Source organism: Leclercia sp. EC_58, assembly GCF_019584355.1.
Classification (GTDB): Bacteria; Pseudomonadota; Gammaproteobacteria; order Enterobacterales; family Enterobacteriaceae; genus Enterobacter.
Map to the genome: position 1 here is coordinate 3,669,924 of NZ_VDAM01000001.1, position 214,167 is coordinate 3,884,090.

The following is a 214,167-nucleotide window of genomic DNA, read 5'->3' on the forward strand; positions in this document are numbered from 1 at the left end:
GTTTTACGGCAATGAGAGCAGAGATAGCGCTGATGTCCGGCAGTGCTTTTGCCGTTACGCACCACGCCTTCAGTAGCGGAGCAGGAAGGACATCTGATGGAAATGGAAGCCACGCGAGCACCTTAAAATCACCATCATACACTAAATCAGTAAGTTGGCAGCATTACCAGAATTCATGCTATATAGATGGCCCTAAAAGAATGGATATTACAGGAAAGGTTTTACATCCCCCCCCCCTTCACGCAGCACAACCGGGGCATCTTCCGTTAAATCGATCACCGTGGTCGGCTGTTGGCCGAGATATCCGCCATGAATAATCAACTCCACCTGCTTCTCCAGGCGGTCTTTGATCTCATCGGGATCAGATTCCGTAAAGTCGCTGCCCGGTAGCATCAGCGAGGTGGAGAGCATCGGCTCGCCGAGCGTCTCCAGCAGCGCCTGAGCAATCGGGTTTGACGGCACGCGCATCCCAATGGTTTTACGTTTTTCCTGCAGCAGGCGGCGCGGCACCTCTTTCGTCCCCTTGAGGATAAAGGTGTAATTACCCGGCGTGTTATTTTTGATCAACCGAAACGCCACGTTATCCACGTAGGAGTAGGTCGATAACTCAGAGAGATCGCGACACATCAGGGTGAAGTTATGCCCGTTAGGCAGGTTGCGGATCCGGCAGATACGCTCCATCGCGTTTTTGTCTTCGATCTTACAGCCCAGCGCATAGCCTGAGTCAGTTGGATAGACAATAACGCCACCCTTACGCACGATCTCCACGGCCTGATTAATCAAACGCGGCTGCGGATTGTCAGGATGGATATAAAAAAATTGGCTCATACTACCCTCTCTTCAATTGGCGTTGGCTGCTCCCAGAGTTGCCACACCGGCTCGACGCCAGCGGGTAACCAGAGCTTGCGTCCCAGTTCTATCCAGGGACAAGGCTGATGAAAATCAGAGCCCTGGGAGGCAAAGAGTCCATACTGGCGGGCATATTCAGCCAGCTGACTGCGCTCGTTGGGTGCCTGCTGACACTGAGCGACTTCCATCGCCTCTCCGCCGTGTTCGGCAAAGTAAGCCAGCAGACGTTTCAGCCATTTGGCGGAAAGGTTATACCGCCCCGGATGGGCCAGTACCGCCTTACCACCAGAATGATGAATGACATCAATAGCTTGTTCTATTGTACACCACTGGGGAGGAACGTATCCGGTTTTCCCGCGGGCGAGATATTTTTTAAACACATCTGCAATGTTATTTGCTTTCCCGGCTTCAATCAGAAAACGGGCAAAGTGGGCGCGGGTCACCGCCCCGCCATTCGCCAGACGCAGGGCCCCTTCCCACGCGCCGGGAATATGCGCTTTCTCCAGACGTTCGGCGATCATCTCTGCCCGCTGTACACGCCGCATCTTTTGTTCATCCAGGAACGCACAGAGGGTCGGGTTCTCAATATCGATGTTTAACCCGACGATATGGATCTCGTGATTTTCCCAGACGGTGGAAATTTCCACGCCGGTGATTAAGGTCAGAGGCAATCCGCTGCGGGCAATTTCCGCCCGCGCGGCCGCAATGGCCTCGGTGGTGTCGTGATCGGTAATGGCCAGCGTGCCCACGCGCATCTCATGGGCACGATGGACAAGCTCTTCAGGCGTAAGCAGGCCATCGGAGGCCTGGGTATGGCTGTGTAAATCATAAATCACTGCGTAATTCGTGTCGCTCAAAGCGGCTCCCGTCACTGCTCGTCAATATCTGCGCCGCCATCATAACGGCATGTGGTGAAATTCTGAAATCGGGGGTTGACAATAAGCCATCGAACTAGTTAACTAGTACGCAAGTTCACTCAACGAGGTATCTGAAAATGACCGCACATTTCACTCTGCATGGCTGGTGGCGCACTTCCTGATAATCGGGCAGTGTCGTACGTCTGCGTCATGCATACAGATACCTGGCCCGCCACTGAGCGGGCTTTTTTATGAACAGAATAAAGAGAACAACATAATGCAAACAGCCAAACCGAACCTCGAACTGCTGACCCGTGAGGCGGCGTATCGCCATAATCCCACCGCCCTGTTCCATCAGGTGTGCGGCGCGCGTCCTGCCACGCTGCTGCTGGAGTCGGCGGATATCGACAGTAAAGACGATCTGAAAAGCCTGCTGCTGGTCGACAGCGCCCTGCGCATCACCGCCCTGGGCAACACCGTCACCCTGAAGGCGCTTTCTGAAAACGGTGCGGCCCTGCTGTCGCTGCTGGACGATGTCCTGCCCGCGGGCATTGAGAACGAACATCGCCCGGACCAGCGGATCCTGCACTTCCCGCCGGTGAGCCAACTGCTGGATGAAGATGCCCGCCTCTGTTCTCTGTCAGTGTTTGATGCCTTCCGCCTGCTGCAAAACCTGGTGAACGTACCGGAAAGCGAGCGCGAAGCGATGTTCTTCGGCGGGCTGTTTGCCTACGATCTGGTGGCCGGTTTCGAAGAGCTGCCCGAGCTGGAGCAGGGCAACCGCTGTCCGGACTACTGCTTCTATCTGGCAGAAACCTTAATGGTGATCGACCACCAGAAAAAATACACCCGCATTCAGGCCAGTCTGTTTACCCCGTTACTGGCGGAGAAGCAGCGCCTGGAGCAGCGCATCGCCCAGCTGCAGGAGCAGATGAACGAAGCCCCGCCGGAACTGCCGGTGCAGCACGTGGAGCAGATGCGTTGCGACGTCAGCCAGACGGACGACGAGTACGGCGCGGTGGTGCGCCAGATGCAGAAAGCCATTCGCGCAGGCGAGATCTTCCAGGTGGTGCCATCCCGTCGTTTCTCCCTGCCCTGCCCGTCGCCGCTGGCGGCCTACGACGTGCTGAAAAAGAGCAACCCCAGCCCCTACATGTTCTTTATGCAGGATAATGATTTCACCCTGTTCGGCGCCTCGCCGGAGAGCTCCCTGAAGTACGACGCCACTAACCGTCAGATTGAAATCTATCCGATTGCCGGTACCCGTCCGCGCGGTCGTCGTGCCGACGGTTCCCTGGATCGCGACCTCGACAGCCGCATTGAGCTGGAGATGCGCACCGACCAGAAAGAGATGTCCGAACACCTGATGCTGGTGGACCTGGCCCGTAACGACCTGGCGCGTATCTGCACCCCGGGCAGCCGTTACGTCGCCGACTTAACCAAAGTGGACCGTTACTCTTTCGTGATGCATCTGGTCTCCCGCGTGGTGGGCGAGCTGCGTCAGGATCTGGACGTGCTGCACGCCTACCGCGCCTGCATGAATATGGGCACCCTGAGCGGCGCACCGAAAGTCCGCGCCATGCAGCTGATTGCCGAGGCCGAAGGCCGTCGTCGCGGCAGCTACGGCGGCGCGGTGGGCTACTTCACTGCCCACGGCGACCTGGATACCTGTATCGTGATCCGCTCCGCCTACGTTGAAGAAGGCATTGCCACCGTCCAGGCGGGCGCGGGCATCGTTCTCGACTCGGTTCCGCAGTCTGAAGCTGACGAAACCCGCAGTAAAGCCCGCGCGGTACTGCGCGCCATTGCGACTGCCCATCACGCACAGGAGATTTTCTGATGGCTGACATTCTGCTGCTCGATAATATCGACTCCTTTACCTATAACCTGGCGGATCAGCTGCGTGCTAACGGTCACAATGTGGTGATTTACCGTAACCATGTCCCGGCCCAGACCTTAATCGACCGTCTGGCCACCATGCAAAACCCGGTGCTGATGCTCTCCCCGGGGCCTGGCGCGCCGAGTGAAGCGGGCTGTATGCCGGAGCTGTTGACCCGCCTGCGCGGAAAGCTGCCGATCATCGGTATCTGTCTGGGCCACCAGGCGATCGTCGAGGCTTACGGCGGTTATGTCGGCCAGGCCGGTGAGATCCTGCACGGGAAAGCCTCCAGCATTGAACACGACGGCCAGGCGATGTTCGCCGGGCTGATGAACCCCCTGCCGGTGGCGCGTTATCACTCGCTGGTAGGCAGCAATATCCCGGCGGGCCTGACCATCAACGCCCATTACAACGGGATGGTGATGGCGGTGCGTCACGACGCGGACCGGGTTTGCGGGATGCAGTTCCACCCGGAATCCATTCTGACCTCCCAGGGTGCTCGCCTGCTGGAGCAGACCCTGAACTGGGCGCTGCAAAAACTGGAGCAGACCAACACTCTGCAGCCGATTCTGGAAAAACTCTACCAGGCGCAGACCCTGAGCCAGCAGGAGAGCCACCAGCTCTTCTCCGCCGTGGTACGCGGCGAGCTGAAGCCCGAGCAGCTGGCCGCCGCGCTGGTGAGCATGAAAGTGCGCGGTGAACAGCCGCAGGAGATTGCCGGTGCCGCCACCGCCCTGCTGGAAAACGCCGCCCCGTTCCCACGCCCGGACTACCTCTTCGCGGATATCGTCGGTACCGGCGGTGACGGCAGTAACAGCATCAACATCTCCACCGCCAGCGCATTTGTCGCTGCCGCCTGCGGACTGAAGGTGGCGAAGCACGGTAACCGCAGCGTCTCCAGCCGTTCCGGCTCCTCGGATTTGCTGGCCGCCTTCGGCATCAACCTGGACATGAACGCGGAGAAATCCCGCGATGCGCTGGATGAGCTGGGCGTCTGCTTCCTGTTCGCGCCGAAGTATCACACCGGCTTCCGCCATGCCATGCCGGTGCGCCAGCAGCTGAAGACCCGCACCCTGTTTAATGTGCTTGGGCCGCTGATCAACCCGGCCCATCCGCCGCTGGCGCTGATTGGCGTCTACAGCCCGGAACTGGTGCTGCCGATCGCCGAAACCCTGCGGGTGCTCGGCTATCAACGTGCGGCGGTGGTCCACAGCGGCGGGATGGACGAAGTCTCGCTCCATGCGCCAACGCTGGTGGCCGAACTGCACAACGGTGAAATCAAAAACTACCAGCTTGACGCAGCAGACTTTGGTTTAACCCCGTATCACCAGGAACAACTTGCGGGCGGCACCCCGGAAGAAAACCGTGACATTCTGACCCGCCTGTTACAAGGTAAAGGTGAACCAGCGCATGAGGCCGCTGTCGCCGCTAACGTCGCCATGCTGATGCGTCTGCACGGCGAAGAGGATTTACAGGTCAACGCGCAAAAAGTGATTGATGTGCTGCGCTCCGGCGCAGCCTATGACCGAGTGACCGCACTTGCGGCAAGAGGGTAAACAATGCAGACCGTATTAGCGAAAATCGTTGCCGATAAGGCCATCTGGGTTGAAGCGCGGAAACAGCAGCAGCCGCTCGCCAGTTTCCAGAATGACGTGGTACCGAGCAGCCGTCGTTTTTATGAGGCCCTGCAAGGCGCGCGCACCGCATTTATCCTGGAGTGCAAAAAGGCCTCCCCGTCGAAAGGGGTGATCCGCGACGATTTCGACCCGGCGAAGATCGCCGCCATCTATAAGCACCACGCTTCGGCTATTTCGGTGCTGACCGATGAGAAATATTTTCAGGGAAGTTTTGATTTTCTGCCCATCGTCAGCGGTATCGCGCCGCAGCCGATTTTGTGCAAAGACTTTATCATCGACCCGTATCAAATCTGGCTGGCGCGTTTTTATCAGGCTGACGCCTGTCTGCTGATGCTCTCGGTCCTGGACGATGAACAGTACCGCCAGCTTGCCGCGGTCGCGCACAGCCTGAACATGGGTGTGCTGACCGAAGTGAGCAACGAAGAGGAGCTGGAGCGCGCTATCGCCCTCGAGGCAAAAGTGGTCGGGATCAATAACCGCGACCTGCGCGATCTCTCCATCGACCTGAACCGCACCCGCCAGCTGGCGCCGCGCCTGGGCGCAGGCGTAACGGTGATTAGCGAGTCCGGCATCAACAGTTATGCCCAGGTTCGCGAGCTGAGCCACTTCGCCAACGGCTTCCTGATTGGGTCGGCGATGATGGAGCAGGACGATCTCAGCGCCGCGGTACGTCGTGTGTTGCTGGGGGAGAACAAGGTCTGCGGCCTGACGCGTCCACAGGATGCTGCCGCCGCTTATGAAGCGGGCGCCATTTACGGCGGGCTGATCTTTGTTGACGCCTCCCCGCGTAACGTCAGCGAAACGCAGGCGCGCGAAGTGATCGCCGCCGCCCCGTTACAGTATGTGGGCGTCTTCCGCAATGGTGCCATCGAACAGGTGACGGCCACGGCAGAGGCGCTTTCCCTCGCCGCCGTTCAACTGCACGGCAGCGAAGACCAGGCGTATATCGATGCCCTGCGTGAAAGGCTAAAACCGCAGGTGCAAATCTGGAAAGCGCTGAGCGTGGCCGATAACCTGCCGCCGCGCACGTTGCAGCATGTTGATAAATATGTGCTGGATAACGGCCAGGGCGGAACCGGGCAGCGTTTTGACTGGTCGCTGCTCCAGGGCGAGAAGCTGGATAACGTCCTGCTCGCCGGGGGCTTAAGCCCCGATAACTGCGTTGAAGCCGCCAAAGCGGGCTGCGCAGGTCTCGATTTTAATTCAGGCGTTGAGTCGCAGCCGGGCATAAAAGATGCCAGCAAACTGGCTTCGGTGTTCAAAACGCTGCGTGCATATTAAGGAAGAGAAGATGACCACATTATTAAATCCCTATTTTGGTGAGTTTGGCGGCATGTATGTGCCGCAAATCCTGATGCCCGCCCTGCGCCAGCTTGAAGAGGCGTTCGTGAGTGCGCAAAAAGATCCGCTCTTCCAGGCTGAGTTCACCGACCTGCTGAAAAACTACGCCGGACGTCCGACAGCCCTGACCAAATGCCGCAACCTGACAGAGGGGACGAAAACCACCCTGTATCTGAAGCGTGAAGATCTGCTCCACGGCGGCGCGCATAAAACCAACCAGGTGCTGGGCCAGGCGCTGCTGGCAAAACGGATGGGTAAAACCGAAATCATTGCCGAAACCGGGGCCGGTCAGCACGGTGTGGCGTCGGCGCTGGCCAGCGCCCTGCTCGGCCTGAAATGCCGTATCTACATGGGGGCAAAAGACGTTGAGCGCCAGTCGCCGAACGTCTTCCGTATGCGTCTGATGGGCGCGGAAGTGATCCCGGTGCACAGTGGCTCGGCCACCCTGAAAGATGCCTGTAACGAGGCGCTGCGCGACTGGTCCGGTAACTATGAAAACGCCCACTATATGCTCGGTACCGCCGCGGGCCCGCACCCGTTCCCGACTATTGTACGTGAATTCCAGCGCATGATCGGCGAAGAGACCAAAGCGCAGATCCTCGAAAAAGAGGGTCGCCTGCCGGATGCGGTGATCGCCTGCGTGGGCGGCGGCTCAAACGCCATCGGCATGTTTGCTGACTTCATCGACGACACCCGCGTGGGGCTGATCGGCGTTGAACCTGCTGGTCACGGGATTGAAACCGGTGAACACGGCGCGCCACTGAAGCATGGCCGCGTAGGCATCTACTTCGGCATGAAAGCGCCGATGATGCAGACCGACGAAGGCCAGATTGAAGAGTCGTACTCCATCTCTGCCGGGCTGGACTTCCCGTCCGTGGGGCCGCAGCACGCGCACCTGAACAGCATCGGTCGCGCCGAGTACGTCTCGATTACCGATGACGAAGCGCTGGAGGCGTTCAAGACCCTGTGCCGTAAGGAGGGGATTATCCCGGCGCTGGAGTCTTCCCACGCCCTGGCCCATGCCCTGAAAATGATTAAAGAGAACCCGGAAAAAGAGCAGCTGCTGGTGGTCAACCTTTCCGGTCGCGGTGATAAAGACATTTTCACCGTTCACGATATTCTGAAAGCACGAGGGGAAATCTGATGGAACGTTACGATAACGTGTTTGCTGAACTTAAGGCCCGCAAGGAAGGCGCGTTTGTTCCCTTCGTCACGCTGGGCGACCCCTCTCCGGAGCAGTCGCTGAAAATCATCGACGCCCTGGTTGAAGCGGGCGCCGACGCGCTGGAGCTGGGCATCCCCTTCTCCGATCCGTTGGCCGATGGCCCGACCATTCAGAGTGCCACCCTGCGCGCCTTTGCCGCAGGCGTGACCCCGACCCAGTGCTTCGAGATGCTGGCAACCATCCGTCAGAAATACCCGGCAATGCCCATCGGCCTGCTGATGTACGCCAACCTGGTCTTTAACCGCGGCATTGACGAGTTCTACGCCGAGTGCGCGCGCGTGGGCGTGGATTCCGTGCTGGTCGCCGATGTCCCGGTCGAGGAGTCTGCTCCGTTCCGCCAGGCGGCGATGCGGCACAACGTTGCGCCGATCTTTATCTGCCCACCGAATGCCGATGATAGCCTGCTGCGCCAGATCGCCTCCCACGGTCGCGGCTATACCTACCTGCTGTCCCGCGCCGGCGTTACCGGTGCGGAGAACAAAGCCGCCCTGCCGCTGCACCATCTGGTGGAAAAACTGACGGAGTACAATGCCGCACCGCCGCTGCAGGGCTTTGGTATTTCAGCGCCTGAGCAGGTGACCGCGGCGCTGGGTGCCGGGGCAGCCGGGGCGATTTCCGGCTCGGCAATCGTCAAAATTATCGAGAACAATGTCGATAAGCCTGAACAGATGTTGAGCGAGCTGAAGGCCTTTGTCAGCGCCATGAAAGCCGCAACCCGTCCGCAGTAAAAGAGTCGCCGTCTGGTTTTTACCAGGCGGCTTCACGCATAAATTGATCCCTTCGATCTTTAACGCAGTTAATCCTTTTCAAACGCGTTTCCAGGCGTATCATCCTCACGTTTTATAACACTTCCTCCTTAAACCTTCTGAGTTCAGAGGCTTAACTATGTCATGGCAATATTTTAAGCAGACTCATTTAATTAAGTTCTGGTCACCTGTTCCTGCCGTTATCGCTGCCGGGATCCTCTCCACCTACTATTTTGGCATCACCGGCACCTTCTGGGCAGTTACGGGTGAATTTACCCGTTGGGGCGGACAGCTGCTGCAACTGGCGGGCGTTCACACCGAAACGTGGGGTTACTTCAAACTCATTCACCTTGATGGCTCCCCACTGACACGCATCGACGGCATGATGATCATCGGGATGTTCGGCGGCTGTTTCGCTGCCGCACTCTGGGCCAACAACGTCAAGCTGCGCATGCCGCACAGCCGGATCCGCATCGCCCAGGCGGTGGTTGGCGGTATCATCGCCGGGTTTGGTGCGCGCCTGGCGATGGGCTGTAACCTCGCGGCTTTCTTTACCGGGATCCCGCAGTTCTCCCTCCATGCCTGGTTTTTTGCGCTCGCCACCGCCGTCGGCTCGTACTTTGGCGCGCGCTTTACCCTGCTGCCCCTGTTCCGTATTCCGGTCAAAATACAAAAAGTGAGCGCCGCCTCGCCATTAACGCAGAAGCCGGATCAGGCCCGTCGTCGCTTTCGTCTCGGTATGCTGGTCTTCTTCGGCATGCTGGCCTGGGCGATCTGTACCGCGCTGAACCAGCCGAAGCTCGGGCTGGCGATGCTGTTTGGTGTCGGCTTTGGCCTGCTGATTGAACGGGCACAGATCTGCTTTACCTCCGCGTTTCGCGATATGTGGATCACCGGACGCACCATGATGGCGAAGGCGATTATCGCCGGGATGGCGGTGAGCGCCATCGGGATCTTCAGCTACGTCCAGCTGGGTGTCGCGCCTAAAATCATGTGGGCCGGGCCGAACGCCGTGATCGGCGGGCTGCTGTTTGGCTTTGGGATTGTGCTGGCGGGCGGCTGCGAGACCGGGTGGATGTACCGCGCGGTGGAAGGCCAGGTGCACTACTGGTGGGTTGGTCTGGGTAATGTGATTGGCTCGACCCTGCTGGCTTACTGGTGGGATGATTTATCCCCCGCGCTGGCGACCAACTGGGACAAGGTTAATCTTCTCAACACCTTTGGCCCGCTGGGTGGATTGCTGGTGACCTACATTTTGCTGCTGGTCGCCTTTTTACTGGTGCTGGCGCAGGAGAAACGCTTCTTCCGCCGCGCTGCCATGAAAACTGACATTCGTGAGGAAGCTGCATGAAAGCGATCGTTCCCGACTACCGCCTCGATATGCTGGGTGAACCTTGCCCCTACCCGGCGGTTGCCACGCTTGAGGCGATGCCGCAACTGAAAAAGGGCGAGATCCTGGAGGTGGTGAGCGACTGCCCTCAATCCATCAACAATATTCCCCTGGACGCCAGAAACCACGGCTATACGGTACTGGATATTCAACAGGATGGGCCGACCATCCGCTATCTCATCCAAAAATAATAAGCGGGTGGCGCCAGGCCACCCTTTTTTAAGTATTAATCCCATTTTCTCCAGGATATCCCTATTGAGTCTATGCTTTACATTGACTACAAAAGGAGAACGTTATGTCAGACCAAAATCTTGATAATGATGCACAATATGCAGGTGAAAAAGCGAAGAACAAACTGGATGAATTCGCCGGTGCTGCACAGCAGCAGTTTGGCGAGGCCGTTGATTCGCCAAAACATCAGCTGAAGGGTGCCGGGCGCAAATATGCTGCACAGGCAAGCGACGTTGTTACTGATGTGACCGACGCAGTGAAAAATAACCCCCTTACCGGCCTGATTGCCGCGGGTGCGGTGGGTATTGTTCTTGGCCTGCTGTTAGGGCGTAAATAAAAAAAGGCCCCTCGGGGCCTTCTTATTTTCAGAAGCGGTATCCCGCCGAGAACATAAACACCCACGGATCCAGACGGGTATTTATATTTTGCTGCTGATCCCCCGCCTTAAAGCGCACTTCGGTGTCGATATCCATGTACCAGACCGACATATTAATCAGCCAGTCACGGTTGATGAGGTAATCCAGCCCCACCTGCCCTGCCATACCCCATGAATCTTTCAGGCTCAGATCGGAAAGGCCAGCCGCTTTACCGGTGTCGTTAAACTTCTCATCAAAAAACGTGGTGTAGTTGACCCCGGCGCCAACGTACGGGCGAACCTTGCTGCCTACATCACCGAAATACCACTGAGCCATCAGCGTCGGCGGCAGATGGTGAACCGTGGCGATGTCCCCGGTTGGGCCCGTACCTACTCTGTGGCGAAACGGCGTGGCCGCCAGCAGTTCAACGCCGACGTTATCAGTCGCCATCCAGGTAAAGGTCATCCCCGCCTGGGTATTGTTACTGACGTTAAAACCGCCCAAACCGAGCACATTGTCCGAGCCTTCCGTAGGACGTACCGTTGCCGTCCCGAGACGGAAAAAGAACTCACCTGCTTCGTGGGCCATTGCGCCGCCGGAAAGCGTACTCAGAATCAGTGCTGCCACCGCTGCTTTTTTCATATCCATTCCCTCGTTATGGTTTTATTGAGGAACGGAATATACCTACAAATGATTAATAAGTGATCTTGCATTGATCACACTAAATTCAGTGATTTAACATTCATTGATCTAAATTAATTTTTTTCACAACTGGCAAAAATTGGTAGGCAGGGTCTGGATCAATTTTGCCATTTCGGACACAAAACGCCCCGCTTGCCCACAACCGCGCAAAATGGCAGCGACGCATTACGGGCGCTTTACAAAGATATGCTTTTCCATACAAGGCTTGATACTGCCACCGTACACTTATCCAGGGTACAATTGCCCGCTAATTAACACCTGCAATACTCAAGGAGAGTGCATGTCTATCACGGCGAAGTCTGTCTACCGTGACACGGGGAATTTTTTCCGCAATCAGTTCGTTACCTTTTTACTGATCGCCTTGTTGTGCGCATTTATCACGGTGGTACTTGGTCATGCTTTTTCGCCGAGTGAGGAGCAAATTGCCAGCCTGAGCGAAGGCGATCAAATCGCCAGCAGCGTTGGTCTGTTTGAGATGGTGCAGAACATGACCCCGGAACAGCAGCAGATCCTGTTGCGGGCTTCTGCGGCCTCGACCTTTTCCGGTCTTATCGGCAATGCCATTCTGGCTGGCGGCGTGCTGCTGATGATCCAGCTGGTCTCTGCCGGGCAACGCGTCAGCGCGCTGCGGGCGATAGGTGCCAGCGCGCCGCTGCTGCCAAAGCTGTTTATTCTGATCTTTTTAACCACCATGCTGGTGCAATTAGGGATTATGCTGGTTGTGGTGCCGGGCGTGCTGTTGGCGATTGTGCTCGCCTTCGCCCCTGTAATGATGGTGCAGGACCGCATGGGCATTTTTGTCGCCATGCGTAGCAGTATCCGGCTGGCATGGTCTAATATGCGTCTGGTCGCGCCAGCGGTAATGAGCTGGCTGCTGGCGAAAACTCTGCTGCTGCTGTTTGCACCCAATCTTGCCGTTCTGACGCCTAACGTCGGTGCTGTTGTGGCAAATACCCTGAGCAACCTCATCTCTGCTGTCTTGCTCGTTTATTTGTTCCGCCTGTACACGTTAATTCGCCAGTAATTTTTCTGACGGCCTGTTCAGAACGTACAGGCCATCGCTGATAGATGGAATCGAAGAATGAAGCAGTTTCTTGATTTTTTACCCCTGGTTGTCTTTTTTGCTTTCTATAAGCTGTATGACATTTACGCCGCGACCACTGCCCTGATCGTCGCCACCGCAGTCGTGCTGATTTACAGCTGGGTGCGCTACCGCAAGGTTGAAAAAATGGCCCTGATCACCTTTGTGCTGGTGGCCGTCTTCGGCGGGCTGACCGTCTTTTTCCACAACGATGAGTTCATCAAGTGGAAAGTGACCGTCATTTACGTGCTGTTTGCCGGTGCCCTGCTGTTCAGCCAGTGGGTGATGAAAAAACCGCTTATCCAGCGCATGCTGGGTAAAGAGCTGGCGCTGCCGCAGGCGGTCTGGTCGCGCCTGAATATCGCCTGGGCGGTGTTCTTTATTCTCTGTGGTCTGGCGAATATCTATATCGCTTTCTGGCTGCCGCAGAATATCTGGGTCAACTTCAAAGTCTTTGGTCTGACCGCCTTAACGCTGATTTTCACCCTCCTGAGCGGCATCTATATCTATCGCCACATGCCGCAGGACGACAAGCAGTAATCCTTCCGCCAGGCTTAATAAGCCTGGCGCTTTTCTTCTGTTCTCTCCGGCAGTAAATCATAGTAGCATCCCGCCTGAAGTCCTCCGTAATAAGTAGAGTTCATAATGACAACAACGAACGCCCCGCAGGGCGAACTGGTTTTACGCACACTTGCAATGCCCGCCGACACCAATGCGAACGGCGATATTTTTGGCGGCTGGCTGATGTCGCAGATGGATATGGGCGGGGCGATCCTCGCTAAAGAGATTGCCCATGGCCGCGTGGTGACGGTCCGGGTTGATGGCATGACCTTTCTGCGGCCTGTCGCGGTGGGTGATGTGGTCTGCTGTTACGCCCGTTGCGTGAAACGGGGAAATACCTCGGTATCGATCAATATTGAAGTATGGGTGAAGAAGGTCTCTTCGGAACCGATCGGCCAGCGCTATAAGGCCACCGAAGCGCTCTTTATTTACGTGGCGGTGGATAGCGAAGGCAAACCGCGCGCATTACCGCAGGCATAAAAAAAGCCTCCCAGTTGGGAGGCTTTTTTATTATTCCATCTGCGCCCCGCCGTTAAGGCGGAAAACGATATTAACGATGAGCCCACTGCCTGGCTTACCGGCTTCGTAGCGCCACTTACGCATCGCGTTTTTCACATCACGCTCGAACATGTTTGACGGCTGCGCGGAGAGGATCTGGATATTATCCACACGTCCGTCGGCGGTGACGTCAAATTTCACCCGTACACGCCCTTCAATACGCAGAGCCTGTGCGCGCGACGGATATTGCGGCTGGTTACGGCTCAACGCACGTGGACCCGGCGGCGCCGCCGGAACCGGCTTAGCGGTAACTGGCGCGGAGTTCATGACCGGGCGAGCCGGGGCTGCGCGCTCAACGGGCTGGGTGGTACGAGGCTCAACCGGGCGCTCTTGACGCTTCGGACGCTCTTCCACCTTTTTCACCGGCTTCGGTTTCGGCTTCGGCTTCGGTTTTGGCTTGGGCTCCGGTTTGTGGATCACCACAGGCGCTTCTTTTGGCGGCTCAGGAACAACTTCGGGTTCTGGTTCCGGCTCGGGTTCGGGCTCTGCAACAGGCTCCGGTGGAGGCGCGACCTGCACGGGCTCCAGCTCCGCAGGCGTTACCATGGTCACCGAAATCGGCTGCGCGGGCGCTGGCATTTCAATAACCTGATGTACCGATGTGTAAAGCAGACCCGCCACCACGGCTCCGTGAATTCCGACGGACAACAGTGTCGGCCAGGGAAAGCGGCGAGGTAAATCGAGGGTCATTGTATTTGAGCTATTCGGCGAGGTAGCATAAGCCATAGTTTTTCAAGGTTCTTTGCTAATTGATAATCATTTACGTCGAGTCTATCACTATGCGTCAAGTAATTACATACCTTCGTTTCAGCAGTAAGCCACAAGAACGTGGTGACTCAATACGCCGCCAGAAAGGTCTATTTGAGAGATGGCTGAAAGATAACCCTGATGCAAAAGTTGTCGATGAATTCTCAGATGAAGGTGCATCGGCATATCACGGTCACCATCTGAAAGGCGATTTTGGACGAATGCTTCAAAACATACAGGATGGTAAGTACCTGTCAGGGCAAACTGTCTTACTTGTCGAATCAGAAACCCGTCTTAACCGACAGAAAGCACGTAATACCGAAAGCCTTGTAGACCTCATTACGGGTAAAGGTGTCGATGTGATTTGTCTCGAATCAGGCAAAATCTACACCAGCACCAATATTGATGACCTTGATACATCTATTCAGTTGAAGATAGCCGCACACATCGCACATCAGCAATCAAAAGAGAAATCAATCAAGGTAAGTGCTGCATGGGAGCATAGAGCACAGCTTGCATTAGAAGGCAAACAGCAACTGACTAAAAATGTCCCTGGCTGGATAGACCCTGATACTCGTAAACTTAACGAGCACTCATCAACCGTTGTGACAATTTTCGATTTGCTCCTTTCTGGTGAATCTCTTCACAACATTGCTCGTTACCTTCAGGCAAACAACATTAAGTCATTCTCTCGACGTGAAAAAGCGAATGGCTTTAGTGTTCACTCTGTCCGTACTATCTTACGCTCTGAGTCAACCGTTGGAACACTGGCGGCATCCAAGCGTAATGACCGCCCCGCTATCCCCAACTACTATGAACCAGCGATTGATATTGCCACCTTTAATAAGGCTCAGGAGATTCTGTCAAAAAATCGTGTTGGCAGAGCGCCAGCCAGTGACAATCCAATTACTATCAACCTATTTAAGGGAATCATTCGCTGTCAATGTGGTGCCTCAGTACATCCCACAGGCGTCAAGGCAACCTATCAAGGTGTCTACCGTTGTAACAATGTCCCTGATGGTCGTTGCAATGTTGCAACCATTAAACGTAAACCCTTTGATAAATGGATGCTTGATAACATCGTTGGCTTCCTTGAGAGGTCTGATGGTAACAACACCGACAAACGAAAAGCTGAGATTGAGTATCAAATCTCGTTGGTCACCAGCAAGTTAAAAAAGGCAACCACCCTGCTTCTCGAACTGGATGATGTTACAGAGCTTAAAGAACAGGTCAAAGAACTGAACATTCAACGCAGTAACATGCAAAGTGAATTAGACGAACTCAATCAGCGTGAAACATTGAGTGATAAGCCGTTACATCACCTGTCGGAGATTGACTTGACGACCAAAGCAGGGAGAGTAGAAGCACAACTCATACTGTCAAAATTCGTACAATCCATCGAGTTGCAACGTGAAATGATAATAATCACGCTTCGAAACGGTACTGTAATTGGAAAATCAAGAGACTTATCCCCTGTGTTATCACAGGACTTAATGAAGCAAGTTGTATCATCCTCGTCACCCAGAGACATCGACATGTTCAGCGTCATTACATCTGATGAAGAGTTCAGGAAGTCTGGTAGGCCGGTTACAAAACGTTCTTAGCATGAGATTTTACGCTATGACCTGACGGCTTTACGTTTTCACCCTTCAAATGTGCATAAATAAACACCACAACCCTAATGATACTGCGAAAGCTGCATAAATAATCACTTTATTAACAGGGTTTATCAGTGTGCCAAAACATCTGAATTATCACCATCAGGTCAGTGATACCAACGGTTGAAGGCGTTTTACTGTTCCACAACAGGGTACAGAAGAAATCAGTCGGTCTAACCCCTGATAATTAGCAGTGCATGTGATGCATCATTGAACGTTGCTGAAAGCGTGGATAGAATTAAGAAAACTCTTATAAGCGGAATGATGTTAATGGTTAAGAAAATCTCATTGCTGGGCTTGTCAGTACTTCTTCTGTCACAGGCTGCTGTTGCCGACGATTCTAGTCCTTGGGTTGGAGTTGCCAGTGGGAAAGGTGTTAATTCTTATGTTAAGAAGGGTACCTTTCACAATTCTAACGGTTCTTCATCAATCCTGCTCCAGCTTGAGGATACTAATGATAAAAGCATCACTTATTATCAGGTGTCAATTAAGAACAAGGACTGCGACAACGGCTATGGAAAGCTGAGCTATTTTGATTTGGATGGAAGATTGGCATTCAAAGCTGATTATGTATCTCAGGGTTCCAGTGTTGCAGCAACTATTGGTGACGTTCTTTGCGCTGTAAAGAATACAATGGATAATGCACAAAAAGGCTAACTCATCGGGGGCGTTGATTTTCATCGCATCTCTGTTAACCCCTTCTCTGACTTCCCATCATGGTCTGGTTCACTTTAGGTATACCTCAAGAGGCACCGATTTACTGAACCAGTTCACCCCAAAAATGATTTATTGAACCACGCAAAACAGACTGATATAATTGAACCATCTTAAACAGACTGCTACGGTTCACTATCATGACTTCACGTGTCTATGCTTACCTCAGAGCTTCCACCACTCAGCAAGACGCAACACGCGCCAAAGGTCAGTTGGATGAGTTCGCTACAACCAACGGTATGACTATTTCAAGCTACTTCACAGAGAATGAATCAGGTGCATCTCTACAGCGTCCTGAGTTGTTCAGACTGCTTGAGATTGCGCAGAAGGGAGATGTTCTCTTAGTGGAGCAGGTAGACCGCCTGTCACGTTTGAGCGGTGAAGACTGGAACAAGTTACGGTCACTGATTAATGAGAAAGGTGTGAGAGTGGTTGCCTTAGACCTGCCAACAAGCCACCAGCTTATTCAGTCAGGGGATGAGTTCACCAGCAGAATGCTTGAGGCGTTAAACGGGATGATGCTGGACATGCTCGCCGCTATTGCCAGAAAGGATTACACAGACCGTAAGAGAAGACAGGCTCAGGGCATTGTAAAGGCCAAATCAGACGGTAAGTATAAAGGCCGTCCAGAGGATACACAGCGCAATGAGAGAATAGCCAGGCTGTTACAGGCTGGTATGTCCTACAGTGACGTAATGGACACGGTGGGCTGCTCAAGGGCAACGGTGGCAAAAGTTAGTAAGAACCTCAAAGAATTAGCTTAATTTGGAGTCACGCCCTGCATCTTAGCGGGGCTTTCTTGTTGATTTCATTGTAGATATGTTGAGAAATTGCTTGTTAACCGCTACTTTCTCAGGTTCGCCTTCTAAGCAGGTATTCATCAAATCTTCCAGACCTTCACAGATATGTTCCAGTAATCAATGAAGGCCGAAAATAACGAGTGATACCCTGATTTTACGGAAAAATTTTCATCAGTAACTTTCTGGCCTCATCTCTTAAATCATCGTTCACACGATTAGACGCAATAATTAGCCTTAATGCTTCTTCACTTGCCCCTGCGGAAATGATTGCTCTCGCTTTACTGGTGCGGCTCCCACAGCTTTTTTCTGTGTATCCTTCCTGAGTATGTAGCAGTTCGATAAGGTCAGCACGTGAAATGGTTGTGTTGGCAAACTTGCTGTAATACGTCACAAAGCACCCCATACCAATAGCTTTAAGGTAGGTGTGTAATTTTTCGTCATCCATTGAGAGGCCCTTAAGAGAATATCTGAGGGAATTGTAACCCCCTGAAAGTCATCTTAACCAGTGGGTAAACTGAGCTAAAAGGTTTGATGTCTGGATCCGGCTTATGCTTACCGTTATCCCTGTACCATTGTTTCTGGCATTCAACACAAGCCATGCAGCTTGAATAATGTTCACTAGCACCATGTCTCTTGCACATGTGAACAAAGAAACGCTGACCACGTGCTCTGGCAATCTTTGCAGCAGCAGTTTTTCGGATGGTGAAGTCTTCGTTTCCGGTAAGAAACAAAAATCGGTTTGATGTCTGTACAGTAGGTTTCATTCTTCCAATCTCCGGTGTGGAAAATCATTCAGCCCACCAGCGATTAACGCTTGATGGGAAATAACCCTTTTCACCGTGATGGATTGTCTATGGCTTAACAGATGGGAAGGTCTGAAAGTTGCAAGGATTGCCGTTACAGATTGCTGTAGAGCTTGAAACCAACTTTTGGGGAGTGGTTAAGTCTTCCGTATGGTTCACCTGTCTGTCATTTTGATGATTTGCTAATCGGGTGGGCTTACTAGAATCTGTCAAAAACTCAACTAAATGAGCCGTTACAGCAGAATTACCACATCGTTTCCGATGTTTTACATTCATCTCTGACAATTTGATTATTCTATCAAAGATGATGATTTGATGCAATTGTAATCGGAGCTATTTTAGCCCTCTCTGAGGGATTCTGATAGACTATCTGAACAGATACAAGGCGAAAGCAAGAAGCATGACAACGCGAAGCCATGCGAAAGTTGAAAGGATAACTCCTTGATTGGTGATTCCACATCTTAACAGTAATCTTTAAAGGCATTGATTAAGTATCTTTGAAGAGATAATAAGATTTTAATGGCTTTTGGCGTAAGCCATTTTCTTATTGTAGTATTCAATTAGTGATAATCAGAAAACTTTAAAGATAATCTGTAAAGGTCTTAACGCATTATATCAATCGTAAAAATTACGTCAATAGCAAAAAGTGCTAAATATGTATTTCTACCATCCCATCCACCCCGCCAATAATAACCATTCATCAATTACTGCAATAACAAAATACCACTGGGCAAAAACACAGTTCCGTATGATAATAATACAGTAATGCTCATTTATCAAAATCGGTCAACAGGGTCTTAGATAGATGAGAATAGCTGGAGGGTCACTTTCTCAGGTTTTATCATGGGGGGTGACCTTTCCTGTTTATGGATTATTATAATATGAATGAAGAAAAGAAAGAAATACTTTACTATCGTAGCTGAAAAGACACATCAATTCTACATACAGTATAAGAGCCTTTCCGAATTAACAGGAATTACATCTCCCTCTGGTTACACCCCGCCTCGCATGATGACTAAAACCAGACGGTATGAAATCATTAAGGCTATTTGTCAGAAAACTGAAACCCCTTGACATAATTTAACAACATGTTAACATTTATGTATTGGATTGATTTCCTAACAAATTAATGGCTTTCCTGTGGCATCCCTTCCTCGGGGACAGGTTAGCCAACCCCTTACACATTCCAGATGACACTACACGGGTTACGTAAAAGACGGCCTGTGTGGTGTATTTTTGTATCTGAATTTCACGAGAGCGTTAATAATGAATAGTCCTACACAGAAACGAATTGAAATCGAATCACATTTCATCCCCAAAATTAAAGCTGCACTGGAAAATATCGAAGATGCAAAGGATATTTACAACGCAGACAGCCTGAATAAAGATACTCTTATTGCTATCAAGACTAAGCAGCTAATGTCTCAGCCAGTCGAAGATTACGGGTTCCGAATCCGACAGGTTACACACCCAGCGATGGTACAGACTATTATTCAGAACATGATGAATGAGAATTACGTTGTGTATGAGATGGGCGCTGGATTTATCAAGTTTGTACCATTACAGCAGTCACCAAAACATAACCCGCTTGCTGAGATTGAAAAGGCATGTAAGAAAGCCGCTGAGAAATTTGTTGATGCAGGAATCACTGAGAAAGCGAATAAGGTAAATAAGGCTATCCATGCTCACAACGTATTGGTGAAACAGGCTGAAGAAGCGTTATCGGGAATTAAATCGCTTGAATCCTATCTGTCTGTGATTGTCGCCGATGAGGTGGGTAATGACTAACAAAGTCACTGAGGCCGCCTACAAGGCTCAGATTGCTGCTTTACAGGCTCAGTTAATGCAACGTCATACAGTGACTGCCATCGACGCTGTACAGCCTTTCTGTGAAGCTATAGGTATCAATCCCGCTGATTACGTTAAGGCCACCAGCGCTATGAGTAACCAGCATAAAGCGTTCTGTGACGGGATTATGAAAGCGGCTTCTTCAAAGGTCACCCGCTTGCAGCGTGATGCAACTGTACGAATCCTCGAAGCACAGACAAAACGAAACAAAGCCATAACAGCAGCCTCAGAAGCGGTTGAAGTTGCTCAGTCGATGGGAGGGGTGTAAATGAATCAACTCTTCAATGAATATGGTCAGCAAGTACGAGCAAACATAGCTCTGAACCTTCACCCTTTTTATTTGGGGAAACTGGAAAGGCTGGCAAGCCGAATCGGTAGCGGGATTAAGTCAGAAGAACAGCGTCTAATACTGGCAATTGGTGAGATGTTACGAAACGTGGAGACTGAACAATGAACCTTTACGCATTCAACCCACTGAAACAAAATGATAAGCAAGAGGTACTTACCCCCGCATCCTTTAATTTGGTCTTATCGCTACCTGAGCAGCTACTGAAAAGGCTGGATAAGGTCAGCTATGAACTGGTTAAGCGGTACGGTATTGCAGGGTGTAGTGATAAGCAGCGACATCACATCGCTATTGTTCATCTGCTTGAAAAACATACATTGCGATGATGACTTGTACCTCAAAAAATCAGGCACTTTGTACCGTCAGGGTTTAGAAGCAAGGCATCACCCCTCACCTCCATAGAAGAAATGCAAATTTCACTGAAATCAAAATCTCCCAGCTTTCTCAGATGGTTTTGGACTTTGACTCTTGCCCCCTGTGGGCTATCCGCATGAACCAGAAACTTATAGATAACGCCGCTTTTTGACGTCAACTGAACCCGCGAATCATAAGAGGGCATAAGTAATCTCCTGAATGCTACCGCCTTTACCACGATTCACTGTACATAAAACCAGCATGGCTTTCAATTGGAAATGTGACGATAACAAGGGGCTTAAAGGGGGCTTGCAGGTCAAATGAACGCCAGATAACCTAAAACCCGAATAGCCTACATTCAAGGGTCATTGAAGTCATAATCGTTTCAGTTAAAAAGCCAGGCCCTGATTTTAAATGCAAATAGCAATCATATTCAATAAGCCAGTTAAACTTCGCCCGACTTTACCGTCCAGCTGGCGAAAAAAGGCACATCAGGCGCAAGGTTTTAACAATGTTGCCATCTTTACATTGCAGTCACCTGCACTTTCACATAACGTAATTCCCACTTTTATCGGTTAAGGAGCTCCGCTGTGCTTTACGTGATTTTTGCTGCAGATGTCGCTGATTCTCTGGAGAAACGTCTCTCCGTACGCCCTGCCCACCTTGCGCGCTTACAACTGCTGCATGACGAAGGCAGATTATTGACCGCAGGCCCGATGCCTGCCGTCGACAGCAACGATCCGGGTGCGGCGGGATTTACCGGCTCAACGGTGATTGCCGAATTTGAATCGCTCGAAGCGGCACAGGCCTGGGCGCAGGACGACCCGTATGTGGCGGCAGGCGTGTATGATAACGTCGTGGTGAAGCCGTTTAAAAAAGTTTTCTAGAATAAAAAAAGGCTCCGTACCAGGAGCCTTTTTTATTAGTTCAGGGATGCCAGCCGCGCCGCAAAGCCAACAAACAGTAATCCAATTAAACCATTTCCCAGCTTCGCCAGTTTCTTTTTGGTTTTCAGGTAGCGCGTAACAAACGCGCCGGAGAAGATCAGGAAGCTCATATAGATAAAACTGATGATTTCCAGCGTGACTGCGAGGATCATAAAAGCGACGCCGGTGTGCTTCGCGTGAACGTCAATAAACTGCACAAAGAATGAGACATAAAATAAAATCGCTTTCGGGTTGGTCATACTCAGCACCAGCGAGCGTTTCATTATGGTTTTAGCCGGTTCGAGACCGCCAGCATCGCCCTGCTGTGTATGCCTTATTACCGACCAGAGCATTTTGCCGCCCAGCCATAACAGATAGAACGCCCCGAGATAGCGCACAATATTAAATAGCATTGGCGTGGTCTGGATCAGCGCCGCGACCCCCGCCCATGCCAGAAACATCAGTACCGCATCGCCAATAAATACGCCACTGGCGGCAAGATAGCCCTTTTTCACACCGTGACCAATACCGGTTTTTAAAACGAATAAGGTATTAGGCCCAGGAACCAGAACAATAAAAATAGCCCCGACAACATAGGTCCAGAAATTCAGTACACCCAAATCCGCAAACACCTCATCCTCCTTTTTGACGTAGCGAATAAAAAACATCGGGCACCTCTGTGGGTGCCCTTGTGTCATTCAGTAATCCTGAATGGCGAACAGCAACGCATTGCGATGACGGTTCATACTGCATTTTCTGATGGCGTGGATACGCATATTACGGCGGGATTGTGCTTCCAGCCAACGCGCTTTGCGACGACTTGTCTGTCGCAACATGCGCCAGCGCCCTACTTCTGTTCTACTGCGCTTCATGTTACCAACTCTTCACAAAACAGAGCGTTCATTATAGTCCCTTGCCTGCGGCAGACCAGCGCTTTTATCTGGCGTTTTTATTTGCCAGAAAAATCCTGACGCGTAAACTCTTAACAATACGCTTTCAAAAGGATTTTTTATTATGACAACCTTCTACACCGTGGTGAGTTGGCTGCTCATTCTGGGATACTGGCTGTTGATCGCAGGGGTGACGTTACGCATCCTGATGAAGCGCAGAGCCGTTCCCTCTGCCATGGCATGGCTGTTGATTATTTATATCCTGCCGCTGGTCGGCATCATTGCGTATTTATCCTTCGGTGAGCTTCACCTCGGTAAACGTCGGGCCGAGCGTGCCCGGGCGATGTGGCCCTCCACGGCGAAATGGCTGAACGATCTGAAATCCTGCAAACATATTTTTGCCGAAGAGAACAGTGACGTCGCCGCGTCGTTATTTAAGCTCTGTGAACGCCGCCAGGGGATTGCCGGGGTGAAAGGCAATCAGCTGCAATTGATGACCACCTCTGATGACGTTATGAATGCGCTGATCCGCGATATTCAGCTGGCGCGGCATAATATCGAGATGGTGTTCTATATCTGGCAGCCCGGTGGCATGGCCGATCAGGTAGCTGAATCCCTGATGGCCGCGGCACGCCGGGGGATCCACTGCCGTCTGATGCTCGACTCCGCCGGTAGCGTGAACTTTTTCCGCAGCAACTGGGCATCCATGATGCGCAATGCCGGTGTGGAAGTGGTCGAAGCGTTAAAGGTTAACCTGATGCGTGTGTTTCTGCGCAGGATGGATCTGCGCCAGCACCGCAAAATGGTGCTCATCGACAACTACATCGCCTATACCGGCAGCATGAACATGGTCGACCCGCGCTTCTTTAAACAGGATGCCGGTGTGGGCCAATGGATCGATCTGATGGCGCGTATGGAGGGGCCGGTCGCCACCGCGATGGGGATCGTCTACTCCTGTGACTGGGAGATCGAAACCGGCAAACGCATTCTGCCCCCACCGCCGGATGCCAATATCATGCCGTTTGAACAGGCCAGCGGGCACACTATTCATACTATCGCCTCCGGACCGGGCTTCCCGGAAGATCTGATCCATCAGGCGTTATTGACCGCCGCCTATTCCGCCCGCGAATACCTGATCATGACCACCCCCTATTTCGTGCCGAGTGACGATTTGCTCCACGCTATCTGCACCGCCGCCCAGCGCGGGGTCGATGTCAGTATTATCCTGCCGCGCAAGAACGATTCGGTGCTGGTGGGCTGGGCCAGCCGGGCCTTTTTCAGCGAACTGCTGGCGGCCGGGGTGAAGATTTACCAGTTTGAAGGTGGGCTGCTGCACACCAAGAGCGTGCTGGTGGACGGCGAGCTCAGCCTGGTGGGAACAGTGAACCTGGATATGCGCAGTTTGTGGCTCAATTTTGAGATCACGCTGGTGATCGACGATACCGGTTTTGGGGGCGATCTGGCGGCCGTACAGGATGATTATATCTCGCGCTCCCGCCTGCTGGATGCCCGTTTGTGGATGAAAAGGCCGCTATGGCAGCGAATTGCCGAACGACTGTTTTACTTCTTTAGTCCGTTGCTGTAAAACGTGCCCAACGATGTTAAACAGGTAGTCATCATGGAAATGGATCTGAACAATCGCCTGACCGAAGACGAAACGCTCGAGCAGGCCTACGATATCTTTCTGGAACTGGCCGTCGATAATCTCGACCCGGCTGACGTGATTCTCTTTAATTTGCAGTTTGAAGAGCGTGGCGGCGCCGAGCTGTTCGATCCGTCTGAAGACTGGGCTGAACATGTCGATTACGACCTGAACCCGGACTTCTTCGCCGAGGTGGTAATTGGCCTGGCGGATACCGACGGCGGAGAGATCAATGATATCTTTGCCCGCGTTCTGCTGTGTCGTGAGAAAGACCACAAGCTGTGCCACATACTCTGGCGCGAATAAAAAAAGGCTGCGATTGCAGCCTTTTTTATTGCCTTTTACCCGGTCAGAGCGGATCAACCTTCAGACAGGAGACCGCATGGCGGAAGCTGCCCTCCAGTACCGGACGCGTTTTCGTGCACTCCGGCCCGGCAATCGGGCAGCGGGTACGGAACACGCAGCCAGACGGCGGGTTGATGGGCGACGGCAGCTCCCCTTCCAGCAGCTGAATGGTCTTATTCTGCTCCAGGTCAGGATCCGGCACCGGCACGGCAGACATCAGCGCTCTGGTGTAAGGGTGTAACGGATTATGATACACCTCGTCATAGGTGCCCAACTCCACCGCATGGCCGAGATACATCACCAGTACGCGATCGGAGATGTGCTTCACCACCGCCAGGTCGTGGGCGATAAAGATCAGCGACAGCCCCATCTCACGCTGCAGTTTTTGCAGCAGGTTAACCACCTGCGCCTGAATCGACACGTCCAGCGCCGAGACCGGTTCGTCACAGATAATCAGTTTCGGCTCCAGGATCAGCGCGCGGGCAATACCGATACGCTGACACTGGCCACCCGAGAACTCGTGCGGATAGCGGTTGATAAGGTTCGGCAGCAGACCGACCTTCATCATCATCGCCTTGACGCGGTCGCGCACTTCCGTACGCGGCATCTTCGGATGGTAGGTGCGCAGCGGCTCAGCGATGATCTCGCCAATGGTCATACGCGGGTTCAGTGACGCCAGCGGATCCTGGAAAATCATCTGAATGTCGCTTCGGACCTCGCGCCACTCTTCCGGCTTCATCCCCAGCAGATCTTTACCCAGCCAGGCGACCTTGCCGCCAGTGGCTTTCACCAGGCCGATGATCGCGCGGGCAAAGGTGGATTTGCCGCAGCCCGACTCCCCCACCACGCCAAGAGTTTCCCCCTCGTAGAGACGCAGGGTGACGCCGTCAACCGCTTTCAGGGTTTTCGCCGGCTGCCAGAACCACTGCTTGCCGTCTTTGATGTCGAAGTGCACTTTCAGATCGGCGATTTCAAGCAGAACATTTCTTTTTTCGTCAATGGTTGTCATACCAGCTCCTCGTACGGCTTAAAGCAGGCACGCAGACGGCCTGGTGCAAACTCTTCCAGCGGTGGCGCGCTGTTGCAGATTTCCATCGCGTGCGGACAACGCGGCTGGAACGGGCAGCCTTTCGGCAGACGCAGCAGGTTAGGCGGGTTGCCAGGAATGGTCAGCAGCGACTCCCCTTCCGCATCAAGACGCGGTACCGCATTCAACAGGCCAATGGAGTACGGGTGCGCCGGATGGTAGAAGACATCACGCGCTTTACCGTACTCCATGGTACGCCCGGCATACATCACCAGCACTTTGTCGCAGATCCCAGCCACGACGCCCAGATCGTGGGTAATCATGATGATCGCGGTATTAAACTCGCGCTTCAGCTCGTTTAGCAGGGTCATGATCTGCGCCTGAACGGTCACGTCCAGCGCAGTAGTCGGTTCATCGGCAATGAGCAGTTTTGGCCGGCACAGCAGCGCCATCGCGATCATCACGCGCTGGCGCATCCCGCCAGAAAACTCGTGCGGGAACATGCGCATACGCTTACGCGCTTCCGGCATTTTTACCGCATCCAGCATCTTAACCGACTCTTCAAACGCTTCGGCTTTGCCCATCCCTTTGTGCAGCATCAGCACTTCCATCAGCTGCTCGCCCACACGCATGTACGGGTTCAGGGAGGTCATCGGATCCTGGAAAATCATAGATATCTGCTCGGCACGCAGCTTGTTAAGCTCGTTCTCCGGCAGGTTAAGGATCTGCTTACCGTTAAAGGTGGCAGAGCCGCCGATAACGCCGTTTTGTGCCAGCAGCCCCATCAGCGCGAACGCCGTCTGGGATTTACCGGAACCGGATTCACCCACAATACCCAGCGTTTCGCCAGCACGCAGGCTGAAGTTAAGATCGTTTACCGCGGTCACATCGCCATCAGGCGTTTTAAAGGTGACGCGCAGATCTTTCACATCCAGCAGGAGATTACTCTGCTGATGCGCTTGTGGGGCCGATGCCGTTTCAATAATAGTCATGGCGGCACTCCTTAACGGTCTTTCGGATCGAGGGCATCACGCAGGCCATCGCCGATAAAGTTGAAACAAAACAGTGTCACCACCAGGAAACCCGCCGGGAACAGCAGCAGCCACGGTGAAACTTCCATAGAGTTGGCGCCATCGCTCAGCAGCGCACCCCAGCTGCTCAGCGGCTCCTGGGTACCTAGGCCGAGGAAGCTCAGGAAAGATTCAAAGAGGATCATGCTCGGAACCAACAGGGAGGCATACACCACCACCACACCCAGCACGTTTGGCACGATATGACGGACCACAATATTACCGGTTGAAACCCCGCCCACCTGCGCCGCTTCGATAAACTCTTTGCGCTTCAGGCTCAGGGTCTGGCCGCGCACGATACGCGCCATATCGAGCCAGGAGACCATGCCGATAGCCACGAAGATCAGCAAAATGTTCTGGCCAAAGAAGGTCACCAACAGGATGACGAAGAACATAAACGGGAAGGAGTTGAGGATCTCCAGAATACGCATCATCACCGAATCGACCTTGCCGCCGAGATAGCCGGAGAGCGATCCGTATAACGTCCCCAGAATCACCGCAACAAAGGCTGCTGCGATCCCTACCATCAACGAAATGCGTCCACCGATGGCCACACGGACCAGCAGGTCACGCCCGGAAGAGTCGGTACCAAAGTAGTGGCCCGATTCGGTATCCGGCGCGCTGGACATCATGCCCCAGTCGGTGTCGAAGTAGGTGAACTGCGACAGCATCGGCGCCAGCGTCACAAACAGGGCGATAAGGACCAGGACAATCAGGCTGGCAACCGCAGCACGGTTATGCATGAAGCGACGGCGTGCATCCTGCCAGAGGCTGCGCCCCTCCACTTCCAGTTTTTCACTGAAGTTTTCCAGCGCCTCGCTGTTTTTCTTACTTAGCATCATGGCGAGCTCCAGTGTCAGTAGCGGATTTTCGGATCGATAACGGCATAGAGCACGTCGACGATCGCGTTAAAGAAGATGGTGAGCGCGCCAACGAGAATGGTCAGACTCAGTACCAGTGAATAGTCGCGGTTAAGGGCGCCGTTAACGAACAGCTGGCCGATACCCGGCAGACCATAGATGGTTTCGATAACCATTGACCCGGTGATAATCCCGACGAACGCAGGGCCCAGATAAGAGAGCACCGGCAGCAGCGCAGGTTTTAACGCGTGACGGAAGATGATGCGGCGCATCGGCAGCCCTTTGGCCCGGGCAGTACGGATGAAGTTCGAGTGCAATACTTCAATCATTGAACCACGGGTAATACGCGAAATACTGGCGATATAAGCGAGAGACAACGCGACCATCGGCAGAATCATAAATTTCAGCGCCCCGCCATTCCAGCCGCCGCCGGGCAGCCATTTTAGGGTGATGGCAAATATCATGACCAGCAAGGGGGCCACGACAAAACTCGGTATGACGACACCGGTCATTGCCACCCCCATAACGGTGTAATCCCATTTCGTATTCTGATTAAGCGCAGCAATAACGCCCGCCGTGACGCCAAGAATAACGGCCAGTAAAAACGCCGCGGCGCCTAATTTCGCCGAAACGGGGAAGCTGGACGCCACCAGATCGTTTACGGAATAATCTTTATATTTAAACGACGGACCAAAATCACCGTGGGCCAGCTGTTTCAGATAGTTGAAATACTGGGTGGAGATAGGATCGTTTAAATGATATTTCGCTTCGATATTCGCCATAACTTCTGGCGGCAGCGTACGTTCACCGGTGAATGGACTTCCCGGCGCGAGACGCATCATAAAGAAGGAGATCGTGATAAGAATAAATAGCGTTGGGATCGCTTCAAGACAGCGACGTAGGATAAATTTCAACATTGCCCGTACCTTCTGGCGTGTGCCTATATAATATTACGATGAGTAGACACCGTGGGGCAGACAGCGCCCGCCCCACTCATTGCCATTAATGCTTGATAATATACAAGTTTTTAACGTAGATATTATCCATCGGGTCTTTCCCGGTATATCCACCTACCCACGGTTTCACCAGACGGGCGTTCACGTAGTAGTAAACCGGTACGATCGCAGAATCTTTGTCGAGCTGCTGTTCCGCTTTCGCGTACAGATCGGCGCGCTGCGCTTCGTCAGTCACTTTCAGGGTATCGCCGATCAGCTTATCGAACTCTGCGCTCTTATAGTGCGCGGTGTTGTTCGAGCTGTCGCTCAGCATGGTGTTCAGGAAAGAGGTCGGCTCGTTGTAGTCCGCACACCAGCCGGCACGGGCCACATCAAAGGTGCCCTGATGGCGGCTATCCAGGAAGGTTTTCCACTCCTGGTTTTCCAGCTTCACGTTCACACCCAGGTTTTTCTTCCAGATGGAAGAGACTGCGATAGCCAGTTTCTTATGCAGATCGGAGGTGTTATACAGCAGGCTGAAAGTCAGCGGCTTGTCTGCGGTATAACCCGCTTCGGCCAGCAGTTTCTTCGCTTCTGCATTACGCTGTTCCTGGGTCATTTTGAACCATTCTGGCTCGGTCAGCTTCGCACCATCGGTATACGGTGGTGTGTAGCTGTACGCTGGCAGGTCGCCCTGGTTTTTCACCTTGTTGACGATGATATCGCGATCCAGCGCCAGCTTCAGGGCGGTACGAACGCGAACGTCAGTGAATGGCGCTTTCTGGTTGTTGATTTCGTAATAATAGGTGCAGAGGTACGGGTCAACGTGTACTTCAGCAGGAATCTCTTTCTTCAGCTTCTGGAAGAGTTCAATCGGCATGTTGTTATAGGTCATGTCGATTTCGCCGCTGCGGTAGCGGTTAACGTCAGTCACTTCAGAAGAGATTGGCAGGTAGGTAACCTGGTTAATGACAGTTTTCGCGTTATCCCAGTAGTTAGTATTACGCTCCAGGTCGATACGTTCGTTAACGACCCAGGCTTTCAGCTTGTAGGCGCCGTTGGTCACGATATTGGCAGGCTGAGTCCACTTATCACCAAATTTTTCAACCGCGGCTTTTGGAACCGGGGAAACGGACGGGTGAACCAGCAGCTTATAGAAATAAGGAACCGGCTCGCTCAGGGTAACTTCGAACGTATTGTCATCGATCGCTTTTACGCCGAGATCGGTAATCGGTTTTTTGCCGGTGATGATGTCATCGATATTAGCGATGTGGCCATACTGCAGATAGCTCGCATACGGCGAGGCAGTATTAGGATCTGCCAGACGCTGCCAGCTATAAACGAAATCGTGGGCGGTAACCGGGGAACCATCGGACCATTTTGCGTCTTTACGCAGGTGGAAGGTCCAGACTTTAAAGTCCTTGTTTTCCCATTTTTCAGCCACACCCGCAACCGGGTGGCCGTTTACGTCAGTGACCAGCAGACCTTCGAACAGATCGCGGTTAACGTTAGACTCCGGTACACCTTCAATCTTGTGCGGATCCAGAGATTGAACCTCAGCACCGTTGTTACGCACCAGCGTTTGCTTCTCCGCCAGTTGAACTCCAGCAGGGACGTCAGCAGCCATTGCAACGTTGCCTGCGATTAGCGCAGTTAAAATCCCCGCAGCTACCAGACTTTTTTTTGTGATGATGGACATTGTGTTGATACTCCACTCTTTATAATTACTGGTTTTTACCAGCCTGTTTAATTCCCCTTTTTAGGGGTTCCCTGACAACGTAGGAGTTTATGCTGCCGTCAGGCGTTTTTTACTTCTCGCTATCACCGACTTTACTATTACTGGCGGCTCGTCTGGCCACCTTGCGTCGATTTGTGACATGCCTCCCCTGCCGAGGCATGTATTAATTCTTATAGGTCAGAATCGTTAATGAAAAAGATTCTCATCTATAAGAAGTACGCTGAAATGGAATGGCCGGAAAGTACCAAATGAGTTACTTAGGTGCCAATACATTTTGCAAATTTGTTAACCAATTCTCTTTTACGGAAGAGACCGTTACGCCGTGGGCTGCCATGCCGCGCATCGAATGCGAAAAAAGCGCCTGTCATTCAATGAGATGAAGAAAGTGTTTTCGATGAGCGTACCGCGATGCCAGAAGCGATCTGTTTTTTGTACAAAAAATTAACAACTGTCTATTATTTAGCACATTCATCTAAATCATTCAGCAAATTACTAATATCATCTCAGTAATCTTGCAGCAAGCCCCAGAGTATTGTGTGAGTAAAATAACAGACGCTTTGCGCGGTTTATGACCAGATGAACGGTATGTGGAAAGGCAACTTATTGAAAGTTAACAAAACAAAATTATTAATAAAATTTATTATAGTTAAAGCGATTTTCAACTTTCATTATATGATTTGCTGATAATGACAAAAAAAGCGGAGCCCAGTGCTCCGCTTTTTCATTTGAAAGATTACCCTAATAACCCCGGAAAAATTGATTTCAGACCGGTAACAATAAATTCAATCCCCAGCGCCATCAGCAGCAGACCCATAATACGGGTGATAACGTTAATGCCCGTCTGGCCCAGCAGGCGTACCAGCCACGGCGCAATACGGAACACCCCCCAGCAACAGAAGGCAAACAGGGCAATAGCTATCGAGAAGCCAATCAGATGCATCAGGTTATGGTAACGCGTTCCCCATACGATAGTAGAACTGATCGCCCCTGGCCCTGCCATCAAGGGCAATGCCAGCGGCACCACGCCGATGCTCTCTCGGATGGCGGTTTCTGATTTCTCCTGCTTGTTCTGTTTGTCCTCACCCAGCTTGCCGCTGATCATTGACATGGCAATGGTGACCACAAGGATCCCGCCGGCTATTCTGAACGAATCGATCGAGATGCCAAAAATCTGCAATATTGAATCGCCAAGATAGAGCGACGTCAGCAGGATGATCGCCACGGACAAATTTGCCGTCAGGTTGGTTTTATTCCTGGCAAGGGCGGTTTGATAGCTGGTCATACTGATGAAGACGGGAATAATGCCCACCGGGTTCACCAGCGCGAACAGACCAATAAAGAACTTAAAATACGTTGGGAAATCAAAGAGCGATAGGCTCACTGTTAGCTCCGCTGATTAGCAAGTCTTAATATAAAATGTGGCATCCACAATAACCCGGCAGACGATACGCCTTTTATGCCTCTACTTCATCACAATAATGCTAAATATGGTGATGTTACGCTGTAAAATATTTGTGTACTTTATGCGTTGTTATGGTTCAATTAGTTTTGCAATTATTTAACAATCGATGAAATGCCCTAAAATACCCCTGCTGAAAGGTATCAGCTTATGGATAAATTGATACAGATCATGTTTTCGGTACTCAGAAGTGAGTAATCTTGATTACGCCACCAGGGAGACTCAGAGTCTGAACGTAGGCTACTGATGGAAGGCTATTTTAGTAAATCAGGGGAACGATAAAGACGTTAACATCTTGTTTTTACGTAAGTTAAGCAAGTGGCAATGACGCTGACTATACTGTTTTCGTGTCGAGCAGCTGATTTACTAAAAGAGTTTAACATTATCAGGAGAGCATTATGGCTGTTACTAATGTCGCTGAACTTAACGCACTTGTAGAGCGCGTAAAAAAAGCCCAGCGTGAATATGCCAATTTCACCCAAGAACAGGTTGATAAAATCTTCCGCGCCGCCGCTCTGGCTGCTGCAGATGCTCGAATCCCTCTCGCTAAAATGGCCGTTGCCGAATCCGGTATGGGTATCGTTGAAGATAAAGTGATTAAAAACCACTTTGCTTCTGAGTATATCTATAACGCCTATAAAGATGAGAAGACTTGTGGCGTTCTGTCTGAAGATGACACGTTCGGTACCATCACCATTGCTGAGCCAATCGGCATCATCTGCGGTATCGTTCCAACCACCAACCCAACTTCTACTGCTATCTTCAAATCGCTGATCAGCCTGAAGACGCGTAACGCAATCATTTTCTCTCCACACCCACGTGCTAAAGATGCAACCAACAAAGCTGCAGATATCGTTCTGCAAGCGGCGATCGCTGCGGGTGCACCGAAAGATCTGATCGGTTGGATCGATCAGCCTTCCGTGGAACTGTCTAACGCTCTGATGCACCACCCGGACATCAACCTGATTCTGGCAACTGGTGGCCCAGGCATGGTTAAAGCGGCCTATAGCTCCGGTAAACCAGCTATCGGCGTAGGTGCGGGTAACACCCCAGTTGTTATCGACGAAACTGCCGATATTAAACGTGCTGTTGCTTCTGTACTGATGTCTAAAACCTTCGATAACGGCGTAATCTGTGCTTCCGAGCAGTCCGTTGTTGTTGTTGATTCCGTATACGATGCCGTTCGCGAACGTTTCGCCAGCCACGGCGGCTACCTGCTGCAGGGCAAAGAGCTGAAAGCGGTTCAGGACATCATCCTGAAAAATGGCGCTCTGAACGCCGCCATCGTAGGTCAGCCAGCGTATAAAATTGCTGAACTGGCAGGTTTCACCGTTCCAGCCAGCACCAAGATCCTGATTGGCGAAGTGAATATCGTTGACGAAAGCGAGCCGTTTGCACACGAAAAACTCTCTCCGACGCTGGCAATGTACCGCGCGAAAGATTTCGAAGATGCGGTTGATAAAGCAGAGAAACTGGTAGCGATGGGCGGTATCGGCCATACCTCCTGTCTCTACACTGACCAGGATAACCAGCCTGAACGTGTGGCCTACTTCGGTCAGATGATGAAAACTGCACGTATCCTGATCAACACCCCTGCTTCTCAGGGTGGTATCGGTGACCTGTATAACTTCAAACTCGCGCCTTCCCTGACTCTGGGTTGTGGTTCATGGGGTGGTAACTCCATCTCTGAGAACGTTGGTCCTAAGCACCTGATCAACAAGAAAACCGTTGCTAAGCGAGCTGAAAACATGTTGTGGCATAAACTTCCGAAATCTATCTACTTCCGCCGTGGCTCCCTGCCAATCGCGCTGGATGAAGTGATTACTGATGGCCACAAACGTGCGCTCATCGTGACTGACCGTTTCCTGTTCAACAATGGCTACGCAGACCAGATCACCTCTGTTCTGAAAGCGGCTGGCGTGGAAACTGAAGTGTTCTTCGAAGTTGAAGCTGACCCAACCCTGTCTGTTGTTCGCAAAGGCGCAGAGCTGGCAAACTCCTTCAAACCAGACGTGATCATCGCGCTGGGCGGCGGCTCCCCAATGGACGCAGCCAAAATTATGTGGGTAATGTACGAGCACCCAGAAACGCACTTCGAAGAGCTGGCGCTGCGCTTTATGGATATCCGTAAACGTATCTACAAGTTCCCGAAAATGGGCGTGAAAGCGAAAATGATCGCCGTCACCACCACTTCCGGTACCGGTTCTGAAGTGACACCGTTTGCTGTTGTTACCGACGATGCAACAGGTCAGAAATACCCACTGGCAGACTACGCTCTGACCCCGGACATGGCGATTGTTGACGCCAACCTGGTCATGGATATGCCGAAATCACTCTGTGCATTCGGTGGTCTGGATGCGGTAACTCACGCCCTGGAAGCTTATGTTTCTGTACTGGCGTCTGAGTTCTCTGACGGTCAGGCTCTGCAGGCACTGAAACTGCTGAAAGAGAACCTGCCAGCCTCTTATAACGAAGGCTCTAAAAACCCGGTTGCCCGTGAGCGTGTGCACAGTGCTGCCACCATCGCCGGTATCGCGTTTGCTAACGCCTTCCTGGGTGTGTGTCACTCCATGGCGCACAAGCTGGGCTCTCAGTTCCACATTCCTCACGGTCTGGCGAACGCCCTGCTGATCTCTAACGTTATCCGTTACAACGCTAACGATAACCCGACCAAGCAGACTGCATTCAGCCAGTACGACCGTCCACAAGCGCGTCGTCGCTACGCAGAAATCGCTGACCACCTGGGCCTGAGCGCTCCTGGTGACCGCACTGCTGCGAAGATCGAGAAACTGCTGGCATGGCTGGAAAGCCTGAAAGCTGAGCTGGGTATTCCTAAGTCTATCCGTGAAGCTGGCGTTCAGGAAGCTGACTTCCTGGCACACGTAGACAAGCTGTCTGAAGATGCCTTTGATGACCAGTGTACTGGTGCGAACCCGCGCTACCCACTGATCGCAGAGCTGAAACAGATCCTGCTGGATACCTACTATGGCCGCGAATACACTGAAGGTGTGGTTGCTGCACCTGCAGCTGTAGAAACCCTGGTAAAAGCGGATAAGAAAGCGAAGAAAAGCGCTTAATTAATCGCTCAATAAAAAACCCGCTTCGGCGGGTTTTTTTATGTCTCTTTTCCAGCGTAAATAGGGACAGACTCTGCCAGACCGTTAACGACGACTGGCTTCCTGAATCGCTGTCAGAGAGCCTACCACCAGCGCCTCTTTATAATGCTTACGACATACGGATACATAGCGCTCATTGCCGCCAATCACTACCTGTTCGCCTTCTGCATAGGGTTTTCCTGCCTGATCAAGACGCAGCACCATACTCGCTTTACGCCCGCAGAAGCAGATGGTTTTTAATTCCACCAGTTTGTCTGACCAGGCCAGCAAATACTGGCTGCCGACAAACAGCTCGCCGCGAAAATCCGTTCGCAGCCCATAACAAAGTACCGGAATATCCAGCTCATCAACCACTTCAGAAAGCTCATGAACCTGCTGACGCGTTAAAAACTGGCTCTCATCCACCAGTACGCAATGAACTGCCTGGTCAGCGGCCTCTGCACGAATTTCATCCAGCAGATTGGTTTGTGGGTTAAATAACCTGGCCGGAGAAGAGAGGCCAATTCGGGAGCTCACTTTTCCGGCACCAAAACGGTCATCGATTTCAGCGGTATAAACCACCGTACGCATCCCACGCTCCTGGTAATTGTAGGAGGATTGCAGTAACGCGGTCGACTTACCTGCGTTCATTGCTGAATAGTAGAAATACAGTTGTGCCATTGGCCGTTAAACCCTAATCAATGTGTATTATTACCGATACGGGATTGTACCATATTTTGTCGGGTCTTCCGTGATGCAGCGCGGAAGACCCGCGTTACGAGAGATTTCATCCTTCGCCAGGATATAGGACAACTTACGAGGGAGCAGATGAAAAGGATGTAAAAACTCATGGTTTTATAAACGCTAAGTTCTGGAAAAATCTGTTATTTTAATGTCGATACGGGGCTTGAAATGATTCAGGTGTAATTAAAAATTCCCTTGGGCAACCGTGTTTTGAGTACTAATACGAAAGGTTGATATTTATCCGGAGAAACAAAAATCCCCATGAAAATTGTCTGCAAAAAAAGAGTTCACCGTCAGGTTTACAACGCATCTTTTGATAACGCCGCCCCCCTTTCACCTCACCAAATTTAAGTTCTGATAATTAATAATAGTCCCGAATATTAGGTATTTTTGAATTCCTTACATTCTGGCCTATTGCACATATCAATTTATGCCTCTATTATTACCTCAACAAACCCCCACATTATAAGTTTGAGATTACTACAATGAGCGAAGCACTTAAAATTCTGAACAACATCCGCACTCTCCGTGCCCAGGCGAGAGAATGTACTCTGGAAACGCTTGAAGAAATGCTGGAGAAATTAGAAGTCGTTGTTAATGAGCGTCGTGAAGAAGAAAACGCCGCTGCTGCTGAAATCGAAGAACGTACACGTAAACTGCAGCAATATCGTGAAATGCTGATCGCTGATGGTATTGATCCTAACGAATTGCTGAACAGCATGGCTGCCGCTAAAACCGGTACTAAAGCTAAACGTGCTGCGCGTCCGGCTAAATATAGCTACATCGATGAGAACGGCGAATCTAAAACCTGGACCGGCCAGGGTCGTACTCCAGCTGTTATCAAAAAAGCAATGGATGAGCAAGGTAAACAACTGGACGACTTCCTGATTCAGGAATAAGTCAGTAAATATCCGAAAAATCCCGCTTAATGCGGGATTTTTTATGCCTGTATTTTATCTCGTGTGACATTCTGTTACACGTGCTCATATAACGATTACATCACACTATTACCCTACCCTACGTGAGTGACACCCTAAAAAAGTTATAAAAAAACCGGTGTAGCATGGCTATCACCGGTTTTGCTTAGGGCGTTAACGCCGTATTAGTTTTTAATGCCCAGCGTCTCTTTCAGCCAGCCCTTAAATTCTTCGCCCAGGGGCTGGTGACGAACACCATATTCAACGAAGGCCTGCATGTAACCGAGTTTATTACCGCAGTCGTGGCTCTTCCCTTTCATGTGGTAAGCCTCCACGGTCTCTTTTTCGATCAGCATGTCGATGGCGTCGGTCAGCTGGATTTCATCCCCGGCACCTGGAGGCGTTTTCGCCAGCAGCGGCCAAATCTCTGCGCTCAGAACATAACGCCCTACTACAGCGAGGTTAGATGGCGCTACGTCAGCTTTTGGCTTCTCAACCACGCCAACCATTGGCACGCTGTCGCCCGGGTTCATCGCCACGCCTTTGCAGTCGACAACGCCGTATGCGGTCACGTCTTCAACCGGCTCAACCATGATCTGGCTGCTGCCCGTTTCGTCGAAACGTTTAATCATTTCAGCCAGATTATCCTGGGACAGATCGGATTCAAACTCGTCGAGAATAACGTCTGGTAAAATAACCGCTACCGGCTCGTTACCGACTACCGGATGAGCACACAGGACTGCATGACCCAGACCTTTTGCCAGCCCCTGACGGACCTGCATAATAGTCACGTGCGGCGGGCAAATAGACTGCACTTCCTGAAGAAGCTGACGCTTCACGCGTTTTTCCAGCATGGCTTCAAGTTCAAAACTGGTATCGAAATGGTTTTCGATAGAGTTTTTGGATGAATGTGTTACCAGCACAATTTCAGTAATGCCTGCAGCAATACATTCGTTAACCACATACTGGATTAATGGCTTATCAACGAGTGGCAGCATCTCTTTTGGAATTGCCTTCGTTGCTGGCAGCATCCTGGTTCCCAACCCGGCAACCGGGATAACGGCCTTTCTCACTTTCGAATTTACGGCAGCCATTGAAACTCTCCTGAACTGTTCATGTTTTGAACTTTAGTCTGCATTAATAACGCGTTTAGTATATCAGCCTGTGGAGGATGTCCGGGTCTGAAAAGGACGCGCTACCGCTTAATTAGGATAAATACGAATAAAAACAGGCACCGATAGTAGCATTGTCCGTAAAACGACGGTAAAGCTATCTACCGTTTAAATTCCAACTGACTATTCTGTGGACAACATTAAGCGCAACCGCCCCCCTGTACCCCAAATTTGGCATTGCCATGAGGTGCAGCGATGGCTTATTTGATTCAGATAAGTATTTCCTAAGGTTCCTAACGGAACGCCGTTGCTGACCTGAATATGATGCTCACCCGTATTAAGCGTGGCATTAAGTCCGGCGGAGACTAAAATCAAATTTTTCAGGCCGCTATGGTAATAACCGACCAGTAATGGGAATTGTCCTGGCAAACTGGCCTGGCGCAGCAGCTGGTTAACCTGTTTCAGCAGGCTGCCTAACTCAGGCAGGCGCTGACCCTGATGAGAAAGTTGTTCCTGAAGCAAGCCATTAAATAATGCCCGCAATAATAATGCCGCCAGCACACCATTATCGCCCGCCCGGGTAACATCCAGACAATAAAACGCCAGATCGTTATCGGATAATGGTGCGATATCCAGCACCAGACCCGGTTGATCGGCAGCCATCAGTTGGCGGTAATTAACTTTGCACCCGGAAAATGTCTGCTGAACCGGCGGCTGAAGCTCCTGTAACAGTTTTGCCGCCGCAGAGGGGTTATTCACCAGCGCATCCCAGTCCTGAAAAAGCCGCTCTTCCTCTTCAACACGCGAATTAAACATATTGGGATAGAGGCAGGCGAGAACGGTTTCACGCAAGCGATTCAGATCTTTAACTGGCTTAAGCAATACGTCCTGGACACCCAGGCGTAACGCTTTTGCGATATCGGCCATATTTTCGGTCGCAGAAATGACCAGAATGGGGATCTGGTCACCGGCATTACGTAAATGCTCCACCAGCTTCAGGCCATTCATCCGCGGCATGGCGATGTCGCAAATCATCAAATCGGGCTTAATGCCCACCATTTTTTCCAGGGCGTCGATCCCATCACCTGCAAGTGCAGTCGTCGCCCCCAGCGATGATAGCCATGAATCCAGTAAGGAGCGGAAAACAGGCTCGTCTTCAACTATCAGAATTTGTTTCCCGGCTAATGGCTGTGTCATGGTCTCTCCCGGCGCTGACAATAGATAAATAGTGGCATGCTATCGGCACTATCGCCTGTCAGATTTTGCTGAAGTAATCAAAAAAAGGGTGCTCAGGCTGTTGCCCGCACTAAAGGTAATAATTCGTCCATTTTCTTTTCGACTGCCTGCGCGCCTGCGGTAATGGCCGCTTCAGCACGATGGAAATCGAGAGTTGAAATTTGTGGACAAAAAGGTTGAATCAATATATCCGGCGGGTCACCCGCCATTCGATTACGCTTCAGGCGATTTTCCAACACCTGAATCGACGTCGTCATGATTTCCATGGCGGTTGGCGCAGCAACCAGCTTGCGGGTGGTTCGCGTGAAACGTCCTCGCAGGCGTTTATGCCACGCGAGATCCTCCAGAGCGGACTCATCCGACTGGGTATTGACCGGCATCAGATCCTGCTGCATCAGGTGGGCATCATGTTGAAGATCGACGGCAATCACGATATCGGCCCCCATCGCACGGGTCAGTGAAATGGGGACAGGATTCACAACGCCGCCGTCAACCAGCCAGTAACCGTTGTGCGGAACCGGCGCCATCAGACCCGGCATACTGCAGGAGGCACGGACGGCAAGATGAATATCGCCTTCGGTAAACCAGATCTCCCTGCCGGTGCTGAGGTTGGTTGCAACCGCACCGAAAGGCATCTGACAGCTGGAGAATTCGGTCAGGGGCATCACCTGGCGAAAACGGTTAAAGACGCGCTCTCCGCGTAATAACCCGCCACGTTGCCAGGAGAGATCCATCAGGCGCAGGACGTCCCAGTAGCTAAACGATCGTACCCAGGTTTCCAGCTCGGGAAGCTTGCCACACGAGTAGGCGGCTCCCACCAGTGAACCTATTGAACAGCCTGCAACAATATCAATTTCGATACCCAAACGTTGTAAGGCGTTGATCACACCAATATGCGACCAGCCCCGGGCTGCACCTGAGCCCAATGCCAGTCCAATTTTTACTTTTCTCATTAGCCCTGTTTAGCGTCCCCTGGATTCCTGCATAGCGTCATTGCGACCGCTCAGTTAACATAGTGCCACCCTGGCGTTATATGCCATTCATTTTTTAATTTCAGGAAGAGAATCGTGTCTCAACTCTGTCCCTGCGGTAGCGCACTCGAGTATAGCCTATGTTGCCAACGATATCTTAACGGTGAGCAGGTTGCACCGGACCCGGCATCACTTATGCGCTCCCGATATGCCGCTTTTGTGACGCGGGACGCAGACTACCTGATCAAGACCTGGCATCCATCCTGCCATGCTACTGATTTTCGTCAGGAGATCGAGGCCGGATTTGCAAATACGCAGTGGATCGGCCTCACTCAGTACGAAACGGCAGCAGGCCGGGATGAAAACGAGGGGTTCGTCAGTTTTGTTGCGCGCTTTACTGAGCAAGGGAGAGCAGGCGCGATCATCGAACGCTCGCGTTTCTTAAAGGAGGGTGGAGAGTGGTACTATATTGACGGCACGCGTCCACAGTTTGGTCGTAATGACCCCTGCCCTTGTGGTTCAGGCAAAAAATTTAAAAAGTGTTGCGGGCAATAAGGCCTGACAACACGGTTCAAGCAAACACGTAAGGATTTTCCGGCAATGCAATCAACACAACGTAAAGTGCTGCGCACCATTTGTCCCGACCAGAAAGGGCTGATCGCCCGTATCACCAATATTTGCTACAAACATGAACTGAATATCGTGCAGAACAACGAGTTTGTTGATCACCGTACCGGGCGCTTCTTTATGCGTACCGAGCTGGAAGGGATCTTCAATGACGCGACGTTGCTTGCCGATCTGGACGGCGCGCTCCCGGAAGGTTCCGTGCGTGAACTGAACCCTGCCGGTCGCCGCCGGGTGGTGATCCTGGTTACCAAAGAGGCCCACTGTTTGGGCGACCTGCTGATGAAAGCCAACTATGGCGGGCTGGATGTTGAGATCGCCGCGGTCATTGGTAACCACGAGACGCTGCGTACGCTGGTTGAGCGTTTTGATATTCCGTTTGAGCTGGTCAGCCATGAAGGCCATACCCGCGAAGAGCATGACAATTTAATGGCGCAGGCCATCGAAGCGCATAACCCGGATTATGTGGTGCTGGCGAAATATATGCGCGTCCTGACGCCGTCATTTGTTGCCCGCTTCCCGAATAAGATTATCAACATTCACCACTCGTTCCTGCCGGCCTTTATCGGCGCGCGTCCTTATCACCAGGCGTACGAACGCGGCGTGAAAATCATCGGCGCAACGGCACACTACGTGAATGACAATCTGGATGAAGGTCCAATCATCATGCAGGACGTGATTCATGTCGATCACACCTACACGGCGGAAGATATGATGCGTGCCGGCCGCGACGTTGAAAAAAATGTCTTAAGCCGTGCGCTGTATCAGGTGCTGGCGCAGCGCGTCTTTGTCTACGGTAACAGAACGATTATTCTTTAATCCTTTATAAAATGAATTGATTAGCTTTGCGTCTTTATGCGTAAAAATCAGGCAAACGATTCATTTATGCAAAGGAAGTCTTTACAGGGGCGCGTCATTTGATATGATGCGCCCCGCTTCCCACAAGGAAGCAGGCCAGTAAAAGCATTACCCCGTGGTGGGGTTCCCGAGCGGCCAAAGGGAGCAGACTGTAAATCTGCCGTCATCGACTTCGAAGGTTCGAATCCTTCCCCCACCACCATTATTCACCACAGCGATGTGGTAATACCGATGAGATGTAGCGATGTTTGCACTTATCGGGAAGGGTGAGAACCTTCGATGAAGGTTCGAGTCGAGCGAAAGCGAGACAACGTTGCCAAAGGCAACGGCCCGAAGGGTGAGGAGCGAAGCGACGAATAATCCTTCCCCCACCACCATCTTCAAGTTTCACCTCAAAATCTGAATTACCCCTGGTGGGGTTCCCGAGCGGCCAAAGGGAGCAGACTGTAAATCTGCCGTCATCGACTTCGAAGGTTCGAATCCTTCCCCCACCACCATCACTTCCAGATAGCTACAAATCTCTTACTCCGCACTATGTTCCATATTCTTCCAATGCAGGGAAGGATGAGAAGCTTCGACCAAGGTTCGATTCGAGCGTAGCGAGAAAGCGTTGCCGCAGGCAACGACCCGAAGGGCGAGGCGCAGCCGAGTTATCCTTCCCCCACCACCATCACTTTTCTCAAAAAACAATCCAAAATAGAGTGATATTCTTCCGGTTCCGCGCACCAGTTTTCCCCGGTGGCGCTGCGCTTACCGGGGCTACAAAACCGTACCATACTCGTAGGCCGGGTAAGGCGCAGCCGCCACCCGACGAAATCCCTTACAACGGGGGCAACCGACGGGTCACCGGTGAACTCTTCACAATCGACGTATTGCACTGCGCATGTTCTGCCAGTCCATCCAGCAACGTATCCAGTTGCTCGATGGAGCGCACCACCAGCCGGATAACGAAACAGTCCTCGCCGGTCACTTTGTCGCTTTCAATACACTCCGGCATCTGCTGGATGTATTTATCCACTTTATGCAATAACCCCGGTAACGGTCGCACGCGCACCAGCGCTTGCAGCGTGTAACCCAGTGCGGCCAGGTTTACCCGCGCGCCATACCCCTGAATGATGCCTCGCTCTTCCAGCCGTTTTAAACGCTCTGCCGTACTGGGTGACGTGAGCCCAACCCGGGCGCTTAACACCTTCAGCGACATACGCGCATCCTCTACCAGACAGCGCAGAATATGACGGTCGATCTCATCGATAAGGTAATCCATAGCATTCACCTAATTTATAAAACTAAACCTCTTCTTTTACCTTAATTCAGCGCTGTTAAACCGGACACAGTTTTTTAACAATAGAGGCAATAATCAGGAGGTGTACGATGCGCGACATTCAACAAGGCGTCTGGCAGATGAGCCTGGCGATGCTGATATCCGGCTCTATTGGTGCTTTTGTTTTGCTTTCCGGCTTGCCGATCACTGACGTGGTGTTCTGGCGCTGTCTGATCGGCGCTATTGCTCTGTTTCTTGTTATTCGTTTCAGTAAACGCCCTTTTAGCCCGTTAACCAAAATGACCCTGGGTCTGGCCATTCTTGGCGGCATTGCGTTGGTCATTAACTGGCTGCTGCTCTTTGCCGCGTTCGAACGTATCTCCATCGGGCTTTCGACGGTGGTCTATAACACCCAGCCCTTTATGCTGGTGTTGATGGGCATGCTGATGGGCGAGCGGGTGAGTCTGGTGAAATGGGGCTGGCTGTTCCTCGCCTTTGGCGGGGTGGTGATTTTGCTCTCCAGCGAGCTGACCGGCGGACACAGTGCACAATGGCTTTCGGGGATCGGCCTCGCGCTGGGTGCCGCTTTTTTTTACGCCCTCACTGCCATTATCACGCGCAAATTACAGACCATTGCACCGCAGCACATCGCCTTTATCCAGGTGTTAACCGGCGTGGTGATGCTACTGCCGCTGGCGCATATGCCGACCTTCTCCAGCGATTTTCCGTGGGCGATTCTGCTGACGCTGGGCATCGTACACACGGGGGTGATGTATCAACTGTTATACAGCGCCATTCAGAAGCTCCCTACCCCCATCATCGGCTCGCTGTCATTTATCTATCCGGTCGTCGCGCTGATTGTCGACAACCTGGTGTTCGAGCACGCGCTCAGCCTCACCCAGCTGGCTGGCGGAGCGCTGATTCTGTTTGCCGCGGCGGGTAATAACCTCGGCTGGGGCGAAAAAAAACCCCGCCAGAGCGGGGTTGAGATGAAAATGGCGGATTAGCGACGGGCGCGCACAATCTGGTATTTGCGCGTCATGTACTCCACCGGCGCGCTCCAGATATGCACCAGACGGGAGAACGGGAACAGCAGGAACAGCGTCATGCCCAGTACCAGGTGCACGCGGAAGATAAACGCCACGCCGTCAAGATGCTCAGACGCACCGCCATGGAAGGTCACTACCGACTGTGCCCACCCCACCAGCTTCAGCATTTCGCTGCCGTCCATATGCTGAGCCGAGAACGGAATGGTCAGCAGACCCAGCGCGCACTGCACCATCAGCAGGGTGAGGATCAGGATATCCGCCCCGGTGGTGGTAGCACGTACACGTGGGCTGAACAGACGACGCTTCAACAGCATCAGGCCGCCTACCAGGGTCATCAGGCCGCAGGCACCGCCCGCAATCATCGCCATCTTCTGCTTCACGTCCATCGGCAGGAAGGATTCATACATCCAGTGCGGGGTCAACATTCCGAGGAAGTGACCGGCAAAAATTCCCAGGATCCCGAAGTGGAACAGGTTGGATGCCATGTTCATCCCTTTGCGATCCAGCATCTGGCTGGAGGCGGCGCGCCAGGTGTACTGGCCGTAGTCGTAACGCAGCCAGCTACCAATCAGAAATACCGAACCCGCAATGTACGGATAGATATCGAAGAAGAACATATTCAGGAAGTGCATTATTGCTGTCCTCCGTTAGAGATATTCAAATATTGCGGGGCAACGGCACCGGCAAAACGACGCTGGTGAGCAGAGATTTCCGACTCGCCGCAGCTCTGATCTGCAAAGAACTTCACCTGCTCCTCTTCCCAGACCGCATCCAGCGCCTGTGGGGTGTCGTCGCGCGCTTCATCGGCGATTTTCTCCGCCACTTTTTCACTGTCGACCGAGGCGTTAGCCAGCTTCACCAGCAGTTCGAACAGCACCGCATAGCGGCTTTCACGCTGTTGCAGACGCGCGCCCAGCAACGCCAGAATCGGGGCGATATCCTGCAGGCCGCCCAGCGCCTCTTCTTTTGGCAGCTGTGCCAGATACTCCAGGTAGAGCGGCAGATGATCCGGCAGCTCGCGGCTGTCGAGATGCAGGCCGTGCTGCTCATACTGGGCCATTAAATCCACCATCGCCTGACCGCGATCGCGGGACTCGCCGTGAACGTGTTCAAACAGCAGCAGCGAGGTGGTGCGGCCCCGGTCGAACAGCTGGCTGTAGTCAGACTGCGCATCCAGCAGATCGCGCGCTAACAGATCGCGGAGGAAAACGCCCAGTTTCTGGGCATCCTCTTTATCCAGGTTTTCCGATGACGCGAGTGCATCGAAGAGTTCCTGTTGATGCTGCGCCAGCGCAGCATCCGGGTACTCGAGCAGACGCGAAACAATGACGAGTTCAATCATTGGTGCGGCTCCGTTTTGCTGGTCACATCCATCGCGTCGATGCGGCGGCTGTTGAACAGGTTGAATTTGTTGTCTGAACCGTGGCAACCGTCGCCGAAGGTAAAGCCACACCCGCTTTTCTCCGGGAAGGCTTCACGGGCCAGCTCACGGTGGCTGCTCGGCACCACGAAACGATCTTCGTAGTTGGCAATCGCCAGGTAGCGGTACATCTCGTGGGCCTGGGCTTCGCTTAAGCCCACCTCTTCCAGCGCGCGGGTATCGATGACGCCGTCAACGGTTTCCGCACGTTTGAAGTGGCGCATCGCCAGCATACGTTTCAGGGCCAGCAGTACCGGCTGGGTATCCCCTGCGGTGAGCAGGTTCGCCAGGTACTGAACCGGAATACGCAGGCTTTCGACATCCGGCAGGATACCGTTGCTGCCCAGCTCACCGGCATCCGCCGCGGACTGAATTGGCGACAGAGGCGGCACATACCAGACCATCGGCAATGTACGGTATTCCGGATGCAGCGGCAGAGCCAGCTTCCAGTCCATCGCCATTTTGTAGACCGGCGACTGCTGCGCGGCGTCGATCACGCTCTGCGGAATGCCGTCTTTCAGCGCCTGGGCGATCACCTTCGGATCGTTCGGATCGAGGAACACATCCAGCTGACGCTGATAGAGATCTTTCTCGTTTTCGGTGCTCGCGGCATTTTCAATCGCGTCCGCGTCATAGAGCAGTACGCCGAGGTAGCGAATACGGCCTACGCAGCTTTCGGAGCAGACGGTTGGCATCCCGGCTTCGATACGCGGGTAGCAGAAAATGCACTTCTCAGACTTACCGCTCTTCCAGTTGAAGTAGATCTTTTTGTACGGGCAACCGGTGATGCACATACGCCAGCCGCGGCACTTGTCCTGGTCGATCAGCACGATGCCATCTTCTTCACGCTTGTAGATGGCACCGCTCGGGCAGGTGGCGACACACGCCGGGTTGAGGCAGTGTTCGCACAGGCGCGGCAGGTACATCATGAAGGTGTTTTCGAACTGGCCGTACATCGCCTTCTGCATGTTCTCGAAGTTCTGATCTTTGGCGCGTTTTTCGAACTCGCCGCCCAGAATCTCTTCCCAGTTTGGCCCGCTGGTGATCTTGTCCATGCGCTGACCGGTGATCAGCGAGCGTGGACGGGCGATCGGCTGATGTTTGCTCTCCGGCGCGTTGTGCAGGTTCTGGTAGTCAAAATCAAACGGCTCGTAGTAATCATCGATGCCCGGCAGATGCGGGTTAGCAAAGATTTTACCCAGCAGCAGCGCGCGGTTACCCATGCGCGGCTGCAGCTTGCCGTTGATTTTACGGATCCAGCCGCCCTTCCACTTCTCCTGGTTTTCCCAGTCGGTCGGGAAGCCGGTGCCCGGCTTGCTTTCCACGTTGTTGAACCAGGCGTACTCCATCCCTTCCCGGCTGGTCCAGACATTTTTACAGGTGACTGAGCAGGTGTGACAGCCGATGCATTTATCCAGATTCAGCACCATGCCGACTTGTGAACGAATTTTCATTTTACGCTCTCCTGTACCTGGTCATTACCTTCGCCGTCTAACCAGTTAATGTTCTTCATCTTACGTACCACCACGAACTCATCGCGGTTCGATCCTACGGTGCCGTAGTAGTTAAAGCCGTAGGCCAGCTGGGCATAACCGCCGATCATATGGGTTGGTTTCGGCGTAATACGGGTCACAGAGTTGTGGATCCCGCCGCGCTGCTCGGTGATCTCAGACCCCGGCAGGTTCACGATACGTTCCTGCGCGTGGTACATCATGGTCATCCCGGCCGGTACGCGCTGGCTCACCACCGCACGCGCCGTCAGAGCACCGTTACTGTTGAAGACTTCGATCCAGTCGTTATCTTCGATCCCCAGATCTTTGGCGTCCGCTTCGCTCATCCAGACAATCGGGCCGCCGCGGGACAGGGTCAGCATCAGCAGGTTGTCGCTGTAGGTGGAGTGGATACCCCACTTCTGGTGCGGCGTCAGGAAGTTCAGCGCCTTCTCCGGGTTGCCGTTCGATTTCGCGCCCATCACCGCTTTCACCGAACGGGTGTCGATTGGCGGACGGTACACCAGCAGGCTTTCACCGAAGTCACGCATCCACTGGTGATCCTGATACAGGGACTGACGACCGGAGAGGGTACGCCATGGGATCAGCTCGTGAACGTTGGTGTAACCCGCGTTGTAAGAGACATGCTCATCTTCCAGGCCAGACCAGGTCGGGCTGGAGATAATTTTGCGCGGCTGGGCCTGAATATCACGGAAGCGGATCTTCTCGTCTTCTTTGTTCAGCGCCAGATGGGTATGGTCGCGGCCAGTAAACTCGCTCAGCGCCGCCCAGGCTTTCACCGACACCTGACCGTTGGTTTCCGGTGCCAGGGTGAGGATCATCTCTGCCGCATCAATCGCCGTATTCAGCATTGGCTGGCCTTTCGCCGGGCCGTCCGCTTTGGTGTAATTGAGCTTACGCAGCAGATCCATCTCGCTCTGGGTATTCCAGGCGATCCCTTTCCCGCCGTTACCGATTTTCTCCATCAGCGGGCCGATAGAGGTAAAGCGTTCGTAAGTGGCCGGGTAGTCACGTTCAACCGGAATAATGTGCGGCGCGGTCACGCCCGGGATCAGGTCGCACTCGCCTTTTTTCCAGTCCTTCACGTCCAGCGGCTGCGCCAGTTCGGCGGCGGAGTCGTGCTGGATGGGCAGCGTCACCACGTCGGTCTCTTTGCCCAGGTGCCCTACGCAGACTTCGGAGAATTTCTTCGCGATCTCTTTGTAGATATCCCAGTCGCTTTTCGATTCCCACGCCGGGTCAACGGCCGCAGAGAGCGGATGAATAAACGGATGCATATCCGAGGTATTCATGTCGTCTTTTTCGTACCAGGTGGCGGTTGGCAGCACGATGTCGGAGTAGAGACAGGTGCTGGAGAGACGGAAGTCGAGGGTCACCACCAGATCCAGCTTGCCGTCGAGACCGTTATCTTTCCACTCCACCTCTTCCGGCTTCACGCCGCCCTGCTTGCCGAGATCTTTACCCTGGATACCGTTTTCGGTACCGAGCAGGTATTTCAACATGTACTCGTGACCTTTACCGGACGAGCCCAGCAGGTTGGAGCGCCAGATGAACAGGTTACGCGGATGGTTTTTACCGTTTTCCGGCTGTTCTGCCGCAAAACGGATGGAGCCCTCTTTCAGGGATTTGACGGTGTAATCCACCGGGGTCATGCCCGCTTTCTTCGCCGCTTCTGCAATGCGCAGCGGGTTGGTTCCCAGCTGTGGCGCAGAGGGCAGCCAGCCCATGCGTTCAGCGCGGACGTTGAAGTCGATCAGGTGACCGCTGTAGCGGGATTTATCCGCCATCGGCGACAGCAATTCCTGCGCGGTAACCGTCTCGTAGCGCCACTGACTGGAGTGGTTATAGAAGTAGGAGGTGCTGTTCATGTGACGCGCCGGACGCTGCCAGTCAAGGGCAAACGCCAGCGGCTGCCAGCCAGTCTGCGGACGCAGTTTTTCCTGGCCCACGTAGTGTGCCCAGCCGCCGCCGCTCTGACCCACGCAGCCGCAGAAGATCAGCATGTTGATCAAACCGCGATAGTTCATATCGAGGTGATACCAGTGGTTCAGACCGGCACCGACGATGATCATTGAACGACCGTGGGTCTTATCGGCGTTATCGGCAAACTCACGTGCGGTACGGATAATCTGCGCCCGTGGAACGCCGGTGATCTGCTCCGCCCAGGCCGGGGTGTAGGCTTTTACGTCGTCATAGCTGGTGGCGCAGTTTTCATCACCGAGACCGCGCTCCAGACCGTAGTTGGCCAGAGTCAGGTCGTAAACGGTGGTGACCAGTGCGGTTGAGCCGTCGGCGAGCTGCAGGCGTTTCACCGGCAGTTTGTGCATCAGGACGTTCTGCAGCTCCACCTTGTTGAAGTGCTCGGAGCCTTCGCCGCCGAAATACGGGAAGCCAACATCAGCGATCTCGTCCTGGCTGCCCAGCATGCTGAGGCGCAGTTCGGTCTCTTCGCCTGTGGTGCCGTTACGCTGCTCGAGGTTCCATTTACCCTTCTCGCCCCAGCGGAAACCGATTGAACCGTTCGGTGCAACCAGCTCGCCATTGCTGTTACAGGCAACGGTTTTCCACTCCGGATTGTTTTCCTGGCCCAGCGCATCCACCAGATCGGCGGCACGCAGCATGCGGCCTGCGGCATAGTAGCCGTCACGCTCTTCGAGCATGACCAGCATCGGCATGTCGGTGTAACGACGCACGTAGTCGGTAAAGTACTGGCTTGGCTTGTCGACGTGGAACTCACGCAGCATGACGTGGCCCATTGCCAGCGCCATGGCCGCATCGGTACCCTGCTTCGGCGCCAGCCACAGATCGCAGAGCTTGGCAATTTCGGCATAGTCCGGGGTCACGGCTACGGTTTTGGTGCCTTTGTAACGCACTTCGGTAAAGAAGTGGGCGTCCGGGGTACGGGTCTGCGGCACGTTAGAGCCCCAGGCGATGATGTAGCTGGAGTTGTACCAGTCGGCGGATTCCGGAACGTCGGTCTGCTCACCCCAGGTCTGCGGAGAGGCAGGCGGCAGGTCGCAGTACCAGTCGTAGAAGCTCAGGCAGGTGCCGCCGATCAGCGACAGATAACGCGCGCCAGAGGCGTAGGAGACCATCGACATCGCCGGGATTGGCGAGAAGCCTGCCACGCGGTCCGGGCCGTAGGTTTTCACGGTATAGACGTTGGAAGCGGCAATTAGCTCATTCACTTCCTGCCAGGAGGAACGTACAAAGCCGCCGCGGCCGCGAGCCTGTTTGAAGCTCTTCGCTTTGTCGGCATCTTCGATAATAGAGGCCCAGGCCAGAACCGGATCGCTGTGCTGCGCTTTCGCTTCACGCCACATCTTCATCAGGCGTTTACGCATCAGCGGGTATTTCAGGCGGTTAGCGCTGTAGAGATACCAGGAGTAGCTGGCGCCACGCGGGCAGCCGCGCGGTTCGTGGTTTGGCATATCCGGGCGGGTGCGCGGGTAGTCGGTCTGCTGCATTTCCCAGGTCACCAGACCATTTTTGACGAAAATCTTCCAGCTACAGGAGCCGGTGCAGTTTACGCCGTGGGTCGAACGTACGACTTTGTCATGTTGCCAGCGCTGACGGTAACCGTCTTCCCAGTCCCGGTTAGTCTCCAGAACCTGGCCGTGCCCATCGGCAAATGTTTCGCCCTTCTGTTTGAAGTAGCGAAACCGGTCCAAAAATTTGCTCATCGGGTATCTCCTGTATGGAGCCTGTGGCTCTCTAAATCGACATTGCTGATTTGCAGCGAAGGTAACGCTCTGAAAGAGGAGGAGAATTGATAACGATCAAGGGGAGTTGGGGATGTTCAGAAGGGGAAATTTTCGACTACCACCAAAGCGGTACAGAATACAATAATGTAACTTACTGTTTTATATGGTCATTATTTATTTATCCTACAAAAGCGCGCGTAACATTTAACCCCAGCGGTATTAAGGGGTAGGTAAGCCTGATTAGCGATGGCGATCACAGTGGCCGCATGCTAACAGCGGCTTACGCTTTAAGTATGTTGTAACTAATTGCAGCGCAAAAAAAGCGCGGCACCAGGCCGCGCAAACGGATAATCAAACTTACTTTTTATTAGAATTCCGTCCGTATACCAGCCAGGTGACAAACACGCAGACGATATAGAAAACGAGGAACACCTTCATCGCACCCGCCGGCGAGCCGGTCAGATCCAGCGAGATACCAAAGGCTTTAGGAATAAAGAACCCGCCAATCGCGCCGATTGCAGAGATAAAGCCCAGTGCGGCTGCGGTGTCGGTAGCCGCCTCACGCATCGCCTGCTGCTCAGTGCCGCCCTGCGCTTTAACGCGATCCATCGTCAGTTTACGGAAGATCACCGAAATCATCTGGAAGGTAGAAGCACTCCCCAGTCCGGCGGTCAGGAACAGCACCATAAAGACCGCGAAGAAGGCGCCGAAGTTGCCGCCCACGCCGTTTACCGGCAGGGTCATAAACAGCAGGGCACAGAAGAGAGCCATCACCACAAAGTTCACCAGCGTGACGCGGGTGCCGCCCAGACGGTCAGAGATCATCCCGCCGGTAGAGCGTGCCAGCGCGCCAATAAACGGCCCGAAGAAGGCGTAGTGCAGGATCTGCACATCCGGGAACTGGGTTTTGGACAGCATCGCAAACCCGGCAGAGAAGCCGATAAACGAGCCGAACGTAGCCAGATAGAGCAGCGCCATGATCCACAGGTGAGCGCGCTTCAGCACCGGCAGCTGTTCGCTGAGCGACGCTTTCGATGCCGCCAGGTCGTTCATGCCAAACCATGCCGCCAGGGTAAAGACCACCAGGAACGGCACCCAGATCCACGCGGCGTTCTGCAGGAACAGCAGCGAGCCGTCGGCCTGTTCAACACCAGCGCCACCAAACGCGGCGAAAATAGAGACCGAGATCGCCAGCGGCGCAATCAGCTGCATTACGCTGACGCCCATGTTGCCCAGGCCGCCGTTGATCCCCAGCGCCCCGCCCTGCTTCTGTTTCGGGAAGAAGAAGCTGATGTTCGCCATGCTGGAAGCAAAGTTTGCCCCTGCAAAGCCGCACAGCAGAGAGATGATCACGAAGGTGCTAAACGGTGTAGAGGTATCCTGTACCGCAAAGCCCAGCCAGACGCACGGGATGATCATGATGCCGGTACTGAACGCGGTCCAGCGGCGTCCGCCGAACACCGGTACCATAAAGGCATAAGGGACACGCAGCAGTGCGCCGGAGAGCGCAGGCAGCGCGGTTAACATAAACAGCTGGTCGGTGGTAAACTTGAAGCCCACTTTCGGCAGGTTAACGGCGACGGCGCTGAACAGCATCCAGACGCAGAACGCCAGCAGCAGACAGGGAACGGAAATCCACAGATTACGACTTGCTACACGTTGGCCGCGCTGTTGCCAGAACGCCGGATCTTCCGGACGCCACTCGGTAATGACTGCGCCAGAATCCCTTTCGGGGGTAGTAGAGTGACTCATAGACACCTCTGATTCTTAAAAGTTGCCACAAAGATCAGGGTTTTAAGCCGACAGGAAGTTGATATAAATCAATGGGAAGGTGGGCAATTTTATGGCCCGAAAATCGCTATCCTCCAAAGTGAGTAGCGCTTTTCAGTGAAAAAGGTGTGGTTTTTCACGGTACTGCTCCCCCCGCTTACCCCTCTCCTCCCATTCACCTCTCCAATGGCAATTAGTAGGTAATCCTTTTGGGGTATGGGTATACTCCAGGGGTTGCCTGAGAATAGAGCCCTTGCCGAGTCCAGGCATTGTCAGGAGCCAGACTGCCCTATGTTTAAACGCTGTTTTTCACCACTCACGCTGGTTAACCAACTGGTGCTGATTGTCATGCTGTCTACCGGGATCGGGGTGACAGGGATGGCGATCTCCGGCTGGCTGGTTCAGGGCGTTCAGGGCAGCGCACACGCCATTAATAAGGCCGGTTCACTGCGTATGCAGAGCTACCGCCTGCTGGCGGCCATCCCACTGGAAGCCAAAGACCAGGCGTTACTCGACGAAATGGAAGCGACGGCGTTCAGCCCCGAACTGGAAATCGCTGCCCGCCGCGATCGTCAGCAGGCGCAGCTGAAGGCGCTGCAGACTTACTGGCATACCCAGTTAATGCCCGGGCTGCGACAGGCGCGTAATCCGGATGCGGTAGCCCAGGATGTCTCCGGCTTTGTCAGCCGTCTGGATACTCTGGTTTCGGCGTTCGATCACAGCACCGAGCTGCGTATCGGCCGGGTGGTACTGCTGCAGCAGGTGATGGCGGTCTTTATGGGGTTGCTGCTGGTCTTCACCATCCTCTGGCTGCGCGCCCGGCTGCTGCACCCCTGGCGCCAGCTGCTGGCGATGGCCCGCGCCGTGACCCAACGTGATTTTACCCAGCGCGCCCACATCAACGGACGCAATGAGATGGCGATGCTCGGCGAGGCGCTAAACACCATGTCCGGCGAGCTGGCCGAGAGTTATGCGGTGCTCGAGCAGCGCGTGCGTGAAAAAACCGCCGGGCTGGAGCAGAAAAACGAGATCCTCTCTTTCCTCTGGCAGGCCAACCGCCGTCTGCACTCCCAGGTGCCGCTGTGCGAGCGCCTCTCGCCGGTGCTTAACGGCCTGCAGAATCTGACCCAGCTGCACGACATCGAACTGCGCGTATACGACCTGGAAGATGAAGAGAATCATCAGGAATTTACCTGTCAGTCGGATGCCAGCTGCGATGAAATTGGCTGTCGCCTCTGCCCGCGCGGCCTGCCGCCGCTGACCACCAGCGGGACCACCCTGAAGTGGCGCTTGGCGGATAACCTGACGCAGTACGGCATTTTACTGGCGACGCTGCCCGCCGGACGTCATCTCAGCCACGATCAGCAGCAGCTGGTCGATACGCTGGTGGAGCAGCTGACCGCGACGTTAGCCCTCGACCGTCATCAGGAAAAACAGCAGCAGCTGATTGTGATGGAAGAGCGTGCCACCATTGCCCGCGAATTGCATGACTCCATCGCCCAGTCGCTCTCCTGCATGAAGATGCAGGTCAGCTGTCTGCAGATGCAGGACACGGATCTGCCGGAGAGCAGCAAGCAGCTGCTGAGCCAGATCCGCAACGAGCTGAACACCTCCTGGATACAATTGCGTGAACTGCTGACCACCTTCCGCCTGCAATTGACGGAGCCCGGCCTGCGGCCTGCGCTGGAAGCCAGCTGTCAGGAGTTTAGTGCCCGGCTCGGCTTTAACGTCTCGCTGGACTATCAGCTACCGCCCCGTTTCGTGCCCTCTCACCAGGCCATCCATCTGCTGCAGATCGCCCGCGAAGCCTTAAGCAATGCGCTGAAACACGCCGGGGCGACGGCGGTGTCGCTCACCGTGAGCCAGCACGAAAACCAGGTCAGACTGGTGGTGCGTGACAACGGCTGCGGGATCCCGGAAAACGCCGAACGCAGTAACCACTATGGTTTGATTATTATGCGAGACCGCGCACAAAGCCTGCGTGGAGATTGTCAGGTCCGCCGGAGTGAATCGGGCGGAACTGACGTTATCGTCACCTTTATTCCCGAAAAGCCTCTTTTCACTGCTCAAGGAGAACACCATGTCTAATCAGGAGCCCGCTACAATCCTGTTGATCGACGACCATCCGATGCTGCGCACCGGTGTTAAACAACTTATCAGCATGGCGTCGGATATCACCGTCGTGGGCGAAGCCAGCAACGGGGAACAGGGCATTGAACTGGCCGAAGCGCTCGATCCTGATTTGATCCTGCTCGACCTGAATATGCCCGGCATGAACGGCCTCGAAACCCTCGATAAGCTGCGCGAGAAAACGCTCTCCGGTCGCGTGGTGGTCTTCAGCGTCTCCAACCATGAAGAGGATGTAGTCACCGCCCTGAAACGCGGCGCCGATGGCTACCTGTTAAAAGACATGGAGCCGGAAGATCTGCTGAAATCGCTGCAACAGGCGGCGGCTGGTGACATGGTGTTGAGCGAAGCGTTAACCCCGGTGTTGGCGGCCAGCCTGCGCGCCAACCGTGCAACTTCCGATCGCGACGTCAGCCAGTTGACCCCGCGCGAGCGCGATATCCTCAAGCTGATTGCCCAGGGGTTGCCAAACAAGATGATCGCCCGCCGTCTGGACATCACCGAAAGCACGGTCAAAGTCCATGTGAAGCATATGCTGAAGAAGATGAAGCTGAAGTCACGGGTGGAAGCGGCGGTCTGGGTACACCAGGAGCGCATTTTCTGAGTTTACTCGTCCGGCAGCAGCGTCCAGCGCTGATCTTCCTCTGGCAGCGCCAGTAGCGGCTCCGTCAGGGCAAGCGTGATCTCATTGGAAGAGACACGCTGCCCCGCTTCATCTTCCACCACCACCGACAGCCGCCAGCGGTTGCTTGCCCCCTCACTGCTATCCCACGCCGGCAGGATAATGCTCCAGCCTTCGCTGTCACTGGCCTTCGCCGGTGAGGTCAGGCTCAGCGCCTGCGTATCGCCCTGCCAGTGCAGGGAACGCACCCCGTTACGGCTGCGAATATCCAGCTTCAGCATGACCGTTTCGCCCGGCTTGAGATCCCACGGCGGCGTCGCCAGCCATACCGAGAGCGTTTTACGCTGACGGAACTCCAGCACCGGCAGGTTCTGACGCTCAGGCGGATCGTAGCGGCTTCCCCGCAGGGAGCGGCTTTCGGCCACTTCGCTGGCGGAGAGCTGTTTTTTCAGCGGCACCCCGAAGCGGTAGTTGAGTTTCAGGCCGAGGTTGTTCTGGCTCACCCCGCTCTCCCCCTGCTTATGCCCGGCGGAAAGGGTCACCAGCGGCACCGGGGTGTAGTTCAGCCCGAGATTGACCGCCAGCGGATTGTGGTACCCGGTGCCGGTGTGGAACAGATCCACGCTGTCGCCAAAATATTGTTCAAAGCTGATGCTGGTGTTGAGGTGATGATAAAAGGGCAGTCTGGCGTTGGCGCTGATATCGTACCCGCGCGCCATGCGCTGCTCCTGCACCTCAGAGCTGTCACGCCAGCTGGCAAACGGCTGATAGTAGTTGGCCGACAGGCGCAGGTATTCGCCCCAGGCTTCGGCGCCGAGCCCGGCGCGCTGGAGGTTTTCATCGAGCAGATTGTCATAAAAGGTGTTGTAACCCAGCAGCCATTTGCCCGCCACCCAGCGCTGGCCGATGCCTGCATTGCTCACCAGACCGTCCTCCTGCTGGGTCAGGCCGAGCTGACTCCAGGTGAGGTAGTGGTTGTTATCCTGCCAGGGTATAAACCAGCTCCCCTTGCTGCCGGTGAAGCGCCCCTCGTCATTGACCAGCAGATCGACGCTGGCATTACCCCACGGCGAAAGCCAGGACTCAATGTGCTGGTTCACCTCCTGGCTGACGGCGTCCCGCACCTTGCCCAGGGCAAACTGCCGGGCCTGCTCCTCGGTGGTCAGGCCGTTGTCGGTCATGCTGGCTTCGCCGAACGCTTTCGCCATCTCCGCCAAATGCTTTTCACCCTCCCCCGTTGGGGTCGCCATGCCTAAGTCCGGCAGGCTGTCGCCATTATTATCGAACGGATTTTGCGCCTGATGGATAAACGAATTCGGGGCAGCGTGAACGGCTCCGGCATAACAGAGGAGAAGAAACAGCGAACGAATACGGGGGGAAACAACCATCACCGTCGTGTAAGGGTGCCTGTGTTGAAAGAAAACGGAGTTAACACCTTAGCGTGCCTGAGAAAAAATTTCAGCCCTAAGGTAAATTTCAGGAATATCCTGAAGATCGCCGGGTGGCGCTAACGCTTACCCGACCTACGTTTTCTGTAGGCCTGATAAGCCGTTTACCCCCCGCACAGAAACCGTAGGCCTGATAAGCGCAGCGCCATCAGGCGTTTACACCCTCACAGAAAGCATCGCCTTCAGCTCCGGCACACAGGAGCCGCAGTTGGTACCGCAGCGAAGTTTTACCCCCAGCGCTGCCGCCGAGTCGCATCCTCCCGCGATGGCCTCGCGGATAGCGTTTTCGCCGACGCTAAAGCAGCTGCAGATGATGCGTCCCGGATCGCTGAGCTCGCCAAGGTCCTGCCCGTTAAGCAGGGCGTGACGCTCCGCCAGCGCGACCGGCGCGGTGTGAAACGCGGCTTCGATAAAAGTATGCGCCAGCCCTGGCAAAGCAACATCCTGCCAGAAGCCGAGCATTAATGCTCCCTGATGCCAGGCCAGGAGGCTGCTTCGCTCGCCCGTCTGCGCGATTTGCAGCTGCCAGCCCTGCCCGGTGCAGTGTGCCATCACCCACTCCAGCAGCGGCTTGTCTCCCGCCAGAGTCAGGCGCGACACCCCCTTTGCCGCTTTGCGCCACCAGTGGACGTACGTCGGCAGGGTTAGTTCCTCCCGGCTGTAAAGCTCCCCCTGCCAGGCGGGCTGCCACGGCATCAGCCGCACCGCAGTCTGTTTGCTCTCCGGCTGGCCGGAGTGGGGATCGCAGCGCCCTTCTACCAGGGCATTCACTTTGCCCTGGCGTGAAAAACAGCTGTTCCAGTGCATCGGGACAAACAGCTCCCCGAGGCGCTGCCCATCGTTTATCCGCGCCCGGGCCACCATCAACCCGCGCGGGGCGCTGATGCGCGCCAGTTGTCCGTCGCGCAATCCCAGCCGGGCGGCATCCTGCGGCGAGATCTCTACCGTCGGTTCATCGCGGTGCTGCATCAGGCGAGGCACGTAGCCAGTGCGGGTCATGGTGTGCCACTGATCGCGCACGCGTCCGCTGTTGAGGGTAAAAGGATAGAGCAGATTCGGCGTAGCGCCGTGCAGCTGCGGGATGACCGGCACCCGGTGGGCGCGGGTGAGTGCTTCCCGGTTGATCGGCCACTGCCAGGGCGTCAGCCCATCCCACTCTTCACGGGTCAGCGGTGCCAGCGCCGCGAGATTGAGCATCCGTTCGCCGTCGTTTTCAAAGGCCGTCAGCGCGGCGTGTTCGGCAAAGATGGCGTGAGGATGATCCCAGGCGAAGGCCGCGCCGTGGCCCAGTTTCTCAGCAATACGGGCGATGATCCACCAGTCGGGCTTCGCCTCGCCGGGCGCGGGCAGAAAGGCGCGCTGGCGGGAGATGCGCCGTTCGGAGTTGGTCACCGTCCCCTCTTTCTCTCCCCAGCCGAGCGCCGGAAAACGGATATGGGCGAAGCGGCTGGTGTCGGTGTCACGCATCACTTCGGAGACCATCACCAGCGGACAGGCCGCCAGCGCCTGACAGACCGCATGGCTGTCCGGAAGAGATACTGCCGGATTAGTACCCATGATCCACACCGCCTTCACTTCACCGCGGGCGATGGCCTCAAACAGCTCCACCGCCATCAGCCCCGGCGTCTGCGCCAGCCGCTCCGTCCCCCAGAAGCGCGCCACGCGGCTCAAATCGTCCGGCGTGAAATTCATGTGCGCCGCCAGCTGATTCGCCAGCCCGCCCACCTCGCGCCCGCCCATCGCATTGGGCTGACCGGTCAGCGAAAACGGACCGCAGCCAGGGCGGCCGATTTTTCCGCTCGCCAGATGGACGTTGATAATGGCATTGCACTTGTCGCTGCCGCTGGTGGACTGGTTGATCCCCATGGTGTAGAGCGTCACCGCACGCGGGGCGGCGATAAACCAGGTGTAAAAGGTGGCGACATCGTCGGGCGGCAGGCCGCAAAATTCGGCCACCCGCTCAGGCGGCCAGTCGCTGGCCTGGCCGGGGTCGACCGCGTTGAGCAGCCCCACAAACAGCCCGGCGTCGCTGCCCGGCGTCAGGGCCAGATGCAGATCGGCAATATCACAGGTCGCGGTACGCCGCGGATCGATCACCACCACCTTCATCGCCGGATTGTCGATTTTCGCCTGCACCAGGCGCTGATAGAGCACCGGGTGCGTCCAGGCGGCGTTAGATCCCACCAGCACCACCAGGTCGGTCTGCTCAATGTCTTCGTAGCTGCACGGGACAACGTCTTCGCCAAAGGCGCGCTTGTAGCCCACCACCGCCGAGGACATGCAGAGCCGGGAGTTGGTGTCGATATTGGCCGCGCCGATAAAGCCCTTCATCAGCTTGTTGGCGGCGTAGTAATCCTCGGTCAGCAGCTGGCCGGAGGCATAAAAGGCCACCGCCTGCGGCCCATGTTTTTCAATAATCTCCCGCAGCCGCGCACCCGCGATATCCAGCGCCTGCTCCCAGCTCACCGGCTGGTTGTCCACCTCCGGGTGCAGCAGGCGACCCGCTAAGCCGGTGGTCTCCCCCAACGCCGAGCCTTTGACGCACAACCGTCCGAAGTTGGCTGGATGGTTGTCGTCGCCGCGCACGCTGACCTCGCCGTTTTCGACGCGGGCAATCACGCCGCAGCCCACGCCGCAGTAAGGACAGGTCGTTTGGGTTTCACTCATGAGGCCTCCGCGCGCATCACCAGCTCTTCACTGCCCACCTGCACCCGGTCGCCATCGACTCTGACTGGCCAGGCGCGCACCGCCACTTCCCCGGTTTCAACATGGCGCCCGTCGCGCAGGCGGATCCGCGTTTTATACAGCGGTGAGATCACCACCGGCTCGCCCCCGGCATCCCCGAGAATGCCGCGCGACAGTACGCTGGCGCTGCCGCCCGGCTCGCGATCCTCCAGGGCATAAATCGCCTTGCCAAAGCGGAACAGCGCAATGGGCTGCGTGCCCAGACGGGCGCCAATGCCCGCCTGTTCCGGGATCTCGTCCAGGGTACAGATATCCTGCCAGCGTTTTGCGGATACTGGCGCGGCGTCGAGGGTGCGGAACTGCGCCAGACGGCCCGGGTCCTGCAAAGTGGTCTGCCATTCGCACTGATAGGTATCCACCACCCGCTGCATCTCCTGCTCCAGCTCGGCGGCAATGCCGAGGCTGTCGTCGATGATCACCTCGCGCAGGTATTCCAGCCCGCCCTCGAGGTTATCCCGCCAGGTGCTGGTGCGCTGCAGGCGGTCGGCGGTGCGGATATAGAACATCAGGAAGCGGTCGACGTAGCGCAGGAGCGTGGCGTCGTCGAGATCGCTGGCAAACAGATCCGCGTGGCGCGGCTTCATGCCGCCGTTGCCGCACAGATAGAGGTTCCACCCCTTGTCGGTGGCGATCACCCCCACATCCTTGCTCTGGGCTTCGGCGCACTCGCGGGTGCAGCCGGAAACGGCCATCTTGATCTTATGCGGCGCGCGCAGCCCCTTGTAGCGGTTCTCCAGCGTCACCGCCAGCCCGGTCGAGTCCTGCACCCCGTAGCGGCACCAGGTGGATCCGACGCAGGATTTCACCGTGCGCAGGGATTTGCCGTAGGCGTGCCCGGTTTCAAACCCGGCGTCGATCAGCTGCTGCCAGATCTCCGGCAACTGCTCCAGCCGGGCACCAAACAGGTCGATACGCTGCCCGCCGGTGATTTTGCTGTAGAGCTGGTAGCGTTTGGCGATCTGGCCGATGGCGATCAGCCCGTCGGCGGTCACTTCGCCAGCGGCCATGCGCGGCACAATGGAGTAGGTGCCATCTTTCTGGATGTTGGCGAAGTAGCGGTCGTTGGTGTCCTGCAGCGGCAGGTGGGCCGGTTTCAGCAGGTATTCGTTCCAGCAGGAGGCCAGCACCGATCCCACCAGCGGCTTACAGATCTCGCACCCATGCCCCTGGCCGTAGCGGCTGATGAGCTGATCGAAGGTGTGGATGCGGTTGACGCGCACCAGGTGGTAGATCTCCTGACGCGAGTACGCGAAGTGCTCGCAGATGTCCTTTTTCACCTCCACGCCCTGGGCCGCCAGCTGGAACTCCATCACCTGTTTCACCAGGGCGCTGCATCCGCCGCAGCCGGTAGCCGCTTTGGTGCACTGTTTCACCGCCCCGATGTCGGTGGCACCGTTGCTGACCGCCTGGCAGATATCGCCTTTGCTGACGTTGTGGCAGGAGCAGATCTGCGCGCTTTCCGGCAGAGCCGCCACGCCCAGCGCTTTCGGGGCGCAGCCCGCCACCGCAGGCAGGATCAGGGTTTCAGGATCCTTAGGCAGGCGGATGTCGTTAAGCATCATCTGCACCAGGGTGGCATATTCGCTGGCATCCCCCACCAGCACGCCGCCGAGCAGGGTTTTATTGTCGGCACTGACCACGATCTTCTTGTAGATCTGCTGCGGGCCGTGGGTCCACTGGTAGCTCTGCGCCCCTGCGGTGCGGCCATGGGCATCGCCGAACGACGCGACATCTACACCTAACAGTTTCAGCTTGGTGCTCATATCCGCACCCATAAACGCGTTCTCTTCTCCCGCCAGCGCGGCGGAGGCCACCCGCGCCATCTGATAGCCCGGGGCCACCAGACCGTAGATTTTGCCTTCCCAGAGGGCGCATTCTCCGATAGCGAAGATGTCCTCGTCGGAGGTGCGGCACTGGTTGTCGATGGCAATCCCCCCGCGTTCGCCCAATGTCAGGCCGCAGCTCCGGGCCAGCGCATCCTGCGGGCGGATCCCGGCGGAGAAGACCACCATATCGGTCGCCAGCTCGCTGCCGTCGGCGAAGCGCAGTACCATCCCGCTGTCGGTTTCTGCGATTTCGGTGGTGACCTTACTGGTATGCACCCCCACGCCGAGGGCTTCAATTTTACGGCGCAGCATCGCGGCGCCGTCGTTATCGAGCTGCACCGCCATCAGGTTCGGGGCAAACTCCACCACGTGCGTATCCAGCCCAAGCTGTTTCAGGGCGTTGGCGGCTTCCAGCCCCAGCAGGCCGCCGCCAATCACCACCCCGGTGCGCGAATTTTTTGCATGGGAGGCGATGTTATCCAGGTCGTCGAGAGTACGGTAGACAAAACAGCCCGGCAGATCCCGGCCCGGCACCGGCGGCACAAACGGGTACGAACCGGTCGCCAGCACCAGCTTGTCCCAGTGGGTTTCGTGCCCTGATCCCGTGCGAATCACCCGGGCGTCGCGATCGATGGCGACCACCGGCTGGGAGAGGCGTAGCTCAATGCCGTTATCAGCAAAGAAATCCCCGGCCACCATCGACAGCGAGTCGGCGCTGCGTCCGGCAAAGTATTCTGAAAGATGGACGCGATCGTAGGCGGCATAGCGCTCTTCGCCGAAGACCACAATCTGATACTGCTGATGCAAACCGCGATTGACGCAGTCTTCAAGAAAATGGTGGCCGACCATACCGTGCCCAACCACAACCAGAGTAGGTTTTGTCATAGCGTTCTGTCCTGCAACCTGCGGCTGCGTAGTGAATCGATCGAACAGCCAGTCCGCCTGAGCGGGTTCTGACGTTGCCAGTAAATCGGTGAGGGTGGCCGCGCTGCGACACTCCCCCATCAGCAGCACGCCTGCCAGCGTGCCGTTGCGAACCAGTAGACGGCGATAGTGGCGGGTCAGCGGGTCCCAGCTGGTCCACACCGCATCTTTTTCCTGCGCGATAACCTCGCCAGCGCTGAACAGCTCAATACCGGTCACCTTCAGGCGCATGCCGTTTTGCGTGGGGATAAAGGGTGCGACGCACTCCCCGGCGAGACGGGCGGCGAGGATCTCCGCCTGGGCGAGGCACGGCGCCACCAGCCCCCAGGTCTCGCCGTTTAATTCACAGCACTCGCCGATGGCGCTGATACCCTCTATTGCGGTGCGCATCTGGTTATCCACCAGGATCCCCCGGCCGCACGGCACGCGGCTTGCCTGTGCCAGGGCGATATTGGGCAACACGCCCGTCGCCAGTACCACCCGGGTGGCGGCCAGGGTGCGCCCGTCGCTGAGGGTGACGCTGTCCGGGGCGATCTGCGACAACCCGGCGTTCAGTTCACAGCCGATACCCCGCTCGCCGAGCGCCTGCTCCAGCAGCAGACCCGCCTGCTGGTCGAGCTGCTGCTCCATCAGCCACGGACCGCGGTGGATTAACGTGACGTTGTCACCTCGCTGTTTTAACGCTGCGGCGGCTTCCACACCGAGTACGCCGCCCCCCAGCACCACCGCCGGGCCGGGCGTTGCCAGAATGGCGTTCACATCCTCCAGGGTGCGAAAGGTAAAGACGTGGGGCAGATGGCTGCCGGGGATCGGCGGCACGAACGGCTGGGAACCGGTGGCAAAGACCAGTTCATCCCATACGAGCTGTCGGCTGTCGGTACGCAGCGTTCGGGCGCTGATATCCACTGCCCGCACCCGCTCGCCGCACACCACGGTGATGCCGCGCGTCCGATACCAGCTCTCATCGTGAAGCTGTGTCGCGGCCGCCTCTTTCTCGCCCCCCAGCACCGGCGAAAGCTGTATGCGGTTGTAGGCGTGTACGCGCTCCTCGCCGATGAGGGTGATCTCAAAGCGGCCAGGCGCGCGCTCGGTCAATGACTCAACCAGCCGCGTTGCCGCCAGTCCGTTTCCAATGATGACCAGGCGCATGGTTATGCTCCTCAGGCCGCTTTCGGCTGTTTTTCATAGAGGAAGTGCAGGATCTGCTGGCGCATATGGTGATAGCGGTTCTCCTCCGCCAGCTGCACCCGGTTACGCGGGCGCGGCAGATCGACGCGCAAAATCTCGCCGACTGTTGCCGCCGGGCCGTTGGTCATCATCAGCACCCGATCCGAGAGCAGCACCGCTTCGTCCACATCGTGGGTGATCAGCACGATGGTGGTGTTCAGCTCCTGCTGAATGTGCATCACCGAATCCTGCAGATGGGCGCGGGTCAGGGCATCCAGCGCGCCAAACGGCTCATCCATCAGCAGCACTTTTGGCTTCATCGCCAGGGCGCGGGCAATCCCCACCCGCTGCTTCATGCCGCCGGAGATCTCCCCCGGCCGCTTGTGGATGGCGTGCCCCATCTGCACCCGCTCGAGGTTGTGTTCGATCCACTCCCGCCGCTCGGCTTTGCTCATGCTGCGGCGGAAGACCTGATCCACCGCCAGCGCTACGTTGTCGAAGCAGGTGAGCCACGGCAGCAGGGAGTGGTTCTGGAACACCACCGCCCGCTCCGGCCCTGGCCCGGCGATCTCGCGGTTATCGCAGAGAAGCCCGCCTTCTGTCGGCAACGTGATACCGGCGATCAGATTCAGCAGCGTCGATTTGCCGCAGCCGGAGTGGCCGATCAGGCTGATGGTCTCCCCTTCGTGAATATCAAAAGAGACGTTCTGCAACGCCAGAAACTCGCCGCTGGCGGTGGAAAAACGCTGGCTGACGGCCTGGACCTGAATGAGAGGTTTCATCATGTGCTCCTTATTTTTCCTGCCAGCTGAAACGGCGGGCGATGAGCATCAGCCCCTGCTCCAGCAGCAAACCCACCACGCCGATAATGACGATGGCGATGAGAATGTTTTCGACGTTGAGGTTGTTCCACTCGTTCCAGATCCAGAAGCCGATCCCCAAGCCCCCGGTGAGCATCTCGGCGGCGACGATCACCAGCCAGGCGATGCCAATGGAGAGCCGCACCCCGGTGAGTACCGCAGGCAGTACGGCCGGGAAGAGAATGCGGCGCATCACCGTCCACTCGGAGAGCTGCAGCACCCGCGCCACGTTGAGGTAATCTTCCGGAATACGGCGCACCCCTTCGGCGGTGTTGATGACCATCGGCCAGATCGAGCAGATAAAAATGGTCCAGCTGGAAGCAGGTTCCGCCTTCTGGAACAGCAGCAGGCCGATGGGCAGCCAGGCCAGCGGGCTGACCGGGCGCAGCAGCGCAATCAGCGGGGTGAACATGCGGGACATAAAGGTAAACCGGCCAATCATAAAGCCCAGCGGGATGCCGACGATGGCTGCCAGGCCAAAGCCGATAGCGACACGCTGCAACGAGGCCAGCACGTTCCAGCCCACCCCCATGTCATTGGGACCATCGCGGTAGAACGGATCGGCAAACAGCGTGATGGCCGAGTCCAGGGTGCTGAGCGGCGTCGGGAACCCTTTGCTGTTGATTGCCGCCAGCTGCCAGGCGATCACCAGTAACCCCAGACCAAGCAGCGCCGGAATGATGCGCTGGTGCAGATCGTTGGTCCGGCGGGCAAATCCCGGAGTGCGGCGGCGAACCTGCACCGGCGGCAGGGTAATCACTTCTCCGCTGACCGGCTCGGCGGGTACGGCGGGTGCGGCTTTAATGTTGACGTTTTTCATATCAGGCCCCTGTACGGTGAATGGCGAAACGGTTGGCGTAACCCTTCGGATCGGTGCCGTCCCAGACGGTGCCGTCCATTAAGGTGCTGGTGCGCAACGGCGATGAAGGTGCGCGAATCCCGCCCACGGCAGTGGCGGCATCCTGCCAGATGTCGGTGCGGTTGATGCGCTGGGCGATAGCGGCGTAATCCGGGTCGGTTTTCAGTAGTCCCCAGCGGCGGAACTGGGTCAGGAACCACATTCCGTCGGAGTGCCACGGGTAGCTCACCGCCCCCTCCTCAAAGAAGCGGATCGGGTTGGCATCCTGCCAGCGGTTGCCGGTTCCGCTGTCGTATTCGCCCAGCATCCGGCCCGTGAGGTACTGCTCTTTGGTGTTGAGCCAGGCGCGCCGGGCCAGCAGCTGCGCGGTCTCCTCTTTGTTCTGCGGTGAGGCGTCGATCCAGCGCTGGGCCTCCAGTAGCGCGCTGACCAGCGCCCGGGCAGTGTTCGGGTATTGCTCTACCCACTCGTGGCGGGTGCCGAGCACTTTTTCCGGGTGTTCCGGCCAGATGGACTGGGAGGTGGCAGCGGTAAAGCCGATGCGATCGTTAATGGCGCGGGCGTTCCACGGCTCGCCGACGCAGAAGCCGACCATATTGCCGATGCGCATGTTCATCACCATCTGCGGCGGCGGCACCACCACGGTGCGCACGTCGTCGAAGGGATTGATTCCCGCGCTCGCCAGCCAGTAGTAGAGCCACATGGCATGGGTGCCGGTGGGAAAGGTGTGGGCGAAGGTGTAGGTGCCCGGTGCCTCCCGGGCGATGAGCTTCTTCAGCCCCTCGACGTCGCGCACGCCCTGCTGAGCCAGATCGCTCGACAGGGTGATCGCCTGCCCGTTCCGGTTGAGGGTCATCAGGTTGGCCATCGGTTTGGCTTTACCGGCGATCCCCAGCTCCAGGCCGTACAGCAGGCCATAGAGAATATGCGCCGCGTCCAGCTCCCCAGCCACCAGCTTGTCGCGTACCGCCGCCCAGCTCGCCTCTTTGCTCGGCACCAGGGTGAAGCCATATTTCTTATCGAACCCTTTCCAGGCCGCGATCGCCAGCGGCGCGCAGTCGGTCAGGGGGATAAAGCCGACGCGCACCGTATCCAGTTCCGGTTTATCGGAGCCTGCGGCCCATACGCCCTGCATCAGTCCCGGCAGCATCAGCGCCCCGCCCGCCAGCGCACTGGCCTGTAAAAAACGCCGTCTTGTCCATTCCACCATGCTCACTCCTGAAAAAATGGCAAAAAAAAGCGCCCGGCAGTGCCGAAGCACCGCAGGACGCCTTTATCCTCAAGAACGACACACCGCCGTTGGCGCGTCGTTAAAATTGTTATGTTGATTAATGCAAGGGTGATGCCAGGTTTTAAAGGCTTAAATGACGGGGCTTTTCTGCCTGCCGACAGCGAGAACGCACCTCAACCATGCAGGCGTTGCCCATCCGGGGTGCATTTACTGCTGCCACAGGGCTTTGACCGTCAGCAACGCGCGGGCGATATCCACCATCCGTTGATTTTTATCCATCGCCATCTTGCGCAGCTGGCACCAGGCCTGCTCCTCACTCATCTGCTGATGGGTCATCAACACGCTTTTTGCCTTGTCGATCACCTTGCGCTCCTCCAGCGTGTCGCGCATCGAGGCCAGCTGGCGGGAGAGCTGTTCGATCTCCTGCGCCTGCTGGCGCACCAGCGGCAGCAGCGGCTTTTGCGGATAGAGGGCCAGCGGCTCTTCCGTCTGCGGCTCTGCACGCGGCTCGTCGTCAGCCTGGCTAATCAGCGACTCCACCGCCAGCATCAGATCGGCAATCTGCATCTCTTCCAGGGTGCGCAGATGTTCGAGGCGTTCGGTTTGCAGCGAGAACCAGTGCAGCGCCAGCACACCCTGATCCGCGGCGGGTTGCCGGGTACAGGCCAGACGGCGCAACTGTTCGACCTCCGCCCCCGGTACGCTGAGGTTGAAAGGATCGTGCAGGCTGGGAGGGGTCAGGGAGAGGAAGACCTCGAAACAGGTTTGCTGGCCGTCGATTCTGTCTACCAGTGTCTGGCGCATCTCATCGCTGAAAAAGCCCTGGGTAAAGCCAATCGCTCCCATGGCCCGCTCCTGCCCCACCAGCTCTTTGCCCTGCATCAGACTGTAGAGCGCGACAAATCTGCCCGCGATTTGCGGGTCATCAATGCTGTCATTGAGTTGCGGCACAATACTGAGCAGGTTTCGCAGCATACGGCTATAACGCTCCATCGCCGCCGTAGCGGGCAGCGCGCAAGCCGTAATCGCTTCACGCAGCGCGGGAAGCTGCTCCAGACTTTGCAGGGCGTTGGCCACCCGCTCGCACAGGGCGCCACTGGCCATCACCGGCGAGCCGAGCGCCTGGTGCAGCGCCTGCACATGCTCGTCAACCAGCGCGCGGCTGGCTTTACACTCAAGGGCGTAGAGCGCCCCTTCGGAACAGAGCCAGATGTTGGAGGCGCCCCGCTCGCACTGTAGCATGTGCGCAAGATGGCTGATCCGGCTCACCAGCGTGCCCAGCTGTGCCAGCTTGCACAGCTGCTGTTTACGCAGCAGCCTGGCCTGCTGGAACCATTCCGTGGCGCCGGGTGGACGGCCTGTGTTTATCGTCATGCTTACTCTCCCGGGTCAGTGTCTGCCGAAGAGAGAAGCAATTTTCATGCCTTTTCATTATTCAGGAGTCAACATGCAGAAGATTGTGATTGTCGCTAACGGTGCGGCCTATGGCAGCGAATCGCTGTTCAACAGCCTGCGACTGGCGATTGCCTTACGCGAGCAAGAGAGCGACCTGGATCTGCGCCTGTTTTTGATGTCCGACGCGGTCACTGCCGGACTGCGTGGGCAAAAACCGGCGGAGGGCTATAACATTCAGCAGATGCTGGAGATCCTGACGGCGCAAAACGTGCCGGTGAAGCTGTGCAAAACCTGCACCGATGGCCGCGGTATCAGCGCCCTGCCGCTGATCGACGGGGTGGAGATTGGTACCCTGGTGGAGCTGGCACAGTGGACGCTATCCGCGGATAAACTATTAACTTTCTAATAATCCATTAGAAAAAATATTTTTTTCTTATGAGCGCGGTTCCAGCTTCAAGTTTGCCTGCCCGATGCCGATAGGCTTTTTACAACAACACAGCAGGTATTTCATTATGTTCAGGTCAATTCGCGCTCGTATTATTGCGGCGACGGTCGGATGTCTGATCGCCGCGCTTTTACTGAATACCGTGATTAATTTCCAGGTCACGCGTCAGGATAATCAACAGTCCCAACGTTCGATACTGGCCAGCACCAGCGCCAGCCACAGCATGGCGATTGCCGACTGGGTCAGCAGCAAGACGCTGGTGATCAGCTCCCTGCAGAACGTCGTCCTGAGCGACGATCCGGTACCGATGTTTAAACAGCTGGCGCAGGCGGGCGGGTTTATCAACGTCTATGCCGGCTACGCCAGCAAAACCGCGAAGTTTTCCAACCCTGAAGGGGTACCTGCCGACTACGATCCAACGGTGCGTCCGTGGTATCAGCAGGCGGTGAGAGAGGATCGCGCCATCGTCACCGCCCCGTATGTGGATACCGGCACCAAAAAGCTGGTGGTCACTTTCGCCGTGCCGGTGAAAGAGAACGGCGAGCTGAAAGCGGTACTGGCGGGCGATGTGGCGATGGACAGCGTGATCGCCAACGTGCGCGGCATCCATCCGACGCCAGCCAGCAGCGGGCTGCTGGTTGACAGCGAGGGTTCGGTCATCGCCGCCAGCGATCCCGAGCTGACCTTAAAGCCTTTTAAAGCGGTCATCAGCGGCGTCGATCTGGCTGCGCTGAAGAATGGCAACAGCGCCGAGGGGGAGTACAACGGCGTGGCGAAAACCTTCTCCGCAACCCCGATTGCTGGTACCCAGTGGCAGCTGATTGTCGCGCTTGACAGCGATGATGCGACGACAGGTATGCGCACCCTGCTGAAAGCTTCCTCCCTGTCGCTGGTTGTGCTGGTGCTGCTCAGCGCGGTGGTTGTGCATTTCGTGATTGCCCGCCTGCTGAAGCGCCTGTCGGATATTCGCGATGCGATGCACGCCATTGCCAATGGCACCAACGATCTCTCCCAGCGTCTGCCGGAGAAAGGTGACGATGAGGTGGCGCAGATCGCCCATGCCTTTAACGCCTTCAGCGATAAACTCGCGGTGGTGATGGTGCAGTTGCGCGACGCCAGCGCCTCGGTGAAGAACGCCGCCCAGGAGATTGCCGCCGGGAACCAGGATCTCTCTGGCCGCACCGAGCGGGCCGCCTCCAGCCTGCGTGAAACCGCCAGCGCCGTGGAGCAGATCACCGCCTCCGTGGCGCAGTCCACCGAATCTGCCGCCGTGGCGAACGAGCAGGCGGGCAAAGCTGCCGAGGCCGCGACGCGGGGCGGCAACGTGGTGTCGCAGGCGATCACCACCATGCAGTCCATCGAAGCCGCCTCGACCAAAATTGGCGACATCACCAGCGTGATTGACGGCATTGCTTTCCAGACCAATATTCTGGCGCTGAACGCCTCGGTTGAAGCGGCACGTGCCGGTGAGCAAGGACGCGGCTTTGCCGTGGTGGCGGGCGAAGTGCGCAATCTCGCCAGCCGCAGCGCCCAGGCGGCAAAAGAGATCAAAAGCCTGATCGACTCCACCACCGACAGCGTGGCGACCGGTTCGCGCTATGTGCATCTTGCCGGGCAGAGCATGAATGAGATCGTCACCAGCATTGGCAGCATGTCGGGGATCATGCGGGAGATCACCGTGGCGACCAGCGAGCAGATGAAAGGCATTCAGGAGATTAACCGCGCGGTGCTCAATCTGGACAGCATGGTGCAGCAAAACGCCGAACTGGTGGTGCAGTCGGCTGCCGCCGCCAGCGCCCTGCAGGGTCAGGCAGGCGACCTCGCTGAAACCGCCGGTCATTTCCGCATTTAATGTTAATCCGCTGCCTGAAAGCCGCGTAAAGCGATGTCCGCTGCGCACTTTCAGGCATTTTGTCATTTTTGTTTAAGGCTTATGCCATTTTTTGATCAAAATCAGCACTCCGCCCCCTCCCCTTTGGTGTTATGCCATGAGTGAATTGTGAACAACATCACGCTCAGGATTAGCCGCAAGGAGAGCGTTGTTTCCGGATACGGGGTAAAAAATGGCACTGGTAAAAGCAAGTCTGAAGTTGTTTGGCGGGGATACGGTAGTGGTGCGCTGCTCAGAGCGTTGTCATATTCATCTGATGAGTAACAAAGCGCCACGTAAAACGCAGGCAGATATTTTAAGCGTACAGAACAGGGACAGCGCCTGGCTCACGGTGCCTTATACCGGAACCTGGGAGGTGCTCATCGACAGCCACAGCCAGTCGCTTGAGCACTCCATCAGCTACGTCGCAGCATGATCACTCTTCGCCCGGTGGCGCACTGTCACCGGGCTTTTTTTCAGGCAAAGCCGGGGCGCAGCTGGCTTTCCGGCGATTCGTTATCCAGCAGTGCCCGCACCCGCGATACCAGCTCGTTCAGACAATCATCCTGCATGCCGAGACGCGTCAGCTCCTGATCGAGCGAGAAGAGATATTGTGCGTTGGTGCCAAGCGGGCCGCTGGCGGCAGCGATCAGCGGGGCGATGACCTGCGCGCGCGTGTCGGCCTCAAACAGCGGATGGCGCGGGTCCATAATAAAGACCAGGGCGTTAACGGTGCGTCCATCATCCAGCTCCAGCCGACACCAGCTCGGCATATAGCAGCCCGTGATCATCTCACGCTTCCATAGCAGCGCCAGCTCCTCTTCCAGGGTCGCATCCGGCAGACGGTAGGCCACGCCGGTGGTGCGTCCGCCCTCTTTTAGTGCAAGCATACGGCCTGGCTGGCAGGCGCTGCCGCGTCCGGCGGTCAGGCGCAAACAGAAGGCACGATGCCAGCCCGGAAGCGTCCCGGTTGCCGATTCAACATACTCCAGCGCCGGGTTCCACATCAGGGAACCATAGCCGAAGAGCCATACCGGACCGTTGTCCGGACGGCAGGCCAGGGTCGCAGCCAGCGACGCTGCGCGCTGCTCGGCTGACCACAGAAGCGACTCTTCGATCGCACCAAAGGCCGTTCTGCAGTCGGCCTTCATAAGAAAATCTCGCGTTAACATATTGCACCTCCGCCACTGCCTGCATCCCTGCCCTCACTTTATGAACCTTCCGGGTCCTTTTACTGCTCAATTAGAAAGCAGTAGGGTGACGATATGCAATAATCTCGCCGGGTGCAACAGAGCGCGAGGCCGACCGCCTTAAAAGTCAAAGCCGACGGTGCAAACTATTAAGCACAGCTAACTAAGCAATGACTATTTCTTCTTATGCCACTTATCATCGTCTCCCTTTTCGTAGTCCTGCTTCACCGCCGCCCAGGCCACCTTGTGAGCGGTCTCCTCACGACTGTCATCGCCCCGACGGTCCTCTTTATCTTTGTACTGATCCCAGGCGCTGTTAAAGGCTTCTTTGTAGATATCCTGCGCGTGGGTAGGCAGTACGTTCTTAACGTTATCCGGTAAATCAGTTTTCGATTTGTATGGCATAGCAACCCCCTCTTTTTATTCACTTAATAAGTGTGGTCGACAATGCCGCGGGCTTCCAGTCGAATCTATAATTCTGAGTTTCATTTTCTTAATGCACTGTTATTAAGACCCTATTTAACAAAAATATATTATTATGACGCTCTCGTGAAATAATTCCCCTGTACCGTAAAATTAAGTAAAAGATACTCAGAGATTAACGGCGATCTGTTAATTTAACCTCCTCTTTTTCTATCTATAATTACAAGCACCTGCCAAAACGGAGAAATACATGACAACCGCACACGAGACGGTGAAAACCCGTCATAAGGAGACGTCTCTCATTTTCCCGGTGCTGGCCCTGGCCGTGCTGCTCTTCTGGGGAAGCGCGCAGTCACTGCCAGTGGTCATCGGGATTAATATTCTGGCCCTCGTGGGTATTCTGAGCAGTGCTTTTAGCGTTGTACGCCATGCCGACGTGCTGGCCCACCGCCTGGGCGAACCTTACGGTTCCCTGATTTTAAGTCTTTCCGTCGTTATTCTCGAAGTGAGCCTTATTTCCGCCCTGATGGCGACCGGTGATGCGGCGCCTACCCTGATGCGCGATACGCTCTACTCCATCATTATGATTGTCACCGGCGGGCTGGTCGGCTTCTCGCTGCTGCTGGGCGGGCGCAAATTCGCGACGCAATATCTGAACCTATTTGGTATTAAGCAGTACCTGATCGCCCTCTTCCCGCTGGCGATTATCGTGCTGGTATTCCCGATGGCGCTGCCGGGGGCCAATTTCACTACCGGTCAGGCCCTGCTCGTGGCGCTGATTTCTGCGGCGATGTACGGCGTGTTTCTGCTGATCCAGACCAAAACGCACCAGAGCCTGTTCGTGTATGAGCATGAAGATGAGAGCGACGACGATGACCCGCACCACGGCAAGCCGTCCGCGCACAGCAGCCTGTGGCATACGGTCTGGCTGGTGGTGCATCTGATTGCGGTCATTGCGGTTACCAAGATGAATGCGGCGCCGCTGGAGACGCTGTTGACGGCGATGAACGCGCCGGTGGCCTTTACCGGCTTCCTTGTGGCGCTGCTGATCCTCTCCCCGGAAGGGCTGGGAGCATTACGTGCCGTGCTGAACAACCAGGTGCAGCGTGCCATGAACCTCTTCTTTGGCTCGGTGCTGGCGACCATCTCCCTGACCGTGCCGGTGGTGACGCTGATCGCCTTCCTCACCGGTAACGAGCTGCAGTTCAGCCTGGGGGCACCAGAGATGATTGTGATGGTGGCGTCGCTGCTGCTGTGCCAGATTTCGTTTTCCACCGGGCGCACCAATGTGCTCAACGGTGCGGCGCACATGGCATTGTTTGCGGCCTATCTGATGACGATATTTGCGTGACGCAGTATTACCACCGAACCCGGAGGCCCGCGCAAGCGCAGCGCCGCCGGGCATAAAAAAACCCGCCTCGGCGGGTTTTTTCTTTCATCAAATTAGTTGGACGTATCCAGCTCTTCAAAGCTCTTGACCAGATCGTCAATCGCCTTGATCTGCTTCAGGAACGGCTCCAGCTTATCCAGCGGCAGCGCGGATGGGCCGTCGCACTTGGCGTTGGCAGGATCCGGATGCGCTTCGATAAACAGGCCCGCCAGACCGGTCGCCATACCGGCGCGCGCCAGTTCGGTAACCTGCGCACGACGGCCGCCGGAAGCTGCACCAAACGGGTCGCGGCACTGCAGGGAGTGGGTCACGTCGAAGATGACCGGCGACTGGTTAGAGACATTTTTCATCACGCTGAAGCCCAGCATGTCGACCACCAGGTTGTCATAACCGAAGTTGGAACCACGGTCGCAGAGGATCACCTGGTCGTTACCGCCTTCGATAAACTTATCGACGATGTTCCCCATCTGGCCTGGGCTGACGAACTGCGGTTTTTTCACGTTGATAACAGCGCCGGTTTTCGCCATCGCTTCGACCAGATCGGTCTGACGGGCAAGGAACGCGGGCAGCTGGATCACGTCAACCACGTCTGCCACAGGCTGCGCCTGGCTTGCTTCATGGACGTCGGTGATCACTTTTACGCCAAAGGTCTGCTTCAGCTCCTGGAAAATTTTCATCCCCTCTTCCAGGCCCGGGCCGCGGTAAGAGTGAATAGAGGAGCGGTTGGCTTTGTCAAAAGAGGCTTTGAACACGTACGGGATACCCAGCTTCTGGGTCACGGTCACGTAGTGTTCGCAGATACGCATCGCGAGGTCGCGGGATTCCAGTACGTTCATGCCGCCGAACAGCACGAACGGCAGGTCGTTCGCCACGTTGATATCGCCAATGCTAACCACTTTTTGTTTCATAGGATCGCCTTATTCAGGTGTGAATCAGAATTAAGATTAATGCAGTGTAATCTGTTTGTGCGCGATGGAATTAATCTGCGCGCGGATCATTTCGCTGATCGGATCTTCCGGACACTGCTCAACAAAATAACTCAAATCATTCAGCGCAACGTGGTCACACTCAAGCTGCACGTAGATAAGGCCGCGGTCGCGGATCTCGTACGGATCTTCCGGGTTAAACTGCAGCAGCACCTCACTGGCACGCAAGGCCAGCTCCATCTGCCGCTCTTCCATCAGCGCTGACTTCAGCGTATCCAGCAGCTTGCGGACTACCTCGGCGTTATCCGCTTCGTCCAGATCTTCGTTGTAGAGCTCCGCCATCGGGCTGATGTTGCCCTTCAGCCAGACATCCAGCGTGTGATCGTCGAGCGTGTCGCCATTAAAGGGATTGATTAACCACATCTCGCCGTCCAGCCACTCGGCGCGCAGCAGCATCTGCGTCGGGAAGATGACCGGCACCAGCGGAATATCAAGACGGTGCGCTACCCATAATAAAATCGCCCCCAGGGAGACAGCGCTGCCCTGACGGTTTTTCAGTACCTGATCGAGCCACAGCGCGTCGGAGAGCCGATACACGCCACGCGTATCGCAAAAGCCCCACTCGCCATAAAAAAGCTCAATCAGTTTCTCCAGTTGCCAGTCCTGAGGACGCGCCTGATTAATCTCTTCACGCGCCAGACTCACCAGTTTCTCCAGTTCATCGTAGACGTATTGCGAAATGAAATCATCGCGGATCATCTCTGATACCTTAATCATTCCATCGCACAGCGGCACTTTGTTAAATTCGAAATCGGCCAAGGACTCCATGACTTACCCCAGTATCGGTATTCTTGTGGTGGCGAGTTTAATGATGATGTACAGCACCACCAGCCCCAGCAGAAAGGCAACAAACCCCGCCTGCTGGCTGCGCGGACGATGACGTCCCAGCGCAATAAAACCCAAAACGATGTAGATGATAACGCCAAACAGCTTTTCAGTCAGCCATGACCCTTCATCTGTAAACGGCAGATAACCGGTCACCCACATCAACCCTGCGCCGGAAAGAAACAGCACGGTGTCGATGCAGTGCGGCAGAACCCGCACCCAGCGCGCGTTGATAAGGGCATTATTGCTGTAACGCCACCAGTAACGCAGCGCAAAAAAACTGACGGTCAGGACGACTGCCGTCAGGTGCAGGGCGGTCAGTACAGAGAAGCTATTCATGCCATTTGCCCACGGTCAGGCGCTCGTTGCCGCCATAGTCGCGACAGGTTTCGACCTGGGCAAAACCGGCCTGCCGGAAGAGATTGCGCACCGCTTCGCCCTGCGTCCAGCCATGCTCCAGCAGCAGCCAGCCATTGCTGGCCAGGTGTTGGCGAGACTGGATAATAATATGGCTGAGATCTGCCAGTCCGTGATCCGCCGCAACCAGCGCGCTGCGCGGTTCAAAGCGCACATCCCCTTCGCCGAGATGCGGATCGCACTCATCGATATAGGGCGGGTTACTGACGATCATCTCGAACTGCTGGTCAGCGAGGGCGGTAAACCAGCTGCTCTGCTGCACCGTCACGTTCTCTAACGCCAGGCGCTCAAGGTTACGCTGTGCCAGCGCCACCGCATCGGGCATGAGATCTACTGCCGTCACCTGACAGTCCGAACGCTCGCTGGCCAGCGCCAGAGCGATGGCCCCGGTGCCGGTGCCGAGATCCAGAATGCGCGCGGGGGTGGCGGGCAATCTCGCCAGCGCCTGCTCAACCAGGCATTCGGTATCGGGACGGGGAATTAAAGTTGCAGCAGAGACATAGAGCGGCAGCGACCAGAACTCACGCTCGCCCACCAGGTGCGCCACCGGCTCACCGGTTTTGCGGCGCGCCAGAAGTGCGTCAAGCTGAGCCTGCTGGTCAGCAGTCAGCTGCGTTTCGCCAAAAGCAAGAATCCAGGTGCGTGCTTTACCCGTCACATGCTCCAGCAGGATCTCCGCATCGCGACGGGGGCTTTCGCCCCCCGCCAGCGTGCTTATCGCCTGCTGTAGCCAGTGCTGAAAATCCATTAATCCTGCTCTGCCAGCGCTGCCAGCTGGTCGGCCTGGTACTCCTGCACGATAGGTTCGATCAGCAGATCCAGTTTGCCTTCCATCGTCTCATCCAGACGATAGAGGGTCAGGTTGATGCGGTGATCGGTCACACGACCCTGCGGGAAGTTATAGGTGCGGTTGCGATCGCTGCGATCGCCGCTGCCCAGCAGGTTGCGACGGGTTGAGGCTTCCGCCTGCTGGCGTTTCGCCATCTCTGCGGCATGGATACGGGCACCCAGCACCGAGAGCGCTTTGGCTTTGTTTTTATGCTGGGAACGTTCGTCCTGACACTCCACCACGATGCCGGTTGGCAGGTGGGTAATACGGATCGCGGAATCGGTGGTGTTAACGTGCTGGCCGCCCGCGCCGGAGGAGCGGAAGGTATCGATACGCAGATCCGCCGGGTTGATATCCGGCAGCTCAGCTTCCGGCAGCTCAGGCATGACCGCCACGGTGCAGGCGGAGGTGTGGATACGCCCCTGGGATTCGGTGGCCGGGACGCGCTGGACGCGATGGCCGCCGGACTCAAACTTCAGGCGACCGTATACGCCCTCGCCGCTGATTTTGGCGATCACTTCTTTGTAGCCACCATGTTCGCCTTCGTTAGCGCTCATGATCTCCACACGCCAGCGGCGGGATTCAGCATAGCGGCTGTACATACGGAACAGATCCCCGGCAAACAGGGCCGCTTCATCCCCGCCGGTTCCGGCGCGGACTTCGACAAAGGCGTTGCGCTCATCGTCCGGATCTTTTGGCAGCAGAAGCACCTGAAGCTGCTGCTCCATCTCTTCGGAGCGGACTTTCGCTTCCTGCAACTCTTCCTGCGCCATCTCGCGCATTTCCGGGTCGTCGAGCATCATCTGCGCGGTTTCAATATCTTCCTGAACCTGTTGCCAGGCGGTAAAGCAGCGCGCAACGTCACTTAATTGTGCATATTCGCGCGACAGGGCGCGGAAACGTTCCTGGTCAGCAATGGTCGCGGCATCGCCGAGCAGCGCCTGAACTTCTTCATGGCGCTCGTGCAGCGCTTCCAGTTTGGCGACAATAGAGGGCTTCATAGGCGTAAGTGCACCTTTTAATTATAAAATGGGTATGGCGCGCTATTCCAGCCCGAGGCTGTCGCGCAGAATATTCAGGCGTTCGTCGTCCCCGTCACGGGCAGCCTGTTGAAGTGATTTGGTTGGGGCATGGATCAAACGGTTGGTCAGTTTCCATGCCAGTTCCTGCATGATGACCTGCGGATCGCCGCCCTGCTCCAGGGCCGCCATCGCTTTGGCAGTCAGTTCATTACGTACCTGTTCCGCCTGACCGCGGTATTCGCGAATCGTCTCGCTGACGCTTTGCGCGCGCAGCCAGGCCATAAATTCGCTGGTTTCCTGCTCGACAATCGTTTCGGCCTGCACCGCCGCCGCTTTGCGCTGGGCGAGGTTGTGGGAAATGATGCTTTGCAGATCGTCCACGCTGTAGAGATAGGCGTTCGCCAGCTTGCCCACTTCCGGTTCGACATCACGCGGAACGGCGATGTCCACCAGCAGCATCGGCTGATTGCGACGGGACTTAAGGGCGCGCTCTACCATGCCTTTGCCGATAATCGGCAGCGGGCTGGCGGTGGAGCTGATGATGATATCCGCCTCGTTCAGACGGGCGTCGATGTCGCTGAGGGCAATCACTTCCGCGCCGACCTCATCCGCCAGCGCCTGGGCGCGTTCACGGGTGCGGTTAGCGATAATCATCTTCTTCACTTTGTGCTCGCGCAGATGACGCGCGACCAGCTCAATGGTTTCGCCTGCGCCGACCAGCAGCACAGAGACCGTCGAGAGGGATTCAAAGATCTGTCGCGCCAGCGTACAGGCGGCAAACGCAACGGAAACGGCACTGGCGCCAATGTCAGTTTCGGTTCGCACTCGCTTGGCGACAGAGAAGGATTTCTGGAACATGCGCTCCAGCTCGCTGGCCTTAAGGTGGCCTTTTTGCGAGTCGGCAAACGCTTTTTTAACCTGCCCGAGGATCTGCGGCTCGCCGAGTACCAGCGAATCAAGGCCGCTGGCCACGCGCATCAGATGGCTGACCGCATCGTTATCCTGATGCCAGTAGAGGCTGTTACGCAGCTCTTCTTCGTTCAGGTTGTGGTATTCGCATAACCAGCGGATCAACGCTTCGTGCAGGTTATCCTGCTCTTCCACGCTGAGATAGAGCTCAGTACGGTTGCACGTCGACAGCACCACGCCCCCCTGCACCATCGGCTGGGCAAGCAGACTTTCCAGCGCCTGGTCGAGCGTATCCGGCGAAAACGTGACGCGTTCTCGCAGTGAAACCGGGGCCGTTTTGTGGTTAATACCGAGTGCTAAAAGGGTCATATGAGCGGGAGTAGTACCAGCGTTAATAGGGTTAGCAGGGCGCATCATACAGGATGCGCGAGATCAATAAAAGAGACTGCCCCCTTTCGGAGTAATAGGTTACCAGTTCATATTAACCAAAAAAGTTCGCGATGCAGCCAACGCCTCTGAACCTGAAGTAGCATGGTTAATTCTATGATTTAGGATAACTTGAGCGTAGACGCTGCCGCATACGGGCGCTAGCATTAAGAACTATAACCGCCACGTATCTCAAGGATTTGTCATTATTATGACCAGACTGATTCGCCTCCTGCCCCTCGCCGCGCTGGTACTTACCGCATGTTCCATTACGCCGCCCAAAGGGCCAGGCAAAAGCCCTGACTCACCGCAGTGGCGTCAGCACCAGCAGGAGGTGCGTGGTTTAAACCAGTACCAGACCCGCGGTGCCTTTGCGTATCTGTCGGATCAGCAGAAAGTGTATGCCCGCTTCTTCTGGCAGCAGACCGGCCAGGATCGCTATCGCCTGCTGTTGCTCAACCCGGTGGGGAGCACCGAGATGGAGCTGATTGCCCAGCCAGGCAGCGCGCAAATCACCGATAACAAAGGGCAGAAATATACCGGCACCGATGCCGAAGAGATGATCGGCAAGCTGACCGGGATGCCAATTCCGATTACCAGCCTGCGCCAGTGGATCCTTGGTCTGCCGGGCGACGCCACCGACTACAAACTCGACGATCAGTACCGTCTGAGTGAAGTGAACTACAGCCAGAACGGTAAAAACTGGCACGTGGTCTACGGCGGCTACGACAGCAACACCAAACCGGCTCTGCCAACCAGCCTGGAACTGACCGAAGGCGGCCAGCGCATCAAGCTGAAGATGGATAACTGGATTGTCAAATGATGACCCACTGGCCTTCACCCGCAAAACTTAACCTGTTTTTATACATCACCGGCCAGCGTGCGGACGGCTATCACACCCTGCAGACGCTGTTTCAGTTTATCGACTACGGCGACACCATTTCGATTGAGCCGCGTCAGGATGGGCAGCTTCGTCTGCTCACTCCGGTGGAGGGTGTGGCCGATGAAGATAACCTGATCGTGCGGGCTGCCCGGCTGCTGATGGCGGCGGCGCAGCAAAGCGGACGTCTGCCTGCGGGCAGCGGCGCGGATATCCGCGTGGAGAAACGGCTGCCGATGGGCGGTGGGCTCGGCGGCGGGTCGTCAAATGCCGCCACCGTGCTGGTGGTGCTCAATCACCTGTGGGGCTGCGATCTCTCGGTGGATGAACTGGCCGCGCTCGGGTTAACGCTCGGGGCCGACGTGCCGGTGTTTGTCCGCGGGCATGCGGCCTTTGCCGAAGGGGTGGGCGAGATCCTCTCCCCGGCCGAACCCGCGGAAAAATGGTACCTGGTCGCCCACCCGGGCGTCAGCATTCCCACCCCGGTTATCTTTAAAGATCCGGACCTTCCACGCGATACGCCCGTCCGGTCAATAGAAACGTTATTAAAATGTGAATTCAGCAACGATTGCGAGGATATCGCAAGAAAACGTTTTCGCGAGGTTGATGAAGCGCTTTCCTGGCTGTTAGAATACGCGCCGTCGCGCCTGACTGGCACAGGAGCCTGTGTCTTTGCTGAATTTGATACGGAATCCGCTGCACGTCAGGTGCTCGAGCTGGCTCCAGAATGGCTGCATGGTTTCGTGGCGCGCGGTATGAATATCTCCCCGCTACAGCAGGCCATTCTGGCGCAATCTGAGTTTCGGTGACAACGTCACCTTGTTCCAGACGTTGCATCGCGCTCTTTAATACACCGCCTGGATAGCATTCGCCTGGCCCGCACAGTTTACGGCGAACTATCCACCACTGGACGCATGCCTGAGGTTCTTCTCGTGCCTGATATGAAGCTTTTTGCTGGTAACGCCACCCCGGAACTAGCACAACGTATTGCCAACCGCCTGTACACTTCTCTTGGCGACGCCGCCGTAGGTCGCTTTAGCGATGGCGAAGTCAGCGTACAAATTAACGAAAATGTACGCGGTGGTGATATTTTCATCATCCAGTCCACCTGTGCTCCAACTAACGACAACCTGATGGAACTGGTTGTTATGGTCGATGCCCTGCGCCGTGCTTCCGCTGGCCGTATCACTGCTGTCATCCCTTACTTTGGCTATGCCCGTCAGGACCGTCGCGTCCGTTCCGCACGTGTGCCAATTACCGCAAAAGTTGTTGCTGACTTCCTCTCCAGTGTTGGCGTTGACCGTGTTCTGACAGTTGACCTGCATGCCGAGCAGATCCAGGGCTTCTTTGATGTTCCGGTTGATAACGTATTCGGCAGCCCAATCCTGCTGGAAGATATGCTGCAGCTGAACCTGGACAACCCGATTGTGGTTTCTCCAGACATCGGCGGCGTGGTTCGCGCTCGCGCTATCGCCAAACTGCTGAATGACACCGACATGGCGATCATCGACAAACGTCGTCCGCGCGCTAACGTTTCTCAGGTGATGCACATCATCGGTGACGTTGCTGGCCGTGACTGCGTGCTGGTTGACGACATGATCGACACCGGCGGCACTCTGTGCAAAGCCGCCGAAGCGCTGAAAGAGCGTGGTGCTAAACGCGTATTCGCTTACGCGACTCACCCGATCTTCTCCGGCAATGCCGTGAACAACCTGCGCAACTCCGTTATTGATGAAGTTGTGGTGTGCGACACCATCCCACTGAGCGACGAGATCAAAGCGCTGCCAAACGTGCGTACTTTGACCCTGTCCGGGATGCTGGCAGAAGCGATTCGTCGTATCAGCAACGAAGAGTCTATCTCTGCAATGTTCGAACACTAATCGGACGCAGTCAGAAAACCCGCTACGGCGGGTTTTTTTGTCTGTGGTATTTATTTGTATGATTAATGCCTCCTTCACCTGCCATTGATATGACAGATGATGCGCACATGGATGATGATTGTGAAAAACGCTTCCTCTCATGTTCTTCCCTTCCGCGCCCTCATCGACGCCTGCTGGAAAGAGAAATATACCCTGTCACGCTTCACTCGTGACCTGATCGCCGGGATCACCGTCGGTATCATTGCCATTCCGCTGGCGATGGCGCTGGCCATTGGCAGCGGCGTAGCGCCGCAGTATGGCCTCTACACTGCCGCCGTCGCCGGGATTGTGATTGCCCTGACCGGTGGGTCGCGCTTCAGCGTCTCCGGGCCGACCGCGGCCTTTGTGGTGATCCTCTATCCGGTTTCTCAGCAGTTTGGTCTGGGCGGATTGCTGGTGGCGACCCTGATGTCCGGGGTATTTTTGATTTTGTTCGGTCTGGCGCGCTTTGGCAGGCTGATTGAGTACATTCCACTTTCCGTGACCCTGGGCTTTACCTCCGGGATCGGCATCACCATCGGCACCATGCAGATTAAGGATTTCCTAGGCTTACAGATGGCCCACGTGCCGGAGCATTACCTGCAAAAAGTGGGGGCGCTGGCGATGGCGCTGCCGACGACAAACCTGGGCGATGCGGCGATTGGCGTGGTGACCCTGGGCACGCTGATCCTCTGGCCACGGCTGGGCATTCGCCTGCCTGGACACCTGCCCGCCCTGCTGCTGGGCTGCGCGGTAATGGGGATAGTCAATCTGCTGGGCGGCCACGTCGCCACTATCGGCTCGCAGTTCCACTATGTGTTGGCGGATGGCTCCCAGGGTAACGGTATCCCGCAGCTTCTGCCCCAGCTGGTGCTGCCGTGGGATCTGCCCGGCTCGAGCTTTACTTTAAGCTGGGACTCTCTGCGCGCCCTGCTGCCAGCCGCATTTTCGATGGCGATGTTGGGGGCGATTGAGTCGCTGCTCTGCGCCGTGGTGCTGGACGGCATGACAGGCACCAAACATAAAGCCAACAGCGAGCTGGTCGGCCAGGGGCTGGGGAATATTATCGCCCCGTTCTTCGGCGGCATTACCGCCACAGCGGCCATCGCCCGTTCCGCGGCCAACGTGCGCGCGGGCGCAACGTCGCCGGTCTCGGCGGTGGTCCATTCGGTTCTGGTGATCCTCGCCCTGCTGGTGCTGGCACCCTTGCTCTCCTGGCTGCCGCTCTCGGCCATGGCCGCCCTGCTGCTGATGGTGGCATGGAACATGAGCGAGGCACATAAAGTCATCAACCTGCTGCGCCGCGCCCCCAAAGACGACATCATCGTAATGCTGATCTGCATGTCGCTGACGGTGCTGTTTGACATGGTCATTGCGATAAGCGTCGGGATTGTGCTGGCATCATTACTGTTTATGCGTCGCATTGCCCGTATGACCCGCCTGGCCAGTGTCAATGTCGCCACGCCGGAAGACGTGCTGGTGCTGCGAGTCATCGGTCCGCTATTTTTTGCCGCCGCGGAAGGATTGTTCAGCGAGCTGGAGTCGCGCATTGCGGGGAAACGTGTCGTGGTGCTGAAATGGGATGCGGTCCCGGTGCTGGATGCCGGCGGGCTGGACGCCTTCCAGCGTTTTGTCCAACGTCTGCCGGAAGGCTGTGAACTGCGGGTGACCAATCTCGAATTCCAGCCCCTGCGCACGATGGCGCGCGCAGGGGTTCAGCCCATTGCGGGGCGTCTGGCGTTCTATCCTGACCGTGAGGCAGCGTTAGCGGATCTGTGACATCCGGCGCTGCATCATGATACCGATCGCCTGCTGAAGCCACTCGAGCACAGCAGGCGTCATCCAGGTCCCTTTCATCAGATGCGGCTCCTGCTGCATCGCCTCGCGGAATTTTTGCTGAGTTGCAGGATTATCCCCTGCGTAAGACTGGAACAGCGCCAGCCAGTTTTCCGCCAGCCGCTGTGCTTCCGGGCTCTCTGCCTGCACCCCTTCCCGGCTTGCCTGATGCAGTTTTGCCACCAGTGCAGGCCACTCCATCATGCGATCAAAATAGTGCGCACGGGTAAACGCCATCTCCTCGGGGGTCAGGTAGCGGTGCCAGATAGCCAGCTTGCTCTCGGCGAAGGCACGTGTGATGAAATCGAGGATGTCAGCGTCGATTCCTGTCTGCTCACGCATTTGCGGCTCCACGCTGTGCATCTCATTCAGGCGGGTCAGGAAGTCGGGGTTGCCCGCGGTATCCTGCTCAAGCTGCGTCATCCAGCGCGTAGCCAGCCCGGTAGCGCGTGGGTCGGCAACATCCACCTTCTCCGCCAGCATGCGCCGGGCTTCAGCCACCAGCCCTGCCCAGATCTCTGCCAGGGTGTCACTCTGCTGCGCAAACGGTAATGCCTGTAACTCTTCTTTACTGAACCAGCGATCGTACATCGTCATTAACTCCAGCGTCTGTAACCAGGATTCCAGATCGGGCTCGGTGCCTGCGGCCAGCGCGCTATGCAAACTCACGAGCTGCTCGCGCAGCGTCTGAATGCTGCGCATCTGTTTATCCAGCAGCGCGATTTGCGCGTCCAGGAGATCCACCATGGAGCGCGGATCCCGATCGAGAACCTCTTTAATTTCGGCAAGCTCCAGCCCCGCTTTGGCTAACACCTGGATACGGTGTAGCCGCTGTACATCCGCGAGGGTATAAAGACGGTAACCTGCCGCACTTCTGGCAGAGGGAAGCAGCAAGCCGGTTTGCTCATAATGGTGTAATGTCCGAACGGTGATCCCCGCTCGCTTCGCCAACAGGCCAACCTGAATTAACATCGCTGCTCCTTTTATCTTGCCAACGCGGTCACTCTGGTGCCTTACGTTACGTGAGGGTCAAGAAAAAAGGCAAAAAAAAACGGCTTCCGAAGAAACCGTTTTTCGCGCTGTCACAGGTTAGCTGTGCTTATGCTGTTCGCGACGGCAGCGTTTATCGTAATGGCGCACCCACCAGTAGCGGTCGCAGACCTGTTCGTGGCCACTGACGCGAGCCCCGGCCAGCCAAAGCACCGCCCCCAGGAAGATGCTCAGCACTGCGCCATGAGCGAAGTATTGTGGCAGGTCAAGTTGCGGAAGCTGGTTTAAAATGGAATAACCGACGCCGACAACCATGACGACTAATCCCAACCCCATCAACACGTTACCGAGTAGCGAAGCGTTTTTGCGTTTCATATAGCACCTCCGGAACTTTGGGTTGTAAGGGAATAATCTCCCTATTCCTTGTGTGTAAAGTATAGACACCACCCGTTTTGCGGATTGCGTCAACGATCACAAATACGTACTTCGGTGCAACAAAACTTTACAAATAAGCCTTTGAGTAGCATGAAATTCTAATGGTTCAGCTCCGGGATTATTCAGTTTCTACGTGTCGCTTAGCAGAATTTTGTCAACCGACGCGGCAGACAGTACACTACGCGCCAGACTTAGCACTTTCAGGAACAAAAACGTGACGATTAAACTGATTGTCGGCCTGGCTAACCCTGGCGCGGAATATGCTGCCACCCGCCATAATGCTGGCGCCTGGTATGTTGATCTGCTGGCCGAGCGGTTACGCGCCCCTCTGCGTGAAGAGCCTAAATTCTACGGGTTTACCTCTCGCGTTAACCTGGCTGGCGCCGATGTGCGTCTGCTGGTGCCCACGACGTTTATGAATTTAAGCGGTAAAGCGGTGGCCGCGATGGCGACCTTTTACCGCATCAATCCAGATGAGATCCTGGTGGCGCATGACGAACTGGATCTGCCGCCGGGCGTGGCGAAATTCAAACTTGGTGGCGGCCACGGCGGGCACAACGGCTTAAAAGACATCATCAGCAAACTGGGCAATAACCCTAACTTCCATCGCTTACGCGTGGGGATTGGTCATCCGGGCGATAAAAACAAAGTTGTTGGTTTTGTCCTGGGTAAGCCACCGGTTTCCGAGCAGAAACTGATCGACGAGGCGGTAGACGAAGCGGCGCGTTGCACCGAAATCTGGTTGCAGGATGGTTTAACCAAAGCCACCAACCGTCTTCACGCTTTCAAAGCGCAATAAGCGGCGCGAAACGGCTTTTTTGCCCCGCAGGGTGCGGGTTACGTGTATAATAGGCGTAGTTATTTACTTTTCTTCGACTCGTTAATGTTAACGTGTTGAATATCAAGACATTAAGGTGATTCAGAAATGGGATTCAAATGCGGTATCGTTGGTCTGCCTAACGTTGGCAAATCCACCCTGTTTAACGCGCTGACTAAAGCGGGCATCGAAGCGGCTAACTTCCCGTTCTGTACCATCGAGCCAAACACCGGTGTCGTACCCATGCCCGATCCGCGTCTGGATCAGCTTGCGGAGATCGTAAAACCGCAGCGCATTCTGCCAACCACCATGGAGTTCGTGGATATCGCAGGCCTGGTAAAAGGCGCCTCGAAAGGTGAAGGCCTGGGTAACCAGTTCCTGACCAACATCCGTGAAACCGAAGCGATCGGCCACGTTGTGCGTTGCTTTGAGAACGACAACATCATCCACGTGAACAACAAAGTGGACCCGGCGGATGATATCGAGGTCATCAATACCGAGCTGGCACTGGCTGACCTGGATACCTGCGAGCGCGCCCTGCAGCGTGTGCAGAAGAAAGCCAAAGGCGGCGACAAAGACGCGAAAGCGGAACAGGCTGCGCTGGAAAAATGTCTGCCACAGCTCGAAAACGCGGGCATGCTGCGCGCGCTGAAAAACCTGACTGACGAAGACAAAGCGGCGATCAAATACCTGAGCTTCCTGACCCTGAAGCCGACCATGTACATTGCCAACGTCAATGAAGACGGTTTTGAAAACAACCCATACCTGGACAAAGTGCGTGAAATCGCAGCGGCGGAAGGTTCTGTGGTCGTGGCCGTGTGTGCGGCTGTCGAGTCTGATATCGCCGAGCTGGACGATGCCGACCGTGAAGAGTTCATGGCTGAGATGGGTCTGGAAGAGCCTGGTCTGAACCGCGTGATCCGCGCCGGTTACCAGCTGCTGAACCTGCAGACCTACTTCACCGCTGGCGTGAAAGAAGTACGCGCCTGGACTATTCCTGTCGGCGCGACAGCACCACAGGCGGCGGGTAAAATCCACACCGACTTCGAGAAAGGCTTTATCCGTGCCCAGACCATCGCCTTTGAAGACTTTATCACCTACAAGGGTGAGCAAGGCGCGAAAGAAGCCGGCAAGATGCGTGCAGAAGGGAAAGACTACATCGTTAAAGATGGCGATGTGATGAACTTCCTGTTTAACGTTTAAGGGTCATGCATCTGCGGATGCGTTAACTGATCTGAAAAAAATCCACGCTATGGCGTGGATTTTTTTTATCAAAGGCTCGCTGTCTCGCCTGTAGAATCATTAAACAACATCGCCCATTATTACTCTGCTGAAGAGTAAAACCCTCTCCTGTATGCCGCAGGCGTCGTCGACAGCTGATTTTTGAAATGATGACGCATCGTCGCCACGCTGCCAAACCCCACCTCCTCCGCGATACGCTCAATCGACAGCTGGCTGTTCTCCAACAGATCCTGGCTGCGGCTCAGGCGGGCATGGAGCAACCACTGGGCGGGTGTCTTGCCGGTAGTGGCGTTGAAACGGCGCAAAAAGGTACGCGGGCTCATCCCGACAAATTTTGCCAGCGACTCAACGGTATGCGGCTCGGCAAGCCTGGCATGCAGGTAGTCGAAGAGTGCCCCAAGCCGATGGCCTTCATAAGCGACAGGCACCGCCTGCTGAATAAACTGGGCCTGCCCGCCGTCGCGATGCGGCGACACCACCAGCCGACGCGCGACGCGGTTGGCCGCCACGCTGCCATAATCCCGGCGCACCAGGTGCAGACAAAGATCGATACCCGCCGCGCTGCCTGCGGAGGTCAATACATCACCGTTATCAATATACAGCACGTCAGGGGTTACCTTGATAGCGGGATAACGCTGTTGCAGCAGGTCGGTATAACGCCAGTGGGTGGTAGCCTGCCGGTTGTCGAGTAACCCTGCGGCGGCCAGCACAAAGACCCCGGAACAGATAGAGAGGATCCTCGCCCCGCGTCGATGTGCCGCGACAAGCTGCTCGCACAGCGCGGCGGGCACCGGAACATCCGCCCCCCGCCAGCCGGGCACGATGATCGTTCCGGCCTCACTCAGCAATTCCAGCCCGCCATCCACTACCAGCCTGAAGCCGCCCGTTGCGCGTAACTCACCGGGATCAACACCCGCCACCGCAAAGCGATACCACTCCTCGCCCATCTCGGGGCGGGGCAGCGCGAAAATTTCGACAGCAATACCGAATTCAAAGGTACAGAGTCCGTCATAGGCCAGCACAACCACCAGAGGATTATTCATCACCGCGCTCAATGCGTTTTGTCATGATCTTAATGTTATCTGGCATTTCTGCCAGCTGTCAAAGCCGCGTCTCCGCCGTAGAGTAAAGACTCATTCCTGGAGGTGTTTATGAGCTATGTGACTGATTATCCTGCTGCGTCGCCAGATGTCGCAGCAAACCATTTTTTACAGCGACTGAGCGTGGAAACAGACTGCGACGATGTGCATACCGCGTTTAAAGAGGGGGATGTCGATTTTGTATTGCTGCATGTGGTCGGCAGTCCGGAGGCGTTCGCCCGCCGTCATATTCCTGGGGCGCTGCACCTGCGACATCGCGATATGACCGAGCAAAGAATGGCGGAGTGGCCCTCCGATACAGTGTTTGTGGTCTATTGCGCCGGGCCGCACTGCAACGGTGCGGATCGCGCCGCGCTGAAGCTGGCGCAGATGGGCCGCCCGGTGAAAATTATGATTGGTGGAATGACCGGCTGGGCCGACGAAGGTTTTGCTTTTACCTCCCGGTAAAAGAGCCGCGATCCCGTTTGACCTGCGGGATCGCTGACACCTCTTTCACCTGCCCGACGCCGGATAGATCGTCTCTGTCGGCAGCACCCGCCGATCAAAACGCCGCAAGCCATAATAGAGCGCTGCGGTGCAGAACCAGCCAATTACCCACGAGACATCGTTGTCGGCAAACAGCCAGGTCAGCGAGCCGTGGTAGAGCGGGTTTTCAATAAACGGCAGCTGGATCAACACGCCAACAACATAGACGCTGATGGCAAACATGTTCCAGTGCCCGTAGCGACCACGGGAATCGAACAGCGCCGGAATATCTACCGCTTTACGGGAGATAATAAAGTAATCGGTCAGGCTGATGGCGCTCCACGGTACGAAAAAGGCCAACAGGAACAGCAGGAAATGGGTGAAGTGCTTCAGGAACGCCGGTTCGCTCAGCAGCGCAATCACGCACGAGAGGGCCACCATCAGTACCACAAAGGTGACGCGGCTTTTCTGGCTCAGCGTCGTTTGTTGACGAAAACCCGAGACAATGGTGGTCAACGACATAAAACTGCCGTAGGCGTTGAGGGTGGTAAAGGTGATTTTGCCAAAACAGATCGCAAAGTAGATCACCATCGCCATCGCCTCGCTTTTACCCAGCCCGACAATGTAACTCACCTCATGCCCCTTGAAGGCGCTGCCGGCGATTGCCGCGGTAATCACCCCGAGCGTCATGGACGCCTGGGTGCCCAGCACCGTACCGCTGAAGACGGAGAGGAAGGTCTTCACCCCTGAGACGTCGCGCGGCAGGTAGCGGGAATAGTCGGAGACGTAGGGACAAAAGGCGATCTGCCATGAGGAGGAGAGCGATACCGCCAGCAGGAACATCGGCATCGAGAAGTGATTATTCTGCATCACCGCGCCCATATCGCTGGCGATCAGCAGAGCGATAAACAGATAGACAAACGCCAACACCCCCACCACGCTCGCTACCTTGCCGAGCTTGTGGATCACCTTATATCCCAGCACCGCAATCACGATAATGATCGCGCTGAACAGGATCATACCGGCCACGTTCGAGACCGACAGCAGCCTGGCCATCGCCTGTCCGGCCAGTACCGTCCCGCTGGCGGAGAAGCCGACATACATCACGCACACCAGCGCCAGCGGGATCACCGCGCCCAGCACACCAAACTGGGCGCGACTAATGATCATCTGCGGCAGACCGAGGCGCGGACCCTGCAGGGCATGAAATGACATCACCACCGCGCCCAGCACCTGCCCTACCAGCAGGCCAATGATGGACCACACCACATCCCCGCCCAGCACCACTGCCAGCGCCCCGGTCACGATGGCAGTGATCTGCAGATTGCCGCCAAACCACAGCGTAAACTGGCTGAAGGGGTGGCCGTGCCGTTCATTATCCGGGATGTAATCGATGGATCGTGTTTCCGAAATTCGCGTCCCGCCGCGCTTTGACTGCGCTTCTGAAGATGAAAAAGACGACATAGTTTCCTCTCTGAGTGGATGATTAATGCCCGTCAGAGACCCTGCTATACCCATGCAACGCCATATGACAGAACATGTATATACAATCATTGACATCCACCCACACGCATCTGATGATGGATTTGTGAACTGAACTGTGAATAATTTGTAATTGAGATGAAAACTATATGTGATTGAGATGGATTTCGATCGACAGTCAAATCAGGCATCGCCATCACACATACCCGCTTAAGACAGGAGCGCAGATGAGCAATAACAGACGAGCGGTACCCGGCATTCGCCATTACGCCGGTCCTGCAGGCGGCTGGGGAGCCTTAAAAGCCACGGCGATTGCCGTGCGTACGCAGATGGACACCTTCGACGCCCCCGCCACGCTGCTGCGCACCAACCAGCCCGATGGCTTCGACTGCCCGGGCTGCGCCTGGCCCGACAAAGAACACAAATCCACCTTTCAGTTTTGCGAGAACGGCGCCAAGGCGGTGACCTGGGAAGCGACCACAAAGCGTGTCACCCCGGAATTTTTCGCTGAGCACACCGTCAGCACCCTGTGGTCAAAAAGTGATTTTGAGCTGGAAGGCTATGGGCGCCTGACCCATCCCATGAAATACGATCCACAGAGCGACACCTTTCGCCCGGTGGCGTGGGACGAAGCCTTTGCCCGTATCGGCGAGGTGCTGCGCGGGCTGGCCCCGGATGAGGTGGAGTTTTACACCTCCGGGCGCGCGTCAAACGAAGCTGCCTTCCTGTATCAGCTGTTTGCCCGCCAGCTGGGCACCAATAATTTCCCGGACTGCTCTAACATGTGCCACCAGGCCACCAGCGTCGGCCTGCCCCGCTCCATCGGAATTGGCAAAGGCACCGTATCGCTGGAAGATTTCGACCATGCTGAGCTGGTGATCTCCATCGGCCATAACCCGGGCACCAACCATCCACGGATGATGGGCACCCTGCACGAGCTCTCCCGCCGGGGCGTGCCGATTATCGTTTTTAACCCGCTGCGCGAAACGGCGCTGGAGCGCTTCGCCGATCCGCAAAATGTCAGAGAGATGGCGACATACAGCGCCACCAATATCGCCTCGACGTACTATCAGGTGAAAGCCGGGGGCGATGCCGCGGCGTTAAAAGGTATCGCAAAACATCTGCTGGTTCTGGATGCGCTGGATCACGACTTTATCGCCACCCACACGCAGGGGTTTGCCGATTTTGCCGCCGATATCGCCGCCACGAGCTGGGAGGCCATCGAGCGCGAGTCTGGCCTGAAGCGCGCCGATCTGGAGAATGTGGCGCGCCTCTACGCTAAGTCCAGCGCCACCATCATCACCTACGGCATGGGGATCACCCAGCACAACAAGGGTACCGCCAATGTGCGTTTGATCGCCGATCTCCTGCTGCTGCGCGGCAATTTTGGCAAACCCGGCGCGGGCATCTGTCCGTTACGCGGCCACTCCAACGTGCAGGGCAACCGCACCGTCGGGATCACCGAAAAACCGACCGCGGCCTTTCTGGACCGGCTGGGCACGGTGTTCGGCTTTACTCCACCAGCTGCCCACGGCCACGATGCGGTACAGGCGGCGCAGGCGATGATCAACGGCGAGGCCAAAGCGCTCCTCTGCCTCGGGGGAAATTTTGCGGTGGCGATGCCCGATCACGACAGGGCGTTTGCGGCGCTGAAACGTCTCGATCTCAGCGTACATGTCGCCACCAAGCTGAACCGCACCCATCTGCTGGTCGGGAAAGAGACATATCTTCTCCCCTGCCTGGGGCGCACCGAACTGGATATGCAGCAGAGCGGCCAGCAGTCGATCACCGTGGAAGACTCGATGTCGATGGTGCATGCCTCCCGCGGCAAGCTCAAACCGGCCTCTCCCTGGCTACGCTCGGAGCCCGCCATTGTCGCCGGGATCGCCCACGCCACCCTGCCCCACAGCAAAACCGACTGGCTGGGCCTGGTGGAGGATTACGACCGCATTCGCGACTGTATCGAACAGACGCTGCCGGGCTTTGAGAACTTCAACGCCCGCATCCGGGTGCCGGGCGGATTCCGTATGCCGCTGCCGCCCACGGAGCGCGTCTGGCCCACTGCCAGCGGCAAGGCGATGTTTTCGCTGTTTGAGGGCGTGAGTGAGAACAGCCCGGGCGAAGGCGAGCGCGTGCTGCGTCTGGTTACATTGCGTAGTCACGACCAGTACAACACTACCATCTATGCCATGGATGACCGCTATCGCGGGGTGCTCGGTCGGCGCGACGTGCTGTTCATGAACGAAGAGGATATGCAGCAGTTGGGGCTGGAGCATGGCGATCGGGTAGATATTCATACCGCCCTGCCCGGCTCACAGCAGCGTCTGGACGACATCACCGTGGTGGCTTACAGCATTGCCCCTGGCACGGTTGCTGGCTACTACCCGGAAGCAAACGTGCTGGTTCCGCTGGATTATCTCGATAAAGAGAGCGGTACGCCGTCGTACAAATCGGTGCCCGTCCGCCTGAGTCTGCGCTCAAAAGAGATCCGCGCCCTCTAATCTCTTCTCGCGCCGTCACCGATCCAGTGTGTTGCCCGGATCGGTGATGCTCTCTCTGTTCAATTTGACGCCGGTCAGCAAATAAAAAGGTCAGGTGGGTTCAGCATCTAACACTGACGTTCCGTAGGAATTGTCGATGGTGCATAGCCAGCGGTCATTTTCCAGACGGAATACATAGGTTGCACGCCGGGTTATCTCTGTTGTAACGCCCTGGTCATCCGGGTAAAAAAGCTGGGATTCCATGATCACCAGCGCATCGCCTCCGCCTTCAATGATCTGGATATCGCCCTGCTTCACGACGAGCTGATCCTGAAAATAATCAGAGATGGAAATAAAGGCGCTACGGATATTGTCTTTACCTTTAACGATCATACCGGGCTTAATCACCAGCGCGGCGTCGTCGGCGTAGTGCTCCATCAGCGAGTCGAAATCTTTGGCTGAGATCGCCCTGTCACACGCCTTAATGATATTGCGAAGCGGGTGTTCGTACATGTGCATATTCCCTGTTCAGTGATTGCCTCTATTCACTGTATCACCAGCCGGCGCAATGTGTAGGCCAGGCAAGCGAAAGTGCCCGGCAGGCCTTTCTGGAAGAGGTCTCGCAAAGCTCACTGTTTATAGAATATTACGCCAAAAAATACCCCGCCGCGCAAAACGCCACCACTCCCGCGATCACCGTGGCAAATAATCCGCGGGTAAGAATGCCCACCAGAGTGGCAAACGCCGCCGCCAGCAGCGAGATGCTGATCCCCGAATCGGTCATTGCGGGTTTACTCATCAGTTCGGCGGCAACCAGGGCGGCCATGATGGCGGTGGGGATAAAGCTCAGCCACTGCAGCAACATCTCCGGCAGCCGAAAGCGGGATAACAGCAAGACCGGCACGGTGCGCATCAGGGCGGTGACGAGCGCCGAGGCGAGGATCGCCAGCAGAATATTTCTTTCCATCTTATTTTCCTTTCCGGGCGCGTAACAGCAGCGTCGCCAGCGTGGCGGCCAGGGATGCAGCCAGAATGACCACCAGACTGAGCGAGCTACTCCCGGCAGTCAGCAGTGTGATCGCCACCGCGACGACAATATTGATGGTTTCGAGGATCTTCCTGCGGCTGGCAAACCACATCATCAGGATCAGGCCGATAAACATCGACACCAGGCTAAAGCCCAGCCCCTCCATCAGCGAGGCGGGCAGCGTGGTTGCCAGCCATGCTCCGGCCACACAGGCGATGATCCAGTTCAGCCAGGCGGTAATATTCAGCCCCAGCATCCAGGGGTAGCTGATTTTGCCCTGCGGGCTGGCGCGCTGCACCGCCACGCCAAAGGTTTCGTCCGTCAGCAACAGCCCGCTCACCACTTTCTGCAGGGTGGTGTAGTCACGAAAAAAAACGCTCATGGAGGAGCTCATCAGCAGGTAGCGCAGGTTGACCAGCAGCACGCTCAGCACCACCGAGGCCATTTCCGCCCCTGCGGCCCAGAGTGAGTAAAACAGGAACTGCGCCGAACCGGCGTAGAGGGAGCTGGCCAACAGCGCGATTTGCCCGGTGGTAAACCCGGAGAGTGTGCCTATCGCCCCCGCCGCAAAGCCAATGCTCCAGTAGCCCGCAATGGTGGGGAGACAGGCAGCAATACCGGCCCGAAATTCGTCCGTGGCGGACGCGGGATGTCCGGTATTTATCTTCGTCAACATCGTTTCTTCCCTTATATTACTTAGCTCAATAACTATCATAAGAATCAACAGCAAACGCTATAGTAAAATCTCGCTTAGCAGTGAAATTTCTTCAGGTTGTGGGAGACGCGAAGGTGGCACGACAAAACGGCGTTGCTGCCGCAGCTCGGTGATGATTATTGCTCCCGGTGAAGCCCGCACCGGTTGGTGCATTACGGCGAGCGCACCGTGAAAGGCTCGCATCAACTCTTTTTGCGGGCCGATATCCGTCAGGCAATAGATTTTTTACACTGCCACTTTGCCCAGGCCCTGACCATAAAGGAGATTGCGCAGGTGAATTCTATTTTATGCGCACCTTTACTTCAGATTATCGAGGCGTCCTCGGACGCGTCTCTCCTTGGGTTCAAACCCGATAACGCGGCTTCAGAATGAAGGTTCTTTTTCTGAGCTTTTTAACATTACAATCAGTGCTATGCTGCCCAGGATAACAACCGCAGCCAGTAACACCATCTCCTGAAGACCAACCCTTGCCGATACCTGCCCACCGGCAAGTGCCCCCGTACCGATGGCTGCATTGAAAATGGCGACATAGATGGCTGATGCAGGCTGTGCGGCCTCTTTCGCGCAACGGAGCAGCCAGGTCTGCAACCCAACGAACACAATTGCCATAGCGGCGCCCCAGATGGCCAGAAGCATGCCTGTGAGCCAGAGCGAAGGTGCGGCAACACTCTTCATACCAAGCATCCCCAACGCACCTGCGCTGAGGAGCAAAGCGATCAAAATCAGCAACTTAATGTGTCTATCGATAAGTTTACCGGCAACGACATTCCCCAGCAGTCCGGAGAGGCCTGAAATCAGTAACAGTCCAGAAACGGAAGCCATCGGGACATTCCGGGTTTGGGTCAGCAGAGGCTCAAGATAGGTGAATGCCGCAAAGTGCGCCGAAATAATAGAGGCAGTCGCGCCATAGAGAGTGAGAAGCACCGGATTTTTAACCAGCCCACGATACACATCCAGCCTCAGTGGTTGGGGCGCCTTTATTGTCGGGAGCGTCCAGAATAAGAGAGAGGCGGCAGCCAATGACAGCAGGAAAATCATCGTAAATGCATGGCGCCAACCGGTCATGTTTGCAACAAAACTGGCCAATGGAACGCCCATCACGCTGGCCGCCGAAACGCCGCCAAATATCACGGAGGTAGCCAGACCAAGCCTCTCTTGCGGAACAAACTGCACAGCCACTGCGCCGATCAACGCCCAGAAAACACCGTGTGCCAGCGCCCCCGCCATACGTGCCGTCATAAACAGACTCATCGTGTGAACCTGGGTCACGGCCAGGCAAGAGAGCGCCAGAAACAGCATCAGTCCAACGAGCAGAGTCTTACGCGAAATGCGTGACGGCATCGCGCCGGACAACAAGGCGGCCAGTGCGGCAACCCAGCCATAAGCCGTCACCGCAAGCCCCGCCCCGGATTCAGGCTGATTAAAATCCTCCGCCAGCGCGCTGAGCATCCCTACGGGTGCAAGTTCGCTGGTGACAATCGAAAACGCGCTCATCCCGAGCGCAGCAACTGCGAACCAGGTGCGTGCAGGCACCGGGTGTACCTGTAATACGGTATCGTTCATCTCATAAATACTCTTCAAAGAAAGCGGGGAAATATTTGAAGCGGTGCGGGGAGGGACAGAATCAGGCTCCTACACCTTTCATCCCTTCTGGCGTGTAGCGTTCTCCGACAACCGGGAGAGTGGATAGCGCGATCCGCAACGCGTCCAGCTCGTCACCGCTGAGCTGGAGATCAAGCGCCACGGCGTTTTCGCTAAGATGCTGGAGATTGCAGGTGCCCGGGATGGGCACAATGTTGTCTCCCTGCGCAAGTAACCAGGCCAGCGCAATCTGTGAGGGTGTGCAGCCTTTACTGACGGCAAGAGCTGTTATTACCTCCACCAGGGAGTGATTTTTTGCCAGGTTCTCTGCCTGGAAGCGAGGAAGCGTAATGCGAAAATCGCCATTCTGAGGTACCGGCTCATGTTGAAATCTGCCCGTCAGAAAGCCTCGTCCAAGGGGCGAATAGGCCACAAATCCTATCCCAAGCGTTTTACACAGTGGAATGACACTGGCCTCGGCCTCACGACTCCAGAGGGAATACTCTGTCTGAACCGCCGCGACAGGATGAACCGCGTGAGCGCGCCGGAGCGTCTCTGCACTGACCTCACATAATCCGATGTGGCCAATTTTCCCCTCCTTAACCAGCTCCGCCAGCCCGGCCATCGTCTCTTCAATCGCGGTTTTGCTGTCAATACGGTGCACGTAGTAGAGATCAATATGCTCCACCCCAAGGCGTTTAAGCGACGCTTCACAGCTTTTGCGCGCGTAGTCAGGTCTATTGCAGAGCTCTCTTTTGTATTCGCCGGGCTGTCGAACAATGCCAAATTTTGTTGCCAGCTTCAGGGCGGGCTGACGTGTTTTAATGAATTTTCCCAGTAATTCCTCGTTGTGCCAGGGGCCATAGGTATCAGACGTGTCGAGGAAATTCATTCCCAGGTCCAGCGCCTTATCCAGCACTGCCAGGGATGCTTCGTCGTCATGTGGCCCATAGAATTCGCTCATACCCATACAACCCAGACCAAGCGCAGAGACCGTGAGGGAGGAAGTCAGATTACGTTTTTGCATGTTTATCTCCTTGTGAGGATTGCAGTATCATCCTGCGATAAGTGATAAAACAGAGTTGAAAACGGAGAGCCGTTTTCCATAAACGGAAAATATGAAAGCAGATTTCAACTGGGACGATACGCGGGTATTTCTGGCCATTGCCCGCGCGGGGACGCTGAGTGGCGCAGCGGAGGCCATGAATATGGGTATTGCCACGCTCTCAAGAAGACTGGATCGGCTTGAAAGCTCGCTGGCAGTACCGCTATTCAGCAGACATCAGAGCGGCTATCGGTTAACGGATGACGGGGAGGCGCTTCTGGAGCGGGCGGAGGCGCTTGAAAGTGCAGGGCTTGCCTTCGGAGAGTCTGCAAAATTACAGGTTAACGTCGCCGGGCTTGTTCGGCTGGCGACATCCGACAACCTGGCCACGCATTTTATTCTTCCTTCGCTGACAGGATTGCTGGATAGCTACCCCGATCTGCGGGTTGAACTACTCAGCGGCGTGTCGTCGGTCAATCTGCACCGCAGGGATGCCGATTTAGCGATACGTATGGTTAAACCTGACAGCGGAAATCTGACGCTGAAGCGGCTTGGCACCGTGGGATTCGGGCTTTACGCCGACCGGACATATTTAAAACAATGGCAGGGTAAGGCCTCTGAGTTACTGCTCAGTCATGGGCAGTATATTGGCTGGTCGGAATCTCATCAGCACCTGCCCGCTGCGCGGTGGATAACACGGATGCTGCGGGGCAGGCCCTGTCGGGTAGAAGCGAATACGCTGGCAGCACAATTATCGGCCGTTTCAGCGGGTCTGGGGCTTGGGATTTTGCCGCACTTTATGGCGAGGGAAAACGCGCTGCACTGCGTCAATTCAGATATTGGTGTGGATCAGACATTATGGTTAGTTATGCACTCAGATCTGGCACACTCCCGGCGAGTCAGAGTCGTTGCAGATCACTTGATAGCGTTATTTGAAGAGATGAACGATCGTCTCGCGATGCCCTGACCTTGTGCACTGTATACCTCAGGAAGAGCGCAAGTCTCTTCCCTGAACATATACAGAAACCGGGCCCGCTTAGTGCGGCCCGGCCCTCTAACCTTTCGAACCTACTCCATCACCCGCGCCCGCTTCCCTCGCTGCTCTTCCTCGCTTTCTGCCGCCTTCACCAGCGTAAAGTTAAAGTTCACCTCTGTATGCTCCCCTGCGAGATCGCGCGCCTGCGCCACAGCCGCGTCCGTCACCTTCACCGGGTCCGCAATCAGCTCCGCGCGGGTCGCGAAGGCAAAGTCATCCCAGAGATACTCATCCCCGTTGAGGTTGATCTGGGTGGTCAGGTGCTTGTACCCCGGCGCGGATACAAAGAAGTGCACGTGGGCCGGGCGGTTGCCGTGACGGCCAATCGCGGTCAGTAGCTTCTGGGTTGGGCCATCCGGTGGGCAGCCATAGCCGCACGGCACGATGCTGCGTACGGCGTAGTGGCCATCTTCCCCGGTGCGCACGCGGCGGCGCAGGTTGTATTCGCTCTGGGACTGATCAAAGAACGAGTAGCCGCCAAGGGTGTTGGCATGCCAGATATCCACGATCGCGCCCGCCACCGGCTTACCGTTCAGATCGGTCACCTGGCCTTGCAACCACATAGTTTCGCCCTGCTCTTTCCCGTCGTCCATGCGGGCAAAACCTTCGCTCAGCGGGGCGTTGGCGACATATAGCGGCCCTTCAATGGTGCGCGGAGTGCCCACGTCATTGCCGGATGCGGCTTCCTTCTCGTCGGCACGCATATCGAGATAGTGCTCCAGACCCAGTCCCGCCGCCAGCAGCGCCGCTTCCTGGCGTCCGCCCAGCTCGTTAAGGTAGTTCACCGCAATCCAGAACTCTTCATCCGTGACGTCGAACTGCTTGATGGTCTTGCACAGGTCGCTCAGTAGCTGGTGCATGATGTTCTTTAAACGATCGTTACCGCCGGTGGAATTTAAGCCGCTGCTGATCGCGAGTAAGGATTCCAGTTCGGTTTGATGCGCAGGATTCACAGACATTGCATATTCCTCTTTGTAGGGTACGTTTGTTGTTATTGCGAGTGATGAATGGATGAGGGATGCGTACACAGAGGCTGCACGCTGATCTCCATCCACGGGTAGAGCGGCAGCGCGGTCAGGATGTCGTGCAGCTCCTGGTTGTCCGCCACATCGAAAATGCTGACGTTGGCGTACTGCCCGACCACGCGCCAGATGTGCGGCCACTTGCCTTCGCGCTGTAAGCGTTGGGAGTAGGCTTTCTCTTTCGCCTTGATCGCTTCAACTTCTGCCGCAGGCAGCGAGGACGGGATGTTGACGGTCATTTCCACTTTAAAAAGCATCACGTTTTCCTTTTATTGACGTGCGTAATGGCGCAGCTTGTCTTCATCGATTTCAATGCCCAATCCCGGCCCCTGCGGTAACGTCACCTCTCCCTGGCTGAACGCGAGCGGACGGACCACGATGTCATCCTTCAGCAGCAGCGGGCCGAACATCTCGGTGCCCCACTGCATCTTCACCGTCGACCAGGCGTGCAACGAGGCGACGGTGCCAAGCGTACCTTCCAGCATGGTGCCGCCGTACAGCGCCACGCCTGCCGCCTGGGCCACGTGCGCCAGTTTCAGGGCCTGCGCCGGGCCGCCCGCTTTGGCGATCTTCAGGGCATACGCTCCGGTAAAGCCGCCGCTCGCCAGGGCGTAGCCGTCATGGCTGGTCGCCACCGCTTCGTCGGCGAGGATCGGCACCACAAAACGCTGGCTGAGGGCAATAAGCCCTTGCCGATCCCACAGCGGGATCGGCTGTTCCACCAGGTCGATACCGCCCGCCTGTAGCTGCGTCATCCCTTTGATGGCGGTGGTCAGATCCCAGGCCTGGTTGACGTCCACTCGCACGCTCACCTCGTCCCCCAACGCGGCCTTGATCGCCAGGGCGTGACGAACGTCCTCCTCCAGCCCGCGGGCACCGATTTTCAGCTTGAAGGTGTTGTGTCGCCCCTCTGCCAGCAGGCGTTTACCCTCTTCGATATCGTTCTGGGTGTCGCCACTCGCCAGGGTCCAGAGCACCGGCAGGCGCTGAGTCAATGCCCCGCCCAGGAGTGAGCTGACCGGCAGACCCAGCGCCTTGCCCTGGGCATCGAGGAACGCAGTTTCGAGGGCGGATTTGGCAAAGGTGTTGCCCTTCACGTGGGCGTTCATCCTGTCGGCGAGCTGCGCCACGCCGCTGAACGACTGGCCGCACAGCAGCGGGGCGAGATAGGTTTCAATGGCGGATTTGATCGCTTCCGGGCTTTCCGGGCCGTAGCTCATGCCGCCGATGGTGGTGGCTTCGCCCCAGCCGGTAACGCCGTTCGCGCAATCCATTCTGACGATGGTAAGCGTCTGGCAACCCATGGTCGCCATCGACAGCTTGTGCGGGCGGATGGTGGGAATGTCCACCAGCCAGCAGGCCAGGGATTCTATAGTGAGGGTCATGTCATGCTCCTGCGGGTTAAAAAGGCCAGCACCTGCTGGTTAAAGGCATCCGGACAGGCGACGTTCGACAGGTGCGAGGCGGGTAACGCCACACATTCCGTCTGCTTCGCCTGGGCTGCGAGCCACCGGGCGTCCTGCACGGTGGTGACCGGATCTTCCTCCCCTGCGATAGCCAGCATCGGGCGCAGCATGGCTGCCACCTCATCGCGGAGATCCGCCGTTGCCAGCGCTTCGCAGTAGGCGGCGTAACCTTCGGCTGGGGTGTCGGCCAGACCGTCAACCAGCAACTTCACCATCCCGGGATTGCTTTGGCGATATGCCGGGGTGAACCAGCGCGCCGCCGCGGTGCTGGCGACCGGGGCCATCCCCTGCTGACGCACCATTGCGGCGCGCTGCTGCCAGCCTTTCGCTTCGCCGATTTTTGCCGCGGTGTTTGCCACCACGATGCGATCAAAACGCGACGGGGCGTGGCGGTTGAGCCACATCCCGGTCATGCCGCCCAGCGAGATGCCGCAGAAAAAGGCGCGTTCAATATCCAGATGATCGAGCAGGGCAATCACGTCCTGCCCCAGCGAGTCGAGAGTGATTCCCCCAGCCGAAACCGGGGAGCGGCCATGCCCGCGCGTGTTGTAGCGCAGCACGCGAAAATGGCGGGTAAAGTCGGCCATCTGTCCCTGCCACATCTGCCAGGTGGTGCCGAGCGAGTTGGAAAGCACCAGCAGCGGCGCCGCTTCCGGGCCGTCGAGGCGATATTCGAGATCCATTCACGCCTCCTCGGTTTCGGCGTTAAGGGCAAAAGTCAGCGCCACCGGGGTGACGGACTGGAGATACTCCGCCGTCACGTCGCCGAACAGCTCGCGCACCACAATGCCTTCGGCTGTGATGTCCATCACTGCCATGTCGGTGTAGATCCGGTCGATGCAGGCCATGCCGGTCAGCGGATAGGTGCAGGCTTTGACGATTTTGCAGTCGCCCTGGCGGGTCAGATGTTCGGTCATCACATAGACGCGCTTCGCGCCAATCGCCAGGTCCATCGCCCCGCCGACGGCGGGAATTGAAGCGGGTTCGCCGGTGCTCCAGTTCGCCAGATCGCCGCGCTCGGAGACCTGATAGGCCCCCAGCACGCAGATATCGAGGTGGCCGCCGCGCATCATGGTGAAAGAGTCGCCGTGATGGAAATAGCAGCCGCCCGCCAGCAGCGTCACCGGCTGTTTTCCGGCGTTAATCAGCTCCGGATCTTCACAGCCCGGTTCCGGCGCTGGCCCCATACCGAGAATGCCGTTTTCGCTGTGCAGGAAGATCTCGCGGTCCGCAGGCAGATAGTTGGCAATCCGCGTCGGCAGGCCGATGCCAAGGTTGACGTAGGCCCCTTCCGGGATGTCGCGGGCGATGCGTTCGGCCAGCTGTTGATGGGTCAGTTTATTCACGGGCTCTCCTTATGCGCTCTGCGGCAGACGAATAGGTGCGACCGTCACCACGCGCTGGACAAAAATCCCCGGGGTCACCACCGCCTCCGGGTCGAGCTCGCCGAGGGCGACAATCTCGCTCACCTGGGCAATGGTGCAGCGGGCGGCGGCGGCCATGATCGGCCCGAAGTTGCGCCCGGTTTTGTCGTAGACCAGGTTGCCCCAGCGGTCGGCCTTCAGGGCTTTGATCAGGGCGAAATCGGCTTTTAACGGGTACTCGAGGACATAATCTTTGCCGTCGATATGGCGGGTCTCTTTGCCCGCCGCCAGCTCGGTGCCAAACCCGGTGGGGGTGAAGATCGCCCCCAGCCCGGAGCCGCCCGCCTGAATACGTGCCGCGAGATTGCCCTGCGGGACCAGCTCCAGCTCGACTTCGCCGCGGCGGTAGAGATCGTCAAAGACCCAGGAGTCGGTCTGGCGCGGGAAGGAGCAGATCACCTTCTTCACGCAGCCAGCTTTCAGCAACGCCGCCAGGCCATAGTCACCGTTGCCGGCGTTGTTGCTGATCAAGGTCAGATTCCGCGGCTGACGGCGTATCAGGGCATCGAGCAATTCGGTGGGCTGTCCGGCGGCGCCAAATCCGCCCACCATCACCACCGCGCCGTCAAAAATGTCCGCCACGGCACCGTCGGTGGCGGCAATCCGTTTATCAATCATTTCGTTACCTCGTTGTTATTCGTGGACGGCAGGCTGCGCAGAGCGATCCACGCCAGCAGGGCATAGGCCATCAGCAGCAGGGAGATCGGCCAGGAAGCGTCGAAATGCATCAGCAAGGCCACCGCCAGCATCGGCCCCAGGCCGCCGGAGAAGATCGAGCCCACCTCATGCCCCAGCGCCAGGCCGGAGTAGCGCACACGCACCGGGAACAGGTCGCTCATGATGCAGGGCTGGGTGCCGATCATTGCCCCGTGGCAGAACGGCAGGCCGAGCAGCATCGCCAGCATGATCCAGCCGTAGTCGCCGGTGGAGAGCAGCCAGAAGAACGGAAAAGCCATCACCAGCAGGCCGATGACGCCGATGTAGTAGACCGGCTTCAGGCCAATGCGATCCGAGAGCGCGCCCCAGAAAAGAATGGAGAAAAACTCCACCAGCATCGCCAGGGTCACGGCGCTGATGATCTCCCCGGTGCCGATACCGATGTGTTTGGCGTAAACCACCGAGAAGGTAAAAAAGATATAGGAGGCGCCATTCTCCGGCAGGCGCAGAGCGATGGCCTGCATCAGCGCTTTCGGGTGCTCGCGCATAAGCACCATCAGCGGGATCTTCTCGTGTTTTTCTTCCGGTCTGGCCTGAGTAAAGGCTTTGCTCTCGCGGATGTTTTTGCGGATATAGACCCCGACCAGGAAGATGACGATGCTCAGCAGGAAGGGCACGCGCCAGCCCCAGCTCATCAGCTCCGCTTCCGGCAGCTTCTGCACCAGGTAAAAGGCGAAGGCGGAGAGGACAAACCCGCCGGAGACCCCCATCTGGCTCCAGGCGGTAAAGTAGCCGCGACGGGACGCGGGGGCGTTCTCGCTCAGCATCAGCACCCCACCGCCCCACTCGCCGCCCGATGCCACGCCTTGTAAAAAGCGCAGCGTGATCAGAGAGAGCGGCGCCCAGATGCCAATCTGCGCGTAGGTCGGCAGCAGGCCGATGACAAAGGTGGTGGCCCCCATCAGGGTCAGGGTCATGATCAGCGTCATCTTGCGACTGTAGCGATCCCCGAGATGACCAAAGACGATCCCGCCCAGCGGACGGGCGAGGAAGCCCACCGCAAAGCCCGAGAAGGCCAACAGCGTGCCCTGCATCGGGTCGCCGCCCACCGGGAAGAAGAGCGGGCCAAACACCAGCGCCGCGGCGGTGCCGTAGAGGAAGAAGTCATACCATTCCAGGGCATTACCCAGTACCGAGGCGAACACCAGCTTGCGCATTTGCCCGGCATCGTGTGGAACGGCAGCCGCAGCGTTGCAGTTTTCAGTCACGACATTGCTCATCAGCGTTACCCTTATAGTTGGTTTTACGCTTCCACATCATGCCCGATGGCATGGTAGCGACGGTTAAAGTAGACCAGCCCGCGCGGCGCTTCGCTGATGCGTATCGCCTGCACCTGGCAGTAGAAAACGGTGTGGCTACCCACTTCATGACAGGTGTCGATCAGGCAGTCGAAGCTGGCGACCGACGAACTGAGCACCGGCGCGCCACTGGCCATCACCTGCCAGGAGTCATACGCAAAACGCTGCTCGGAACGCAGGCTGGCGTTGGCGAACACCCCGGAGAGATCCTGGTGGTCGCTGGAGAGGACGTTGACGCACAGCGCCCCGTTCTGCTTGAAGTGCGCGTTGGCATAGGAGTTGCGGTTCATACAGACCAGCAGCGTCGGCGGCGAGTCCGTGACGCTGCACACGGCAGAGGCGGTAAAGCCAAATTTACCCGCCGGGCCGTCGGTGGTGATCACCGAGACCGCACTCCCCAGCTGTGCCATCGCGTTACGAAATTCGGTTTGCAGTGTCATAAGGGTTTCCTCACAGATCGATGACTAAACGGGCGTTTTTCGCCCGGGAGCAGCACAACAACATCTGGTCGCCGTCGGCTTTCTCTTCGTCGGTCAGGTAGCTGTCGCGATGGTCCGGCTCCCCCTCCAGTACGTCGGTCAGGCAGCTGCCGCAGATCCCCTGTTTGCAGGAGACACAGACCTTCAGCCCGGCCTGGGCCAGCGCCTCGACGATGGTCTGGTTCTCCAGCACCTGGACGGTAATGCCGCTTGCGGCGGCGACCACCTCAAAGGCCGCACCACCGGTGACAACTTCGGCGCTGAAGCACTCCTGATGCACCTGCTCCGGGCGATAACCGAGGCGGCTCGCCTCGTCGGTGACCGCATCCATCAGCCGGGTCGGACCGCAGGTGTAGACGTGGGTATTGGCCGGGACGTCGCTCAGCACCGCTTTCAGATTCAGGCGTTGCGTATCGCTGAAGTGCAGATGCACGCGGTCAGCCCAGGCCGCCTGCTCGAGCCGGGTAATAAACGCCGCCCCGGCCCGGGTGCGGGCGCAGTAGTGCAGGCTGAAGGAACGGCCGCTGGCGTGCAGTTCGGCGGCCATCGCCAGCATTGGGGTGATGCCGATCCCGCCGCCAATCAGCAGGCAATGGCTGGCGGTCTCCTCCAGCGCAAAGAGGTTGCGCGGATCGCTGACCTGGATGAAATCCCCAACATTCAGCGCATGAGCGGCAAGGGAGCCCCCCTGGGACTTTTTGTCTTTCAGAATGCCGAGCTGGTAGTGGCGACGATCCTGCGGGTCGCCGCAGAGGGAGTACGGACGCACCAGGCCGTCTGCCAGATGCAGATCGATATGCGCCCCCGCGTTGAAGGCCGGGAGATCGATACCGTCAGCATGCGCCAGCGTCAGCAGGACCACCTCGCCCTGCAACTCCCGCCTGATAACCTGTAATGTCAGCATGTTGGCTCCTTAACGCATAAACAGACCGCCGTTGATGTCCCAAGTCGCCCCGGTGACAAACGACGCCTGCTCTGATGCCAGCAAAGCCACCGCCTGGGCGACAAACTCTGCTTCGCCTAACTGGCCGACCGGGATCATCCCCAGCAGCCCGGCCATCTTCTCTTCCGGCACCAGGGCGTGAACCATCGGCAGATCCAGCGGGCCCGGGGCGATGGCATTCACCGTCACGCCGGATTTGCCGAGCTCCCGGGCAAAGATTTTGGTCAGGGTCAGGATTCCGCCCTTCGAAGCGGCGTAGTGGGCGCCGGAGGCGGTGCCGCCGTTCTGCCCGGCTAACGAGGCCAGGTTGATGATGCGGCCGTAGCCACGACTCGCGAAGTAACGCCCCAGGGTCTGGCAGCCTATAAAGGTGCCGCGCAGGTTGGTGGCGATCACCCGATCGAACTCCTCCACCGTAATCTCCATCACCGGCGTTGCCAGCGTCAGGGCGGCGTTGTTGACCAGTACCTCCAGGCTGCCGAAGCGTTCAGTGGTCGCCTCGAGCGCCTGCGCAAAATCCTGCGGCTGGCAGATATCTAACCCCAGCGCCAGCACCCTGCCCTGGCCGTCATCAAGACGATCCGCAGCTTCGCAGGCGCGGGCCACATCAACGTCGGTTAATACCACCTGATACCCCTGCGCCAGCAGGTGAGCGGCAATCACGTTGCCCAGACCGGCGGCCGCGCCGGTCACTAATACGGTTTGCGTCATGGGCAATTCCTCAGAGGATGTAGCCGATGCTGTGCAGCACATCGTCGCTGTTGACCAGGCGGATCACCTTCCGGGTAATCAGCAATCTGCCCTCCTGCGGTGCCAGGTGCCAGGTGATGTCCGCGGCGTAGTGGCGGTTATGGCCTTTGCGGTGCTCCCACAGGGACTGCGCCCCGCGCACCACGATCAGATCCTCACTGGATTCCAGCAGGCGGAAGCGTGACAGGGTACGCAGCGTTCTGGCGCGCGGCGTGGTGGAGATGGACTCCCCGCTGTAGAGGCGCTTCACCCGCTTCTCCCGCATGTGGTGATCGTCGCAGGCGTAGTTGAGGGTGTTTTTAAAATCGGTTTCGTTCGGGTCGATAGGTACCACGTACAGGCCGTCGCGCTGCCAGAGATCCAGCCAGGCGTTGAACTCGCCCTGGTCCAGCAGATCGCCTTCGAGATTGATTACGGACATCGCCGCAAACAGCACAGAATCTGGCGTCATCATTTTTCGCTCTCCGTCATCAATTTTTTCCACTGCTGATAGGCCGCGCGCATCCCGGTTTCGGCGCTGACGTCGCTGCGCAGGCCATCGTCGGTGCGATACTCCCCGGCCAGGCCGCGGTTAAGCATGATCCACAGGTCATCCCCCGCGGTGGCCCCGCGCTGGACGCGCTCCCAGGCCTCGGAGTCGTCCGGCGTGCCAAAGCCCATCGGCCCCTGGAAGTGCTCGTGCAGACGCAGGCGCGCCTGGTTCGCGATCTCCGGTCCGCCGTCCATGGTGATCACCGCGTGATGAATTTCGGTTTCCATCACTGAGATGGGTTGCAGGACGCGGAAGAAGGCCATCGAACAGGCGATGTTCGGGAACAGGTTGAGGTTGAAGCCGGAGCCGCCTACCGCGCGCACGATGCGCCTGACCTGCTCTTCGTCGTGATCTTTGCGCAGTTCGTCCGCCAGCCCGATAAAGCGTTCCGGGATTGGCGCGTCGAGATTGGCCTCCAGATCCACCAGCTCGGGGATCATCACCATGACGCTGTGGCCGTTGCCGAGATCTTCGACATAGCCGCTGCCGTCCACGAAGTTGAGCATCTCTTCGGTCTGCTTATCGACGGAACTCAGGAAGGAGCGGTGCACCACCGGGAAGTGATAGCCGTCGGTGGTGTTCTCCAGCTGGATCTTCCAGTTGCCCGGGAAACGGAAGCGGTGCGCAGGCCCGGTTTTGATCGGGTAGCCCGCCCCCTGCTTCATAAAGAGATCCATCCACTTCTTCGCCGCACCGAGGAAATCCTCCAGCGGTTCGATCTGCTCGTTAAAGGTGGCGAACACCATGCCCGCATACTGCTCGGTACGCAGGGAGACCAGCCCCAGTTCGTTCTTCTCCAGTTGGTCTGCATAGCTTTCCGGGTGCGGCACGCCGCGCAGGCTGCCGTCCAGGGCGTAGCCCCAGCCGTGGTAGGGGCAGACGAAACTGTTGGTTTTGCCGCTGCGGTGTTCGCAGACGGTGGCCGCGCGATGGCGGCAGCGGTTCAGCAGGGTGTGGATGGCGCCCTTGCGGTCACGTACCACGAACACCGGCTGGGTGCCGATCTCGGTGGTTTTGAAGCTGCCGGTCTCCGGGATCTCGCTGACGTGCGCCACCCAGACCCAGGTTTTGCTGAAAATACGGTCCAGCTCCAGCTGGAACAGCTCGTCTGAGGTGTAGAGCGAGGTGTGAACGCGGTCCGCCTTCACCAGAGCCGCAATCGCTTCCCGGCTCGGGGCCGTCGGCGTCGTGGTATCGATATTTTTGACGTTGATGATCTGGTCACACTGCATAATCTGTCTCCTGCTCGTCGTCGAGGTTCTAATTGTTGTCAGGTACCGGTAGCGCATCCGCCGCATGCCAGTGGCTTACCGGCCTGCTGAACAGGTTGCGGGTGGTAAAATGGTGCATGGTCATCTCCCCGGCTTCGCGACGGAAAATAATCTGGATCTCTGCCGCGTTCAGGTGCGCGCCTCCTGCGGTAAAGGTGGAGGTTTGCAGCATCTGCCAGCGGCCATGCAGCTCGCCGTCGGCATCGTGCCAGAGCGCCTCGGAGCATAAAAAGTGGCCATTCAGGGCGAAGTGCGCAGGCGTGCGGACGTAGCTCGCCATCATCGCTTCAATCGCCTCGCGCCCCTGATGCCTGCCCAGCCGGGTGGCGTAGGGTTCACCCAGCCCTTCCCAGCAGGCGTCTGCGCTGAACAGCGCGCCAATGGCCTGTACCGTCTCCATGCTGTCGAGGCGATCGCACAGCCGCATGTAGTTGCTGATACAGACCCGGGCGGCCTGCTGATCCTCAAGCTGCTGTAAACGCAGCGCATCCTGTGGGCTCATGGTGTGCTCCGTCACTGAATGATCAGTTCGCGACCGACGCGGGCTTCGATCTTGCAGTACTTCCACAGCTTGTACTCGCCGTCGCCCACCGGGGTGGTGCGGAACAGATTGCAGGCGGCCACCACGCTGTCGAGATTGTCGGCATCGGCCAGCACGTAGGTGGTCCAGGGCGAGGTGGTGGACGGGCCTACCATCAGGCGGTCATCGTCCATGTTGCCGATGACGCGGATGCCCTGGGTTTCGTCGATGCCTTTCATCATCACGCCGAACGCGCCCCACACCTGTTTGGCTTCTGCCGGGGTGGCATCAAAAAAGTTCTGGTTCACGCCGATGCAAAACAGCACGCGTAAGGTTGTTGTCTGGCTCATCTGTTGCTCCTTTGGTGAAAATTACAAATAACCCGGCAGAGGCTGGCCACCGAAATAGACCGTACCGGCGTTGAGATAAGAGAGATCGCCCATAAAGGCGTGCTGGGTGATCACCAGGGTGTCGCGGACGTAGCGTTGCAGCGGACTTTTCATAGTGATGCCGCCCATGCCGTTCAGCGCCAGCGCCTGGCGGGTAACTTCAGCGGCCACGCGGGTGGCGTGGGTGGAGGAGAGCCGCAGGGCGTTGATCTGCGCGCAGGCAGGATCATCCCCGGCAAGGATGCACTGCCACACCTCGTCGATGGCCTCGTAGAACCAGGCCCGGGCGGAGCGCAGTTCCGCTTCGCAGCGGGCTATCTGCATCTGCGCCTGCGGACGGTCGGCCAGGCGCGGCGCGCCGGTCACCGACTGCTGGCGATGGGCAATGGCATAGATTTCATTCAGGGCGGCGCGGGCGACGCCGAGCGCCACCACCGAGAGCACCTGGGTGGCAAGGGAGAGCACCGGATAGCGATAGAGCGCCCCCTCCAGGTTAAGGGCGCCGCCGCGCACAAAGGTCCACTCCTGCGGCACAAAGGCATCGTTGACCACCAGATCGTGGCTGCCGGTTCCGGCCAGGCCGACGGTGTTCCAGACCGGATCGATCTGCACGCTATCGCGGGGCAGCACCGCCATGCGCGGCAGCGCTTCGCCGCTCTCCGGCAGAATACCGACGCCAAAGACCGAGGCGCCCATGCTGCCGCTGGCAAAGCCCCAGCGGCCCGAGACACGGTAACCGCCATCCGCCAGCACCGCTTTCTGCGGCGGGAAGATGCCGCCCGCGAAGACCACGTCCGGGCCGTCACGGTAGAGTTCTTTTAAGGTGTCCGGCGGCAGCGCCCCAAGATAGAAGGGGCTCATGCCGAAGCTAGCGACCCAGCCTGCGGAGCCATCAGCGGTGGCAATCTGCTCGATCAACTCACAGAACTGTGCCGGGGAGCACTCTTCGCCGCCGTAGATTTTGGGGACTAACGCACGATAGACGCCAACCTGCTTAAACCGGGCGATGATGTCGTCTGAGATATGACGCTGTTGCTCAAAATCGGCGCTGCGGGTGGCGACTTCATTCAGCAGTGGAACGAGTTCCTCACGAACATGAACGGCAGACATAGCTTCCTCCCAAAAGAGTGTGCGGCCCGCAGAGAGACGCGTGCTGCCGCAATGAGTGGTACTCACTGAGTTAGTGTTGAAACTGTCGGTAAAGCGGGATGGTTAGCGGCGTCGTCGCTCAGAGAGCCATTCAGCCGCCTGCACCAGCAGCCCTTCGTGACCTTTGGCGGCAACGAGTTGCAGCGCCACCGGGCGGCCATCAAGCGTGCCCGCAGGCAGGGTCAGCGCCGGGTGGCCGCTGAGGTTGAACGGGCGCACCAGCCGGGTGAGATTGACGACGCTCAGCGGATCCTTCGCCTCTTCCAGCGTGGGCGGCAGTTCCGGCAGAGTTGCCAGCGCCAGCAAGGGCGTTTTCGCCAGCTGGTCATCCACCTGGGCGGTAAATGTGCGGCGGATGGCCTCTGCGGCCTCAAGGGCACGGGCATCGATCCCGGCTCCGGCACGGATGCGGGTGGCGACGTCGGCAGAGACCCTGTCGTCACTCAGTAGCGTTTTAAAAGCCTGCCAGTTTTCATGGCTGATGAGGGTCAACCCGGCGCGATGGGCATCCCCCAGCAGCGGCAATTCAGCCTGACGCGGTTGCAGGTCAGCCTGGGCGAGGAAGTTCAACAGCAGGGAGTCGATGCTGATGAGCGCCGACGGGATAAAGCCGATGGCGGGCATTCTGTGCAGCGGCGCGTCAACCGGCAGCGCCAGACGGGTCAGCACGTCACGCAGAACGTCCGGCTCGCGGGCGAAGATCCCCACACAGTCCAGGGAGCTTTGCGCGGGCATCACCCCTGCCCTGCTCAAGGCACCGTAAGTGGGTTTTAAGCCGAGGATGCCGCAGCAGGCAGCGGGCATACGCACCGATCCACCGGTATCGGTGCCGAGCGCAAAATCCACCTCACCAGCAGCCACCACTGCGGCAGAGCCGCTGGAGGAGCCGCCGGGGATCAGGTCAGGAAACAGCGGGTTAACCGGCGTGCCGCCCCAGGGGTTGATCCCGGTGACGCCAAACGCCAGCTCGTGCAGGTTGGTTTTTCCGGTCAGGATGCACTTCTGCCCGAGAAGGGTTGCGACCACGTCGGCATGCTGTTCCACCGCCGGGTTTGCGGCCAGCGCCGGGCAGCCTGCACGGGTGGGAAAGCCTGCGATGTCGAGGGTGTCTTTTACCGCGAAGCGGAGATCGCCTTCGCCGAGGGTACATCGGGTGACAAAACCATTGCTCTCAGTAACAGGCTGCATAATTTGCACCTTAACCAGAAAAAACGAATCATATTAGGGTGACGCACTCTTCGCTGCGGTTCGACCCACGTTTGTTCTGGTCAATCATGGAAGATTTAGATGAATATTCAAGTAATATTTCACGTTAATTTTACGAAAAAATAACACTGAAACATTTTTCTAACAATTCATCGGGAGAGGCTTAGGATGATGATAAATAACAATAAACGCGGCGCAGAAACGAAAAAAGAGCCGCTCTGGTCATCAGAACGGCTCTTTTATAATGTTATATTTTACAGTGAGTTATTTTGAATTTTTAAGGCTGTCACAAATCCGCAATTCTCTGCGGGAACTATTCAAAGCTCGTTGAGGTTGTCGAGTACTTTCGACAGCGAGAGGTTCATTTTTTCCCGCTGGGCCGCGGTCATACCCTTAAAACCCTTCTCGAAAACCTTGCTGGTAAGACGGTGTGCCTCGGCCACTTTTTCGCGTCCGGCATCGGTGAGCATCACTTCGGTCACCCTGGCATCCTGCACGCTGCTGGCGGTGGTCACCAGGCCATCATCCCGCAGGCGACCAACGATTTTGGTAACGGTGGGCATTTTGGCCATGGCGTATTCGGCGATCTGCGAAATGCTGGCCTTACCGTACTGCTCGGTAATCATCAGCACCCGAAAGCGGGACACATCAAGCTGCACCTTTTTCAGTGTGATTTCCATCACTTGCGTATAACGCGCGTAGACGTTAACTATCCAGTAGAACGGGAACTCTTCGCGGTGAAAAGTGGGGCCGCTGTCTGACGATGTGTTCGTATGACTCATGAAATGACGTTCCAGAAGTAATGCATTGACCGCAATTATACCCGCTATTTATCCCCCGCTATAGCCCGATCGCACCCTGCCCCCTGCTGTTAACAATTCGCTGCGCCGCAAAAGCCGATCGACATCGCATTATGATTCGAAAACGCTACGAGATTAACAATTACGTATCATTTTTTAAACAGAACATTGACGTCCATGCCTGCGGTTTCCTATACGTTAGCGCACGTGTTTGCATCGCGTGCACCGGGTAATCCTCTTGCCCGCTGGCTATCGGCTTTTTTTTTAAAATTTACCTGCTTATCAATTAATTATAAAAACACCCCCGACTAAAACGGGCATTACATTACCTCTAACCGTTATGTGGAGCATTTCATGAACGACAGCCCATCGATGGAGCAAACACGTGCTAGCGTGCTGGCTCCGCCTGCGTCTACTGACGACACGCTCGATCCGCGTCAACAGCGGGTGATCAAGAAACTATTCCGGCGACTGATCACTTTTTTGTTCATTCTGTTCGTCTTTTCGTATCTGGATCGCATCAACATCGGCTTTGCCGGTCTGACGATGGGCAAAGATCTGGGCCTCACCAGCACCATGTTCGGACTGGCGACCACGCTGTTTTACGTGATGTATGTCATCTGCGGGATCCCCAGCAACGTGATGCTGAGCATCGTGGGCGCCCGTCGTTGGATCGCGATTCTGATGGTGGTGTGGGGGATCGCCTCCACCGCTACGATGTTCGCCACCGGCCCTAACAGCCTGTACGTGCTGCGTATGCTGGTGGGAATTGCCGAAGCGGGCTTCCTGCCGGGGCTGTTATTGTATTTAACGTTCTGGTTCCCGGCGCACTACCGCGCTCGCGCCAATGCGCTGTTTATGATTGCCATGCCGGTGACCATGGCGCTGGGTTCGCTGGCCTCCGGGTATATTCTCAACCTCGATGGGGTGATGAACCTGAAGGGCTGGCAGTGGCTGTTCCTGCTGGAAGGCTTCCCGTCGGTCATTCTGGGCTTTGTGGTCTGGTTCTGGCTGGATGACAGCCCGGATAAAGCGCGCTGGTTGACCCAGGATGACAAGGCTTGCCTGAAGGAGATGCTGGAAGCGGATCGCATAAACGCCCAGAGTAAGCAGCTGCGGGAGCAGGCCGCGCTGGCGCCACAGCAGCGTAGCCTGATGCGCGAGCTGTTCACGCCCACCATCATGCTCTACACCCTCGCCTATTTCTGCCTGACCAATACCCTGAGCGCCCTGAGCGTCTGGACGCCGCTGATTCTGCGCAGCATCAGCGAGGAGAGCAGTAACGTAACCATCGGTATCCTGAGCGCCATTCCGCAGGTCTGTACCATTGTGGCAATGGTCTGGTGGAGTAAACGTTCCGACAAGCGCAACGAGCGTAAAGTCCACACTCTGCTGCCGTACCTGTTTGCCGCCGCAGGCTGGATCCTCACCGCCACCAGCACCGATCCGGTGCTGCAGTTCACCGGTATCGTGATGGCCTCGGCCGGTGCCTTTGCCGCCATGGTGATCTTCTGGACTACGCCGGATCGTTCCATCTCCCTGCGTGCCCGTGCGTTGGGTATTGCGGTGATCAACGCCACCGGGATGACCGGCGCCGCGCTGGGGCCGCTGCTGATGGGCTGGATGAAGGATGTCACCGGTAATTTCAACGCCGGGATCTTTATGGTGGCCGGTTTCCTGGTGCTGGGTGCGGTGGTGATTGCACTGATTCCGATGAAACAGGCTGAACCACAGCGATAGTTCTGCCCCTTACCAGCCCGGCGCAGCAGCCCTGTGTCGGGCTTTTTTGTCGATATCCTCCCCCCGTCTCGCATAATCCCGGCCTGCAAAAGATCATTCTGAGTGATACATTGCCACTTTACTATTGATAAAAGCTATTAAAAACAGATAATTGATCACTTTTAATTATATAAACGCCAGAATAATGATATTCATCACGTTTTCTTTCTTTGATTAAGTGCATATTTAGCGGCATAAGAATTTGCTTAAAAAATATAATTCACTAAAAAAGTGAAAATTATTAGCGCGTATTGTTATTTTTTGTACATTTTATTAAGAGGGTTAGGTTATGAACGCTGAACTGATTAAGGAATCGGTTCTGAATACAATGGTTGATGCGGGGAGAAAGTCCTTAGAACAATATAAATTTATCTCGCCTGAGCTGGAAGAAAAACATCAGGGCCTGAGGATATTAGACAAGGCCGATGATACTGAAAAAGATGCGCTGTTCCGGATGAATCAAACTGGAAACATGTTCTATGTCTCGACGTCACCTGAATTAACCATACGAACCAAAAAACTATTTGCTAGCGTGGCGGTGTTGTTCGCAGCGATGACCAGCGCGATGAATCAATCGGGTAAATCACTTTTTGACTATGAGGCCTGGTTGTCACTGGTGGACAAGTCTGGTTTTTTTGTTGAAGTGCAGAAAGCCAGCAGCATGCTGACGATTAAAAAGAGCGGCGTCGCCGTTAATACCCAAATCATCCAACAGATCATCCCAGGCCTGAGTACTGACAACGCAATGGCGATCGCCCAAGGGGTGTTGAGTACGATAAATGGCGAATTACAGGCAACTGAACGCGATGAAGAGGCCAAAGTGGGCCACATACTTTTCATCTGTGAAGAGCTCTTCGGGGTACCGAGCATAACGATTCGTCTGTTTTACGCATCCCAAAAATCTCAACGCGCCATCATTCAGGCACCTTGCCACATGTCGGCCACCTCTACGTTTGAGCAATTACAGAGCGCGCATACCTTCCTGTTTGCTTCACCCGATACGATATCTGAATATGCGAATCTCTTTACAGATCAACCTGAAGAGTATATGAATCTGATTGAGCATCTGAAAGAGATAATTACAGCTAAAAATTAATCCCGTTCCCCTGCTGAATTAAGCCAGCCTCATTTTGTCCATTATTATACGAGAGTGCTGAAGCGGCACGGCTGTCTTAAAACAGGTGTCCATTAACATTAATCTGGCTAACCCAGATACCCTCTGCGGTTAGCCATTTTGTTCTTCGGCTATGCCTCCGCGGCCACCGGCACCAGACTAAAGGCAAAACCCCACAGCAGAGCCAGCACGCCGGCAAACTCTCTGAGCGAACTGCGGATGCGGCTGGCGATCCTGTATATCGGGCAGGAAAAACAGGCGATTGAAACCGTGGCGTTGCGTCTCGGCTACAGTTCGCTGGCAGCATGCAGCCAGGCGTTTAAGCGTGTTGTCGGCCAGTCGCCGGGGGCATTGCGTGAAGCCAGTCAGACCCCAGAGGAGATCTGACCGGTTCGCTTTACAGGAGAGATTAAAGCCAGCTCTGCTGAACAGGTGCGCCTTCGGTGCGCTCCGTGCGAGGCATTTCAATTGCCAGCGTTGACAGGTGCTTAGCCCACAGGTCAGCCACCCATTTCACGCCGCGGGCAGTAAAGCGTGCCTGAGACCAGGTGCGCTCGTTTTCGCCCACCCCGCTGTGCAGGGTAAAATAGCCCGCATCGATGTGGTGCTGCGGCGGAACCAGGTTCCCGCCGACGCGCTGCATGATATTCCGCTCAAGCAGGAACTCCCGGAACTGGGGCTCTTTCGCTTTGAGGATCTTACAGAGCTGACGGAAGCCCAGCGACTCCTTGACCTGAACAAACTGATCAAAGAACGCCGCCTTTGGTGCCCAGAGGGCTAGCTGCTCCTCAGCACGCTGGCGTTTTTCATACTGCTCGGCCCAGGCGCGTGCCGCCGCCGCCGGGTTGGTGAAGTCCGGGATATTGACGTTTCTCTCCTGCTCCTGCCAGCGATCGAGCATAGCGGCAGTAAAGCCCGGGGAAATACGTGAAACCGTCAGCAGGGAGTCCCGTTTGTTCAGCAAAAACTCCTGCCGCATTTCACCTTCGCGCTCATACAGGCTGGCCGTTACCGGCTGCGAAAGACGCTGCGCCGTTTCCAGGCTTTTTACCATGCGCTTCACCTCGGTATGAGCAATACCGGTCAGCTTCGCGATTTCGCGGCTGCTGATGGTGGCAAGCTGGCCACTGGACTGGAAAGTTTCAACAGGAATTACCATAGGTTTCACCCCTCACTCATACATTACTCGGGTAATTTGCTCTAATAGTATACAAATACCTGTTCAAATATCCAGTATAATTTTTAAACGATCTTCTCCCAAAGCAGGCCACGCCTAAGTTGCGGTAATTAGAGCTGTTTTGACTCTGTCGCCAGGCTCTCCAGTTCCCGTGCGTCATGGCTACAGAAAAAAGTGATGTCGTGTGAGTGCGCGCAGGAGAGCTCCCGTAGCCGCTGTTGGTTGTGCCGCCGGGTACCGTTGTCCATCGCCATCATCCACTGGTAAAACCGCAGCCCCGGTGTGCAATGACGCTGCGGCTGGCGCATCTCATCCCGATAGAACCAGGCGTCGCCACCGTGCAGCAACCACCCCGACGGCTGGCTGATGGCGATCCCCGCATGCCCGGGCGTGTGCCCGGCCAGCGGCACCAGCAAAATTTCCGGCGGCAATCCGTTCAGCGCCGTCACCGCGTCGAAGCCAAACCAGCGCTCGCCCTGCACCTGATAGCCCTGCCAGCCAGAAGTGCCGCTCCACTGCCCGGGACGATAGCGCTCCCGTTGCAGCCAGCTGTGCCGCCGTTGCGCCGTGTCGATCTCCTGCTGCATCAGATGGATGCGCGCGTGAGGGAAATCGCTCAACCCACCCGCGTGGTCGAAATCCAGGTGCGTAAGCACAATATGGCGGACATCCGCCGCGCTAAAGCCCAGCGCCTCGACGCGAGCGCGCGCCGTAAGCGACTCCCGACGTTGGATATTGTTCAGCGCCCGGAAAAAGCCCGACAGCCTGGAAGGTTCACGTACATCCCCTTGCCCAAAACCGGTATCCACCAGCACCAGCCCGTCGCGGTCGGTTTCGATAAGCAGGCAATGGCAGACCAGGTGCGCATGTAGCCCCTTGCTGAAACCGTCGAACAACGCGCCGCCCAGCGGGCACATACAACCACAGTTAAGATGATGAATCTTCATACCGTCTCCTCATCAGGGTGTGTGTTTCTGCTGACTCTGCTCGGACGTGCCGAAATGGGTGGTGTCCCCATGCCCGTGTTCACCGCTGCCCTGCACACGTTTAAGCTGAATGATTTCGCCGCGCTGCCAGGCATTTGCCCCTTCCGCTACCGGATGGGCCACGATGTCGGCACGCTGGGCTTTGATCTGCTGCGTATCGATCCCCAGGCGACGATCGCGATCCGCCAGCAGCCGGGGATCGAGCTGTCCCTCGCCGGTAAAGCCCATCATCAGCGCAGGTATGCCGAGCGGCAGGGTCTTGTCCCTGTCCGTGTGCCAGGTATGCCAGGTTTTGCCGTAGGTGTTGACGACTTTATTCATCAGCGCCTTGTCAGCGACCGCAGGCAAGCCGGGCGCCACCAGGCTGCCCGATTTCACTTCATACTGGTGGCTGTGCCAGAGCTTTTTCTCCTCCGGCGGCAGGCTGTTAAACAGGCGTTCGCTGATGATGTACTCCACCCCCATCAGCCGGGCATCCTTTGTATTGCCGTCATAAATGACCGCCTGCATGACCTCTTCATTGAGTACCGTCACGTAGTGATGCGCCTCCATCTGCCCGTTTTTATCTCCACTGTAAAAATGAAAACCGTCAAGATAGGCGCTGATGGCCTCTACCGGCGGACGGGACTGGATCACCTGGGCGCCCGTCTGCAGGGTGCTCAGGGTGGCGGAGGTACTTTTACCGGGAACAGGTGCCTGAGGCGGGGTGTTATTCGCCCCGCAGCCGACAAGCAGCACAATGGCTGGCAGGATCTGAGGTAATGATTTCATTGGCACTCCCTTTCATTATAACCCGTTATGAAGGTAGTGCAGATGTGGCAAGCCAGCCAGACCGTGCCGGAGGTCTGGCTGGCATTCGATCAGAAGTAGTATTTAAAGCGGAGGCGGCCACCGTAGCGGGCGTCGGTGTCGCCGTTACCCTCTTTCGGCTGGGCATCTATCCACGACGCATAGGCCCCGAGATAAACGTTGAAGTTTTTCATTTTCATTACGTTAGAGATAAGATACGACGCGTGAAGCGTGTGGATGTCGTAATCGCCCGGATGGGTGATCCAGCAGTCGCCGTCGCAGTCGTCATTCAGCCCGGCAGCGTTAAATCTGTCGATCTCGTTATGGGCGTAGATATAGCCCAGCTCAATGTTCTTCCACAGACCATTCACCCCGGCGGTGAAATCAGTTTCGTCGCTGGCGTCCATGTAGGCGGTGTTGAGGTTGATTACTACGCCGTTATCCGGGTCGGTTTTTTGCCCGTTCCAGTTCATCGTCAGGCCATAGCCGGTGCGATCGGACTGATCGATCCAGTGGCCTTCTGCATCCCGATAACCGTAAGCGTTGTTCACCAGGTTGCTCTCCATGGCCAGCGCCGTGGTGAAGCGCCCCTCTGACCAGGCGATAACCGGGCGCACATAGGCCACGTTTTTATCGTTATCCAGATCCATGCCATGGTACTGCTTATCGACAAAGAGCGAGCTGCCGTTTTCCAGCAGGGTGTTGACCTCAAAATACCAATTACCGAGGTTTTTACTCAGCAGGAAGTTACCGCCGCTGTCGCTGCGCCCGCGCCCCTCTTTCATCATGTAGATGTAGCCATAACCGTCACTGCAGAGATCGTTCGCCGTGTTGCCGGAGTACTCAATAAAGGTGTCCTGGTTAAGAGGAAACATGTCGTAGGCTTCGAAGCGCCCGACTTTGATTTTCCAGTCGTTCTCCTGGCCGAAGAAGAAGACCGCGTCATCCAGATTCATCTTGCCGGTAAGATCCGCCAGCGGCTGCACCGAGAAACCGGCAAACTGGCCGTTGTCCATTCGCCGATAGCCGTCAAACCCCAGCAGGAGACGGCCATTGATATCCCAGCGCTCGTTGTTTGACGGGGCCCAGTCCTTATTGGCGCTGGTGCGCATGGATGTCAGGCTGCCGCTGCGGCTGGCGGCGTCCATATTAAACTCCACATCGCCATAGAAGCGCAGATCGCCATAGCCTGACAGGGTTAACTTCGGCGCTGGCGACGTCTGGGGTTCAGCTGAGACCACATTTACCGCCGGAGCCTGTTGCGCCTGCTCTAAGCGCGCAATCTGGGCTTCGGCTTTTGCCAGACTGGCTTCCAGCCGGGCAATTTTCTCCTCCATGCTGTCCGTTTGGGTGGCCGCCAGCGTGGTCGCCGGAATACAGGCGCCGACCAGCAGCGCAATATAATGAATACGCATAGATTCCATCCTGTGAGTTTATTGTTGATTCCACTGTTACATTAGGGTTTTGCAAATTTTCCGTTATTTAAATCTGTCACCACGGTATTCATTACCTGTTCATCGAGGCGGTAGAATTTAATTGCCAGCGCGGTCAACAGATAAAAGAGCGAGGGGATAAGGGTAAATAACCAGACAACCCCCTGCACCGCCTGAGGGGATTGCACCGCTGCGCTGGCTTGATATTCAAACCCGGCCAGAACCCAGCCCAGAATAGCGCCGCCGACAGCCACGCCTAATTTAATGACAAAAATATTGGCCGCGACATTCATGCCGGTAATTCGCCGCTGGGTTTTCCACTCGCCGTAATTATTGGCGTCGGTGATCATGGACCACTGCAGCGCGCCGTTTCCGCCCTGCACCGTCTGGATAAGAAAGTGGGCCACCAGCGGAATCAGCCAGTATTGCACCGGCAACCAGAAGCAGACGAGGCCCAGCCCGGCGTTGAGCAGGTTTATCCAGAATGAGAGTTTGATTTTGCAGAACCGGGAACCCAGCGGCTGCGCCAGCGCCGAGCCCAGCATTGAGGCGATCATCCCGCCCAGCATAAATAGCGAGATAATAGTGGAGCCCTGACGCAGCACGGTATTGACGTAATAGACCACCGCGCCGCCGCGGATCACCACCGCCACCAGCATCATGAAGTTGTAAATGGACAGAATGCGCCACTGCTCATTGCGAAACAGAATTTTGACGTCACGGACGACATTCAGGTTTTCTTCTTTGATGGGCTGGACGCGCTCTTTGGTGGTGGCGAAACAGATGATAAACATCAGGCAGCCAATCACCCCGAAAATGGCCATCGCCATCTGAATGCCGCTCGCGCGATCCTGAGGATAGAGATAATCCGCCAGCGGCAGAATGCAGGCGGTGCCCAGGGCGCCGCCCAAGGGGGTGATGGCAAAACGCCAGGATTGCAAAGAGAGGTTTTCCCGCGGATCGGAAGTAAGTGCCGCGCCCAGCGAACAGTAAGGAATATTGATGGCGGTATACATCAGGGTCATAAAGATATAGGCCGCCACGGCATAGACCACTTTACCGCTGTCAGAAAAGGACGGGATGGTATAGACCAGTACGCAGCTGACCGCGAACGGGCCGCAGATCGCCAGCAGCCACGGACGAAAGCGTCCCCAGCGTGAGGAGGTAGCATCTGCAATCGCTCCCATTATCGGGTCGGTGATGGCATCCAGCAGCCTGACCAGTAAAAACATTGTCCCCATCACTGCGGGCGGCAGCCCGTAGATATCTGTATAGAAATAGGCGAGGATCGCCACGGAGGAGTCAAAGACGATATGGCTGGCCGCATCGCCGAGGCTGTAGCCTATTTTCTCTTTTACCGTTAATTTTTCCGTTGCCGACATTTCAGGTCTCTCCCTGTATTTTTCAGTCAGTTTGTTGTTGCTGCCGACATAATTTCCATATCCCTTCCAAAGCAATCTATTATGTTTTCTCGCTAAGAAGTTATGATTTTCGCTTTATGTGATCCGCGTGTTTAATGGTTATTTACGCGATAAATAGATCGCACCGCTTATATATTTTTCGCGTGGATTCCGCCTCCTGAATACGCAACGGTAAATAGTCTGGTTTTGTGCAAAGTGTTACCTCCGACACGCGAAGTGACAAATATTCGTCTAAGGTTTTCAGGTGATTGATGGCAGCGGTCGCGCTGCCCAAAGAACCCAGGAGAACAACCATGATGAGACCTCAGCAGCAAACAGCATTGCGGCTGGCGATTGGCGGCATCCTGCTTGGGATAACTGCCTTTAGCTATGCGGAAGAACCGTCCGGCGCCCGGAAACAACCACCAGACATTCTGTTTGGCCCGCTGTTTAACGATGTGCAAACCGCCAAACTCTTCCCGGATCAAAAGACCTTCGCCGATGCGGTACCGAAAAACGATCCCCAGACGATCCTTGCCGACTACCACATGCAGCGCAAACAGTCCGGCTTTGATCTGCGCCACTTTGTGGAGGTGAACTTCACCCTGCCGACCGAGAAAGAAAAATATGTGCCACCTGCCGGGCAGAGCCTGCGGGCGCACATTGACGGTCTGTGGCCGGTGCTGACGCGCACTACCTCCAGCGCCGGAAAGTGGGATTCCCTGCTGCCGCTGCCGAAGCCTTACGTCGTGCCGGGCGGACGTTTTCGCGAGATCTACTACTGGGACAGCTACTTCACCATGCTTGGGCTGGCCGAGAGCGGCCATTGGGACAAAGTCTCCAGTATGGTGGACAACTTCGCCTACGAACTGGACAGCTGGGGCCATATCCCCAACGGTAACCGCAGCTACTACCTGAGCCGCTCCCAACCGCCGTTCTTTGCCCTGATGGTGGAACTGCTGGCGACGCACGATAAAGAGGCGCTGAAAAAATACCGTCCGCAGATGGAAAAAGAGTACGCCTACTGGATGGAGGGGGTAGATGCCCTTCAGCCGGGCCAGGCCAGCCAGCGGGTGGTGAAGCTCGACGATGGCGCTGTGCTTAACCGCTACTGGGACGATCGCGATACGCCGCGCCCGGAATCATGGCTGGATGACATCAACACTGCGAAAAAATACCCCAGCCGTCCGGCAACCGAGATCTACCGGGATCTGCGCTCCGCCGCCGCCTCCGGCTGGGACTTTAGCTCACGCTGGATGGACGATCCGCAGCAGCTGGGAACGATCCGCACCACCAGTATCGTGCCGGTGGATCTGAACGCCCTGATGTTCAAGATGGAGAAACTGCTGGCGAAGGCCAGCCAGGACGGCGGTGACAGCGCCGCAGCCAGCCGTTACGAGGGCCTGGCCTCCGATCGTCAGAAAGCGATGGAGCGCTATCTGTGGAACGACAAAGAGGGCTGGTACGCCGATTACGATCTGAAAACCAAACAGGTACGTAATCAACTGACCGCCGCGGCGCTGTTCCCGCTCTACGTCAAGGCCGCCTCGCAGGAACGCGCGGACAAAACCGCCTCTGCTGCCGAAGCCCAGTTGCTGAAAGCGGGGGGCATTTCGACCACCACCGTTAACAGCGGCCAACAGTGGGATGCTCCTAACGGCTGGGCGCCGTTGCAGTGGGTCGCCACCGAAGGATTGCAGAACTACGGGCAGGATAAAGTGGCGATGGACGTGACGTGGCGCTTCCTCACTAACGTACAGCACACCTACGATCGCGAGCAGAAGCTGGTGGAGAAATATGATGTCTCCACCACCGGCACTGGCGGCGGCGGCGGTGAATACCCGCTGCAGGACGGCTTCGGCTGGACCAACGGCGTGACGCTGAAAATGTTGGATCTGGTCTGTCCGCAGGCGAAACCATGCGACAAAGTACCCGCCACGCGACCCGCGGCCAATGAGGGTTCGGTAACCACCACCCCATCGACTACCGGCGCACAACCTGCGGCGAATGGCACATCCACCACCAGCGACCAGCCAGCGGCGACAAGTACCCCGTCGACAACTAACCCGTCAACGACCACAACGCCACCGGCTTCTAATGATACGTCGACAACCACGACGCCACCGGCCTCAAATAACTCGTCGACCACCACCACGCCACCGGCCTCCAATGGCACGTCGACAACCACCACGCCTCCGGCCTCAAATAACTCGTCGACCACCACTACGCCACCGGCAACCACCGACCAGCCAGCGGCTAACGATGATCCGACAGAAACGCAGAAAAGTGTCGGCCAGCAGTAACCTCCAGGCCGGGTAAGGCGAATCCGCCACCCGGCATACTGTCCGGGCTCTGCCCATAAAAAAACGGCTCTTAACAAGAGCCGTTTTATCGGTTTCAGGCGCGTCGTACCATCCTGTAGATAAGAAGTACCAGAATGGCACCCACCACAGCCACCAGAAAACTTTGCAGGTTGAATCCAGATACACTGCCGCCGATGCCAAACATGGTTGCCAGCCAGCCGCCGACAACCGCACCGATGATCCCAAGGATACAGGTCACAATAAAGCCGCCGCCATCACGTCCCGGCATGATGAACTTTGCGATAACGCCAGCAATCAGACCAAATACAATCCAGGCGATGATACCCATAGTGTTGCCCTCTTGCAGAGTTAAGCTTGCGCAGGACACCCGCCCGCGCAGGTAATAGTAAGTATAGGCAATCGCCGGAAATCAGTTTTACTACACCGACTTAATTGCGATTCAGGCGAAAAAAAATTGCCGGTTTGTATTAAGTTCCGCGGCCCGCTGCCGATAACGCATCCACAGACTGTCATCTATCGAGGAGCCCTGGGGCGTGAGTAATTACAGTGAGCAGTTCCTGAAAACTAATCCGCTGGCTGTATTGGGTGTTTTACGCGATCTGCAAAAAAATGACGTTCCCGTCCGTATCAGCTGGGGGAACAACCAGTTCATCAGCAAAATCCTGGATGCTACCCCGGAACGACTGATCATGGATTTGGGCAGTCAGGAGTTTGAAAACCGCTCGGTGTTACGCGCGGAGAATATCACCGTGGCCGCCGATACCCAGGGAGCCAAAGTCGAGTTCGACCTGCCGAAGGTGGAACAGGGTGACTACCAAGCGCTGCCTGCTTTTATCTCGCCGCTGCCAGCCTCCGTATGGTGCATTCAGCGCCGGGAATATTTCCGCATCAATGCCCCGCTGCATCCGGCCTACTTCTGCAAAGCCAGAATGCCTGATAAGAGCGTCATTCGTTTCCGTCTGCACGATCTGTCGCTGGGCGGCATGGGCGCGCTGATGGATACCGCCCAACCCGAAGGCCTGGTGGAGGGGATGCGTTTTTCGCAGATCGAGCTGGATATGGGCGGCTGGGGTCGCTTCTTTTTTGATGCGCAGCTGATAACCGTGAGCGAACGTAAAGTGGTGGACAGCAAAAACGAAACCATCACCACGCCGCGTCTGAGCTTCCGTTTTCTCAACGTCGGGCCGGGTCCTGAGCGTGAACTGCAGAAAATTATCTACTCGCTGGAGCGTGAAGCGCGGGAACGTGCCAACAAAGTGCGTTAATCGCCACCGGGCAGCACGTGGCTGCCCGGCAACAGATTACATGACGTCCATCGCTTTCTGTACTTTCCAGATATAGCGCGGAGCCTGCGGGGCGGGATGGTTATTGACGACATGATCAAAGAATTCGTCTTTATCCATGTCATTGATTTCGGCGATCGCTTTTTTGCGATCCGACGAGAAGGTGCGCAACAGCGCGCCCGCGCCGTTCACGTATGAAACCACCAGCGCATACTGCATCACCTCCGGATCCTCAATGCCGTTCAGGATCCCGTGCTCCAGAATGCTCAGGTAGGCGGTACCCATCGAGATGTTGCGTTCCGGATTCTTCAGCTCGCTGGTAGAGGGTTGCCCGCTCCAGCCCATGTGCCGGTAGACCTCACGCCCGGCGGTGGAGGCTTTCAGCTGCATCAGACCCACCGCGTTCGATTTACTCACCAGGTTCGGGTTCCCGCCCGACTCCACCGCAATGATGGCGGTGATGAGCCGCGGGCTGACTCCCCAGGCCTCACCGGCTTTTTCACTGATCGGCATCCACTGCATCGCCCGTTTGACCGGGACTTCCGGGTTCCATTCCGGTTTCTGGTAATCCTGCTTTGAACTACAGCCTGCAAGTAACACAATCAAAAAAGCAAACCATCTCAATTTCACGTCATCTGTCCTTATGGTCATTCATCGCTGTTACTCTATCCTCCGCTTGATGAAGGACGCGCTCAGGCGGCATGATATATACATTTAAGTTTATAAGTCAGCAAGGAAATGCCATGTCTCAGTTTCATCTCATTGCACCATCAGGGTACTGCATTAATCAGGAAGCGGCGCAGCGGGGCGTGGCGCGGTTACTGGACGACGGCTATCAGGTAAAAAATCAGACGATTATACCCCGCCGCCAGCAGCGTTTTGCCGGCACCGAGGCAGAACGCCTGAATGATATCAATGCCCTTGTCCACCTGCCGGGCGCCGACCAGATAGTGCTGCCGGTGCGCGGCGGGTATGGCGCCAGCCGCCTGCTGGAACAGATTGACTGGCAGGGACTGGCGAAACGCCAGCAGCAGGATCCGTTGCTGATTTGCGGCCACAGTGATTTCACCGTGATCCAGCTCGGCCTGCTGGCGCTGCACAACGTCATCACCTTTAGCGGCCCGATGCTGGCGGGCAATTTTGGCGCCCCGGAGCTGAACGCCTTTACGGTAGACCATTTCTGGCGGGCGCTCGGCAACAGTACCTACTCCGTTGAGTGGCAGGGCGATGGCCCGTCGTGTGCGTGCGAAGGCCAGCTGTGGGGTGGCAATCTGGCGATGGTGGTGTCACTTATCGGCACCCGCTGGCTGCCCGCCATTGAGAACGGCATCCTGGTGCTGGAGGATATCAATGAGCATCCGTTCCGCGTCGAACGTATGCTCCTCCAGCTGCATCACGCGGGTATTCTCGACCGTCAGCAGGCGATTGTGCTCGGCAGCTTCAGCGGCGCGACCCCTAACGATTACGATGCCGGATACGATCTGGCGACCATGGTCGATTACCTGCGGTCCCGGGTATCGGTGCCGGTTATCAGCGGGCTCGACTTCGGCCATGAGCAACGAACCGTTACCCTGCCGCTCGGTGCGCAGGCGACGCTGGTTCATGCGCCGGGCAGCAGTCGTTTAACCCTGAGCGGGCATCCGGTGCTTCGGGCGTAAAAAAAGCCCCGGAAGTACCGGATTTCCGCCCTGCAAGGGGTGTTAATATGGTAGGGTTTTACTAACAGTCATCGCGTCAGGCAGGGAGTACGCACACATTGGATGCCGCAGCAATAATCAGTCTTTTTATCCTGGGTTCAGTTCTTGTAACCTGTAGTATTTTATTGAGTTCGTTTTCGTCACGTCTCGGCATCCCCATTCTGGTTATTTTCCTCGCCATCGGCATGCTGGCGGGGGTTGATGGCGTCGGGGGTATTCCCTTCGACAACTACCCGTTTGCGTACATGATCAGTAACCTCGCTCTGGCGGTGATCCTGCTGGATGGCGGCATGCGCACCCAGGCCAGTTCATTTCGCGTGGCGCTGGGCCCGGCCCTGTCGCTGGCGACGGTCGGGGTGCTGATCACCTCCGGCCTCACCGGGATGATGGCGGCGTGGCTGTTCCACCTTGACCTGATGGAAGGGTTACTGATTGGCGCGATTGTCGGGTCTACCGATGCCGCGGCGGTCTTCTCCCTGCTGGGCGGCAAAGGGCTGAACGAACGTGTCGGCTCGACGCTGGAGATTGAATCCGGCAGTAACGATCCGATGGCGGTGTTTCTCACCATCACCCTGATTGAGATGATCCAGCAGCATGAAACCGGCCTGAGCTGGATGTTCGCCTGGCACATCATTCAACAGTTTGGTCTGGGTATCCTCTTTGGCCTTGGCGGCGGCTATCTGCTGCAACAGATGATCAACCGCATCTCGCTCCCTGGCGGGCTCTATCCGCTGCTGGCGCTGAGCGGTGGGATTTTGATTTTCGCCCTCACCACGGCGCTGGACGGCAGCGGCATTCTGGCGGTCTATCTCTGCGGTTTCCTGCTCGGCAACCGTCCAATCCGCAACCGCTTTGGCATTCTGCAAAACTTCGATGGCCTGGCCTGGCTGGCACAGATTGGCATGTTCCTGGTGCTGGGGCTGCTGGTGACGCCGTCGGATCTGCTGCCGATTGCCGTTCCGGCGCTGATGCTGTCACTGTGGATGATCTTCTTTGCCCGTCCGCTGTCGGTCTTCGCCGGGCTGCTGCCGTTCAGAGGCTTTAACCTGCGCGAGCGGGTGTTTATCAGTTGGGTGGGACTGCGCGGTGCGGTGCCGATCATCCTCGCGGTGTTCCCGATGATGGCCGGGCTGGATAACTCCCGTCTCTTTTTCAACGTGGCGTTCTTCGTGGTGCTGGTGTCGCTGCTGTTCCAGGGCACGTCGCTGTCGTGGGCGGCGAAAAAGGCGAAAGTGGTGATCCCACCGGTGGGCTGGCCGGTCTCCCGCGTGGGGCTGGATCTTCACCCTGAGAATCCGTGGGAGCAGTTTGTCTATCAGCTCAGCGCCGATAAGTGGTGCGTGGGCGCCTCGCTGCGGGATCTGCATATGCCCGCCGAGACGCGCATTGCCGCCCTCTTCCGGGATAACGCCCTCCTGCACCCGACCGGCAGCACCCGGCTACGCGAGGGGGATATCCTCTGCGTCATTGGCCGCGAGCACGACCTCCCTGCCCTCGGCAAACTCTTCAGCCAGTCGCCGCCGGTGGCGCTGGATCAGCGCTTCTTCGGCGACTTTATTCTGGAAGCCAGCGCCAAATTTGCCGACGTGGCGATGATTTACGGTCTGGATGTCGGGCTGGAGTATCGCGATAACCAGCAGACCCTGGGCGAGATCGTGCAGAAGCAGCTCGGCGCCGCGCCGGTCGTGGGTGACCAGGTGGAGTTTGCCGGAATGATCTGGACGGTGGCGGAGAAAGAGGATAACGCGGTGCTGAGGGTGGGCGTGCGCGTGGCGGAGGATGCCGAAGAGTAGGCCGGTTTGCCGGGTGGCGGCTACGCCTTACCCGGCCTACGGGTTTTGTAGGCCCGGCAAGCGTAGCGCCACCGGGCGATGTTACACAACGACGATCGGTACTCGTGGCGCTAACGCCGTTAACAGCTCATACCCGACGGTGCCCGCGGCGGCGGCGACATCGTCCACTTTCACCTCGTTGCCCCACAGCTCAACCGGCGTACCGATCCCCGCATGCGGGCACGGCGTCAGATCAATCGCCAGCATATCCATTGACACCGTGCCGACCGTGCCGGTGCGCACGCCGTCCACCCATACCGGGGTACCGGAAGGGGCAACGCGCGGATAGCCGTCGGCATATCCCCCGGCGACGATGCCGATCCGCTGTTCCCCCGACGCACGATAGCGGCTGCCGTAACCCACGGTATCCCCCGCTTTCAGCGTCTGGACGCCAATGATCTCACTGCGCAGGGTCATCACCGGCTTCAGGCCGCTGTTGGCGATATCCTGCCACTGACCCGACGGCGAGGCGCCGTAGAGGATGATCCCCGGACGCACCCAGTCAAAATGCGCCTCCGGATGCCAGAGCGTCGCCGCCGAGTTGGAAAGCGAACGCGGACAGGCCAGACCTTCCGCTGCCTGCTCGATGCGCTTCATCGGTTCGACAATGCCCTCCGTCTTTTCCGCATCAGCAAAATGGGCCATCAGGGTCATTTCGCCGACGTTCTTCAGCGCCCGCAGCTGTTGCCAGACGCTGTGCACGCGCTCCGGCTGGAAACCGAGACGGTTCATCCCGCTGTTCATTTTCAGGTAGATATCGAGCGGGGCATGCAGCTTCGCATTCTGTAGCGCCTTGACCTGCCAGTTGCTGTGTACGCTGGTAGTCAGGCGGTACTTATCAAACAGCGGCAGTTCATCGCTGTGGAAGAAGCCTTCGAGCATCAGAATCGGCCCTTTCCAGCCGCGCTCGCGCAGCAGGATCGCCTCTTCAAGGTTGAGCAGCGCAAAACCATCCGTTGCGCTTAACGCGCTCCAGATGCGGTCCAGACCGTGGCCGTAAGCATTGGCTTTGACCACGGTCCAGACGCGTGAAGCGGGCGCAGCGCGACGGACAATTTGCAGATTATCCTTCAGGGCCTGCAGATCCATCTGAGCCAGAACAGGACGGGACATGACGACTCCTTGTTAGTTATGCGCGCCGTGTAAATGTTGTGGACGTGACGGCGTGAAACCCGGACGGTAGCGCGCGACGCTTAAATCATCAAACGGAATAGCGGGTGTGCGCCCGGAGATCAAATCACTGAGTAGCTGCCCTGAACCGCAGGCCATTGTCCAGCCCAGCGTACCGTGTCCGGTGTTTAGCCACAGGTTTTTAAACGGTGTCCGCCCGACCACTGGGGTGCCGTCCGGCGTCATTGGACGCAGCCCGGTCCAGAAGGTCGCCTGTTCGATAAAGCCGCCGCGCGGGAAGAGATCGCCAACGACCATCTCCAGCGTTTCCCGACGCGGTTTCAGCAGCTCAGTGTTAAAGCCGACGATTTCCGCCATTCCTCCCACGCGGATCCGGTTGTCAAAACGGGTGATCGCGATTTTGTAGGTTTCATCAAGGATAGTTGAAACCGGGGCACCACTCTCCTCTTTTACCGGGATGGTAAGCGAATAACCTTTCAGCGGGTAGACCGGAATGTCCACAATGCCCTTCAGCATGGCGGTGGAGTAAGAGCCAAAGGCCATCACGTAAGCGTCGGCTTTCACCACCTCATCGCCGCAGAGTACGCCGTAGATATTCTCCCCTTCGTACAGAAGCTTATCCACTGAAGTGTTGTAGCGGAATTTCACCCCCGCCTGTTCCGCCATCTGCGCCAGATTCTGCGTGAAGAGCTGGCAGTCGCCGGTCTCGTCATTAGGCAGACGCAGACCGCCGGTCAGCTTATGCGCGACCTCAGCGAGGGCCGGTTCCACCTGCGCCAGCTGGCTCGCTTCCAGCAGCTGATACGGGACGCCCGCGTCCTCGAGTACAGCGATATCACGGGTGGCGTTTTCGTACTGCTGAGCGGTACGGAACAGCTGCAGGGTGCCTCCCTGACGGCCTTCATACTGGATACCGGTGGCGGCACGCAGCGCTTTCAGGCAGTCGCGGCTGTACTCCGCCAGACGTACCATCCGCCCTTTGTTTTCCATGTAGTGCGAAGTGTCGCAGTTGCGCAGCATCTGCCACATCCACTTCAGCTGGAACTGGGTGCCGTCGAGACTGATCGCCAGCGGCGCATGGCGCTGGAACATCCACTTAATCGCCTTCAGCGGTACGCCCGGTGCCGCCCACGGCGCCGCGTAGCCCGGAGAGATTTGTCCGGCGTTCGCCGCGCTGGTCTCCAGTGCCGGACCCGGTTCCCGATCGATGACGGTTACATCATGCCCGGCCTGACTTAAATACCAGGCGCTGGTCACACCAACGACGCCACTTCCCAGTATGACAACACGCATAGCCACTCCATTTATAAGCAAAAGAACAATCTTCTGGTTACATATTGATAACCCAGATGAAAATATTATTCAACATAGGCATTTTTTATGGTGACTTACCTCACACCTTCCCCCTATGACGGGGCTGTGGCGTATTTGGCATCTCCTGCTGCGCGGCATTTTTAACCAGCAGATTATGCTGCTACCCACCCCCTTTTCGTCATGCCCGCGACGGGAAATCGCAAAGAAAAAAATAGCGCACCAGCACGCTTTTGAATGGCGTGTTCTATGCTTGAAAAGAGGTTCTCCAGACAGAGAGAGCTACCAACAACGAGGGCGCGCTAATGGCTACTATTGATTCCATGAATAAGGACACCACTCGTCTGAGCGATGGACCCGACTGGACATTCGAGCTGCTGGACACCTATCTGGCGGAAATTGACCGGGTGGCAAAACTCTACCGTCTGGATGCCTATCCCCATCAAATCGAAGTGATTACCTCCGAGCAGATGATGGACGCCTACTCCAGCGTCGGGATGCCCATTAACTATACCCACTGGTCGTTTGGTAAAAAATTCATTGAGACCGAACGGCTCTACAAGCACGGTCAGCAGGGGCTGGCCTATGAGATCGTCATTAACTCTAACCCCTGTATCGCCTACCTGATGGAAGAGAACACCATCACCATGCAGGCGCTGGTAATGGCGCACGCCTGCTACGGGCACAACTCGTTTTTCAAAAATAACTACCTGTTCCGCAGCTGGACCGACGCCAGCTCGATTGTCGACTACCTGATCTTCGCCCGAAACTACATTACCGAATGTGAAGAGCGCTACGGGGTGGAAGAGGTCGAGAAGTTGCTGGACTCCTGCCATGCGCTGATGAACTACGGCGTGGATCGCTATAAACGTCCGCAGAAGATCTCTTTGCAGGAGGAGAAAGCCCGGCAGAAAAGCCGCGAAGAGTATCTGCAAAGCCAGGTGAATACGTTGTGGCGCACCCTGCCGAAGCGCGAAGAGGAAAAAGCGGTCCCCGAAGCACGCCGTTATCCTTCTGAGCCGCAGGAGAACCTGCTCTACTTCATGGAGAAGAACGCCCCGCTGCTGGAGCCGTGGCAGCGTGAGATCCTGCGCATCGTGCGCAAGGTGAGCCAGTACTTCTACCCGCAAAAACAGACTCAGGTGATGAACGAGGGCTGGGCGACCTTCTGGCACTACACCATCCTCAATCACCTCTATGACGAAGGCAAAGTGACCGAACGCTTTATGCTGGAGTTCCTGCACAGCCACACCAACGTGGTGTTCCAGCCGCCTTACAACAGCCCGTGGTACAGCGGCATTAACCCCTATGCGCTGGGCTTTGCCATGTTCCAGGACATCAAGCGTATCTGCCAGAACCCGACGGACGAGGATAAATACTGGTTCCCGGATATCGCCGGTTCCGACTGGCTGGAGACGCTCCATTTCGCGATGCGCGACTTTAAAGATGAGAGCTTTATCAGCCAGTTCCTGTCGCCGAAGGTGATGCGAGATTTCCGCCTGTTTACAGTGCTGGATGACGATCACAACAACTATCTGGAAATTTCGGCGATCCACAACGAAGAGGGATACCGTGAAATCCGCTCCCGTCTCTCGGCCCAGTACAACTTAAGCAACCTGGAGCCGAATATTCAGGTCTGGAATGTGGATCTGCGGGGGGATCGCTCCCTGACGCTGCGCTATATTCCGCATAACCGCGCGCCGCTGGATAAAGGGCGCAAAGAGGTGCTGAAGCACGTACACCGTCTGTGGGGCTTTGACATTCTGCTTGAACAGCAAAACGAAGATGGCAGCGTGGAGTTGCTGGAGCGCTGCCCACCTAAGGGCAATATCCTGTAGGTCGGTATCGCCTGTTTGCCGGGTGGCGCTTCGCTTACCCGGCCTACATATAAAAAAACCTCTCAAGCGAGAGGTTTTTTATTTTATCGACCGTGGATGGAGAGATCGCCCGGTAGGGTCTTCTGCATCCGGTGCCAGATCTCGCCGCTGTCGCGACCGTAGCGACGCACGGTGTCATACACCTGATCGTGCTGACCTTCGGCGCAGAGTTCGCTCAGCTTGTGATAGAAGCCAAGCGCGAGGCTGCGGGCTTCCGGATTGGCGAAGTAGTGACGACCGATGCGGGTATAGAGCCCTTTCATGCCGTTGAGGATCAGGCCGTAGATTGGGTTGCCGGAGGCAAACGCCAGCCCGCGGAAGACGTTGTAATCCAGCAGCGCAAAGGCGTCGGCGTGATCTTCAACCGCCGTGGCGCGGGCGAGCACCTCCTGTGCCTTATCCGGGTGCTGGCGAAACGCCGTACGGATAAAGATGGTGGCGATGTTGGTGCGCACGGAGAGCAGATTGTCGATCAGCTGCGGCACGCTCTCGTGATCGAGGCGCGCGAGCGTTTCAAGAATATTCAGACCCGACGTTTCCCAGAAGTTATTCACTTTGGTCGGTTTGCCGTGTTGGATCGTCAGCCAGCCGTCGCGTGCCAGTCGCTGCAACACTTCACGTAAGGTGGTACGTGTGACGCCAATCAGTTCAGAGAGTTCGCGTTCTGCGGGAAGAATCGAGCCTGGGGGGAAACGATTGTTCCAGATGCTTTCGATAATGTACTCTTCCGCGAAACCCGCCGGGCTTTGCGCCTTTATGACCATAGTGAATTTTCCATTAACTGCTTTTTACAAAATTCACTCATCATACCAGAGGCAGACAGAGGCAGATAGCGCAGCGACGCGAGAAAAAAGGGATCGCCGTTTTATTTTTATCATTTAAAAAAACGCGGCCTGCACTCCTTCCCCGGCGCCATTTGCGTATACTTAGTGCGTAATTATGTGACGGGCAAGGAAATCTGTTGTGGAAATGTCGTATCGTCGCGCCCTGTGGCGCAATTTTTTAGGCCAGTCCCCCGACTGGTACAAACTGGCTCTGGTTATCTTTCTGGTAATTAACCCGCTTATCTTTATGGTGAGTCCTTTTGCCGCAGGCTGGTTGCTGGTGGCAGAGTTCATCTTTACCCTGGCCATGGCGCTGAAGTGTTATCCCCTGCTGCCGGGCGGCCTGCTGGCTTTCGAGGCAGTAGCAATAGGGATGACCAGTGCAGAGCATGTGAGAGAAGAGCTGGCGTCCAACCTGGAAGTGCTCCTGCTGCTGATGTTTATGGTGGCCGGGATCTACTTTATGAAGCAGCTGCTGCTGTTCATTTTTACCCGCCTGCTGTTGAGCATCCCCTCGAAAACGCTGCTGTCGCTGGCCTTCTGTCTGGCGGCCGCTTTTTTATCCGCCTTCCTCGATGCCCTGACCGTGGTAGCGGTGGTGATCAGCGTTGCCGTCGGCTTTTACGGGATTTATCACCGGGTGGCCTCTTCCCTGCCGGCATCGGGCATGCAGGATGACAGCCAGGTTGATGCCCACCAGCGCGACGTGCTGGAGCAGTTCCGCGCGTTTCTGCGCAGCCTGATGATGCACGCGGGCGTGGGTACTGCGCTGGGCGGCGTCATGACCATGGTCGGCGAGCCGCAGAACCTGATTATCGCCAAAGCCGCGGACTGGAATTTTATCGAATTTTTCCTGCGCGTTGCCCCGGTCAGCGTGCCGGTGCTGGTGTGCGGCCTGCTCACCTGCTGGCTGGTGGAGAAGTTCAGGTGGTTTGGTTACGGCACCCTGCTGCCGAAGCAGGTACGTGATGTGCTGCAACGCTTCGACGAAGAGAGCCGCAGCCAGCGTACCCGTCAGCAGCGGCTGGCGCTGATTTCCCAGGGCATCATTGGCGTCTGGCTGATTATCGCCCTGGCGTTTCATCTGGCGGAAGTGGGGCTGATTGGTCTGTCGGTCATTATCCTGGCGACCACCTTCTCCGGCGTGACGGATGAACATGCCATCGGCAAAGCCTTTACCGAAGCACTGCCGTTTACCGCGCTGCTGGCGGTCTTTTTCGCGGTAGTGGCGGTGATCGTCGATCAGCACCTGTTTGGGCCGATCATCAACTTCGTGCTGCAGGCCGCGCCGGATGCCCAACTGACGCTGTTTTATCTGTTTAACGGCCTGCTGTCGGCCATCTCCGATAACGTGTTTGTCGGCTCGGTCTATATCAACGAAGCGAAAGCGGCGATGGAGAGTGGTATCATCGACCGGGAGCAGTTTGAACTGCTGGCGGTGGCGATCAACACCGGCACCAACCTCCCTTCCGTGGCCACGCCAAACGGTCAGGCGGCCTTCCTGTTCTTACTGACCTCCACCCTCGCCCCACTTATCCGCCTCTCTTATGGCCGGATGGTATGGATGGCGCTGCCTTATAGCCTGGTGTTAACCGCAGTGGGTTTGCTGTGCGTCAAAATTACCCTCATTCCTTTTACCCAATGGATGCTGCAGGCAGGTATACTGGCGACGCATTAAATGAGTCGGCCGGGCGGTAAAACGCCCGGCTGCACTTATGGATGATAAATGTCCGATTACGTTATATTTGCGCGCTGAGGCTGGTGCGCAAAGTGATTTCGTTTACACTGCGCTTTCTATACCTGCTCCAGGGAAATGATTATGTTGAAATTTTTGAACCAGTGCTCGCGCGGTCGCGGGGCGTGGTTGTTGTTGGCCCTGACCGCCTTCGTGTTAGAAATGGTGGCATTATGGTTCCAGCACGTGATGATGCTGAAACCGTGCGTACTCTGTATCTATGAACGCTGCGCGCTGTTTGGCGTAATGGGCGCGGGTCTGGTGGGCGCCATCGCCCCAAAAAGCCCGCTGCGCTATGGCGCCATTGCCATCTGGCTTTACAGCGCCGGTAAAGGCCTGCAACTGGCATGGGAGCACACCATGATCCAGCTGCACCCGTCGCCGTTCCAGACCTGTGACTTTGCCGCCAGCTTCCCGAGCTGGTTACCGCTGGACAAGTGGCTGCCGCAGGTCTTTGTGGCTACCGGTGACTGCGCCGTGCGTCAGTGGGAATTCCTGACCCTGGAGATGCCGCAGTGGCTGGTGGGCATTTTTGCCGCTTACCTGATCGTGGCGCTGCTGGTGCTGATTGCCCAGCCGTTTAAAGCGAAAAAACGCGATCTGTTTGGCCGTTAATGCCCGGCGGCGCTTCGCTTGCACGGGCCTACGGGTAAGCGCAGCGCCACCCGGCAAAAAAGCCGCACATTAAAAAACCCGCCTCGGCGGGTTTTTTATTATCAGCGGTTGGGATGATTCAGAATATGGTCTTCCCAGTCGCGCACCTCGGACTCTTTCACCGCGATATGACGCACGGAGATCCGCTCGCCATGCATTGCCGATTTTGAGCCGGTCAGCAGCGGGTGCCACTTCGGCAGTTCTTTCCCTTCCGCCAGCAGGCGGTAGGCGCAGGTCGGGGGCAGCCATTCGAAGGTCGGCAGGTTATCACGGGTCAGCTTGATGCAGTCCGGCTCCAGCTCGAAACGCCGCTCGTAGTTGCGGCACTGGCAGGTTTTGATATTCAGCTGATTACAGGCGACATTGGTGAAATAGATTTCGTCCGAGTCTTCATCCATCAGCTTATGCAGGCAGCACTGCCCGCAGCCATCGCACAGCGATTCCCACTCGGCGTCGGTCATGTTGTCGAGAGTTTTGCTTTGCCAGAAAGGGATTTCGCTCATAAGGATGTCCACACGTCAAAATAAAGCGCACCTTATAACCAGTCTGGCACCTCGATGCAAGTTTTGCCGCCCGAAAAGGGCGGCAAGAGAGGGTTACAGCACGCGGGTTTTCAGTGACAGGCCGTTGAAGGATAGGTCCAGCTCATCGCCGCTGTTCAGCGGCCCCACCCCTTCCGGGGTGCCGGTGAGGATCACATCGCCCGGTTTCAGGGTGAAGTAACGGCTCATATAGGCAATCAGCGGCACAATTTTATGGATCATGTCAAAGGTAGAGCCCTGCTGACGCACTTCGCCATTGATTTTCAGGCTCAGGGTCGTGTTCTGCGGATCGTCCTGGAACTCCGCCGCCGGTACGAACCCGGAGATGGGACAAGAATTATCAAAGCCTTTGGCTTTCTCCCACGGCTGGCCCGCTTTTTTCATTTTGCCCTGCACCTCGCGCAGGGTCAGATCCAGCGCCACACCATAACCGGCAATCGCCTTCTGCACATGATCCTCAGAGGCCTGGCGCAGCGTGGCGCCAATCAGCACCGCCAGTTCCACTTCGTGGTGCACCGATCCCAGCCCCTGCGGGATCACCAGCGGCTGGCGGATATCGCAGAGTGCGGTTTCGGGTTTAATAAATAGCACCGGCTCGTCCGGAACCGCACTGCCCATTTCCTGAATATGCTTTGCGTAATTACTGCCCACACAGACGACTTTACTGACCGGATAATCCAGCAAGGCGCCTTGCCAGTTATGATGCTGATACATAATGAGCCCCTAAAGGTTAATGTAACCCTGACAGATTAATCTCAAACTATTTTTTCCCCAGCGCCTCAAGATGCTGTTTGAGTAAATTCTCTTGCGGCGGAGGGAGTTGTAAATAATAGCCCTGTTCGGCTAACGCGCTTTTTACTTTTTCCAGATCGGCGTTCTTCAGCTGCTTACGCCCGTCAAGCGGCATGAGCATCACCAGCTGCGGCTTACCGAAGCTTTTCATCAGCGCCTCAGGCACACGGGAAAAATCGTCCTTTTTTTCGACATAAAGATAGGTCTGGTCGCGCTGGGTACTTCTGTAGATCACACAAAACATATATTTACTCAGAATTAACGGGGAGGGTGACTTGCCTCAATATAATTGTGACTATAACATGCCTGATACTCTTCGGAATATCACGACGCACACGCCGTGGTAAAAAGCAAATTGAGTAAGGCCAGGATGTCAAACACGCCAATCGAGCTTAAAGGCAGTAGCTTCACCTTATCAGTGGTTCATTTGCATGAAGCAAAACCCGAGGTTATTCGTCAGGCGTTAGAAGACAAAATCGCGCAGGCGCCCGCATTCCTGAAACATGCGCCTGTCGTCATTAATGTCAGCGATCTTGAAGCGCCGATTAACTGGCAGCAGCTGCAGCAGGCGGTCTTAGCCACCGGGCTGCGGATTGTCGGCATCAGCGGCTGTAAAGATCCTGAACTGAAAGCCGAAATCGACGAGGCGGGTCTTCCGCTGCTCACCGAAGGCAAAGATAAAGCCCCGCGCGCAGAGCCCCCTGCCCCGCCTGAACTCCCTGTTACACCCGCCACAAAAACGCGCTTGATCGACCTGCCGGTGCGTTCCGGACAGCGTATTTATGCGCCAAATTGTGACCTTATTGTAACAAACCACGTCAGCGCAGGTGCGGAGCTGATCGCCGATGGCAATATTCATATCTATGGCTCAATGCGAGGCCGCGCGCTGGCAGGTGCCAGTGGCGATCGCGATGCACAAATTTTTTGTACCCACCTGGAGGCGGAGCTGGTCTCCATCGCAGGTGTTTACTGGCTGAGCGATAACATCCCGGCCGAATTTTCTGGCAAAGCAGCACGTTTGCGTCTGGCAGACAACGCTTTGACCGTTCAACCGTTGAATTGATCCCTTTTTAACAAGGAATTTCTATGGCACGCATTATTGTTGTTACTTCGGGTAAAGGAGGCGTTGGCAAGACCACCTCCAGCGCGGCCATCGCTACTGGTTTGGCCCAGAAGGGAAAGAAAACTGTCGTTATCGACTTTGATATCGGCCTGCGTAACCTTGACCTGATTATGGGTTGTGAACGCCGCGTGGTTTACGACTTTGTGAACGTGATTCAGGGTGATGCCACGCTGAATCAGGCAATGATTAAAGATAAGCGTACCGACAATCTCTATATTCTTCCCGCTTCCCAGACGCGCGACAAAGATGCGCTGACCCGCGAAGGCGTGGAAAAAGTGCTCGATGAGCTGAACAAGATGGACTTCGATTTCGTGATCTGCGATTCACCTGCGGGCATCGAAACCGGTGCACTGATGGCGCTCTACTTCGCCGATGAAGCGATCATCACCACCAACCCGGAAGTCTCATCCGTGCGCGACTCAGACCGTATTTTAGGTATCCTTGCCTCAAAATCCCGTCGTGCAGAAAATGGCGAAGAACCGATTAAAGAGCACCTGCTGCTGACCCGCTATAATCCGGGTCGTGTCAGCAAAGGTGATATGCTGAGTATGGAAGACGTGCTGGAGATCCTGCGCATCAAACTGGTTGGCGTTATCCCGGAAGATCAATCCGTGCTGCGCGCCTCTAACCAGGGTGAACCGGTTATCCTCGACGCCAACGCAGACGCGGGTAAAGCGTATGCGGACACTGTGGATCGTCTGCTCGGAGAAGAACGTCCTTTCCGCTTCATTGAAGAAGAGAAGAAAGGTTTCCTCAAACGCCTGTTCGGAGGATAAGTTATGGCATTACTGGACTTTTTTCTCTCGCGGAAAAAAAACACCGCCAACATCGCTAAAGAACGACTGCAGATCATCGTGGCGGAACGCCGCCGCAGCGACGCTGAACCGCACTACCTGCCGCAGCTGCGCAAAGACATCCTGGAGGTGATCTGTAAATACGTGCAGATCGACCCGGAAATGGTCACCGTGCAGCTGGAGCAAAAAGACGGGGATATCTCGATTCTGGAGCTCAACGTCACCCTGCCGGAAGCAGAAGAGTCGCGTTCATAAACGTGCGTATTGCCGGGCGGCACTGCGTTTGCCCGGCTTACGGTTTGTCGTTTTGTAGCCCCGGCAAGCGCAGCGCCGCCGGGGGTTACAGATCGCGCTTACTGCGGATACTCTGCCAGTAACGCATTCAGGCGATCGGCCATCAGTTCCCCGCGCCATCCGGCAATCAGTTCCGGCGTGCCGTTTTGCGGTTTCAGCTTCCAGTGCGCGTTCAGCAGCTGGTTGATCTGGCGACGTGAGGCCAGCAGCTCGGCGCTGACTTTACTCTCTGCCGCTACCTCCTGCACCAGGGCCTTGATGGCCTTAAATGCTTTGCGATACCCCGGCATATCCATCAGATTCAGCAGCGGCTCCGGCAGCGCCTCATCTGGCAGTTGTTGAGCTTTTGCCACCAGCGCCAGCAGCGTTTTCCCGTGGAAACGGATCTCCGAACCCGAAAGCCCGATGCTATCCAGCTCGCCCAGGCTGCCCGGCATGTACCGCGCCACGGCCCAGAGATGCTCCTCACGCACCACAAAGTTCACCGCCAGGTCACGCTCGCGCGCCTTACGCAGACGCCAGTCGGCCAGCAGTTGCAGACAGGCCAGCTGACGGGTGCGCAGTTGCCAGGCGTTGGTGATGTCGCGCCACGCCTCTTTCGGGTCGGCGATCTCCTGACGACGCTGCTGCGTCATCTGGCACTCATTCAGCGCCGCAGGCAGCCAGCCGGAGGCTTCGGCCTCTTTCATCAGCTGACCGGCGATGGGCAGAAGGTAGAACACATCCGCCGCCGCGTAGTCGAGCTGACGTTCGGTCAGCGGACGCGCCAGCCAGTCGGTGCGGGATTCGCTCTTGTCGATGACAAGGCCGGTGTACTCTTCCACCATGGCGGCAAAGCCCCATGACAATGGACGACCCGCAAACGCGGCGAGGATCTGGGTATCAATCAGCGGCTGCGGCATGATGCCGAAGGTGTTGAGGAAAACTTCCAGATCTTCACTGCCGGCATGCAGATATTTGGTGATGGCGGTGTCCAGCAGCAGCTCACGCATCGGCGTCCAGTCGGTGATCCCCAGCGGATCGATAAGCGATACCCGTTTGCCGTCATACAGTTGGATCAGACCCAATTGCGGGTAGTAAGTGCGGGTACGAACAAACTCGGTGTCCAGCGCAATGGCAGAAGCATCGCGGGTGAGATCGCACAGCGAAGCCAGTTCGTCGTTGGTGGTGATCATCTGGTAATTCAAATCATTTTCTCTATGGTTTGCGCCCATAAAAAAACGCTGGCCAGGCCAGCGTTTCTGGGCGACTAACACGAAGTTCAGCCTTTATTGTCTACTTTGGCGCGCGCTTCGTCACGTAATTCTCGTCGTAATATCTTCCCGACGTTCGATTTTGGCAGTTCGTCGCGGAACTCCACCAGCTTCGGTACTTTGTAGCCGGTAAGATGGCGACGGCAGAAGGTGATCAGCGCGTCTTCGCTCAGGGCAGGATCTTTTTTCACCACAAAGATTTTTACCGTTTCGCCGCTGCTGCCTCCTGGTACCCCTACTGCGGCCACTTCCAGCACGCCGTTGTGCTGCATCACTACCTCTTCGATCTCGTTGGGATAGACGTTGAACCCGGAGACCAGGATCATATCTTTCTTACGATCGACGATACGTAAGAAACCTTCATCATCCATCACCGCGATGTCGCCGGTGTGCAGCCAGCCATCCTTGATGATTTCGTCGGTAGCGTCCGGGCGTTGCCAGTAACCCAGCATCACCTGCGGCCCTCTTACGCACAGCTCGCCAGGCTCGCCATGCGGCACTTCGTTATCGTCGTCATCCACCAGTTTGGCTTCGGTGGAGGGCACCGGCAGACCAATGCTGCCGCTGTGATAGTCGATATCGTGCGGGTTCACGCTCACCAGCGGGGCGCACTCGGTCAGGCCATAGCCTTCAAGCAGGTACTGCCCGGTGAGCTTGACCCAGCGCTCGGCCACCGCCTGCTGCACCGGCATCCCGCCGCCCGCCGACAGATGCAGGGTGGAGAAATCGAGCTGCTGGAACTCTTTATTATTGAGCAGCGCGTTAAACAGGGTGTTTACCCCGGTCATGGCGGTAAACGGATATTTCGCCAGCTCTTTCACCAGCCCCGGAATGTCACGCGGGTTGGTGATTAGCACGTTCTGTCCGCCGAGTTCGATAAACAGCAGGCAGTTCATGGTCAGAGCAAAAATGTGATACAGCGGCAACGCGGTAATGACCAACTCTTTGCCGCGATGCAGCAGCGGCCCGTAGGTGGCATTGACCTGTTCGAGGTTCGCCAGCATGTTGCGGTGGGTGAGCATCGCCCCTTTCGCTACGCCGGTTGTGCCGCCGGTATATTGCAGGAAGGCCAGATCCTGCGAGGCGATCTCAGGCTTAACGTACTGCATCCGGTAGCCGGTGTGCAGCGCCTGGCGAAAAGAGATGGCATCCGGCAGGTGATATTTTGGCACCAGACGTTTGACATATTTGACGACGAAGTTGACCAGCGTCCCTTTGGCGGTGGAGAGCTGGTCGCCCATCCGCGTCAGGATGACGTGTTTGACCTGGGTCTTATCAACCACTTTTTCCAGCGTGTGGGCGAAGTTGGAGACAATCACAATCGCCGCGGCACCGCTGTCATTCAACTGATGTTCCAGCTCACGCGGGGTATAGAGCGGGTTGACGTTAACCACGATCATCCCGGCGCGCAGAATACCGAACAGCGCCACCGGATACTGCAGCAGGTTGGGCATCATCAGCGCCACGCGATCGCCCTTCTGCAGGCCTAAGCCCTGTTGCAGATAAGCGGCAAAGGCCCGGCTGCGCTCTTCCAGTTTACGGAAAGTCATCACCTCGCCCATGTTCACAAACGCAGGCTGATCGGCGTAACGCGTTACGGAGTTTTCAAACAGTTCAACCAGGGATTGATAACGGTCAGGATTTATCTCTGCGGGAACATCCGCAGGATATCGGTTAAGCCAAACCTTCTTCACTACATCACCTCTGAAATGCGTGTTCGTCGTCATCACAACCCCGGTTAATAAACAAGTCGTTAACATAATATTAACTCAGCGTACCAGTTTATTTATTGTCCGGATTTAAGGTTGCGAAGCGCGTCACTATTTATTTTTCTTATTACCGTGGAAAAAACAAAACAGCGGACAGGCCGCTGTTTCTTAATTAAGAATAACAGTGACTTACTCTGTTACTATCGTTCGGACCTGAGCTGGACCGGGGCCATAGCCTGGCCATCCGCCGTAGCCGTAACCATAGCCATAACGCCATGGATGCGGTCCCCAGTACCAGGGATCGGGTGGCGGCATCATCACCTGCTGCTGCACCCGCCAGCGTTTATAGCCGTTGGCCTGCATGATCATGAATTTATAAGGCGTGTTGCCGACTTTACCCTGCTCTGCGCCGGTGATCGGTCCCACTACGGTGATCAGTTGCCCGCGGAAATCCACCGGATCGAGGAAGCCGTTAACATCGGCGTAAATACGGCCTCGTGAGGCTTCACCCAGCACCGGACGCGCGCCGCTGTCGAGGGGAACGGTGGCAATCTCCAGACGGGTTTTCCCCTGCTGGTTGAGCACCTCCACGACTTTGCCGCCAAAACGCGCTTCCTGACCTACGTAGAGTTCCGGAGCGTTCATCACCCGGACCAGATCCTGCTGCGGCGTGGGGCTGCTGCCCTGGATGGCATCAGGTACGGAGACACATCCCGTTAACGCCAGGGCCAGCGCCCCGACGGTCAGCAGACGAACGACATATTTTTGAACCGCCATGATGCGACTCCTTTTTCTCAGGCTCTTATACTGAGATTCACTCCCGGCCCGGAAGTTTCTTCCACGCTACGGTGTTTCGCAAATAAACCGGCTCGGCTTTCTCCACCGGCACGGTTTGCCCTGCCTCCAGCATCTGACAAGCGATGGGCAGCATATCTTCTGCGGCAGGCAGCAGCACTTTGCCGTCCACCAGCGTCAGACCGCTCTCCTTTGCCATGTCAGGCCAGGCTGGCCAGCCGGTTCCGACGGTTGCCCACTCACCGGAAAGCTGCTTCATGCGCTCACCTGCCGCTTCCGGCGTGAGCACCGCTTCACTCTCTTCCCCGTGCCAGACGCCCTGCTCGTCACGGGTATATTCCGCCCAGTAGACTTCGCCCATGCGGGCATCGATAGCTGCCAGTACGCGGGTCGCACCGGTGCTGCGCCACGCCCCCTGCGCCATGGTCGCCAGGGTCGAGACGCCAATCATTGGCAGTTCAGCGCCCAGCGCCAGCCCCTGGGCAATGCCGATACCGATGCGAACGCCGGTAAAGCTGCCCGGACCACGGCCATAGGCCAGCGCATCGAGGTCAGTGAGAGAGGTATTGCCCTCGGTGAGGATCATCTTCACCAGGGGCAGGATACGTTGGGTGTGTTCCCGGGGGCACTCTTCGAAATGAGCAAAGGGAGTACCGTCATTCCACAGGGCAACGGAGCAAGCCTCTGTGGCGGTATCGATAGCCAGAATTCGCATGTATTGTCGCGCTCTCGCAGTGGTCAGTCACAAAAAGGGGCGCATTTTAGCACACCCGTCAGCAAATTACTGCGCCTGCGACGCAGCAAGGAAACGCACGGCGCGATCGATATCCCGGGTACGTGGTGCCGGCGGCAGGCTGGCGATAAAGGTGGCCCCGTAAGGACGCATTACCAGGCGATTATCGCAGATCACCAGCACCCCGCGATCGTCCACGTCACGGATCAGGCGCCCCACCCCCTGCTTAAGGGTAATGACCGCATCCGGAAGCTGCACCTCATCAAACGGATCGCCTCCCCGCAGGCGGCAATCTTCCATCCGCGCCTTCAGCAACGGATCGTCCGGCGAGGTAAAGGGCAATTTGTCGATGATCACCAGCGACAGGGTATCGCCGCGCACGTCGACCCCTTCCCAGAAGCTGCTCGTGGCCACCAGCAGGGCATTACCGTGGCTGACAAACTGCTGCAGCAGCTGGCCTTTGCTGGTTTCACCCTGCAACAGCACCGGCAGCGTCATGGTGGCGCGGAACTGCTCTGCCAGGTCGCGCATCATCGCGTGGGAGGTGCAGAGCATAAAGCAGCGGCCATTGTTGGCCTCAATCATCGGCTTGAGCATCGCCGCCAGATGGCGGGCGGCACCGGGCTGATTGGGTAGCGGCAGGTTGCGCGGCACGCAGAGCAGCGCCTGGGTGGCGTAATCAAACGGGCTCGGCAGCAGCAGGGATTTGGCCTCTGCGATGCCGAGACGTTCGGTGAAATGGTGCAGATCGTCGTTAACCGACAGCGTGGCGGAGGTAAAGATCCAGCTGCCCGGCTTCTGCGCCATCACATCCTGGAACTTATCGGCCACGGTGAGCGGCGTCAGCGCGAGGGTGAAATGGCGCGAGTTGCATTCGTACCAGTAGCTGTAGCCGGGCTGGTTAAATTCTTTCAGCCGTTTCAGACGCGCGCGATAGAGCGTGGCGCGTTCAAAGGCGGCATCCAGCAGCGCCGAGCGGCCGAGGGAGAGCTTCGCCACGTCGTAGCAGAGCTCCAGGGCGTCATCGAGAAGCAGCAACGCGCGCTGAATATGCTGATCGGCCAGCAGTTCGCGCAGGTTGCCACGGAAACCCGGATCGCCAAGCTGCATGCGAAAATCCTGCGTACTCTGTGCCAGGCGGTCGGCGCACTTCTGCAGCTGCTGGGTGTCTTTCAGTTCGGTGCGGTAGGCGATGGTAAAATCTTTCGCCAGATCCAGCAGCTGGCGGCTGGAGAGCGACTGGCCGAAATACTGGCTGGCGATATCGGGGAGCTGGTGGGCTTCGTCGAAGATCAGCACTTCGGCTTCGGGGATCAGCTCGCCAAAACCGCTCTCTTTCACCACCATATCCGCCAGGAAGAGGTGGTGGTTAACCACCACCACGTCGGCTTCCATCGCCGTTTTACGCGCTTTGACCACAAAACAGTCTTTATAGAGCGGGCAGTCGCTGCCCAGACAGTTGTCGTTGGTGCTGGTGACCAGCGGCCAGGCAGGTGAGTCTTCGGCGACGCTGGCGCAGGTACTGATATCGCCATCCTGGGTCTGGTTGGCCCAGCTGCGCAGGATGATCACATCGCTGAGGGTCTGTACCGGCAGATCGCCGCCCGCCAGCGCCTGCTGTTCGAGCCGCTCAATGCAGAGATAGTTGGAGCGCCCTTTCAGCAGGGCCAGACGGCCTTTGTATTTCAGGGCTTTGGCGACGGTAGGCAGATCGCGGCTGTAGAGCTGATCCTGCAACGCTTTCGAACCGGTGGAGATGATCACCTTTTTCTTCGTGCGCAGCGCCGGCGCCAGATAGGCGTACGTTTTACCGGTGCCGGTACCCGCCTCTACCACCAGCGGCTGGGAGCTGTCGATCGCCTCGGCTACCGCGTGCGCCATCTGGCGCTGCGGTTCGCGCGGCTTGAAGCCGGGAATTGCCTTTGCTAACTGTCCGTCTGCTGCGAAATCGTCTGCCACTCTGCCCCCTGTAATTTTGCACAGGGATTATGTCAGGCCGATCGTCCTGGCGCCAGTCGAGAGTGACGCAGGCAAAACAATATGGCAGTCTTGCCCGCAGAAAGTCACCATAACGAGGAAACGTGTATGACAATTGTGCGCATTGATGCCGAAGCCCGCTGGTCAGATGTAGTGATCCACAACCAGACCCTCTACTACACCGGCGTACCGGAAAATCTGGATGCTGACGCCTATGAGCAGACCGCCAATACCCTGGCGCAGATTGACGCAGTGCTGGAAAAACAGGGCAGCGACAAATCCCGCATTCTGGATGCGACCATTTTCCTGGCCAGTAAAGAGGATTTTGCGGCGATGAACAAAGCCTGGGACGAGTGGGTGGTGGCGGGTCACGCGCCTGTACGCTGCACGGTACAGGCGACGCTGATGAAGCCGCAGTATAAGGTTGAGATTAAGATTATCGCTGCGGTGTAAGGGCGTTACTCCTCTTCATCATCCTCAAAACGCGCCACGATCCGCTCGCCGGTATGGGTGGCGCGAAGCTCTTCTGCCACCTGAGAAATTGCCTGCCCGCTGCTCATCCCCTGGGACATCAACTCCTGTATGCGCTCGACGGCCTTTTGCTGCTGCTCGTGGCTCAGTGAAGGTAAACCTGCAAACATCGTCAACTCCTGCTAAATTATTGGCGCTAATTATTTCACGCTGCCCGGTTGTTTACCACCCATGAACTCGTTATCCCCCAATGTTATGACATTGCCGTGGCGTCCTGACGCCGCAGAATTCTGGTTTGCTCCGCTCAGCCATCTGCCGTGGGCCATGCTGCTGCACTCGGGCCATGCGGATCACCCCTACAGTCGCTTTGATATCCTGGTGGCCGACCCGCGCACCACGCTGGTGACCCACGGGGCGGATACGCTGATCGACGGGGTTCATTCTGACACCTGCCCGCTGAGTTTGTTGCAACAGGCCCTTGATGAGATGGGCCTGCCCTGCACGCCTGACCCGGACCTCCCCTTCCAGGGCGGTGCGCTGGGGCTGTTCGGCTACGACCTTGGCCGCCGCTTCGAAAAGCTGCCGGAACGGGCCTTGCGTGATATCACCCTGGCGGATATGGCGGTGGGCCTGTATGACTGGGCGATAATCGTCGATCACCACAAACAGCGGGTGTCGCTGGTCTGTCATGGCGATGCACAGGCGCGGCTGGCCTGGCTTGAAGCACAGCGCTCCCCTGAGAATCTACCTGCATTCCGGCTGACCTCCGGCTGGCAGGCCAATATGACCGCGGCGGAGTACCAGGAAAAATTCGAGCAAGTGCAGGCCTTCCTGCACAGCGGCGACTGCTATCAGGTGAATCTGGCCCAGCGTTTCCAGGCCCGCTACGAGGGCGACGAATGGCAGGCGTTTACCCGGCTGAACGCCAACAACCGCGCCCCCTTCAGCGCCTTTTTACGTCTTGAAGAGGGGGCGATCCTGAGCCTCTCCCCGGAGCGTTTTATCCACCTGGCGGAAGGCACCATCCAGACCCGTCCCATTAAAGGCACCCTGCCGCGGCTGGCGGATGCCGAGGCGGATCGCCAGCAGGCTGAGAAGCTCGCCGCTTCGCCGAAAGATCGCGCCGAGAATCTGATGATCGTCGATCTGATGCGCAATGATATTGGCCGGGTGGCGGAGCCGGGAAGCGTGCGGGTGCCGGAGCTGTTCGTGGTGGAGCCCTTCCCCGCCGTGCATCATCTGGTGAGCACCATCACCGCCCGCCTGCCGTCGTCACAGAGACCGTGCGATCTGCTGCGCGCCGCCTTCCCCGGTGGGTCGATCACCGGCGCGCCGAAAGTGCGGGCGATGGAGATCATCGACGAACTGGAGCCGCATCGCCGCAACGCCTGGTGCGGCAGCATCGGCTATATCAGCCTCTGCGGCGGCATGGATACCAGCATCACCATTCGCACCCTGACGGCGGTGGAGGGGCAGATCTACTGTTCCGCAGGCGGTGGCATTGTGGCTGACAGCCAGGCCGGGGCGGAATATCAGGAAACCTTTGATAAAGTGAATCGTATTCTGCAACAACTGGAGTGCTAACTGGTGAATACCCACGACCTGACCCTCGACCATTTTTTATCGCGTTTTCAGCTGTTGCGCCCGCAGGTGAACAGCACGTCGCTGAACCAGCGTCAGGCGGCGGTGTTGATCCCGGTGGTGCGCCGGGAGCAGCCGGGCCTGCTGTTGACCCGGCGCTCGGCGAAGCTGCGTAAACATGCCGGTCAGGTGGCCTTTCCCGGCGGCGCGGTGGACAGCACCGATGCCTCGTTAATTGCCGCTGCCCTGCGTGAAGCCGAGGAAGAGGTGGCGATCCCGCCGCACAAGGTCGAAGTGATTGGCGTCCTGCCGCCGGTGGACAGCGTCACCGGTTTTCAGGTCACGCCGGTGGTGGGGATTATTCCGCCGGATCTGCACTATCACGCCAGCGAGGACGAAGTGGAGTCGGTGTTTGAAATGCCGCTGGCGGAAGCCCTGCGTCTGGGCCGTTATCATCCGCTCGATATTCATCGCCGTGGCCACGATCATCGGGTGTGGCTCTCCTGGTATGAGCATTATTTTGTCTGGGGCATGACGGCGGGAATAATTCGTGAGCTGGCGCTGCAGATCGGCCTGAAACCTTGACTATACTTTACATTCGCCTCTTTTTTGCGCCTTTGCGATCGGCCTCCCGCTATTAGTTTATCAGGCGTTAATCATTAGTTTAATTCATGTGAATAGTTAAGCTGACGACAGGGTTCCCTCTTACACTATGCGAAGTTATTACATCGTTACTGGAAACCCGGTAACCCTGTCAGGAGTGTTAAAGTGATTAGTATATTCGACATGTTCAAAGTGGGGATTGGTCCCTCTTCTTCCCACACTGTCGGGCCGATGAAGGCCGGTAAACAGTTCGTCGATGACCTGGTCGAAAAAGGATTACTGGATAGCGTTACCCGCGTGGCTGTAGACGTTTACGGTTCACTGTCGCTTACGGGTAAAGGCCACCACACCGATATCGCCATTATTATGGGTCTGGCCGGAAATATGCCGGACACCGTAGATATTGACGCCATTCCGGCGTTTATTCGCGACGTGGAAACACGCGGTCGTCTGCTGCTGGCGAATGGCCAGCATGAAGTGGATTTCCCGCAGGATGACGGTATGCGTTTTCGCAGCGACAACCTCTCCCTGCATGAAAACGGGATGCAGATCCACGCCTTCAACGGCGAGAAAGTGGTCTACAGCAAGACCTACTACTCCATCGGCGGCGGCTTTATCGTCGATGAGGAGCATTTCGGCCAGGACGTCACGGGCGACGTAAAGGTGCCTTACCCGTTCAAATCGGCGACAGAGATGCTGAATTACTGCAAGGAGACTGGCCTGTCCCTCTCCGGCATGGTGATGCAGAACGAGCTGGCGCTGCACAGCAAGAAAGAGATTGAAGACTATTTCGCGAACGTCTGGCAGACCATGCGCGCCTGTATCGATCGCGGTATGAATACCGAAGGGGTACTGCCTGGCCCGCTGCGCGTGCCGCGTCGTGCTTCTGCCCTGCGCCGGATGCTGGTCACGACGGATAAGTACTCCAACGATCCGATGAACGTGGTGGACTGGGTCAACATGTTTGCCCTCGCGGTGAACGAAGAGAACGCCGCCGGTGGTCGCGTGGTGACCGCGCCAACCAACGGTGCCTGCGGGATCGTTCCGGCAGTGCTGGCCTACTACGATCACTTTATCGAATCGGTAAGCCCGGATATCTATATTCGCTATTTCCTCGCCGCGGGCGCGGTAGGCGCGCTGTATAAGATGAACGCTTCCATCTCCGGCGCCGAAGTTGGCTGCCAGGGTGAAGTGGGCGTGGCCTGCTCCATGGCGGCAGCCGGTCTGGCTGAGCTGCTGGGCGCCAGCCCGGAGCAGGTATGCGTGGCCGCCGAGATCGGCATGGAACATAACCTCGGTTTGACCTGTGACCCGGTTGCCGGTCAGGTGCAGGTGCCATGTATTGAGCGTAACGCGATTGCCTCTGTGAAAGCGATCAACGCCTCCCGTATGGCGATGCGCCGTACCAGCGAACCACGCGTTTCGCTGGATAAGGTGATCGAAACCATGTACGAAACCGGTAAAGATATGAACGCCAAATACCGCGAAACGTCCCGCGGCGGTCTGGCCATCAAGGTACAGTGCGACTAAGACGCTGAAAGCGCTTCTGCGACTTTCGTCTTTCATGCTTTAAACGCCCATCTGATAGGGATGGGCGAATTTCATCCACTTTCCTCGTTACCTGAAATAATGCCGACTACACTAGCCAGGTTGCCATGGGCATCTGCGCCAGTGGCTCTTCGGGTGACCGTGGCATGCAAACAACGCACAGGATAATTAAAAATTATCGCCGCAAACGGGTAATCGTCTGCCTCGTGCTGTCCCTTTCCACTCTCGTTTGCACGCTAATTATCGGCTTTATTTCACAGCGCAATTTAAATCAGCAGACCACCGTGGCCTTTGTCTCCCATGCTGTCGATACGCTGGAAAAGATCCTGCAACCGCTGGAGACGGGACGCGATGTGGTACAACCGCTTATCGGCCTGCCCTGCGTGGAGGTCAACTTTTTACTGCGCAAGCACGCCGCCTCCCTGCAAACCGTGCGCTCAATCGGCCTGATTAAAGATGGCATTCTCTATTGCTCAAGTATGTTCGGTAACCGCGATATTCCCATTAGCCAGTTTCAGCCCCAGCTACCCGCCGCGCAGCCCTTACTGCTCCTGACCACAGACCAGCCGCTGATGAAAGGCAGCCCGGTGCTGATCCAGTGGTATCCGGCGCCCGGCCAGAGTGAGGATGGCATCATGGAGATTGTGAATATCGACCTTATCGCCCGGATGCTGCTGGAGCCCCAGCTGCCGATCATCAGCGACGTTAACCTCAGCGTCGGCGGTAAGTACCTGAACCATGAGCGCCAGCTTTCGGACAGGCTGGTAACAGACGCTGGCGACAACGTTTACCAGCAGGCTTCCCTCAACTTTCCTTTCATCATTACCGTTAACGGCCCGGGGCTGACCGCGCTGGCGCTGAAAAGTCTGCCGTCGCAGCTGCCGCTGGCGGTGATATTCAGCATGCTGGTGGGGTATATCGCCTGGCTTGCCACCGCCAGTCGCATGAGCTTTACCCGGGAGATCAACTTTGGCCTGGCCTCCGGTGAGTTTGAGCTCTTTTGCCAGCCGCTGATCGATGCCAAAAAACAGGATTGCGTCGGCGTGGAAATTCTACTGCGCTGGAATAATCCGCGGCAGGGGTGGATCGCCCCGGATATTTTTATTCCGCTGGCGGAGGAGCATAACCTGATTGTCCCCCTCACCCGCTACGTTCTTATCGAAACCGTCCGCCATCTGGCCATATTTCCGCCCGCGCCGGGCTTTCATATTGGGATCAACGTCGCGGCCAGCCATTTCCGTGACGGTACTCTGCTTCACGATCTGAATCGCGTCTGGTTCAGTGCCGAGCCCGCGCAGCAGCTGGTCATTGAATTAACCGAGCGCGATACCCTGCTGGAGATGGATTACAACATGGTAGAGGCGTTACATCAGAAAGGGGTGAAGCTGGCGATTGACGATTTTGGTACCGGGAGCAGTTCGCTTTCGTGGCTGGAGAAACTCAATCCGGAAGTGCTGAAAATTGATAAATCCTTTACCGCCGCCATCGGCACGGATGCCGTCAACTCAACGGTGACAGACATTATTATCGCCCTGGCCCAGCGTCTGAATATTGAACTGGTGGCTGAAGGGGTGGAAACCAGCGACCAGGCGAGCCATCTGCGCCTGCACGGTGTGGATATCCTTCAGGGATTTTTATATGCACGGCCAATGCCACTGCGGGATTTCCCGCAGTGGCTGGCGGAGAGTTCACCTCCGCCAGCCTCTCATAACGGCGATATGATGCCGTCGACTCCGTAATTACTCTTCTTCGTCGTGGGCGGACTGTTCTTTAACAATGCGCACCAGATCAACGCGGTAATCGTTGGCGGTCACGATGGTTATCTTCAGCGGCGGCAGCTCAAGCACATCACCGGCTCGCGGAATTTGACCATTCACGGCAATCACCAGACCGGCCACCGTCGCGATATCTTCATCGTGGTTGGTCAGGTGTTCCAGCCCCAGCGTATGTTGCAGGGCGTGCAGATCCGTGGTGCCTTTGACCAGCCAGCCATCATTATCGTTAACGATTTCCGGCGTTTCGTCGGCATCCGGGAACTCACCGGCAATCGCTTCCAGAACATCCAGCGGCGTAACCAGACCCTGCACCACGCCAAACTCGTTGGTCACGATGACAAAGCTACCCCGGGCACGGCGCAGCACGCCAAGCAGGTTGATCGGGTCGAGCGTTTCCGGCACCACGATGGCAGGTGACGCGGCGGCGATAGCCTCAACGTCCACGCCCTCTTCCAGTGCCACCAGCATCTCTTTGGCACGGACCACGCCGATGATCTCATCCAGCTCGCCGCGACACACCGGGAACAGGCTGTGCGGGGAGGAGAGCAACTGCTGGCGGATTTCCGTCACGCTCAGTCTGGCATCGACCCAGCTGATTTCACCGCGTGGGGTCATGATGCCACGCAGGGAACGCGAGGCCAGCGACAGCACGCCGTTGATCATATAGCGCTCTTCTTCAACAAAGGCACCTTCCGGAACCGGCACCGGGACATGATTATCGCTGTCCTGCTGTGCTTTGGCTTCGCGGCGGCCGCCCATCAGACGCAGAATCGCATCAGCGGTGCGGGCACGCAGCGGCTGGTTCGACTGCTGACGAATAAAGTTGCGACGGGCAATCTGGTTAAACAGCTCTATAATGATGGAGAAACCAATGGCGGCGTACAGATAGCCTTTCGGAATATGGAAGCCGAAACCTTCTGCCACCAGGCTCAGACCGATCATCAGCAGGAAGCTCAGACAGAGCACCACCACGGTCGGATGCTGGTTAACGAATCGCGTCAACGGCTTCGAGGCGAGTAGCATCACCGCCATCGCGATGACCACGGCGGCCATCATCACCGGCAGATGATTCACCATACCGACAGCGGTAATGACCGCGTCGAGGGAGAAGACCGCGTCCAGTACCACGATTTGCAGTACTACTACCCAGAAGCTGGCATAGCCTTTACCGTGTCCGTCGTCGTGCTGGCGGTTTTCCAGCCGTTCATGGAGCTCGGTTGTGGCTTTGAAGAGCAGGAATATCCCCCCCAGCAGCATGATCAGGTCGCGCCCTGAGAAGGTGAAGTTGAAGGCGGTGAACAGCGGTTGCGTAAGCGTAACCATCCATGAGATCACCGACAGCAGCGCAAGACGCATAATCAGCGCCAGCGACAGACCGATTAAACGTGCTTTATCACGTTGTTTAGGTGGAAGTTTATCCGCAAGGATCGCGATAAACACGAGGTTATCGATACCGAGAACGATCTCAAGTACCACCAGCGTGAGCAATCCTACCCAGATTTGCGGGTCCATTAAGAATTCCATGACAAGCTCCTGCTAAAGGAATGGCAAAACGGCGCCGCGAAAAGCTCGGGCGAAGCGGTAAAGAACGTAAACAGTGAGTGGCGCGAATCGCCGATAAGGCTGGCCAGAGTTGGCCGGGTGTGTGACTGGCGTCGGTGACGGTCCATACAGTGGGCTACTGCCCCATACTCCTGACAATTAAACGGATGGTAAACATATCAGAGACCTGAGCTTTTTGGCAAAGATTTACTTTCCTTTGCAAACAGATGTTTCCGTGCTTTTTTTGATCACAGAAATATCTCATTGGCTTAGGCTAAATTACGGATCTTCATCACATAAATTATTTTTTCGATGTCTAAAATAAATCGCGTAAGTCTTAGTTAATTGAACTCTAACCCTTATCTGAATCGATTCGTTCTTTCGAAGATGATCTCTAATGCTCCTCTCACCCGGGGGCATTAACGATAATAAAAGGAGGTAGCAAGTGACTATTGCTATTGTTATAGGCACACATGGTTGGGCTGCAGAGCAGTTACTTAAAACCGCAGAAATGCTTTTAGGCGAACAGGAAAACGTCGGTTGGATCGATTTCGTTCCCGGTGAAAATGCTGAGACGCTGATAGAAAAATATACCGCTCAACTGGCAAATCTGGATACCAGCAGCGGCGTGCTGTTCCTTGTTGATACCTGGGGCGGCAGTCCATTTAACGCGGCAAGCCGCATTGTGGTTGATAAAGAGCAGCATGAAGTTGTTGCCGGGGTTAACATCCCCATGCTGGTCGAGACGCTGATGGCCCGTGATGACAATCCGAGCTTTGACGAGCTGGTTGCCCTGGCTGTCGAAACCGGTCGTGAAGGCGTGAAAGCGCTGAAAGCAAAACCTACAGAAAACGTCGCTCCGGCGGCTGCCCCTGCCCCGGCTGCTGCCCCAAAAGCCGCCGCCCCGCTTAAGCCGATGGACCCGAACGATTACATGCAGATTGGCCTGGCGCGTATCGACGACCGTCTGATTCACGGCCAGGTGGCTACCCGCTGGACCAAAGAGACCAACGTCCAGCGCATCATTGTGGTCAGCGATGAAGTCGCCGCTGATACGGTTCGTAAAACCCTCCTTACCCAGGTGGCCCCGCCGGGCGTCACCGCGCACGTGGTGGATGTCGCCAAAATGATCCGCGTTTACAACAACCCGAAATATGCGGGTGAACGCGTGATGCTGCTGTTTACCAACCCAACAGACGTCGAACGTATTGTTGAGGAAGGGGTAAAAATCACCTCCGTGAATATCGGTGGTATGGCTTACCGTCAGGGCAAAACGCAGGTGAATAATGCGGTGTCGGTGGACGAAAAAGATATCGAAGCGTTCAGGAAACTCAACGATCGCGGGATCGAGCTTGAAGTTCGTAAAGTCTCTACCGACCCGAAACTGAAAATGATGGATCTGATCAGCAAAGTGGCGAAATAAGCCGGCGCTGGTTGACAAATTTCACACTTAAGTCTGTTAAAGCTATAGGAGAAGTACAATGGAGATTACCACTCTTCAGATTGTGCTGGTGTTCATCGTCGCGTGTATAGCGGGTATGGAATCCGTACTAGATGAATTTCAGTTTCACCGTCCGCTGGTCGCCTGTACGTTAATCGGCGCCGTTCTCGGCGATATGAAAACCGGTATCATCATCGGTGGTACCCTGGAAATGATCGCCCTGGGCTGGATGAACATCGGTGCGGCCGTTGCGCCGGATGCGGCTCTCGCCTCCATCATCTCTACCGTGCTGGTTATCGCCGGCCATCAAAATATCGGCGCCGGTATCGCGCTGGCTATCCCACTGGCTGCAGCAGGCCAGGTACTGACCATCATCGTGCGTACTATCACCGTTGCATTCCAGCATGCGGCAGATAAGGCGGCGGAGAATGGCAACCTGACGGCGCTGTCGTGGATCCACGTCTCGTCCCTGTTCCTGCAAGCCATGCGTATCGCTATCCCGGCGGTGATCGTGGCAATCTCCGTCGGTACCAGCGAAGTCCAGGGCATGCTGAACGCCATTCCTGAAGTCGTCACCAGCGGTCTGAACATTGCAGGCGGCATGATCGTGGTCGTCGGTTATGCGATGGTCATCAACATGATGCGCGCAGGCTACCTGATGCCGTTCTTCTATCTTGGCTTCGTTACCGCGGCATTTACCAACTTCAACCTGGTGGCACTGGGTGTGATTGGTGCGGTAATGGCTATCCTCTACATCCAGCTCAGCCCGAAATATAACCGCGTAGCCGGTAGTGCACAGGTTGCTGGTAATAACGATCTCGATAACGAACTGGACTAGCAGGTGAGCGAAATGGTTGATATGACTAAAACTACCCCTCTGAAAAAACTGACTTCGGGTGATATTCGTGGCGTGTTCATCCGTTCAAACCTGTTCCAGGGTTCATGGAACTTCGAACGTATGCAGGCGCTGGGCTTCTGCTTCTCGATGGTACCGGCGATCAAACGCCTGTACCCGGAAAACAACGAAGCGCGTCGTCAGGCGATTAAGCGTCACCTGGAATTCTTCAACACCCATCCATACGTTGCGGCGCCGGTTCTGGGCGTAACGCTGGCGATGGAAGAGCAGCGTGCTAACGGCGCAGAGATTGACGATGGTGCCATCAACGGTATCAAAGTGGGTCTGATGGGGCCGCTGGCGGGCGTAGGTGACCCGATCTTCTGGGGTACCGTGCGTCCGGTCTTCGCCGCGCTCGGTGCGGGTATCGCCATGAGCGGTAGCCTGCTGGGTCCTCTACTCTTCTTTATCCTGTTTAACGTGGTACGTCTGGCAACCCGTTACTACGGTGTGGCCTATGGCTACCGTAAGGGCGTGGATATCGTCCAGGATATGGGCGGCGGCTTCCTGCAGAAACTGACTGAGGGGGCGTCAATCCTCGGCCTGTTTGTCATGGGGGCGCTGGTTAACAAGTGGACGCACGTTAACATCCCGCTGGTGGTGTCAACCATCACCGGTCAGGATGGTCAGACCCGTGTGACCACCGTGCAAACCATTCTTGACCAGCTGATGCCGGGCCTGGTACCGCTGCTGCTGACCTTCGCCTGTATGTGGCTGCTGCGTAAAAAGGTCAATGCGCTGTGGATCATCGTCGGCTTCTTCGTTATCGGTATCGTCGGTTACGCTATCGGTCTGCTGGGTCTGTAATTTTTTAGTGAATACACCGGGGGCATGAACGCCCCCGTTTTTTTATCCGGAGGATGAATGACGGTCACGGACATCGTACTGGTTGTCTTTATTGTTGCCCTTCTGGCGTATGCCCTCTACGACGAATTGATCATGCCCCGCCGCAACGGCGCGACGTTGCTCTCAATCCCCCTTCTGCGCCGCGGTCGCGTTGATGCCATCATCTTTACCGGTCTGCTGCTGATCCTTATCTATAACAACGTGATGAGCCAGGGGGCATTGCTGACCACATGGTTATTATCTGCCCTGGCATTAATGGGGTTTTACCTGTTCTGGATCCGGGCGCCGAAAATAATCTTCAAATCTACTGGATTCTTTTTCGCCAATGTCTGGATAGAATATAACCGCATTAAAGAGATGAATTTATCAGAAGACGGCGTGCTGGTGATGCAATTAGAGCAGCGACGTTTGCTTATCCGGGTAAGAAATATTGACGATCTGGAGAAGATATACAAATTATTGGTTAAGACTCAATAAGATACAAAAATAGCACTGGCTATATTTCGCTATGCTTTTCACAGTGTTATATAGCCAAAGCTATATTATTTCGCGATAGTTACGGGCTATTATTAACGTTATTTTCACATAATTTTCTAAATGAAAATCGTTATCAAAAACTAATCTGAATAATACTTCCCTGTAGTTGTTTTATATTCTCAAAATATGTTAAGGTTGCGCCCGTCGTTGGGGAGTAGCCGATTTCCGGTTTACCGGAAATGTACGTGTCAACATACTCGTTGCAAAACGTGGCACGTACGGATTTTTCTGCACAGCAGAAGGATCAGGCGAGACCATAGACGCATCGACTGCTGTTTACTGGGGGCAGTGATGTGTCATATGGATATCCCCGGTCTGGACGCGCTGATGAACCTCTCTGCAACACTTCTTCTGGCCTTTGGCATGTCGATGGATGCATTCGCCGCTTCCATGGGCAAAGGCGCCACGCTGCATAAACCTAAGTTCTCTGAAGCCCTGCGTACCGGTCTTATCTTTGGTGCTATCGAAACTCTGACCCCGCTGATTGGCTGGGGGCTGGGGATGCTCGCCAGCCAGTTCGTGCTGGAGTGGAACCACTGGATCGCCTTTATTCTTCTGACCTTCCTCGGCGCACGTATGGTTATCGAAGGTATTCGGAATGATGTCGGGGACGATGAGCCGATTCAGCGCCACGGCTTCTGGCTGCTGGTGACAACGGCTATTGCTACCAGTCTGGATGCGATGGCCGTCGGCGTCGGCCTGGCTTTCCTGCAGGTCAACATCATTGCCACCGCGCTGGCGATCGGCTGCGCGACCTTTATTATGTCTACCCTGGGCATGATGATTGGCCGTTTTATTGGCCCGCTGTTAGGGAAACGCGCCGAGATCCTCGGCGGTATCGTCTTGATCGGCATTGGCGCACAGATTATGTGGAGCCACTTCGCCGGTTAACTGACTCGCTGCCAGCAGTGGATACTAAAATCTGTCTGGCAGCTGAAATGCGCCTGTTTTGCCAGCGCCTCCCACACCTCCGGCTTTGCCCGCCACGCAAACGGCGTCATCTGCAGCAGCGCTACCGCCTCTTTTCCAGTCAGTGACATGTTATAGGCCAGCGACAGCGCCTCTTTCAGTACAAAGCCCTCCAGCTGCTCCGAATGCGGTGCATGCAGCAGAACTTCACTGTAAATCAGCCCTTTCAGCTCCATCAGGTGACGCGGTCCTGGCGTCACGGTGATCACCCAGCCGCCCTCTTTTACCACGCGTGCCAGCTCCTCGCCTTTGCAGGGGGCGTAGATGCGAACGACCGCATCCATACTGTTCTCTTCAAAAGGCAGACGATGGCTGGAGGCCACACAGAACGTCACCTCTGAATAGCGTTTAGCCGCCGCGCGGATGGCAGATTTTGAGACATCCAGACCAAAGGTGGCCGCGCCCTTTTCCTGCGCAGTTTGGGCAAAGGCAGCCGTGTAATAGCCTTCGCCACAGCCAATATCGAGAAGTGAGGTCGCGCCATCCGGCAGTAAGGCCGCCAGCTTACCGGCTACCGCGTCACGCAGGGGCTGATAGTGCCCGGCATCAAGGAAGGCCCTGCGCGCCTGCATCATCTCTGCACTGTCGCCCGGATCGCGCGACCGCTTGTGCTGGACCGGCAGCAGATTGACATAGCCCTCTTTCGCCATATCGAACCGATGCCCCTGTGGGCAGGCGTAACTTTTATCCGCATGGGCGAGCGGCGCGTGGCAAAGAGGACAGCAGAATGTCATGGGAACTCCGGGCAATCATAAAGGGCGAAAGTGTACCGCTAATCGCCCCGCTATAAAACGCCTTGCTTAACGCATGACGATAAGATGGCTGGAATCGGCCGGGAGTCCATCCGGCTTGATGTTTTCGATGCGCAGCACGTCGCCCATTATCTGGCTGAAAACCGGTGCCGAAACCGCCCCGCCGTAATAGGCACCGTTTTGCGGATCGTTAATCACCACCGCCAGGGCAAATACCGGGCGGCTGGCCGGTGCGACGCCGGCTGTATAGGCCACATATTTGTCGACATAATTACCGCCATCGTCGATTTTTTTCGCGGTGCCGGTTTTCACCGCCACCCGGTAGTCGCGCACCGCGGCTTTGATGCCGCCCCCACCCGGCAGGGCCACGCTTTCCATCATATGTTCCACCTCCTTCACAATCGAGGCGGGCATCACCTGGGTACCCATAACCGGCGGGTCGATGCGGGTGATAGAGAGTGGACGCTCCAGGCCATAGCTGCCGATAGTGGCGTAGACGTGGGCGAGCTGTAATGGCGTGACCATCAGGCCGTAGCCGAAGGCAAAGGTGGCGCGATCGAGCTGGCTCCAGAATTTACGCTCCGGCAGCAGGCCGCTGCTCTCTCCCGTCAATCCGAGACCGGTGGAACGACCAAAACCAAACCCGTGGTAAGTATCCAGTAGCCGCTGGATCGGCATCGCCAGCGACAGGCGTGACACACCCGTGTCGCTCGATTTTTGCAGTATGCCGGTCAGCGTCAGCTCCGGGTAGTAACCGACGTCGCGAATGCGGTGTCCGGCCAGGGTGTAGGGATGGGTGTCGATCACGCTGTCTGGCTGCACCAGCCCCTGCTGCAGGGCGGTCATCAGCACCAGCGGCTTGACGGTAGAGCCGGGTTCAAAGGTGTCGCTGATGGCGCGATTACGAAAATCGTTCAGCGTGGCACCCTCGCGGTTGTTGGGATTGAAATCCGGGTAGTTGGCCATCGCCAGGATCTCGCCCGTCTGGATGTTGATCAGCACCGCTGCCCCCGACTCCGCTTTATTCCAGGCGACAGCATTGTCCAGCGCATCTTCCGTGATGGTCTGCAGCCGCTCATCAATGCTCAACTGGATGTTATGCGCCGGAACGGGCGGCACTTCGGTAATATTTTCGATCACGCGTCCGAAGCGATCCTCACGCACGCGGCGCAGGCCGGGTTTGCCGGTGAGCTGCGCGTTAAAACTTTTCTCGATCCCTTCGATGCCCTGGCCGTCGATATTGGTAAAGCCGATCAGGTTAGCCGCCACGTGTCCGGCCGGGTAAAAACGGCGCGACTCATCACGCAGGCTGATACCAGGCAGCCGGAGTTTGGCGATCCACTGGGCCTGAGCGGGATCCACCTGGCGGGCCAGATAGATAAAACGGCCATGTGGATTGCTGTTGATGCGCGCCGCAAGCGTGGGGAGCGACAGATGTAGCGCACTGGCTAATGCCTGCCAGCGCGCGTCAAAACCCACTCCCCCTTTTGCCAGCACCGTTTTCGGATCCGCCCAAACCGCCCGCACCGGCACACTCACGGCCAGCGGTCTCCCCTCCCTGTCCATGATCATCCCTCTGGGGGCATTGATGGCGACCTCACGCAGGGAGCGCATATCTTCCTGCTTAACCAGCGGATCGGGTTTAACGATCTGCAACCAGGCGACACGACCCAGAAGAAAGAGAAGACTGCCTAAAATCACCAGACAGAGGAGAGCAAAACGTAACGGGGTGAAGTTTGCTGCGGGATTGACGGGTTTCTTTTTCACCAGGGCTCCAGGGCTGAGTAACAACGCCCTGATTTAACGGCAAATTTGAGCCGCGAGGGTGAAAACAATGCTAATACTCTCGCAGCTTTGAAACAAACTGCTAACAGCGACGCATGCGGTAATACTTTGAAAAATATCCATTAAAAAGCCCCGCACAGGCGAGGCTTTATATCTCTGCAACTGAAACGTTATGACGCTTCAGATCAGGCAGGGGTTCGATCAGATAGCGGTTACGTTAACAGCAGCCGGACCTTTCTGGCCGTCCTGAATTTCGAACTCAACGTTCTGGCCTTCAGCCAGAGTTTTGAAGCCGTTACCCTGGATTGCAGAGAAATGTACGAATACATCTTTGCTGCCGTCAGCAGGAGTAATGAAACCAAAACCTTTAGACTCGTTGAACCACTTAACTTGACCTTTGATCTTTGCCATTTGCAAAATTCCTTAGAATGTTTTCTTAGCCCGCGGGCATTAACTGAGATAAAACTGAGACATTACTGCATGAGGCACTAATATAAGGTTCGGCAGAGAAGCGGTATTCAACGACAACGTGTTTACTCAGGACTTCTTTACTGAAAATGCCACACATAAACAGAACTGTACCTCGTTTGACCCAAACCGTGTTATCACATACAACTTAAATAATGGCAAGCCATTTTTAAACGTGTCTCGATCAGCCGCACAAATTCCGAGACTGACTTGCCACAATCTGCACAGTAATGCACGTTCAGTGTATACCAGACCAAAATGTTGCCTGCCCAGTCGCTGTCAGGATAAGCGCTGTTATCAAAGACTTTTTTACATTAGCTCAATAACTTCATATCGTCCAGCAAGCGCGCCAGAATTTCTGTGGTCGCTATTTCATTTAGAACTTTTCGTGAAAAGTTATGCTGAATTGATCGTAACGACAAGGGATTGTTGCAGGAAAAAAACATTGTATATCGCTTCGCTTGTTTAAGTTATATACACCTAAACCGGTAATTCGCTATGCACCAAAATAATGATATTTTTATGAACCTGCCTCAAAAAAAGGCAATCAAAACGTTTCGATTAAAATAAAATATGACGCCTGTCGGTTTAATAAAGAATATCCGCTAATTGAACCAGTAACAGTTTACAAGGATAAATATTGACCAATACGCAGAGGATGAAAGTTATCGCTGCGCGGGGATAACTCTGCCAGTGCCTGCGCGAGCTCTCTGACGGGCTCATCCAGTGATTCATCTGCCAGTTCAAAGACACCCCAGTGGATCGGGATCGCCAGTGGCATACCCAGCTGTTGCCAGAGGTTCACCGCCGCCTGCGGATCCATATGATGAATCGACATGAACCAACGTGGTGCATAGGCTCCGACAGGTATGGCGGCGGCATCCAGTTTTCCCAATCGCTCCGGAATGGTTAACAGCTCCGGGGTAAAACCGGTATCGCCGCTAAACCAGAAGCGCTGCCTCTCGCTCTCAAAGACCCAGCCACACCATAACGAGCGATCGCGATCCCAGAGGCTACGCATGCTCCAGTGTTGCGCCGGTACGGCGGTAAACACCAGCCCTTCGAAAACATAGCTTTGCCACCAGTCCAGTTCGATAACCTGTTTCGCCCCACGGCGGCGACACCACGCCCCTAGTCCTAAAGGCACAAAAAAGGTCAACTGCGGAAAGCGTCGCAGAAGCTGGCGCACCGTGGCGGAGTCCAGGTGATCAAAATGGTTATGGGAAATGACAACGGCATCAAGTGGCGGAAGCGCCGCGACACTCATCACCGGGGGCGTTTTTCTTATCGGCCCGGCAAACGACACCGGCGAGGCGCGCCGGGAAAAAACCGGATCGGTGAGGATGTACTTTCCGTTCAGACGTAGCAGCAGGCTGGCGTGGCCCAGCCACCAGACGCCATCTTCTTCAAGGGTATTGAGCGTAACGGGCTGCCACCACTGGCGAATAAAGGCGTCATAGCCTTCTGAAGGCGGTTTGGGCAACCCGGCGGCTTTACGCGCCTTGCGCCAGCGTTCCACATCGCCGGGTTGACGGACAGGGGCATCCAGATTGCGGAAACCCTGCGGGGTATGATGCGCAAGGGAGGGGTTATACCAGGGATTACGCCAGGCCATACTCACCTCCCCTGACCGATTAGCGTTCGGCTACCAGACGAATAAAGTCATCGTCCTGGCTCTTAGCCGTCTCTTCTGGCGCTTTTGGTACCTCTTTCTCTTCCGGTTCATTAGCTTCGCACAGCCGACGCAGCAGGACATTCTGTCGTTTCTGCAGGTCGACTAACTTCTCCAGCAGTTCGATCTGCTCGTTGGTACGGGAGCTCGCGCGATTGACAAAAAACCACAGCACCAGGCCCGCAACCAGCAGTACGACCGAAATCGCCAGAGATGCCACGCTGAACATCCCGGAATTGACTAACTCACCCATTTCACTCCCCCATAAAAGCGCCTATTTTACCACTCGCGTTAAGGAAGGAAATCACTTGCGATAAAAATGACAACTACCAGGGGATAAACTTATTAATAGAACAAATACCGCTAAAGAACTGTACATCCTGGTCGCACATCACATTGATGGTCTGCGTCCAAAGCAAAACACAGGCCACTAACACTAAGACCAGAATAACCCAGCGTATTTTCTTCACTCCACTCTCCGTACCGTAACTGCCTGATGCCAGGTTATCATGCGCAACTTAAACCATGCCTAACTGTAACGCGAAGGCGATGCTTTCGGAATCATAGACTTGTTAAAGTAAGTGTATCGATTACGCTAAGCGGCAGTTATTCAAAAAATGAGGTAATGATGCGCTTTTTTATTCGCACATTGATTGTTATTGCGCTGGTCTGGACGGGTGTACTGCTCGCGGGTTACGGCGTCTTGATCGGCAGTAAAGAGAATGCAGGCGGGCTCGGGATCCAGTGCAAGTATCTCACCGCCCGCGGCGTCAGCACGGCGCAGTATATTCATTCAGACAGCGGTATTATCGGACTCTCCCGCTGCCCGCTCCTGCGAAAGAGCGAGACAGTGATCGATAACGGCTGATCCAATGCATAAAAAAACGCCGCCATCTGGCCGCGTTTTTTTATGGCGTTTTCAATCAGAACGGATAGTCGTTGTAACCCATCTGTTCAGAAATCTTACGCGCCGCTGTGTGCAGCATTTCAACGTACTCGTGCAGATGCTCTTCAGAGAAACGCAGCGTCGGGAAGGAGATACTCAGGCCGGCAATAACGACACCGAAACGGTCGAATACTGGAACGCCGATGCAGCGCAGACCCTCTTCCTGCTCCTGGTTATCTTCGCCATAACCCTGCTCACGAACTTTATCCAGCACCTGCAACAGCTCTTCAGTGGTGGTAATGGTACGCTCAGTGCTGCGTTTGTACTCCACGTTCTCAAGGATCTGCTTCACTTCATCACGGTCGCGCCATGCCAGCAGAACTTTACCGATAGCGGTACTGTAGAGCGGGTTGCGGCGGCCAATGCGTGAGTACATACGCAGGTTATACATGGAGTCAATTTTATGGATATAGACGATACTGTCTTCATCCAGCGCCCCCAGGTGCACCGTCTCTTTCGTCAGACGGGAGAGTTCGCGCATCTGAATATCCGCGCTACGGATCAGATCGACGTTCTGCAGCGCACGCGCGCCCAGTTCAAATAACTTCAGGGTCAGGGAGTATTTTTCAGACTCGCCTTCCTGTGCAACATAACCCAGTGATTTCATGGTCTGTAAAAAGCGATAAACGGTGCTTTTTGACATCATCACACGCTGGGACAGCTCAGTAATACCGATTTCGCGCTCTTCACCTAGCGCCTGCAGGATGCCGAACACCTTTAACACGGATGAAACAGAATCTGGCTGTTTATCCAAATCCGCGATTGCCATTAATCACCTCAACGCAAGTGTTTTATAAAATTCAGAACCGGTTTTTATTATAAATTCGCTCATGCATTGCTGCAATCAATCCTGCTTTACCTGGTTACAAATCTGCGACATACAGCCGAAATAACAGTGATAATATCGTTACCCTGTTAATAATAACCCCCACTTCTAATAAATTTTCATGACTACACCCCTTAAAGATGGCCTGCCGCTGCCGCAACGCTATGGCGCTATTGCCACCATTATCATCGGTATTTCAATGGCTGTACTGGATGGCGCTATCGCCAACGTCGCCCTGCCAACCATTGCCAGCGACCTGAATGCTTCCCCGGCCAGCTCAATATGGATCGTTAACGCCTACCAGATAGCTATTGTTATCTCGCTGCTCTCGTTCTCGTTTCTCGGAGATATGTTTGGCTACCGCCGGGTTTATCAGTGCGGACTGGCGGTATTTACGCTGACATCCCTCTTTTGCGCCCTTTCAGATACGCTGCACATGCTGACGCTGGCGCGTATCATGCAGGGGTTCGGCGGGGCGGCGCTGATGAGTGTGAATACCGCCTTGATCCGCCTTATCTATCCTCAGCGACATCTGGGCCGGGGGATGGGCATTAACTCCTTTATTGTTGCCGTCTCCTCGGCGGCGGGTCCGACCATCGCCGCAGCGATCCTCTCGGTCGCTTCCTGGCAGTGGCTATTTTTAATCAACGTTCCACTTGGGATCGTGGCGTTACTGTTCGCCCTGCGCTATTTACCCGCCAACGGACCGAAAAGCAGTATGCCAAAATTCGATCTCCCGAGCGCAGTCATGAACGCCCTCACCTTTGGCCTGCTGATCACCGCCCTGAGCGGCTTCGCTCAGGGACAGTCGCTGACGCTGATTGCGGGCGAGGTCGTGGCGCTGCTGGTGGTAGGCTTCTTCTTCGTGCGGCGTCAGCTGGCACTGCCGGTGCCGTTATTGCCGGTAGATCTGCTGCGTATTCCGCTCTTCTCCCTCTCCATCTGCACCTCCATCTGCTCCTTCTGCGCGCAGATGCTGGCGATGGTCTCTCTGCCCTTCTTCCTGCAGAGCGTGATTGGCCGCTCGGAAGTGGAAACAGGACTACTGCTAACCCCCTGGCCGCTGGCAACGATGGTGATGGCGCCGCTGGCGGGCTATCTGATTGAACGGGTGCATGCGGGGTTACTGGGCGCACTGGGGATGGTAATAATGGCGGCGGGTCTCTTTGCCCTCGCCCTGCTGCCTGCGGCACCTCACGATCTGGATATTATCTGGCGGATGGTGCTGTGCGGGGCGGGCTTTGGCCTGTTTCAGTCACCGAATAACCATACCATTATTACCTCAGCCCCCCGCCATCGCAGCGGCGGCGCCAGTGGGATGCTGGGCACCGCCCGCCTGCTGGGACAGAGTACCGGCGCGGCGCTGGTGGCGTTGATGTTCAACCTGGCCGGACAAAGCGGCACGCATCTGGCGCTGCTGACCGCCGGCACGCTGGCTATCGTCGCGGCCATCATCAGCGGATTGCGGGTGAGCCAGCCTCGTTCGCAGGCATAAAAAAAGCGCGTCTTCAGACGCGCTTTTTTATTAGCAAACCCAGCCGTTATTTCAGGTATTCACCGTTACGCAGCGCTGCAATACGCTTATCCAGCGGCGGGTGAGACATGAACAGCTCGCTCAGCGATTTTGATTTACCGTTAATGCAGAATGCCATCATGCTTGAGGCTTCCTGCGGTTCATAGCTGGTTTTCAGACGCTGCAGCGCAGCAATCATCTTCTCGCGCCCCACCAGTTTGGCTGAACCCGCATCCGCGTGGAATTCACGGTGACGGGAGAACCACATGGTGATAATGCTCGCCAGAATACCAAATACCAGTTCCAGCACCATAGAGACCGCGAAGTAGATCAGCGGGTTACCGTTACTCGATTCGCCTTCCTCACGATCGCCACCCATAAAGCCTGCGGCAATCTGGGCAATAATACGCGAGATAAAGATTACGAAGGTGTTCACGACACCCTGGATCAGGGTCATGGTCACCATATCGCCGTTAGCAATGTGGCTGATCTCGTGGGCGATAACCGCTTCGGCTTCATCACGGCTCATGTTCTGCAACAGGCCGGTACTCACTGCAACCAGAGAGGCGTCGCGACGCGCGCCGGTGGCAAAGGCGTTGATATCCGGCGCGTGATAGATCGCCACCTGCGGCATGGCGATACCCGCCTGACGGGACTGGTTGGCAACGGTGGTCATCAACCACTGTTCCATATCGTTACGCGGTTGCTCAATAACCTCGCCGCCAACGGACTTCAGTGCCATCCACTTGGACATCAGCAGTGAGATAAAGGAGCCACCAAAACCAAACAGCAGCGCCATAATTAACAAACCCTGAACGCTGCTCGACTGAATTCCTGTCAGGCTGAGCACCAGCCCGAAGACCACCATGACCGCCAGGTTGGTGAGCAGGAAGAGCGCGATTCGCATCATAATATTCTTTTAACCTCAGTTTAACAAAACGCACTATGCGATTACCCACATCGTATGGGTATTCCGTATATTTTCAAGGATTGCAGCGGCGTAAGTCACCAGAAAGACACAACTTTACACAATAAAAGGAATGCCTGACGGCAGGATGCGGTTAACAAAAAAACAGGCACAATTTCTTGTGCCTGTCTGGGGAGATTATTTAGCCGGAGCGGGATTCCCGGCGGGCTTCTCTTTTTCCAGTTTCGCCAGATCGATAGCGATTTTCACCGTCTCATCAAGATAGGGATCCGGCTCCTGATAATCCTTCGGCAGGTCGTCCAGCTTTTTGAGGGCTGGCTTTCCTTCACGTTTGAAGCGGTCGTTAATCCGCGCCAGACGTGTTGCATCATCCTCTTCGTTCTCTTTCAGACGCTGCGCGTAATTCAGAGAGACGATATTGCGTTTCGCCTTCAGGGCGTTGAAGCGGGCAATATCTTTGATGATGTACTGGAACTCAGGATCTTTGGCGATGCGATCGTCGTGCTGCTTCAGCAGCGCCGGACCAAACGGAGTCATGTCGCCCGATTTCACGAAGGTGGCAGCGTTCACGCTATCCCACGGCAACGCGTTATCTTCAAACTTCTCACCTGTTTCGGTCTCTTCGGTTCCCGTCGGCATGATAATATCCGGGGTCACGCCTTTACGCTGGGTACTGCCGCCATTCACGCGGTAGAACTTCTGGATGGTGTACTGTACCGAGCCCAGCGCTGGCCATTCCGGACGCAGCATCTGATCGTAAATGCGGTTCAGAGAGCGGTACTGCTGTACCGTGCCCTTACCGAAGGTCGGTTCGCCAACAATCAGCGCGCGGCCATAATCCTGCATGGCGGCAGCAAAGATCTCCGATGCCGAAGCACTGAAGCGATCGACCAGCACCACCAGCGGCCCTTTGTAGTAGACGACGCCATCGGTATCCGCGTCTTCACGCACTTTACCGTTATTGTCGCGAACCTGTACCACCGGACCGGACGGGATAAACAGACCCGAAAGCGAAACCGCCTCGGTCAGGGCGCCGCCGCCGTTGGTACGCAGATCGATAATAACGCTCTTAACGTTCTGTTTTTCCAGCTTCTGCAGTTGCACTTTGACGTCGTCCGTCAGGCCCACATAGAAACCAGGAATATCCAGCACGCCAACCTTATCTTTACCTACGGTTTTCACCGACATTTTTACCGCGCGATCTTCCAGACGGATGCGCTCGCGGGTCAGGGTAACGATACGGGTCTTGGTACCTTTGCCCGCTGGTAGAATTTCCAGACGGACTTTACTGCCTTTCGGCCCTTTGATCAGGGCAACCACATCATCCAGACGCCAGCCGATGACATCGACCATGCTCTGACCAACCTGACCGACACCCACAATGCGATCGCCTACGCTTATCGCCTTGCTTTTAGCAGCCGGACCGCCGGCAACCATGGAGTTAATGACGGTGTAATCGTCGTCCATCTGCAGCACCGCGCCAATCCCTTCAAGGGAGAGGCTCATCTCGGTGTTAAACTGCTCGGTGTTGCGCGGAGAGAGATAGTTGGTATGCGGATCGATTTCGTGCGCGAAGGCGGTCATCGCCAGCGAGAAAACATCTTCACTGTTGGTCTGCGCCAGGCGACGAATGGCAAATTTGTAGCGGCGGGTCAGCGTTTCGCGGATCTCTTTCTCATCCTTACCGGTGAGTTTGAGGCTCAACTCGTCGTACTTAACTTTGCTGTCCCACAGCTGATTCAGCTCGGCTTCATCTTTTGGCCACGGCGATTTACTGCGGTCAAGATTAAAGGTGTCGTTACCCGTGAAGTCCATTGGACGTTCAAGCACCTTAAGCGCGTACTGATAGCGCTCAAAACGGCGTTTCTGCGACAGGTTATACAGGTCGTAGAACAGGTCCAGCTTGCCGCTGCGTAACTCATCCCCGACCTGAGTCTGCTTTTTGGCAAATTGTTCGACATCGCTCGCCAGCAGGACGTTATGGCTGTAGTCCAGCAGGTTCAGATAGCGGTCGAAAATTTTTGTCGAAAAAGCCTCGTCGAGATCGAACTGACGATAGTGCGAACGGGTGAAGCGCGACGTGACGCGCTCACTGACCGTCGCGTGCTGAGTCTCTTCCTTCAGAACCGGAATCTGATCGACACGCGTAATCTCGTCCACAGCGAAAGCGTGGCCTGTTATCGCAAACAGGCCAGCCAGCGCGGTGAGCTTAAAAAATGTGTTCATGCCGGGCTTGGCCTCCGTTTTAGAACAACAAGTGTTCTGCGCGTACAATCATTGACAGACCAGAAGTCAGCTGTACACGAACGCCATCTTTGGTGATTTCCTGTACGGTGGCATCCATAGCATTGTTACCCGCTTTGACCTTCAGAGACTGACCGACGCTCAGGGCGTTAATGTCAGAAACCGGAGTGTGGCGCGGCTCTTCACGAGGCGCACGCGGGGCTTTTGCTGCTGGTTGCTCAGCACGAGGCTTACGCTCGGTATTTTCTTTGCGACGTGGTGCAGGACGTGGCTTGCGCTCACGGCGAGGCGCTTCTTCCTGGCCATTGGCCGCGGCAGCTTCGCGTTTTTTCGCTTGCTGTTCAGCACGCTGAGCCTGAACGCGCGCTTTGGCTTCTTCAAGCTGCTTACGCGCATGCTCTACGTGCTGCTCGTCCAGCACGCCGCACGGGTTGCCGTCGAGGTCAACACGCGTTGCGCCCGCTTTGATACCGTAAAGGTAACGCCAGCTCGAAGTATAAAGACGTAAGGCGGAGCGGAGTTGGGTTTTGCTGAGGTTCATCTCACCTTCAACACGCTCTACCAGATCCTGAAAAATACCAATTTTCAGGGGACGAGCTTCGCCCTCGGCACTAAAACATTGAGGAAAACGTTCGGCCAGAAACGCGATAACTTCTTTACTGCTATTCAACTTAGGTTGATTTTCCATGAAATTTCCTGATTACAACGGACGTTGCCGACAAGCCGCAGGCATGAACAGGCGTCATTATAATGACGCCATCCGTAAATGCTACGTTATCCGTTGATTATCCTGCGACGCTCGCAAAGAATTTATGATAATCGGTCGCGGCGAGAACCTGTTCCAGATTCCCTACCAGCTCGCGCAGCCCCTGTTCATCCTCGGGGGTAAAGCGATTAAAGACCGTGCTGTCGATGTCCAGAACACCAATAATCTGATTTTCCACTGTCAGTGGCAGCACGATTTCAGCGTTGCTGGCGCTGTCGCAGGCGATATGCCCGTCGAACGCATGAACGTCATCCACGCGCTGCACCTGGTTTTGCGCCACCGCCGTACCGCAAACACCGCGCCCAACCGGGATACGGACGCAGGCCAGTTTGCCCTGAAACGGCCCCAGCACCAGCGTGTCGCCTTCCAGCAGATAAAAACCGGCCCAGTTCACATCGGACAGACGTTCGAAAAGTAACGCGCTGGTGTTCGCCAGGGTGGCCAGGAAACTGGTTTCACCTGCCATCAATGCCTGGAAATCGCGGTTTAAATCCGCGTAGAATTCTGTTTTGTTCATTATTCAATCACTTGGTTGTCTTACAAAATTACAGCATAGCCTATTAAAATACGCATTATTTGCGTTCATGCTCAAGATGAATCAATTCATGAGTTAAGATAACTATTAACTATCCCTTTTTAGCGCGACCGATGACTCTTAAATCACCGAAAATAACGCCGACGAAAAAGATCACTGTGCATGCGGTTGGCGATGCGCTGCCTCGTGCACATTATCAGCGTTGTCCGCAATGCGATACGCTTTTTACGTTGCCAAAGATGAAATCATACCAAAGTGCTTTCTGCCCGCGCTGCAACGCAAAAATCCGCGATGGCCGCGACTGGTCACTGACCCGGCTGGCGGCGATGGCCGTGACCATGATGCTGCTGATGCCCTTCGCCTGGAGCGAGCCCCTGCTTCAGCTGCACCTGTTGGGCGTGCGCATCGACGCAAACCTGTTGCAGGGGATCTGGCAGATGACTCGTCAGGGCGATCCCCTGACGGCCTCCATGGTGCTCTTCTGTACCGTCGGCGCGCCGGTGGTGCTGGTGGCGGCGATAGCCTATCTGTGGTTCGGCAATATTCTGGGGATGAACCTGCGCCCGGTGCTCCTGATGCTGGAGAAGCTCAAGGAGTGGGTGATGCTGGATATCTACCTGGTAGGGATTGTCGTGGCCTCAATCAAAGTGCAGGACTACGCTTATCTGCAGCCGGGCGGCGGCCTGTTCGCCTTTATCGCGCTGGTGATATTGAGCGTTCTGACCCTGATTCACCTCAACGTGGAGCAGCTTTGGGAGCGTTTTTATCCCCAGCGCCCCGCCACCCGCTACGATCCGGCACTGCGGGTCTGCCTGGGTTGTCACTACACCGGCCTGCCCGACGCGCGGGGCCGCTGTCCGCGCTGCCATATTCCCCTGCGCCTGCGGCGGCATAACAGCCTGCAGAAATGCTGGGCGGCGCTGATCGCCTCGATGATATTTCTGCTGCCAGCTAACCTGCTGCCGATTTCGGTGATTTATGTCAACGGCGCGCGGCAGGAGGACACCATCATGTCGGGTATCGTCTCGCTGGCCCACAGCAACATCGCCGTGGCGGCGATCGTCTTTATCGCCAGTATTCTGGTGCCCTTTACCAAAGTGGTGGTGATGTTTACTCTGCTCGTGAGCATTCATTTCAAATGTGAGCAGGGGCTGAGAACCCGCATACTGTTGTTGCGCTTCGTGACCTGGATTGGCCGCTGGTCAATGCTGGATCTGTTTGTTATTTCGTTGATGATGTCGCTGATCAATCGCGATCAGCTCCTTGCTTTTACTATGGGACCCGCAGCGTTCTATTTCGGCTCTGCGGTGATTTTGACTATTCTTGCAGTGGAATGGCTGGATAGCCGCTTACTTTGGGATGCACATGAGTCAGGAAACGCCAGCTTCGCCGACTGAAGCGCGAGTTAAAACAAAACGTCGTATTTCGCCATTCTGGTTATTGCCGGTTATCGCACTGATGATCGCCGGTTGGTTAATCTGGACCAGCTACGAGGATCGCGGCAATACCATCACCATTGACTTTCAGAGCGCCGACGGCATCGTTGCAGGCCGAACGCCCGTCCGTTTTCAGGGGGTTGAGGTGGGCACCGTCCAGGATGTTTCCCTGGACAAGAACCTGAATAAAATCGAGGTTCGCGCCAGCATCAAATCCGATATGAAAGATGCCCTGCGCGATGAGACCCAGTTCTGGCTGGTTACGCCCAAAGCCTCGCTGGCGGGCGTCTCCGGGCTGGATGCGCTGGTCGGGGGTAACTATATCGGCATGATGCCGGGCAAAGGTGAGCCAAAAGATCACTTTACCGCCCTCGACACGCAGCCGAAATACCGGCTTAACAATGGCGATCTGATGATCCATCTGCATGCGGCGGACCTGGGCTCCTTAAACAGCGGCTCGGTGGTCTATTTCCGTAAGATCCCCGTTGGCCGCGTCTATGACTACGCCATCACCCCCAACAAGCAGGGGGTGGTTATCGATGTGCTGATTGAGCGGCGCTTTACCTCGCTGGTGAAAAAAGGCAGCCGGTTCTGGAATGTCTCCGGCGTGGATGCCGACCTGAGCCTGAGCGGGGCCAAAGTGAAGCTCGAGAGCCTGGCGGCGCTGGTGAACGGCGCAATCGCCTTCGATTCCCCGGAAGGTTCTGAGCCCGCTACCCAGGAAGATGATTTCGGCCTGTATAAAGATCTGGCCCACAGCCAGCGCGGCGTGATTGTGAAGCTCACCCTCCCCTCCGCGGATGGCCTGAAGGAGGAGTCCACCCCGCTGATGTACCAGGGGTTACAGGTCGGGCAGCTCACCAAAATGACGCTCAACCCTGGCGGCCTGGTGACCGGTGAGATGACTGTTGACCCCAGCGTGGTCGATCTGCTGCGCAAAAACACCCGCATAGAATTGCGTACGCCGAAACTCTCCCTCAGCAACCCCAGCGTCAGCAGCCTGCTGACCGGCAGTACGTTTGAGCTCATTCCCGGCGGCGGCGAACCGGTTAACCAGTTTGTCATCGCCCCGGCCGATAAGGCGCTGCTGCAAAAACCCGGCGTGCTGACCGTGACCCTCAACGCACCGGAAAGCTACGGAATCGACGCCGGCCAGCCGCTGATTCTGCACGGGGTGCAGATTGGCCAGGTACTTGAGCGCAACTTAACCAGCAAAGGCGTCACCTTTTCGGTGGCGATTGATCCGCAGTACCGCGAGCTGGTGCATGGCGACAGTAAATTCGTGGTTAACAGCCGGGTAGACGTGAAAGTCGGGCTCGATGGCGTCGAGTTCCTGGCAGCCAGCGCCAGCGAGTGGATCAGCGGCGGGATCCGTATCCTGCCGGGTGAGAAAGGTGCCATGCGCGACAGCTATCCGCTGTATGCCAACCTCGATAAAGCCCTGGAAAACAGCCTGAGCGATCTGCCGACCACCACCCTGACGCTGGTGGCCGACACCCTGCCGGACGTGCAGGCGGGCTCGGTGGTGCTGTATCGTAAATTCGAAGTGGGTGAAGTGATCCTGGTGCGCCCGCGCGCCAATGCCTTTGATATCGAACTGCATATCAAACCGGAATACCGCAAGCTGTTGACCAGCAACAGCGTGTTCTGGGCTGAAGGCGGGGCCAAAGTGCAGCTTAACGGCAGCGGCCTGACGGTGCAGGCCTCTCCGCTCTCCCGCGCCCTGCGTGGGGCCATCAGTTTCGACAACCTGAGCGGGGCCAGCGCCAGCCAGCGTAAAGGCGACAAGCGGATCCTCTATCCGTCTGAGACCGCAGCGCGTGCTGTCGGCAGTCAGATTAACCTGCATGCCTTTGACGCGGGCAAGCTCTCCGAAGGGATGCCGATACGCTATCTGGGGATCGATATCGGGCAGGTCCAGAGCCTGAAGCTGATCACCGCCCGCAATGAAGTGCAGGCCACGGCGGTGCTCTATCCGGAATATGTCGACAACTTCGCCCGCACCGGGACGCGCTTCTCGGTGATCACCCCGCAGATTTCCGCGGCGGGCGTTGAGCATCTCGATACCATTCTCCAGCCTTATATCAACGTGGAGCCTGGACAGGGTAAATCGCGTCGCGACTTCGAGCTGCAGGAGGCGACCATCACCGATTCACGCTATCTTGATGGCCTGAGCATTGTGGTGGAGGTCCCGGATGCAGCATCCCTTGATATCGGTACGCCGGTGCTGTTCCGTGGAATGGAAGTGGGTACGGTCACCGGCCTGTCGCTGGGGACGCTCTCGGATCGGGTGATGGTGGCCCTGCGTATCAGCGATCGCTATCAGCACCTGGTACGTAACAACTCCGTCTTCTGGCTGGCTTCCGGCTACTCGCTCGACTTCGGCCTGACCGGCGGGGTGGTGAAAACCGGGACCTTTAATCAGTTTATCCGCGGCGGTATCGCCTTTGCGACGCCGCCGGGCACCCCGCTCGCGCCGAAATCTCAGCCTGGCAAGCACTTCCTGCTGCAGGAGAGCGAGCCGAAAGAGTGGCGCACCTGGGGAACGGCCCTGCCACGATAACCCCTACGCTCCGGTGTCAACCCACCGGAGCGTTTGTGGTACACTGCGCGCCTCTTTGACTCCCTGTGGTGCGCTCGTGTCTCAACGTTCCGTCTATCTGCCAGAAGAATTTCTGGCACAAATGCGCCAGGCTCTGCCTGACCCTCTCTCTCTTGATGCGTTTATCGCTGCCTGCCAGCGCCCGCTGCGCCGCAGCCTGCGCGTCAACACCCTGAAAATCAGCGTGGCCGATTTCCTTACGCTTGTCGCCCCCTACGGCTGGCAGCTCACCCCTGTGCCGTGGTGCGAAGAGGGATTCTGGATCGAGCGTGACGACGAAGAGGCGTTGCCGCTGGGCAGTACCGCAGAACATCTGAGCGGGCTCTTTTATATTCAGGAAGCCAGCTCCATGCTGCCGGTTGCTGCGCTGTTTGCCGATGGCAATATGCCCGCCCGGGTGATGGACGTGGCGGCCGCCCCCGGCTCCAAAACCACCCAGATCGCCGCGCGGATGAACAACCAGGGCGCAATCCTCGCCAATGAGTTTTCTGCCAGCCGCGTTAAGGTGCTGCACGCGAACATCAGCCGCTGCGGGATCAGCAACGTGGCGCTCACCCATTTCGATGGCCGCGTGTTTGGCGCCGCCCTGCCGGAAGCCTTTGATGCGATCCTGCTGGACGCCCCCTGCTCCGGCGAAGGGGTGGTGCGAAAAGATCCCGATGCGCTGAAGAACTGGTCCGTTGCCAGCAACCTGGAGATCGCCGCCACCCAGCGCGAGCTTATCGACAGCGCCTTCCACGCCCTGCGTCCGGGCGGCACGCTGGTCTATTCCACCTGCACCCTGAACCGCGACGAAAACGAAGCCGTTTGTCTGTGGTTGAAAGAGCAGTACCCGGATGCCGTTGAATTCCTGCCGCTTAACGACCTGTTCGCCAGTGCCGGGGACTGCGTTACGCCTGAAGGCTTCCTGCACGTCTTCCCGCACATTTACGACTGCGAAGGCTTTTTCGTGGCGCGCCTGCGTAAAAAGGCCGCCATTGCACCGCTGCCCGCTCCCAAATATAAGGTCGGAAATTTTCCGTTCACGCCCCTTAAAACCCGCGAAGCCCAACAGATTACTGCCGCCGCTAACCAGGCGGGCCTGTACTGGGACGACAACCTGCGTCTGTGGCAGCGTGATAAAGAGGTGTGGTTATTCCCGACAGAGATTGAGCCGCTGATCGGCAAAGTGCGCTTCTCCCGTCTTGGCCTGCGCCTGGCGGAAACGCACAACAAAGGCTATCGCTGGCAGCATGAAGCGGTGATCGCGCTGGCAGGCCAGCACAATACCTTTGCCTTAACCCAGGCGGAAGCGGAAGAGTGGTATCGCGGACGCGATGTCTGGCCGCAGGAGACCCCGTCCGGGGATGATGCTGTAGTAACCTGGCAGGGCTTCCCGATAGGCATGGCGAAAAAAGTGGGCACGCGATTGAAAAACAGCTATCCGCGCGAGCTGGTTCGTGATGGCCGCTTGTTTACCGGTAACGGTGAAGCGCGCTAAAAAAAGCACTTTTTTACTGGCGCTTTTGCTCTTCATTGACCAGGCTGAAAAGTGGGCGACTATACTGGTCGTACCAGAACACAGCGTGATCATGGAGAGCATTATGACGAAAACCAATGTGCGCATTGGCGCATTCGAAATCGATGATGCCGAGTTAAGCGGCGATACGCAGGGCGAACGAACGTTAACCATCCCCTGCAAGTCCGATCCCGACCTTTGCATGCAGCTCGATGCATGGGATGCAGACACTAGCGTCCCGGCAATCCTCGATGGCGAACACTCAGTCCTTTACCGTGAGCATTACGATCAAAGTTCCGATGCCTGGATCATGCGCCTTGCCTGATTCAAAGAGAACCCGCCCGCAGGCGGGTTATTTATTCTCATAATCTCCTCTTCCCTGAATCATCCCCTACAATATCAATATGGTAGTAAATGCTGAGGGGCATGATGTACGCACTGGTGTTATTTATCTGTTATCTGGACGCAGGCTGTGAAGATCTGGTGGTGGATGTGTATCGCACCGAACCGCAGTGTGAGGCCTCGATGGACGATCAGCGTATTCGTCACGGCGGCTGTTATCCGGTTGAAGACTTTATCGACGGATTCTGGCGTCCGGCGCAGGAGTATTCCGACCTGTAATCACTGTAGCTGCGCCAGGGTTAACGCGCCGCCAAATACCGCCCCGGTGTCGATATAGTGCAGGTTCTGGCAGTCATAACGCGCTTTGAGCGGCGTATGCCCGAACCAGAAGTGATCCGCCCCGGCGATCCCCGCCTCGTTGCCGTTCATCAGTTCCCGCAGGCGCTCCCTGTCCCAGAGGATACTCTGCTTGTTGACCGGCTTGTCCCGCACATAGTAGGAGGACGGGTAATTGGCATGAGCTATAACATTCACGCCGTTGGTACAGGCAATTTCGATAATCCACGGCAGGGTCTCACTGCGCCTGAGCAATGCCAGCGCCTGCGCCTGCTGTTCACCCTTTAATTGTGCTAACCAATTGCCGCCATTCATCATCCACAGACCAAAATCATTATTCTGCAGCGCGTCCAGCGCCATCTGCTCATGGTTGCCCCGCACGGCATAAAACCACGCTTCATTTAATAACTGCAGGCATTTCACGCTATCCGGTCCGCGATCGATTAAATCGCCGACGCAAATAAGTAAATCCTCATACGGGTTAAAATGCCGCTGCCGCAGATCTGCCATAAGCATTTGATAACAACCGTGAAGATCGCTTACCACCCAGACGTGTCGCCAGTTGTGACCATCAAGATTGAGATACATAGCGCCTCCTCATGATCAGTATAGCCCCTGGGATGCTGACAATAAGATGAGCGGTAAACAGGGGTTCGGAATAACCTCAATCGACATTAAACAAAGCGGAAATAAAGGTTTAGCAACGCTTAAATGATTATCCGATGGCCTTTAAGATAATTGCAGCAATATAAAGAGGTCTTCATCGTGTCAAATACCATCCTGCCTGCTGAGGTGTCTTTAACGCACCGTTCTTCTGTTATCTTCGCACTGGCAAAAGGCGATTTTATGCCCGGCCCGCTGTGGCACAAACGCGACTACCGGCTGAAATTTTTCCTGCGCTCTCTGCTGTTCTGGTCCTCTACTACCCGCATGCTGGAGACGCTCTCCCGTCGCGATGATTTTCCGCTGTTGTTAAAAGCACAAACTACGCTGCCGGTGAAAACCCAGCGTCAGTATCTCACTCGCGGGTTACATGCCGGTGAGCGGGCCAACGCCATTCTGCACCATTACGCCTGGCTTGATGCGCTGCCGGACGCCAGCCTGGCGCGGAGCTTTAGCAGCCCGACTCCGCTTTCCCTGCTGCAGTTCGCCACTAAAGAGGATGCGAGCTATACCATCTACGCCAGCAGCGCGGTGAAGGCCGAACGCGAGGGCGAAACCACGCTCTGGCTGCGGGCCGGGGATAACACCCTGCTGGCGAGTCTGACCTTCAGCGTCGTTGAGGAAAAGGGCCAAAGTGCGCTGGTGATTGGCGGTCTGCAGGGACCGCGTAAGGACGTAGGGCGGGAGGCGATCAAAAATGCCACCCGCGCCTGTTATGGCCTGTTTCCAAAACGTATCCTCCTGGAAGCGATCTTCAATCTGGCGAAGCAGTCGGGTATCAGCGCCATTTATGGTGTGAGCGATGAAGGCCACGTTTTTCGCGCCCTGCGCTATCGCCTGAGTAAAGGTCGTCATTTGCATGCCAGCTATGACGAATTCTGGCAATCGCTGGGCGCTAAGCCGTGCGGCGCATTTCGCTGGGCCCTGCCAGCAGGTATTGAGCGCAAAGCGATCGACAGCATTGCCAGTAAAAAACGCGCGGAATACCGCCGGCGTTTTCAACTGCTTGATGAGATAGAACGCGGCATCAGCGCGCGCTTTTGCCGCTAATATCTGCTTTCATCGGTAACAGTCAAAAATTTAACAAAACCGCTAAAAAGCACTGGACTTCCGCCGGGCGTAGTGTGGTATGGTTTAACGAAGAACAGAGAATGTTGCCCATCTGTTAAAGTCCGCAACGGGAAAAGGCGTTTACTTTCAACAGATAAAAAGAGACCGAATACGATTCCTGTATTCGGTCCAGGGAAATGGCTCTTGGGAGAGAGCCGTGCGCTAAAAGTTGGCATTAATGCAGGCTAAGTCGCCTTGCACTTTAAGAATAGATGACGACGCCAGGTTTTCCAGTCCGCAGCAAAAGTGGCCTGAAAAAAAGCGTGAGTCTGTTCTTAAACATAAAAACCGCAATGCTTCCGAAGAGAAGCCTGCGGTTTTTTTATTGGAAGCGGTAAGCTAGCAGAGCGTCTTCGCGCGCTCGATAAACGGCGCCAGGCTCATCTTCTGCCCCGGGTTTGCCGGATCGTCAATCTGAATAACCGAGATGGGCTGGCCGTTGCTTTTACCGCTGTCGACCTGCTGCTGCGCCACGTCGTTCAGGGGATACTGCACCAGGGTGCTGGGGTTAATGGCATAGAGCGCATGGCCCGGACGGCAAGTCAGCATCACCTCTTCACGGTTAAAGGCCCATTTGTCTTTACCCACTTCGAACCGGCTGACGGTGATCACCTGCGGAGCTGCCAGTGCCGCGCCGGAGCAGGCCAGCAATAAGAAAGAAAGTACTGTTTTTTTCATTGTATTCCACCTCGTCAGAAGGGTTCCCAGGTCGCGAACAGGCTGACTGCCGCCAGAACCAGCTCCCCCAGCACAACCTCAGTCTGCGTCATCCTGATAAAATAGCGTTGCTCGCGTCCGTCGCCAGAACGAAACCGCGGCACCAGAACATACCGATTCACCAGGGCAATTACCACCATCATTGCCACCAGCGCACATTTCACCAACAGTAATTGCCCCCAGGCCGAGTGCCAGGGCAGTACCCACCCCTGGATCAGCACAATATTTACCATTCCGGTGAGGATCACCCCCGCCACCGCCAGATGTCCGTAGCGCGAGAAGCGCATCATGGTGTGAACGGCGGCTCGCCGCCAGCGTCCATGGGACAGGCGCAGGCAAAACAGCAGCGGCAGCAGGCCCCCCAGCCAGCCTGCGGCACATAAAAGATGCAGGCCATGGTTGCTGCGCTGCGCCAGGCCCGTTATCCCATCATGCAGCGCCGCATGCCCGGTTCCTGCCAGCAGGAAAAACTGCGCAGCGGTAAAGAACAGCATCAGCGGCATGGTTTTCCCCGGCTGCATCCAGGCGACCCAGAATGTAATCAGGGCCAGGATCATCTGCCATAACCAGATCCGCCCAAACTGGGTCGTGAGCACCGCCTGCCAAATGGATGGGCTAACCACATCCGGCCAGCCGTTACCCATCATGCCGCCCTGTAGCGCCAGCATCATCAGCGCGGCGAGCAGGCTGATGAATGCGACCTTTTTTTGCTGCCCCCGAAAGCGACGCGCCATCAGCCGCCGCAGCGCAACGGGCGCCAGCCATGCACCGTACAGGGCATTGCCAAACAGCACCATCAGGGCAGCAAAATGCGCGAAGCGCAGCGTAACGTAGCAGAACGCCAGCATCTTACTTCACGCTAAAACGGTAGCTGCCCTCGGTCTTATGACCATCTACGGAAACCACGTGCCACTTCACCTGATAGGTACCCGACGTCAGCGCAGCGGTCATCGGTACGATCAGCTGGGTCGGGTCCTTCTCGTTGCGTTTTACCGCCCCGAGTGCGACGGGCTGCTGTTTATCATTGGTGAGGGTCACGCCGCTAAAACGGGGTTCGATCCCTTCGGAGAAGTTCAGGGTCAACGCCTGAGGCGCCGCGTCTACGGCGGCGTCTGCGGCGGGATATTGATGCTGTAAATGAGCGTGAGCAAAAACAACCGGTGCTGCGAGCGTCGCCAGCAGCAGCGTCAGGGTGCGGGTAACGAGTTTTGTCATCACATATATTCCTTTTTGTTATGCCTGATTACCAGAGGATAACGCTGTATAATGGTCCCGTCGAGGATCATCCTGCCCGGGCTTGTCAACGCGCCGCCGTTTGGGTAACGTTGGCCCGCAAATGAAGGAGACGGTAATGCATATTAATCTCGCCACCCTCCCCCAGGAGGAGATGGACAAAGTGAATGTTGATTTGGCTGCCGCGGGTGTGGCATTCAAAGAGCGCTATAACATGCCGGTGATCGCCGAAGTGGTGGAGCGTGAGCAACCGTCGCACCTGCGTGACTGGTTTCGCGAGCGCCTGATTGCCCATCGACTCAACTCCGTTAACCTCTCTCGCCTGCCGTGGGAACCGAAAGTTAAATAAACTTACCCGCGGTTACAGTTCCTTACACTGTTTATGCCAGGATTAAAGCCCCTGATACATTCATGGGCTTTATGAATCTCTGCGACTCCGTGTATAAGGAAATCACGATGTCCCAATGGAATATTGCCGCCGCACAGTACCGCGCGAGCCATCACTGCGTTAATGAACACATCACGCATCACCTGCGTTTCATCACCGCCGCTGCCCGCCAGCAGTGCAATGTTGTCCTCTTCCCTGAGCTGTCGTTAACCGGCCCGGCCCTGCCCGATGGTCGGCTTCCCGCTCCCCCCGACCACCAGCAGTTGGCTCCGCTACTGGATGCGGCAAAATCAGCTGACGTCTCGGTGATTGCCGGGATCACGGTGGAAGAGAGAGGCCAGCGCCAGCCCGGACTGGCCTGGTTTTCCCCGAGCCAGCCCAACGCCATTCTTTATCCACATGGAGCAGGCGCCTGTCTGGAGAACAGACATGGCGGCCTGAGCATTGTTGATCCTCACTCCGATCAGCCCAATATTGCGCCTGATGCTGCTCTGTTTACCCGCGGCATGGCGGTGAGTGAAACGGGCTGGTCGGCCACCTTTTCCCAGCTCCAGCGTTTTGCCCACCGCTATGCCATCGCCGTACTGATGGCGAACCGTGACGGCGGGAGCGCGCTCTGGGATGCCCGTGGGCAATTAATCGTCCGCGCCGACCGGGGTGAACTATTATTGACCGGGCGCTTTGTTGAGCAGGGTTGGCAAGGTGAGATCATTCCATTACGCTAAGCCTTTTACGGCCAGGAGAGAGCCATGCTACGTGTCATCGACACCGAAACCTGTGACCTGCAGGGGGGGATTGTGGAAGTGGCATCTGTCGACGTTGTGAACGGGCAGATCGTCAATCCACGCAGCCATCTGGTACGTCCGGATCGCCCCATCAGCCCGCAGGCGATGGCTATCCACCGCATCACCGAGGCGATGGTCGCCGACAAACCCTGGATTGAAGAGGTGATCCCACATTATCACGGTAGCCCCTGGTATGTGGCGCACAACGCCAGCTTCGATCGCCGTGTACTGCCCGAGATGCCCGGGGAGTGGATCTGCACCATGAAGCTGGCGCGGCGCTTATGGCCGGGCATTAAATACAGCAATATGGCGCTCTATAAATCGCGCAAACTGAGCGTCCGGACGCCGGAAGGGCTGCACCATCACCGGGCCCTGTACGACTGCTACATCACCGCCGCGTTGCTGATCGATATCATGAACACCACCGGCTGGACGCCGGATGAGATGGCCGACATCACCGGACGCCCGGCGCTGCTGACCACCTTTACCTTCGGCAAATACCGCGGCAAAGCGGTGGCGGAAGTGGCAGACAAGGATCCGGGCTATCTCCGTTGGCTGTACAATAACCTCGACAGAATGAGCCCGGAGCTGCGTCTGACGCTGAAGCACTATCTGGGCGGATCCTGATCGATCTCTGCCGCCTGGCTGGTTAACGTCTCCTGAGCCAGGCCAACCAGAAATGCATACTCCAGGGCCACCCCTTCGTAGGATTTGAAGCGCCCGGATTTCCCGCCGTGCCCGGCATCCATATCGGTGCAGAGTAGCAGTAAGTTATTGTCGGTCTTCATTTCCCGCAGCTTCGCCACCCACTTCGCTGGCTCCCAGTACTGAACCTGGGAGTCATGTAAACCGGTGGTAACCAGCATGTGAGGATAGGCTTTCTCGCCAACGTTATCGTAGGGGCTGTAGGCTTTCATATAGCGATAGTAGGTCTCATCCTGCGGATTGCCCCACTCTTCATATTCGCCAATGGTCAGCGGGATAGACTCGTCCAGCATGGTGGTCAGGACATCCACAAACGGCACCTGCGCTATCACCCCTTTAAAGAGTCCCGGGCGCTCGTTAATCACGGTGCCCATCAGCATGCCGCCCGCGCTGCCGCCCATGGCAAAGCACTGTTTGCGATCGCCATAGCCCAGCCCCAGCAAACCCTCGCAGACATCCAGGTAGTCATTAAAGGTGTTTTTCTTTTTCAGGAATTTACCATCTTCGTACCATTTTTGCCCCAGCTCGCCGCCGCCGCGGATATGGGCGATGGCGAAGACAAACCCGCGGTCGAGCAGGCTCAGGCGGCTGCCGCTGAAATCCGCGTCAATACTGGAGCCATACGAGCCATAGCCGTAGATGAGGATCGGGTTTTTACCTTTGCGAAAATGGTGCTTGTGATAGACCAGCGAGACGGGCACTTCGGTGCCGTCGCGGGCGACAATCCATACGTGCTCGCTGCGATAAAGATCGGCGTTAAACCCTTTCACCTCAGCCTGCTTCAACACCCGGCGCTGCCCGGTGTCCATGTCCAGTTCAAACAGGGTGTCTGGGGTGGTCATGGAAGAGTAGCCGTAACGCAGGCGCGATGTTTCCGGCTCGGGGTTATAGCCAATCCAGGTGACATAGGCGGGATCGTCAAAGGCGATACCGATCACTTCGCGGGTTTTACGGTTGATTTGCCGCAGGCTGGTGAGCCCGCGCTGGCGCTCTTCAACCACCAGCCAATCGGTAAAGAGGGTGAAGCCTTCCAGCATCACCTGATCCCGCGGCGGGATCAGCACTTCCCATTTGCGTTCATCACGTACCTTGGTCTTATAGAGGCCAAAGTTTTTCCCCTCCCGGTTGGAGCGCAAATAGAAGGTGTGCTGGAAGTGATCGAGGCTGTACTCATGATCCTTGCGACGCGGCATAAAGCACAGCGGCTGAGCATCCGGCAGCTCGGCATCCAGCAGCAACACCTCGGTGGTGGTGGCGCTGGCGAGAAAGATAATCACATAGTGTTTGGAGGTGGTTTTATGCAGGCTGACGTAAAAGGTCTCGTCTTTCTCCTCATAAACCAGTTCATCACTTCTCGATGAAGTGCCGACCGTATGCCGCCAGACCTGATAAGGATGCAGGGTCGTGGCGTGCTTTTTGATGTAGTAGATGGTTTCAGAGTCGTTGGCCCAGATAAAGTCGGGTGAAACGTTATCGAGCATCTCCGGATACCAGTTCCCGCTCTCCAGATTGCGGAAACGCAAACCATACTGCCGTCGGGAGAGGTAATCTTCGGCCAGCGCCATGATGGCGTTATCCGGCGATACCGCCATGCCGCCCAGGGTATAAAACTCGCTGTGCGCCGCACGCTGATTGGCATCCAGCAGGGTCTCCCACTCTTCCCACTCGGCGCAAAGAACCGACTGGCGCTGGTAGATGGCATATTCGTTACCGGGCTCATAAACGTGCCGGTAACGATAGCCATTTCGACTCCAGGGGGCCGAGACGTCACGCTGCGGGACGCGCTCAACCATTTCGCTGAGCAGACGATCCTGCAGCGCCTGCTGCGTCGCCATGACCCTTCGGCCATAGTCGTTTTCCTCATGGAGGTAGTCCAGCACCTCCGGCTTTGAGCGGGTATCGTCGCGCAACCAGTAATAGTTGTCGATACGCGTGTCACCGTGCATGGTGAGAGCGTGCGGTATGCGTTGGGCTTTAGGTGGCATGGCGTTATGATTCTTCTACGTTTAACACCCTATAAGGTTGGCAAAACATGCGCACGATGCAAGCGAAACGGCTCCGCGAGGCGTAAAAAACTAGCCGGGGAGCGCTTGTTTTTGCTGGCGAATATCCTGCTCGATCCCTTCCCGTACGTCTGCCGGGATTTTCAGCGCATCGCCCAGCGCATTAAGATAGCTGCGCTCCATAAAGTGATCGATGTCGATTGCCGCACAGCTCAGGAAGTACAGTTCGAGGGCCTCCTCTTCATTCTGGATCCCTTTGGCCAGACGCGCAGGATCGAGCGGTTCCTCAATGGCACGTGCCACCAGCGCCCTGCCCTGCTCTTCCACGCCCGCTTCGCGCAACTGTTGCTCGATGGCAGCCCGCTCTTTATCGTCAATGTGGCCATCACTCTTTGCGGCAAAGACCAGCGCCAGGATCAGCCTTTCGCTGCGCTCGTTCAGCGGCGACGCCTGCTGACCAAACTGCGGCTCGCCCTGATGCGCGCTGCGAATTCTCTCTTTGTACTTGTTCCATAGCACAGTACCGGCAACGGCGCCGCCCCCGGCAAGCAGCGCGCCGGTGCCATATTTGCTCAGTAATTTACGCGAGGATTTATTCGCTACCAGTAATCCGGCCAGGCCGCCAAGCGCCCCCGGCGTCAGCAGTTTGCTCAGGCCTTCGCCGGATGACGATGACCCTTTCTGCCCGAGCAGAGACTGTAATTGATTCAGCCAGTTTGACATATTTACCCTCACTAAACGGTGGATGAATTTCACAGCGTAAGCGAGGGGATGTCAGGAAATGTCTATGGCGACAAAAGAAGCGAAAATTCACCTCTTCGACGACTGATACTGCGCGCTACCCGCTTTACAGTCGATCTTCACCTGATAATGAATATCAGTGTTTTTGCCTCGCACCGTCAGCGGTACCGTCCAGCGATCTTTCTCGCCTTTCACCTGCTTAGGGTTGATCCAGGCCACCGGATCGGCCTGTCCCAGGGTTTTCTGATCGTCCGCCCAGCGCACGATGCGGTTTTGCAGATAATCCCGCTTCACGCTGGCGGCAATACCTTCGGCATTCTGCCCTTCGCAGGTGGGAAATTTCACGGTTTTCTCTTCTGCGGCCTGGGCGGTCAGGCTGGCGGCCAGCAGTGCTATTGCTACCCCTGTTTTGTTCATCATGCTCTCCTGTTTTGGTTCAACAAAAGCATGGTCGAAAAACGCCGCGATGCAAATAACCCTCCGTCAGCCCGACAGATTTTCGCAACACAAGACAGACGCAAACGTTTTCGTTTATACTGCGCGCAACTTTTTCAGGGGAATCATTATGACTCGTTTAGGAACTGCGCTGCGTCCGGCAGCAACGCGTGTGATGCTGCTGGGCTCAGGTGAACTGGGTAAAGAGGTGGCCATTGAGTGCCAGCGTTTAGGTATCGAAGTGATCGCCGTTGATCGTTATGCCGATGCACCAGCGATGCACGTTGCGCACCGTGCCCACGTCATTAATATGCTCGACGGTGACGCCCTGCGCGCGGTGATTGCCGCCGAAAAACCGCACTTCGTGGTGCCTGAAATTGAAGCCATCGCCACCGATACCCTGCTGGCGCTGGAAGCCGAAGGCCAGCGCGTGGTGCCCTGCGCCCGCGCCGCGAAGCTGACCATGAACCGGGAAGGCATTCGTCGTCTGGCGGCGGAAGAGCTCTCCCTGCCCACCTCACGTTATCGTTTTGCCGACAGCAAAGATGATTTTTTGCAGGCCGTGGCTGAAATTGGCTACCCGTGCATCATTAAACCGGTGATGAGCTCCTCCGGTAAAGGACAGAGCTTTGTGCGCAGCGCCGAACAGCTGGACAAGGCCTGGGATTACGCCCAGCAGGGTGGCCGCGCAGGCGCCGGGCGAGTGATCGTTGAGGGTGTGGTGCAGTTTGACTTTGAGATCACCCTGCTGACCGTCAGCGCCGTTGATGGGGTCCACTTCTGCGAGCCAATTGGTCATCGCCAGGAAGATGGCGACTACCGTGAATCCTGGCAGCCGCAGCAGATGAGCTCGCTGGCCCGGGCGCGCGCCGAAGAGATCTCCCGTAAAGTGGTGCTGGCGCTGGGCGGCCATGGGCTGTTTGGCGTGGAGCTCTTCGTTTGTGGCGACGAGGTTATCTTCAGCGAGGTCTCCCCTCGCCCGCACGACACCGGTATGGTGACCTTAATTTCGCAGGATCTCTCCGAGTTTGCCCTGCACGTTCGCGCCTTCCTCGGCCTGCCGGTTGGCGGTGTGCGCCAGTACGGCCCGGCGGCCTCGGCGGTGATCCTGCCGCAGCTGACCAGCCAGAACGTCACCTTTGATAATGTCGATGCCGCAGTAGGCGCTGGCCTGCAGCTGCGTCTGTTTGGTAAGCCGGAGATTGACGGCTCGCGTCGCTTAGGTGTGGCGCTGGCGACAGGCGACAGCGTGGAAGAGGCCGTTGAGCGGGCGAAAAACGCGGCCGCCAGCGTGCAGGTAGCAGGATAAAAAAACGGGCCGATTGGCCCGTTTTTGTATGGCATTTGACGTTTATCGTAGGCCGGGTAAGGCGAAGCCGCCACCCGGCAAAAAACGCGCACAATACCGAGATCTTACTGCTGCGCGCCTTCTACCGCTTCGCGCGCCAGCTTAGTGATGCGATCCCAGTCGCCCGCTTCCATGGCATCCGCCGGCACCAGCCAGGAGCCACCGATGCACAGCACGCTTTTCAGCGCCAGGTAGTCACGGTAGTTCGCCGGAGAGATGCCGCCAGTTGGGCAGAAACGGACGTTCGCGAACGGACCTGCAATAGCCTGCAGCGCTTTGGTGCCGCCGTTAGCTTCCGCCGGGAAGAATTTGAACTCCTTCAGACCGTAGTCCATACCCAGCATCAGTTCAGACACGGTGCTGATACCCGGGATCAGAGGAATAGAGCCTTCGGTTGCGGCTTTCAGCAGAGGCTCGGTCAGGCCCGGGCTGATGGCGAACTGCGCACCGGCTTCGGTAACTTCAGCCAGCTGCTGCGGGTTCAGTACGGTACCCGCACCGATGATCGCTTCCGGCACTTCTTTAGCGATGGCGCGAATAGCATCCATTGCACAGGCAGTACGCAGCGTGACTTCCAGTACGCGTACACCGCCCGCAACCAGCGCTTTCGCCATCGGGACTGCGTGTTCCAGCTTATTAATCACGATAACCGGCACTACCGGGCCAGTTTTCAGGATTGCTTCTGCACTTGTATTCCAGTTTTTCATCAGAGTTTTCTCTCGCCAGATCGATAATTCTTGTCGTCTTAAAACGTAATACAGGTCGCGCCCTGTTCTGCACCCGAGAGGTTCTCGCGTAACGCGCTGAACATTTCGCGTCCCGTTCCCACGCGCGATGCGCTCAGGTCAGGAATATGCGGCTTACGTGCGGCCAGGACCGCCTCATCCACCAGTAAGGTCAACTCGCCTGTCTGACCATTAACGCGGATGATGTCGCCATCGTACACTTTCGCCAGCAGTCCACCGTCGTAGGCTTCCGGGGTGACGTGGATGGCGGAAGGCACTTTACCCGATGCACCGGAGAGGCGTCCATCGGTAACTAATGCAATTTTGAAACAGCGGTCCAATAATACACCAAGTGGCGGCATTAGTTTATGTAATTCTGGCATTCCGTTCGCTTTTGGTCCCTGATGACGGACAACAACGACGCAATCTTTGTCCAGCAGACCGGCTTCAAACGCCGGCAGAACATCATGCTGGCTTTCGAAAACCACTGCCGGGGCTTCAATGATCTGGTTTTCCACCGGCACCGCGGAGGTTTTCATCACCGCACGGCCCAGGTTGCCGGTCAGCACCTTGGTGCCGCCGTGGTGGGAGAAAGGCTTGTCGAAGGTGGCGATCACGCTGTCATCCAGCGAGGCCTGGGCCCCTTCACGCCAGTCCAGTTCGCCCTCGTTCAGCCACGGCTCCAGGGTGTAACGCTGCAGGCCGAAACCGGCCACGGTGTTGACATCTTCATGCAGCAGGCCGCCCTTCAGCAGCTCGCGCATCAGCACCGGTACACCGCCCGCCGCCTGGAAGTGGTTGATATCGGCCGGACCATTCGGGTAAAGACGGGTCAACAGCGGAACCACTTCAGACAGATCGGAGAAATCATCCCAGTTGATCTGGATCCCGGCGGCACGCGCCATCGCCACCATATGCATGGTGTGGTTAGTGGAACCGCCCGTCGCCAGCAGGGCCACGATACCGTTCACTACCACTTTTTCATCCACCATTTTACCGAGCGGCATCCACTCGTTGCCGTTACCGGTCAGGCGGGTCACCTGACGGGCAGCGGCCGCGGTCAGCGCTTCACGCAGCGGGGCATCCGGATGGACGAACGACGAGCCCGGCAACTGCATCCCCATAAACTCCACCACCATCTGGTTAGTATTGGCGGTGCCGTAGAAGGTACAGGTACCCGGTGCATGGTAAGAGGCAGCCTCGGATTCCAGCAGCGCCATGCGGTCAACTTTGCCTTCGGCGTAAAGCTGACGAATACGCACCTTCTCTTTATTGGCGAGGCCACTGGCCATTGGGCCTGACGGCACAAACAGCGCAGGCAGATGACCAAACGACAACGCCGCCATGGTCAGGCCCGGGACAATTTTGTCGCACACGCCGAGGTAGAGCGCGCCGTCAAACATGTTATGCGACAGACCGACCGCCGTGGACATGGCGATCACTTCGCGGCTCAGCAGCGACAGCTCCATGCCATCCTGCCCCTGGGTCACGCCATCGCACATGGCGGGCACCCCGCCCGCCACCTGGCCTACCGCATTGGCCTGGTGCAGCGCCTTGCGGATGATATCCGGGTAGGTCTCATAAGGCTGGTGCGCCGAGAGCATGTCGTTATAGGAGGTGATGATCGCGATATTGTTACGCAGCATACTTTTCAGCGAGGCTTTATCTTCTGGCTTACAGGCGGCAAAACCGTGCGCCAGGTTGCCGCAAGCCAGCTGCGATCGATGGACCGTATCGGACTTCGCCTGCTGGATGCGCGCGAGGTAGGCAGAACGGGTCTGTTTCGAACGCTCAATAATGCGCTGTGTTACCCGTAACAAAGTCGAATTCATAGAAGCTCCTGTCATTTATCTGTCCGCGCTCTGGTATTAACAAAGTGTTTAGCAGGCGATAACATCGCTGAAACGCTTGATTGCCGGAGCCCTGGGGCAAAATCGCTGCTGGCAGTGTAATAAAAAAAGCCCCGGGTGGAAATCCACCCGGGGCTTAAATGATTAAATATTGCACGCTGGCCTGAGCCAGATCATGTTACCGGTAAAATACCCCGTAGGGATTAGCGGTCAGCCTTACTCAAACTCGTTCCAGGAACGGCCATCACGGGTGATCATCGCCACCGAGGCAACCGGTCCCCAGGTGCCCGCCTGATACGGTTTCGGTGCATCCTGATCCGCTGCCCACGCTTCGGTGATGGAGTCGACCCACTTCCACGCCTCTTCCACTTCGTCACGACGGACGAACAGCGCCTGGATACCGCGCATGGTTTCCAGCAACAGACGTTCGTACGCATCCGCCAGATGGGTCTGGTTGAAGGTTTCGGAGTAGCTCAGATCCAGTTTTGTGGTCTGCAGGTTGTGTTTGTGGTCCAGGCCCGGCACTTTGTTCAGCACCTGAATGTCCACGCCCTCGTCCGGCTGCAGACGGATGGTCAGTTTGTTCTGCGGCAGCTCCTGCCAGGACTCTTTGAACAGGTTCAGCTCTGGATTTTTGAAATAGACAACCACTTCAGAGCATTTAGCGGGCAGACGTTTACCGGTACGCAGGTAGAACGGAACCCCCGCCCAGCGCCAGTCATCAATATCCACGCGGATCGCCACAAACGTCTCGGTGTTGCTGGATTTGTTCGCGCCCTCTTCTTCCAGGTAGCCTGGCACTTTTTTGCCCTGCGCAAACCCGGCGGTGTACTGGCCGCGTACCGTCTTCTCACGCACGTTGGAGCGGTCGATACGGCGCAGTGACTTCAATACTTTCACTTTCGCGTCGCGGATGCTGTCCGCGGTGAGATCCGACGGCGGAGACATGGCGATCATACAGAGCACCTGCAGCAGGTGGTTCTGGATCATGTCGCGCATCTGACCGGCCTGGTCGAAGTAACCCCAGCGCCCTTCAATGCCGACCTCTTCTGCCACGGTGATCTCAACGTGATCGATGGTGCGGTTGTCCCAGTTATTCACAAACAGGGAGTTCGCAAAGCGCAGCGCCAGCAGGTTCAGTACCGTCTCTTTACCCAGATAGTGGTCGATACGGTAAACCTGGCACTCTTCGAAATATTCACCGACCTGATCGTTAATTTCGCGGGAGGTAGCAAGGGAGGTGCCCAGCGGTTTTTCCATCACCACGCGCGCAGGTTTAGCGTTGAGGTTCGCTTCACCCAGCCCTTTGCAGATGGCGCCGAAGGTGCTTGGCGGCATGGCAAAGTAGTTAATGGTGACGCGATTTTTTTGATCGAGCATTGCGCTCAGATTGGCAAATGCCGACGTGTCGTTAACGTCGAGGTTGCAGAAATCGAGACGTCCGCTCAGCTTGTCCCACAAACTTTCATCGATTTTCTCTTTCATGAAAGTTTCCAGGGCTTCGCGCACGACTTTGGTATACGCGTCTTTATCCCAGTCCGCACGGCCCACGCCCAGGATGCGGGTCTCCGGGTGGATTTGACCCGCTTTTTCTAGTTGATACAGGGAAGGCAGCAATTTACGGCGTGCAAGATCGCCTTTCGCGCCGAAAATGACCAGGTCACATGCCTGGGCTGTTTGCGTTACCGCCATGTCATTCTCCTCAGTTGGATATCCTGGTGCTTTTGCCAGAATATCGTTGTAATTTTATTACAATGCACTCTACTGCTTTTACGTCATTCCCGAAACCATTTGCGCTTATCCTCCCGTGCGATACGGCGATATTTCGCCCGGAGCGCGCAGCAGCGAAGGTAATGGCGATGAAACTGGTGAAACTTTGCTCAGTCAGGCCGTTGCTAAAATCCGACAGCGATCAAGTAATGAAAAAAAACAACAACATTTTTTCCATGGTTTGTCCTTTTCGGACTATCACAGGCGTATATTCTTGCTAATTCGAATCGCGATTTCACCCATTTATGAAATCGCTTCCACCGATGAGCGCTGTGTTAATAATGAACATGCTGGAAAAAATCCAGTTTCAACTGGAACACCTTAGCAAATCCGAGCGAAAAGTGGCTGAAGTAATTCTCGCCGCGCCCGCTCAGGCCATTCATTCCAGCATTGCCGCCCTGGCACAGGAGTCCGGGGTCAGTGAACCGACCGTCAACCGGTTCTGCCGCAGCATGGAGACGCGTGGATTTCCCGATTTTAAACTGCATCTGGCGCAAAGTCTGGCGAACGGTACCCCCTATGTGAACCGAAATGTCGATGAAGACGACAGCGTGGAGGCCTATACGGGCAAGATTTTCGAATCGGCCATGGCGACGCTGGATCAGGTCCGCCAGTCGCTGGATATGACCTCGGTTAACCGCGCCGTCGATCTGCTGACCCAGGCGAAGAAGATTGCCTTCTTTGGCCTCGGTTCCTCCGCCGCTGTCGCTCACGATGCGATGAATAAATTTTTTCGCTTTAACGTCCCGGTTATCTATTCCGACGACATCGTGCTGCAACGCATGAGCTGTATGAACTGTAACGAAGATGACGTGGTGGTACTGATATCGCATACTGGCCGCACCAAAAGTCAGGTCGAACTGGCCCAGCTGGCGCGTGAAAACGATGCCATGGTCATCGCCCTCACCTCCACCGGGACGCCGCTGGCGCGTGAAGCGACGCTGGCGATCACGCTCGACGTGCCGGAAGACACCGATATCTACATGCCGATGGTGTCCCGTCTGGCGCAGCTCACCGTCATTGATGTCCTGGCGACCGGTTTTACCCTGCGCCGCGGGGCGAAATTCAGAGATAACTTGAAGCGTGTCAAAGAAGCGCTCAAGGAATCGCGTTTTGATAAAGAATTGTTCATCAAGGGTGAAATTCCCTGATTTCAATTACAAAGTTGTTACTTTTTTCGGCATTCGGTAAGTTTGCTGTTGCTATTAAAGACGGACAACGTGCCGAATCATCGTTCACGCAACACCAGGTTGTTTTAGACAACGGAGTATTACATGTCCAGAAGGCTTCGCAGAACCAAGATCGTTACCACCTTAGGCCCGGCTACTGACCGCGATAATAACCTTGAGAAAATTATCGCCGCAGGCGCCAACGTAGTGCGTATGAACTTCTCTCACGGTACGCCAGAAGATCATAAATTACGTGCAGACAAGGTCCGTGAGATCGCGGCAAAACTGGGACGTCATGTCGCTATCCTCGGTGATCTGCAGGGTCCAAAAATCCGTGTCTCCACCTTCAAAGAAGGCAAAGTTTTCCTCAATATCGGGGATAAGTTCCTGCTGGATGCCAACCTGAGCAAAGGCGAAGGCGATAAAGAGAAAGTGGGCATCGACTACAAAGGCCTGCCTGCTGACGTAGTACCGGGCGATATCCTGCTGCTCGACGATGGTCGCGTTCAACTGAAGGTGCTCGACGTTCAGGGCATGAAGGTCTTCACCGAAGTGACCGTTGGCGGCCCGCTCTCCAACAACAAAGGCATCAACAAGCTGGGCGGCGGTCTCTCTGCTGAAGCCCTGACCGAAAAAGACAAAGCCGACATCATCACCGCCGCGGATATCGGCGTGGATTATCTGGCCGTCTCCTTCCCGCGCTGTGGCGAAGATCTGAACTATGCCCGCCGTTTGGCGCGCGAGGCAGGCTGCGATGCCAAAATCGTGGCGAAAGTAGAACGTGCTGAAGCGGTCTGCAGCCAGGATGCGATGGACGATATCATCCTGGCGTCTGATGTGGTGATGGTTGCCCGCGGTGACCTGGGCGTTGAGATTGGCGACCCGGAACTGGTGGGGATCCAGAAAGCGCTGATCCGCCGTGCGCGTCAGCTTAACCGCTCCGTGATCACCGCAACCCAGATGATGGAGTCGATGATCACCAACCCGATGCCGACCCGTGCGGAAGTGATGGACGTGGCGAACGCCGTCCTCGATGGCACCGATGCGGTAATGCTCTCTGCCGAAACCGCTGCCGGTCAGTACCCGGCGGAGACCGTGGCCGCAATGGCGCGCGTCTGCCTGGGTGCAGAGAAGATCCCAAGCATCAACGTCTCTAAACACCGTCTGGACATTCAGTTCGACAACGTGGAAGAGGCGATTGCGATGTCTGCCATGTACGCGGCGAACCACCTGAAGGGCGTGACGGCGATCATCACCATGACCGAATCGGGCCGCACCGCGCTGATGACCTCCCGTATCAGCTCCGGTCTGCCGATCTTCGCCATGTCCCGCCATGAGCGCACACTGAACCTGACCGCGCTCTATCGCGGCGTAACGCCGGTGTTCTTCGACAGCAACAACGACGGTGTGGCCGCGGCAAATGACGCCGTGAACCTGCTGCGCGATAAAGGCTATCTCGTCTCCGGAGATATCGTTATTGTCACTCAGGGCGATGTGATGAGCACCATCGGCTCGACCAACACCACCCGCGTGATGACCGTCGAATAATCCGACGGTTTCGCCGGGTGGCGCTGCGCTTACCCGGCCTACAGGTCCGTAGGCCCGTGCAAGCGCAGCGCCGCCGGGCAATAAAAAAATCCCCCGTTTCCGGGGGATTTTTTATTTCTTCGGATAGAGCTCTTTGCGCTTGTACGGCTCTTTCTCGCCCGGCTTGCGCGTCTTCAGCAGCTTCAGGATCCAGGTGTACTGCTCCGCGTGAGGTCCCACCAGAATTTCCACCTCTTCGTTCATCCGGCGCGCAATGGTGTTGTCGTCCGCCGTCAGCAGGTCATCCATCGGCGGGCGCACTTCAATCGTCAGTCGATGGGTTTTGCCGTCATAAATGGGGAAGAGCGGGATCACCCGTGCCCGGCATACCTTCATCAAGCGGCCAATGGCGGGTAACGTCGCTTTATAGGTGGCAAAGAAATCAACAAACTCGCTGTGTTCCGCACCGTGATCCTGGTCCGGGAGATAGTATCCCCAGTAGCCCTGACGTACGGACTGAATAAATGGCTTAATCCCGTCGTTACGGGCATGCAGGCGTCCGCCGAAGCGACGACGCACGGTGTTCCAGACATAATCAAAGACCTTATTTCCCTGATTGTGGAACATGGCCGCCATTTTTTGCCCCTGCGAGGCCATCAACATTGCCGGAATATCCACGCCCCAGCCGTGCGGCACCAGGAAGATCACCTTTTCGTCGTTGCGACGCATCTCTTCGATGATCTCCAGCCCTTTCCAGTCGACCCGGCTGGTCATTTTTTCCGGCCCGCGTAAGGCCAGCTCAGCCATCATCGCCATCGCCTGCGGCGCGGTCGTGAACATCTCGTCAATGATGGCTTCGCGTTCTGCCTCGCTCTTCTCCGGGAAGCAGTAAAAAAGGTTTATCTGGGCGCGACGGCGGGCGCTTTTGCCCAGTTTGCCCGCCAGGCGCCCCACTTTGCCGAGCAGCGGATCGCGCACAGAGGGAGGCAGCATCGCAATACCTGCAAACGCATAGACACCCAGCCAGGCGCCCCAGAAGCGCGGATGACGAAACGATTTCTCAAATTCAGGAATGTATTCACTATTGTTCTTTTTGGTTTCCATGCTTTTTCCAGGGCGGGTGATGCTTTAAATAATGATGAGATAGTTTAGCGAGGCCATGTGCAACGCACAAAAGAAAAAGCCGGTGCAGGAGTGCACCGGCTTTTATCGCTGCTGAATTAATTCAGGGTCAGCTGCGGAATAACTTCTTTGACCTGTGCCAGATAATCGCTGCGGTCTTTACCGGTCAGCCCTTCGGTGCGCGGCAGCTTCGCCGTTAACGGGTTGACCGCCTGCTGGTTGATCCACACTTCATAGTGCAGATGCGGGCCGGTAGAACGTCCGGTATTGCCCGACAGCGCAATACGGTCGCCACGTTTGACTTTCTGGCCCGGCTTCACCAGCAGCTTACGCAGGTGCATATAACGCGTGGTGTAGGTGCGCCCGTGACGTATGGCGACATAATAACCCGCCGCGCCACTGCGTTTTGCCATGACCACTTCGCCGTCACCGACTGCCAGAACAGGCGTACCCTGCGGCATGGCGAAATCCACCCCACGGTGTGGCGCAACACGGCCAGTGACCGGGTTCAGACGACGCGGGTTAAAGTTCGAAGAGACGCGGAACTGTTTCGAGGTCGGGAAGCGTAAAAAGCCTTTCGCCAGACCCGTACCGTTACGATCGTAGAATTTACCGTCTTCGGCGCGGATGGCGTAATAGTCTTTACCATCCGTGCGTAGACGGACGCCCAGCAGCTGGCTCTGTTCGCGCTTGCCGTCCAGCATTTCGCGGGACATCAGCACCGAAAACGAATCGCCTTTTTTCAGCTTACGGAAGTCCATCTGCCACTGCATGGCTTTGATCACCGAGCTGATTTCACCGCTGGTCAGCCCCGCATCACGGGCGCTGGCAACAAAACTACCGCCGCTTAAGGTGCCTTTGATGGCGCTGTTAACCCAGTCACCCTGCTGCATTTCGCTGCTCATCTTGAAACCGTTTTCAGTACGATCGTAAGTACGGGTTTCACGACGGGAAACTTCCCAGGTCAGGCGCTGCAAGTCACCGTTATCGGTGAGGGTCCAGGAGAGCTGTTGACCGATTTTCAGGTTTCGCAGATCTTTATCAGACGCAGCAAGCTGGCTGATTTCACCCATTTCAATGCCGTACTGGTTCAGAACGCTGCTTAATGTATCGCCCGTTGACACGACATATTCGTGTACGCCCACTTCGGCTTCGGTCTTTTCATCAAGTTCATCCTGCGGAATAGCTTCTTCTTCCTGCGGAGCCTGGTCGATAGGTTCACTGGCTTCCGGCAGCAGGGAGCGAATTTCACTCTTTTCCAGCTCAATGGTTCTGATAACTGGCGCGGAATTTGGGTGGTAAATATAGGGTCGCCAGACGGCGACCGCTAAGGTGAGAACTGTAAGCGACCCCAGCATGACGCGGTGGGGCCGGGGCAGATTGTTAAATGCCAGGGCGACAGAGCGGGCTATCTGTTGCACGTAATCACTTCCTCGTTAATCTCCTTTCAGGCAGCTCGCATACTGGTTCGCCAGTTGGCTGAGGAACTGCGAATAGCTCGCTTTGCTCAACTGGATAGAGGTTCCCAATGGATCAAGGGTGCCCATACGTACGGACGTTCCCCTTGCCACGGCTTCAACGACCGCTGGCCTGAACTGTGGCTCAGCAAAAACGCAGGTCGCTTTTTGCTCAACCAACTGTGTTCTGATTTCATGTAAACGCTGCGCACCAGGTTGAATTTCTGGATTCACGGTGAAGTGGCCAAGCGGCGTAAGACCGTAGTGTTTTTCGTAGTAGCCATAGGCATCATGAAAAACGAAATATCCCTTACCTTTCAATGGTGCGAGCTCGGTACCCACCTGCTTATCGGTTGCGGCAAGTTGTGCCTCAAAATCCTTCAGGTTGGCGTCTAGTTTGGCTCGACTTTGCGGCATAAGTTCCACTAATTTTTCATGGATTGCAACCGCTGACAGCCGCGCTATTTCTGGTGAAAGCCAAAGGTGCATGTTGTAGTCACCGTGATGGTGATGCTCATCACCTTTTTCCTCTGCACCATGGCCATGATCGTGGTCGTGATCGTCATCATCCGCCCCTTTCATGAGAAGCGGTTTCACACCTGCAAGGCCAGAGATGTTAACCTGTTTAGCGTCAGGCAACTGACTCGCTGACTTTTGCATGAAGGCTTCCATCTCTGGGCCAATCCATACAACTAAGTCCGCGTTTTGTAAACGTTTTACGTCCGATGGGCGCAGGGAGTAATCATGCTCTGACGCGCCATCAGGCAATAAAACCTGGGTTTCTGTGACGCCATCTGCGATAGCGGAAGCGATAAAACCGAGCGGTTTAAGCGAAGCGACAACGGCGGCGTTAACATCTTGTACTGCGGTACCCCAAAGGGCGGCGGATAATCCAGCGAAAAGAAGCGTATTTTTCTGTAACATAATGCGACTAATCATCGTAATGAACATGTGGAATGTGATATTATAACATTCGATGACTTCTGCAAGCATAAATTGATATGACGACTTTGGTTTCTCTCGAAAATATTTCGGTTTCATTTGGTCAGCGCCGCGTCCTCTCTGACGTTTCGCTGGATCTGAAGCCTGGCAAAATTCTGACATTGCTCGGCCCCAACGGCGCGGGTAAATCAACGCTGGTGCGGGTTGTACTCGGCCTGGTAGCACCCGATGCAGGCCTGATCAAGCGTGACCGGCAGCTACGTATTGGCTATGTCCCTCAGAAACTGCATCTGGACGCCACGCTGCCGCTGACGGTCAGCCGTTTCCTGCGTCTGCGTCCCGATACGCGTAAAGAGGATGTTCTTCCGGCGCTCAAGCGGGTGCAGGCCGGGCATCTTATCGACGCGCCCCTGCAAAAGCTCTCCGGTGGCGAAACCCAGCGTGTGCTGCTGGCCCGCGCCCTGCTGAATAAGCCGCAGCTGCTGGTGCTCGACGAGCCGACTCAGGGTGTGGATGTCAACGGCCAGGTTGCCCTGTATGACCTCATCGATCAGCTGCGTAAAGAGCTGGACTGCGCCGTCCTGATGGTGTCGCACGACCTGCATCTGGTCATGGCGAAAACGGACGAAGTGCTCTGTCTGAACCATCACATCTGCTGCTCCGGCACGCCGGAAGTGGTCTCCATGCATCCGGAGTTTATCTCGATGTTTGGTCCTCGCGGTGCCGAACAGCTGGGCATTTATCGCCACCATCACAACCACCGCCATGATTTGCAGGGACGCATTGTCCTTCGCCGGGGAAACGGTAACTCATGATTGAACTCTTACTGCCCGGCTGGCTGGCCGGGATGATGCTCGCCTGCGCGGCGGGTCCACTGGGCTCGTTTGTTGTCTGGCGCCGGATGTCCTACTTTGGCGATACGCTGGCGCACGCTTCCCTGCTGGGGGTGGCGTTTGGTTTGCTGCTGGATGTGAATCCTTTCTACGCGGTGATTGTGGTTACGCTGCTGCTGGCCGCCGGCCTGGTCTGGCTGGAGAAGCGCCCGCATCTGGCGGTGGATACGCTGCTTGGGATCATGGCCCACAGCGCCCTGTCGCTGGGTCTGGTGGTAGTCAGCCTGATGTCCAATATCCGCGTGGATCTGATGGCCTATCTGTTTGGCGATCTGCTGGCGGTGACGCCTGATGATCTGATCGCCATTGCCATCGGGGTGGTGATTGTCCTCGCAATCCTGCTGTGGCAGTGGCGTAACCTGCTAGCGATGACCATCAGCCCGGATTTAGCCTTTGTTGATGGCGTGAAGCTGCAGCGCGTGAAACTGCTGCTGATGCTGGTCACCGCCCTGACCATTGGCGTGGCGATGAAGTTTGTCGGGGCGCTGATCATCACCTCACTGCTGATTATCCCAGCCGCCACCGCCCGTCGTTTTGCCCGTACCCCGGAGCAGATGGCCGGTGTGGCCGTGGGGGTGGGGATGATTGCCGTGACCGGCGGGCTGACCTTCTCGGCGTTTTACGACACCCCTGCCGGACCGTCGGTGGTGCTGTGCGCGGCGATGCTGTTTATCTTCAGCATGATGAAGAAACCGGCCAGCTAAGGTCATTAATTGCCCGGTGGCGCTACGCTTACCGGGCCTACAGGATCGCGCTTATGTAGGCCGGATAAGGCGCAGCCGCCATCCGGCAATTTCCGCCGAGGTTACGGCATCTCCGGCGGCGTTATGCCAAAGTGATCCCAGGCCCGCACCGTTGCCATGCGCCCGCGCGGCGTACGCTGCAAAAAGCCCTGCTGGATCAGATAGGGCTCCAGCACATCTTCAATCGTCTCACGCTCTTCGCCAATCGCTGCCGCCAGGTTATCCAGCCCGACCGGCCCGCCAAAGAATTTATCCAGCACCGCCAGCAGCAGCTTGCGGTCCATATAGTCAAATCCTTCGGCATCGACGTTCAGCATATCCAGCGCCTGAGCGGCGATCTCATGCGAAATAGTGCCGTCGTGTTTCACTTCGGCAAAATCACGCACCCTGCGCAGCAGCCGGTTGGCAATACGTGGCGTCCCGCGGGAACGCTTCGCCACTTCAAAGGCCCCCTCTTCGCTCATATCCAGCCCCATAAAGCGCGCGCTGCGGCTGACGATATGCTGGAGATCGGGCACCTGATAAAACTCAAGACGCTGCACAATGCCGAAACGATCGCGCAGCGGTGAGGTTAACGACCCCGCGCGGGTGGTGGCGCCAATCAGCGTGAAAGGCGGCAGGTCAATTTTAATCGAACGCGCTGCCGGACCTTCGCCAATCATGATATCCAGCTGGTAATCTTCCATCGCCGGATAGAGCACCTCTTCCACCACCGGTGACAGGCGGTGGATCTCATCGATAAACAGCACGTCGTGGGGTTCAAGGTTGGTCAGCATCGCCGCCAGATCCCCTGCCTTTTCCAGCACCGGGCCGGAGGTGGTGCGCAGGTTCACGCCCATTTCATTGGCGACGATATTTGCGAGGGTCGTTTTCCCGAGCCCCGGCGGGCCGAAAATCAACAGGTGATCGAGGGCATCGCCGCGAAGTTTCGCCGCCTGGATAAAGATCTCCATCTGCGAACGCACCTGCGGCTGGCCAATATACTCATCAAGCAGTTTCGGGCGGATCGCCCTGTCCACCAGATCTTCTGTCTGAACACTGCCTGCCGAGACCAGACGGTCTGCTTCAATCATCCTTTACCTCACAATGCGGCGCGCAGCGCTTCACGAATCAGGGTTTCACTGGTGGCGTCCGGTTTAGCCACTTTGCTAATCATCCGGCTCGCTTCCTGAGGTTTATAGCCCAGCGCCACCAGCGCGGCAACCGCTTCCTGTTCCGCATCGTCTGTTGCCGGGCCAGCCGGTGAGGTCAGCACCAGGTCGGCGGCAGGGGTAAACAGATCGCCATGCAGACCTTTAAAGCGATCTTTCATCTCGACAATCAGGCGCTCGGCCGTTTTCTTACCGATGCCAGGGAGCTTAACCAGGGCAGCGGGATCTTCACGCTCTACGGCGTTAACAAACTGCGGAGCCGACATCCCGGAGAGGATCGCCAGCGCCAGTTTTGGCCCCACGCCGTTGGTTTTAATCAGCTCTTTAAACAGGGTGCGTTCCTGCTTGTTGTTAAAGCCATACAGCAGCTGGGCATCTTCACGCACCACAAAGTGGGTAAAGACAATCGCTTCCTTGCCCGCGTCCGGCAATTCATAGAAACAGGTCATTGGCATATGGACTTCGTAGCCCACGCCTCCGGTCTCAAGCAGCACTATCGGGGGTTGTTTTTCTAGAATGATGCCTCTGAGTCTGCCTATCACGTGACGCTCCTGCGTTAAGGGCTAAAAGTTACCGCTGCCATAATAAAAAAAGGCTGGATAAACATCCAGCCTGATTTTTACATTTAGCGCAATCGACCGCGCGCCAGATTGAGCCGCGATTCGCTCATCTGCACCGCATTCTGGCTGATGTGGCAATGGGTAATGGCGATCGCCAGGGCATCGGCAGCATCCGCCTGCGGATTGGCGGGCAGTTTAAGCAGGGTACGCACCATGTGCTGCACCTGGCTTTTTTCCGCACTGCCAATTCCCACCACGGTCTGCTTAACCTGCCGTGCGGCGTATTCAAACACCGGCAGATCCTGATTCACCGCCGCGACAATCGCCACGCCGCGCGCCTGGCCAAGCTTCAGCGCCGAGTCGGCGTTTTTCGCCATAAATACCTGTTCAATAGCGAAATAGTCCGGCTGGAACTGGGTGATGATCTCCGTCACGCCCGCATAGATCAGCTTCAGGCGCGACGGCAGATCGTCCACTTTGGTACGGATACACCCACTGCCCAGGTAGGTCAACTGTCGCCCGACCTGACGGATAACGCCATAACCGGTGATGCGTGAGCCCGGGTCAATACCGAGAATAATTGCCATCACGCCGCTCCGGTTATTGGTTTACGTTGGGCCATTACAGCGTAGCCGCAACCTCGTCGGAGATTTCACCGTTGTGGTAGACTTCCTGCACATCGTCGCAATCTTCGAGCATATCGATCAGACGCAGCAGTTTTGGTGCGGTTTCCGCATCCATGTCCGCTTTGGTGGACGGGATCATGGAGACTTCAGCCGCGTCGGCTTTCAGGCCCGCCGCTTCCAGTGCATCACGCACCGCGCCCATCTCTTCCCATGCGGTATAGACGTCAATCGCGCCGTCGTCATAGGTCACCACATCTTCAGCACCCGCTTCCAGCGCCGCTTCCATGATCACATCTTCGTCGCCTTTCTCGAAGGAGATGACGCCTTTTTTGCTGAACAGGTAGGCAACGGAACCGTCGGTACCCAGGTTGCCACCGGTTTTGCTGAAGGCATGACGCACTTCCGCCACGGTACGGTTACGGTTGTCGGACAGACATTCAACCATGACCGCTGTACCGCCAGGACCGTAACCTTCATAAATGATGGTTTCCATGTTCGCGTCTTCATCGCCGCCTACGCCACGGGCGATAGCACGGTTCAGGGTGTCGCGGGTCATGTTGTTGCTCAGCGCTTTATCGATCGCTGCGCGCAGACGCGGGTTGGAACCGGCATCGCCGCCACCCAGACGGGCTGCGGTAACCAGCTCACGAATGATTTTGGTAAAGATCTTACCGCGTTTGGCATCCTGTGCCGCTTTGCGGTGTTTGGTGTTGGCCCACTTACTATGACCTGCCATAAAAATATCCTCAAAGAGCGCGCCCTTTCAGGCGGCGTTAATTACAAATTCTTCAATCGCCTGCCGGTTGCTCCACGACTTGGTTAACGCCGCAGCTTCGGTCGCATTAACCCAGCGGTAGGTCAAATGTTCGGTGAACACGATCTCCCGTTCGTGGGGAAGCGCAAGGCAGAACCAGGATTCTGTATTGCGTTCAGTCCCCGGCGCATAGCGATGACGTAAATGACTAAAAATTTCAAACTCCACCGTGCGCTGACAGTCCTTCAGGGTCAGTTGCTCGCGAGCAACATCAATGGTGACCTCTTCCTTTACTTCGCGCGCGGCGGCCTGCAACGCGGTTTCTCCCTCCTCCAGGCTGCCGGTTACCGACTGCCAGAAGGCGGGATCGTCGCGTCGCTGCAACATCAGCACCCGCTTCGTGTCTTCTGCATAAATGATCACTAACACGGAAACGGGAAGCTTATATGCCATATCAGTTTTTCTCTTCCTTTTTCACCACTTCGATACCCAGCTCGCTCAGGGCGGTTGGGTTAGCAAAGCTTGGCGCTTCGGTCATCAGACACGCCGCGGCGGTGGTTTTCGGGAAGGCGATAACATCACGAATGTTGTCGGTACCGGTCAGCAGCATGGTCAGGCGATCCAGACCAAACGCCAGACCCGCGTGCGGCGGAGTACCGTACTTCAGCGCGTCCAGCAGGAAGCCAAACTTCTCGCGCTGCTCTTGTTCGTTAATGCCCAGAATACCAAACACGGTCTGCTGCATTTCACCGCTGTAGATACGCACGGAACCGCCACCCACTTCGTAGCCGTTGATGACCATATCGTAGGCATTCGCCACAGCCTCTTCCGGCGCCGCTTTCAGCTCTGCCGCGCTCATATCTTTTGGCGAGGTGAACGGGTGGTGCATAGCGGTCAGGCCGCCTTCGCCGTCGTCTTCAAACATTGGGAAGTCGATAACCCACAGCGGCGCCCATTTGGCTTCGTCGGTCAGGTTCAGATCTTTACCCAACTTCAGACGCAGTGCGCCCATTGAATCGGCAACCACTTTCTTGTTGTCTGCCCCGAAGAAGATCATGTCGCCGTCCTGGGCTTCGGTGCGCGCCAGGATGGATTCGACGATCTCAGCATTCAGGAATTTCGCCACCGGGCTGGTGATGCCTTCGATGCCTTTCGCGCGCTCGGTGACTTTGATGTAAGCCAGGCCTTTCGCGCCATAAATCTTGATGAAGTTACCGTAGTCGTCGATCTGCTTACGGCTCAGGCTTGCACCGCCCGGTACACGCAGGGCAGCCACGCGGCCTTTCGGATCGTTAGCCGGGCCGGAGAAGACCGCAAACTCTACGCCTTTCACCAGGTCGGCAACGTCCACCAGCTCCATCGGGTTACGCAGGTCTGGCTTGTCAGAGCCGTAGCGGCGCTCGGCTTCGGCGAAGGTCATGATCGGGAAGTCGCCCAGATCCACGCCCTTCACGTCCAGCCACAGGCTGCGCACCAGGGCTTCCATCACTTCACGCACCTGCTCGGCAGTCATGAAGGAGGTCTCGACGTCGATCTGGGTAAATTCTGGCTGACGGTCAGCGCGCAGGTCTTCGTCACGGAAGCATTTGACGATCTGATAGTAGCGGTCGAAACCGGACATCATCAGCAGCTGTTTGAACAGCTGAGGAGACTGTGGCAGCGCGTAGAATTTGCCTTTATGGACGCGGGATGGCACGAGGTAGTCGCGCGCGCCTTCCGGGGTCGCTTTGGTCAGCATCGGGGTTTCGATATCGAGGAAACCGTGATCGTCCATAAAGCGGCGCACCAGGCTGGTAATTTTCGCGCGGGTTTTCAGGCGTTCGGCCATTTCCGGGCGACGCAGATCGAGGTAGCGATATTTCAGACGCGCTTCTTCGGTATTGACGTGGTTGAAATCCAGCGGCAGCGATTCTGAACGGTTGATGATGGTCAGATCGGTCGCCAGCACTTCGATTTCGCCGGTCGCCATGTCGCTGTTGATGTTTTTCTCGTCACGCGCACGCACGGTACCGGTCACCTGGATGCAGAACTCGTTACGCAGTTCAGCTGCCAGCTTTAACGCATCGGCGCGGTCTGGATCGAAAAACACCTGCACGATGCCTTCACGGTCGCGCATATCGATAAAGATAAGGCTGCCAAGATCACGACGACGGTTGACCCAACCACACAAGGTCACCTGCTGTCCGACGTGGGACTGACGCAGCTGCCCGCAATATTCTGTACGCATGAGATATCCCTTAACTTAGCCGCAGGCTACTATGTCGCAGCTTTTTGTATGTCAAACTGGATGAAAAAAGGCGGCTATTATACTGGAAATTCCGCCAGACGATAAGAGAGAAGCGCGCCATGCGCGCGTTTGCTGCTCGCATCTTGCATATTCTCACAAAATTTAACAAAAATATCAGACCTGGAACAGGCTGGCTCAGCGTAAGGTATTAGCATGGCTCACTATTTAACAGGAAAAACCATGTTCACACTCGACGCTGCCCGTACCGCCCTTGTGGTGATTGATTTACAGGAAGGGATCCTGCCCTTTGCCGGTGGCCCGCATACCGCTCAGGATGTGGTCAGCCGCAGCGCACGTCTGGCGGAAAAATGCCGCACCAGCGGCTCGCCGGTAGTGATGGTCCGCGTGGGCTGGTCCGCTGATTTCGCCGAGGCGCTGAAGCAGCCGGTAGATGCACAAGCCCCTGCCCATGCTCTGCCGGAAAACTGGTGGGACTACCCGCTGTCACTGGGTAAGCAAGAGAGCGATATCGAAGTGACCAAGCGCCAGTGGGGCGCGTTTTACGGCACCGATCTTGAGTTACAGCTGCGTCGTCGCGGCATCGATACGATCATTCTGTGTGGGATCTCCACCAATATTGGCGTCGAATCCACCGCCCGCAACGCCTGGGAGCTGGGCTTTAACCTGGTGATCGCCGAAGATGCCTGCAGCGCAGCTTCGGCCGAGCAGCACCTCGGCAGTATGACGAATATCTTCCCGCGTATTGGCCGGGTACGCAGCACCGAAGAGATAATCAACGCACTATGATCTATCTGGGGTTACCCCAATGGTCGCACCCGAAATGGGTGCGGCTGGGCATAACGGGTCTTGAAGAGTACGCCCGCCACTTTAATTGTGTGGAGGGTAACACCACGCTCTATGCCCTGCCTAAACCTGAAGTGGTGGCGCGCTGGCGAGAGCAGACCAGCGACGACTTTCGTTTCTGCTTTAAATTCCCGGCCGCCATCTCCCATCAGGCTGCGCTGCGTAACTGTGACGATTTAACCGCAGAATTTTTTACCCGCCTGTCGCCGCTGGCCAACCGCATCGGCCAGTACTGGGTGCAGCTCCCCGCCACCTTTGGCCCACGCGATCTGCCCGCGCTATGGCAGTTTCTCGATGCCCTGCCCCGGGAGTTCACTTATGGCGTTGAGGTTCGTCATCCTGAGTTCTTCATGAAAGGCGAGGCGGAGAAAGCGCTTAACCGCGGTCTGCATGAGCGCGGCGTCAATCGCACCATTCTCGACAGCCGCCCGGTTCACGCCGCCGTGCCGCACAACGAGGCCATCATCGACGCTCAGCGTAAAAAACCGAAGGTACCAGTTCATGCGGTAATGACCGCCAGCAATCCAATGGTGCGTTTTATCGGCAGCGACAACATGCCGCAAAACCAGGCGCTGTTTGCTGTCTGGTTACAGACCCTGGCGAAGTGGGAACAGACCGCCACGCCGTATCTTTTTTTGCATACCCCTGATATCGCCCAGGCGCCGCAACTGGTCGATGCTCTCTGGCACGCCTTGCAGGCCGTGGCGCCGTCCATTGGCGACGCTCCCACGATCCCGCAACAATCTTCTCTTTTCTGAGCTCACCCCCTATCATAGAAGTGCCATCTGCCAAAAAACAGGGAGTTTGTATGGTTTGCGCGCTGTATGCGGTACTGGGTGCGTTACTGTTAATCAAGTTTTCGTTCGATATTGCGCGCCTGCGGATGTTGTACCGCGTCTCTTATGGCGACGGAGGTTTCTCTGAGTTGCAAACCGCAATCCGCATTCATGGCAATGCGGTGGAGTATCTCCCAACGGCACTGATCTTGCTGTTATTTATGGAAATGAATGGCGCGGAGACCTGGATGGTGCACGTCTGCGGCCTGCTGCTGATCCTTGGACGCCTGATGCACTACTATGGTCTCCATCAGCGCCTGTTCCGCTGGCGCCGCTCCGGCATGAGCGCGACCTGGTGTTCGCTTGTGCTAATGGTGCTGGCTAACCTGTGGTATATGCCCTGGGAGTTGGTTTTCTCCCTGCATTAGCGCACAATACGCCCCTTTATTTATCCCGGATTTTTACATTATGTCAGATCGCGACACGCTTTTTTCTGCGCCTATCGCCAGTCTGGGCGACTGGACCTTTGATGAACGGGTGGCTGAAGTCTTCCCGGATATGATCCAGCGCTCGGTCCCCGGCTACTCTAATATCATCTCCATGATCGGCATGCTGGCGGAACGTTTTGTTCAGCCGGACACGCAGGTCTACGATCTGGGATGTTCGCTGGGCGCAGCCACGCTGTCGGTTCGTCGTAATATTAAGCACGACGGTTGCAAGATTATCGCTGTGGACAACTCACCGGCCATGGTCGAACGCTGCCGCCGCCATATCGACGCCTGGAAAGCCCCGACCCCGGTAGAAGTGGTCGAAGGCGATATTCGCCATATCGAGATTAAAAACGCCTCGATGGTGGTGCTGAATTTTACCCTGCAATTCCTGGTGCCCGAAGACCGTCAGCTGTTGCTGGACAAAATTTATCAGGGGCTGAACCCTGGCGGCGCCCTGGTGCTGTCGGAAAAATTCAGTTTCGAAGATGCCACCGTCGGCGAACTGCTGTTCAACATGCACCACGATTTCAAACGTGCCAACGGCTACAGCGAGCTGGAGATCAGCCAGAAGCGCAGCATGCTGGAAAATGTGATGCTGACCGATTCGGTTGAAACCCACAAAGCCCGACTGCACAAAGCCGGATTCGCGCACAGGGAGCTGTGGTTCCAGTGCTTCAACTTTGGCTCACTGGTGGCGCTGAAAGGCGGTAACGCATGATTGATTTCGGTAACTTTTATCAGCTGATTGCCAAAAACCATCTCTCCCACTGGCTGGAAACCCTGCCCGCGCAGATCGCCGCCTGGCAGCGTGAATCCCTGCACGGCCAGTTTAAGCAGTGGAAAAATGCGGTGGAATTTCTGCCGGAGATGAAGCCCTATAAGCTCGACCTGCTGCACAGCGTTACCGCCGAGAGTGAACAGCCGCTGAGCGAAGGCCAGATGCTGCGTCTCGAAAACCTGATGCGCAACCTGATGCCGTGGCGCAAAGGGCCGTTTTCTCTCTACGGCATGCAGATCGACACCGAATGGCGTTCAGACTGGAAGTGGGAGCGCGTGCTGCCGCACCTCTCTGATTTAACCGGACGCACCATTCTGGATGTCGGCTGCGGCAGCGGCTATCACATGTGGCGTATGATTGGCGCAGGCGCCCATCTGGCGGTAGGCATCGACCCGACCCAGCTGTTCCTCTGCCAGTTCGAAGCGGTGCGCAAACTGCTGGGCAACGACCAGCGCGCGCACCTGCTGCCGCTGGGGATTGAGCAACTCCCGGCGCTGGCGGCGTTCGACACCGTCTTCTCCATGGGCGTGCTCTACCATCGCCGCTCCCCGCTGGAACACCTCTGGCAGCTGAAAGATCAGCTGGTCAACGGCGGTGAGCTGGTGCTGGAGACGCTGGTGGTTGAAGGAGATGAGAACACCGTGCTGGTGCCTGGGGATCGCTATGCCCAGATGCGTAACGTCTACTTTATTCCGTCGGCGTTGGCGCTAAAAAACTGGCTGGCAAAGTGCGGTTTTGTCGATATCCGTATCGCGGATGTCTGCCCTACTACTACCGACGAACAGCGCCGTACCGAGTGGATGACCACCGAATCTCTGGCCGAGTTCCTCGATCCGAATGACAGCAGCAAAACGATTGAGGGTTATCCAGCCCCGGTTCGCGCGGTGTTGATTGCCACCAAGCCGTGATTTTCCTTCCCAGCTCTACATGTTTTGCTCCCTCTCCCTTGAGGGAGAGGGCTGGAGTGAGGGGAAACATGCGACTGAGGTGGTGGTTCCGTTCACCTTACGTTCTGCGCTTCTCTATCAACAGCGTCACCCGTGAACGTGTGAAGGGGGCTCGCCGCCGCCCCCTTCACAATCCCGGCTCCCGGCAAAGAAAATCGCCGCTTCGCGGTGACCCTCAGCTTATTCCTTCAGGCTTTCGGGTCGGGCACCAGCCTGCATCCCTGCAGGCTATGCCCTCTCGGCGCATCCCTGCGCCTCGCCCCGGCCTTCCGGAAACGCTTCGGCGATTTTCAGCCGGATCGGGGAGCCGCTGTAAGTCCTTTATTCTATTATCTTTCTTCATAGCTTTAAGAACATAAATAGTATCAGGAACGGTTCTACGTTCTCAAAAATGAGACAAAAAAAGACCCCTGTTGAAATTGCAGGGGCCTGGTACAAACAAGCATCATATTGGGCGACATGATGCGCGGTAAAAACTGGTTTAGCGACAATACCTTTCAATTATCGCCTTCATCTCTGCAACCGACTCTCCCTCGACGCCGTAGCGGGAATATTCATCCGCGTCGGCATCCGTCGACATCGACAAGCCTGTGTTGCGATAGCGCATGGGTGACGGCAACCACTTGCCTGCCGAGCTGTGCAACTCTTCCACCCCTGCCTGTAAAAACGTCTCCAGATTGGCGGCGCGAACGCCAGCACCCGCCATTATTATTGGAACACCTGATTGCGCTTTTAGTTCCTTAATTAATGAAATACCTTTTTCTGCGGAGGCGTGTTGACCCGAAGTCAGCACACGCGCAACCCCCAGTTCCGCGAGGTTTTCAAAGGCTTGCCGCGGATTTACACACATATCGAAAGCGCGATGAAAAGTTACCGCCATTCCCTTTGCAGCAGCCATAATCTGGCGCATGCGCGGCATATCGATATGACCATCTTCATTCAGCAGGCCGATGACCAGCCCCGGGAAACCCAGCTCCTTGACGAGGGCGATATCCTCCAGCATGGCGTTAAATTCGCCGCTGCTGTAGCAAAAGTCCCCGCCGCGGGGGCGAATAATCGGATGAACCGGAATGCTCACCGCCTGACGCACCGATTTCAGCACCCCATACGAGGGGGTCAGCCCGCCCTCTTTCGGGGCGGCACAGAGTTCAATGCGATCGGCGCCATGCGCCTGTGCGGTCACGGCGCACTCCATGCTGTAACAACAGATCTCCAGCAATGCCACGAAGCCTCCTTATAGCCTGTCGGGTTTTGCATCATGCCATGCCGCCTTCCCCGCGACACGGCGTCACCTCACAACTCTTTCGCTTTATTGTTCACTGGCGACAATCTCTTCGATTGTCCAGGGGTGAAACTTCACCGTCACGCTGCCGTCGGTAACTGCCAGGGTCGGATTTGGCAGGCGCTCGCGCTCCCCTTTTGGCGAGCTGGTTTTCACAAAAATGCCCGGCTGGCTTAAGCCCTCATCAGAGAGCAGCGCCAGGGCGCGGGCATTCAGGGTATCCGGGTCGCCGGGCAGGACAATCTCGATGTGCTCCCAGCCTTCGTGGGGGTAGCGTTTTTCACCCGGCCACGGCAGTTCAACCACCGTAAAGCGCCAGTGGGCGACGCAGACGGGTTCATTCAGCTTAAAGAGACAGATAGGACGACCATTGATGATGTTCTCCGAGAGCAGTTCGCCGCACTGCTCAAATCCGCGCCGCCAGCGCTCCGCCGTGGCATTCTGATGGCAGCGCAGGGAGATGTGGTCCGCCGCGAGCGGAGCGATATCCAGACCCAGGCGAGCGGAAAGCGCCGCGAAGGCGTCAGTGAAACGCGGTAAATCGGCTGCAATATCCTGCAGGTCGTCAATAGATTGCCAGTTCGCCATCATTGATACTCTTATCGTCATGCAAAAGCGTTAATTTACTCTGTTGGCGGCCTGCCACCAACCGCTGTTTTGAGCCAGTGCTGACGACAACGGGCAATTGCAGTATACTCCCGGCCTAAATTCGTTAACGGGCGCGGCAGCATGATGGCCCGCGTCAAAAATGTAAGGTATCCCGGTGAATATTCAGGCTCTTCTCTCAGAAAAAGTCAGTCAGGCACTGATTGCTGCAGGCGCACCTGCAGACTGTGAACCGCAGGTTCGTCAGTCCGCGAAAGTACAGTTTGGCGACTATCAGGCCAATGGCGTGATGGCCGTAGCGAAAAAACTGGGCATGGCGCCACGACAACTCGCAGAGCAGGTTCTGTCCCATCTGGATCTCAGCGGTATTGCCAGCAAAACCGAAATCGCCGGACCGGGCTTTATCAACATTTTCCTCGATCCTGCCTTCCTGGCGCAGAACGTCGATGCCGCGTTGCAGTCCGATCGTCTGGGTGTGGCGCAGCCGCAGCCTCAGACTATCGTCGTTGACTACTCTGCCCCGAACGTGGCGAAAGAGATGCACGTCGGCCATCTGCGCTCCACCATCATCGGTGATGCCGCGGTGCGCACCCTGGAGTTCCTCGGCCACAACGTGATCCGCGCGAACCACGTCGGCGACTGGGGCACCCAGTTCGGGATGCTGATCGCCTGGCTGGAAAAGCAGCAGCAGGAAAATGCCGGTGAAATGGCCCTGGCGGACCTCGAAGGCTTCTACCGCGATGCGAAAAAGCACTACGACGAAGATGAAGCCTTTGCCGAGCGCGCCCGTAGCTACGTGGTGAAACTGCAGGGCGGCGATGCGTACTTCCTTGAGATGTGGCGCAAGCTGGTGGACATCACTATGTCCCAGAACCAGATCACCTATGACCGCCTGAACGTCACCCTGACCCGTAAGGACGTGATGGGTGAAAGCCTCTATAACCCAATGCTGGCCGGTATCGTGGCCGATCTGAAGGCCAAAGGCCTGGCGGTCGAAAGCGAAGGTGCGACGGTGGTGTTCCTTGATGAGTACAAAAACAAGGAAGGCGAACCGATGGGCGTCATCATCCAGAAAAAGGATGGCGGCTTCCTCTACACCACCACCGATATCGCCTGTGCGAAATACCGCTATGAAACCCTGCATGCGGATCGCGTGCTCTATTACATCGACTCCCGTCAGCACCAGCACCTGATGCAGGCGTGGACCATCGTGCGCAAAGCGGGCTATGTACCGGAATCCGTGCCGCTGGAGCACCACATGTTCGGCATGATGCTGGGTAAAGACGGCAAGCCGTTTAAAACCCGTGCGGGCGGTACCGTGAAGCTGGCGGATCTGCTGGACGAGGCGCTGGAGCGTGCCCGTCGTCTGGTGGCGGAGAAAAACCCGGATATGCCTGCCGATGAGCTGGAAAAACTGGCCAACGCCGTCGGTATCGGTGCGGTGAAATACGCGGATCTCTCCAAGAACCGGACCACCGACTACGTTTTCGACTGGGATAACATGCTGGCGTTCGAAGGTAACACCGCACCGTACATGCAGTATGCCTACACCCGTGTGCTGTCTGTCTTCCGTAAGGCTGAGATCGATGAAAGCGTACTGGCCCGGACGCAGGTGACCATCACTGAAGATCGTGAAGCGCAGCTGGCGGCTCGTCTGCTGCAGTTCGAAGAGACGCTCTCCGTGGTCGCCCGCGACGGCACCCCACACGTGATGTGTGCCTACCTGTACGATCTGGCGGGCCTGTTCTCCGGCTTCTACGAGCACTGCCCTATCCTCTCTGCCGAGAGCGAAGCGGTACGCAACAGCCGCCTGAAGCTGGCGCAGCTGACGGCGAAGACCCTGAAGCTGGGTCTGGATACCCTGGGTATCGAAACCGTAGAACGTATGTAACATCGGTGCCCGGTTAATGCCTGATGGCGCTTCGCTTATCAGGCCTACAAAAATCGGTTATCGCAATAACAAAAAACCCGGCGCAAGCCGGGTTTTGTGTTTGTAGCCCCGGTAAGCGTAGCGCCACCGGGGAGTGCAGTGGTCAAAAATACTTGCGCAGATACTCCGTCAGACAGAGGATTGCCATCGCCTGACCATACGGCATTGAGGTCAACGGGATCTGGCGATAGAACTCCAGATCGCTGCCCATTCCGGTACCGAACGAGGTTTGCAGCAGTTCACCTTCCGGGGAGATGTTCTTCACGATCCCGCGAATGGCTCTCTCCGCCACCTCCGCATATTCGGCCCCTACATAGCGCTTGCGTACCGCCTTCAGGATCCCGTAGCTGAAGCCGGCGGTGGCCGAGGCCTCCAGATAGGAGTTGGGATCGTCGAGCAACGTATGCCACAGGCCGCTCTCATCCTGACACTTCGCCAGGGCGGCAATCTGCGCGTTCAGCACCTGCACCAGATAGCGGCGCACGGCGTTGTTCTCCGGCAGATCCACCAGCTCAAGGAAATCCGGAATAACGATCGTCAGCCAGCTGTTGCCGCGCGCCCAGCGGGCGTTGGCAAAGTTGTGGTGGCCGTCGTAGTTCCAGCCGTGGAACCAGAGCCCGGTCTCCCGATCCATCAGATTCTGCACGTGCAGCAGGAACTGATAGACCGCCTCCTCCACATATTCGGGTTTATTGAGCAGTTTACCAATCTTCGCCAGCGGCAGGACGGTCATCATCAGGGTGTCGTCCCACATCTGCTGGTGGTTCTCCTCCGCCAGGGTGATGTGCTGCATACCGCCGTGCTCGGTGCGCGGCATCTCGTTCATCGCCCACTCCGCCCAGCTCTCCAGCCATGGCAACCAGGCCGGGTTGCGCGTCTCTTCATAGCGATATGCAAGGGTCAAAAACGGCGACATGGTGTTGACGTTTTTGGTGGTGGCCCCTTCGGCAAAACGCTCGGCAAACCAGCTGTCGATGATATCGCGCATCGCTTCATCCCCGGTCTGGCAGTAATACTGCCAGATACCGTAGAGACCGACCCCGTGAGTCCACTCCCAGCCCGCCCAGCCTTTGGTGTCGATTACCCGCCCGTCGTCCAGCCGCAGTAAAAACTCGCCGGTTTTATCGTGAATGTTCACCAGGTTATGCGTCACGTTTTGGATCAGCGTTTTCAGTTCATCTCTGGCGATAAAACGCTCTGGCTGACGCAGTAACGGGCTATGTTTGACAGGCCAAACCTTCATAATCTTAACCTCTGTTGTATGTCGAATTCAGTGGAGCACGTTCTTTCAGGGACGGTGCAGCGGGTTTATTGCGGTTCAGATAGCCGATGTTGTTGTTTCCCCACAGGCAGTCGTATGGCATACCGGCCAGCATCTCAACCGTGGCGCGGGCCTGCGGCGTGGCAGCCTCCGGCATCGCGCGGCCAGATTCACGCATTTTGGCCGTCTCTTCACGCAGCGTACTGTGCGTCTGTAAATTCAGCTTAAAGCGCAATGAGACCAGGAAGCCGCAGGTCAGCACCAGGATAGTGCCCACGCTCAGGATCATCAGAATGGTGTGGCTTACCCCTTCCGGCTGCACCTTCTGGCCGCTGACAAAGCCGGACATCTGCATCACAATCCCTACCAGCATGATGGCTCCCGCCTGGGACGCTTTACGGGTCAGCGTCATGATCCCGGCGAAAATCCCCTCGCGGCGCTGGCCGGTGATGACTTCATCCACATCAGCGATATAGGTGTAGGTGTTCCACGGCACATAGTTGATCCCACCGCGACCCAGACCCGCCAGGGCAGAGACCAGCAGCAGGAGCGCGTAGATGTCGCTCATACCGGCGTAATACAAACCGGCATAGGAGAGCGACGCCAGACCAAACAGCACCACCACCATGCGGTACGACGGTGCCGGTCCAAAGCGGATGCAGAGCGGAATCATCGCGATAACGGCCAGGAACTGGAAGATAGCCATGGTGCCCAGCAGATTCGAGGCCATGGAGGCTTCCTGCATCAGCACAAAGACCACGTAGTAGGTAAAGACGGCGTTGAACACATCCTGGGCGATGTAGCCCCCAAGGTACATCCCAAGGTGCTGGCGGAAGATTTTGATCCGCAGGGTAGAGCTCAGCTCAACGAACAGACGGTTCAGGCTCTGGCCGAGGGTCAGTTTTTTCTTCTCCTCTTCGGCACGCAGCGCGGCTTCGCTCCACTCTTCACGCGGACGTTCCCAGGTGAAGAACCAGACGAAGGTCAGCATCAGGGCGCACAGCACCGAGAAGACCAGGCTGGCATAGAAGAAGGAGATGGCGTTGTCTTTACCGAAGTGGGTTAACAGAATACCCGGCAGGAACGAGGCCAGAATCGCCGACATCTGCGCCATAGAGATACGCGCACCGGAGAACTTGGTTTTCTGTTTGAAATCGTCGGTCATCTCCGGCACCAGCGTTTCGTACGGGACCAGGATCATGGTGTAGACGATATCGAAGATCAGATAGGTCAGCAGGTAGTACCAGAAGCCCATATCCCCGACCCACATCAGCGAGTAGCTGAAGACGCAGGGAATGCCGAGCAGAATAAAGAACTTGCGGCGGCCAAAGCGTTTGCCAAGCCAGGTGGTGCCAAAGTTATCGGTCAGGAAGCCCATCAGCGGACTGACGACGGCATCCAGAACCCTTGCCGCAGCAAAGATGAAGGTGGCCTCAATCGGCGTGAGGCCACAGAAGGTGGTGTAGAAATATAATAGCCAGGCAGCGGTCAGCGCTGTGGTCCCTGCCCCGAGAAAATCACCCGATCCGTAAGCAAGATAGTTCGCGAGTCCAATTTTACGTGTTTTCATTACCGTCGACCCTGTAAGTTTTAGATGACTCCCGGTTAACGCGACGCTAACGGGAGTGACTAGACGGTTACAGTAAGAGTATCGCTTACGGGATACCTTTCTGTTTCTGCCACCGCCAGGCGGCAACTGGCAAAAATGCAAAGAGAATTACCACGCGTGTCACTGTTTTATAAAACAGCGTTTCTTTTGCTTCAAAAGGAGGGGTCAGTTTTGCGAGCCAGTCATCAGAATGGCCTGATAACTGGCGAAAAAGCGATCACAAAACGTCCTGCTCAGATGTTTTGCTCGGTAAGCAGCAAAGCCAGAGAATGGAGATAGCCGCTAATACATTTAGCGTAATCGTGATGAACGCCGTCACCTGCTCTGCAGAGTGATTATCTACCGGGATAAGCATAACCTGATGAATACCCGTCAGAATGAGCGGCAGGATCAGCAGAATGAAGAGTAGCGCCCCGCCAAACCACCACCCCGATTTTCCTGCATCGTGCATTCGGCGGATACCCAGCGAGACGACTGGTATGAGCAAGATTACCGGGGCAAGCGCCCTGAGCGGAAGCCAGACAAACCAGGCCCACACCAGTATCATTCCCCCGCGACCGGTACGATCGGCAATCAATGCTATGAGAAAGAAATAACTCAGTGCGGCAATAAAGAGAACAATCGCTATATTAATGACGATAAATAACCAAAATTCTCTTCTTGTCGCTCGCCCCTTATAGACGAACGCCTTTTTCCAGCCGTCGAAATAACAATCCTTAATACTTTTATGCATACCTTCATCCTTTTAAAACACTATCCCTGAGTGATTAAGGCATTACTTATTTAATTTTCCTGAGATGATTACCGAACTGACCTTTAGCGCCTCTGAAACAAGCAATAAAAATAGCGCCACCGCGACGTTCCCCGGATTGGTAATGACTCCAACTTACTGATAGTGTTTTATGTTCAGATAATGCCCGATGACCTTGTCATGCAGCTCCACCGATTTTGAGAACGACAGTGACTTCCGTCCCAGCCTTGCCAGA

Annotated in this window: 206 protein-coding genes, 2 tRNA genes, 2 other RNA genes, 4 pseudogenes and 1 other annotated feature; of the genes and pseudogenes, 91 read left to right on the forward strand and 123 right to left on the reverse strand. The window is 56.4% G+C overall.

Annotation, left to right across the window (positions count from 1 at the left end; all coding sequences use genetic code 11):
* The 3 genes from FHC51_RS23035 to rnm form a co-directional block, all read right to left on the reverse strand.
* On the reverse strand, window positions 1-113 hold a 113-nt coding region (locus FHC51_RS23035), incomplete at its 3' end, for a transposase (RefSeq protein ID WP_005113956.1).
* A 94-nt stretch (window positions 114-207) separates the two neighbouring features.
* Window positions 208-828, reverse strand: coding sequence for an L-threonylcarbamoyladenylate synthase (locus tag FHC51_RS17950; protein ID WP_220436260.1), 621 nt, complete (start codon window positions 826-828; stop codon window positions 208-210).
* Window positions 825-1,706 (reverse strand): RNase AM, encoded by an 882-nt coding sequence (rnm, locus tag FHC51_RS17955; protein ID WP_220436261.1) that lies wholly within the window; start codon window positions 1,704-1,706, stop codon window positions 825-827. Before rnm ends, FHC51_RS17950 begins: the two co-directional genes overlap by 4 nt.
* Before the next feature lie 137 nt (window positions 1,707-1,843).
* On the opposite strand from rnm, the gene trpL reads away from it, so the two are divergent.
* The 9 genes from trpL (at window position 1,844) to FHC51_RS18000 (ending at window position 10,492) form a co-directional block, all read left to right on the forward strand.
* A complete protein-coding gene (gene trpL, locus FHC51_RS23295) occupies window positions 1,844-1,888 on the forward strand; it encodes a trp operon leader peptide (RefSeq protein WP_106993556.1) in 45 nt (14 codons plus the stop codon).
* Window positions 1,865-1,959, forward strand: a sequence feature (Trp leader region). It overlaps the preceding gene by 24 nt.
* A gap of 24 nt (window positions 1,960-1,983) precedes the next feature.
* Window positions 1,984-3,546: an anthranilate synthase component 1 gene (locus FHC51_RS17965; RefSeq protein WP_220436262.1), complete on the forward strand. Its 1,563-nt coding sequence runs from the start codon at window positions 1,984-1,986 to the stop codon at window positions 3,544-3,546.
* The gene (trpD, locus tag FHC51_RS17970; RefSeq protein ID WP_103179900.1) at window positions 3,546-5,141 is read left to right on the forward strand and encodes a bifunctional anthranilate synthase glutamate amidotransferase component TrpG/anthranilate phosphoribosyltransferase TrpD; all 1,596 of its coding nucleotides are present in this window, start codon (window positions 3,546-3,548) and stop codon (window positions 5,139-5,141) included. The genes FHC51_RS17965 and trpD overlap by 1 nt, the downstream gene beginning before the upstream one ends.
* A 3-nt stretch (window positions 5,142-5,144) precedes the next feature.
* A complete protein-coding gene (trpCF, locus tag FHC51_RS17975; RefSeq protein ID WP_220436263.1) occupies window positions 5,145-6,503 on the forward strand; it encodes a bifunctional indole-3-glycerol-phosphate synthase TrpC/phosphoribosylanthranilate isomerase TrpF in 1,359 nt (452 codons plus the stop codon).
* 10 nt (window positions 6,504-6,513) lie between these two features.
* Window positions 6,514-7,707: a tryptophan synthase subunit beta gene (trpB, locus tag FHC51_RS17980; protein WP_103822257.1), complete on the forward strand. Its 1,194-nt coding sequence runs from the start codon at window positions 6,514-6,516 to the stop codon at window positions 7,705-7,707.
* A complete protein-coding gene (gene trpA / locus FHC51_RS17985) occupies window positions 7,707-8,516 on the forward strand; it encodes a tryptophan synthase subunit alpha (protein ID WP_156654659.1) in 810 nt (269 codons plus the stop codon). The genes trpB and trpA overlap by 1 nt, the downstream gene beginning before the upstream one ends.
* Before the next feature lie 157 nt (window positions 8,517-8,673).
* Entirely contained in the window at window positions 8,674-9,885 is a 1,212-nt protein-coding gene (gene yedE, locus FHC51_RS17990) for a selenium metabolism membrane protein YedE/FdhT (RefSeq protein WP_220436264.1), read from the forward strand.
* The gene (gene yedF / locus FHC51_RS17995) at window positions 9,882-10,115 is read left to right on the forward strand and encodes a sulfurtransferase-like selenium metabolism protein YedF (protein WP_103179905.1); all 234 of its coding nucleotides are present in this window, start codon (window positions 9,882-9,884) and stop codon (window positions 10,113-10,115) included. The genes yedE and yedF overlap by 4 nt, the downstream gene beginning before the upstream one ends.
* Before the next feature lie 104 nt (window positions 10,116-10,219).
* Window positions 10,220-10,492 (forward strand): YqjD family protein, encoded by a 273-nt coding sequence (locus FHC51_RS18000; RefSeq protein ID WP_103179906.1) that lies wholly within the window; start codon window positions 10,220-10,222, stop codon window positions 10,490-10,492.
* 28 nt (window positions 10,493-10,520) lie between these two features.
* Here the strand turns inward: FHC51_RS18000 and ompW are convergent, their stop codons facing one another.
* Window positions 10,521-11,153 (reverse strand): outer membrane protein OmpW, encoded by a 633-nt coding sequence (ompW, locus tag FHC51_RS18005; protein WP_220436265.1) that lies wholly within the window; start codon window positions 11,151-11,153, stop codon window positions 10,521-10,523.
* A 225-nt stretch (window positions 11,154-11,378) separates the two neighbouring features.
* Here ompW and FHC51_RS18010 point away from each other — a divergent pair.
* The 4 genes and pseudogenes from FHC51_RS18010 to yciA form a co-directional block, all read left to right on the forward strand.
* Window positions 11,379-11,468: pseudogene (locus FHC51_RS18010) on the forward strand (YkgJ family cysteine cluster protein); the annotation flags it as partial.
* Between the two features lie 25 nt (window positions 11,469-11,493).
* A complete protein-coding gene (locus FHC51_RS18015; protein ID WP_103822262.1) occupies window positions 11,494-12,237 on the forward strand; it encodes a YciC family protein in 744 nt (247 codons plus the stop codon).
* A 57-nt stretch (window positions 12,238-12,294) separates the two neighbouring features.
* Entirely contained in the window at window positions 12,295-12,834 is a 540-nt protein-coding gene (locus tag FHC51_RS18020; protein WP_103179909.1) for a septation protein A, read from the forward strand.
* Between the two features lie 105 nt (window positions 12,835-12,939).
* Window positions 12,940-13,335: an acyl-CoA thioester hydrolase YciA gene (gene yciA / locus FHC51_RS18025; protein WP_103179910.1), complete on the forward strand. Its 396-nt coding sequence runs from the start codon at window positions 12,940-12,942 to the stop codon at window positions 13,333-13,335.
* A 30-nt stretch (window positions 13,336-13,365) separates the two neighbouring features.
* On the opposite strand, the gene tonB is transcribed toward yciA, so the two are convergent.
* Complete coding sequence (gene tonB / locus FHC51_RS18030; protein WP_220436725.1) at window positions 13,366-14,103, reverse strand: TonB system transport protein TonB; 738 nt, start codon at window positions 14,101-14,103, stop codon at window positions 13,366-13,368.
* Between the two features lie 89 nt (window positions 14,104-14,192).
* Here tonB and FHC51_RS18035 point away from each other — a divergent pair, with 89 nt between their 5' ends.
* The 3 genes from FHC51_RS18035 (at window position 14,193) to FHC51_RS18045 (ending at window position 17,296) form a co-directional block, all read left to right on the forward strand.
* Entirely contained in the window at window positions 14,193-15,764 is a 1,572-nt protein-coding gene (locus tag FHC51_RS18035; protein ID WP_220436266.1) for a recombinase family protein, read from the forward strand.
* 324 nt (window positions 15,765-16,088) lie between these two features.
* A complete protein-coding gene (locus FHC51_RS18040) occupies window positions 16,089-16,475 on the forward strand; it encodes a hypothetical protein (protein ID WP_220436267.1) in 387 nt (128 codons plus the stop codon).
* A 197-nt stretch (window positions 16,476-16,672) separates the two neighbouring features.
* Window positions 16,673-17,296 carry a recombinase family protein gene (locus FHC51_RS18045; RefSeq protein WP_220436268.1) on the forward strand — a complete coding sequence of 208 codons (624 nt, stop codon included), beginning with the start codon at window positions 16,673-16,675 and terminating at the stop codon, window positions 17,294-17,296.
* Window positions 17,297-17,486: 190 nt separating this feature from the next.
* Here FHC51_RS18045 and FHC51_RS18050 read toward each other — a convergent pair whose 3' ends face one another.
* Window positions 17,487-17,777, reverse strand: coding sequence for a hypothetical protein (locus tag FHC51_RS18050; protein WP_032453058.1), 291 nt, complete (start codon window positions 17,775-17,777; stop codon window positions 17,487-17,489).
* A gap of 1,624 nt (window positions 17,778-19,401) precedes the next feature.
* Between FHC51_RS18050 and FHC51_RS18055 the strand changes: the two genes are divergently transcribed.
* The 4 genes from FHC51_RS18055 (at window position 19,402) to FHC51_RS18070 (ending at window position 21,570) form a co-directional block, all read left to right on the forward strand.
* Window positions 19,402-19,923: a hypothetical protein gene (locus FHC51_RS18055; protein ID WP_220436269.1), complete on the forward strand. Its 522-nt coding sequence runs from the start codon at window positions 19,402-19,404 to the stop codon at window positions 19,921-19,923.
* Complete coding sequence (locus FHC51_RS18060; RefSeq protein WP_220436270.1) at window positions 19,916-20,251, forward strand: hypothetical protein; 336 nt, start codon at window positions 19,916-19,918, stop codon at window positions 20,249-20,251. The genes FHC51_RS18055 and FHC51_RS18060 overlap by 8 nt, the downstream gene beginning before the upstream one ends.
* Entirely contained in the window at window positions 20,252-20,437 is a 186-nt protein-coding gene (locus FHC51_RS18065; RefSeq protein ID WP_004898938.1) for a hypothetical protein, read from the forward strand.
* Between the two features lie 836 nt (window positions 20,438-21,273).
* A complete protein-coding gene (locus FHC51_RS18070; RefSeq protein ID WP_032611245.1) occupies window positions 21,274-21,570 on the forward strand; it encodes a YciI family protein in 297 nt (98 codons plus the stop codon).
* A 35-nt stretch (window positions 21,571-21,605) separates the two neighbouring features.
* On the opposite strand, the gene leuE is transcribed toward FHC51_RS18070, so the two are convergent.
* Window positions 21,606-22,241, reverse strand: coding sequence for a leucine efflux protein LeuE (leuE, locus tag FHC51_RS18075; RefSeq protein ID WP_103822506.1), 636 nt, complete (start codon window positions 22,239-22,241; stop codon window positions 21,606-21,608).
* A 66-nt stretch (window positions 22,242-22,307) separates the two neighbouring features.
* Window positions 22,308-22,481 carry a YciY family protein gene (locus FHC51_RS18080; protein WP_139157093.1) on the reverse strand — a complete coding sequence of 58 codons (174 nt, stop codon included), beginning with the start codon at window positions 22,479-22,481 and terminating at the stop codon, window positions 22,308-22,310.
* Window positions 22,482-22,623: 142 nt separating this feature from the next.
* Here FHC51_RS18080 and cls point away from each other — a divergent pair, with 142 nt between their 5' ends.
* Both cls and FHC51_RS18090 read left to right on the forward strand, forming a co-directional pair.
* Window positions 22,624-24,084, forward strand: coding sequence for a cardiolipin synthase (gene cls / locus FHC51_RS18085; protein WP_103179911.1), 1,461 nt, complete (start codon window positions 22,624-22,626; stop codon window positions 24,082-24,084).
* A 33-nt stretch (window positions 24,085-24,117) separates the two neighbouring features.
* Entirely contained in the window at window positions 24,118-24,447 is a 330-nt protein-coding gene (locus FHC51_RS18090; protein WP_032611249.1) for an HI1450 family dsDNA-mimic protein, read from the forward strand.
* A gap of 43 nt (window positions 24,448-24,490) precedes the next feature.
* Here the strand turns inward: FHC51_RS18090 and oppF are convergent, their stop codons facing one another.
* The 6 genes from oppF to FHC51_RS18120 form a co-directional block, all read right to left on the reverse strand.
* Entirely contained in the window at window positions 24,491-25,495 is a 1,005-nt protein-coding gene (oppF, locus tag FHC51_RS18095) for a murein tripeptide/oligopeptide ABC transporter ATP binding protein OppF (protein WP_220436271.1), read from the reverse strand.
* A complete protein-coding gene (locus FHC51_RS18100; RefSeq protein ID WP_114314721.1) occupies window positions 25,492-26,505 on the reverse strand; it encodes an ABC transporter ATP-binding protein in 1,014 nt (337 codons plus the stop codon). Before FHC51_RS18100 ends, oppF begins: the two co-directional genes overlap by 4 nt.
* An 11-nt stretch (window positions 26,506-26,516) precedes the next feature.
* Window positions 26,517-27,425: an oligopeptide ABC transporter permease OppC gene (gene oppC / locus FHC51_RS18105; protein WP_103179915.1), complete on the reverse strand. Its 909-nt coding sequence runs from the start codon at window positions 27,423-27,425 to the stop codon at window positions 26,517-26,519.
* A gap of 14 nt (window positions 27,426-27,439) precedes the next feature.
* Window positions 27,440-28,360 carry an oligopeptide ABC transporter permease OppB gene (gene oppB / locus FHC51_RS18110; protein ID WP_103179916.1) on the reverse strand — a complete coding sequence of 307 codons (921 nt, stop codon included), beginning with the start codon at window positions 28,358-28,360 and terminating at the stop codon, window positions 27,440-27,442.
* Window positions 28,361-28,445: 85 nt separating this feature from the next.
* Entirely contained in the window at window positions 28,446-30,077 is a 1,632-nt protein-coding gene (oppA, locus tag FHC51_RS18115; protein ID WP_114314720.1) for an oligopeptide ABC transporter substrate-binding protein OppA, read from the reverse strand.
* A gap of 772 nt (window positions 30,078-30,849) precedes the next feature.
* Window positions 30,850-31,497: a YchE family NAAT transporter gene (locus FHC51_RS18120; RefSeq protein WP_103179918.1), complete on the reverse strand. Its 648-nt coding sequence runs from the start codon at window positions 31,495-31,497 to the stop codon at window positions 30,850-30,852.
* 476 nt (window positions 31,498-31,973) lie between these two features.
* Between FHC51_RS18120 and adhE the strand changes: the two genes are divergently transcribed.
* Window positions 31,974-34,652, forward strand: coding sequence for a bifunctional acetaldehyde-CoA/alcohol dehydrogenase (gene adhE, locus FHC51_RS18125; protein WP_103822264.1), 2,679 nt, complete (start codon window positions 31,974-31,976; stop codon window positions 34,650-34,652).
* Between the two features lie 84 nt (window positions 34,653-34,736).
* Here the strand turns inward: adhE and tdk are convergent, their stop codons facing one another.
* Window positions 34,737-35,351, reverse strand: coding sequence for a thymidine kinase (gene tdk / locus FHC51_RS18130; RefSeq protein WP_103822265.1), 615 nt, complete (start codon window positions 35,349-35,351; stop codon window positions 34,737-34,739).
* A gap of 548 nt (window positions 35,352-35,899) precedes the next feature.
* Here tdk and hns point away from each other — a divergent pair.
* Window positions 35,900-36,313 carry a histone-like nucleoid-structuring protein H-NS gene (gene hns / locus FHC51_RS18135; protein WP_039030686.1) on the forward strand — a complete coding sequence of 138 codons (414 nt, stop codon included), beginning with the start codon at window positions 35,900-35,902 and terminating at the stop codon, window positions 36,311-36,313.
* 203 nt (window positions 36,314-36,516) lie between these two features.
* Here hns and galU read toward each other — a convergent pair whose 3' ends face one another.
* From galU to rssA, 3 genes are all read right to left on the reverse strand, one after another.
* Window positions 36,517-37,425, reverse strand: a complete 909-nt coding sequence (galU, locus tag FHC51_RS18140) for a UTP--glucose-1-phosphate uridylyltransferase GalU (RefSeq protein ID WP_220436272.1) — start codon at window positions 37,423-37,425, stop codon at window positions 36,517-36,519.
* Between the two features lie 201 nt (window positions 37,426-37,626).
* Window positions 37,627-38,640 (reverse strand): two-component system response regulator RssB, encoded by a 1,014-nt coding sequence (rssB, locus tag FHC51_RS18145; RefSeq protein ID WP_114314718.1) that lies wholly within the window; start codon window positions 38,638-38,640, stop codon window positions 37,627-37,629.
* Between the two features lie 92 nt (window positions 38,641-38,732).
* Window positions 38,733-39,632 (reverse strand): patatin-like phospholipase RssA, encoded by a 900-nt coding sequence (rssA, locus tag FHC51_RS18150; RefSeq protein WP_114386533.1) that lies wholly within the window; start codon window positions 39,630-39,632, stop codon window positions 38,733-38,735.
* A 114-nt stretch (window positions 39,633-39,746) separates the two neighbouring features.
* Between rssA and FHC51_RS18155 the strand changes: the two genes are divergently transcribed.
* The 6 genes from FHC51_RS18155 to FHC51_RS18180 all read left to right on the forward strand — a co-directional run bounded on the left by FHC51_RS18155 (window position 39,747) and on the right by FHC51_RS18180 (window position 41,802).
* Window positions 39,747-40,205, forward strand: a complete 459-nt coding sequence (locus FHC51_RS18155) for a YchJ family protein (protein ID WP_114314716.1) — start codon at window positions 39,747-39,749, stop codon at window positions 40,203-40,205.
* A gap of 45 nt (window positions 40,206-40,250) precedes the next feature.
* Entirely contained in the window at window positions 40,251-41,093 is an 843-nt protein-coding gene (purU, locus tag FHC51_RS18160; protein WP_103179925.1) for a formyltetrahydrofolate deformylase, read from the forward strand.
* 156 nt (window positions 41,094-41,249) lie between these two features.
* Window positions 41,250-41,334 (forward strand) — tRNA-Tyr (locus tag FHC51_RS18165).
* Window positions 41,335-41,377: 43 nt separating this feature from the next.
* A non-coding RNA gene (locus FHC51_RS18170) (RtT sRNA) lies at window positions 41,378-41,509 on the forward strand.
* A 35-nt stretch (window positions 41,510-41,544) separates the two neighbouring features.
* Window positions 41,545-41,629, forward strand: a tRNA-Tyr gene (locus tag FHC51_RS18175).
* A 46-nt stretch (window positions 41,630-41,675) separates the two neighbouring features.
* Window positions 41,676-41,802, forward strand: a non-coding RNA gene (locus FHC51_RS18180) — RtT sRNA.
* A gap of 150 nt (window positions 41,803-41,952) precedes the next feature.
* Here FHC51_RS18180 and FHC51_RS18185 read toward each other — a convergent pair.
* Window positions 41,953-42,396 carry an Lrp/AsnC family transcriptional regulator gene (locus FHC51_RS18185; protein ID WP_103179926.1) on the reverse strand — a complete coding sequence of 148 codons (444 nt, stop codon included), beginning with the start codon at window positions 42,394-42,396 and terminating at the stop codon, window positions 41,953-41,955.
* Between the two features lie 107 nt (window positions 42,397-42,503).
* Here FHC51_RS18185 and FHC51_RS18190 point away from each other — a divergent pair, with 107 nt between their 5' ends.
* Window positions 42,504-43,400, forward strand: coding sequence for a DMT family transporter (locus FHC51_RS18190; protein WP_220436273.1), 897 nt, complete (start codon window positions 42,504-42,506; stop codon window positions 43,398-43,400).
* Here the strand turns inward: FHC51_RS18190 and narI are convergent.
* The 5 genes from narI to FHC51_RS18215 all read right to left on the reverse strand — a co-directional run bounded on the left by narI (window position 43,397) and on the right by FHC51_RS18215 (window position 51,829).
* Window positions 43,397-44,074, reverse strand: a complete 678-nt coding sequence (narI, locus tag FHC51_RS18195; protein ID WP_103179928.1) for a respiratory nitrate reductase subunit gamma — start codon at window positions 44,072-44,074, stop codon at window positions 43,397-43,399. The genes FHC51_RS18190 and narI overlap by 4 nt on opposite strands.
* Complete coding sequence (gene narJ / locus FHC51_RS18200) at window positions 44,074-44,784, reverse strand: nitrate reductase molybdenum cofactor assembly chaperone (protein WP_220436274.1); 711 nt, start codon at window positions 44,782-44,784, stop codon at window positions 44,074-44,076. Before narJ ends, narI begins: the two co-directional genes overlap by 1 nt.
* The gene (narH, locus tag FHC51_RS18205; protein WP_220436275.1) at window positions 44,781-46,316 is read right to left on the reverse strand and encodes a nitrate reductase subunit beta; all 1,536 of its coding nucleotides are present in this window, start codon (window positions 46,314-46,316) and stop codon (window positions 44,781-44,783) included. Before narH ends, narJ begins: the two co-directional genes overlap by 4 nt.
* The gene (locus tag FHC51_RS18210; RefSeq protein ID WP_220436276.1) at window positions 46,313-50,056 is read right to left on the reverse strand and encodes a nitrate reductase subunit alpha; all 3,744 of its coding nucleotides are present in this window, start codon (window positions 50,054-50,056) and stop codon (window positions 46,313-46,315) included. The genes narH and FHC51_RS18210 overlap by 4 nt, the downstream gene beginning before the upstream one ends.
* Window positions 50,057-50,434: 378 nt before the next feature.
* Window positions 50,435-51,829, reverse strand: coding sequence for a NarK family nitrate/nitrite MFS transporter (locus FHC51_RS18215; RefSeq protein ID WP_103822273.1), 1,395 nt, complete (start codon window positions 51,827-51,829; stop codon window positions 50,435-50,437).
* A 309-nt stretch (window positions 51,830-52,138) separates the two neighbouring features.
* On the opposite strand from FHC51_RS18215, the gene narX reads away from it, so the two are divergent.
* Both narX and narL read left to right on the forward strand, forming a co-directional pair.
* A complete protein-coding gene (gene narX, locus FHC51_RS18220) occupies window positions 52,139-53,935 on the forward strand; it encodes a nitrate/nitrite two-component system sensor histidine kinase NarX (protein ID WP_103822274.1) in 1,797 nt (598 codons plus the stop codon).
* Window positions 53,928-54,578, forward strand: a complete 651-nt coding sequence (narL, locus tag FHC51_RS18225) for a two-component system response regulator NarL (RefSeq protein ID WP_103822275.1) — start codon at window positions 53,928-53,930, stop codon at window positions 54,576-54,578. Before narX ends, narL begins: the two co-directional genes overlap by 8 nt.
* A gap of 2 nt (window positions 54,579-54,580) precedes the next feature.
* On the opposite strand, the gene FHC51_RS18230 is transcribed toward narL, so the two are convergent.
* The 7 genes from FHC51_RS18230 to nasR form a co-directional block, all read right to left on the reverse strand.
* Window positions 54,581-55,984 (reverse strand): YchO/YchP family invasin, encoded by a 1,404-nt coding sequence (locus FHC51_RS18230; protein WP_220436277.1) that lies wholly within the window; start codon window positions 55,982-55,984, stop codon window positions 54,581-54,583.
* Window positions 55,985-56,200: 216 nt separating this feature from the next.
* Window positions 56,201-58,711, reverse strand: a complete 2,511-nt coding sequence (locus FHC51_RS18235; protein ID WP_220436278.1) for a nitrate reductase — start codon at window positions 58,709-58,711, stop codon at window positions 56,201-56,203.
* Window positions 58,708-62,688: a nitrite reductase large subunit NirB gene (gene nirB / locus FHC51_RS18240; RefSeq protein ID WP_220436279.1), complete on the reverse strand. Its 3,981-nt coding sequence runs from the start codon at window positions 62,686-62,688 to the stop codon at window positions 58,708-58,710. The genes FHC51_RS18235 and nirB overlap by 4 nt, the downstream gene beginning before the upstream one ends.
* A gap of 11 nt (window positions 62,689-62,699) precedes the next feature.
* Window positions 62,700-63,488 (reverse strand): ABC transporter ATP-binding protein, encoded by a 789-nt coding sequence (locus FHC51_RS18245; RefSeq protein ID WP_220436726.1) that lies wholly within the window; start codon window positions 63,486-63,488, stop codon window positions 62,700-62,702.
* Between the two features lie 10 nt (window positions 63,489-63,498).
* Entirely contained in the window at window positions 63,499-64,386 is an 888-nt protein-coding gene (ntrB, locus tag FHC51_RS18250; RefSeq protein ID WP_220436280.1) for a nitrate ABC transporter permease, read from the reverse strand.
* Window position 64,387: 1 nt separating this feature from the next.
* The gene (locus tag FHC51_RS18255; protein WP_220436281.1) at window positions 64,388-65,635 is read right to left on the reverse strand and encodes a CmpA/NrtA family ABC transporter substrate-binding protein; all 1,248 of its coding nucleotides are present in this window, start codon (window positions 65,633-65,635) and stop codon (window positions 64,388-64,390) included.
* Window positions 65,636-65,863: 228 nt separating this feature from the next.
* Window positions 65,864-67,030: a nitrate regulatory protein NasR gene (gene nasR / locus FHC51_RS18260; protein WP_220436282.1), complete on the reverse strand. Its 1,167-nt coding sequence runs from the start codon at window positions 67,028-67,030 to the stop codon at window positions 65,864-65,866.
* Between the two features lie 73 nt (window positions 67,031-67,103).
* Between nasR and ychN the strand changes: the two genes are divergently transcribed.
* The 3 genes from ychN (at window position 67,104) to FHC51_RS18275 (ending at window position 69,802) form a co-directional block, all read left to right on the forward strand.
* Window positions 67,104-67,457: a DsrE/F sulfur relay family protein YchN gene (ychN, locus tag FHC51_RS18265; RefSeq protein WP_166182721.1), complete on the forward strand. Its 354-nt coding sequence runs from the start codon at window positions 67,104-67,106 to the stop codon at window positions 67,455-67,457.
* A gap of 106 nt (window positions 67,458-67,563) precedes the next feature.
* Window positions 67,564-69,348, forward strand: coding sequence for a methyl-accepting chemotaxis protein (locus FHC51_RS18270; RefSeq protein WP_220436283.1), 1,785 nt, complete (start codon window positions 67,564-67,566; stop codon window positions 69,346-69,348).
* A 211-nt stretch (window positions 69,349-69,559) separates the two neighbouring features.
* Complete coding sequence (locus FHC51_RS18275) at window positions 69,560-69,802, forward strand: DUF1883 domain-containing protein (RefSeq protein WP_103822284.1); 243 nt, start codon at window positions 69,560-69,562, stop codon at window positions 69,800-69,802.
* Window positions 69,803-69,842: 40 nt separating this feature from the next.
* On the opposite strand, the gene FHC51_RS18280 is transcribed toward FHC51_RS18275, so the two are convergent.
* Together FHC51_RS18280 and chaB are read right to left on the reverse strand one after the other, a co-directional pair.
* Window positions 69,843-70,538: a gamma-glutamylcyclotransferase gene (locus FHC51_RS18280; protein ID WP_103179944.1), complete on the reverse strand. Its 696-nt coding sequence runs from the start codon at window positions 70,536-70,538 to the stop codon at window positions 69,843-69,845.
* A gap of 192 nt (window positions 70,539-70,730) precedes the next feature.
* Window positions 70,731-70,961: a putative cation transport regulator ChaB gene (gene chaB, locus FHC51_RS18285; protein ID WP_220436284.1), complete on the reverse strand. Its 231-nt coding sequence runs from the start codon at window positions 70,959-70,961 to the stop codon at window positions 70,731-70,733.
* Window positions 70,962-71,229: 268 nt separating this feature from the next.
* Here chaB and chaA point away from each other — a divergent pair, with 268 nt between their 5' ends.
* Window positions 71,230-72,330, forward strand: coding sequence for a sodium-potassium/proton antiporter ChaA (gene chaA, locus FHC51_RS18290; protein WP_103822286.1), 1,101 nt, complete (start codon window positions 71,230-71,232; stop codon window positions 72,328-72,330).
* 92 nt (window positions 72,331-72,422) lie between these two features.
* On the opposite strand, the gene kdsA is transcribed toward chaA, so the two are convergent.
* The 6 genes from kdsA to hemA are packed head-to-tail and all read right to left on the reverse strand — an operon-like array spanning window position 72,423 to window position 77,726.
* Complete coding sequence (gene kdsA / locus FHC51_RS18295) at window positions 72,423-73,277, reverse strand: 3-deoxy-8-phosphooctulonate synthase (protein WP_103822287.1); 855 nt, start codon at window positions 73,275-73,277, stop codon at window positions 72,423-72,425.
* Window positions 73,278-73,313: 36 nt separating this feature from the next.
* On the reverse strand, window positions 73,314-74,123 hold the full coding sequence (gene sirB1 / locus FHC51_RS18300) for an invasion regulator SirB1 (protein ID WP_103179948.1): 810 nt from the start codon (window positions 74,121-74,123) through the stop codon (window positions 73,314-73,316).
* A 3-nt stretch (window positions 74,124-74,126) separates the two neighbouring features.
* Complete coding sequence (gene sirB2 / locus FHC51_RS18305) at window positions 74,127-74,519, reverse strand: invasion regulator SirB2 (RefSeq protein ID WP_220436285.1); 393 nt, start codon at window positions 74,517-74,519, stop codon at window positions 74,127-74,129.
* Window positions 74,512-75,345, reverse strand: a complete 834-nt coding sequence (gene prmC / locus FHC51_RS18310; RefSeq protein ID WP_220436286.1) for a peptide chain release factor N(5)-glutamine methyltransferase — start codon at window positions 75,343-75,345, stop codon at window positions 74,512-74,514. Before prmC ends, sirB2 begins: the two co-directional genes overlap by 8 nt.
* A complete protein-coding gene (gene prfA / locus FHC51_RS18315; protein WP_103822290.1) occupies window positions 75,345-76,427 on the reverse strand; it encodes a peptide chain release factor 1 in 1,083 nt (360 codons plus the stop codon). The genes prmC and prfA overlap by 1 nt, the downstream gene beginning before the upstream one ends.
* Window positions 76,428-76,469: 42 nt before the next feature.
* Window positions 76,470-77,726 (reverse strand): glutamyl-tRNA reductase, encoded by a 1,257-nt coding sequence (gene hemA / locus FHC51_RS18320; RefSeq protein WP_039030718.1) that lies wholly within the window; start codon window positions 77,724-77,726, stop codon window positions 76,470-76,472.
* 268 nt (window positions 77,727-77,994) lie between these two features.
* On the opposite strand from hemA, the gene lolB reads away from it, so the two are divergent.
* The 4 genes from lolB (at window position 77,995) to dauA (ending at window position 82,340) form a co-directional block, all read left to right on the forward strand.
* On the forward strand, window positions 77,995-78,606 hold the full coding sequence (gene lolB / locus FHC51_RS18325; protein ID WP_220436287.1) for a lipoprotein insertase outer membrane protein LolB: 612 nt from the start codon (window positions 77,995-77,997) through the stop codon (window positions 78,604-78,606).
* Window positions 78,603-79,472 carry a 4-(cytidine 5'-diphospho)-2-C-methyl-D-erythritol kinase gene (gene ispE / locus FHC51_RS18330; protein ID WP_103822291.1) on the forward strand — a complete coding sequence of 290 codons (870 nt, stop codon included), beginning with the start codon at window positions 78,603-78,605 and terminating at the stop codon, window positions 79,470-79,472. Before lolB ends, ispE begins: the two co-directional genes overlap by 4 nt.
* Before the next feature lie 123 nt (window positions 79,473-79,595).
* Window positions 79,596-80,543, forward strand: coding sequence for a ribose-phosphate diphosphokinase (prs, locus tag FHC51_RS18335; protein ID WP_003856663.1), 948 nt, complete (start codon window positions 79,596-79,598; stop codon window positions 80,541-80,543).
* A 120-nt stretch (window positions 80,544-80,663) separates the two neighbouring features.
* On the forward strand, window positions 80,664-82,340 hold the full coding sequence (gene dauA, locus FHC51_RS18340) for a C4-dicarboxylic acid transporter DauA (RefSeq protein WP_197080164.1): 1,677 nt from the start codon (window positions 80,664-80,666) through the stop codon (window positions 82,338-82,340).
* Here the strand turns inward: dauA and FHC51_RS18345 are convergent.
* Window positions 82,326-83,369: a MerR family transcriptional regulator gene (locus tag FHC51_RS18345; protein WP_220436288.1), complete on the reverse strand. Its 1,044-nt coding sequence runs from the start codon at window positions 83,367-83,369 to the stop codon at window positions 82,326-82,328. The two genes, dauA and FHC51_RS18345, sit on opposite strands and share 15 nt — an antisense overlap.
* A gap of 117 nt (window positions 83,370-83,486) precedes the next feature.
* Window positions 83,487-83,762 (reverse strand): stress-induced protein YchH, encoded by a 276-nt coding sequence (gene ychH, locus FHC51_RS18350; RefSeq protein WP_103179956.1) that lies wholly within the window; start codon window positions 83,760-83,762, stop codon window positions 83,487-83,489.
* A 274-nt stretch (window positions 83,763-84,036) separates the two neighbouring features.
* Here ychH and pth point away from each other — a divergent pair, with 274 nt between their 5' ends.
* Together pth and ychF are read left to right on the forward strand one after the other, a co-directional pair.
* Entirely contained in the window at window positions 84,037-84,621 is a 585-nt protein-coding gene (gene pth / locus FHC51_RS18355; protein WP_103179957.1) for an aminoacyl-tRNA hydrolase, read from the forward strand.
* Window positions 84,622-84,747: 126 nt separating this feature from the next.
* Window positions 84,748-85,842, forward strand: coding sequence for a redox-regulated ATPase YchF (gene ychF / locus FHC51_RS18360; protein WP_103822293.1), 1,095 nt, complete (start codon window positions 84,748-84,750; stop codon window positions 85,840-85,842).
* 119 nt (window positions 85,843-85,961) lie between these two features.
* Here ychF and ftrA read toward each other — a convergent pair whose 3' ends face one another.
* Window positions 85,962-86,924, reverse strand: coding sequence for a transcriptional regulator FtrA (gene ftrA, locus FHC51_RS18365; RefSeq protein ID WP_220436289.1), 963 nt, complete (start codon window positions 86,922-86,924; stop codon window positions 85,962-85,964).
* A 108-nt stretch (window positions 86,925-87,032) separates the two neighbouring features.
* Between ftrA and FHC51_RS18370 the strand changes: the two genes are divergently transcribed.
* Window positions 87,033-87,428, forward strand: a complete 396-nt coding sequence (locus FHC51_RS18370; protein ID WP_156239054.1) for a rhodanese-like domain-containing protein — start codon at window positions 87,033-87,035, stop codon at window positions 87,426-87,428.
* 45 nt (window positions 87,429-87,473) lie between these two features.
* On the opposite strand, the gene FHC51_RS18375 is transcribed toward FHC51_RS18370, so the two are convergent.
* On the reverse strand, window positions 87,474-88,859 hold the full coding sequence (locus FHC51_RS18375; protein ID WP_220436727.1) for a cytosine permease: 1,386 nt from the start codon (window positions 88,857-88,859) through the stop codon (window positions 87,474-87,476).
* Window positions 88,860-89,155: 296 nt separating this feature from the next.
* On the opposite strand from FHC51_RS18375, the gene FHC51_RS18380 reads away from it, so the two are divergent.
* A complete protein-coding gene (locus tag FHC51_RS18380; RefSeq protein ID WP_220436290.1) occupies window positions 89,156-91,429 on the forward strand; it encodes an FdhF/YdeP family oxidoreductase in 2,274 nt (757 codons plus the stop codon).
* A 90-nt stretch (window positions 91,430-91,519) separates the two neighbouring features.
* On the opposite strand, the gene FHC51_RS18385 is transcribed toward FHC51_RS18380, so the two are convergent.
* The 5 genes from FHC51_RS18385 to FHC51_RS18405 form a co-directional block, all read right to left on the reverse strand.
* Complete coding sequence (locus FHC51_RS18385; RefSeq protein ID WP_103822301.1) at window positions 91,520-91,921, reverse strand: SgcJ/EcaC family oxidoreductase; 402 nt, start codon at window positions 91,919-91,921, stop codon at window positions 91,520-91,522.
* Window positions 91,922-92,054: 133 nt separating this feature from the next.
* Window positions 92,055-92,375, reverse strand: a complete 321-nt coding sequence (locus FHC51_RS18390) for an AzlD domain-containing protein (RefSeq protein ID WP_220436291.1) — start codon at window positions 92,373-92,375, stop codon at window positions 92,055-92,057.
* 1 nt (window position 92,376) lies between these two features.
* Window positions 92,377-93,111 carry an AzlC family ABC transporter permease gene (locus FHC51_RS18395; protein ID WP_220436292.1) on the reverse strand — a complete coding sequence of 245 codons (735 nt, stop codon included), beginning with the start codon at window positions 93,109-93,111 and terminating at the stop codon, window positions 92,377-92,379.
* 402 nt (window positions 93,112-93,513) lie between these two features.
* Entirely contained in the window at window positions 93,514-94,713 is a 1,200-nt protein-coding gene (locus FHC51_RS18400) for an MFS transporter (RefSeq protein ID WP_220436293.1), read from the reverse strand.
* A gap of 61 nt (window positions 94,714-94,774) precedes the next feature.
* Window positions 94,775-95,758: an aldo/keto reductase gene (locus FHC51_RS18405; RefSeq protein ID WP_220436294.1), complete on the reverse strand. Its 984-nt coding sequence runs from the start codon at window positions 95,756-95,758 to the stop codon at window positions 94,775-94,777.
* A gap of 91 nt (window positions 95,759-95,849) precedes the next feature.
* Here FHC51_RS18405 and FHC51_RS18410 point away from each other — a divergent pair, with 91 nt between their 5' ends.
* On the forward strand, window positions 95,850-96,743 hold the full coding sequence (locus tag FHC51_RS18410; RefSeq protein ID WP_220436295.1) for a LysR family transcriptional regulator: 894 nt from the start codon (window positions 95,850-95,852) through the stop codon (window positions 96,741-96,743).
* Window positions 96,744-96,844: 101 nt separating this feature from the next.
* Here the strand turns inward: FHC51_RS18410 and catA are convergent, their stop codons facing one another.
* The 17 genes from catA to FHC51_RS18495 all read right to left on the reverse strand — a co-directional run bounded on the left by catA (window position 96,845) and on the right by FHC51_RS18495 (window position 110,760).
* Window positions 96,845-97,771 carry a catechol 1,2-dioxygenase gene (catA, locus tag FHC51_RS18415; RefSeq protein WP_220436296.1) on the reverse strand — a complete coding sequence of 309 codons (927 nt, stop codon included), beginning with the start codon at window positions 97,769-97,771 and terminating at the stop codon, window positions 96,845-96,847.
* 32 nt (window positions 97,772-97,803) lie between these two features.
* Window positions 97,804-98,091: a muconolactone Delta-isomerase gene (gene catC / locus FHC51_RS18420; protein WP_103179973.1), complete on the reverse strand. Its 288-nt coding sequence runs from the start codon at window positions 98,089-98,091 to the stop codon at window positions 97,804-97,806.
* Window positions 98,092-98,103: 12 nt separating this feature from the next.
* Window positions 98,104-99,219, reverse strand: coding sequence for a muconate cycloisomerase family protein (locus FHC51_RS18425; protein WP_220436297.1), 1,116 nt, complete (start codon window positions 99,217-99,219; stop codon window positions 98,104-98,106).
* Window positions 99,216-99,983 carry a 3-oxoadipate enol-lactonase gene (gene pcaD, locus FHC51_RS18430; protein ID WP_220436298.1) on the reverse strand — a complete coding sequence of 256 codons (768 nt, stop codon included), beginning with the start codon at window positions 99,981-99,983 and terminating at the stop codon, window positions 99,216-99,218. Before pcaD ends, FHC51_RS18425 begins: the two co-directional genes overlap by 4 nt.
* Window positions 99,984-100,646, reverse strand: coding sequence for a 3-oxoacid CoA-transferase subunit B (locus FHC51_RS18435; RefSeq protein WP_114386481.1), 663 nt, complete (start codon window positions 100,644-100,646; stop codon window positions 99,984-99,986).
* A gap of 9 nt (window positions 100,647-100,655) precedes the next feature.
* Window positions 100,656-101,342 (reverse strand): 3-oxoacid CoA-transferase subunit A, encoded by a 687-nt coding sequence (locus tag FHC51_RS18440; RefSeq protein ID WP_220436299.1) that lies wholly within the window; start codon window positions 101,340-101,342, stop codon window positions 100,656-100,658.
* Complete coding sequence (locus FHC51_RS18445) at window positions 101,339-102,598, reverse strand: MFS transporter (protein ID WP_220436728.1); 1,260 nt, start codon at window positions 102,596-102,598, stop codon at window positions 101,339-101,341. The genes FHC51_RS18440 and FHC51_RS18445 overlap by 4 nt, the downstream gene beginning before the upstream one ends.
* Before the next feature lie 86 nt (window positions 102,599-102,684).
* The gene (locus FHC51_RS18450; RefSeq protein ID WP_114386477.1) at window positions 102,685-103,179 is read right to left on the reverse strand and encodes a flavin reductase; all 495 of its coding nucleotides are present in this window, start codon (window positions 103,177-103,179) and stop codon (window positions 102,685-102,687) included.
* Window positions 103,180-103,189: 10 nt separating this feature from the next.
* On the reverse strand, window positions 103,190-104,122 hold the full coding sequence (locus tag FHC51_RS18455) for a PDR/VanB family oxidoreductase (protein ID WP_220436300.1): 933 nt from the start codon (window positions 104,120-104,122) through the stop codon (window positions 103,190-103,192).
* Between the two features lie 9 nt (window positions 104,123-104,131).
* Entirely contained in the window at window positions 104,132-104,872 is a 741-nt protein-coding gene (locus tag FHC51_RS18460; RefSeq protein WP_220436301.1) for an SDR family NAD(P)-dependent oxidoreductase, read from the reverse strand.
* 10 nt (window positions 104,873-104,882) lie between these two features.
* Window positions 104,883-105,362, reverse strand: coding sequence for an aromatic-ring-hydroxylating dioxygenase subunit beta (locus tag FHC51_RS18465; protein ID WP_220436729.1), 480 nt, complete (start codon window positions 105,360-105,362; stop codon window positions 104,883-104,885).
* Window positions 105,362-106,675 (reverse strand): Rieske 2Fe-2S domain-containing protein, encoded by a 1,314-nt coding sequence (locus FHC51_RS18470; protein WP_220436302.1) that lies wholly within the window; start codon window positions 106,673-106,675, stop codon window positions 105,362-105,364. Before FHC51_RS18470 ends, FHC51_RS18465 begins: the two co-directional genes overlap by 1 nt.
* Window positions 106,676-106,703: 28 nt before the next feature.
* Window positions 106,704-107,216 carry a nuclear transport factor 2 family protein gene (locus tag FHC51_RS18475; RefSeq protein WP_220436303.1) on the reverse strand — a complete coding sequence of 171 codons (513 nt, stop codon included), beginning with the start codon at window positions 107,214-107,216 and terminating at the stop codon, window positions 106,704-106,706.
* Window positions 107,217-107,227: 11 nt separating this feature from the next.
* Window positions 107,228-107,584, reverse strand: coding sequence for an IacB protein (locus tag FHC51_RS18480; protein WP_220436304.1), 357 nt, complete (start codon window positions 107,582-107,584; stop codon window positions 107,228-107,230).
* 21 nt (window positions 107,585-107,605) lie between these two features.
* Complete coding sequence (locus FHC51_RS18485; protein WP_103822321.1) at window positions 107,606-108,733, reverse strand: acyl-CoA dehydrogenase family protein; 1,128 nt, start codon at window positions 108,731-108,733, stop codon at window positions 107,606-107,608.
* Window positions 108,734-108,835: 102 nt separating this feature from the next.
* The gene (locus tag FHC51_RS18490) at window positions 108,836-109,960 is read right to left on the reverse strand and encodes an amidase (protein ID WP_220436305.1); all 1,125 of its coding nucleotides are present in this window, start codon (window positions 109,958-109,960) and stop codon (window positions 108,836-108,838) included.
* A 335-nt stretch (window positions 109,961-110,295) separates the two neighbouring features.
* Window positions 110,296-110,760 carry a MarR family winged helix-turn-helix transcriptional regulator gene (locus tag FHC51_RS18495; protein WP_103822323.1) on the reverse strand — a complete coding sequence of 155 codons (465 nt, stop codon included), beginning with the start codon at window positions 110,758-110,760 and terminating at the stop codon, window positions 110,296-110,298.
* 372 nt (window positions 110,761-111,132) lie between these two features.
* Between FHC51_RS18495 and hpaX the strand changes: the two genes are divergently transcribed.
* The 3 genes and pseudogenes from hpaX to FHC51_RS18510 all read left to right on the forward strand — a co-directional run.
* Window positions 111,133-112,518, forward strand: coding sequence for a 4-hydroxyphenylacetate permease (hpaX, locus tag FHC51_RS18500; RefSeq protein WP_220436306.1), 1,386 nt, complete (start codon window positions 111,133-111,135; stop codon window positions 112,516-112,518).
* Window positions 112,519-112,846: 328 nt separating this feature from the next.
* Window positions 112,847-113,653 carry a Zygote formation protein zyg1 gene (locus tag FHC51_RS18505; protein WP_220436307.1) on the forward strand — a complete coding sequence of 269 codons (807 nt, stop codon included), beginning with the start codon at window positions 112,847-112,849 and terminating at the stop codon, window positions 113,651-113,653.
* 159 nt (window positions 113,654-113,812) lie between these two features.
* Window positions 113,813-114,058, forward strand: a pseudogene (locus FHC51_RS18510) (helix-turn-helix domain-containing protein); the annotation flags it as partial.
* Window positions 114,059-114,080: 22 nt separating this feature from the next.
* Here the strand turns inward: FHC51_RS18510 and FHC51_RS18515 are convergent.
* From FHC51_RS18515 to FHC51_RS18535, 5 genes are all read right to left on the reverse strand, one after another.
* Window positions 114,081-114,830: a phage antirepressor KilAC domain-containing protein gene (locus FHC51_RS18515; RefSeq protein ID WP_103822326.1), complete on the reverse strand. Its 750-nt coding sequence runs from the start codon at window positions 114,828-114,830 to the stop codon at window positions 114,081-114,083.
* Window positions 114,831-114,958: 128 nt separating this feature from the next.
* On the reverse strand, window positions 114,959-115,795 hold the full coding sequence (locus FHC51_RS18520; protein WP_114386461.1) for an MBL fold metallo-hydrolase: 837 nt from the start codon (window positions 115,793-115,795) through the stop codon (window positions 114,959-114,961).
* 12 nt (window positions 115,796-115,807) lie between these two features.
* A complete protein-coding gene (locus FHC51_RS18525; RefSeq protein ID WP_220436308.1) occupies window positions 115,808-116,605 on the reverse strand; it encodes an OBAP family protein in 798 nt (265 codons plus the stop codon).
* A gap of 89 nt (window positions 116,606-116,694) precedes the next feature.
* Window positions 116,695-118,038, reverse strand: a complete 1,344-nt coding sequence (locus FHC51_RS18530; RefSeq protein WP_220436309.1) for a carbohydrate porin — start codon at window positions 118,036-118,038, stop codon at window positions 116,695-116,697.
* Between the two features lie 41 nt (window positions 118,039-118,079).
* Window positions 118,080-119,438, reverse strand: coding sequence for a glycoside-pentoside-hexuronide (GPH):cation symporter (locus FHC51_RS18535; RefSeq protein WP_220436310.1), 1,359 nt, complete (start codon window positions 119,436-119,438; stop codon window positions 118,080-118,082).
* Window positions 119,439-119,770: 332 nt separating this feature from the next.
* Here FHC51_RS18535 and FHC51_RS18540 point away from each other — a divergent pair.
* Window positions 119,771-121,414 (forward strand): annotated as a pseudogene (locus tag FHC51_RS18540) (alpha,alpha-trehalase); the annotation flags it as partial.
* A gap of 439 nt (window positions 121,415-121,853) precedes the next feature.
* On the opposite strand, the gene FHC51_RS18545 reads toward FHC51_RS18540, so the two are convergent.
* A complete protein-coding gene (locus FHC51_RS18545) occupies window positions 121,854-122,108 on the reverse strand; it encodes a GlsB/YeaQ/YmgE family stress response membrane protein (protein ID WP_103179996.1) in 255 nt (84 codons plus the stop codon).
* Between the two features lie 205 nt (window positions 122,109-122,313).
* Here FHC51_RS18545 and FHC51_RS18550 point away from each other — a divergent pair, with 205 nt between their 5' ends.
* Window positions 122,314-123,045: a flagellar brake protein gene (locus FHC51_RS18550; protein WP_220436311.1), complete on the forward strand. Its 732-nt coding sequence runs from the start codon at window positions 122,314-122,316 to the stop codon at window positions 123,043-123,045.
* Window positions 123,046-123,081: 36 nt separating this feature from the next.
* On the opposite strand, the gene emtA is transcribed toward FHC51_RS18550, so the two are convergent.
* Complete coding sequence (emtA, locus tag FHC51_RS18555; protein ID WP_220436312.1) at window positions 123,082-123,693, reverse strand: membrane-bound lytic murein transglycosylase EmtA; 612 nt, start codon at window positions 123,691-123,693, stop codon at window positions 123,082-123,084.
* Window positions 123,694-123,806: 113 nt separating this feature from the next.
* Here emtA and ldcA point away from each other — a divergent pair, with 113 nt between their 5' ends.
* Together ldcA and FHC51_RS18565 are read left to right on the forward strand one after the other, a co-directional pair.
* Window positions 123,807-124,721, forward strand: a complete 915-nt coding sequence (gene ldcA, locus FHC51_RS18560; protein ID WP_220436313.1) for a muramoyltetrapeptide carboxypeptidase — start codon at window positions 123,807-123,809, stop codon at window positions 124,719-124,721.
* A gap of 98 nt (window positions 124,722-124,819) precedes the next feature.
* Window positions 124,820-126,553 (forward strand): potassium/proton antiporter, encoded by a 1,734-nt coding sequence (locus FHC51_RS18565; protein WP_114386449.1) that lies wholly within the window; start codon window positions 124,820-124,822, stop codon window positions 126,551-126,553.
* 81 nt (window positions 126,554-126,634) lie between these two features.
* Here the strand turns inward: FHC51_RS18565 and dadX are convergent, their stop codons facing one another.
* On the reverse strand, window positions 126,635-127,705 hold the full coding sequence (gene dadX, locus FHC51_RS18570; protein ID WP_103180001.1) for a catabolic alanine racemase DadX: 1,071 nt from the start codon (window positions 127,703-127,705) through the stop codon (window positions 126,635-126,637).
* A gap of 12 nt (window positions 127,706-127,717) precedes the next feature.
* Window positions 127,718-129,016, reverse strand: a complete 1,299-nt coding sequence (locus tag FHC51_RS18575) for a D-amino acid dehydrogenase (protein WP_114314665.1) — start codon at window positions 129,014-129,016, stop codon at window positions 127,718-127,720.
* A 323-nt stretch (window positions 129,017-129,339) separates the two neighbouring features.
* Between FHC51_RS18575 and FHC51_RS18580 the strand changes: the two genes are divergently transcribed.
* The gene (locus FHC51_RS18580; protein WP_103180003.1) at window positions 129,340-130,872 is read left to right on the forward strand and encodes a SpoVR family protein; all 1,533 of its coding nucleotides are present in this window, start codon (window positions 129,340-129,342) and stop codon (window positions 130,870-130,872) included.
* Window positions 130,873-130,955: 83 nt separating this feature from the next.
* Here FHC51_RS18580 and fadR read toward each other — a convergent pair whose 3' ends face one another.
* Window positions 130,956-131,675, reverse strand: coding sequence for a fatty acid metabolism transcriptional regulator FadR (gene fadR, locus FHC51_RS18585; protein WP_103822336.1), 720 nt, complete (start codon window positions 131,673-131,675; stop codon window positions 130,956-130,958).
* A gap of 199 nt (window positions 131,676-131,874) precedes the next feature.
* On the opposite strand from fadR, the gene nhaB reads away from it, so the two are divergent.
* Window positions 131,875-133,413 carry a sodium/proton antiporter NhaB gene (gene nhaB / locus FHC51_RS18590; protein ID WP_220436314.1) on the forward strand — a complete coding sequence of 513 codons (1,539 nt, stop codon included), beginning with the start codon at window positions 131,875-131,877 and terminating at the stop codon, window positions 133,411-133,413.
* Between the two features lie 141 nt (window positions 133,414-133,554).
* The gene (gene dsbB, locus FHC51_RS18595; RefSeq protein WP_114314663.1) at window positions 133,555-134,085 is read left to right on the forward strand and encodes a disulfide bond formation protein DsbB; all 531 of its coding nucleotides are present in this window, start codon (window positions 133,555-133,557) and stop codon (window positions 134,083-134,085) included.
* Window positions 134,086-134,186: 101 nt separating this feature from the next.
* Here dsbB and FHC51_RS18600 read toward each other — a convergent pair whose 3' ends face one another.
* The 3 genes from FHC51_RS18600 to FHC51_RS18610 all read right to left on the reverse strand — a co-directional run bounded on the left by FHC51_RS18600 (window position 134,187) and on the right by FHC51_RS18610 (window position 135,702).
* On the reverse strand, window positions 134,187-134,627 hold the full coding sequence (locus tag FHC51_RS18600; RefSeq protein ID WP_220436315.1) for a YcgN family cysteine cluster protein: 441 nt from the start codon (window positions 134,625-134,627) through the stop codon (window positions 134,187-134,189).
* Window positions 134,628-134,720: 93 nt separating this feature from the next.
* Window positions 134,721-135,380 (reverse strand): fumarylacetoacetate hydrolase family protein, encoded by a 660-nt coding sequence (locus tag FHC51_RS18605; protein WP_220436316.1) that lies wholly within the window; start codon window positions 135,378-135,380, stop codon window positions 134,721-134,723.
* A gap of 46 nt (window positions 135,381-135,426) precedes the next feature.
* A complete protein-coding gene (locus FHC51_RS18610) occupies window positions 135,427-135,702 on the reverse strand; it encodes a YcgL domain-containing protein (RefSeq protein WP_103180009.1) in 276 nt (91 codons plus the stop codon).
* A gap of 126 nt (window positions 135,703-135,828) precedes the next feature.
* Between FHC51_RS18610 and minC the strand changes: the two genes are divergently transcribed.
* Genes minC through minE form a run of 3 tightly spaced genes read left to right on the forward strand, consistent with a single transcriptional unit; the run spans window position 135,829 to window position 137,630 of the window.
* Entirely contained in the window at window positions 135,829-136,521 is a 693-nt protein-coding gene (minC, locus tag FHC51_RS18615; protein WP_103180010.1) for a septum site-determining protein MinC, read from the forward strand.
* A 23-nt stretch (window positions 136,522-136,544) separates the two neighbouring features.
* On the forward strand, window positions 136,545-137,357 hold the full coding sequence (gene minD / locus FHC51_RS18620) for a septum site-determining protein MinD (protein ID WP_103822343.1): 813 nt from the start codon (window positions 136,545-136,547) through the stop codon (window positions 137,355-137,357).
* A 3-nt stretch (window positions 137,358-137,360) separates the two neighbouring features.
* Window positions 137,361-137,630 carry a cell division topological specificity factor MinE gene (minE, locus tag FHC51_RS18625; RefSeq protein WP_103180012.1) on the forward strand — a complete coding sequence of 90 codons (270 nt, stop codon included), beginning with the start codon at window positions 137,361-137,363 and terminating at the stop codon, window positions 137,628-137,630.
* Window positions 137,631-137,728: 98 nt separating this feature from the next.
* Here minE and rnd read toward each other — a convergent pair whose 3' ends face one another.
* The 5 genes from rnd to FHC51_RS18650 all read right to left on the reverse strand — a co-directional run bounded on the left by rnd (window position 137,729) and on the right by FHC51_RS18650 (window position 144,118).
* On the reverse strand, window positions 137,729-138,856 hold the full coding sequence (gene rnd, locus FHC51_RS18630) for a ribonuclease D (RefSeq protein ID WP_220436317.1): 1,128 nt from the start codon (window positions 138,854-138,856) through the stop codon (window positions 137,729-137,731).
* 74 nt (window positions 138,857-138,930) lie between these two features.
* On the reverse strand, window positions 138,931-140,616 hold the full coding sequence (gene fadD, locus FHC51_RS18635; protein ID WP_139157091.1) for a long-chain-fatty-acid--CoA ligase FadD: 1,686 nt from the start codon (window positions 140,614-140,616) through the stop codon (window positions 138,931-138,933).
* A 204-nt stretch (window positions 140,617-140,820) separates the two neighbouring features.
* Entirely contained in the window at window positions 140,821-141,408 is a 588-nt protein-coding gene (locus FHC51_RS18640) for a Slp family lipoprotein (RefSeq protein WP_220436318.1), read from the reverse strand.
* A gap of 37 nt (window positions 141,409-141,445) precedes the next feature.
* Entirely contained in the window at window positions 141,446-142,141 is a 696-nt protein-coding gene (gene tsaB, locus FHC51_RS18645) for a tRNA (adenosine(37)-N6)-threonylcarbamoyltransferase complex dimerization subunit type 1 TsaB (protein WP_103822346.1), read from the reverse strand.
* Window positions 142,142-142,207: 66 nt separating this feature from the next.
* A complete protein-coding gene (locus FHC51_RS18650; protein WP_220436319.1) occupies window positions 142,208-144,118 on the reverse strand; it encodes an ATP-dependent DNA helicase in 1,911 nt (636 codons plus the stop codon).
* 126 nt (window positions 144,119-144,244) lie between these two features.
* Between FHC51_RS18650 and FHC51_RS18655 the strand changes: the two genes are divergently transcribed.
* Window positions 144,245-144,589, forward strand: coding sequence for a RidA family protein (locus FHC51_RS18655; protein ID WP_103180017.1), 345 nt, complete (start codon window positions 144,245-144,247; stop codon window positions 144,587-144,589).
* A gap of 5 nt (window positions 144,590-144,594) precedes the next feature.
* Here the strand turns inward: FHC51_RS18655 and FHC51_RS18660 are convergent, their stop codons facing one another.
* Window positions 144,595-144,777 (reverse strand): YoaH family protein, encoded by a 183-nt coding sequence (locus FHC51_RS18660; RefSeq protein WP_039030781.1) that lies wholly within the window; start codon window positions 144,775-144,777, stop codon window positions 144,595-144,597.
* A 61-nt stretch (window positions 144,778-144,838) separates the two neighbouring features.
* Here FHC51_RS18660 and pabB point away from each other — a divergent pair, with 61 nt between their 5' ends.
* From pabB to FHC51_RS18680, 4 genes are all read left to right on the forward strand, one after another.
* Window positions 144,839-146,191 carry an aminodeoxychorismate synthase component 1 gene (gene pabB, locus FHC51_RS18665; RefSeq protein WP_220436320.1) on the forward strand — a complete coding sequence of 451 codons (1,353 nt, stop codon included), beginning with the start codon at window positions 144,839-144,841 and terminating at the stop codon, window positions 146,189-146,191.
* 3 nt (window positions 146,192-146,194) lie between these two features.
* Entirely contained in the window at window positions 146,195-146,773 is a 579-nt protein-coding gene (locus FHC51_RS18670; protein WP_103822349.1) for a CoA pyrophosphatase, read from the forward strand.
* 183 nt (window positions 146,774-146,956) lie between these two features.
* Entirely contained in the window at window positions 146,957-148,321 is a 1,365-nt protein-coding gene (sdaA, locus tag FHC51_RS18675; protein ID WP_114386433.1) for an L-serine ammonia-lyase, read from the forward strand.
* A 164-nt stretch (window positions 148,322-148,485) separates the two neighbouring features.
* Window positions 148,486-150,078, forward strand: coding sequence for an EAL domain-containing protein (locus tag FHC51_RS18680; RefSeq protein ID WP_220436321.1), 1,593 nt, complete (start codon window positions 148,486-148,488; stop codon window positions 150,076-150,078).
* On the opposite strand, the gene yoaE is transcribed toward FHC51_RS18680, so the two are convergent.
* Together yoaE and FHC51_RS23300 are read right to left on the reverse strand one after the other, a co-directional pair.
* The gene (gene yoaE, locus FHC51_RS18685; protein ID WP_103822351.1) at window positions 150,079-151,638 is read right to left on the reverse strand and encodes a CNNM family cation transport protein YoaE; all 1,560 of its coding nucleotides are present in this window, start codon (window positions 151,636-151,638) and stop codon (window positions 150,079-150,081) included.
* Window positions 151,626-151,784 (reverse strand): hypothetical protein, encoded by a 159-nt coding sequence (locus FHC51_RS23300; protein WP_371414022.1) that lies wholly within the window; start codon window positions 151,782-151,784, stop codon window positions 151,626-151,628. Before FHC51_RS23300 ends, yoaE begins: the two co-directional genes overlap by 13 nt.
* 317 nt (window positions 151,785-152,101) lie before the next feature.
* Between FHC51_RS23300 and manX the strand changes: the two genes are divergently transcribed.
* The 5 genes from manX (at window position 152,102) to mntP (ending at window position 156,266) form a co-directional block, all read left to right on the forward strand.
* A complete protein-coding gene (manX, locus tag FHC51_RS18690) occupies window positions 152,102-153,079 on the forward strand; it encodes a PTS mannose transporter subunit IIAB (protein ID WP_220436322.1) in 978 nt (325 codons plus the stop codon).
* A 58-nt stretch (window positions 153,080-153,137) separates the two neighbouring features.
* Complete coding sequence (locus FHC51_RS18695; RefSeq protein ID WP_103180025.1) at window positions 153,138-153,935, forward strand: PTS mannose/fructose/sorbose transporter subunit IIC; 798 nt, start codon at window positions 153,138-153,140, stop codon at window positions 153,933-153,935.
* 12 nt (window positions 153,936-153,947) lie between these two features.
* Complete coding sequence (locus FHC51_RS18700; protein ID WP_220436323.1) at window positions 153,948-154,799, forward strand: PTS mannose transporter subunit IID; 852 nt, start codon at window positions 153,948-153,950, stop codon at window positions 154,797-154,799.
* 57 nt (window positions 154,800-154,856) lie between these two features.
* Window positions 154,857-155,315 carry a DUF986 family protein gene (locus tag FHC51_RS18705; protein ID WP_103180027.1) on the forward strand — a complete coding sequence of 153 codons (459 nt, stop codon included), beginning with the start codon at window positions 154,857-154,859 and terminating at the stop codon, window positions 155,313-155,315.
* 387 nt (window positions 155,316-155,702) lie between these two features.
* A complete protein-coding gene (gene mntP, locus FHC51_RS18710; protein ID WP_220436731.1) occupies window positions 155,703-156,266 on the forward strand; it encodes a manganese efflux pump MntP in 564 nt (187 codons plus the stop codon).
* On the opposite strand, the gene rlmA is transcribed toward mntP, so the two are convergent.
* The 7 genes and pseudogenes from rlmA to mgrB form a co-directional block, all read right to left on the reverse strand.
* On the reverse strand, window positions 156,263-157,078 hold the full coding sequence (gene rlmA / locus FHC51_RS18715) for a 23S rRNA (guanine(745)-N(1))-methyltransferase (protein ID WP_114314648.1): 816 nt from the start codon (window positions 157,076-157,078) through the stop codon (window positions 156,263-156,265). The genes mntP and rlmA overlap by 4 nt on opposite strands.
* 66 nt (window positions 157,079-157,144) lie before the next feature.
* The gene (gene ftsI, locus FHC51_RS18720) at window positions 157,145-158,863 is read right to left on the reverse strand and encodes a peptidoglycan glycosyltransferase FtsI (protein ID WP_114314647.1); all 1,719 of its coding nucleotides are present in this window, start codon (window positions 158,861-158,863) and stop codon (window positions 157,145-157,147) included.
* Window positions 158,864-159,082: 219 nt separating this feature from the next.
* Window positions 159,083-159,292 (reverse strand): transcription antiterminator/RNA stability regulator CspE, encoded by a 210-nt coding sequence (gene cspE / locus FHC51_RS18725; protein ID WP_001062678.1) that lies wholly within the window; start codon window positions 159,290-159,292, stop codon window positions 159,083-159,085.
* Window positions 159,293-159,304: 12 nt separating this feature from the next.
* Window positions 159,305-159,449: pseudogene (locus tag FHC51_RS18730) on the reverse strand (DUF2627 domain-containing protein).
* Between the two features lie 525 nt (window positions 159,450-159,974).
* Complete coding sequence (locus FHC51_RS18735; protein WP_220436324.1) at window positions 159,975-160,964, reverse strand: MBL fold metallo-hydrolase; 990 nt, start codon at window positions 160,962-160,964, stop codon at window positions 159,975-159,977.
* Window positions 160,965-160,983: 19 nt separating this feature from the next.
* Window positions 160,984-161,274 carry a YebO family protein gene (locus tag FHC51_RS18740; RefSeq protein ID WP_114386423.1) on the reverse strand — a complete coding sequence of 97 codons (291 nt, stop codon included), beginning with the start codon at window positions 161,272-161,274 and terminating at the stop codon, window positions 160,984-160,986.
* A gap of 73 nt (window positions 161,275-161,347) precedes the next feature.
* Complete coding sequence (gene mgrB, locus FHC51_RS18745; RefSeq protein WP_103180034.1) at window positions 161,348-161,491, reverse strand: PhoP/PhoQ regulator MgrB; 144 nt, start codon at window positions 161,489-161,491, stop codon at window positions 161,348-161,350.
* A gap of 158 nt (window positions 161,492-161,649) precedes the next feature.
* Here mgrB and FHC51_RS18750 point away from each other — a divergent pair, with 158 nt between their 5' ends.
* Entirely contained in the window at window positions 161,650-161,889 is a 240-nt protein-coding gene (locus FHC51_RS18750; RefSeq protein WP_103822359.1) for a YobH family protein, read from the forward strand.
* Between the two features lie 55 nt (window positions 161,890-161,944).
* On the opposite strand, the gene kdgR is transcribed toward FHC51_RS18750, so the two are convergent.
* Window positions 161,945-162,736 (reverse strand): DNA-binding transcriptional regulator KdgR, encoded by a 792-nt coding sequence (gene kdgR / locus FHC51_RS18755; RefSeq protein WP_039030796.1) that lies wholly within the window; start codon window positions 162,734-162,736, stop codon window positions 161,945-161,947.
* Window positions 162,737-162,914: 178 nt separating this feature from the next.
* On the opposite strand from kdgR, the gene FHC51_RS18760 reads away from it, so the two are divergent.
* Complete coding sequence (locus FHC51_RS18760) at window positions 162,915-164,288, forward strand: MFS transporter (protein ID WP_103822360.1); 1,374 nt, start codon at window positions 162,915-162,917, stop codon at window positions 164,286-164,288.
* A gap of 46 nt (window positions 164,289-164,334) precedes the next feature.
* On the opposite strand, the gene htpX is transcribed toward FHC51_RS18760, so the two are convergent.
* The 4 genes from htpX to FHC51_RS18780 form a co-directional block, all read right to left on the reverse strand.
* Complete coding sequence (gene htpX, locus FHC51_RS18765) at window positions 164,335-165,216, reverse strand: protease HtpX (protein ID WP_103180037.1); 882 nt, start codon at window positions 165,214-165,216, stop codon at window positions 164,335-164,337.
* A gap of 195 nt (window positions 165,217-165,411) precedes the next feature.
* Entirely contained in the window at window positions 165,412-167,460 is a 2,049-nt protein-coding gene (gene prc / locus FHC51_RS18770) for a carboxy terminal-processing peptidase (protein WP_156239109.1), read from the reverse strand.
* A 19-nt stretch (window positions 167,461-167,479) separates the two neighbouring features.
* Window positions 167,480-168,166: an RNA chaperone ProQ gene (gene proQ, locus FHC51_RS18775; protein WP_103822362.1), complete on the reverse strand. Its 687-nt coding sequence runs from the start codon at window positions 168,164-168,166 to the stop codon at window positions 167,480-167,482.
* A gap of 97 nt (window positions 168,167-168,263) precedes the next feature.
* Window positions 168,264-168,761: a GAF domain-containing protein gene (locus FHC51_RS18780; RefSeq protein WP_114314642.1), complete on the reverse strand. Its 498-nt coding sequence runs from the start codon at window positions 168,759-168,761 to the stop codon at window positions 168,264-168,266.
* A 131-nt stretch (window positions 168,762-168,892) separates the two neighbouring features.
* Here FHC51_RS18780 and yebS point away from each other — a divergent pair, with 131 nt between their 5' ends.
* The 5 genes from yebS to FHC51_RS18805 all read left to right on the forward strand — a co-directional run bounded on the left by yebS (window position 168,893) and on the right by FHC51_RS18805 (window position 174,936).
* On the forward strand, window positions 168,893-170,176 hold the full coding sequence (yebS, locus tag FHC51_RS18785) for a membrane integrity lipid transport subunit YebS (RefSeq protein WP_220436325.1): 1,284 nt from the start codon (window positions 168,893-168,895) through the stop codon (window positions 170,174-170,176).
* Window positions 170,145-172,778 carry a PqiB family protein gene (locus FHC51_RS18790; protein ID WP_220436326.1) on the forward strand — a complete coding sequence of 878 codons (2,634 nt, stop codon included), beginning with the start codon at window positions 170,145-170,147 and terminating at the stop codon, window positions 172,776-172,778. Before yebS ends, FHC51_RS18790 begins: the two co-directional genes overlap by 32 nt.
* Before the next feature lie 76 nt (window positions 172,779-172,854).
* Window positions 172,855-174,297, forward strand: coding sequence for a 16S rRNA (cytosine(1407)-C(5))-methyltransferase RsmF (gene rsmF, locus FHC51_RS18795; RefSeq protein ID WP_220436327.1), 1,443 nt, complete (start codon window positions 172,855-172,857; stop codon window positions 174,295-174,297).
* A gap of 103 nt (window positions 174,298-174,400) precedes the next feature.
* Window positions 174,401-174,640, forward strand: coding sequence for a YebV family protein (locus tag FHC51_RS18800; protein WP_103181101.1), 240 nt, complete (start codon window positions 174,401-174,403; stop codon window positions 174,638-174,640).
* 104 nt (window positions 174,641-174,744) lie between these two features.
* On the forward strand, window positions 174,745-174,936 hold the full coding sequence (locus FHC51_RS18805) for a YebW family protein (RefSeq protein ID WP_039030805.1): 192 nt from the start codon (window positions 174,745-174,747) through the stop codon (window positions 174,934-174,936).
* On the opposite strand, the gene pphA is transcribed toward FHC51_RS18805, so the two are convergent.
* Window positions 174,937-175,581, reverse strand: coding sequence for a protein-serine/threonine phosphatase (gene pphA, locus FHC51_RS18810; protein WP_114386415.1), 645 nt, complete (start codon window positions 175,579-175,581; stop codon window positions 174,937-174,939).
* Between the two features lie 177 nt (window positions 175,582-175,758).
* Here pphA and FHC51_RS18815 point away from each other — a divergent pair, with 177 nt between their 5' ends.
* Window positions 175,759-176,706 carry a VirK/YbjX family protein gene (locus FHC51_RS18815; RefSeq protein ID WP_309236353.1) on the forward strand — a complete coding sequence of 316 codons (948 nt, stop codon included), beginning with the start codon at window positions 175,759-175,761 and terminating at the stop codon, window positions 176,704-176,706.
* Between the two features lie 399 nt (window positions 176,707-177,105).
* Here the strand turns inward: FHC51_RS18815 and FHC51_RS18820 are convergent, their stop codons facing one another.
* The 3 genes from FHC51_RS18820 to yobA are packed head-to-tail and all read right to left on the reverse strand — an operon-like array spanning window position 177,106 to window position 178,698.
* The gene (locus tag FHC51_RS18820) at window positions 177,106-177,444 is read right to left on the reverse strand and encodes a YebY family protein (RefSeq protein ID WP_103180045.1); all 339 of its coding nucleotides are present in this window, start codon (window positions 177,442-177,444) and stop codon (window positions 177,106-177,108) included.
* 14 nt (window positions 177,445-177,458) lie between these two features.
* Window positions 177,459-178,331 (reverse strand): copper homeostasis membrane protein CopD, encoded by an 873-nt coding sequence (gene copD, locus FHC51_RS18825; protein WP_220436328.1) that lies wholly within the window; start codon window positions 178,329-178,331, stop codon window positions 177,459-177,461.
* 1 nt (window position 178,332) lies between these two features.
* Window positions 178,333-178,698: a CopC domain-containing protein YobA gene (gene yobA, locus FHC51_RS18830; RefSeq protein ID WP_103822370.1), complete on the reverse strand. Its 366-nt coding sequence runs from the start codon at window positions 178,696-178,698 to the stop codon at window positions 178,333-178,335.
* Window positions 178,699-178,834: 136 nt separating this feature from the next.
* Here yobA and FHC51_RS18835 point away from each other — a divergent pair, with 136 nt between their 5' ends.
* The 3 genes from FHC51_RS18835 (at window position 178,835) to exoX (ending at window position 180,516) form a co-directional block, all read left to right on the forward strand.
* Window positions 178,835-179,065, forward strand: coding sequence for a DNA polymerase III subunit theta (locus tag FHC51_RS18835; protein ID WP_103180048.1), 231 nt, complete (start codon window positions 178,835-178,837; stop codon window positions 179,063-179,065).
* Between the two features lie 107 nt (window positions 179,066-179,172).
* The gene (locus FHC51_RS18840; protein WP_220436329.1) at window positions 179,173-179,829 is read left to right on the forward strand and encodes a nitrilase-related carbon-nitrogen hydrolase; all 657 of its coding nucleotides are present in this window, start codon (window positions 179,173-179,175) and stop codon (window positions 179,827-179,829) included.
* A 24-nt stretch (window positions 179,830-179,853) separates the two neighbouring features.
* Window positions 179,854-180,516, forward strand: a complete 663-nt coding sequence (gene exoX / locus FHC51_RS18845; RefSeq protein WP_103822371.1) for an exodeoxyribonuclease X — start codon at window positions 179,854-179,856, stop codon at window positions 180,514-180,516.
* Here exoX and ptrB read toward each other — a convergent pair.
* The 3 genes from ptrB to yebF all read right to left on the reverse strand — a co-directional run bounded on the left by ptrB (window position 180,498) and on the right by yebF (window position 183,755).
* Window positions 180,498-182,579, reverse strand: coding sequence for an oligopeptidase B (ptrB, locus tag FHC51_RS18850; protein WP_114386411.1), 2,082 nt, complete (start codon window positions 182,577-182,579; stop codon window positions 180,498-180,500). The two genes, exoX and ptrB, sit on opposite strands and share 19 nt — an antisense overlap.
* A 90-nt stretch (window positions 182,580-182,669) precedes the next feature.
* Complete coding sequence (locus FHC51_RS18855; protein ID WP_220436330.1) at window positions 182,670-183,320, reverse strand: tellurite resistance TerB family protein; 651 nt, start codon at window positions 183,318-183,320, stop codon at window positions 182,670-182,672.
* A gap of 87 nt (window positions 183,321-183,407) precedes the next feature.
* Window positions 183,408-183,755: a protein YebF gene (yebF, locus tag FHC51_RS18860; RefSeq protein ID WP_220436733.1), complete on the reverse strand. Its 348-nt coding sequence runs from the start codon at window positions 183,753-183,755 to the stop codon at window positions 183,408-183,410.
* A 148-nt stretch (window positions 183,756-183,903) separates the two neighbouring features.
* Between yebF and purT the strand changes: the two genes are divergently transcribed.
* Window positions 183,904-185,082, forward strand: coding sequence for a formate-dependent phosphoribosylglycinamide formyltransferase (gene purT, locus FHC51_RS18865; RefSeq protein WP_220436331.1), 1,179 nt, complete (start codon window positions 183,904-183,906; stop codon window positions 185,080-185,082).
* Window positions 185,083-185,186: 104 nt separating this feature from the next.
* Here the strand turns inward: purT and FHC51_RS18870 are convergent, their stop codons facing one another.
* The 3 genes from FHC51_RS18870 to zwf all read right to left on the reverse strand — a co-directional run bounded on the left by FHC51_RS18870 (window position 185,187) and on the right by zwf (window position 189,388).
* Window positions 185,187-185,828, reverse strand: coding sequence for a bifunctional 4-hydroxy-2-oxoglutarate aldolase/2-dehydro-3-deoxy-phosphogluconate aldolase (locus tag FHC51_RS18870; protein WP_103822376.1), 642 nt, complete (start codon window positions 185,826-185,828; stop codon window positions 185,187-185,189).
* Window positions 185,829-185,866: 38 nt separating this feature from the next.
* Window positions 185,867-187,678 carry a phosphogluconate dehydratase gene (gene edd, locus FHC51_RS18875; protein ID WP_103180054.1) on the reverse strand — a complete coding sequence of 604 codons (1,812 nt, stop codon included), beginning with the start codon at window positions 187,676-187,678 and terminating at the stop codon, window positions 185,867-185,869.
* 234 nt (window positions 187,679-187,912) lie between these two features.
* Window positions 187,913-189,388, reverse strand: a complete 1,476-nt coding sequence (gene zwf / locus FHC51_RS18880) for a glucose-6-phosphate dehydrogenase (protein WP_103180055.1) — start codon at window positions 189,386-189,388, stop codon at window positions 187,913-187,915.
* A 323-nt stretch (window positions 189,389-189,711) separates the two neighbouring features.
* Here zwf and FHC51_RS18885 point away from each other — a divergent pair, with 323 nt between their 5' ends.
* Window positions 189,712-190,617, forward strand: coding sequence for a MurR/RpiR family transcriptional regulator (locus tag FHC51_RS18885; protein ID WP_220436332.1), 906 nt, complete (start codon window positions 189,712-189,714; stop codon window positions 190,615-190,617).
* A gap of 123 nt (window positions 190,618-190,740) precedes the next feature.
* Window positions 190,741-192,183 (forward strand): pyruvate kinase, encoded by a 1,443-nt coding sequence (gene pyk / locus FHC51_RS18890; RefSeq protein ID WP_114314612.1) that lies wholly within the window; start codon window positions 190,741-190,743, stop codon window positions 192,181-192,183.
* 111 nt (window positions 192,184-192,294) lie between these two features.
* Here the strand turns inward: pyk and lpxM are convergent, their stop codons facing one another.
* The 3 genes from lpxM to znuA all read right to left on the reverse strand — a co-directional run bounded on the left by lpxM (window position 192,295) and on the right by znuA (window position 195,665).
* On the reverse strand, window positions 192,295-193,266 hold the full coding sequence (lpxM, locus tag FHC51_RS18895) for a lauroyl-Kdo(2)-lipid IV(A) myristoyltransferase (protein WP_220436333.1): 972 nt from the start codon (window positions 193,264-193,266) through the stop codon (window positions 192,295-192,297).
* A 116-nt stretch (window positions 193,267-193,382) separates the two neighbouring features.
* Window positions 193,383-194,705: a murein DD-endopeptidase MepM gene (mepM, locus tag FHC51_RS18900; RefSeq protein ID WP_114314610.1), complete on the reverse strand. Its 1,323-nt coding sequence runs from the start codon at window positions 194,703-194,705 to the stop codon at window positions 193,383-193,385.
* Window positions 194,706-194,720: 15 nt separating this feature from the next.
* Entirely contained in the window at window positions 194,721-195,665 is a 945-nt protein-coding gene (gene znuA / locus FHC51_RS18905) for a zinc ABC transporter substrate-binding protein ZnuA (protein ID WP_139157123.1), read from the reverse strand.
* A gap of 77 nt (window positions 195,666-195,742) precedes the next feature.
* Between znuA and znuC the strand changes: the two genes are divergently transcribed.
* Together znuC and znuB are read left to right on the forward strand one after the other, a co-directional pair.
* Complete coding sequence (gene znuC, locus FHC51_RS18910; RefSeq protein ID WP_114314609.1) at window positions 195,743-196,498, forward strand: zinc ABC transporter ATP-binding protein ZnuC; 756 nt, start codon at window positions 195,743-195,745, stop codon at window positions 196,496-196,498.
* Window positions 196,495-197,280 (forward strand): zinc ABC transporter permease subunit ZnuB, encoded by a 786-nt coding sequence (gene znuB, locus FHC51_RS18915; RefSeq protein WP_103822383.1) that lies wholly within the window; start codon window positions 196,495-196,497, stop codon window positions 197,278-197,280. The genes znuC and znuB overlap by 4 nt, the downstream gene beginning before the upstream one ends.
* Window positions 197,281-197,381: 101 nt before the next feature.
* Here znuB and ruvB read toward each other — a convergent pair whose 3' ends face one another.
* From ruvB to aspS, 6 genes are all read right to left on the reverse strand, one after another.
* Window positions 197,382-198,392, reverse strand: coding sequence for a Holliday junction branch migration DNA helicase RuvB (gene ruvB, locus FHC51_RS18920; protein WP_103180062.1), 1,011 nt, complete (start codon window positions 198,390-198,392; stop codon window positions 197,382-197,384).
* A gap of 8 nt (window positions 198,393-198,400) precedes the next feature.
* A complete protein-coding gene (gene ruvA, locus FHC51_RS18925) occupies window positions 198,401-199,012 on the reverse strand; it encodes a Holliday junction branch migration protein RuvA (protein WP_103180063.1) in 612 nt (203 codons plus the stop codon).
* Between the two features lie 83 nt (window positions 199,013-199,095).
* Entirely contained in the window at window positions 199,096-199,617 is a 522-nt protein-coding gene (gene ruvC, locus FHC51_RS18930; protein WP_103180064.1) for a crossover junction endodeoxyribonuclease RuvC, read from the reverse strand.
* Between the two features lie 34 nt (window positions 199,618-199,651).
* Complete coding sequence (locus tag FHC51_RS18935; protein WP_103180065.1) at window positions 199,652-200,392, reverse strand: YebC/PmpR family DNA-binding transcriptional regulator; 741 nt, start codon at window positions 200,390-200,392, stop codon at window positions 199,652-199,654.
* A 27-nt stretch (window positions 200,393-200,419) separates the two neighbouring features.
* A complete protein-coding gene (gene nudB / locus FHC51_RS18940) occupies window positions 200,420-200,863 on the reverse strand; it encodes a dihydroneopterin triphosphate diphosphatase (protein WP_103180066.1) in 444 nt (147 codons plus the stop codon).
* A gap of 1 nt (window position 200,864) precedes the next feature.
* Window positions 200,865-202,637: an aspartate--tRNA ligase gene (gene aspS, locus FHC51_RS18945; protein WP_103822385.1), complete on the reverse strand. Its 1,773-nt coding sequence runs from the start codon at window positions 202,635-202,637 to the stop codon at window positions 200,865-200,867.
* 240 nt (window positions 202,638-202,877) lie between these two features.
* On the opposite strand from aspS, the gene FHC51_RS18950 reads away from it, so the two are divergent.
* From FHC51_RS18950 to cmoB, 5 genes are read left to right on the forward strand one after another with little or no spacing between them, the layout of a single operon-like run.
* Complete coding sequence (locus tag FHC51_RS18950; protein WP_103822386.1) at window positions 202,878-203,444, forward strand: hydrolase; 567 nt, start codon at window positions 202,878-202,880, stop codon at window positions 203,442-203,444.
* Window positions 203,441-204,259: a DUF72 domain-containing protein gene (locus tag FHC51_RS18955; RefSeq protein WP_220436334.1), complete on the forward strand. Its 819-nt coding sequence runs from the start codon at window positions 203,441-203,443 to the stop codon at window positions 204,257-204,259. Before FHC51_RS18950 ends, FHC51_RS18955 begins: the two co-directional genes overlap by 4 nt.
* A gap of 50 nt (window positions 204,260-204,309) precedes the next feature.
* Complete coding sequence (locus FHC51_RS18960) at window positions 204,310-204,705, forward strand: MAPEG family protein (protein WP_114314606.1); 396 nt, start codon at window positions 204,310-204,312, stop codon at window positions 204,703-204,705.
* Between the two features lie 40 nt (window positions 204,706-204,745).
* Entirely contained in the window at window positions 204,746-205,486 is a 741-nt protein-coding gene (cmoA, locus tag FHC51_RS18965) for a carboxy-S-adenosyl-L-methionine synthase CmoA (RefSeq protein WP_220436335.1), read from the forward strand.
* The gene (gene cmoB / locus FHC51_RS18970; protein WP_220436336.1) at window positions 205,483-206,454 is read left to right on the forward strand and encodes a tRNA 5-methoxyuridine(34)/uridine 5-oxyacetic acid(34) synthase CmoB; all 972 of its coding nucleotides are present in this window, start codon (window positions 205,483-205,485) and stop codon (window positions 206,452-206,454) included. Before cmoA ends, cmoB begins: the two co-directional genes overlap by 4 nt.
* A gap of 520 nt (window positions 206,455-206,974) precedes the next feature.
* Here cmoB and cutC read toward each other — a convergent pair.
* Both cutC and FHC51_RS18980 read right to left on the reverse strand, forming a co-directional pair.
* Window positions 206,975-207,718 carry a copper homeostasis protein CutC gene (gene cutC / locus FHC51_RS18975; protein WP_220436337.1) on the reverse strand — a complete coding sequence of 248 codons (744 nt, stop codon included), beginning with the start codon at window positions 207,716-207,718 and terminating at the stop codon, window positions 206,975-206,977.
* A gap of 84 nt (window positions 207,719-207,802) precedes the next feature.
* Window positions 207,803-208,363 (reverse strand): VOC family protein, encoded by a 561-nt coding sequence (locus tag FHC51_RS18980; protein WP_220436734.1) that lies wholly within the window; start codon window positions 208,361-208,363, stop codon window positions 207,803-207,805.
* A gap of 175 nt (window positions 208,364-208,538) precedes the next feature.
* Here FHC51_RS18980 and argS point away from each other — a divergent pair, with 175 nt between their 5' ends.
* Window positions 208,539-210,272, forward strand: coding sequence for an arginine--tRNA ligase (gene argS, locus FHC51_RS18985; RefSeq protein ID WP_220436338.1), 1,734 nt, complete (start codon window positions 208,539-208,541; stop codon window positions 210,270-210,272).
* A 142-nt stretch (window positions 210,273-210,414) separates the two neighbouring features.
* Here argS and FHC51_RS18990 read toward each other — a convergent pair whose 3' ends face one another.
* The 4 genes from FHC51_RS18990 to FHC51_RS19005 all read right to left on the reverse strand — a co-directional run.
* Window positions 210,415-211,554 carry a glycoside hydrolase family 105 protein gene (locus FHC51_RS18990; protein WP_220436339.1) on the reverse strand — a complete coding sequence of 380 codons (1,140 nt, stop codon included), beginning with the start codon at window positions 211,552-211,554 and terminating at the stop codon, window positions 210,415-210,417.
* 4 nt (window positions 211,555-211,558) lie between these two features.
* Window positions 211,559-213,142, reverse strand: a complete 1,584-nt coding sequence (locus tag FHC51_RS18995) for an MFS transporter (protein WP_159339520.1) — start codon at window positions 213,140-213,142, stop codon at window positions 211,559-211,561.
* A 256-nt stretch (window positions 213,143-213,398) separates the two neighbouring features.
* Window positions 213,399-213,914, reverse strand: coding sequence for a DUF805 domain-containing protein (locus tag FHC51_RS19000; protein WP_220436340.1), 516 nt, complete (start codon window positions 213,912-213,914; stop codon window positions 213,399-213,401).
* A 153-nt stretch (window positions 213,915-214,067) separates the two neighbouring features.
* A partial coding sequence (locus tag FHC51_RS19005) for an IS1 family transposase (protein ID WP_000641146.1) occupies window positions 214,068-214,167 on the reverse strand: 100 nt, incomplete at its 5' end.

Coding starts and splice junctions, on each gene's coding strand:
- FHC51_RS18465 (WP_220436729.1), bottom strand. CDS start 105,362: ATGACGCCAGATTCTGTGCTGTTTGCGGCGATGTCCGTAATCAATCTC.
- FHC51_RS18185 (WP_103179926.1), bottom strand. CDS start 42,396: ATGGATTACCTTATCGATGAGATCGACCGTCATATTCTGCGCTGTCTG.
- catA (WP_220436296.1), bottom strand. CDS start 97,771: ATGTCTGTGAATCCTGCGCATCAAACCGAACTGGAATCCTTACTCGCG.
- chaA (WP_103822286.1), top strand. CDS start 71,230: ATGACAACCGCACACGAGACGGTGAAAACCCGTCATAAGGAGACGTCT.
- narH (WP_220436275.1), bottom strand. CDS start 46,316: ATGAAAATTCGTTCACAAGTCGGCATGGTGCTGAATCTGGATAAATGC.
- yedE (WP_220436264.1), top strand. CDS start 8,674: ATGTCATGGCAATATTTTAAGCAGACTCATTTAATTAAGTTCTGGTCA.
- ychH (WP_103179956.1), bottom strand. CDS start 83,762: ATGAAACGCAAAAACGCTTCGCTACTCGGTAACGTGTTGATGGGGTTG.
- pabB (WP_220436320.1), top strand. CDS start 144,839: ATGAACTCGTTATCCCCCAATGTTATGACATTGCCGTGGCGTCCTGAC.
- FHC51_RS18660 (WP_039030781.1), bottom strand. CDS start 144,777: ATGTTTGCAGGTTTACCTTCACTGAGCCACGAGCAGCAGCAAAAGGCC.
- lolB (WP_220436287.1), top strand. CDS start 77,995: ATGACCAGACTGATTCGCCTCCTGCCCCTCGCCGCGCTGGTACTTACC.
- ruvC (WP_103180064.1), bottom strand. CDS start 199,617: ATGGCAATTATTCTCGGTATTGACCCGGGCTCACGCATCACCGGTTAT.
- FHC51_RS18230 (WP_220436277.1), bottom strand. CDS start 55,984: ATGGTTGTTTCCCCCCGTATTCGTTCGCTGTTTCTTCTCCTCTGTTAT.
- FHC51_RS18470 (WP_220436302.1), bottom strand. CDS start 106,675: ATGCAGTGTGACCAGATCATCAACGTCAAAAATATCGATACCACGACG.
- minE (WP_103180012.1), top strand. CDS start 137,361: ATGGCATTACTGGACTTTTTTCTCTCGCGGAAAAAAAACACCGCCAAC.
- oppA (WP_114314720.1), bottom strand. CDS start 30,077: ATGTCCATCATCACAAAAAAAAGTCTGGTAGCTGCGGGGATTTTAACT.
- narI (WP_103179928.1), bottom strand. CDS start 44,074: ATGCACTTCCTGAATATGTTCTTCTTCGATATCTATCCGTACATTGCG.
- FHC51_RS18055 (WP_220436269.1), top strand. CDS start 19,402: ATGAATAGTCCTACACAGAAACGAATTGAAATCGAATCACATTTCATC.
- FHC51_RS18805 (WP_039030805.1), top strand. CDS start 174,745: ATGTACGCACTGGTGTTATTTATCTGTTATCTGGACGCAGGCTGTGAA.
- FHC51_RS18255 (WP_220436281.1), bottom strand. CDS start 65,635: ATGGTGGAATGGACAAGACGGCGTTTTTTACAGGCCAGTGCGCTGGCG.
- FHC51_RS18235 (WP_220436278.1), bottom strand. CDS start 58,711: ATGAGTGAAACCCAAACGACCTGTCCTTACTGCGGCGTGGGCTGCGGC.
- sirB2 (WP_220436285.1), bottom strand. CDS start 74,519: ATGAATAGCTTCTCTGTACTGACCGCCCTGCACCTGACGGCAGTCGTC.
- galU (WP_220436272.1), bottom strand. CDS start 37,425: ATGGCTGCCGTAAATTCGAAAGTGAGAAAGGCCGTTATCCCGGTTGCC.
- FHC51_RS18705 (WP_103180027.1), top strand. CDS start 154,857: ATGACGGTCACGGACATCGTACTGGTTGTCTTTATTGTTGCCCTTCTG.
- oppF (WP_220436271.1), bottom strand. CDS start 25,495: ATGACAACCATTGACGAAAAAAGAAATGTTCTGCTTGAAATCGCCGAT.
- zwf (WP_103180055.1), bottom strand. CDS start 189,388: ATGGCGGTAACGCAAACAGCCCAGGCATGTGACCTGGTCATTTTCGGC.
- minC (WP_103180010.1), top strand. CDS start 135,829: ATGTCAAACACGCCAATCGAGCTTAAAGGCAGTAGCTTCACCTTATCA.
- sirB1 (WP_103179948.1), bottom strand. CDS start 74,123: ATGGAGTCCTTGGCCGATTTCGAATTTAACAAAGTGCCGCTGTGCGAT.
- FHC51_RS18760 (WP_103822360.1), top strand. CDS start 162,915: ATGACTACACCCCTTAAAGATGGCCTGCCGCTGCCGCAACGCTATGGC.
- FHC51_RS18960 (WP_114314606.1), top strand. CDS start 204,310: ATGGTTTGCGCGCTGTATGCGGTACTGGGTGCGTTACTGTTAATCAAG.
- oppB (WP_103179916.1), bottom strand. CDS start 28,360: ATGTTGAAATTTATCCTACGTCGCTGTCTTGAAGCGATCCCAACGCTA.
- tsaB (WP_103822346.1), bottom strand. CDS start 142,141: ATGCGAATTCTGGCTATCGATACCGCCACAGAGGCTTGCTCCGTTGCC.
- rssA (WP_114386533.1), bottom strand. CDS start 39,632: ATGAGAAAAGTAAAAATTGGACTGGCATTGGGCTCAGGTGCAGCCCGG.
- prfA (WP_103822290.1), bottom strand. CDS start 76,427: ATGAAGCCCTCTATTGTCGCCAAACTGGAAGCGCTGCACGAGCGCCAT.
- FHC51_RS18885 (WP_220436332.1), top strand. CDS start 189,712: ATGAAATCGCTTCCACCGATGAGCGCTGTGTTAATAATGAACATGCTG.
- FHC51_RS18000 (WP_103179906.1), top strand. CDS start 10,220: ATGTCAGACCAAAATCTTGATAATGATGCACAATATGCAGGTGAAAAA.
- trpD (WP_103179900.1), top strand. CDS start 3,546: ATGGCTGACATTCTGCTGCTCGATAATATCGACTCCTTTACCTATAAC.
- FHC51_RS18820 (WP_103180045.1), bottom strand. CDS start 177,444: ATGAAAAAAACAGTACTTTCTTTCTTATTGCTGGCCTGCTCCGGCGCG.
- FHC51_RS18475 (WP_220436303.1), bottom strand. CDS start 107,216: ATGAGCCCACAGGATGCGCTGCGTTTACAGCAGCTTGAGGATCAGCAG.
- FHC51_RS18950 (WP_103822386.1), top strand. CDS start 202,878: ATGTTCACACTCGACGCTGCCCGTACCGCCCTTGTGGTGATTGATTTA.
- edd (WP_103180054.1), bottom strand. CDS start 187,678: ATGAATTCGACTTTGTTACGGGTAACACAGCGCATTATTGAGCGTTCG.
- FHC51_RS18750 (WP_103822359.1), top strand. CDS start 161,650: ATGCGCTTTTTTATTCGCACATTGATTGTTATTGCGCTGGTCTGGACG.
- FHC51_RS18455 (WP_220436300.1), bottom strand. CDS start 104,122: ATGCTGACATTACAGGTTATCAGGCGGGAGTTGCAGGGCGAGGTGGTC.
- FHC51_RS18740 (WP_114386423.1), bottom strand. CDS start 161,274: ATGGGTGAGTTAGTCAATTCCGGGATGTTCAGCGTGGCATCTCTGGCG.
- minD (WP_103822343.1), top strand. CDS start 136,545: ATGGCACGCATTATTGTTGTTACTTCGGGTAAAGGAGGCGTTGGCAAG.
- FHC51_RS18400 (WP_220436293.1), bottom strand. CDS start 94,713: ATGAACGATACCGTATTACAGGTACACCCGGTGCCTGCACGCACCTGG.
- FHC51_RS18525 (WP_220436308.1), bottom strand. CDS start 116,605: ATGAAATCATTACCTCAGATCCTGCCAGCCATTGTGCTGCTTGTCGGC.
- FHC51_RS18280 (WP_103179944.1), bottom strand. CDS start 70,538: ATGTTAACGCGAGATTTTCTTATGAAGGCCGACTGCAGAACGGCCTTT.
- ychN (WP_166182721.1), top strand. CDS start 67,104: ATGCAGAAGATTGTGATTGTCGCTAACGGTGCGGCCTATGGCAGCGAA.
- FHC51_RS18995 (WP_159339520.1), bottom strand. CDS start 213,142: ATGAAAACACGTAAAATTGGACTCGCGAACTATCTTGCTTACGGATCG.
- narL (WP_103822275.1), top strand. CDS start 53,928: ATGTCTAATCAGGAGCCCGCTACAATCCTGTTGATCGACGACCATCCG.
- ychF (WP_103822293.1), top strand. CDS start 84,748: ATGGGATTCAAATGCGGTATCGTTGGTCTGCCTAACGTTGGCAAATCC.
- FHC51_RS18190 (WP_220436273.1), top strand. CDS start 42,504: ATGCGCGACATTCAACAAGGCGTCTGGCAGATGAGCCTGGCGATGCTG.
- FHC51_RS18695 (WP_103180025.1), top strand. CDS start 153,138: ATGGAGATTACCACTCTTCAGATTGTGCTGGTGTTCATCGTCGCGTGT.
- tonB (WP_220436725.1), bottom strand. CDS start 14,103: ATGACCCTCGATTTACCTCGCCGCTTTCCCTGGCCGACACTGTTGTCC.
- FHC51_RS18450 (WP_114386477.1), bottom strand. CDS start 103,179: ATGACACTGCAAACCGAATTTCGTAACGCGATGGCACAGCTGGGGAGT.
- FHC51_RS18080 (WP_139157093.1), bottom strand. CDS start 22,481: ATGAAGCGCAGTAGAACAGAAGTAGGGCGCTGGCGCATGTTGCGACAG.
- purT (WP_220436331.1), top strand. CDS start 183,904: ATGACTCGTTTAGGAACTGCGCTGCGTCCGGCAGCAACGCGTGTGATG.
- FHC51_RS18545 (WP_103179996.1), bottom strand. CDS start 122,108: ATGGGTATCATCGCCTGGATTGTATTTGGTCTGATTGCTGGCGTTATC.
- FHC51_RS18520 (WP_114386461.1), bottom strand. CDS start 115,795: ATGAAGATTCATCATCTTAACTGTGGTTGTATGTGCCCGCTGGGCGGC.
- FHC51_RS17965 (WP_220436262.1), top strand. CDS start 1,984: ATGCAAACAGCCAAACCGAACCTCGAACTGCTGACCCGTGAGGCGGCG.
- yoaE (WP_103822351.1), bottom strand. CDS start 151,638: ATGGAATTCTTAATGGACCCGCAAATCTGGGTAGGATTGCTCACGCTG.
- FHC51_RS18980 (WP_220436734.1), bottom strand. CDS start 208,363: ATGGCGAACTGGCAATCTATTGACGACCTGCAGGATATTGCAGCCGAT.
- purU (WP_103179925.1), top strand. CDS start 40,251: ATGCAATCAACACAACGTAAAGTGCTGCGCACCATTTGTCCCGACCAG.
- FHC51_RS18935 (WP_103180065.1), bottom strand. CDS start 200,392: ATGGCAGGTCATAGTAAGTGGGCCAACACCAAACACCGCAAAGCGGCA.
- trpCF (WP_220436263.1), top strand. CDS start 5,145: ATGCAGACCGTATTAGCGAAAATCGTTGCCGATAAGGCCATCTGGGTT.
- FHC51_RS18390 (WP_220436291.1), bottom strand. CDS start 92,375: ATGGAAAGAAATATTCTGCTGGCGATCCTCGCCTCGGCGCTCGTCACC.
- FHC51_RS18535 (WP_220436310.1), bottom strand. CDS start 119,438: ATGTCGGCAACGGAAAAATTAACGGTAAAAGAGAAAATAGGCTACAGC.
- catC (WP_103179973.1), bottom strand. CDS start 98,091: ATGCTTTTTAAAGTGGAAATGACCGTCAACATCCCGTCCTCGCTGCCT.
- FHC51_RS18440 (WP_220436299.1), bottom strand. CDS start 101,342: ATGATTGATAAACGGATTGCCGCCACCGACGGTGCCGTGGCGGACATT.
- prc (WP_156239109.1), bottom strand. CDS start 167,460: ATGAACACATTTTTTAAGCTCACCGCGCTGGCTGGCCTGTTTGCGATA.
- yebS (WP_220436325.1), top strand. CDS start 168,893: ATGACTCTTAAATCACCGAAAATAACGCCGACGAAAAAGATCACTGTG.
- FHC51_RS18015 (WP_103822262.1), top strand. CDS start 11,494: ATGTCTATCACGGCGAAGTCTGTCTACCGTGACACGGGGAATTTTTTC.
- pphA (WP_114386415.1), bottom strand. CDS start 175,581: ATGTATCTCAATCTTGATGGTCACAACTGGCGACACGTCTGGGTGGTA.
- FHC51_RS18835 (WP_103180048.1), top strand. CDS start 178,835: ATGCATATTAATCTCGCCACCCTCCCCCAGGAGGAGATGGACAAAGTG.
- chaB (WP_220436284.1), bottom strand. CDS start 70,961: ATGCCATACAAATCGAAAACTGATTTACCGGATAACGTTAAGAACGTA.
- copD (WP_220436328.1), bottom strand. CDS start 178,331: ATGCTGGCGTTCTGCTACGTTACGCTGCGCTTCGCGCATTTTGCTGCC.
- oppC (WP_103179915.1), bottom strand. CDS start 27,425: ATGATGCTAAGTAAGAAAAACAGCGAGGCGCTGGAAAACTTCAGTGAA.
- ispE (WP_103822291.1), top strand. CDS start 78,603: ATGATGACCCACTGGCCTTCACCCGCAAAACTTAACCTGTTTTTATAC.
- aspS (WP_103822385.1), bottom strand. CDS start 202,637: ATGCGTACAGAATATTGCGGGCAGCTGCGTCAGTCCCACGTCGGACAG.
- ruvB (WP_103180062.1), bottom strand. CDS start 198,392: ATGATTGAAGCAGACCGTCTGGTCTCGGCAGGCAGTGTTCAGACAGAA.
- ldcA (WP_220436313.1), top strand. CDS start 123,807: ATGTCTCAGTTTCATCTCATTGCACCATCAGGGTACTGCATTAATCAG.
- kdsA (WP_103822287.1), bottom strand. CDS start 73,277: ATGAAACAAAAAGTGGTTAGCATTGGCGATATCAACGTGGCGAACGAC.
- fadR (WP_103822336.1), bottom strand. CDS start 131,675: ATGGTCATAAAGGCGCAAAGCCCGGCGGGTTTCGCGGAAGAGTACATT.
- trpB (WP_103822257.1), top strand. CDS start 6,514: ATGACCACATTATTAAATCCCTATTTTGGTGAGTTTGGCGGCATGTAT.
- prmC (WP_220436286.1), bottom strand. CDS start 75,345: ATGGATTTTCAGCACTGGCTACAGCAGGCGATAAGCACGCTGGCGGGG.
- FHC51_RS18640 (WP_220436318.1), bottom strand. CDS start 141,408: ATGGCGGTTCAAAAATATGTCGTTCGTCTGCTGACCGTCGGGGCGCTG.
- znuC (WP_114314609.1), top strand. CDS start 195,743: ATGACGACTTTGGTTTCTCTCGAAAATATTTCGGTTTCATTTGGTCAG.
- nasR (WP_220436282.1), bottom strand. CDS start 67,030: ATGACGATAAACACAGGCCGTCCACCCGGCGCCACGGAATGGTTCCAG.
- FHC51_RS18410 (WP_220436295.1), top strand. CDS start 95,850: ATGAAAGCAGATTTCAACTGGGACGATACGCGGGTATTTCTGGCCATT.
- FHC51_RS18855 (WP_220436330.1), bottom strand. CDS start 183,320: ATGTCAAACTGGCTGAATCAATTACAGTCTCTGCTCGGGCAGAAAGGG.
- FHC51_RS18780 (WP_114314642.1), bottom strand. CDS start 168,761: ATGAACAAAACAGAATTCTACGCGGATTTAAACCGCGATTTCCAGGCA.
- pcaD (WP_220436298.1), bottom strand. CDS start 99,983: ATGGATCTCGAATATCGCCTCGACGGCCCGGAAGCGGCGCCGCTGCTG.
- exoX (WP_103822371.1), top strand. CDS start 179,854: ATGCTACGTGTCATCGACACCGAAACCTGTGACCTGCAGGGGGGGATT.
- FHC51_RS18480 (WP_220436304.1), bottom strand. CDS start 107,584: ATGAGCCAGACAACAACCTTACGCGTGCTGTTTTGCATCGGCGTGAAC.
- FHC51_RS18370 (WP_156239054.1), top strand. CDS start 87,033: ATGAGCTATGTGACTGATTATCCTGCTGCGTCGCCAGATGTCGCAGCA.
- FHC51_RS18790 (WP_220436326.1), top strand. CDS start 170,145: ATGAGTCAGGAAACGCCAGCTTCGCCGACTGAAGCGCGAGTTAAAACA.
- FHC51_RS18610 (WP_103180009.1), bottom strand. CDS start 135,702: ATGTTTTGTGTGATCTACAGAAGTACCCAGCGCGACCAGACCTATCTT.
- ptrB (WP_114386411.1), bottom strand. CDS start 182,579: ATGCCACCTAAAGCCCAACGCATACCGCACGCTCTCACCATGCACGGT.
- FHC51_RS18050 (WP_032453058.1), bottom strand. CDS start 17,777: ATGGATGACGAAAAATTACACACCTACCTTAAAGCTATTGGTATGGGG.
- FHC51_RS18380 (WP_220436290.1), top strand. CDS start 89,156: ATGAGCAATAACAGACGAGCGGTACCCGGCATTCGCCATTACGCCGGT.
- dsbB (WP_114314663.1), top strand. CDS start 133,555: ATGTTGAAATTTTTGAACCAGTGCTCGCGCGGTCGCGGGGCGTGGTTG.
- FHC51_RS18445 (WP_220436728.1), bottom strand. CDS start 102,598: ATGCGCAAGCTGGTGTTCGCCTCGGTACTGGGTAATGCCCTGGAATGG.
- htpX (WP_103180037.1), bottom strand. CDS start 165,216: ATGATGCGAATCGCGCTCTTCCTGCTCACCAACCTGGCGGTCATGGTG.
- FHC51_RS18060 (WP_220436270.1), top strand. CDS start 19,916: ATGACTAACAAAGTCACTGAGGCCGCCTACAAGGCTCAGATTGCTGCT.
- FHC51_RS18065 (WP_004898938.1), top strand. CDS start 20,252: ATGAATCAACTCTTCAATGAATATGGTCAGCAAGTACGAGCAAACATA.
- FHC51_RS18045 (WP_220436268.1), top strand. CDS start 16,673: ATGACTTCACGTGTCTATGCTTACCTCAGAGCTTCCACCACTCAGCAA.
- FHC51_RS19000 (WP_220436340.1), bottom strand. CDS start 213,914: ATGCATAAAAGTATTAAGGATTGTTATTTCGACGGCTGGAAAAAGGCG.
- rssB (WP_114314718.1), bottom strand. CDS start 38,640: ATGACACAGCCATTAGCCGGGAAACAAATTCTGATAGTTGAAGACGAG.
- ntrB (WP_220436280.1), bottom strand. CDS start 64,386: ATGAAAAACGTCAACATTAAAGCCGCACCCGCCGTACCCGCCGAGCCG.
- znuA (WP_139157123.1), bottom strand. CDS start 195,665: ATGTTACAGAAAAATACGCTTCTTTTCGCTGGATTATCCGCCGCCCTT.
- narJ (WP_220436274.1), bottom strand. CDS start 44,784: ATGATTGAACTCGTCATTGTTTCGCGTCTGCTCGAGTACCCGGATGCT.
- FHC51_RS18735 (WP_220436324.1), bottom strand. CDS start 160,964: ATGGCCTGGCGTAATCCCTGGTATAACCCCTCCCTTGCGCATCATACC.
- yciA (WP_103179910.1), top strand. CDS start 12,940: ATGACAACAACGAACGCCCCGCAGGGCGAACTGGTTTTACGCACACTT.
- FHC51_RS18395 (WP_220436292.1), bottom strand. CDS start 93,111: ATGTTGACGAAGATAAATACCGGACATCCCGCGTCCGCCACGGACGAA.
- FHC51_RS18275 (WP_103822284.1), top strand. CDS start 69,560: ATGGCACTGGTAAAAGCAAGTCTGAAGTTGTTTGGCGGGGATACGGTA.
- hns (WP_039030686.1), top strand. CDS start 35,900: ATGAGCGAAGCACTTAAAATTCTGAACAACATCCGCACTCTCCGTGCC.
- hemA (WP_039030718.1), bottom strand. CDS start 77,726: ATGACCCTTTTAGCACTCGGTATTAACCACAAAACGGCCCCGGTTTCA.
- FHC51_RS18600 (WP_220436315.1), bottom strand. CDS start 134,627: ATGAGCGAAATCCCTTTCTGGCAAAGCAAAACTCTCGACAACATGACC.
- FHC51_RS18345 (WP_220436288.1), bottom strand. CDS start 83,369: ATGTTAATTCAGGTTGGCCTGTTGGCGAAGCGAGCGGGGATCACCGTT.
- hpaX (WP_220436306.1), top strand. CDS start 111,133: ATGAACGACAGCCCATCGATGGAGCAAACACGTGCTAGCGTGCTGGCT.
- FHC51_RS18040 (WP_220436267.1), top strand. CDS start 16,089: ATGGTTAAGAAAATCTCATTGCTGGGCTTGTCAGTACTTCTTCTGTCA.
- proQ (WP_103822362.1), bottom strand. CDS start 168,166: ATGGAAAATCAACCTAAGTTGAATAGCAGTAAAGAAGTTATCGCGTTT.
- FHC51_RS18495 (WP_103822323.1), bottom strand. CDS start 110,760: ATGAGTCATACGAACACATCGTCAGACAGCGGCCCCACTTTTCACCGC.
- nirB (WP_220436279.1), bottom strand. CDS start 62,688: ATGCGCCTGGTCATCATTGGAAACGGACTGGCGGCAACGCGGCTGGTT.
- FHC51_RS18575 (WP_114314665.1), bottom strand. CDS start 129,016: ATGCGTGTTGTCATACTGGGAAGTGGCGTCGTTGGTGTGACCAGCGCC.
- ompW (WP_220436265.1), bottom strand. CDS start 11,153: ATGAAAAAAGCAGCGGTGGCAGCACTGATTCTGAGTACGCTTTCCGGC.
- cspE (WP_001062678.1), bottom strand. CDS start 159,292: ATGGCAAAGATCAAAGGTCAAGTTAAGTGGTTCAACGAGTCTAAAGGT.
- FHC51_RS18385 (WP_103822301.1), bottom strand. CDS start 91,921: ATGTACGAACACCCGCTTCGCAATATCATTAAGGCGTGTGACAGGGCG.
- FHC51_RS18515 (WP_103822326.1), bottom strand. CDS start 114,830: ATGGTAATTCCTGTTGAAACTTTCCAGTCCAGTGGCCAGCTTGCCACC.
- tdk (WP_103822265.1), bottom strand. CDS start 35,351: ATGGCACAACTGTATTTCTACTATTCAGCAATGAACGCAGGTAAGTCG.
- FHC51_RS17950 (WP_220436260.1), bottom strand. CDS start 828: ATGAGCCAATTTTTTTATATCCATCCTGACAATCCGCAGCCGCGTTTG.
- pyk (WP_114314612.1), top strand. CDS start 190,741: ATGTCCAGAAGGCTTCGCAGAACCAAGATCGTTACCACCTTAGGCCCG.
- FHC51_RS18680 (WP_220436321.1), top strand. CDS start 148,486: ATGCAAACAACGCACAGGATAATTAAAAATTATCGCCGCAAACGGGTA.
- FHC51_RS18020 (WP_103179909.1), top strand. CDS start 12,295: ATGAAGCAGTTTCTTGATTTTTTACCCCTGGTTGTCTTTTTTGCTTTC.
- FHC51_RS18425 (WP_220436297.1), bottom strand. CDS start 99,219: ATGACCCTCACTATAGAATCCCTGGCCTGCTGGCTGGTGGACATTCCC.
- FHC51_RS18210 (WP_220436276.1), bottom strand. CDS start 50,056: ATGAGCAAATTTTTGGACCGGTTTCGCTACTTCAAACAGAAGGGCGAA.
- FHC51_RS18090 (WP_032611249.1), top strand. CDS start 24,118: ATGGAAATGGATCTGAACAATCGCCTGACCGAAGACGAAACGCTCGAG.
- FHC51_RS23300 (WP_371414022.1), bottom strand. CDS start 151,784: ATGGACCGTCACCGACGCCAGTCACACACCCGGCCAACTCTGGCCAGC.
- FHC51_RS18405 (WP_220436294.1), bottom strand. CDS start 95,758: ATGCAAAAACGTAATCTGACTTCCTCCCTCACGGTCTCTGCGCTTGGT.
- FHC51_RS18245 (WP_220436726.1), bottom strand. CDS start 63,488: ATGAAACCTCTCATTCAGGTCCAGGCCGTCAGCCAGCGTTTTTCCACC.
- lpxM (WP_220436333.1), bottom strand. CDS start 193,266: ATGGAAACCAAAAAGAACAATAGTGAATACATTCCTGAATTTGAGAAA.
- yebF (WP_220436733.1), bottom strand. CDS start 183,755: ATGAACAAAACAGGGGTAGCAATAGCACTGCTGGCCGCCAGCCTGACC.
- FHC51_RS18215 (WP_103822273.1), bottom strand. CDS start 51,829: ATGAGTCACTCTACTACCCCCGAAAGGGATTCTGGCGCAGTCATTACC.
- cmoA (WP_220436335.1), top strand. CDS start 204,746: ATGTCAGATCGCGACACGCTTTTTTCTGCGCCTATCGCCAGTCTGGGC.
- dadX (WP_103180001.1), bottom strand. CDS start 127,705: ATGTCCCGTCCTGTTCTGGCTCAGATGGATCTGCAGGCCCTGAAGGAT.
- nudB (WP_103180066.1), bottom strand. CDS start 200,863: ATGGCATATAAGCTTCCCGTTTCCGTGTTAGTGATCATTTATGCAGAA.
- adhE (WP_103822264.1), top strand. CDS start 31,974: ATGGCTGTTACTAATGTCGCTGAACTTAACGCACTTGTAGAGCGCGTA.
- FHC51_RS18580 (WP_103180003.1), top strand. CDS start 129,340: ATGGCTACTATTGATTCCATGAATAAGGACACCACTCGTCTGAGCGAT.
- FHC51_RS18655 (WP_103180017.1), top strand. CDS start 144,245: ATGACAATTGTGCGCATTGATGCCGAAGCCCGCTGGTCAGATGTAGTG.
- rlmA (WP_114314648.1), bottom strand. CDS start 157,078: ATGACATTCTGCTGTCCTCTTTGCCACGCGCCGCTCGCCCATGCGGAT.
- kdgR (WP_039030796.1), bottom strand. CDS start 162,736: ATGGCAATCGCGGATTTGGATAAACAGCCAGATTCTGTTTCATCCGTG.
- FHC51_RS18955 (WP_220436334.1), top strand. CDS start 203,441: ATGATCTATCTGGGGTTACCCCAATGGTCGCACCCGAAATGGGTGCGG.
- cls (WP_103179911.1), top strand. CDS start 22,624: ATGACAACCTTCTACACCGTGGTGAGTTGGCTGCTCATTCTGGGATAC.
- FHC51_RS18800 (WP_103181101.1), top strand. CDS start 174,401: ATGACGAAAACCAATGTGCGCATTGGCGCATTCGAAATCGATGATGCC.
- FHC51_RS18840 (WP_220436329.1), top strand. CDS start 179,173: ATGTCCCAATGGAATATTGCCGCCGCACAGTACCGCGCGAGCCATCAC.
- FHC51_RS18490 (WP_220436305.1), bottom strand. CDS start 109,960: ATGCAGCCTGTTACTGAGAGCAATGGTTTTGTCACCCGATGTACCCTC.
- FHC51_RS18505 (WP_220436307.1), top strand. CDS start 112,847: ATGAACGCTGAACTGATTAAGGAATCGGTTCTGAATACAATGGTTGAT.
- FHC51_RS18530 (WP_220436309.1), bottom strand. CDS start 118,038: ATGCGTATTCATTATATTGCGCTGCTGGTCGGCGCCTGTATTCCGGCG.
- FHC51_RS18035 (WP_220436266.1), top strand. CDS start 14,193: ATGCGTCAAGTAATTACATACCTTCGTTTCAGCAGTAAGCCACAAGAA.
- FHC51_RS18270 (WP_220436283.1), top strand. CDS start 67,564: ATGTTCAGGTCAATTCGCGCTCGTATTATTGCGGCGACGGTCGGATGT.
- FHC51_RS18990 (WP_220436339.1), bottom strand. CDS start 211,554: ATGAAGGTTTGGCCTGTCAAACATAGCCCGTTACTGCGTCAGCCAGAG.
- znuB (WP_103822383.1), top strand. CDS start 196,495: ATGATTGAACTCTTACTGCCCGGCTGGCTGGCCGGGATGATGCTCGCC.
- FHC51_RS18460 (WP_220436301.1), bottom strand. CDS start 104,872: ATGACGCAAACCGTATTAGTGACCGGCGCGGCCGCCGGTCTGGGCAAC.
- FHC51_RS18485 (WP_103822321.1), bottom strand. CDS start 108,733: ATGTCTGCCGTTCATGTTCGTGAGGAACTCGTTCCACTGCTGAATGAA.
- cmoB (WP_220436336.1), top strand. CDS start 205,483: ATGATTGATTTCGGTAACTTTTATCAGCTGATTGCCAAAAACCATCTC.
- trpA (WP_156654659.1), top strand. CDS start 7,707: ATGGAACGTTACGATAACGTGTTTGCTGAACTTAAGGCCCGCAAGGAA.
- FHC51_RS18700 (WP_220436323.1), top strand. CDS start 153,948: ATGGTTGATATGACTAAAACTACCCCTCTGAAAAAACTGACTTCGGGT.
- FHC51_RS18100 (WP_114314721.1), bottom strand. CDS start 26,505: ATGACTATTATTGAAACGGCATCGGCCCCACAAGCGCATCAGCAGAGT.
- yedF (WP_103179905.1), top strand. CDS start 9,882: ATGAAAGCGATCGTTCCCGACTACCGCCTCGATATGCTGGGTGAACCT.
- yobA (WP_103822370.1), bottom strand. CDS start 178,698: ATGACAAAACTCGTTACCCGCACCCTGACGCTGCTGCTGGCGACGCTC.
- ftrA (WP_220436289.1), bottom strand. CDS start 86,924: ATGAATAATCCTCTGGTGGTTGTGCTGGCCTATGACGGACTCTGTACC.
- FHC51_RS18870 (WP_103822376.1), bottom strand. CDS start 185,828: ATGAAAAACTGGAATACAAGTGCAGAAGCAATCCTGAAAACTGGCCCG.
- mntP (WP_220436731.1), top strand. CDS start 155,703: ATGAACCTCTCTGCAACACTTCTTCTGGCCTTTGGCATGTCGATGGAT.
- narX (WP_103822274.1), top strand. CDS start 52,139: ATGTTTAAACGCTGTTTTTCACCACTCACGCTGGTTAACCAACTGGTG.
- FHC51_RS18605 (WP_220436316.1), bottom strand. CDS start 135,380: ATGTATCAGCATCATAACTGGCAAGGCGCCTTGCTGGATTATCCGGTC.